This is a genomic window from Pseudomonas sp. LBUM1671 (assembly GCF_059695685.1).
The window spans coordinates 1,544,388-1,775,073 of sequence record NZ_CP166782.1; the positions used below are offsets into that span (position 1 = coordinate 1,544,388).

Genomic DNA, 230,686 nt, shown 5'->3' on the forward strand with positions numbered 1-230,686 from the left:
GCGGCAGTCTGACGCGCATGCCGTGGCGGTTGATTCCGATGGCGGCGGTGCAGGTCAGCATGCACCCGAAGGAAGGCATGCCGGCGACGATTGCTGATCCACGGCACCTGCTGGCGAAGGTGATTGAAGGCTTGCAGGCCGACGGCTTTTACCCGGTGATGGCGGCGGAGCTGGAGTTCTATTTGCTCGATCAGCAGCGCGACAGCAATGGCCGGCCGCAACCGGCGCGGGACGTCGATGGCGGGCGACCGCGCTCGACGCAAGTCTACGGCTTGCGTGAGCTTGAGCAGATCGAGCCGTTCCTGGCGGATCTCTACAGTGCCTGCAAGTTGCAAGGCATTCCGGCGCGCACGGCGATCTCCGAATACGCGCCGGGGCAAGTGGAAATCACCCTCGAACACCGCACCGACGCCCTGCAGGCGATGGACGAAGCGGTGCGCTACAAGCGGCTGGTCAAAGGCGTCGCACATAAACACGGCATGGCGGCCTGCTTCATGGCCAAGCCGTTCGATGACCTGGCGGGCACCGGCATGCACATGCACGTCAGCCTGGCGGACAAGGACGGCAATAACCTGTTCGCCAGCGAATCCCCGGACGGCACGCCGCTGCTCAAACATGCGGTCGGCGGCATGCTCAGCACCTTGCTCGATTCGTTGCTGCTGTTCTGTCCGAACGCCAACTCTTACCGTCGATTCCAGACCAACAGCTACGCGCCGCTGGCAGCGACCTGGGGCGTCGACAACCGTACCGTGAGCCTGCGCGTGCCCGGCGGGCCGGCCTTCTCTCGGCACATCGAGCACCGCATCTGCGGTGCCGACGCCAACCCGTATCTGGCGGCCGCGGCGATTCTGGCCGGCATCCATCGCGGCATTCGCGAACAGCTCGACCCGGGCGCGCCCGTGGAAGGCAATGGTTATGCCCAGGCTACGGAATTGTTGCCAACCGACTGGCTGACCACATTGCGCGCGCTGGAAGGTTCGACCTGGGCACGTGAAGCGTTCGGCGGTGAATTCCTCGGCGTGTACCTGGCGGTGAAACGCGCCGAGTATCGGCAGTTCATGGGCGAAGTCGGTGAGCAAGACTGGCGTTGGTATTTGCACCAGGCCTGAACAAAAGCTGAACCATTCTCAAATAAGTTGTAAGTGTCGACCTGATAACAGAGGCCAACTAATCGTTGGCTTCTTTTTCACAAAAAATTGATGGTTGGCTGCCTAAAGTTAGTGCTGTCGCGGTAAATGAAATTTTCACATTTACCGAAGGCACTTCTTTTAAGGAACAGCCAACCATCATGTTGAAGTTCAAACCCGTGCGCCCGGAATGGGTGACACTGATTGCCAGCGCCTTTCTGTTATCGGGCTTTAACTTAGTGCTCTGGCAGCACCTGTTTGATATCACCGCCACGGACGGTAAAGGCATCGTCATGCGCGTCGCGTTCGGCGTGATGATCCTGGCGGCCTTCAATATTGTCTTGACCCTCCTGGCGTTCCGGATAGTGATGAAACCGGTCTTGATACTGATTTTCATGATCAGTGCTGGAGTGGCGTATTTCATGAGTCAATACGGCGCTTTGATGGACACCGGCATGTTACGTAACTTGGCGCAAACCAACGCGACGGAAGTGCGTGACTTACTGTCGATCAAGTTGCTCGCCTATATTCTGTTGCTCGGTGTTTTACCTTCCTGGTTGTTGTGGAATATACCGGTTAGTTATCGCCGTTGGCACCGTGAGTTATTAAGTAAGGCGCTGGTGAGTGTTGCTTCGGTTGCGGTTATCGGAGGCGTCGCGCTGGTGAACTATCAGGGCCTGTCTTCGTTGTTTCGCAATCACCATGAACTGCGCCTGATGCTGGTGCCGAGTAACTACATCGGTGCAGGGTTCGGTTACTTGCGTGAGCAAGTTGTCTCCGCCCGGCAACCCTTCGTCAAAGTAGGCGAAGATGCCCAGCGAGATCCCGTCTGGCAAACCCACGGCCGTAAATCCCTGACGGTGTTGGTTGTGGGTGAAAGTGCCCGGGCCGAGAACTTCGGTATCCTCGGTTACAACCGCGACACCACACCCAAACTGGACAAGGAAACCGGCCTGATCGCTTTCACCGATGTGCATTCCTGCGGCACGGAAACCGCCGTCTCGGTGCCGTGCATGTTCTCAAACATGGGCCGCAAGAATTACAACGCCAGCACGGCGAAGAATGAAGAGGGCCTGCTGGACGTGCTCAAGCGCGCTGGTCTGGACGTGATCTGGCGGGACAATCAATCGGGCTGTAAAGGCACGTGCGACCGGGTCACTCTTGATGATGTCAGCAACTTGAAGGACCCGGTGTTGTGCGCCAACAGTGAATGCCGTGACGAAATTCTCCTGCAAGGTTTGCAGCACTTCATCGACACCCTGAATAAAGACACCGTGCTGGTCCTGCACCAGATGGGCAGCCATGGCCCCGAATACTTCAAGCGCTACCCGAAAGAGTACGAACACTTCACGCCCGTCTGTGAAAGCAACGCACTGAATAATTGCAGCCGCGAAAGTATCGTCAACGGCTACGACAACACGCTGGTGTACACCGACCATGTGCTATCGACCCTGATCGATCTGTTGCGCAGCAATCAGGACAAAGTCGATACCGCCATGTTGTATCTGTCGGATCACGGCGAATCCCTGGGCGAATACAACCTGTTCCTCCACGGCACGCCTTACATGCTCGCGCCGGATCAGCAGAAGCATGTGGCGATGCTGGCGTGGTTCTCCGACAGCTACCAAAAGTCGTTCTCGGTGGACACCCATTGCCTGCAACTGAGCCGCGACAAACCCCTGAGTCAGGACAACCTGTTCCATTCGATGCTTGGCCTGCTGGAGGTCAACAGCAAGGTCTACAACCAGGACCTGGACATGTTTGCCGGTTGTCGCGGTGCGGTCATCGACGGCGTCTTGGCCAAAGAGTGAGTGTTTCGACCTTTTTTTCACCTGCCGGTCGCTAACCTGCGTCCGGTACTTATTCCTACAAGAGTCATTGCACATGTCCGCGCAGCCCCCTTCCGCCATCGAGCTTGAGTTCGCCCGGCGCTACGATCAGGAACACGCCCGCGTCTGCCTTCAGCCGCGACCGCGTGGCCTGGCGGGGCGCTTGACCTTCTGGCGCGACGAGCAGCTGGTGCGCAACGCGCTCAAGGTCGCCGGCGAACCGGGTTTGATGCTTGATGTGGCGTGCGGCGCCGGGCGTTACTGGCCGGTGTTGGCCGAGCATGCGAACCGGGTGATCCTCGCGTCCGATCCTTCCCAGGACATGCTCAATCACGCCCAGACTCACCATGCGCAGGGCCTGCTCGCGCGGATCAAGACGTTTCAGAGTTCGGCCTTCTCCCTTGGTTTGTCGGCGAACGCGGTTGACAGCATTTTTTGCATGCAACTGTTTCAGCACATCGACTGCCCGGAACATCGGTTGGCCCTGCTGGCGGAGTTCCACCGCGTGAGTCGCGATACGGTGATTGTGGCGGTACGGATCGATGCGCATTTCAAGCTGCGTCGACCCGGCACAGCGGGCGCTCACCCGCGACAGCTGGCCGGCAAGGCCGAGGTCGAAGCCGAATTCAGGCAAGCGGGTTTCTGCTTGCTCAGTCACCAGGACTTCCTGCCCGGGTGTGCGCGGATGCGGGTCTACGTGCTGCGTAAGGCGAGTTAACTTCCGCTTGTCAGACATTTCTTGCCGTCTGGCAGGTCTTTTCGCTAAAGCTCTTGTTCAGTGGATGCGCGGAAATCGCCGGGGGCGATATATACTGCGCGCCATTCTTCAAGGGAGAGCCGTGTGGCCATCGATATTCACTGGATTCGCGACAACGATAGCCTCGGTCAGTTTTGCGCCGAGTGGCAGCAGCTGCCATTCGTTGCCCTCGACACCGAATTCATGCGGGTCGACACCTTTTATCCGATTGCAGGCCTGTTGCAGATCGGCGATGGCGTACGCGCTTACCTGATTGACCCCCTGACCATCGACAACTGGCAACCTCTGGCCGCGTTGCTGGAAAACCCGGCCGTCGTCAAAGTCGTCCATGCCTGCAGCGAAGACCTCGAAGTCTTGCTGCGCCTGACCGGCAGCCTGCCGGCGCCGTTGTTCGATACGCAACTGGCCGCCGCTTACCTGAACCTCGGTTTCTCGATGGGTTATTCGCGGTTGGTGCAGGAAGTGCTCAGCATCGACCTGCCCAAGGGCGAGACCCGTTCCGACTGGCTGCAACGTCCGCTGTCCGACACCCAGATCAGCTACGCTGCTGAAGATGCCTTGCACCTGGCGGAAGTTTTCGTACAGCTGCGTCCGAAGCTGTCTGACGACAAGTACGCCTGGGTCCTGGAAGACGGCGCCGAGTTGGTGGCCAACTTGCGCCGTGAGGTCGACCCGTACGAGGTCTATCGCGACGCCAAACTGGCCTGGAAACTCTCCCGCGCCCAACTCGCCGTGTTGCGTGAACTCTGCGCCTGGCGTGAGCGCGAAGCCCGCGCCCGTGATTTGCCGCGCAATCGCATCGTGCGTGAGCACTCGCTGTGGCCGCTGGCGCGCACGCAACCCGACAACCTCGGCGCGCTGGCGAAAATCGAAGACATGCACCCGCGTACCGTGCGTCAGGACGGTGAATTTCTGCTTGATCTGATCAAGCGCTCTGGCAGTGTGTCGCCAGACCAATGGCCGCCCGCCGTGCCGGAGCCATTGCCGGTGGACGCCGCCAACCTGGTCAAACAGCTGCGTGCGATCGGCCAGGCTGAAGCCGAGCGCCTGAACATCGCGCCGGAACTGATGCTGCGCAAGAAAACCCTGGAAGCGTTGCTTAAGAGCGGCTATCCCAACGGTCCTTACCAATTGCCTGATTCGCTGCGTGGCTGGCGCCGCGAGTTGATGGGCCAGGCGCTGCTCGACAGCCTGGCCACCGCCGGAGAACAGCCTTGAAACGTATTTGCTCCATCTACCGAAGCCTGAAGAAAAACGAGATGTACCTCTACGTGCTCAAAAGCGATGCACTGGAGCGTGTCCCGGAAAGTCTGATGGCCGCCTTCGGCAAACCTCATCACGCTTTCGACCTGGTGCTGACCCCCGAGCGCAAACTGTCGCGCGAGGACATCACCGTGGTCCTGGAAAACCTTGAGAAGCAGGGCTACCACCTGCAAATGCCGCCGGCCGAAGACGAATACATCGAACACTTGCCGGAAGAATTGCTGCGACGCAACGACCCGATGTGATCGGCAGACAGGCTCTGTTCAGAGTCTGTGTGAAACACTGGAATGATTTTGGCGATGGCCAGGGCGGCGGAGCGAAACTCCGTCGGCGGCCGTCTGCACTGTTTTTGAAAGGTTTGAACCATGCGCGTTCTGATTGCTGAACACGACCACCCTGTGTACGCCCAACTGTTGCGTCAGGCTGCGCCTGATCTGGAAGTGCTGACCAGCGGTGACTCCGCAGAACTGGCCCGCCAGGCGGCCGACTGTCCGATCTGGCTGGGCCAGCCGGATCTGTTGGCGAACCTGTTGCGCCAAGGCCACCAGCCACAATGGCTGCAATCGACCTGGGCCGGCATCACGCCGCTACTGGCCGACGGTTTGCGCCGCGATTATCGCCTGACCCGTGCGGTCGGGATTTTTGGTCAGGTCATGGCCGAATACGTTTTGACGTACATGCTCGGCCACGAGCGCGAAGTGCTGGCGCGGTTGGTCAGCCAGGTCGAGCGCAAGTGGGACAGTCGTCAGGGCCAAAGCCTGGCGGGGCGCAAGGTGTTGATCGTCGGCACCGGTGACATCGGTCAGACCGTGGCGAAGTTCCTCGTGCCGTTTGGCGTCGAGCTGTACGGCATCGCCAGCGAAGCCCGGGAGCAGGCGCCGTTTGTTGAAGTCGGCGCGCTGGCGGACTTGCCGCGTCTGGTCGGTGAAGTGGATTTCGTCATCAATCTGCTGCCCAACACACCCAACACCCACGACTTGTACGATGCGGCGCTGTTCAAGCAGTTCAAGCCGACCGGGTTGTTCATCAACGTCGGCCGTGGCGTGGCCGTGGTCGACGCGGACCTGGTGGAAGCCTTGAAAGAAGGGCATCTGGCGGGCGCCGTAATCGATGTTTGCCGCCAGGAGCCGCTGCCGCAGCGTCATCCGTTCTGGACCGCCTGGGGCTTGCTGCTGACCGGCCACAGCTCGGCACCGACCTCGCCATCGATGATGGTGAACCTGTTTGTCGAAAACCTGCGGGCGTATCAGGCGGGTGAGGCATTGCGCGGGGAAGTCGATTTCAGCCGCGGTTATTAAATTCGCCCCAATCAAAATGTGGGAGCGGGCTTGCTCGCGAAGGCGGTGTGTCAGTCAACCATTATGCTGACTGACACATCGCCTTCGCGAGCAAGCCCGCTCCCACATTGGTTTTGCGGTGTGGCTTAGAGGGTGAAGTCGCCTTCGGCGGCCAGTTCGCTCAGCGGGCGGCGCGGGCTTGGTTCTTCGCGGGCTTGCAGGTAATCGGCCAGCGTTGCCTTGTCGCCCAGTTTGCCCACGGCCACCGCTGCGTGCAGTGCATAACCTTCAGGAATGTTCAGCTCCTTGCGGGTCAGGTCCTGATCGAAACCGGCCATGCCGTGGGTGTGCCAGCCGCTGATGCTCGCTTGCAGCGCCAGGTGGCCCCAGGCCGAACCGGTGTCGAAGGTGTGCCACAGCGCCGGGGTTTCTTCGGTGGCGCCGGGGACGGCGAAGGTGGTTTTGGAAATCACGATCACCAGCGCCGAGGCGTGTTGTGCCCAGCCACGGTTGAATTCGTTCAGCAGGCCCAGAAATCGTTCCCAGTTCGGCGTGTCGCGACGCGCGTAGAGAAACCGCCAAGGCTGCGAGTTGTAGGCCGATGGCGCCCAGCGCGCGGCTTCGAAGAAGCTCAGCAAGGTTTCTTCGGGAATGGTTTCGCCGGTGAAGGCGCGGGGCGACCAGCGATCGGTGAACTGAGGGTGGATCGCATAATCGGCAACGCGTGGATTTGCACTCATCAAGAGTTTCCTTGCTTCGTCTGAAAGTGAGGGTCGTCTAAAGCCTGCGGGCGCAGTTGAGCTGAGCGCTAAGGCTTTCGAGAGCCTGGCAGTTCACCTGAATGCAACGCGGCTAAGCGTTAATGGCATTTGGGCATGGCTCCTTGCGACTGGCAAAGCTACGTGGCGGCGCAAAAACTGACAAGCCCCGTTATACCGGCAGTCGCCAATGCTTGGCCCGCAAGGGCCTTGGCACTAGACTGGCGGCCTTTTCACCACCTGATGTTGATGCTGAACCATGGCCGCCAAAGTCGAACCCTTCTGGATACGCAAAACCCTCGATCAACTCGATCCGCAGGAGTGGGAATCGCTGTGCGACGGCTGTGGCCTGTGCTGCCTGCAAAAGCTCGAAGATGAAGAGGACAACTCGGTCTATTACACGCGCATCGCCTGCAAGCTGCTGGACCTGAAAACCTGCCAGTGCACCGACTACCCGAACCGCCGCGACTTCGTCCCCGATTGCATCCAGCTCACGCCGGGCAAGGCTGACGAGTTCAAATGGCTGCCGCCGACTTGCGGCTATCGTCTGGTCAGCGAAGGCAAGGACTTGCCCCTGTGGCATCACCTGGTGTGCGGTGATCGCGATGCGGTGCACCACGAACGTATTTCCCAGTCCGGGCGCATGCTCGCCGAAGGCAGCGTGGCCGAAGACGACTGGGAAGATCATCTGATTTTCCGGGCAGGCTGAATGCCCACTGCATGTGTGGCAGCCAACAGGCAGTAACGACAAAAAAAGGGGCCGCCAAGCAGCCCGGCGCGAGCACGTTCGCTCGCCACAACAGGAGTGTGTATGGCTGTGGGATTGCGGCGGGCGTTGGCCATTGGGCTCTTGGCCCTGAATTCGTCCGCGTGGGCGGCGAAGAAGGTCGATCTGGATTACCACGTGCGCCTGTTGCCGCAAAGCGATCAGGCCGAAGTGCGGCTGACGCTGGCCCAAGGCTCGGCGGTGCGCAGTCTGGATTTCGATCTGGGCGACGGCAGCCACTACAGCGACTTCAAGGCCGACGGCCAATGGCAGCTCACACCGGGCAAAGAGGCGCGCGGTGTCTGGCGTCCGGCCACTGACAAGGCCAGCCTGACTTACCGCGTGCGCATCAGCCATGGGCGCAAGAGCGGCAGCTTCGATACGCGCATGACCCCAACCTGGGCGCTGATGCGCGGCGACGACCTGGTGCCGCCGGCCAAACTCGATCAGCAGGACGGCATCGAGCTGGTGTCACGCCTTGAATTCGAATTGCCCACAGGCTGGAAAAGCGTCGAAACCGCTTGGCCGCGCATCGGCAAGAACAAATTCCGCATCGACAACCTTTCCCGACTGTTCGACCGACCGACAGGCTGGATGCTCGCCGGCCACCTCGGCAGCCGTCGCACGCGGCTTGGGGAAACCGAAGTCACCGTCGCCTCACCCCAGGGCCAGGGCATGCGCCGCATGGACGTGCTGACGCTGCTGACCTTTGTCTGGCCGCAGGTCCAGGCGGTGTTCCCGCGTCATCCGACCAAACTGTTGATCGTCGGCGCCAACGACCCGATGTGGCGCGGCAGCCTGGCCGCGCGTGAATCGATCTATCTGAACACGCGTCTGCCGCTCGTCAGCGAAAACGGGACCAGCGCGGTGGTGCGTGAATTGGTGCAGGTGTCCGGGCGGATCAACGACAAACAGCGCAGCGACTGGATCAGCGAAGGGTTTGCCGAGTATTACGCGATCGAACTGATACGCCGAGCCGGTGGCATGAGTGATGAGCGCTATGAAAGCTTGCATGGCAGGTTGGTCAAGGACAGCCAGAAAGTCACCACGTTGCGTGGCGAACAGGTGAACCCGGCGCAGGTTTCAAAAGCGGTGTTGTTACTGCAGGAACTGGATCGCGAGATTCGCTTGAAGACGCGCAACAAGCGGTCGCTGGATGATGTGTTGCGTGGGGCGATGCATTTGGAAAGTGTGGATACCAAGGAGTTTGTTCAGCTCGCCGAAAGTGTGATTGGCGAGTCTTCCAAGGTGCTTGATACCGAGTTGCTTCAGTAACGCCGCCTTCGCGGGCAAGCCTCGCTCCTACAGGACACGTGTGATCACGCCAATTCTGTGGGAGCGGGCTTGCCCGCGAAGAGGCCGTCAGCCTCAGCGAAAATCCCGGATCAGACCCCGGTTTTAGGCGACTTCAACGAATCATTACCCGTCACCGTAGCGGTATTGGTCGCCGCCTCGGCATTCGCCTTCAACTTGCTCAATTCTTCCCCGGCCCGCTCGATCTTCGCCCGAACGGTGTTCATGTCCTGACGGCTTTTCTCCAGCAGGCTTTTGGCCGAGCTGTGCCCGGTAATCCCGCGAGCCAGTGCTACACCGCCGATCGCCACCTGGATCAACCCGAAAATACCGCCGCGGCGCAGGCCCTTGCCCACCATCAGCACGCCACCGGCAAGCGAGCCAACGCGCTCCCAGCCGTGAACGTTTTGCTCGGAATGGGTCTGGAACGGGGTGGATTCGATGCGTTCTACGCGTTTGAGTTCGCTCATGATCTGTCTCCAGGCAGGAAAGGCTGCTTCAACAATAGATAGTTAAGCTGACTGCCGTGGCGGTCCGCTTGTTCCATCGAATGTGCGGTGATTCAGCGGAATTTTGCCCCGGAACGGGTATTGAGCCCCTTGGACATGCGGTCGTAGAGCACGACGTTGACTGTGGCGGCCAGGTTCATGCAGCCAGTGGTCGGGATGTAGACCACGTCTTCGCACCAGTCGCGAATCTCTTTATCCAGCGAACCGTCTTCCGGGCCGAAGATGTACAGCGCGCGGTCCGGGTGGGTGTATTCCGGCAGCGAACGAGCGCCTTCGACCAGCTCCACCGCGACGGGCACGCAGCCTAATGGCAGGATTTTCTTCAAGTCGTCGATGCCAATCAGCGGGATGTCGTAGTGGACGCGCTTGGTGTCGGTGACGAAGTCGGCAGCGCGTTCATAACGCTTGCCGGTGTAGAACACGGACGCCACGCCATAGCAGCCGGCGGCGCGCATCACCGAGCCGACGTTTTCCGGTGATTTGGGGTTATACAAACCAATGCAGCTGTACCGTTTGTCTGCCACGAGCGGGGTGCCTTCGGGAAAAAACGGCGATTATACGGGGATTGGGGGAGGGGTGTCGGGTTTGGAGATTGGTGGTGTGTGAACAATTGCTATCGCTAGCAGGCTAGCTCCCACATTCGATCTTGGGCGTTCACACATACTCATGTGCACAGAAGATCCCCTGTGGGAGCTAGCCTGCTAGCGATGAGGAAAGTTGGGGCACAGAAGACTTTCAGTCGTCTTTTTTCATCAGGCCGGCCAACGCCGCAAACGGGTTATGCGTCGCCTTGGCGATTTTCGGCGTGCTCAGCGAACCTTCGTGAAAATACTGCTGGTCGGTATACCGCGAGTGTTCGTTGTCGTGGCAATACAGGCACAACAATTCCCAGTTCGAGCCGTCCTGCGGGTTGTTGTCGTGGTTGTGGTCGCGGTGGTGCACGGTCAGTTCGCTCAGGCGCTTGCCGGAGAACTCACGGGCGCAGCGGCCGCACACGTGCGGGTACATCTTCAGGGCCTTGTCGCGGTAACCCATTTCCTTGTCGCGCTGGTTGTCGGCGAGGATGCGATCCAGCTTCGAGGTATTGGTCGGCGTTGACGAACTCATGGGTTCACCTTTGTAAATGACTAATGACGGTTATGACGTGAGTTTAGCTCAGCCCTTGAGCTTCTCGGCAATCCAGATGGTGTGGCGCGTGCCTTTGTTGCCGTGGGCGAAGACCTGGACTTCCTCGGCCTTGAAACCGGCTTTCTTCAGTTTGTCGGAAAACAGCTTGTCGGCGCTGGCCGACCAGACCGCCAGTACGCCTTTGGGCCGCAGGGCCTTGGCGCAGGCGCTCAGGCCACCGGCGGAGTAAAGCCAGCTGTTGGCCCGTTGGGTCAGGCCTTCGGGGCCGTTGTCGACGTCGAGCATGATCGCGTCGAAACCTTGTGGTTCGGCTTGCAGGACTTTGGCCACGTCTTCCATGCGGATCACAGTGCGCGGGTCGAGCAGCGGATTTCCGGCTTTCTCTCCCAACGGCCCGCGATTCCACTCCACCACGCCAGGCACCAGCTCGGCGACCACCACTTCAGCGGTCTTGCCCAAATGCTTGAGGGCCGAGGCGAGGGTGAAACCCATGCCGAGACCGCCGATCAGCACCCGCGAGTTCGGCCTGCCCGCCACTTTGCGGCACGGAATCTCGGCGAGGGCATCTTCGGAACCGTGCATGCGCGTGTTCATCAACTGCCCGCCGTCGCCGCCCTGGATCTTGATGACGAAATCCTCGCCATACTCGAAGAGGCACAAGGCGCCGCCGTTTTCAGGGATAGGGGCGGTGTCGAGTAGAACGAAACGTTTCATGGAAATCTCAAATTGGGGGAAGGCAAACAGAGGCAGTTGGGAGTAGCCTGCCAATGACAACAAGGCCAACGGAGCCATTGATGAAGCGCACCATTCTAACGGTCATTGCCTTGGCCGCGCTCTCGATAACTGCAGTGCAGGCCCAGCAGTTGCAACCCGTACCGATCACCCCGGCGCCGATGCCCGGTTCGCCCGGCACCGCGACCCCGACGCCGTATCCGCAAATAACCCCCTCCACCGCACCCCGGACCGGGCCTGGCAGTGGCGGCCCGCCGTTGGTGCCGATCGAGATGCCCAGCCCTCCGACCAAGGATCAACCGGTACCGGGGATTGAACCGAACAACACGAAAACCAAATCACCCGGCGGTTAAACCTGTTGCGAGAGCAGTTGGCCGTCGGCCATGCGCAGGCGTTTGGAGAGTGCGACGGCGAGGGCGCGGATGATTTTGGCGGCGATTTTCGGCGCATCATTGATCATCTTTTCCAGGGAGTCCTTGCCCAGGTTCAGCAACTGACAGTTACTGGCGGCCACGCAACTGGCCGAGCGGCGTTCGCCATCGAGCACCGCCATTTCGCCGAACGAGCGACCGCTGCGCAAGGTGGCCATGTTCACCAATTGCCCGTCGCCGCTGGTCTTCTGCACCGACACCTGGCCTGTGTGGATGATGCACATGAAGCTGCCGGCATCCCCCTCATGGAAGATTTCTTCGCCTTCGGGGATGGTGCTGATGCTGAAGTAGCCGGAGGCGGCGGCGAAGTCTGCCGGCAGCAGTTGATCGAACAGGCCGCAGTCCATCAGCCAGTCGCGGATTTCGTTGTTCAGTAAGGTCGGTTCTGACATGTCGGCACGGTCTTTTTTTTGTGTCTGTTCTATTCCGGGATTTGGATTCACTGCATATCCCTGTGGGAGCGGGCTTGCCCGCGATGACGATGTAACAGCCAACATAAATGTTGAATGTAGGGGCCTCATCGCGGGCAAGCCCGCTCCCACAGGGGGAGGTGTGCAGCCTCGGGCTCCGGTGTCTGGTCTTAAGACCAGCGCACCGGGCCAAGTTCCTCAGGCAATCCCCAAAACCTTGAAAACAAATGCGTATTCGAGTGCTACGTCACGCAATCCCTGATAACGACCGCTCATCCCGCCGTGCCCGGCGCCCAGTTCGGTCTTGAGCAGCAGGGTATTAGTGTCGGTTTTGGTCGCGCGCAATTTGGCCACCCACTTCGCCGCTTCCCAGTACTGCACGCGGCTGTCGTTGTAGCCGGCAATCACCAGGGTCGCCGGATAGGCTTGCGCGGTGACGTTTTCGTACGGGGCGTAGGCCTTGATCCGATCATAAACGTCCGGCTCTTCAGGATTGCCCCACTCGTCGTATTCCGTGACGGTCAGCGGCAGGTCCGGGTCGAGCATGGTGTTAAGCACGTCGACGAACGGCACTTCAGCGATCGCCGCGCCAAACAGCTCCGGCCGCTGATTGAGCACCGCGCCGATCAGCAAACCACCGGCACTGCCGCCACTGATCGCCAATTGCGCTGACGTGGTGAAGCCGTTGTCGATCAAGTGCTCGGCACAGGCAATAAAGTCGCTGAAGGTGTTGTGCTTGTGTTCCTGCTTGCCGGCGCGATACCAGGCTTCGCCCAGTTCGCCGCCACCACGCACATGGGCGATGGCAAACGCCACGCCGCGATCCAGCAAACTCAGACGGGCGTGGGAGAACCATGGGTCGAGGCTTTCGCCATAGGCGCCGTAGCCGTATAGATACAGCGGCGTCGGCTGTCCAAGTGCTTCGCGTTTGACGACATAGCTGATCGGCACTTGTGTGCCATCGGGTGCCGTTGCCCACAGGCGCTGGCTGACGTAGGCATCGGCGTCGAACGGGCCGAGCACCGGGGTTTCTTTGAGGACTTTCTGCTCGCCACTGTCCAGTTCGAGCTGGCGGATCTGTGCTGGACGGTTCAAAGCCTCGTAACGCAGGCGGATCCTGTCGCTGACAAATTCCAGGCTGTTCTGCACATGCAGGCTGTACGCCGCATCCGGCAGTTGCACGCGGTAGCTCGGCAGGTCCTGCGGATGGACTTCAATCACCGGCAAGCCGCCGACCCGCAGGCTCAGGGTCATCGCGCCGACGTTCAGGCTCATGCCCTCGATCATCGTGCTATCGCTGTGGGGGATCAGGTTCTGCCAGTCGGCCTCGGTCGGCGCAACGCCTGTATCGACGGCGGTGTACAGGGCGAAGTTGATGCAGTCGCGGTTGGTGCGAATGAACCAGGCCCATTCACCGTTCAGCGTGCCGTGATCGACGTCGTATTCATGGTCTTCAACCCGTGGCGCCAGACAGGTAAAGGCCTGCTGCGGCTGCGAGGCGTCGAGGGCCCAGACTTCGCTGGTGGTCTTGCTGCCCAGCGACAGCAGCAATTGCTGCTCGGAACTGGAGCGGTAGCAATGCAGGAAGAAGCGACCGTCCGGCTCGTTGAACACTTCTTCGGCCGCCGTGCCGTCGAGTCGATAGCGCAACAGTTTGTGCGGACGGTGGGTGTCGTCCAGTTCGCCGAAAAACAGCGTCAGGCTGTCGTTGGCCCAGGTCATGCTGCCGTCGCAGTCCTGGAACTCCAGTTCGCTGACACGACCGTTGGACAATTCCTTCACGAACAGCGTGTAAATCTCATCGCCCGTGGAGTCGATGCTGTAGGCCAGGCGCTGGTGGTCCGGGCTGATGCTGAACGCGCCCAGGGAGAAGAAGCCGCCATTGGCCAGTTCGTTCGGGTCCAGCAGCAGTTGTTCCTTGCTTTCATCGAGCTGCAGGCTGTCATCGGCCGGACGCGGGCAGCGGTAGTGGCGGGCGTATTCGTCTCCGGCGGTGGTGCGCGTGTAATACAGGAACGGGCCCCAAGGGGAGGGCAGCGACAGGTCGGTTTCGAGAATCCGGCCCTTGATCTCCTCGAACAGGGTTTCGCGCAGCCCGGCCTGATCGGCGGTTTGTGCTTCTTGATAGCGATTTTCAGCCTTGAGGTAGTCGAGCACCGCGTCGGTGTCGCGCTCCTGCAGCCAGGCATACGGGTCAGGGCCGTCGGCCTTGTGGGCAATCGGGGCGCTGGTGACGTTGGCGGATAAGGGCATGAAGGACTCTCGGACGTTGTACGAAAAATAGGGTTTTGCAGGCGCAATGCAAATCTTGATGCCTGTGCAGTCCCTGTGGGAGCGAGCCTGTGTGGCGAGGGAGCTTGCTCCCGCTGGGTTGCGAAGCGACCCCAAAAGCTCTGCGACTGCTTCGCAGCCGAACGGGAGCAAGCTCCCTCGCCACAGTTCGCTCCCACATGGATTACGCCTGACGGGCGAAAAGTCGTTACTATAAGCGCCTCTTTGCCTGCCTTGCCATGGACACCATGACCGAGAACGACTATCTGATCGCTTGGGGCCTCTACGCCTTTGCCGCTTTAGGCTGCCTGTTGGTGTGGATGCGCATCACCCGCTGGATGTGGCGTTGGCTGCGTGAACCGCTGCGGCTGCTGGTTGCCGTGCTGCTGTTCAGCCCGACCATCATCGATCCGGTGAAGGAAAAAGTGGCCCCGGCCATCGCCATCACCGCGCTTGATCTGCTGTTCAAGGTGGGCAATAACGCCTGGCGAGCAGTTTCCGATCTGTTCATGTACGGCATGATCGCCTTCGGCATCTACCTGGTTTTCGTGCTGATCCGTTTCCCGCTCGAACGCGCCTCCAACGCTCGCAAGGAACAGGCAGCCGCCGCCAAGGCCGCGGCCCGGGCCGACGATCCTGACGACGATCATCCGTTCGGCGGTGCCGGCGATGATCGTTACGGTCGGCCGCCAGTGCCGAGCAACCCTCAGCGTTTGCGGGTCGAACCGCGTTTGTAACCCGGCCTTGAAGCGAGAATCCGAGCATGTGTGAGTTATTGGGCATGAGCGCCAATGTGCCGACCGATATCGTGTTCAGCTTCACCGGGCTGATGCAACGCGGTGGTCGCACCGGCCCGCACCGTGACGGTTGGGGCATCGCCTTCTACGAGGGGCGCGGCCTGCGGCTGTTTCAGGACCCGGCCGCGAGCTGCGAGTCCGAAGTGGCAAACCTGGTGCAACGCTATCCGATCAAAAGCGAAGTGGTGATCGGGCACATACGTCAGGCCAACGTCGGCAAGGTCTGCCTGTCCAACACGCACCCTTTTGTGCGTGAACTGTGGGGCCGCAACTGGTGTTTCGCCCACAATGGCCAGCTCGCGGACTTTCAACCGATCAAAAGCTTTTACCGCCCCGTTGGTGACACTGACAGCGAAGCGGCGTTTTGCGATCTGCTCAACCGGGTACGTGCAGCGTTTCCGGAACCGGTAGAAATCGAAGCGCTGCTGCCGGACCTGGTGGCTGCTTGCGCCGAATACCGCAGCAAAGGCGTGTTCAATTGCCTGCTGAGCGACGGCGACTGGCTGTTCTGCTATTGCTCGACCAAGTTGGCCCAGATCACCCGTCGTGCGCCATTCGGCCCGGCGCGGTTGAAGGATGTCGATGTGATCGTCGACTTCCAGGCCGAAACCACGCCCAACGATGTGGTCACGGTGATCGCCACCGAACCCCTGACCGAAAACGAAACCTGGACCCGCTACGAACCGGGCCAATGGAGCCTCTGGCGACGCGGCGAATGCGTCAGCCAGGGCAAGACCGAATAAGGACTCACCCCTCATGTTGCTCAGTTATTTACGGCTGGTGTTGTTTGCGGCGGGCTTGTTGATCGGTGTCCAGGTGCCGGGGTTCATCAGCGATTACGCGAAACGGGTCGAGGCGCATCTGATCGAGGCGCAGACCGGCTTGAGTGGTTTCCAGGGCACGGCCAATCAATTCTTCAAAGGCGATATGCAGGCGCTGGTCGCTCATTACCGTGCCAGCGAAGACCCGATTTTCCGCAGCGACGCAGAGAGCCTGAGCACCTTGCTCACCCGTCAGTTGGCGCTCGATAAACAGTTCCAGGCCATGCAGGGCCCGTGGTACATCCGCGTCCTGCAGGTGGCGCTGGCGGCTGATCCGGATATTCGCAAGGAAACCTGGAATGGCTACAGCTACCAGATCCTGCTGACACCGGAAGCGATGATCTGGGGCATGAGCGGCGCGTTGCTGCTGTCCTTCGGCATCGAATGCCTGTTCCGTCTGATTGACTGGGTGGTGCTGGGCGGCAAACGACTGCGCCAGAGCCGGCCGATTGAAGACCGGGATGTGCGCGGGTTGTAAGGGGTCCAATGCGCTCCCTGTGGCGAGGGAGCAAGTTCCCTCGCCACAGGGTTTGTGTATCAGGTTTAGACGGTTGGCTTGCTGAGGGAGATGTAGTCCTCGCCCACCTTGCGCGCATACCCCTCCAGCACCTGCTGACACAACGCGACAATCTCCTCGACCCACTCCACGCCCACTCGCCACGACACCACGACCTGCAAATTAGGCAGCTGTTGATCGATAGTCAGCAAGGTCAATTCCCCCCGCGCCAGCTCCTCGGCCACCAGGACCGGCGGCAACGCGCCAATCCCGAATCCGTCGCGCAGCAACCGGGTAATCGCCGACACCGAATTCACGCAGTTCAGCCGGGGTGTCATGACCCCGTTCGCCTGCATCAGACCCAGAATGTCCTGATGCGGATGGGAGTTTTTCGAGTAAGTAATGATTCGCTCCCGAGCCAGGTCGGCAATGTCTGAGTACTCGCGGTTGTAGATCGAGCTACTGGCCACGATCCACCCCATCGGATGGCTTGCCAGCTCCAGGCTGCGCACACTTTCCTGGCGCACCAGGTCGGTTTGCAGGATCAGATCGAGAAAGCCTTTTTGCAGCTGATCGCAGAGGTTGAGCGCCGTATCGGCCACCAGCTCGATCTCCACCAGCGGATAGTGATCCATCATCTGTGCCACCAACGGGCTCAGCCAGGTGTGAATCACCGTGTCCATCACACCGATCCGCACGCGTCCGACCTTGCTCGAGCGCGTCTCGATCGACTGCTTGAGGGCCTGCATGGTGTCCATCATCTGCTCGGCGTATTCGAGCACTTTCAAGCCTTCCGGCGTCAGGCTCACTCCGCGCGAGTCGCGCAAAAACAACTTCACCCCGAGCTCGCCTTCGAGCACCGCGATGCGGCTGGAAATCGACGCCTGGGTGGTGAAGAGCTTGTCTGCCGTCAGGCGAAAACTCTTGAGTCGGGCGACCCAGACAAAGGTCTCGAGAAACTTCAGGTTCATGGGATTTGCTCGGGGATAAAGAATTCTTATGTCTAGGGCGGGGTTTTATTAGTTGGACGCAACAGGGCCGGGCGCCCAAAAATCAGGCCATCCGGTTCCCACGATAGGCGTCGTCGGGGCTCAGAACAATACCAATAAAATTTGCACGGAGATTTGCCATGAGTGCGCCCGACACGCTCGACATCCCCAAAGCCACGCCTCGCCCGGGACCTTTCGACTGGTACCGCAACATCAATCAGCAGGAACGCCGCACCTTCTGGAGCTGCAAGATCGGCTATGGCCTGGACGGCATGGACACCCAAATGCTCAGCTTCGTGGTGCCGACCCTGATTGCCATGTGGGGCATCACCACCGGCGAGGCCGGGCTGATCCATACCAGCACGCTCATTGCCTCGGCCATCGGCGGTTGGGTGGCGGGAATTCTGTCGGACCGCATCGGCCGTGTGCGCACCCTGCAACTGACGGTGCTGTGGTTCGCTTTTTTCACCTTCCTCTGCGGCTTCGCGCAAAACTACGAGCAACTGCTGATCAGTCGCACTTTGATGGGCTTCGGTTTTGGCGGTGAGTGGACTGCCGGCGCGGTGCTGATGGGCGAGGTGATTCGCGCCAAGGACCGCGGTAAAGCGGTGGGCATGGTGCAATCGGGCTGGGCGCTGGGTTGGGGGCTGACGGCGATTCTCTATGCGCTGCTGTTCTCGGTATTGCCGCCGGAAGATGCCTGGCGCGCGCTGTTCATCCTCGGCATCGTGCCGGCCATCTTCGTGATTTTCGTCCGTCGACTGGTCAAGGACCCGGAAATCTACCGCGAAGCCAAGGCCAAGCAGGAACCGGGCAATGCCGCGAAGTTCTACGAGATTTTTGCCCCCGGCATCCTCTTCACCACGATCCGCGCTTCGGTGTTGACCACCGGCGCTCTGGGCGGCTACTACGCGATCACCTCCTGGCTGCCGACTTTTCTGAAGAACGAGCGCGGTTTGAGCGTACTCGGCACGGGCGGTTATCTGGCGATGGTGATCGTCGGTTCCTACGTCGGCTACGTGATCAGCGCGTATTTGACTGACATCCTCGGCCGCAAAAAGAACTTCATCCTGTTTGCCGTCGGCTCGTTCACCATCGTGCTGCTTTACACCCAATTGCCCGTCAGTAATGGCGTGATGCTGTGGCTGGGCTTCCCGCTGGGCTTCTTCGCCTCGGGGATTTTCAGTGGCATGGGCGCGTTTCTGACTGAACTGTTTCCGACGCGGATTCGCGGTTCAGGGCAGGGCTTTTGCTACAACATCGGTCGGGCCCTGGCGGCGTTGTTCCCGCTGCTGATCGGTTTGTTGAGTCAGACGGTGCCGTTGAGCGTAGGCATCGGGGCGTTTGCGGCGGTGTCCTACGGCGTGGTGATCCTTGCGGCGTTGAGCCTGCCGGAAACCCGTGGCAAACAACTCGAAGCTGAATAACAAAACGGCAGCAACTGATAATCTGCGGGCATCTGCCCCGCAGTAAAAAAGAATATGCCTACAGGAGTGTTCACCGTGAGCCGCCTGCTATTGAACTGCGACATCGGCGAGAGTTTCGGCAACTGGACCATGGGTCTGGACGCCGAGGTCATGCCCTTCATCGATTGCGCCAACATCGCCTGCGGCTTCCATGCCGGCGACCCGAGCATCATGCGCAAGACCGTCAGCCTGGCCCTGAGCAACGGCGTGCAGATCGGCGCGCACCCGGCCTATCAGGATCTGGTCGGTTTCGGCCGACGCTCCATGGCCTACGCCGCCCAGGAACTTCAGGACATCCTGCATTACCAGATCGGTGCCCTCGACGGCGTTTGCCGGGCCCAGGGCGGGCGCGTCAGTTACGTCAAACCTCATGGCGCGATGTACAACGACATGATGGCCAATCCGGCGCAATTGCGTGCCGTGCTTCAGGCCGTGGCGGCCTATGACCGGACCTTGCCGCTTATGTTGATGGCCACGCGCGACAACAGCGCCGCCCAGCGACTGGGCGATGAGTACGGCGTGACCCTGTGGTTCGAAGCCTTCGCCGATCGCGCCTACGACAGTGCCGGCATGCTGGTTTCGCGGCAGCTGCCGGGGGCGGTGCACCACGATCCCGAAAGAATTATCGAGCAGGCGCTGACCATCGCCCGTGGCGACACCCTCACCGCCAGCGACGGCAGCGCCTTGCACTTGCAGGCCAACACCCTTTGCGTTCATGGCGACAATGCCAGTTCGGTGGCGGCCGTGCGCCGGATTCGCGAAGCCCTTGATCAGCAGAGCGCACCATGAAACCGCGGGTTGAAGTGGTGGCGCTGGATTGCCTGATGGTGCGTCTCTTTGATGAAATCAGCGAAGCCAATATGCCGTGGATGCTCGCGGCCAGCGAAAACCTGCGCACTGCGTTCGCCGGGCATCTGATCGATCTGGTGCCGTCGTACACGACGTTGATGGTGCATTACGATCTGACGGCGTTGAGTCCGGCTCAGGCCCGGGAACTGATCGCCGAAGCGCTGATCGACCTGTCGCCCAACGCGAGCACCGGCGGTCAATGCCATGTGCTGCCGGTCTGGTATGACTTGAGCGTCGGACCGGAGTTGAGCCTGTTGTCGCAACGCAGCGGGTTGTCGGTGGAGGACGTGATCCGCCGTCACAGCGAGCGCGAGTATCAGGTATTCGCCTTGGGTTTCGCGCCGGGGTTTGCCTTCATGGGGCTGGTGGAGGAAGTGCTCGCCGCGCCGCGCCTGAATACGCCGCGCAAAAAAGTGGCTGCCGGCAGTGTCGGCATCGCCGAGCGGCAAACCGCCGCTTACCCGGTGGTTTCCCCCGGCGGCTGGAACCTGATCGGCCGCACGCCGGCCAAGCTGTTCGACCGCGAACGCGACGGCTACAGCCTGATGCAACCGGGCGATACCGTGCGCTTTGAAGCGGTCAGCCATGCCGAATTCATCAACCTGGGCGGCGACGACATGCCACTGGAGGCCCAGGCATGAGCCGTCTACTGATTGAAGCGAGTACGCCGTTGTGCCTGTTGCAGGACGCCGGCCGTTTCGGCGTGCGGCATCTGGGCGTGACCCAGGGTGGCGGGCTGGATTGGCGCTCGATGTCGTGGGCCAACTGGTTGCTGGGCAATCGGCTGGATGCGCCGGTGATTGAAATCACCCTCGGCGGCTTCAGCGTGGTGGCCGAGGAAGATTGCGTGTTGGCGCTGGCCGGGGCGGACCTGGGCGCGCAAGTGAATGGCGAGGCACTGGCGCCGTGGCGCAGTTTTCGGCTGAACAAAGGCCAGCGATTGCAGTTCACTCAGCCGCTGCTCGGGGCACGGGCTTATCTAGCGGCACCCGGCGGGTTCGACGCGCCGAAGGTGTTGGGCAGCAGCGCGACAGTGGTCCGTGAAGAACTCGGCGGTCTGGATGGTATGGGTCGGCCTTTGGCCAAAGACGCTTCGTTGAGCTATGGCGGGAGTGCGCTGATATTGCTGCGGGAGTTGCCGGCAGAACATCGGCCGGACTTCAACGTCGATTCGCCACTGGATGTGGTCCTCGGCGCGCAGATTGGTGAGTTCAGCGGACAAAGTCTGTTCGATGCGTTCAACAGCGTCTGGACCCTCGACAGCCGCGCCGATCGCATGGGCATTCGCTTGCTGGGAACGGCGTTGCAGTACCAGGGCAATCCGATGATTTCCGAAGGTATCCCGCTGGGGGCGATCCAGGTGCCGCCGGACGGACAGCCGATTGTGTTGCTCAATGACCGGCAGACCATTGGTGGTTATCCGCGACTGGGAGCGTTGACGCCGTTGGCGTTGGCGCGGCTGGCGCAATGTTTGCCGGGGGCGAAAGTGCGGTTGCGGCCGGTGGTGCAGGATGTCGCGCATCGGCAACAGGTCGAATATTTGCGGCGGTTTTCAGGTCGCTAAAAGCATCGCGGGCAAGCCCGCTCCCACAGGGGAAATGGTGTTCACAAAATGTGTGAACACCTCCAATCCTGTGGGAGCGGGCTTGCCCGCGATGGCGTCAGTACAGGCAACCGAGATTACTTGGACAGAAACCGCATCCCTTCCTCCAACCCCCGCAACGTCAGCGGATACATCTGGTCGTCAATCAAGTCCCGCACAATATTGGTCGACGACGTATAGCCCCACGTATCTTTCGGATACGGGTTGATCCAGATGACCTTCTTGTACTTCTCCATGAACCGCTGCATCCACACATAACCGGCTTCTTCGTTCCAGTGCTCGACGCTGCCGCCGGCCTGGGTGATTTCATAAGGCGCCATCGCAGCATCGCCAATGAAGATCACTTTGTAGTCGGCACCGTACTTGTGCAGCAGGTCCTGGGTCGAAGTTCGCTCGGAAGTGCGGCGCATGTTGTTCTTCCACACCGATTCATAAATGAAGTTGTGGAAGTAGAAGTACTCCAGGTGCTTGAACTCGGTCTTGCAGGCCGAGAACAACTCCTCGCAAATCTTCACGTGCGCGTCCATCGAGCCGCCGATGTCGAACAGCAGCAGCAACTTGACGGTGTTACGCCGCTCCGGCCGCATCTGGATATTCAGCAGGCCGGCATCGCGTGCGGTGTGGTCGATGGTGCCATCGATGTCGAGCTCTTCCGCTGCACCCTGACGGGCGAATTTGCGCAAGCGGCGCAGGGCGACCTTGATATTTCGAGTGCCCAGTTCCACCGAATCGTCGAGGTTCTTGTACTCGCGCTGATCCCACACCTTGACCGCTTTGCCCTGGCGCTTGCCGGCATCGCCGACCCGAATGCCTTCCGGGTTGAAACCACCCGAACCGAACGGGCTGGTGCCGCCGGTGCCGATCCATTTGTTGCCGCCGGCGTGACGTTCTTTCTGTTCTTCGAGGCGTTTCTTGAACTCTTCGATCAGCTTGTCCAGGCCACCAAGGGACTGGATCGCGGCCCGTTCTTCTTCGGTCAGGGAGCGCTCGAATTCCTTGCGCAGCCAGTCTTCGGGAATCAACGCCTGAAGGTGATCGTCGAGCTTTTCCAGGCCATTGAAGTAGGCCCCGAACGCGCGGTCGAACTTGTCGAAATGCCGTTCGTCCTTCACCAGAATCGCCCGGGACAAGTAATAGAACTCGTCCATGTCGGCGAAGGTCACGCGCTGTTTCAGCGCGTTGATCAGGTCCAGCAGCTCACGCACCGAGACCGGCACCTTGGCTGCGCGCATTTCATTGAACAGGTTGAGCAGCATGGCGATCAGCCTCTTAGCGGGTGCCGCGACGGCTCATGAACGCCAGGCGCTCAAGCAATTGAACGTCCTGTTCGTTCTTCACCAGGGCGCCTGCCAGCGGTGGAATCGCTTTGGTCGGATCGCGTTCGCGCAATACCGCTTCGCCGATGTTGTCGGCCATCAACAGCTTCAGCCAGTCCACCAGTTCCGAGGTCGATGGCTTTTTCTTCAGGCCCGGGACCTTGCGCACATCGAAGAACACGTCCAGCGCTTCGCTGACCAGGTCTTTCTTGATGTCCGGGTAGTGCACGTCGACGATCTTTTGCAGGGTCACGCGATCCGGGAAGGCGATGTAGTGGAAGAAGCAGCGGCGCAGGAACGCATCCGGCAGCTCTTTCTCGTTGTTGGAAGTAATGATGATGATCGGGCGTTTCTTGGCCTTGATGGTCTCGTCGATCTCGTAGACGTAGAACTCCATCTTGTCGAGTTCTTGCAGCAGGTCGTTCGGGAACTCGATGTCAGCCTTGTCGATTTCGTCGATCAGCAGGATCACCCGCTCTTCAGACTCGAACGCTTCCCAGAGCTTGCCCTTTTTCAGGTAGTTGCGAACGTCGTGGACCTTTTCCGTGCCCAGCTGCGAGTCACGCAGGCGGCTGACCGCGTCGTACTCGTACAGGCCCTGATGCGCCTTGGTCGTGGACTTGATGTGCCAGGTGATCAGCTTGGCGCCGAAGGACTCGGCCAGTTGCTCGGCGAGCATGGTTTTGCCGGTACCCGGTTCGCCCTTGACCAGCAGTGGACGCTCCAGGGTAATGGCGGCGTTGACCGCCAGCTTCAGGTCATCGGTGGCGACGTAGGCCTGGGTGCCTTCGAACTTCATCTGCTAATCCTCGAACGGTAACGCCGACCTGAACGAGGCAGGGCGGGGCGCAATAATTGTAGTACCCGACTATAACGCGCAGGCCGGTCGACTGTGAACGCAGACGACTTATTCAGTCTCTGAATGGAGCGTCACATCTTGACTCAGTCTCGGCCGCTGGCCAGTATTGAGCTATCGCCATTCTGGCGATAGCTTGCCCGGCATGTCTACTAAATACCGATTTCGCGATACGTACCGCATTCAGTTGCGCGAGAAGGATCATCCGCCGCCCCATGTTCACCTGACAGGAGGAGGGCTCGATGTGATGCTGAGCCTGGAAACCATCGAAGTGATGGTCGGTAAGGCGCCGCCACTGATTATCAAGGAAGCGCTGGAGTGGGTCAGGGCCCATCAGGCGCAATTGCTGGAGGACTGGAAACGATGTTACCCATGAAACGACCACGGCTGTCGGCTGTGCAGGCGTTGCCGGATTACCGCTTGGCGCTGACCTTTATCGACGGTCAGCAGCTGACCCTTGATTTGAGTCGCGACCTGCACGCCTATCCAGGGTTGCAGCCGTTGCTGGAGGCTGGGGCATTCGAACGTGCACTATCGGGTGATGATGGCTGGAGCGTCGAGTGGCCTGAGCAGGATATCCAGATCGGCGCCGATACTCTGTATCTGGATGCTCTGGCGCAAAACGCGTCGGACGAAAACACCCGGATCTTTATCGACTGGCGCGCTCGCACCGGGCTACCACTCAATCAGGCGGCCGAGGCGCTGGGCGTCAGCGCTCGAAGCATCACCCGCTACAGCAGCGGCCGCGAAGCAGTGCCTCGATCATTGGCGCTGGCTTGTCTGGGCTGGGACTTCCTGCAGCAGCAATCGAACCCGGCACGGGCAGCCGAAGAGACCGGTCGCTACACTGTTACGCGCAAACCTTAACCCGCTTCCGGCTTCGGTCGTTCATACCGGGCGTTAAACGCCTGGACAAAACCATTGCGCAAAATCTGCAAAAACGCCTGGAACGCGCTGATATCTTGTCGATGCACGTTGCCGCTCAATTCAACCCGAGTCGCGAACTGGTTCTTGCCCTGATTCTTGAGCACGGTTTCGGAGCCGCCGACAATGGCCTCCCAGATGGAGCGGAAAAGCCCTTTGTCCTTGTTTTCCACGTCTTGCTGCCAGTTGAAGACGTCGACGTCCTTCAGCAGCGGTTTGATGTAGCCGGTCAGTTTGGCCTTCTTGGCCTGCGCTTCGATCACTACATCGCCGTGACCGGCATTGAAGTCGAACTTGCCGTAGGCCGAGGCAAAGTCGTTCATGCGTTTGAGCTCAATGTCCCTGGCCCTCAGGCGGAATTCGAAGTCCTCAAAGTTGCTTAACGGATCGAAGGTTGCCGTTGTTTCCAGTGGTGCGTGTCCCAGCAACAGCGCCTTGCCTTCAAAACGGGCGTCGCGCTTGCCTTCGGTGTCGACCACGTTGGTCAGGTTGTAGAGGCTGGCGTTGACCTGGGTGGCGTTCATGTTGACGGGGGGCTTGGAATTGAAGTTTCGAAAGCTGATCTTGCCGTCGTAGATGCGTATTTCGTTAAAGGTGAACGGCGCCAGTTTGCTTAATTGTTCGCGCCAGTCGGTGCCTTGACCGGTCTGGGAGTTTTGTTTGTTGGCGCCGCCGTCGACGAAGTTCACCTCGGGGTTGAAGAACTGCACCTCGGCCACTACAGCGCGGTCGGACCAGAGTGAGTGCCAACTGACAGAAAGGTCGATCAGCGGCGCATTGACGAACGGCACCGGGACCTTGCCGTCGACCTTGACGATTTTCAGTCCGTTGATCTTGTAGGCACCGCGCCACAGGGCCAGGTCCACATCGGTCACCTGGCCCCGGTAATCGCCCATGTCGGCCAACTTGTCGTTCAGGTAGTCGCGCACCAGGTAGGGCAGGGCGATGTGCAGGGCAATCAACAGCACAACGAGGCCGGCGAGGGTCCACAGGGGCCAACTGTATCGACGTTTCATGACGGCAAATCTCTGGCGATGTAAAGCCATTGACTGCGGTGGTCAGCGGACGTTCGACCTGACTGGACGACCACCGGCAACAGGCATACCTTTGGGAGCTTATTCAACGCTGTACAAGGACCCAGCCATGAGCCGTATTTACGCTGACAACGCCCATTCCATCGGCAATACGCCGTTGGTGCAGATCAACCGCATTGCCCCGCGCGGTGTGACCATCCTGGCCAAGATCGAAGGGCGCAACCCGGGTTATTCGGTCAAGTGCCGGATCGGCGCGAGCATGATCTGGGACGCCGAAAGCTCCGGCAAACTCAAGCCTGGCATGACCATCATCGAACCGACGTCGGGCAATACCGGTATTGGCCTGGCGTTTGTTGCCGCGGCCCGTGGTTACAAATTGATGCTGACCATGCCGGCGTCGATGAGCATCGAACGACGCAAGGTCCTCAAGGCACTGGGCGCCGAACTGGTCCTGACTGAACCGGCCAAGGGCATGAAGGGCGCGATCGAGAAGGCGGCCGAAATCCTCGCCAGCGACCCGGCCAAATATTTCATGCCGGCGCAGTTCGACAACCCGGCCAACCCGGCCATTCACGAGAAAACCACCGGCCCGGAAATCTGGAACGATACCGACGGTGCGGTCGATGTGCTGGTGGCAGGCGTTGGAACAGGCGGAACCATTACCGGTGTTTCGCGGTATATCAAGAATACCCAGGGCAAACCGATTATCTCGGTGGCGGTGGAGCCGGTGGTGTCACCTGTGATTACCCAGGCGATTGCCGGTGAAGAGATCAAGCCGAGCCCGCACAAGATCCAGGGGATCGGTGCCGGTTTTGTTCCGAAGAATCTGGATTTGTCGATCGTCGATCGGGTTGAGTTGGTCAGTGACGAAGAATCCAAGGCCATGGCCCTGCGCCTGATGCAGGAAGAAGGGATCTTGTGCGGTATTTCCTGTGGCGCCGCGATGGCAGTGGCAGTGCGTCTGGCCGAAACACCGGAAATGCAGGGCAAGACCATCGTGGTGATTCTGCCGGATTCCGGCGAGCGCTACCTGTCGAGCATGCTGTTCAGCGATCTGTTCACCGAGCAGGAGAATCAGCAGTAAGCACTGAAAACGATTTTTCCTTTTGCTGAGAGGGCTGATTCAGGTCAGCCCCCGTTCAGGAACCTTATGCTAATAAGTGCTTTATTGCACAAACCTTAATACTGAATGTCGAGTTTTGCGGGTTTTTCCCGAGGCCGGTAATGTTTATCATGGCCGGCTGCCACGTCGGGTAAATGGCGTTGTGCAAAGAGCCTAATCTCAAGGAGCCGTAGATGACCTTTTCCTTTGCCGCGAAAGCGTCAGTGTTGCTGCTATTCCTGGGCAGCACCCTCTATGTGCATATGCGCGGCAAGGCGCGATTACCGGTTCTGCGCCAGTTCGTTAACCACTCGGCCCTGTTTGCGCCATACAACGCCTTGATGTACCTGTTCTCCAGCGTGCCATCCAAACCCTATCTGGACCGCAGCAAATTCCCGGAACTTGATGTGCTCAAGGACAACTGGGAAGTTATCCGCGACGAAGCCATGCACCTGTTCGACGAGGGTTACATCTGCGCCGCCGAAAAGAACAACGATGCCGGTTTCGGTTCGTTTTTCAAGAAAGGCTGGAAACGTTTCTACCTCAAGTGGTACGACAAACCCCTGCCATCGGCTGAAACCCTGTGCCCGAAAACCGTGGCGCTGGTCAGCAGTATTCCCAACGTAAAAGGTGCGATGTTTGCGTTGCTGCCGGGCGGCAGCCACCTCAACCCGCACCGCGACCCGTTTGCCGGTTCCCTGCGTTATCACCTGGGGCTGTCGACGCCGAACTCCGATGACTGCCGCATCTTCGTCGACGGTCAGGTATACGCCTGGCGTGATGGCGAGGACGTAATGTTCGATGAGACCTACGTGCATTGGGTCAAGAACGAAACCGAGAAAACCCGGGTCATTCTGTTCTGTGACATCGAACGACCGCTGAGCAACCGCATCATGACCCGTATCAACCGCGGGATCAGCGGCCTGCTCGGTCGCGCCACCGCGCCTCAGAATCTTGATGATGAGCGAGTCGGCGGGATCAACCAGGCGTATGCCTGGAGCAAGAACTCCAGCGACAAAGTCAGCGGCGTGGTCAAACGCTGGAAGCGTCGCAACCCCAAGGCATACCGCGTGCTGCGGCCGGTGCTGGCGGTGGTGGTGTTGACGTTGTTGGGGTATTGGTTGTTTGGGTGACTGGATGTAATAGAAAACCGCTCCTAATGAGCGGTTTTTTTATGAGGAAAATTAAACGATGCGCCGCGACGAGGTGTCTTTATTGGCCCTTTGTCCAAGTCATTGCAATCCATGTCCGACGCTGGTTATAGTCGGCGCTCGCCTGCTCTCCCGAGCACGGCCCCAAAAAAAGATCAGCCCATGCCAGCTTCCCTCATCAACGCGGTAGTCGATTCAGCGGTCAACGCTGGCGTCGTGCCGTGCGGGATTCAGCAGCCTGCGCAGATCAGTCATTACCCCCCACCTGTCAGTAGCACGCCGGTGTGCGCAGTCGTATCACCGCCGGGCGTTGGCTTTTCGGGCTGATCAGCTTCTTTTTGCTGTTCCCATGCCCGTCTAAAAAGTTTTCGCCTGAAAAACTACTGAATTTCAGCTTCGGCTGACTTGGCTTTTTTTGCCTGACTACAGGTGGTATTCATGTTTGTCCTTTCGAAAAAAACCGCGCTCGCGGCGGCGTCCACGAGCCTGTTCGTTCTGCTGTGGAGCAGCGGGGCGATCTTCTCCAAATGGGGCCTGGCCCACGCATCACCCTTCGCCTTTCTGCTGATTCGCTTTGTCATCGCCTTGTGCGGATTGATGCTGTTGGTGCCTTTGCTCAAGCTGAAAATGCCCAAGGGCGGCAAGCCGATGGTGTATGCGATGGCCACGGGCGTGGTGTTGCTGGGGGCGTATCAGATTTTTTATCTGCTGGCCCTGGACCTGAAAGTCACCCCGGGCGTGATGGCGACAATCATGGGGGTGCAGCCGATTCTCACGGTGGTGATCATGGAACGGCAGCGCTCAGCCAGCCGAATGTTCGGTCTGGCGCTGGGTCTGGCCGGGTTGATCATGGTGGTTTACCAGGGCATCGGTCTGGCCGGCATGTCACTGGCCGGCATGCTCTTCGGTTTGCTGGCCCTGGCGAGCATGACGTTCGGCTCGATCATGCAGAAACGCATCACCGACAATCCGCTCGGCACGCTGCCGGTGCAGTACCTGGCGGGGCTGTTGCTCTGCGGGATCTTTGTGCCGTTCCAGCCGTTTCATTTCGAACACAGCAGCGGGTTTTTCGTGCCGGTGGTGTGGATGGGGTTGGTGGTGTCGGTGCTGGCAACCTTGTTGCTGTACCGCTTGATCGCTCGCGGCAATCTGGTGAATGTCACCAGTCTGTTTTACTTGGTGCCAGCGGTGACGGCAGTGATGGACTACCTGATTTTTGGTAATCGTTTGGCGGCATTGAGCATGCTCGGCATGCTGCTGATCATCATCGGTCTGGTCTTCGTGTTCCGTAAAACAGCGTAGGAACGGGTCGGGGGCATATCCGTTTCTTTGGTTATGGCGGCTATTGGTTCCGGCCTTACGGCGGGTCACTTTGGAAAAGCCCCAAAGTAACCAAAGGGCTCTTGCCCCTGACGTTCGGTGCCGAGCCACAGCGAGGCACCGTACGTCAGGGGCGAAAGCGTTTGGTTACTTTGCGCTTTTCAAAGTCACCCGCCGTAAGGGCGGAACCAATAGCCGCCGTTACCCAAAAAACGGATATGTACCCCAACCAAAAAAACCTGTTATTTGCTCAGCGCATGCTCGGCCCGCACCGAATTCATGAACGCCTGCATCGCCGACGATTGAATCCGGTGACGCCGGGTGATCAGCCCATACGGCGGCAGTCGTGCCTCGAACTTGATCGGCAACACCGCCAGCAAATCACGCCCCGGATAATCCTCCACCACCGACACCGGCGTGACGCCGAGCATGTCGGTCTGCTGGATCAATGACAGCAAGGTCATGATCGAGGTGGTTTCGACGATGCTGCTCGGAATATCGACCCGCGCATTGTGGAATACCTGATTGATGATCGCGCGCATCGGGCTCGGTTGCTGTTGCAGCACCCAGGTCATGTTCTGCAACTCTGCCCAGCTCAGGTTTTTCTCCTTCGCCAACGGGTTCTGTGCGCCGGATATGACGCACAAGGCTTCTTCGCCGAGGCTGTCGAACAGCAACTCCTCGGCGCGCGCGCCCACCGGAATCCGGCCCAAAACGATGTCCAGTTGATCCTGCAACAGTGCTTGCACCAGCACGTCACTGGTGTCGACCTGAATGCTCATGGACAAGCGCGGATGGCTCTGTTTCAAGGTCGCGATGGTGCGGGTCAACAGCCCCGAGGCCAACGCCGGAATCGCACCGACCGCGACCCGGCCAAGGTTGCCGGATTCGAGCGCGACCAGTTCTTCCCGCATGCCGCTGAGTTCAGCAAACACCATGCGCGCGTAGTAGATGACGGTTTCCCCGAACGGGGTGGAGCGCATGCCTCGAGGCAGGCGTTCGAAAAGCTCGACGCCGAGCAAATCCTCGGCTTCGTGCAGCATCTTGGTGGCTGCCGGCTGGGTCATGCCGATGTGGTCGGCGGCGCGGCGCAACGAGCCGAATTCCTGTAATGCCAGCATCAGCCGCAGTTGGCGCAGACGCAGTCGGCTGTGGATCACATTGGCAGCAGGAATTCGGGTCATGTGGCCGTGCTCGCAATAAGGACTGCGGCAAGCCTGACAACAAATGTCAGGCGTTGCCAGTATTGCCGTGTCACAGCACCGATTTAGGCTTGGCGACCTGAGGTTTGCGCAGGCCCGTCAGGGTTCCCAGCGCCTTGGAAATCAACGGCCAGAACAGCATCAGCAGCGCCGCCGTAGTCAGGCTGCCCACCAACGGATTGGACCAGAAGATCCCCAAGTGCCCATCGGAGAACAGCATCGACTGACGGAACGCATCTTCCGCCTTGTCGCCCAGTACCGCCGCCAACACCAGCGGCGCGATCGGGTAACCGAGTTTCTTGAACAGGTAACCCAGCGCGCCGAAGCCGAGCATCAACACCACGTCGACGAACGAGTTGTGCACCGAGTAGGCACCGATAGCGCAGACCATGATGATGATCGGCGCAATGATCGAGAACGGAATGCGCAGGATCGAAGCGAACAGCGGCACGGTGGCCAGCACTACGATCAGGCTCACTACGTTGCCGAGGTACATGCTGGCGATCAGGCCCCAGACGAAATCGTGCTGCTCGACGAACAACGTCGGGCCAGGATGCAGGCCCCAGATCATCAAGCCGCCGAGCATTACCGCTGCCGTCGCCGAACCCGGAATGCCGAGGGTCAGCATCGGCAACAAGGCACTGGTGCCAGCGGCGTGGTCGGCGGTTTCCGGGGCGATCACGCCTTCGAGTTCACCCTTGCCGAAGTTCTCGCGGTTCTTCGAGAAGCGCCGCGCCAGGCTGTAGCTCATGAACGAGGCAGCGGTGGGGCCGCCAGGCGTAATGCCCATCCAGCAACCGACCAGCGTGCTGCGCACAATCGTCCACCAGTAGCGTGGCAATTTGGCCCAGGTGCGCAGGATGATCATCGGCGTAATGCGCGCATGCTCGCCGCGAAACACCAGGCCTTCCTCGACGGTGCAGAGGATTTCACCGATGCCGAACAGACCGATCACCGCCACTTCAAAACTGATGCCTGTCATCAAGGCGGGTTGGTCGAAGGTCAGGCGCAAGTTGCCAGACACGGTGTCCATGCCCACGGCAGCCATGGCGAAGCCGATCATCATCGCAACCACGGTTTTCAGCGGCGGGTTCTTGCTCATGCCAATGAAGGTGCAGAACGCCAACAGGTACACCGCGAAGAACTCCGGTGAACTGAACGACATGGCAAACGCGGCGATCTTGGTCGACAGGAACGTCAGCAACAACACCCCGGCCAGGGCGCCGATCAGTGCCGAGCTGAACGCTGCGGTCAGGGCTTCGGCGGCGCGACCTTCGCGGGCCATCGGGTAGCCGTCGAACGTGGTCGCCACCGATGAGGGCTCACCGGGGATGTTGAACAGAATCGAGGTGATCGAGCCGCCGAACAGGGCGCCCCAATACATGCACGACAGCAAAATGATTGCCGACACCGGCGACATGGTGAAGGTCAGTGGCAGCAGCAACGCCACGCCATTGGGAGCGCCGAGGCCGGGCAATACGCCGACCAGAATGCCCAGCAGCACGCCGATCACCATCAGGCCGATGTGGCCCGGGGTCAGGATCAGATTCATGCCTTGCAGCAGGGAATCGAATTCGCTCATTTGAAACTTCTCCCGGCCAGGCTAATCCAGTCGCCCATCGGGCCGGCATCCAGCGGGACCTTGAACCACAGCGCGAAAATCAGGTAGCTGGCGAGCACTGCGCCGAGGGACACGGTGCCGATCATCAACTTGCCATAGGGTTTGACGCGCACCTTGTCACGCCACATGAACCAGGCGATGAAACAGGCCGAGGCCACGTAAATGCCGGTGAACGGCATGGCGCCGACGAACAGCGCAATCGGGATGAACACCGACAGCACTTGCTTGAATGCACTGCGGCTCACGAATGCAATGCTCAGGGCCTGCCAGCGCACCACGGTCAACACGCCGTTGCCCACGCTCGCGGCGCTCAAAAGCAAGCCGATGTAGAAGGGGAAGTAACCCGGCTCGGGGCCGGAATCGCCCCAGCCGATACCTTGTTCGAGACTGCCGTACATCACCACCGCGCCGATCAGCGTAGTGAAGAATGTCAGGCCGAGCTCGACCCAGCGGGTACCGACCAGCGCCGATGAATCCGAAGAATGGGACATGAAAGCACCTCCAGAGGTGACGGCCGTGCGCTTGCGGACGGCCGCGAACAACTCAGTTTTTCAACCAGCCGGCTTCTTTGAACACCGGCGTGACGCGGGCGGTGTCTTTCTCAATGTAGGCGGTCAGCGGCTCGCCTTCGAGGAAGGTCGGCACCAGTGCATTCTGCTTGACGTACGCCTTGAACTCCGGGGTCTCGGTGACTTTGCGCATCAGCTCGACATAAAACGCGCGCTGTTCGGCGGTGACTTCGCCGGGCATGAACACGGTGCGCGGGAAGCGGTACTGATCGATGCCCAGGCCTTGTTCGTGGCAAGTCGGGACATCGGCCCAGGATTTATCGCCCGCGACCTTATCGGTGTAGCCCATGCGCTCTTTACTGAACACGCAGAGCGGCTCGACCTGGTCCCCGCGCCACTGGCTGATGCTTTCGCTGGGGTTGTTGACGTTGGCGGCGATGTGTTTGCCGGCCAGTTGGGTCGCGGCTTCGCTGCCGCTCTTGAACGGGATGTACACCAGTTTGCTGTTGTTGGTCTGGTTCAGCAGCAGCGTCAGGGTCTGGTCGACATCCTTGGACTGGCTGCCGCCCATGCGCAGTTTCGACGGATCAGCCTTGGCGGCTTCGTAGAAGCCTTTGGCGTCCTTCCAGGGCGCATCCTTGTAGCTCCAGAGAATGAAGTCGTCCTCGGCGACGGCGGCAACCGGGGTCAGTTCCTGCCATTGATAGCCGAGCTTGGAAACCAGCGGCAACAGGTAGATGTTGTTGGTGCCGATCACCAGTTTTTCCGGATCGCCCTTGTTCATCTTCAAGTCGAGAAAGGCTTCGGCGCCGTTGCCGCCGCCCTTGTTGAGGACGATGGTATTGACGTCGAGGAACTTGTGCGTGGTGATGATCGACTGGATCAGCCGACCGAGTTGGTCAGTGCCGCCACCGGGGCCGCCGGCGACGACGATTTCGACGTTCTTGTCCGGCTGCCAGGCGGCGTTGGCAAGCGCGGGGAGGGCGCCAGCAGCGATCAGCGTGCAGCCAAGAATCAGACGGGATGTGCGACGGACGAATGCATTTCGCATGGAAGGCCTCGTTTTTTGTAATTGTTATGAATGACTTGTCGGTGCTCAAAAGCTGCAAGCCTGGGCTGAGTGTGGGAAGGGTCCGCCCCGGCGTCTAGTCAAAACAAAACATACACCGATAGCCTGCGGTTATAGGTCGAGACGGACAAATCAGTGATTGTCGCTGAAGGCTTTGCGCCAGAGCCTTTTGAGAGGAAAGTCGGTACAGGCGGCCTACCGTGAAAGCCCCCTGAAAACAGGGTATGCCATAACCCGAGGCTATCGCCGTATCTCAATCATTGATTAGACGGTTATCACTGAGCCTTCGATAGTGCTCATCAGCGCGGCAAACAGGCAGCGCACGGCATTCACAAAAATAATAAATCGAGGTACGCACCATGGCTCGTCCCAGTGCTTCCCTGCATCTACCCGGCGCGAGTGTCCAGCCAGCGTCCACACCGTTGACCAGCGCCACCAAAGCCAGCGGCGTGCGCTGGCGAATCTTTGCCATCGTTTTCGCGCTGACCATGGTCAACCTGATCGACCGGGTGTCACTGTCGATCGCGATGCCGACCATCGCCCACGAGTTTTCCCTGTCGCCAAGCATGCAAGGGCTGATCCTCAGCAGTTTTTTCTGGGCCTATGCGTTGTTGCAGATTCCCGGCGGCTGGCTGATCGATCGCTTCGGCCCGCATCGGGTCATCAGTTGGTCCACCGGGTTGTGGGGCACCTTTCAGGTACTGGCGGCGTTTGCGACGGGCGGCTTGTCATTGCTGTTCGCCCGGGTTGCACTCGGTGCTGCCGAGGCGCCGTTGTTCCCCTCTGGCGGCAAGCTGATTTCCCTGTGGCTGGCGCCGAGCGAGCGCAGTCGCGGCGCGGTGCTGATGGACAGTGGCAGCCCGTTGGGCGTGGCGCTGGGCGGGTTGATCATTGCCTACCTGATTGCTTCCCTGGATTCGTGGCGCCTGGCGTTCGTGATTGCCGGTATCGCGACCCTGGTGCTGGCCTGGCTGGCGCGGCGTTATCTGCGCGATGACCCGGCCACTCACCCGCAAGTGAATGCCGAAGAATTGGAGAAGATCAACGCCGGGCGCGCGACACCGGCTGCCGAAGCGGCGCGGGTGCCGGTCAAAGGCCTGGGCATTGCGGCCCGCTCGCTGAGCGGTTTGCTGATCGGTCGCGCCAGTTGGGCGATGGTGTATTTCGGTTTGCTGACCTGGGGCCCGAGTTATCTGGCGCAGGCTCGCGGCTTTGATATCAAGGGCATCGGCGCGGCGACTTTCGTGATCTTCGTGTGCGGCGCGTTGGGTTCGCTGACCGGTGGTTTCCTCTGCGATGGGTTGATCCGCAAGGGCGTGAGCCGTGGTGTGGCAGTCAAGAGCCTGCTGGCGTTTTCCGGTCTGGTCGCCCTCGGCGCCTTCCTGTTGTTGCCGACCCTGAGCAATCCTTTTGCGGCCGTGGCGTTGTTGGCCATGACCGCGTTTTTCCTGATGTGGGGCAGCCTCTACTGGAGCTTCCCGGCGTTGCTGGCGGCACCGGCGCGGGTCGGGTTGATCGGCGGCGTGATGAACATGGCCGGCAGCACTGGCGGTATCGCGGTGCCGATCCTGGTGGGGATCATTCTGCAGATGACCGGTGGTTTTGCGCCGGTGCTGGGGTTCTTTGCGGTGTGCTCGGCAGTCTTTGTGCTGGCGACGTTGTTCATCAGTCTCGACGAGGTGCGTAATGGGTGAACACCTATCTAACCGAGCGTGGAACGGACCAATCATCGACGCCCATCATCACTTCTGGGACCCGACGATCAATGACCATCCGTGGCTGGCGCCCGAGGCCAACATTGCGTTTCGCTACGGTGATTACAGCGCGATCAAGCGGCGCTATTTCCCCGAGGATTATTTCGCAGACGCCGGCCCGCATCGCGTGGTGCAAACGGTTTACGTCGAGACCGAATGGGACCCGCAAGACCCGATTGGCGAAACCGTGTTCATCGAAAGTCTGACGGCCCGTTACGGCGTCCCCAACGCAATCGTGGCGCAGGCCTGGCTCGATCACCCGGACGCCGTCGCGGTACTGAGTGAACAAGCGAGCTTCAAGTGCGTGCGCAGCGTTCGCCACAAGCCGGGCGGACCGACTTCCCCCGCGCAGGTTGGCCATGTGCGCAGCCTCATGAGCGACGAGCATTGGCGGCGCAGTTTTGCTGCCCTGGAAGGCCTGGGGTTGCATTTCGACTTGCAGACGCCCTGGTGGAATCTGCACGAGGCGGAACGGCTGGCCCGGGACTTTCCCGGCACCACGCTGATCCTCAACCACGCCGGGTTGCCCAATGACCGCAGCGCCGAAGGCCTGGCCGGTTGGCGTCTGGCGATGGCGCGGCTGGCCCAATGGCCGAACGTGCAGGTGAAGATTTCCGGCCTTGGCCAGAAGGGCCAGGCATGGCGCGCCAAGGACAACGCCTGGATCGTGCGTGAAGTGATCGCCATGTTCGGCACCGACCGGGCGATGTTCGCCAGCAACTTTCCGGTGGACAGCCTGTGTGGCTCGTTCGACGACATCTACAGCGGTTTCAAATCCATCGTTGCTGATCTGCCAAGCGCCGATCAGGAGCGACTGTTCTACAGCAACGCGCAGCGGGTCTATCGCTGCGAGCCTTGCGCCATTGATCGCCAATGGCCTGAATTCTTGAGGAGTGAAGCATGAACAAGACAACCATCGCGATGGTGCTGGGTGACCCGGCGGGCATTGGCCCGGAACTGATCGCACGTCTGCTGGCGGAGCCTCAAGTGCGCAGCCAGGCCAATGTGATCCTGATTGCCGATGAAGCGGAGATGCGCCGTGGCATGCGCATCGCCGGGATGGAGTTTCCTTACCGTCGCGTCGAGTCGCTGGATCAGCTGTCGTTTGTCGACGACACGCCGCTGTTCTACGACTTTCGCGGCGACACCGTCGGTGAATTTCCACGCAGTGAAGCCAGTGTCATCGGCGGTCGCTACAGCCTCGACACCCTGGAACAAGCCCTGCGCCTGACCGAGGCCGGGACCACCGACGCGGTGCTGTTCGGGCCGTTGAACAAGACCTCGCTGCACATGGCCGGCATGGCCCACAGCGATGAACTGCACTGGTTCGCCGAGCTGCTGGATTTCCACGGGCCGTTCTGCGAATTCAACGTGCTTGATAACCTCTGGACCTCCCGCGTGACGTCTCATGTGGCATTGGCCGAAGTGCCGGGCATGCTGACCCAGACGCGGGTAGTGGAAGCGATCCAGCTGATCGACACCGCGCTCAAGCGCAATGGCCTGGAAAAACCGCGCATCGGTGTGTGCGGCTTGAACCCGCACAACGGCGACAACGGCTCGTTCGGGCGCGAAGAACTGGACATCATCGGCCCGGCCGTGCGCTCGGCCCAGGCGTTGGGGATTGCGGCCGAAGGACCGTATCCGGCCGACACGATTTTCCTCAAGGTTCAGGGCGATGCCAGTGCCTTTGACGCGGTGGTGACGATGTATCACGACCAGGGGCAGATCGCGATCAAGTTGATGGGCTTCTCCCGTGGCGTCACCGTACAGGGCGGCTTGCCGATCCCCATCACCACACCGGCCCACGGCACCGCCTTCGATATCGCAGGGCAGGGCAAGGCCAATGTCGGTGCGATCCGCCAAGCCTTCGAAATCGCCTGCCGAATGGGCGTCAACAGCTACTGATCCAATTCCTAAAACTGCATAAATCCCCTGTGGGAGCGAGCCTGCTCGCGATAGCGGTCTGACAGTCACTGTAGAAGTGCCTGGCCTGACGCCATCGCGAGCAGGCTCGCTCCCACATTTGTTTTGTGTGTGGCTGATAACCCTATCCACTCACTATTGCGTTTTTCCTATCACCCCAGGTTATCGCCGGATACGCATAAGTGATTATCCGCACCCCCCGGGCGCTGGCTAAAGTCGCTCCATCGAATGCCGGAACCCGCCACCCCGAGCGGCTCTGCGCAGCGACTCAACAACTACAAAAAGCCGGCAGCGCAAGGAATCCGTATCCATGAAAATCAAAGCCATCCGTACCCGCGTTTTCGAGTGGAAAGGCAAAGTCGTTCCCCCTCAGGCGCACTTCTGCACCAACGCCAGCGACATCCTGTTCGAGCGCGGCGACGCCATGGGCTCGTTCCGTTTCCACGGCTGGCTGGTGGTGGAAGTCGAGACCGACACCGGTCTCGTCGGCATCGGTAACTGCGCCCTGGCGCCACGTGTGGCCAAGGAAATCATCGACACCTACCTGGCGCCGATTGCGATTGGCGAAGACCCGTTCGACAACGAATACATCTGGCAGAAAATGTACCGCCAGAGCCACGCCTGGGGCCGTAAAGGCATCGGCATGGCGGCGATCTCGGCGATCGACATCGCCATCTGGGACATCATGGGCAAAGCCGTGAACAAGCCGGTGTTCAAACTGCTTGGCGGGCGCACCAAAGAGAAGATCTGGACCTACGCCTCCAAGCTCTACGCCAATGACAACCTCGACCTGTTCCTCGAAGAAGCCCAGGGCTATCTGAACCAGGGTTTCACCGCGCTGAAAATGCGCTTCGGCTATGGCCCGAAAGACGGCCCTGCCGGCATGCGCAAGAACATCGAGCAAGTGCGCGCCCTGCGTGAGCTGGCCGGCCCCGACATCGACATCATGCTCGAATGCTACATGGGCTGGACCCTGGAGTATGCCCGCCGCATGTTGCCCAAACTCGCCGAATTCGAACCGCGCTGGCTCGAAGAACCAGTGATTGCCGACGACATCGAGGGCTACATCGAGTTGAAAAAAATGGGGATCATGCCGATCTCCGGCGGCGAGCATGAGTTCACCTCCTATGGCTTCAAAGACCTGCTGGAACGCCGCGCCATCGACGTGATCCAGTACGACACCAACCGCGTCGGCGGCATCACCGCTGCGCGCAAGATCAACGCGATGGCCGAAGCCTGGTCGGTGCCGGTGATCCCGCACGCCGGGCAGATGCACAACTACCACCTGACCATGTCCACCACCGCCTCGCCGATGGCCGAGTTCTTCCCGGTGTTCGACGTCGAGGTCGGCAACGAACTCTTCTACTACGTGTTCAAGGGCGAGCCGCAACCGGTCAACGGTTACATCCAGCTCGATGACGACAAGCCGGGCCTGGGCCTGGAAATCTCCGATGAGTACTTGAGCGACTTCAACATCATCGAGTGACCCAAATCCCCGACTTTCTGGAGGCTGTCATGCGCCTGATTCAATTTGAAAACACTGCCGGTGAACGCCAGGTGGGCCTGGTCGAAGGCTCGCAGGTCCAGGTGCTCAAAGGCACCCGCAGCACCCGTGAACTGGCCCTCGCGGCGATCCGCGCCCAACGCAGCCTGCAAGAAGAAGTCGCTTTGCGCGGCACCGAACCGGGACCGGATTACGCGCAACTGTTGCAGCAGGGCCATGTACTGCCGCCACTGGACCACGAAGACCCGGCTCACTGCCTGATCAGCGGCACCGGCCTGACCCATTTGGGCAGCGCCTCGGCGCGGGACAAAATGCACCAGCAGGAAGGCGCGGTGGAAGCCGGCATGACCGACACCATGCGCATTTTCAAATGGGGCCTGGAGGGCGGCAAACCGGCGGCCGGGCAGGTCGGCGCGCAACCGGAATGGTTCTACAAAGGTGACGGCAGCATCGTCGTGCGCCCCGGCGCAGACTTCCCCGTGCCGCCGTTTGCCGAAGACGCTGGCGAAGAGCCGGAGCTGACTGGCCTCTACGTCATCGGCGACGACGGCCAGCCGTACCGCGTCGGTTACGCCTTGGGCAACGAGTTCTCCGACCATGTGATGGAGCGGCGCAACTACCTTTATCTCGCCCATTCGAAATTGCGTTTCTGCGCTTACGGTCCGGAACTGCGCGTTGGCGAATTACCCAGGCACCTGGCCGGCACCAGCCGCATCACGCGCAATGGCGAAACGCTCTGGGAAAAAGAGTTTCTCAGCGGCGAAGACAACATGTGCCACAGCCTCGCCAACCTCGAATTCCACCACTTCAAGTACGCGCAGTTTCTGCGTCCGGGTGATGTCCACGTGCATTACTTCGGCACCGCCACGCTGTCGTTTGCCGACGGGGTAAAAACCCAGCCGGGCGATCGCTTCCAGATCAGCCTCGATGAGTTCGGCGCGCCACTGGAAAACGGCATCGGCGAAAGCGCGCAGCCGTTGGCCATCGGCCAGGTACGTGCGCTTTAAGTCTGAGATTCTCATTCGAACTCATATTTGAACAGCACGAAGATCGGCTCCCTTTCCCCCTCTCCCCCATGGGGAGAGGGCTGGGGTGAGGGGTGGATCTTGAATGAGCATAAATCTTCAACCGTCGGCGTTGTTTGCCGGTCAAGGAATCACTCATGACCACGCTACTCGGACACAACTACATCGGCGGTCGCCGCACCGCCAACGGTACGCAGCAGCTGCAAAGCCTCGATGTCACGACAGGCGAAGCGCTGCCGGGCAGTTTTTTCCAGGCCACTGAAGCGGAAGTGGACGCGGCAGCCAATGCGGCGGCCGCTGCCTACCCGGTCTACCGCAACCTCAGCGCGGAGAAACGCGCGCAGTTCCTCGACGCCATTGCTGATGAAATCGATGCCCTGGGCGATGACTTCGTCGCCACCGTGTGCCGCGAAACCGCGCTGCCGGCCGGGCGTATCCAGGGTGAGCGCGGACGCACCAGCGGCCAGATGCGTTTGTTCGCCAAGGTCCTGCGGCGCGGCGATTTTTACGGTGCGCGCATTGATCGAGCGCTACCGGATCGGCAGCCGTTGCCGCGTCCGGACCTGCGTCAGTACCGCATCGCCTTGGGGCCTGTCGCCGTGTTCGGTGCCAGTAACTTTCCGCTCGCCTTTTCCACGGCCGGTGGCGACACCGCTTCGGCGCTGGCTGCCGGTTGCCCGGTGGTGTTCAAGGCCCACAGCGGGCACATGACGACGGCCGAGTGGGTCGCCGACGCGATCATTCGCGCCGCCGAGCGCACCGAAATGCCGCCCGGCGTGTTCAACATGATTTATGGCGGGGGTGTCGGCGAATGGCTGGTCAAGCACCCGGCGATTCAGGCGGTGGGCTTCACCGGTTCGCTCAAGGGCGGCAATGCCCTGAGCCACATGGCCGCGACCCGGCCGCAACCGATCCCGGTCTTTGCCGAGATGTCGAGCATCAACCCGGTGTTCCTGTTGCCCGAAGCGCTCAAGGTGCGCGGCGAGCAGATCGCTGGGCAACTGGCCGGGTCGGTGACGCTGGGTTGCGGGCAGTTCTGCACCAATCCGGGCCTTGTCATCGGTTTGCGCTCGCCGCAGTTCAGCCTGTTTCTGGAATCGTTCTGCGCGAGCATGAACCAGCAACCGGCGCAGACGATGCTCAATGCCGGCGCGCTGGTCAGTTACAACCTGGGCCTTGGGGCGTTGCACGAGCATCCGGGGCTGACGCACCTGGCGGGCAAGCCGCAACAAGGCAATCAGGCGCAACCGCAAGTGTTCAAGGCGCACGTCAGCCTGTTGCTCAAGGGCGATGAACTGCTTCAGGAAGAAGTGTTCGGTCCGACCACCATCGTCATCGAGGTTGAAGACCGGGCGCAGCTGGCGGCGGTGCTGCACGGCCTGCACGGGCAATTGACCGCGACGCTGATTGGCGAGGCGGACGAACTGCTCGAATACCGTTGGCTGGCGGAGTTGCTGCAGGAAAAGGTCGGGCGGATTCTGTTGAACGGCTATCCGACCGGAGTCGAGGTGTGTGAGGCGATGGTGCATGGCGGGCCGTATCCGGCGACGTCGGATTCGCGCGGGACGTCGGTGGGCACCTTGGCGATTGATCGTTTCCTGCGGCCGGTGTGCTTCCAGAATTATCCGGATGCGTTGCTGCCCGAGGCGCTGCAGAACGCCAATCCGCTGGGGATTCGGCGGTTGGTGGATGGCGAGGTGAGTCAGTCAGCTTTGTAGTGTTTGGGCTGCCGCCATCGCGGGCAAGCCCGCTCCCACAGTGATTGGTGTCGTATACAGATTCTGTGATCAATACCAAACCCTGTGGGAGCGGGCTTGCCCGCGATGACGGCATCAGCCACACCCAATTACTTGGCAGCCACCGCCGCAGCCTTCACCACCGAAGGCTTCAACACCAGCCACAACGCCGCCGCAATCAACACCCCGCCATAAATGTGCGCCATCGACAACGGCTCATCCAGCAACAGCGCCCCCCACAACACCCCGAACGGCGGGATCAGGAAGGTCGTGGTCATCGACCTCACCGGCCCGATCGAGCTGAGCAGGCGGAAGTAGATAATGTACGCCAGCGCGGTACACACCAGCCCCAACCCCAGCAACGACAACCAGACATTCCAGCCGCCCCAGCTTGCCGGTGGCTGGCTGATCACGCTGTAGCCGAACAACGGCAACAGGAACAGCGTCGCCCCGAGCATGCTGCCCAGCGCCGAAAGACGACTGTCGAGACCGCCCGCGTGATCGAGCCAGCGGCGGGCCAGGAACCCGGCAAAGCCATAACAGGTGGTGGCGAGCAGGCAGGCGACGGCGCCCATCAGCAATTCCATGTCGAACGCCACCGGACCGGCACGGGTCAGGACGCCCACGCCAAGCAGTCCGAGGAAGACCCCGCCAAGCTTGGCGGCGGTGAGTTTTTCATGGAAGAACAGGCCGCCGATCAACACGCCCATCAGCGGCGTGGTGGCATTGAAAATTGCCGAGTAACCGGCCGGCAGCACTTGGGCGGCCACCGAATAGAGGGTCGCCGGAATCCCGGAGTTGATCACCCCGAGCAGCATCACCGTCTTGAGTTTGCCTTTGAAGTCCCAACTGATGCGCATCAGCCCGAGGATCACCAGCAAGCCGGTGGCGGCAATCGACACGCGGAAAAAGGCAGTGGGAATTGTGCCAATCACTGGGGCGATGATGCGCATGAACAGAAAGCTCGCGCCCCAGATCGCTGCCAGCGACAGCAAACGGAAAATATCGACAGGGCTCACGGTGCACTCCTTCCTTGATGGGGACGAGAGTGTTGCCGAGCGCCTGATCCATGGCAACCGAAAAACGAGCATTTAACCCGAGCCGAAAATTACGCTTCTCTGCATCCGGTTCACTGGCTAAGCTCAGGGCTCACGAATTCCCGCAGAGGTCTCACCATGCCGCAGCAATGGCCAGCCGCCGACATCGCCCGAATGATCCTCGATGGCTTTGACGATTACCGCGAGCATTTCCGCCAGATCACTGACGGCGCCCGGGCCCGCTTCGAGCAGGCCCAGTGGCAGGAGGCGCAGGTCGCCTCGGCGGCGCGGATCAATCTGTACGAAGAGAAAGTCAGCGAAACGGTGGAACGGCTGCGCATTGCGTTTGATGCCGACACGCTGGACGTCAGTTGCTGGCCGCTGGTCAAAAGCGCTTACATCACGTTGATTGACCTGCGTTTCGACGATGAGCTGTCCGAAACCTGGTACAACTCGATTTTCTGCGGGCTGTTCAGCCATGACCTGATCAGCGACGGCTGCATGTTCATCCACACCACCCGGCCAAGCCTGCGCCGGGCCCGGGCCGCGCAAACCCGGACCTACAAGCCTCAGGGCCAGTTGTCCGGCATGCTCGCGAGTATTTTTGCCGATTACAGCTTCAGCGAGGATTACGCCGACCTGGCGGGCGACCTGTACCGCCTCGAAGCGCAACTGCGCGAGAACCTGCCGGACTGGGTGTGCAAGGACCCGGAATTGAGCGTCGAACTGTTTTCCTCGGTGCTCTACCGCAACAAGGGCGCGTACCTGGTGGGGCGCATCTACACCCGGGACGAACAATGGCCGCTGGTGATTCCGCTGTTGCACCGCGAAGGCCGCGGGATTCAGATCGATGCGCTGATCACCGATGAAGCCGATGTGTCGATCATCTTCTCGTTCACCCGCTCGTATTTCATGGTGGATGTGCCGGTGCCGGCCGAGTTCATAGGCTTTCTCAAGCGCATCCTGCCGGGCAAGCACATCGCCGAGCTGTACACCTCGATCGGTTTCTACAAGCACGGCAAGTCCGAGTTCTACCGGGCACTGATCAATCACCTGGCCAACACCGACGACCAATTCATCATGGCCCCCGGTGTGCGCGGCATGGTGATGAGCGTGTTCACGCTGCCGGGTTTCAATACCGTGTTCAAAATCATCAAGGACCGTTTCTCGCCGTCGAAAAACGTCGACCGCGCCACGGTGATCGAAAAATACCGTTTGGTAAAAAGCGTCGACCGGGTCGGGCGCATGGCCGATACCCAGGAATTCGCCGACTTTCGCTTCCCGTTGAGCAAGTTCGAGCCGGCGTGTCTGGAGGAACTGCTTGAGGTCGCCGCGTCCACGGTGTCGGTGGAAGGTGACACCGTGCTGATCCGCCACTGCTGGACCGAGCGGCGAATGACGCCGCTCAACCTGTACCTGGAAAACGCCAACGACGCGCAAGTCCGCGAGGCGCTGGAGGATTATGGGCTGGCGATCAAGCAACTGGCGGCGGCGAACATCTTTCCCGGCGACATGCTGTTGAAGAACTTCGGCGTCACTCGGCACGGTCGCGTGGTGTTTTATGACTATGACGAGATCTGCTTCCTGACCGAAGCCAACTTCCGCCACATCCCGCAACCGCGTACGCCCGAAGATGAAATGGCGTCCGAGCCGTGGTATTCGATCGGGCCGCTGGATGTGTTTCCCGAGGAGTTTCCGCCGTTTCTGTTTGCCGATTCCGGGCAAAGGAAGCTGTTTGATCAGTTACACGGCGAGTTGTACAACGCCGATTACTGGAAAAGCCTTCAGGAAGCCATCCGCGCCGGCAAGGTCATCGACGTGTTCCCGTATCGCCGCAAAGGCCTCGACAACGAATAGCCCGCTCTGAGATGACACCCTGTGGTGATGGGGCTTTTGTGGCGAGGGGATTTATCCCCGTTGGGTTGCGAAGCGACCCTAAAACCATCCACCGCGGTATTGCAGATAAACCGCGCGTACCGGTTTACGATTGCTTCGCAACCGAACGGGGATAAATCCCCTCACCACAAAAGCGGTTGCATTCGTCTCCATGCACGCAAATCTGCGACAATCGCCCCCTGCGCCACTAGACGACTTTTGCGTACCTGATGACTGACGAATCGCCTTCCATCGACAAACTGCTGAAAAACCTCGATCACGCCATGCTCGCCGACCGTCACCGGCTGCGGCGGCAGTTGCTTGAGCTGCGCAAGAAACCCGACGAGGCCAAGCTGGCCCTGTGGGTGACGCGCATGCAGGCGTCCTGTGACCAGGTGTTGGCGCGGCGCGCCAGCCTGCCGGTGATTCGTTACGACGACAGTTTGCCGATCGCCGCCAAGCGCGATGAAATCAAGGAAGCGCTGCTCAAGCATCAGGTGCTGATCATCGCCGGCGAAACCGGCTCGGGCAAAACCACCCAGTTGCCGAAGATCTGCCTGGAAATCGGCCGAGGCCAGCACGGCCTGATCGGCCACACCCAGCCGCGTCGAATCGCTGCACGCAGCGTGGCCAGCCGGGTTGCTGAAGAATTGGCGACGCCATTGGGCGCGCTGGTTGGCTATCAGGTGCGGTTCGAGGATCAGAGCGATTCCAACACCTTGATCAAGCTGATGACCGACGGCATCCTGTTGGCGGAAACCCAGAACGATCGCTACCTCGAACGCTACGACACGATCATCGTCGACGAAGCCCACGAACGCAGCCTCAACATCGACTTCCTGCTCGGTTACCTGAAAACCCTGCTGCCGCGCCGTCCGGACCTGAAAGTCATCATCACCTCGGCGACCATCGACCTGGAGCGCTTCTCCAAGCACTTCGATGACGCGCCGATTGTCGAAGTCTCCGGCCGCACCTTCCCGGTGGAAACCTGGTACCGCCCGCTGACCCTGGAGCAGGACGAAGAGGGCAACCGCGTCGAGGACGACCTGACTGTGGATCAGGCGATCCTCGCCACCCTCGACGAAATCGCCGCGTTCGAACGCAGCGAGCGCAAGAGCCCCGGCGATGTGCTGGTGTTCCTGCCCGGCGAACGCGAGATTCGCGATGCCGCCGACATGCTGCGCAAGGCCCAGCTCAAGCACACCGAGATTCTGCCGCTGTACGCGCGGTTGTCGCCGGCCGAACAGCAGCGGATTTTCCAGTCGCACCCGGGCCGTCGCGTGGTGCTGGCGACCAACGTCGCGGAAACCTCGCTGACCGTGCCGGGCATCCGTTACGTGATCGACAGCGGCACCGCGCGCATCAGCCGTTACAGCTACCGCGCCAAGGTCCAGCGCCTGCCCATCGAAGCCATTTCCCAGGCCAGCGCCAATCAGCGTAAAGGCCGTTGCGGACGGGTCGAGCCGGGGATCTGCATCCGTCTCTATGGCGAAGAAGACTTCATCGGTCGCCCGGAATTTACCGACCCGGAAATTCTGCGGACCAACCTCGCGGCGGTGATTTTGCAGATGCTGCATCTGCGCCTCGGCGAGATCACCGACTTCCCGTTTATCGAGCCGCCGGATGGCAAAGCCATCAGCGACGGTTTCAACCTGCTGCAAGAACTCTCGGCGGTCGACCGCAACAGCCAGCTGACGCCGCTTGGGCGTCAATTGGCGCGGCTACCGGTGGACCCGCGGATGGGCCGCATGCTGCTGGAAGCGGCAAAACTCGGCAGTTTGCAGGAAGTGTTGATCGTCGCCAGCGCCATGTCGATTCAAGACCCGCGCGAGCGTCCGCCGGAGCGTCAGCAAGCAGCGGATCAGGCGCACGCTCAATGGAAAGACGTGGATTCGGATTTCGCCGGGCTGGTCAATCTGTGGCGTGGTTTTGAAGAGCAGCGCCAGGCGCTGACAGCCAGTCCACTGCGCAACTGGTGCCGCAAGAACTTCCTCAATTACCTGCGCCTGCGCGAATGGCGCGACTCGCACCGGCAGTTGAGCCTGATCTGCCGCGACATGCAGCTGAGCCTCAACAAAGAGCCGGCGGATTACCCGAAACTGCACAAAGCCGTGCTCTCGGGCCTGCTCAGCCAGATCGGCCAGAAAACCGATGAAGGCGATTACCTCGGCGCCCGTCAGCGGCGTTTCTGGATTCACCCGTCATCCGGGCTGGGCAAGAAGCGTCCGCAATGGCTGATGACCGCCGAATTGGTGGAAACCACCAAGCTCTATGCGCGCATGGTCGCCAAGATCGATTCGGACTGGATCGAGCCGCTGGCCGGGCACCTGATCAAGAAAAATCACTTCGAACCGCACTGGGAGAAGAAGCGCGGTCAGGTCGTGGCGTTCGAGCAGATCACGCTGTTCGGGTTGATCGTGGTCGGTCGCCGGCCGGTGCATTACGGGCCGATTGACCCGGTGGTGTCCCGTGAGTTTTTCATTCGTGAAGGCCTGGTGCGGGGCGAGATTCAGTCCAAAGCCAAATGTTTGTCGGCCAATGCGCAATTGCTGGAACAGCTCGACGAACTGGAAGCCAAGGCCCGTCGTCGCGACATTCTGGCCGACGAAGAAACCCTGTTCGCTTTCTACGATGCGCGCCTGCCAGCAGAGATTCACCAGACCGCGACTTTCGACAGTTGGTACAAGGTCAACAGCCAGAAAGACCCGCAGCTGCTGATCATGCGCGAAGAAGACGTGCTGGCCCGCGAGGCCAGTGAAGTCACCGCCCTGCATTACCCGGACACCTTGCACATCGGCGATCTGGAACTGGCCCTCAGTTACCACTTCGAGCCGAATCACCCGCGCGACGGCGTGACCCTTCGCGTGCCGGCGCCGCTGTTACCGATGTTGCCGCCGGAACGCCTGGAATGGCTGGTGCCGGGCGTGATCGAGGCCAAGTGCATCGCGCTGGTGCGCAACCTGCCCAAGGCCCTGCGCAAGAATTTTGTGCCGGTGCCAGACTTCGTCAAAGCCGCGTTGCAACGCATGACCTTTGCCGAGGGCTCGTTGCCGCAGGCGTTGGGCCGCGAGCTGTTGCGCATGACGGGCGCGCGGGTCAGCGATGAAGCCTGGGCGGAAGCATCGCAACAGGTCGACAGTCATCTGCGGATGAACCTGGAAATCGTCGACGGCCAGGGCAAGTTCCTCGGCGAAGGGCGAGACCTGGCCGAATTGACCGCACGTTTTGCCGAAGCCAGCCAGGCCGCGTTGGCCGTGCCGCAAACCGCGAAAAGCCAGCAGCCGGTGGAGGCGAAGATCTTCGCAGCAGTGGCGGAAAAGACTCAACAGAAGATCGCCGGGCTGTCGATGACGGTGTATCCGGCGCTGGTGGAAGAGAGCGGCACGGTCAAGGAAGGGCGTTTCTCGACCCCGGCCGAAGCCGAGTTCCAGCATCGCCGCGCCTTGCAGCGGTTGCTGATGCAACAACTGGCTGACACGGCCAAGTTCTTGCGCGGAAAATTGCCGGGGCTGACCGAACTGGGCCTGATGTACCGCGACATGGGGCGCATCGACAGTCTGGTGGAAGACATTCTGCTGGCCAGTCTCGACAGCTGCATTCTCGACGGCGAAGACCCGTTGCCCCGCGATGGCGCCGGGTTGGCGGCACTGGCCGAACGCAAGCGCGGTGGTTGGACCGAGCACGCCGAGCGTCTGGCCAAGTTGACGCTGGAGATCCTCAAGCTCTGGCACGGTCTGCAAAAGCGCTTCAAGGGCAAGATCGATCTGGCCCAAGCCGTGGCCCTGAACGACATCAAGCAGCAGCTCAGCCAGCTGGTGTATCCAGGGTTTGTCCGGGAAACGCCGATGCAGTGGCTCAAGGAATTGCCGCGTTACCTGAAAGCCGTGGAGCAGCGCTTTGAGAAAATCGGTGCTCAGGTGCAACGGGATCGGGTCTGGAGTGGCGAATTGTCTGGCCTGTGGGCGCAATATCAGACTCGCGCCAGCAAGCACGCCCAGGAAGGCAAGCGCGATCCGCAACTGGAACTCTATCGCTGGTGGCTGGAGGAATACCGGGTTTCGCTGTTCGCCCAGCAACTGGGGACCAAGGTGCCGATCTCCGACAAGCGCTTGAACAAGCAATGGACCCAGGTCGAACCCTAGGGGCGGAGGCTTGCACAATACCTGTGGGAGCGGGCTTTTGTGGTGAGGGGATTTATCTGTGGCGAGGGGATTTATCCCCGTTGGGGTGGCGAAGCCGCCCCAAAACCTGCAGCCTTGGTCTATCAGGCACACCGAGTGCGCTGGTTTCACGACTGCTTCGCAGCCGAACGGGGATAAATCCCCTCGCCACATAGGTTTACACAGGTCCTCCGTTGCTTTCGCAAATGGCGCCAAAACCCAATGTTTATGGCAAACTTCGCGCCTATAAACGCCGGTCCCGCGGTTTTGAGCCTCTCAAGGTTCGGGCGGTACGGAATAAAGCGATGCCAGGTGTGCTTCCCGTGACGGGAACAGACCCTTTGTGTGTTGGTACGTCGGTGCCAATGCTTTCTGCCTGAACAGATTAGAGAAACGACCATGCATAACGTCGTCATCAGCGGCACCGGCCTGTACACCCCGGCCAACAGCATCTCCAATGAAGAGCTGGTGCAGTCTTTCAACGCTTACGTCGCGCTATTCAACGCCGACAACGCTGACGCCATTGCCCGTGGTGAAGTCGAAGCGTTGACCGAATCCAGCGCTGCGTTTATCGAAAAGGCGTCCGGCATCAAGAGCCGCTTTGTCATGGACAAGGACGGCATCCTCGACCCGCAACGCATGGCCCCGCGTCTGCCTGAGCGTTCCAACGACGAATGGTCGGTGCTTTGCCAGATGGCCATCGGCGCGGCCGAACAAGCCTTGCAGCGTGCCGGCAAGACCGCCGCGGACATCGACGGTGTGATCGTCGCCTGCTCCAACCTGCAACGCGCCTACCCGGCCATCGCCATCGAAGTCCAGGAAGCGTTGGGCATCCAGGGTTTCGGTTTCGACATGAACGTGGCCTGCTCCTCGGCGACCTTCGGCATCCAGGCCGCCGCCAACAGCGTGCAACTGGGCCAGGCCCGGGCAGTCCTGATGGTCAACCCGGAAGTCTGCACCGGTCACCTGAACTTCCGCGACCGTGACAGCCACTTCATCTTTGGCGACGCGGCGACGGCGGTGATCATCGAGCGTGCAGACCTGGCGACGTCCAAGTATCAGTTCGACGTGGTCAGTACCAAACTGCTGACCAAGTTCTCCAACAACATCCGCAACAACTTCGGCTTCCTCAACCGCGCAGCGGAAGAGGGCATCGGTGCCAAGGACAAACTGTTCGTGCAGGAAGGCCGCAAGGTGTTCCGCGACGTCTGCCCGATGGTCGCCGAGCTGATCGCCACGCACCTGGAAGAGAACAAGCTCAACGTCAGCGACGTGAAGCGCTTCTGGTTGCACCAGGCCAACCTCAGCATGAACCACCTTATCGTCAAGAAACTGCTGGGCCGCGAAGCCACCGAAGAAGAAGCACCAGTGATTCTCGACACCTACGCCAACACCAGCTCCGCCGGCTCGGTGATTTCGTTTCACAAACATCAGGACGATCTGCCTGCCGGTTCCTTGGCCGTGCTCAGTTCGTTCGGCGCCGGTTACTCGATTGGCAGCGTGCTGTTGCGCAAGCGTTGAGGGGGAAGGCTGTCGTTCTTTACTTGGATTCGTGATGGCTTTTCCTACAGCCGAAACAGTCGGGACGCTGTAACTTTCGGAAATGACAGTAGGATGTTGCCGACGGCGAAGTCCTGCTGACTCATTTTTCGAGGTCAGGACAAGGGGTTTGTGAATGGCGGCTGACGACGCGAAACTGCTGGAACGATTGCTGGCAGGTGAGCAACAGGCCTTCAAAGAGTTGGTCAGCACTTATCAGAGCCCGATGCGTGCGGTGGCTTATGCGATCGTCGGCAGCCGGCATGCCGACGAAGTGGTGCAGGACGCGTGGCTGTCAGCCGTGCGCCATCTGAGCAAGTTTGAGGCGCGTTCGAGCCTCAAGACGTGGTTGCTGACCATCACCGCAAACTCGGCAAAAGGTCGCTACAAACAAAACCGTCGTGAAGTGCTGCTCGATGACCTTCCATCGCCGCATGGCAGCGTTGATGACGATCGTTTTTCTGCCGCGGACGGCCACTGGCTGGTGGCGCCATTCGCCTGGCATCAAGACACGCCAGAGGCGCTGTTGACCGAAAACGAACTACGTGAATGCCTCGAACACACCTTGCTCAGCCTGTCGGAACTGCAAAGCAGCGTCTTGTTACTTCGTGAACGTCAGGGCCTGGAGCTGGAAGAGATCTGTAATCTTCTGGAAATCTCGCTCTCCAATGTTCGCGTGCTGCTGCATCGGGCACGGTTGAAGGTCTTTGCGACCGTAGAACATTTTGAGGAAACCGGTGAATGCTGACCTGTAAGGAGCAAGTGGCACGCTCCAGTGATTATCTCGATGGCCAGTTGAGCTTTCGGGAGAAGTTGCTGGTGCGGCATCATTTAATGTTCTGCCCCAATTGCCGGCGGTTCATTCGTCAGATGCGCTTGATGCAGGCGACGCTGCGCGTCTTGCCGGAGGAGGCTGTGCCGGAGGTCGATGCACTTGCCGAACGTCTCGCTGCGGAGCGTCGCAAGGACATTCCGTAAAGTCGTGGCGTTATCGCAGGGAAGAGAAGCAGGCCGGCGTGGATGCATCGAACGGATGATGGGGATCGATCCATCCACGCCAGACTGTAAAGCGCCTCAAGCGTCCATGACCTGAGGCGTGCAACGGTGCTGCTTAGAACTTGGCTTCGGCATCCAGTTGCAGGGTGTTGATGTCCGAATCCTTGAGGGTGGCGTTGGTGTAGTCAGAGTTAGCCATGAAGTACGTCGCGCCCAGGGCGAAGTTCTTGTCCAGCTCGTAACTCACTTTCAACTTGCTGCCACGCGAACCGGTGAAACCGTTGGCGAAGTCGGAGTCGGTGAAGGCACCGACCACCGCGTTACGCTGTACGTCGCGATAGTTGTAGTCCACGGCGAAGCCATAGAACTTGGTCTTTACACCCGCCAGCCAGGCAGAATCCTGATCGTTGCTGGCATCTTTGTTGTTGACGTACTGGCCGTACAGCGAGAGCGGCAGTGGCAGGCCGGTGATGTCGATCTGGCCAAAGCCTTCGTACAGTTTGAATTGCTCGTTCGGGGTGTTGCCGTTGGTGGCCAGCACGGATGGAATGCTGGTGCCGCCTGCGGTGATGTCGTCGTCGTTGTCGTAGCCGTAGACACTGCCGCCCAGGGTCAGTTTCAGGTTGTCGGTGAGGGCGAAACGCGCGCCCAACTGGCCGGCGTACAGACGCAAATCGTGCTTGAACTGCACGCCGTCGCCGTCGACGTTGTCTTTGAGGGTGTAGTGGCCGGCGCTACCGAACAGCTCGGTGCTGGCGCCCAGCGGGTATTTGTAAGTGAGTGCCAGGCCTTCGGGGCTGATGTCGCTATCCCAGATGATGTCGCCCATGCTCACCCATTGCTGTGGCATCTTGCCGCCCACGATGTGCAGGTTTTTGGCGAAGTCCGGGTGGTAGTCGACGTAACCCTGGTCCAGCCAGATCGACTTCTTGTCGAAGTAATTGTCCAGGCTCTGGTTGGTGGAACGGGCGTCGTCGTTGTTACCGGTGGCGATACGGATGCCGGTGTCGACTTGTGGGTTGATCTCGGTGTAGGCACCCAGGCGGGCACGAACGCGCTGACGATCCTGGTCGCGGTTGTTGGAAACGCCATCGTTCTTGACTGTCTCCTGGCGGAAACGCACGTCGCCCTTGAATTGGGTCTTGGCGGCCCAGGCCAGTTTCTGGTCGAAGGTGCTCAGTTCATTGGTTTTCTTCGCAGTGGCCGCGATCTGCTCGTTGGTTTCCTGCTGAGCCTGACGGGCGATTTGCTGGTCTTTCTGATCCCTGGCTAACTCGGCTTGCAGTTCGCTGTATTGCGCGTTAGTAATCGAGCCGTTTGCCTTGAGCATGTCGAGCAGTTTGGCGTCGACTGCGGCGCTGGCCGGAACGCTCATGGCCAGCAGCAGACCGCCACACAGGGCCGCCGCAGTTTTCGTGGAAGCAAGACGCATATCAATCTCCGAAGATGTAAGGGGATGACTGAGCCATCCGGGACACAACCGACCATTGACGGACGGAAACAGTGGCCGGGTAGAACCCGACGCTCTAAAAACTGGCGCCAGTATCGCGATGGTTTATTACAGAGCAGTGGCAAAGTGATGGCGTCTCGATGACGATACAAAGACTGTCTGAACTTTTGATCCAGAGCCCTGTCGGCGCTTTTTGACGGATGTGTAATGGCGGGCGATAGGCGATACTCGCCGGGCTGTTACGCGAAGAAGTCGAGAGGGTGTCAATGCCGCTGCAACGTCTGGAAAGCCTGTCCGATATTGGTCCGCGCACGTGGGATGCCCTGGTGCCGGATAATCAGCCGTTCCTGCGCCATGCCTTTCTCAGCGCGCTGGAAGACAGTGGCAGCGTCGCCGCCCATTCCGGCTGGCAGCCCGAGCATCTGTTGCATATCGAAGAGGGGCGGCTGATCGCCGCGCTACCCAGCTACCGCAAGTGGCATTCCTACGGCGAGTACGTGTTCGATCACGCCTGGGCCGATGCCTGTGAGCGTGCCGGCATCGACTATTACCCGAAGCTGTTGACCGCCGTGCCGTTCAGCCCGGTCAGCGGGCCACGGTTGCTGGCGCGCAGTGTCGAGGACGGTTTCGAGCTGCTCAAGAGCCTGCCGGGCTACCTGGAGATCGAAGAACTCTCCAGCGCTCACATCAATTTCACAGACCCTTTCACCGACGCGGCATTGGCCGAACAACCCGGCTGGTTGCAGCGGATCGGCTGTCAGTACCACTGGCAGAATCGCGGTTATCGGGACTTTCAGGATTTCCTCGACGTACTCAGTTCGCGCAAACGTAAGCAGATGCGCAAGGAGCGCGAGCAAGTGGCGGGGCAGGGGATTGATTTCGAATGGCTGGAAGGCAAGCAGCTGGATCAGGCGCAGTGGGATTTTGTCTATGCCTGCTACGCCAATACCTACGCGGTGCGTCGGCAAAGGCCCTATTTGACGCGGGAGTTTTTCAGTCTGCTGGCCGAGCGCATGCCCGAAGCCATTCGCGTGGTGCTGGCCAAACAAGGTTCACGACCCGTGGCCATGGCCTTCAGCCTGGTGGGCGGCGACAGTTTTTACGGGCGTTACTGGGGCTGCCTGGCGGAGTTCGACCGTTTGCATTTCGAGACCTGTTTCTACCAGGGCATGGACTACTCGATTGCCAATGGCTTCCAGCGTTTTGATGCCGGCGCCCAAGGCGAACACAAGTTGATTCGCGGCTTTGAACCGGTGATCACCCATTCCTGGCATTACCTGCGTCACCCCGGACTGAAAGCCGCGGTCAAAGACTTCCTGCACCAGGAACGTCTTGGGGTGTTGGCCTATGCCGAGGAAGCGAGGACCGCGTTGCCTTATCGGCAGGCATGACCCTCGCCCGTGGCATCAAGTGACTTCCTTGCCCAGCCAGCGATACGTCACGCCGCCAACCACCGCGCCCAGCAGCGGCGCCACCCAGAACATCCACAATTGCGCGATGGCCCAGCCACCGACCATCAACGCCGGACCGGTGCTGCGGGCCGGGTTGACCGACGTGTTGGTGACGGGAATCGAGATCAAGTGAATCAGTGTCAAGGCCAGGCCGATGGCAATCGGTGCAAGCCCGGCGGGCGCACGTTTGTCGGTGGCACCGAGGATGATCAGTACGAACATTGCGGTCATCACCAGTTCACAGACAAAGCCTGCGGCCATTGAGTACTTGCCCGGGGAGTGTTCGCCATAGCCGTTCGAGGCCAGGCCGGCGGAGAGGTCGAAACCTTCCTTGCCGCTGGCGATGTAGTAGATCAGCGCGGCGGCGATGATCGCGCCAATCACCTGGGCGATGATGTACGCAGGCAACTCCCGGGCCGGAAACCGGCCTCCGACACACAGGCCGACGGAGACGGCAGGGTTGAGGTGACAACCGGAAATATGGCCAATGGCGAAGGCCATGGTCAACACGGTGAGACCAAACGCGATGGCCACACCCAGCACCCCGATCCCGAGGGGCGAAGACGCGGCGAGCACCGCACTGCCGCAACCTCCCAATACGAGCCAGAACGTACCTAACAGCTCAGTGACTGAACGTTTGAACAGAGGCATGAGAGCGTCCTTGATAGGCGACCTATCGAGACTGTATCGCGTGATGCATCCTGCAGGCTTACGACAGGCTCATCTCCAGAACCTTGGCTGAGTACAGCAGGGATTTTGCGGATTTCCAGCGGCCACAAAAAACCGCCAGGGCCTGTGGGTAGCAGGCTGTGGCGGTTTTTCAGTCTGGCGGAGATCAATGTGGGAGCGAGCCTGCTCGCGATAGCGGTGTATCAAACGGCAAAAATGCTGACTGACACACCGCTATCGCGAGCAGGCTCGCTCCTACAGGTTCTGTGGTGATCTCGCGATATCAGTCGATCCCGACAAACCCACCCGTCTGGTGCTGCCACAGCCGCGCATACAACCCGCCATGCGCCAGCAGTTCGGCGTGGGTGCCGGTTTCGGCGATCTTGCCTTTTTCCAGCACCACCAGCCGATCCATCCGGGCGATGGTCGAGAGCCGGTGGGCGATGGCGATCACGGTTTTGCCCTGCATCAGGGTTTCCAGACTTTCCTGGATCGCCGCTTCGACTTCCGAATCCAGCGCCGAGGTCGCCTCGTCCATGATCAGGATCGGTGCGTCCTTGAGCAGCACGCGAGCAATCGCAATCCGCTGACGCTGGCCGCCGGAAAGTTTCACCCCGCGTTCACCCACATGCGCATCGAAACCGGTACGGCCTTCGGCGTCCGTCAACAACGGAATGAACTCATCGGCGCGGGCCTTGTGCACGGCTTCCCACAGCTCGGCGTCGGTGGCGTCGGGCCTGCCGTAAAGCAGGTTGTCGCGGATCGAACGGTGCAGCAACGAGGTGTCCTGGGTGATCATGCCGATGCGCTCGCGCAGGCTTTCCTGACCGACTTCGGCGATGTTCTGCCCATCGATGAGGATTCCCCCGCCCTGCACGTCATAGAGGCGCAGCAGCAGGTTGACCAGGGTCGATTTGCCGGCGCCGGACGGTCCGATCAAGCCGATTTTCTCACCGGGCTTGATCGTCAGGTTGAGATCGCCAATGATCCCGCTCTTCTTGCCGTAGTGAAAATCCACGTGCTCGAAGCGCACTTCGCCTCGGGGCACGGCCAGCGGTTTGGCTTGATCACGGTCGGTGATGCTGACCGGTTGGGCGATGGTCCGTAAACCGTCCTGGACCATGCCGATGTTTTCGAAGATGCCGGTGACCACCCACATGATCCAGCCGGACATGTTGACGATACGAATCACCAAGCCTGTCGCCAGGGCAATCGCGCCCACCGAGATCAGCGACTGCGTCCACAGCCACAGGGCCAGGCCGGTGGTGGTGACGATCAGCAGGCCGTTCATGCTGGTGATGGCCACGTCCATGCTGGTGACCACGCGCCCGGCCAGTTGGGCTTTTTCGGTCTGCTCCTTGATGGCTTCCTTGGCGTATTGCTGTTCATGGTTGGTATGGGCGAACAACTTCAAGGTGGTGATGTTGGTATAGCCGTCGACGATCCGTCCCATGAGTTTGGAACGCGCATCGGAGGATTGCACCGAGCGGTCCTTGACCCGAGGCACGAAGTAATAAAGCGCGCCGATGAATCCAGCGATCCAGGTCGTCAGCGGGATCATCAGGCGCCAGTCGGCTTCGGCAAACAGCACCAGCGCGCTGATGGCGTAGATCAGCACATGCCACAGGGCATCCACCGCTTGCACGGCGGAATCGCGCAGGGCGTTGCCGGTCTGCATGATGCGCTGGGCGATGCGCCCGGCGAAGTCGTTCTGAAAGAAATTCAGGCTCTGTTTGAGCACGTAGCGGTGGTTCTGCCAGAGAATCAGGCTGGTCATGCCGGGGTTCAGCGTCTGGTGTACCAGCAGGTCGTGCAGACCGAAGAAAATCGGTCGCAGAACCAGGGTCACCACCACCATCCAGGTCAGCTCAAGTGCGTGGTCCTGGAAGAAATCCGGGTTCGGGGTGCCTTGGGCCAGGTCGATGATGCGGCTCAGGTAGTTGAACAGCGCGACTTCGATCAAGGAGGCGAACAGGCCGACAATCAGCAGGGCGGCGAAACTCGGCCAGACCTGCTTCAAATAATAGGTATAGAAGGGGAGAACCCGATCTGGCGGAGCCGCCGTCGGAGCGTCGCGGAATATGTCGATCAGTTTCTCGAAACGGCGATAAAGCATCAGTTCTCCGCCCGCGCACGGGCTCTCCTTTAAACGATATGAGCGGCACCGGATACCGGCAGCCGCTCAAGCACTCCTGTGCAGATTAGTCGATGACTTTGGCTGACTTGATGAACACAGGGTCGGCCGGTACGTCTTTCATGCCGCTTTTGGTGGTGGTCTGGGAGTTGACGATGACATCGACCACATCCATGCCTTTGACGACTTTACCGAACACGGCATAGCCATCGCCCTGGTCCAGGAAGTCGTTGTCCTTGACGTTGATGAAGAATTGGCTGGTGGCCGAATCCGGGTTCGAGGTGCGGGCCATGGACAGCGTGCCACGCACGTTATGCAAGCCGTTCTTGGATTCGTTCTTGATCGGTGCCTTGGTTTCTTTTTGCTGCATCTGTTGCGTGAAACCACCGCCCTGGACCATGAAGCCAGGAATCACACGGTGGAAAATCGTGTTGTTGTAGAAGCCGCTGTTGACGTAATCAAGGAAGTTCTTGGTACTGATCGGTGCCTTGACCGAGTCCAGTTCGATTTCGATCTGGCCGTTGGTGGTTTCCAGCAACACGTGTGGCGCCTTGGCGGGCGTTGCGGCCATCAGGTTGGCGGCAAACAGAACGGAGCCGGCGACGAGGGCGATTTTTTTCAGCATGGGTCAGTGATCCTGAGTGAGGTGGTGTCGACTGCGGTGAGAAACTCGAGCAGGGTTTGGTTGAAGCGTTCGGGTTGATCCAGCGGGGTGGCGTGACGCGAATCGGCGATCACCACCAGCCGTGCATCGGGCAGCAGTTTTACGTAGGTTTCCTTCAGCGAGACCGGCGTGTAATCACGGTCGGCGGTGACGATGAGGGTTGGACAGGCGACCTTCGAAAGTCGTTCCTGAACACCCCAGCCAACGATGGCATCGAAGCTGGCGAGATAAGCATGTTTGTCGTTTTTTGCCCAGCGCTCGGCCATCTTTTGACGCAAATCAGCTTGTTCTGGTTTGGGAAATAGCTTGGCGCCCAGGGCCTTGCCGATGGTGCCCAGACTGAGGACACGCATCAGGCTCCAGCGCTTGAACCACTGCCAGTAATCGTCGCGGCTACGCAGTTTGACTTCGGGTGCGCTGTTGACGATGCACAGGCTTTTGAGCATGTGCGGCTGATCCACGGCCAGTTGAAAACCGATCATGCCGCCCATGGATAAGCCCACATAATGCGTGGGGCCGAGGTTCAGGTGCTCCATCAGGGCGACCAGGTCGGCGCTGAATCCGGCGATGCTGTAGCGTTCGCGGGGTTTATCGGATCGACCGTGACCGCGTACGTCCGGGACGATCACGCGGTAATGAGCTGACAGCGCCGGGATCTGCTTTTCCCAGTCCAGGGTGCTGGACCCCAGCCCGTGGACCAGCAGCAACGGCGTGCCGTGGCCGTATTCCTCATAGTGCAGGTTGCAACCTTCATGTTCGAAATAGGCCATGCAGATACTCCGTATCAGGCTTGTTCAGGGGCGGCGAACGGCGCATCCAGCGGCGCGGTGTCGAAGGTGCGCAGCAGTTCGATCAGGATTTGCGTCGCCGGGCCCAAGGGTTTGTCCTTGTTTGAATACAGATAGAAGCTCGGGTTGCGGCTGCCGCCCTGGTCCAACGGTAGCAGCTTGAGCGTGCCTTCCCTCAGTTCGCGTTCGATCATGTGCCGGGGCAGCCAGGCGAAACCCAGGCCGCTGCTGACAAATGTCGCCGCGGTGGCCAGGCTGCCGACGGTCCAGCGCTGTTCGGCGCCGAGCCAGCCGACGTCCCGTGGTTGCTGGCGGCCGGAGTCGCGGATGACCACTTGCATCTGGGTTTCCAGGTCCTGGAAGTTCAGTTCGCGGTTCAGACGATGCAGCGGGTGATCGGGATGGGCAACGGCGACGAATTCAACATCGCTCAATTCCGCGCCGAGATAGCCGGGAATGCTGAAGCCGGTGATCGCCAGGTCAGCTACGCCTTCGAGCAACACTTCTTCGACACCCGACAGCACTTCTTCGCGCAGACGCACCCGGCAGCCACGGCTTTGCGGCATGAACGCGGTCAACGCACGGACGAGGCGGGCGCTCGGGTAAGCGGCGTCGACCACCAGCCGCACTTCCGCTTCCCAGCCTTGCTCCATGTGGTGGGCCAGGTCTTCCAGCTGGCTGGCCTGTTTCACCAGTTGCCGCGAGCGACGCAGCAACACGCCGCCGGCTTCGGTCAGCACTGCTTTGCGGCCGTCGATGCGCAACAGCGGCACGCCGAGCTGGTCCTGCATACGCGCCACGGTGTAGCTCACCGAGGATTGCGAACGGTGCAGCGCTTCGGCGGCCTGGGCGAAACCGCCGTGGTCAACCACGGCTTGCAAGGTTCGCCATTGATCAAGGGTCACGCGGGGCGCTTTCATGAATAGCTCCTCTTGTCCTAAGCTGGCAGTCCTTATTGGAGACTGCTGAATGAAAAAGTTTTGTAGTGTGGTATCGGGTTGTGTGGTGCTGGCGCTGCTGCCGTTGACTGCGTTTGCGTATCCGATCGATGTGACAAAGCAGCTTAATGGCATGAAGATCGACTACAACGCGTTCGATACGGATAACGACATCGCCTCCATCCAGGTCAACAACTACGGCGACACCGATGCGATCTGTAAGGTGGTTTTCAACAATGGCCCGGAAGCGCCGCGCACCCGCTCTATCGAAGTGGCCGCCGGCAAACACAAAAATGCCACCGCCAAGTTCACCCGCACCATTATCAAGATGCGAATCAACCTGACCTGCAGCCCCAAATGACTTTCAACTCTGTGGGAGCAACAGGCTCGCTCCCACGGGGCATGCTCAGCTTATAAACGAATTTATTGATGGGTTGTAGCAGTTATTTGCGCTTTTTCATCGATATGACTCTGTTTAACCTTCACTCCATCGCCTTACAGCATTCTCAGATGGAGCCTACAACCCATGTCACGCGTTCTGATCATCGAAAGCAGCGCCCGTCAGCAAGACTCGGTTTCCCGTCAGTTGACCCAGACCTTCATCAGCCAGTGGAAAGCCGCGCACCCGAACGACCAGATCACCGTGCGTGACCTCGCCGTCAACCCGGTTCCGCATCTGGACATCAATCTGCTGGGCGGCTGGATGAAACCTGCCGAACAGCGCAGCGATATCGAACAGGTCTCCCTGGAACGCTCCAACCAGTTGACCGACGAACTGCTGGCCGCCGATGTGCTGGTCATGGCCGCGCCGATGTACAACTTTGCCATTCCCAGCACCCTCAAAGCCTGGCTCGACCATGTGCTGCGTGCGGGCGTGACGTTCAAGTACACCGAGACCGGCCCGCAAGGTTTGCTCAGCGGCAAGCGCGCCTACGTGCTGACTGCTCGCGGCGGGATCTACGCCGGCAGCACGGCCGATCACCAGGAACCGTACCTGCGTCAGGTCATGGGCTTCATCGGGATCCACGACGTGACGTTTATTCATGCCGAAGGCATGAACCTGGGCGGTGACTTCCAGGAGAAGGGCCTGAACCAGGCCAACGCCAAGCTTTCCCAAGTGGCTTGAGGCTTTAATCGCCAGATAATCCCTTGATGTTCAAGTGGCCTGGCGCAACCCCTTCAAGGCTTTACGCGCATCGAACCTCCCTTTGCACTTGTTGCTCCTGAGTGCTGTCGCCCGATTGAACGCTTTAGCGAGATCGGGCTTTTTTTTGCCTGGGATTTATTGGATCGGCACACAGTCCCTGCTGGAGCGAGCTTTTGTGGTGAGGGGATTTATCCCCGTAGGGCTGCGAAGCGGCCCCAAAATCGGAATACCCGGTGTGTCAGGTACACCGCAAACAATTGTTTACGACTGCTTCGCAGCCGGACGGGGATAAATCCCCTCGCCACAAAGGCTCGGTCCCACAGGGGATCTGTGTGTGGCCGGCTGTCGCGGTGAAGGGCAAAACCCGCTATCGTCGCCGCCATTCGAAACGAGGCGAGCATGGGCTATCTACTTTTTGTCACGCTGATCCAGGCGTTTTCCTTCAGTCTGATCGGCGAATACCTGGCCGGCCATGTCGACAGTTACTTCGCGGTGCTGGTGCGTGTGCTGCTGGCGGGTCTGGTGTTTATTCCGCTGACGCGCTGGCGTTCGGTCGAGCCGGCGTTCATGCGCGGCATGCTGCTGATCGGCGCGTTGCAGTTCGGCGTGACTTACGTCTGCCTGTACCTGAGCTTCCGGGTGCTGACGGTGCCGGAAGTGTTGCTGTTCACCATCCTCACGCCGCTGCACGTAACGCTGATCGAAGATGCCCTGAACCGACGCTTCAATCCGTGGGCGCTGGTGGCGGCACTGGTGGCGGTGCTCGGCGCGGCGGTGATCCGTTACGACCGGATCAATCCGGATTTCTTCATGGGCTTCCTGCTGCTGCAACTGGCCAACTTCACCTACGCCGCCGGGCAAGTGCTTTATAAGCATCTGGTGGCGCGTCATCCGAGCGATCTGCCGCACTACCGGCGCTTTGGCTACTTCTACCTGGGCGCGCTGGCGGTGGCATTGCCGGCGTTCCTGATGTTCGGGAAACAGAATTTCCTGCCCGAAGCACCGTTGCAGTGGGGCGTGCTGGTGTTCCTCGGCCTGGTCTCGACCGCGTTGGGATTGTACTGGTGGAACAAGGGCGCCTGCCTGGTGAATGGCGGGACGCTGGCGGTGATGAACAACCTGCATGTACCGGTGGGGTTGCTGATCAATCTGCTGATCTGGAATCAGCATGAAGAGCTGGGGCGGTTGTTGTTTGGTGGATCGGTGATTTTGATGGCGGTGTGGATCAGTCGGTTGGGCATCAGACCCACCGCAATCCGTACCTTGTAGGAGCGAGGCTTGCCCGCGAAGACGGTGTGTCAATCAACATTAATGTAGGCTGATACACCGCCTTCGCGGGCAAGCCTCGCTCCTACAGGGGGATGTGGTGCTACATGATGTGCTTTTCAGGCTCGGGAATGTGGCTTGCGCCGAGCACGGCAGGGAGCAGCCCCGAGCGCAAATCCCCGCCACTCGGCTGCTGATACAGACTCAACCCGAACTCCGGCAACACTGCCAGCAAGTAATCAAAAATATCCCCCTGAATCCGCTCGTAATCCGCCCACGCGGTGGTGCGGGTGAAGCAGTAGATCTCCAGCGGAATGCCCTGCGCGGTGGTTTGCATCTGGCGGACCATGCAGGTCATGTTCGGCTGGACCTCCGGGTGACTCTTCAGATACGCCAACGCATAGGCGCGGAACGTCCCGATGTTGGTCATCCGCCGCCGGTTGGCCGACATCGCCGCGACGTTGCCCTGAGCCTCGTTCCAGGCCTTGAGTTCGGCCTGTTTGCGGCTGATGTAATCGGTCAGCAAATGCACCTGCGACAATTTCAACTCTTCGTCATCGCGGATGAATCGCACGCCGCTGGCATCAATGAACAGGCTGCGCTTGATCCGCCGTCCGCCGGACTGCTGCATGCCTCGCCAGTTCTTGAACGATTCGGACATCAGGCGCCAGGTCGGTATCGAGACGATGGTCTTGTCGAAATTCTGCACCTTCACCGTGTGCAGCGTGATGTCGACAACGTCACCGTCGGCACCGACTTGCAGCATCTCGATCCAGTCACCGACCCGCAGCATGTCGTTGCTGGTCAGCTGCACGCTGGCGACGAACGACAGCAGCGTGTCCTTGTAGACCAACAGAATAACCGCCGACATGGCACCCAGACCCGACAGCAGCAACAGCGGCGAACGGTCGATCAGCGTGGCGACGATGATGATCGCGCCAAACACGTACAAGACCATTTTCGCCAGCTGCACGTAGCCTTTGATCGAGCGAGTGCGGGCGTGTTCGGTGCGCGCGTAGATGTCCAGCAGGGCACTGAGCAGGGCGCTGACCGACAGCACCAGGAACAGGATGGTGAACGCCAGTGCGACGTTGCCGAGGAATATCAGGCTGGTCTTGCTCAGCTCCGGCACCAGGTACAGCCCGAACTGGATCACCAGCGACGGCGTCATTTGCGCCAGGCGATGAAAGACCTTGTTGTGCCGAAAGTCGTTGATCCAGTGCAGGGCCGGTTGGCGACCGAGCATTTTGGTCGCGTGAATAATGAGGTAGCGCGCCACTCGTCCGAGGACCAGCGCCACTACCAGCAGCAGCATCAGCGCCAGGGTGGAATGCAGGAGCGGGTGCTGATCGAGGGCACCCCAGAGGTCTTGGATGTTGAGCCAGAGCTGTTTGATATCCATGGGCGAAAACGGTTCTTCTGTAGGACGCGACGGGGCGATTAGAGCATCTAAGACGCTTTGCATGACGTTTTGAGACAAATCAGGCAACAAAAAAGCCACTGTTTACCGCCGTTTGCATAAAGAAACTCGGCCTCGGCGCTCGAAACCGTTACCCTATGCAGCTGTTTTTTTGTATTTCTTCGAGGTAGCACCCGTGTTTTCCCAATTCGCCCTGCACGAACGCCTGCTCAAAGCCGTGGCCGAGCTGAAATTTGTCGAGCCAACGCCTGTGCAAGCAGCGGCTATTCCGCTGGCGCTCCAAGGGCGTGACCTGCGGGTGACAGCGCAAACCGGTAGCGGCAAAACCGCTGCATTCGTTTTGCCGATCCTCAACCGTCTGATCGGCCCGGCCAAAGTCCGCGTCAGCATCAAGACCCTGATCCTGCTGCCGACTCGCGAGCTGGCCCAGCAGACCATCAAGGAAGTCGAGCGTTTCGCTCAGTTCACCTTCATCAAGTCCGGTCTGATCACCGGCGGTGAAGACTTCAAGGTCCAGGCCGCCATGCTGCGCAAGGTGCCAGACATCCTGATCGGTACGCCGGGCCGGATGATCGAGCAACTGAACGCCGGCAACCTCGACTTGAAAGAAGTTGAAGTGCTTGTCCTCGACGAAGCCGACCGCATGCTCGACATGGGCTTTGCCGAAGACGTCCAGCGTCTGGTCGAAGAATGCACCAACCGTCAGCAGACCATGCTGTTCTCGGCCACCACCGGTGGGTCGGGCTTGCGCGAGATGGTCGCCAAGGTCCTGAACAATCCAGAACACTTGCAGCTGAACAACGTCAGCGATCTGAACGCGACCACCCGTCAGCAGATCATCACCGCTGACCATAACCAGCACAAAGAACAGATCGTGAACTGGCTGCTGGCCAACGAGACCTATCAGAAGGCCATCGTGTTCACCAATACCCGGGCCATGGCTGACCGCATCTACGGTCGTCTGGTGGCGCAGGAATACAAAGCGTTCGTGCTGCACGGTGACAAAGACCAGAAAGACCGCAAGCTGGCCATCGACCGCCTGAAGCAGGGCGGCGTGAAAATCCTCGTCGCCACCGACGTCGCAGCTCGCGGCCTCGACGTGGAAGGCCTGGACCTGGTGATCAACTTCGACATGCCGCGCAGCGGCGACGAATACGTTCACCGCATCGGTCGCACCGGCCGCGCCGGCAACGATGGCCTGGCCATCTCGCTGATCTGCCACGGCGACTGGAACCTGATGTCGAGCGTCGAGCGCTACCTCAAGCAAAGCTTCGAGCGCCGCACCATCAAGGAAGTCAAAGGCACCTACGGCGGACCGAAAAAGGTCAAGGCCTCGGGCAAAGCCGTTGGCGTGAAGAAGAAAAAGGTCGACGCCAAGGGCGACAAGAAGAAAACCGGCGCCAAGGCACCGACCAAGCGCAAGATCGCCAACCGCCCGAAGACCGACGCTTTGTCGCTGGTCAGCAAGGACGGCATGGCGCCGCTCAAGCGCCGCAAGCCGGAAGCGCCGGCTGCTGAATAAACCGCTGTCAGTCAGTTAAGGTACGGCGAGCACAAAACCTGTGGCTAGGGGCTTTTGTGGCGAGGGGGCTTGCCCCCGTTGGGTCGCGAAGCGGCCCCCATGCTCTCTGGAAAGAAGGGACTGCTGCGCAGTCCAACGGGGGCAAGCCCCCTCGCCACAGGGTTAGTGTCGTGCCTGACTGATCGCCAATAGCTGTAGCTTTTCAATAAAATGTATGGTCAGCCCATCTCCTGCAACCTCATGGGCTGTTTTCGGTAAAGCTGGCTTGCGCTAATGTATCCGGGCTCATTGTGAGCGTTGCTGCAACAACGCTCGGCCCTCGATGAGTAGCCGCTCCCGACTGTCCTGAAAAAACCCTCAGCCTCTAAAGCTGATTTTATTGCCAGGTTCTCAGTCGGGCCGTTTGCCGTTTACTGTCATCAGTCAGTGACGTCGCAAAAGCCGGTAGTAAAGCTGTACGTTCAAGCGTTCGGATGTGGGTCGTACTGGCCGCCTTTGGCCAGTACCGCCCACACGATTCGCGCCAGTTTGTTCGCCAGCGCGCACGCGACGACATTGGAGTGTCGACGCGTCAGAAGCTCCCGAACCCAAGGCCCAATGGCGTCTTCCCGCTTATCGATATGCTGCATGATGGATCGCGCGCCCTGCACCAGCAGTTGGCGGATGTGCTTGTCGCCTCGCTTGCTGATCCCCAGAAGCACTGTCTTTCCGCCCGTCGAATATTGCCTCGGCACCAGCCCTAGCGAAGCGGCAAAATCGCGTCCACTTCGATAGTTCGACGCATCGCCTACATCGGCCAATACCGCACTGGCGGTGATGGGACCGATGCCAGGAATACTCTGCAAACGACTCCCGGCATCGTCTTCTTTCAACTGTTGCTTCAGATCGGACTCGATGTCCTTGATTTCATCATTCAGCTGTTGAATTTGATGATGGAGACGCATCACTACGCCCTTTAGGCGCAACGGAACCGGGTGCTGCGGGTCGTCCAACAGCGCCGGCACGCGGTGCAACGCAGCGGCACCTATAGGCAGGCTGATCCCGAACTCCAGCAGAAAGCCATGAATCTGGTTGGTCGCGACGGTTCGCTGGCCAATCAAAGATTTACGGACACGATGCAGGGCTGAAAGCGTTTGTTGCTCTGCGGTTTTGATCGAGCAGAAGCGCATCGCGGGGCGGCTCGCCGCCTCGCAAATCGCTTCGGCATCAATGAAGTCGTTTTTGTTGCCTTTGACGAACGGTTTGACGTGCTGCGGGGCGATCAGCTTCACCTCGTGGCCCAATGCACCGATCTGTCGAGCCAGCCAGTGGGCGCCACCGCACGACTCCATCACCACCGTGCAGGCCGGTAACTGGGCCAATGTGCTGAGCAATTGGCCGCGGTTGGTTTTCTTGCGCAATACCTGATGACCTTTGGCGTCCTGGCCATGTAGGTGGAAACTGTGTTTGCCAATGTCGATACCGAGAAGCGTCATCGTGTTCATGAGAGATCCTCCGCCGAAAACGAGAAAAGCCCTGCAAGCGTAAACCTGCAGGGCTTCTCGGTCAGGCTGACCATCTCATTAAACCCGGACAGTGTCCGGGTTTTTTTACGTCCAGCGTTTGTCAGCTCCCTAACAGCCCACGGGTGTCCGCATCAAAGCGTTGCTTGGCTTGATCAGCCTTCGGTTTGAGTAAAGCGAGCAGCGCGGCCTCGCTGTACAGCTGAGTGAACGCCAGTTCCTTTGGCGTCGGCTCAATCGGGATCAGCACGTCGCTATCGCCTGCATGCAGCCAGATCGCCACAAGGTGCAGCGCCGAAACAAACAACACCCGCAGTTCCACTGTTTTACCCTGTAGTTGCGGCGACTGTTCCGCCAGTTTCAACGCCCCGACCGTCGCGGCCGCCATGGCCCCGTGGTTCAGCGAGGCGAACTCGACATGGCCGCGGACGTCGGCCAATTGCGCATCGGCAATCGTCACGCCATTGGAAAACACCAGGTAATGCCAATCGCCGACTTTGGCGTCTTTCAGGCCTTTGCCTTGGCTCACGTCCTCCAGGCTGATCGAGTAACCACGGTAGGCCTCGCTCAGGCTGATGTTGCCGGGCGTGGCGTTGGCAAACTGGCGATTGACGCCGAAGCCTTGGGTTTGCAGGGCGGCTTGCAGCGCCGGACGCAAGGTCTGCACGCCGTTGGAAGGCGCCTTTGGATAAGTCAGTTGCATGATGTCGCCCTCCTAGTTTTTAACGGTGAAGTAAGTGTTGGTCCAGTTGCCGCCGCCGTTGTAAGAACCGGGGAAGGAGTTCAACGCTCGGGTCGAGTAGCCGTAGATCGAGTCTGCGACCAGCACGTAGTTGCCGTTGGTGCCATAGATCGTCAGGAAGTGCGCACCGCCACCGTACCAGGCACAGCGCAAACCGATCGGTCGGCCCATGTTGATCTGATTCTGGATGGCCGACATCTGCAGCGAACCCTGGTTCATGCCGTTGAAACTGCGGGTGATCCTCAGGGCTGTATCCAGATAGCCATACACGTTGCACGGCCCCGGTTGATTGCAGCAGTTGCGGTCCAGCGCGGTGGTGGCCACGCCGCATTGGGTCCAGGACCCGGTGCCGTAATAGTTGCCGACCGAGGCGGAAACCGCCGCCCAGCACCAGTTGGTCTGGGTTTGTGGCTGCATGGTGAAGTTGAGGCTGGCAGCAGCCTGTGCATTGAGGGGGGCGGCCGATTCGACATCGGACAGTTGCGGGTTGAGCAGATGACCGGTCAGGCACCTTGGCAGAGTTTCGCCGGTGAATTGCGTTGCTTCAGTGGTTAACATTTTTTCAATCCTCCATGAGTGAAAACAAGCGTCCAGCTTGTGGGTCTGTAGCGGTGTGGCTGAGCGATCGGCGTGTGCGGTTTGCCATGGTTGATGGCTGGCTCCGATCCGGGCTCGAGGTAACCTTAGGTAGATTTATGCATTTGTGCAAATAAATAAATGCACTAGTGCAAATTCCAGCTCGAAAGGATGGTGCCTTTTGCAGCGCCGGAGGAACCGTCATTCTTGCGTAGCAATGACCGAAGGCTGCAATCCCGGTTTCAGCTCTCGGCCTTTTTATCTGCCGTCTTCAGCTCTTTCAGGCGCTGATCAATCAGCTGGCATTTATCGGGCAGATCCGCGCTGGCGGTGCCTAAATCCATCTTCTGTAACTCATCGTTGATCTCTTTGGCTTTCTTCGGATTCTGTTCCGTGAGCCTGGTCACTTCCTTGGCCAGTTGTTCACGCTTGGCTGTGGCTTCTTCAGGAGTGCAGGCCCAAGCGGGGAGGGCACAGGCGAGAGTGGTGACGAGGGTGAGTTTCAGCAGGGTTTTCATTGTGAGCCTCGGTTCCGTTTCGGGCGGTTAAACGGTTGAGGCTGTTGGGCTATGAAAGTTCACTCATCATCCTTTAGTCGGGTAGACATTACCGTTCGTCGACTTTTTATCTCCTCTGGATCTAAGAATTGACGTCAAAATGATGGCACTCTAGTATCGCGCCACTATTGTGCTATCAGTCTCCATTCGAGGGATCGAAATATGTACCCACCCGCCCTCGTGGCGAGGTTGTGCCTGGCTTTGCTGTGCCTTTCTCCGCTACATCTTGCTCATGCCGCCCCCACTCCAGGGGAAACCGACCTCATTCGTGAACGTCAGGACCGCTTGCTCGAAGAGCAACGTCGGCGTCTCGAAGAGCTCAAGGAATTACCCGGCAAAGAAGTCAAACCCGTCGCACCGACAGCGCCCGCCGACACCCGTTGCTTCCCCATCAAGGACATCGAACTCAACGGTGCCGACAGTCTTTCCGAGCGCGAGAAAAACCGTCTGCTCAAGCCTTACATCGGCCAATGCCTGGGCGTAACCCAGCTCAACGAAGTGCTGAAAGTCATCACCGATCACTACATCGAAGAAGGCCTGGTCACCAGCCGCGCCTACTTGCCGCAGCAGGATTTGTCTGGCGGGCATTTGAAGGTGTTGGTGGTCGAAGGCAGGCTCGAAGGGTTGAAAGGTGCCGACGGCAGTAAGCTGTCGGACCGTGAACTGGCCATGGCTTTTCCCGGCAAGACTGGCGAACTGGTCAACCTGCGGGAGATCGAGCAACTGGTCGATCAGCTCAACCGTTTGCCATCGAATCAGGCACAGATGGAATTGGCGCCGGGCAAGAACGTCGGCGGCAGCGAAGTGCTGGTTAAGAACACCCCGCAAAAGCCCTGGCGTGCCGGGTTGTCTCGCAGCAACGACGGCCAGCGCAGCACCGGTGAACAGCAGCGACTGCGCCGGGTGTCCGTTTCCATGTGTTTTATTTAATGGCTCTGATCTTCGAAAAGGGATTTATTTGTTTGGAACTGGTGCTAAGACTAGAAGAGTAAATCTTTCCCCTATCCAGTGCCTGCTCAGTGAACCTGCTCCTTTTTTTACCCCCTCTATACCCAAGGATCGGACATGTTTCCAAAATTAGCGTTAATACTGCTGGCCCTCTCGCTATCAGCCTGCGGACCCTCTCGTTCAGCATGGGTCGATAGCGCCAACCGCCTGGTAGGACAACCAATACCCGACCTCGAAAACACCCCTTGCGATGTTCGCTGTCGGGTCATGTTGTGGTCCCCGAACAATCACGAACACCGCTATCAGCGAGTGGTCGAGGGCGACGGAAATCGCTACTACTTCAACTGGCTATTCGACTGCAGTTACTCGGTGTACACCACGGCCGATGGTGTGATCCGGTCGTGGCGGTTCGAGACATCGCGGCCTGAAAGTTGTTATGTGTTCTAGCGCTCACTATCCCCCATGGCAGCAGCTGGATGACGTCTTGTCTTCGTATTTGTCGTGGTGCTGCACCCATTCCATGATTTCCTCTTCGTTACGGCCCTTGGGCGTCAGGTCGAGGTAGTTGTAGGCGCCGACCAGCAGGTCGAGACCACGGGCATAAGTGGAATAGGTGTGAAAGATTTCGCCGGCTTCATTGCGATAAAACACGCTGAGGCCGGGGAGTTCTTCTTCCGCTCCGTCGGATCTTTCGTAGTTGTAGGTGGCTTTGCCAGCGGCGACGTCTTCGGCTCGGGCGGAGACGCCGAAGTCGTAGTTGAAATCGCAGCCTTCTGATGACACCCAGTCAAATTTCCAGCCCATGCGCCGTTTAAAGGCCTGGAATTCGGCGAACGGTGCGTGGGAAACCGCGACCACGGCGACGTCATGGTGAGCCAGATGCTGGTTGGCGCCGTCGATGTGGTCGGACAGGAACGAGCAGCCGGGGCAGCCTTCGTCCCATCCCGCGGCGAACATGAAGTGGTAGATGACCAACTGGCTGCGGCCGCCGAACAGGTCGGCGAGTTTCAGTTCGCCTTGGGGGCCCTGGAAGTGGTAATCCTTATCGATTTTCACCCAGGGCAAGGCGCGGCGTTCGGCACTGAGCTTGTCCCGTTCTTTGGTGAAGGCTTTTTCGTGGGCCAGGTGTTGTTTGCGGGCGGCGAGCCATTCATCGCGGGACACGACGGGATGATTCTGAACGTTCATCAGGTTTTCTCCTTCGCAATGCTGGGAGGTGACTTACACAGCCTAGTCGTTTGGCCTGCGTCCAATTCGACATGCCGTCGGTCGGCAGCCGCAAAAAACTCGGCTGAACGGCTGCGCGCGGTGCCGGTCACAACTTAAGAAGGCCATCTCACTCACAGGCTTTGGAGGTTGAATCAGGATGACAACTTACAACTGGGATTTGATTGAACGCTTGCTGCACGAAGTGCAACACGGTGAGTCCAGTTTCACGCCGCGCCCGTATGCCGAGCAGTACGCTGCGGAGAAAGCGTCGGAAGGCGAAGCGACTGAAAACCTCGATCACCTCAAGGCTGTGGCCGGCGAGTACGAAAAATTACTGCTGGAGCGCGGTTATATCGAGCCTAGGCCTGAAGAGCAGGGCGGCACCGGCTCCAATTACATTTTGACGCCGCGGGGCTCGAGTTTGTTGAGCCTGATCGACAGCAGCATTCCGGGTAATGATCATCCGCGGCAGGTATTGGATGAGCAGGAAGATGCACTGGATGAGCTGACGTTTGATGAGGTGGCGTCGAAGGCGCAGATCGCCTGAAGACCACCCATAACCAATGTGGGAGCGAGCAAGCCCGCTCCCACATTGGATTTGTGTTGTGTTTTAGCCTTGTTGCGCTGCTTTCAGGCATTTCAGATCGTTGAAGTCCTTGCGAACCCCTTCAATTTTCTTCAATAAGCGCTGGCGCTGTACCGGCGTACTCTCAGCCATCAAATCCACAAACAAGCTTCGTGCCTGCGCTTCGGTATTGGCGTAGGCCTGACGGTAAGCCGGCGTCCACAAACTCTCGCGATTCACCAGAAGTGTCTCAATACGCTGTGGGAATTCCGGACTCTGGCGTTGCGCAACGGCCGCACTGAACTGCTTCTGCCAATGGACACGGTTGGCGATCCATTGCGTGTTCTGGTCACCCAAGGCGTTTGACCATGTCACCACCCGTTGTCGCTGGGTCGGGCTGAGCGGTCCAAGCCAGTCGTTCAGGCGCTTTTCCATGCGCGCGCCGCGCTGCTTGATCTGCTGATCGAGAGACGGTTTAACGTAATCCTCCTGGCGTTTGCGCTGATCCTTGTCGAAGGCGTCGTTCATTTCCGCGACTTGCTTGTCATCCAGCCCCTGCAACAGCTCGATGGCCGAGGGCGTGATTTCTCGGGCGGTCTGGGCGATGGCGGCTTTGGCTTCCTGAGTGCGGGTCTGCAGTGCGGCGTCGGAGACCTGATTGGTCTCGACCATGCTCTGCAAGCGGTCCAGCCAGTCGAGATAGCCCGGCAATTGCGTGGTGCAGTGCCAGCTCAAGTGTTCCCCGAGGCGCTCGTTGAACCAGCCTTTCTGTTCGCCATTCATGTCCAGGTAGTCGCTGAGCGTCCACGGAATGATCACGTCGAGGTTGCGGTAGGCCAGGCCCACGCGGCTACAGGCGCCAAGAGCGAGGCTGAGGGTGATGATGACGGCGAGATACTTCAACCAGCGCGACATGGGCGAATCCTTGCGAAAGCCTGGCTTCGTGAGGGGGATTCTTATGTGAACGCAGAATGTGCCCGGCAGTTCAGCCGATCAATAAAAGGCGCGCTCCGCCCTGATAGTGACCAGCCCGTCGCACTGGCTGTTGTGCCCGGAATAGGCGGAGCAGTCGCTGCCGCTGAGGCTTGAGTCGCTGTAGATCAGGTCCAGATCGACGCCCATGAAGGGGCGGGAGAGTTGCACGGACCAATCGGTGAAGCTGCCGATATACCCGCCGTCGACAGACGCCGGCGTGTTGAGCTGATGGGTGGTGTATTTCATGCTGATCCCGATGCCGAACGGCTGATTGCCACCCAGGTCCGCGAACACGGTGCTGTTCTGTTTGTCCGGGTCATTGCTGAAGGCTGCGCCGAAACGGCTGCCGAGAAAGGTCAGGCCACCGAACAGCTCCTGGCTGTCGAGAGTGTCCACTTTCGGATAGCTGTAGCGGATCAAGCCGACTTCGTACCCGAGGGTATTATCGAAAGGCTGTTTAAAGCCCAGGTAGGAATCGACTTCAAGGTTGGCCCCAGGGGATAAACCCATGCTCGGCGCCCATTGCCCCACATAAAAACCGCTGTCGTGGCTCAGGTCGAGGCCGCCGTGGAACGAGCCGGTGCTGGAAGGCTTGACCAGCCCCTGGGCCATGCTGCGGCTGGGGGTGGTGCCGAGTTTGAGGTCGAAGTCGCCCAATTCACGCTGGAAGATTTGCGCGTTGGCGACCGAACACGACAGCAGGGTGCCGAGCAATAAATGGGAGGGTTTGAGCATGCGTCACTCCATGACCGCGAGGAGCAGGAACAAAAACCTACTGAAACGCTTGATCTAGACGTGTGCAAGCATACCGGCGAATGCTCGGCATTGAAGGCCGTTCGTCGATTTTTGAAATATTGATGTGTTTGGCGGGGTGTGGCGAGGGGGTTCCAGCCCAAGCGCTTCGAAGCTCAAAGCGCTTACGGACCAGGTGACGCAGCGGATCTTTGGGGGAGTGTTACTTCTTGCCCAAAGTGATCTGCTTGGACGGGCCGAACGTCTGGCCGCTGACGCCTTTGGCAATTTGCTGGATCTCGCCGCCGGACTTGAGGAACGCAGCAATCTGGTTGTTGATCGATTCGCTGGTTTCAACGGCTGGAGCTGGCTTTGCTTTGCTGTTGGATGCTTTTACACGCATGGCGGCCATTAACCTGTAGAAAATTAACTTGGCCAGGCATCGTACAGGAAATACTTGACAATTGCTTGGCAAATATCCCCTCAAAATACACATCGTAGGGGAGTCATTAATCCAAAGTTATTATCCGAAATACGATCCTAAGCTGCTGTTTTAACTAAGAACGGCCATAGAAAAATACGGTTTTCCGAGGGGCTGGCAGGGGTGGCTGGCGCCCAATTGGCCTGACGAGCGGCCAAACGCCTTAGGCAAAACCCAGGAAAATTAAGGCCTTCAGAAGAAATTCTGGTGTCACTGGGCTGGCCACGGGAACGACGCCCGCAAAACCGGGTAGAATGCCGCCCACGCAATGAGGGTATTGGAAATGGCTTTAGTCGGGCGCTACAACAGTTTGCAAGTGGTTAAACACACTAACTTCGGTTTATATCTTGACGGTGGCGCGGACGGCGAAATCCTCCTGCCTAATCGTTATATTCCCAAAGATATTCCCAGCGAAGATGAAGACTGGCTCAACGTTTTTGTTTATCTGGACAGCGATGACAAACTCATCGCAACTACCGAAAAGCCGAAAGTTCAGGTCGGTGAATTCGCCAGTTTGAAAGTTGTTGAAGTCAACAGCATCGGTGTTTTCCTGGATTGGGGCCTGCCAAAGGACCTGCTGCTGCCGTACTCCGAAGAAAAGCGCCAGATGACCGCCGGCGAATATGTCGTGGTGCACGTCTACCTCGACAAGCACACCCGCCGCATCACCGCGACGGCGCGCCTGGATCGTTACCTCGACAAGACCCCGGCCAGTTACACCCCGGGCCAGGAAGTTGATTTGCTGGTGGCCGAAGCGACCGATATGGGTTTCAAGGCAATCATCAACAACAAGCACTGGGGCCTGATCCACAAGAACGAAATCTTCAAGTTCATGCGCGCCGGCAAGGAAGAGAAAGGCTTTATCAAAGAAGTCCGTACCGACGGCAAGATCAGCCTGAGCCTGCAACCAGTGGGCGAAGAGGCCGCCACCAGCCTCAACTCGAAGATCCTCGCCAAGTTGCGTGAAAACAACGGCACCCTGCCGGTCAGCGACAAGAGCGATCCGGCGGTGATTACCAGCCTGTTTGGTGTCAGCAAAGGCAACTTCAAGAAGGCCATCGGTGCGCTGTACAAGAACGGCCAGATCGTCATTCATGCGGATCGCATTGAACTAAGCTGACCGCGCGCCGGCCCCATGTAGGTCAATCACACGGGGTTGGACTGCGATGAAAAAAGCTCTCTTGGCTTACGTCAGCACCTTGTTGGCGTTTCTCGTGCTCGACGGCCTCTGGCTCGGCGTGCTCATGGCGCCGACCTATCGCGCGCTGCTCGGTCCGCTGATGCTCGACCAACCGCTGCTGGCCCCGGCAGCGGTGTTCTATCTCCTTTATGTATTCGGTTGTTTGGTGTTCGTAGTGTTGCCGGCAAAGACCTGGCGACGAGCCTCGGCGCTGGGCGCGTTGTTGGGGCTGGTGGCTTACGGCACCTATGACTTGAGTAATTGGGCGACATTGACCGGATGGTCGGCACAGCTGGCGTTGATGGACATGGCCTGGGGCACCTTGGCCACCTGCATTGCCTGCACCGTTGGGTATTGGGTTACGCGAAAGGTGCTGTGATTCCCGTTGCCTTCAATGACGCCTTCGCGGGCAAGCCCGCTCCCACAGTGGATTTGTGTTGAGCCGAAGATGTTCATGGCGACGAATATCCTTGTGGGAGCGGGCTTGCCCGCGATTGCCCGCACAGCAGCACTCATCCAAGTTGTATACAGATAAATTTGCACTGAATGCAGGCATTCATGCCCTGTTGATGGGCGTTATCTACGCCGAGATCTGTCTGAGACCTCGCTCTGCCTCGTGTGAAAGCCGCGACTTGTCACACATTCAATGCCTATGGCACGCATTCTGCGTAGCAACTCGTATACAAACCACGCCAGCTCCCGTGCGCAGTGTGGTCGCCGCATCAATTCCGGGGGCTGCTTCAAGGAGTCCCGCGATGACCGAGCAATTGCCCAACGGCTACAGCCCCCGCCTGTATAACCAGGACTTGGGGCCGGTGCCGCAGAAATGGAACTGGTACAACATCTTCGCTTTCTGGATGAGCGATGTGCACAGCGTCGGGGGTTATGTGTTCGCCGCCAGCCTGTTCGCCCTGGGCCTGGCCAGTTGGCAGGTGTTGATCGCGTTGCTTGGCGGAATCTGCATCGTGCAACTGATCGCCAATCTGGTGGCCAGGCCGAGCCAGCAAGCGGCGGTGCCGTACCCGGTAATCTGTCGCCTGGCCTTCGGCGTGTTCGGAGCGAATATTCCTGCGGTCATCCGCGGCCTGATCGCCGTGGCCTGGTACGGGATTCAGACGTACCTTGCGTCCAGCGCCTTGATCATCGTCGTGTTGCGATTCTTTCCTGCAATGGCGGCCTACGCCGAACCGCATTTTGCCGGTTTGTCCTACCTTGGCTGGTTCGGTTTCCTCAGCCTGTGGTGCTTACAGGCGATGGTGTTCTGGGCCGGCATGGAGTCGATCCGACGTTTCATCGATTGGGCAGGTCCGGTGGTTTACGGCGTGATGTTCATGCTCGCCGGTTGGATCGTCTGGCAGGCCGGCTGGAGCAACATCAGTTTCACCCTTGCGGAAAAATCCCTGTCCGGCTGGGAAGCGTTCGGACAAGTGATTGTCGCCACGGCGCTGGTGGTGTCGTACTTTTCCGGCCCTACCCTGAATTTCGGTGACTTCAGTCGCTATTGCCGCAGCATGAAGGACGTGCGGCGTGGAAACTTCTGGGGCTTGCCGGTCAATTTTCTCGCCTTTTCCCTGGTCACCGTGGTCATTGTTTCCGGCACCTTGCCGGTGTTCGGTGAAATGCTGCACGACCCGATCGCCACCGTGGCGCGCATCGACAACAGTGTTGCCGTGCTGCTCGGTGCCTTCGCCTTTGTCACCGCGACCATCGGCATCAACATCGTTGCCAACTTCGTGTCCCCGGCATTCGATTTCGCCAACGTAGCCCCGAGCAAAATCAGCTGGCGTGCGGGCGGGATGATTGCGGCGGTGGCCTCGATTTTCATCACCCCGTGGAACCTGTTCAACAACCCGGAAGTGATTCACTACACCCTCGACGTACTGGCGGCCTTCATCGGCCCGCTGTTCGGGATTCTGTTGGTGGATTACTACCTGATCAAAAAGCAGCAGATCAATGTCGATGCGCTGTTTGATGACGGCCCCAACGGTCAGTATTACTACAGCGGCGGGGTCAATTGGACCGCGGTGAAAGCGCTGATTCCTGCAACCCTCATGGGCGTGGCGATCACCTTCACCCCGGTGCTGCAACCGATGGCCAATTTTGCCTGGTTCACGGGTTGCTTCCTCGGTGGCGCGATTTACTTCGTTTTGGCTTGGCGCGAGCAAACCCATCAAACGGCAGCGGTTGCCACCGCGGGATAACGCAACCCCCTGGGGGAGCGGGCTTGCTCGCGAAGGGGTCGGGTCAGTCAGCATTGATGTTGTCTGGCACACCGGCTTCGCGAGCAAGCCCGCTCCCACAGGAATTGCCTTTAACCGGCCTATCTCTTACAGGCGGCATTTTCTGGCCATCTGGTTAATAATCGACAGCATAATTTTTCGCCCCAGCCTTGAGCTGGGGCTTTACTTTTTACTGTCGAGTCCCTGCCATGGATTGTGTTTTCGAGGGCTTCCGGTGAACGCCACCCGGCGTAGCGCCGATGGGTTTGCCCTGCAAGTGATGATCGGGTTGTGCCTGATCTGGGGCGTGCAGCAGGTGATGATCAAATGGGCGGCGCCCGACATCGCACCGGTCATGCAGGCGGCGGGGCGGTCGGGTATTTCCGCGCTGCTTGTAGGACTGTTGATCTGCTGGAAGGGTGGCTGGGACCAGGTCAGCAGCACCTGGCGCGGTGGCTTGTTGGCCGGTGCGTTGTTTGGTCTGGAGTTCTTTTTCATTTCCGAAGGTTTGCAACTGACCACGGCAGCGCATATGTCGGTGTTCCTTTACACCGCGCCGATTTTTACCGCGTTGGGCGTGCACTGGCTGCTGCCGAGCGAACGTCTGAGGCCGGTGCAATGGCTGGGGATTTTCCTTGCCTTCGTCGGGATCGCCATCGCGTTTGCCGGCGGCGTGTCCTGGGACAACCTCGATCACCGCATGCTGATGGGTGATGCGTTGGGCGTGCTGGCCGGCGCATCCTGGGGCGCGACCACGGTGGTGGTGCGCGCTTCGCGACTGTCAGAAGCCCCGGTCACGTTGACACTGTTCTATCAACTGATCGTCGGCTTCGTCGGTTTGCTGCTGATCGCGATCCTCAGCGGCCAAGTAACCCATGTCAGCCTGACCACCGTCGCGGTGGCCAGCGTGCTGTTCCAGGGATTGGTGGTGTCGTTCTTCAGCTACCTGACATGGTTCTGGTTGTTGCGCCGTTATCTGGCGGCGAACCTGGCGGTGTTTTCGTTCATGACGCCGCTGTTCGGCGTCACGTTCGGCGTGGTGTTGCTGGGTGAAGAGCTGAGCCTGAACTTCGTCATCGGCGCGGTGCTGGTGCTGCTGGGCATCACGTTTGTCAGCGCTGAGCAGTGGGTGCGCCGTCGTTTGCGCAAAGCCCTTGGGCAGCAGTGACGGGACGCAGTAACAACCCACCGGCGACAAGCAAGCCGCTGCCGGCAACCACCAGCGCTGGCTGCAAACCACCACTGAAATGGCTGCTCAGCGCTGCCAGCAACGGTCCGGCGAGCTGACCCACGGCAAAGCAGGCCGTTAGCATCCCGGCGTTGCGTTGAGTAGCGTGGGGCGCCAGTTCCCGGGAGCGTTGCATCACCAATTGCATGCAGGCCAGGAACGGCGTGCCGCAAAGAATCACCCCCAGCGCCAGGCCCGACCCGCTGCCCAACAAGCAGGCAAAGACGCCGGCGGCTTGCAGCCACAGCGTCACCATCAGCCAGTGACGAGTGCCATTCGGGGTTTGCCGACGCAGGCTGACCAGCACCACCCCGATAGCCGACGCCAGGCCGAAGCTCGGCCAGAACAGGTCGGCCTGCCATTGGCCATGGAACTGTGCGCTGGCCATTTGCGAAAGGAACGTGGCGGGGATGATGTAGCCCAAGCCGTACAACCCGTAGATCACACCTAGACGACCAATGCCTCGCTGGTTCGAAGTGGCTGTGCTCGGTGCGGCAACCGCAGTCGCGGTCGATTGCGGCAAAAACGGCAGAATCCCCAGCAGCATTGCCAATGCGACACCGGCATACACCAGCCACAGGGTTGCAGACGTCTGCCCCAGCAGGTGCGAGCCCAACGCCAACATTCCTGTGAGAAAAATCCCCAAGCCCGGTCCGGCAAATACCTGGGCGCCCAGTCGTGGGCGGCCGGCTGCCGCTGCCAGTGGCTGGCTCAACGCCGTGATCATCACCAGCACCCAGGCGCTGGCCACGCCGGTACCGAATCGCAGCACCAGGTGCGACCAGAACCCGTTGGCCCAGAACGACGCCAGCGTCAGCAGCACACACAGCCACAACCCACCGAGCAGTCGCCGACGAACTTGTTCGGGACGGCGAGAGAACATGGCGTCCACGGCGCCGACGAAGTAGCCGAGGTAGTTGGCGGCGGCAATCAGACCGGCGGCAGTCAGGTCGATCTGACCTTCGCTGAGCAAGTGCGGCATTTGCGGCGTGAGGGCGAAACGCCCGATGCCCATGGCCATCATCAGGGCAATAAAACTGGCGAGTAAGCGAATCAAGGGAGACATGGTCTGGATTCCGGCAAAGGATCAATGACCGTCAGGCTAGGACTGATTGACTTTCTTTAAAAATGAATAATAGTGAGTAACTTGTTCTGATTTGGAGAAGATCGTGGAGTTCAGCCAGTTACGAATCTTCCAGGCCGTGGCGCAAGAGGGCTCGATCACCCGTGCTGCCGAACGATTGCACCGGGTGCCATCGAACCTGTCGACGCGGCTCAAGCAACTTGAAGAGCAGCTTGGTGTAGAGCTTTTCGTCCGCGAGCGTCAGCGCCTGCAATTGTCGCCTGCGGGAAAAGTCCTGCTGGACTACACCGCCAAACTCTTCAGCTTGCGCGACGAAGCCCAGGCAGCAGTGCAGGGCGGGCAACCGGCCGGGGACTTTGTGCTGGGCACCATGTACAGCACGGCGGCGATTCATTTGCCGGGACTACTGGCGCGTTATCACCGCACGTATCCGGCGGTGAACCTGCAAGTGCAGTCCGGGCCCAGCGGCGAATTGCTTGAAGGTTTACTCACCGGTCGTCTCGACGCGGCGCTAGTGGACGGCCCGCTGGAGTTGGCCGGCCTGGACGGTGTGCCGTTGTGCGACGAGCGGCTGGTGCTTATCAGCGAGGCCGATCACCCGCCGGTGCGCAGCGCACTGGATGTCGAAGGGCGCTCGGTGTTTACCTTTCGTCAGGGCTGTTCCTACCGAATGCGCCTTGAAGCCTGGTTCGCCCATGACCACGCGGCCATGGGCCGGGCGATGGAGATTGAATCCTATCCGGGCATGCTGGCTTGTGTGATTGCCGGCTCGGGCGTGGCGCTGATGTCGGAGTCGATGCTTGCCAGCCTGCCGGGCCGCGAAAGCGTGGCGGTGCACCCCTTGGCGGAACCGTTTGCCCACGCGACGACCTGGCTGATGTGGCGCAAGGGCATGGTCGGGGCCAATCTGAACGCATGGATTGAGCAGCAACAGGCGATCTATCCATCGGCGCCGATGCAGGCTGCGGCGATTGCTTGAACTATCGGTCAGGTATTTTGATCCATTCAGTAACAGATCATTGCGGATTTGGCCGAGCATTGCGTAGGACTTCGGACTATTATCAGTGCGAAGGGGCTACAGAATTTCAGCCGCTCGGCACTACCCTGAAGGGGGCACCATGAAAGAGAAAATCCAAAACTGGCTGCACGATCTGGGTGTTGCACTCGGTTTGATCGAGCCGCCTCTGCAACCTGTGCCTATTCGCACTGATGACGAACAGCGCCGACGCCAGCAGCGCCGTCGGTGACTGCCAACACAGGGCCCGTGACGAGCGGGCTTGTTGTGGCGAGGGGATTTATCCCCGTTCGGCTGCGAAGCAGTCGTAAATAGCTTGACGCGGTCAGGCAGATACCACCCGGTTGAATGGTCTTGGGGCTGCTCCGCAGCCCAACGGGGATAAATCTCCTCGCCACAGGTCCACTGTTCACCACCAGAGCGTGTTGGACATTCGGATTCAATCCCGCCCAATCTCCACCAAAAACCGACTCAAATCATTCGCCGTCCTGGCGTCCTTGAGCATCCGGTCTTCTTGCGCCGTAAATGCCGTCAACCCCAGCTCATCTTCCAGATGGAAGATCAGCTCTTCAATATCCTGTTTATCCAATCCCAACTGCGCCAGGCTGGCGTTGTCGTCGAAGTCATCCTGACTCTCCAACAGGCGGCTGATGAAGCGATGCACGGCAGCACGAACGGCAGCTCTTTTCATGGTTGTCTTCGAGGGCGTTATTGTTGTTTTCCCTGTGCTTGAGTACAGCAGTCTTCAGGCGTGTGAGCGCTGCCACTCGTCAATCATCGTGCGCAAATGATCCCCGGAAAAACTGCCGAAATGCCCGCCGTGCACCGTGCGTATCGGCAACGCGCGCAGGCGTTGCAGGCTGCGAGCGTAGTCGTCGAGATTGGAATGGTAGGCGTCTTCGATCAGCGGCCCGTCGTAGATGATGTCCCCGCTGAACAAGGTCTCGGTCGCGGCTTCATACAGGCTGATGCCACCCGGTGAATGCCCCGGCGTGTGCAGCACTTGCAGCACCCGATTGCCCAGATCCAGCACGTCGCCTTCTTCAATCATCCCAGTGGCCGGCGCGGCTTTGACCCGGTATTCGGCGTAGCACAACGGGCAGTCCGGGTGCGCCTCGAACATCTCGTCGCCGACAAACGCCCGGCTCAAATCGTTTTCGCCGTCAGGTGCCGCCAGGATGTCGGCCTCGGCTGGATGCACCAGGCGTTCGGAAAATTCGTGATGCCCGGCAATGTGGTCGAAATGGCAATGACTGGCCACCGCCACCAAGGGCCGCTCGGTGATCCACGGCAGTTGCTCGCGCAGACTGACCAGCCCGGAACCGCTGTCCAGCAGCAAGTCCCTGTCGCGGCCCTGAATGTGCCAGAGGTTGCAGCGATAGAAGGGCCGGATGTAAGGCTCGTGAATCAGCCGAATGCCGTCACTGAGCTGTTTGACCTCGAACCACTGATCGCGGCTGACGATCTTCATAAGCAGTTTCCTTCAGACGAAAAAAACGGGTGTGGCAACCGACGCCACACCCGTCGAAGAAAGCATCAAGTCGTTATGTTCAGCTTAGATGGCGCTCGCCACCGCTGTCGGACGACGGGACAGCAAGCTGACCACGACGAAGCTCACCAGGCTAACGCCGAGGCTGTAGTAGATCGGGGTGTTGGCGTCCATACCGTCCTTGAACATGAACACCAGCGCGGTGACGAAGCCCAGAGCCATACTGGTGATCGCGCCGGCCGTAGTGGCGCGTTTCCAGTAGATAGCCCCCATCAACGGGATCAGCATGCCGCCCACCAAAAGGTTGTACGCCAGGGTCAATGCGCTGATTACGTCGTTCACCACCAAAGCGATGCCGAGTACCGCAATGCCGGTCAGCAGGGTAAACAGGCGGTTAACGTTCACGTTCGATTGCTTGCCGCCACGCAGCTTCGGTAGCAGGTCTTCACTGAGGGTGGTGGATGCGGCGAGCAGGCCGGCGCTGGCGGTGGACATCATGGCCGCCAGTGCTGCAGCGATTACCAGGCCGCGGATACCGTCCGGCAGGGACACTTTGACGATGGCGGCAAAGGCATTGTTGACGTTGTCCAGGTCCGGAATAAGCACATGAGCGGCCATGCCGATCAGCGCACACACCAGGCCGTAGACAATGCAGTAGATCCCGGCAGACGTACCCGCGTACTTGGCGACTTTCTCGCTTCGTGCGGTGAACACCCGTTGCCAGATGTCTTGACCGATCAGGATGCCAAAGAAGTAGATCATGAAGTAGGTGATGATGGTGTCCCAGCCGATGCTGGTGAAGCTGAAGCTGGCGGCTGGCAATTGGGCAACCAGTTGATCCCAGCCACCGACACGGTACAGGCAAATCGGCAGCAACAGGAACATCAGGCCCACGGTCTGGATACCGAACTGGACGATGTCGGTCAGGGTCAGGGACCACATGCCCCCGATGGTCGAGTAAATCACCACCACACCACCGCCGAGCAGTATCGAGACCCAGAATGGCAAGCCGAACAGCACTTCCAGAACGGTGCCGATCGCCAGGATCGACGTCACGCCGATCATTAGTGCATAGGCCAGCATGATGGTCGCGCTCGCCGTACGAGCCATTGGGTTATAGCGCTTTTCCAGCACCTGGGTAACGGTGAATACCTTCAGTTTCAGCAGCGGTTTGGCGAGGAACAGGTTCAGCGCCACGATCCCGCAACCCAGTGCGGCGCACAGCCAGAAACCGGAAATGCCATGAACATAACCCAGGCGCACGGTGCCCACAGTGGACGCGCCACCCAGAACGGTGGCGGCCATGGTGCCCATGTACAGGCCCGGACCGAGGTTTCGACCGGCGACCAAGTAGTCTTCGTTGGTTTTGGCCTTGCGCATGCCAAAGTAGCCGAGTATCAGCATCGCGGCGGCGTAGATGAGTACGACGAATAAATCCAAAGCCATGATGGCGTGTCTCCGATTGTCTTTTTTATGGTGAGGCGAAAATCAATCCCTGTGGGAACATCAATCCCTGTGGGAGCGTGGCTTGCCCGCGAAGGCGATGTGTCAGTCAACATCGATGTTGAATGTGCCGCCCCCTTCGCGGGCAAGCCACGCTCCCACAGGTATTGCGTTGATCACAGGTAATGTGTTGAATCAGGCGGCTTGTCGCAGCGCCGGTTTACCGAGCGAATCCTTGCCCTTGCTACGTGCATCATTCGGCCCGAACACCGCAGCCGGTTCCGGGAACAGGCTCAGCAGCGTCAGGTACACCAGCGACGCGAGGCCGAGGGTCACAGGCAGGCTGATGTCGATGCCGCCCGCCAGTTCGCCCGGTGGGCCAACGAATTGCCCCGGCAGGTTCACAAAGCACAAACCCACCAGTGCACTCGGGATCCAGGCACCCAGCCCACGCCAGTTCCAGCCGTGGGTGAACCAGTAGCGGCCACCTTTCTCGCCGCGGGTGAACACTTGCAGGTCATCCGGGCAGTAGAAGCCGCGGCGCACCAGCAGGCCGATGATCATGATCACCATCCATGGGGTGGTGCAGGTGATGATCAGCACGGCGAAGGTCGACACGCTCTGCACCAGGTTCGCCGCAAAGCGCCCGATGAAGATGAAGGCAATCGACATCACGCCGATCAGCAAGGTCGCCTTGACCCGCGACAGCACCCGAGGGAACACGCTGGACATGTCCAGCCCGGTGCCATAGAGCGAGGTGGTGCCGGTGGACATACCGCCGATCACCGCAATCAGGCACACCGGCAGGAAGAACCAGCTCGGCGAGACCGCCAGCAGACCACCGACGTAGTTGTTGGCCGCGATGTAGTCCGGTGCCTTGATCGCCACGATGGTGGCGGTGGCGAGGCCGAACAGGAACGGGATGAACGTGGCGATCTGCGAGATCACCACGGCGGCCATGATCCGGCGCTTGGAGGTGTCACGCGGGATGTAGCGCGACCAGTCACCGAGAAACGCGCCGAAGGAAATCGGGTTGCTCATCGCGACCAGTGCGGCGCCGATGAAGGCGGCCCAGAAACCCGGTTGGCCCAGGCTGACGGTGCCGGCGTAGTTCACATCGAAGGGCCCGACGAACGCGAAGATGCCCAGCAGGAACAGCAGACTGGCGCTCCACACCGCAATCTTGTTCACCCACAACAGGAAGCGGAAGCCATAGATGCAAACCGTCAGCACCAGAATCGCGAACAGACCGTAGGCCAGGCCCAGGGTCAGGTCGGTTTCCGGCAGGCCGATCAGGCGTTTCGCACCACCGATCAGCGCATCACCCGAACTCCACACCGAGAGCGAGAAGAAGGCGATGGCGGTCAGCAGCGACAGGAATGAACCGACGATCCGCCCGTGTACGCCGAAGTGCGCACCGGAAGACACGGCGTTGTTGGTGCCATTGAGCGGCCCGAACAGGCCCATTGGCGCGAGGATCAGCGAGCCCAGCAACACGCCCAGCACAATCGCCCAGACGCCGGCCTGAAAAGACAGGCCGAACAGTACCGGGAAACTGCCGAGCACGGCGGTGGCAAAGGTGTTGGAACCGCCGAAGATCATCCGGAACAAGTCCGTCGGGCCTGCGGTGCGTTCGTTGTCCGGGATCTGTTCGACCCCGTGGGTTTCAATCTGCGTAAGGCTTTGGTCTTTGTTGTTGTTATTCATGATCAGCTCCGATCATAAAGGCGCGCTCATCGTGTGTGAGCGTCACCTGTTTGGCTAAGGGGGTGGCAGCCCTTCCGGCATCGCGGACAAATGTTCGTGGCAGGCCAGCCATAGGCCTTGTTGTTGTCGGCGAAACACAATCGTCTCGCGCTCCTGGCTGAAGTGTTGCTCCCCTTGCATGCGCAGCTCGGTGGCCACGTCATGGATGAAAATCGCCACGTCACCTTGCAGGCTGACGAAAGCGTTGCTTGACGTGCACGCAAGCACCTCGAAGCCATCCTCGGCGCGCCAGGTGTCCCACAACGCCTGATAGGCATCGCGCGACAGCAGGGGCTGCTCGAGGGTGTAGAACACGAAGCTGGCATCGGCGCTGAACGCGCCGAAGTAGGCTTCGCGATCGTTACGGGCGAAGGCTGACACCAGATCGGCGGCGGCTTTCAAAACCTGATCACGTTCGGTCATGACCGATCCTCAGCGGTGGGCCACGCCAGGCAGTACGCAGAGCATTTCGTACAGCAGGTTGGCGGCCAGCAGCGAGGTGTTGCCGGTGGTGTCGTAAGCGGGCGAGACTTCTACCAGATCGCAGCCGATCAGGTCGAGGCCTTGGCAGCCGCGAATGATCTCAATCGCCTGAATGGTCGTCAGACCACCGATTTCCGGGGTGCCGGTGCCTGGTGCCCAGGCTGGGTCGATGCCGTCGATGTCAAATGTCAGGTACACCGGACCGCCACCGACTTTCTCGCGGACTTCAGCCATCAGCGGGGCCAGGGATTTGTGCCAGCACTCTTCAGCCTGAACGACACGGAAGCCTTGTTTACGGCTCCAGTTGAAGTCTTCGGAGGTGTAACCCTGAGCGCGCAGGCCGATTTGCACCACGCGGTCGCAGTCGATCAGGCCTTCTTCGGCCGCGCGACGGAACGTGGTGCCGTGGGCGACTTTCTCGCCAAACATGTGATCGTTCACATCGGCGTGAGCGTCGATGTGCACCAGACCGACCTTGCCGTGCTTTTTGTGAATCGCACGCAGGATCGGCAGGGTGATGGTGTGGTCGCCGCCCAGGGTCAGCGGGATCACGTTGTGTTCGAGGATGGCGTCGTAGGATTCTTCGATGATCCGTACGGCGTCCAACAGGTTGAACGTGTTGATCGCCACGTCGCCGATGTCGGCAACCGACAGCGAGTCAAACGGCGCAGCGCCGGTCGCCATGTTGTACGGGCGGATCATCACCGATTCAGCGCGGATTTCGCGAGGTCCGAAGCGAGTGCCGGGGCGCAGCGAGGTGCCGATGTCCAGCGGAACGCCAACAAAGGCAGCATCCAGGCCGGCAGCGGTAGGCAAATGGGGGAGTCGCATCATGGTGGCGATGCCGCCGAAGCGCGGCATTTCATTGCCGCCCAGTGGTTGGTGAAGAATCTTGTCCACGGGTAAGGCCTCATCGTCGTTGTTTTATTTATGTCGGTTGCGCCGCTCCGGGGAGGTTCGGGCACCGTTAGGGGCCGATTCTGCGAAATGTAGTGGCCGGGAAGAATCGCTACGGGCAAATACTTAGTTCAGATTTTTCTAAACTAATGCAGATGACGGCGATAGACTCGCAATGCTTATGTAGCAGCTGCCGAGCCTGCGAGGCTGCGTTCGGCTGCGCAGCAGTCGTAAACCTGAGCGCGAGGTTATCCTGAAACACCGCGTCGCCTGATTTCACGACTGCTGCGCAGCCGAACGCAGCCTCGCAGGCTCGGCAGCTGCTACAAGACCTCATCGTCTACATGTGCTTTTGCCGGAGCCCCCATGGCCAACGCTTTACCCGACCTGAAACTGTTACGCATCTTCGTCAGCGTGGTGCGTCATCAGGGGTTCGCCAACGCCCAGCAAGAGCTCAACCTCTCGACTTCGGCCATCAGCACCTACATGAGCCAGCTCGAAGCGGCCCTTGGCCTGGTGCTCTGCCATCGCGGTCGCGGCGGTTTCAGCCTGACCAGCAAAGGCGAGTTGTTCCATCAGGAAACCCTGCGTCTGCTCGGCGAACTCGAAGGCTTCGAGCAATACGCGGCGGCGTTGAAGGGCGAATTGCGCGGCACGCTGAACCTGGGTGTGATCGACTCCACCGTCAGCGACAAGGCCTTGCCGTTCGCCGAAGCCATCGGCGCCTACAGCCAGGAACACCCGGCCGTGCATTTACACCTGTCGGTCATGAGTCCCTACGAATTGCAGCTCGGCGTACAGGACAACCGTCTTGACCTCGCCATCGGTGCGTTTTCCACGCGCATGAGCGGTCTGGTCTACATGCCGCTCTACCGCGAACAACACTGGCTGTATTGCAGCAGCCGTCATCCGCTGTTCACCGAACGGCGCATCCCCGAGCAAGTCATTACCCAGCAGCGCATGGTGGGTCGCGGTTACTGGAGCCAGGCCGAACTGGCCCGTCACGGTTTCAAGCACAGCGCCGCCACCGTGGAAAGTATGGAGGCGCAGCTGATTTTGGTGCTGTCCGGCGCCTACATCGGTTACCTGCCGGAGCACTACGCCCAGGCCTGGGCGGACAAGGGCGATTTGCGCGTGTTGCTGCCCGCGACCTTCGGTTATCAGGCGCCGTTCTCGATGATCGTGCGCCGTGGCCGCAGCCGTGAGCCGCTGATCCAGACTTTCCGCGATCTGCTCAAAGCACAACTGAACCAGGCCTGAGAACATGTCCAGAATCCAGTGTCCACGCTGCCTGCGCCCACAAACCCACTGCCTGTGCCCGTTGATCCCGAGCCTCGACAGCCGCACCCGGGTGTTGCTGCTGCAGCACCCGAGCGAAGTGAACCATGCGCTGAACACGGCGCGACTCGCCGCGTTGGGCTTGAAGAATGCCGAGTTGATTGTCGGTGAGGTGTTCGAGGACTTGCCGGCGCTGTTGAATCCGCCGGGGTATCAGGCGCGATTGTTGTTTCCTGCCGACGATGCGCAGCCGTTGCAGGCGTACACCACGAATGACCAGCCGCTTTTGCTGGTAGTCCCGGACGGCACCTGGCGCAAGGCGCGCAAGATGTTGCACCTCAATCCGTTGCTGGCGGCGTTGCCGAGGGTGATGTTGGCGGAGGGTGGGGTGTCGAGATATCGACTGCGCAAGGCGCCGGGGCCGGGAGCGTTGTCGACGGTGGAGGCGATTGTCCAGGCGTTGCAGACGCTGGAAGCGCCGATCTCTTTTGAACCCTTGCTAAAACCGTTCGAGGCGCTGATCGAGGGGCAGATTGCGGCGATGGGGGAGGAGACCTTCCAGCGCAATCATGGCGACAGATAAGTATTGTCTGTACCGGCCCCATCGCTAGCAGGCTAGCTCCCACATTTGATCAGTTGTGAATACAAACATGTGTTCACTCCAAGTTCCCTGTGGGAGCTAGCCTGCTAGCGATAGCCATTGCACAGTCAATAAAGATTCCGGCCGAATCTACCGTTCCCGCATCGCCTCGGTCCGTGCTTTCAGCACCGGTTTCAACAAGTAATCCAGCACACTTTTCTCGCCCGTGATGATATCCACCGTCGCCACCATCCCCGGAATAATCAGCAACGGTTTCACATCCCCGCCCAGGTGATTCTTGTCGGTCCTTACCTGGATCAGATAAAAGCTGTTGCCCTTGTCATCAGTTATCGTGTCCGCACCAATCAACTCCAGCTTGGCCGTCAACCCGCCATAAATCGTGTAGTCGTACGCGCTGAATTTCACCATCGCTTTCTGCCCCGGATGCAGGAACGCCACGTCCTGCGGCCGCACCTTGGCTTCGATCAGCAAGTTGTCTTCAATGGGGACTATTTCCACCATGTCGCTGCCCGGTTGAACCACGCCGCCGATGGTATTGACCTTCAGCATCTTGATAATCCCGTGCACCGGCGACACCACGGTGGTGCGGGTCACGCGGTCATCGATGGCGATGCTCGACGCTGTGATTTTCGACAGGTCGGTGCGTTTTTCATTCAGCTCTTTCGCCGCGTCCGAGCGAAAGGATTGTTCCGATTCATCAATCTTGCTTTTGATCTCGTTGATCGCCGATTCCGCCCGGGGAATTGCCAGCGTCGTGGCGTTCAGCGAGCCGCGAATCTCCACCGCGCTGCGTTTGAGCCGCAGGATTTCCACCGGTGAAACTGCCCCGGTGCCCACCAGCGGCGCGGACATGTTCATCTCTTGTTGCAGCAACGCCAGGCTCGAACTGAACTGGCCCTGTTTGGAACGGAATTCCGCCAGTTCCTGAGTCTTTTGCCGCAGTTGTTCGGTCAGTGTCCGTTGCTCGCTGGCCAGCCGGCGCTGACGTTGTTCGTACAGCGAGCGCTCGTCTTCGGCCACCTGCGGGGCCTTGGCGATCACCTCAGGCGACAGCTTGAACGGCCGGCCTTCCGCTTCGGCCGACAGACGCTCGACCTGCGCGGTCAGCGCATAACGATCCGCTTCGCTTTCGCCCTTGTTCGACAGGAATCGCGTGTCATCGAGGCGCAGCAAGGTGTCGCCCTTGTTCACCATTTGCCCTTCGCGCACGAAGATCTCGGTGACGATGCCGCCCTCGAGGTTCTGGATCACCTGGATCTTGCTTGATGGGATCGCCTTGCCTTCGCCCATGGTGACTTCTTGCAGCACTGCAAACTTGGCCCAGACCAGCGCGGTAATCAGCAGCGCTGCGGCCAGCCACACGGTGATCCGCGACCAGCGCGGCGAATCCTGCAGCGAAGCGCCGGCGGTTTCCGGCATGAATTCGCTTTCTGCGGTTTTGCCGAAGCTGCCGAAGTAGCCCCGGTCTTGTGGCGTGTCGGACGATGAACGGGCCATGGGTAGCTCCTAGACAGCCGCAGAGCCGACACGGCCCTTGCGCAGTGCATCGATGACCGCTTCTTTCGGACCGTCGGCAACGATCCGCCCGTTGTCCAGCACCAACAGCCGATCCACCAGACTGAGCATCGAGGTGCGGTGGGTCACCAGCAGTAAGGTCTTGCCCTGTACCCAACCGTGGAGTTTTTGCCGCAAAACGTCTTCGCTGCTGTTGTCCATGGCGCTGGTGGGTTCGTCGAGCAGCATGATCGGTGGATCCAGCAACAAGGCCCGGGCCAGCAGCACGGCCTGGCGTTGACCGCCGGACAGCAACTGCCCGCGTTCGCCCACGGGCCGGTCAAACCCTTGCGGATGCTGACGCGCCAGCTCGGTGACGCCAGTCAGCTCGGCGACTTCGAGCATTCGTGAATCGCTGATGTAACGGGCGCCGAGGGTCAGGTTGTCGCGCAAGCTACCGGCCAACAGCGGCAGGTCATGGGCGACGTAACCGATTTGCTGGCGCAGGTCGGCGACATCGAGTTGCCGCAGGTCCAGTCCATCGAGCAAGAGTTGGCCTTCTTCTGGCGCATAGAACCCCATCACCAAGCGCGCCAAGGTGCTTTTGCCAGAACCGCTGCGGCCAATGATGCCGATCCGTTCGCCGGGTTTGACGCTGAAACTGACGTTGGCCAGGGCTGGGGCGTTCTGGCCGTTGTAGTGGAAGGTCACGCCGCTGACATCCATCGCGCCTTGCAGCTGCGTACGCTCCAGCGGCCGCTGGTTGGCGTCGCGCTCTTGCGGCAAGGACATCAGCGCATCGGTGCTTTTCATGGTCAGCTGCGCTTGCTGGTAGCGGGTGATCAACCCGGCGATTTGCCCCAAGGGCGCGAGTACGCGGCTGCCGAGCATGTAGGTCGCCACCAGCGCACCGACGCTGAGGTTGCCGGCGATGATGCTGTAGACCCCGGCGACGATGGTCGCCATGCCGGAGAACTGCTGGATGAACAGCGTGCCGTTGGTGGCCAGCGCCGAGAGGTTGCGCGCATGGCTGTCGAGGCGGGTGAGGGCGCCGTGGGTGCTTTCCCATTTGTGCTGGCGTTCGCTTTCGGCGCTGCACGCTTTCAGGGTTTCCAGGCCGCCGAGGGTTTCAATCAGCAGGGCCTGGCGCTCGGCGCCGAGGCTCAGGCTTTTCTGCACGGTGTCGCGCAGGCGCACCTGAATCACCATCGCAAAAATGATCGTAATCGGAAACGCTAACAATGGAATCACCACCAGCCAGCCGCCGAGCAAGCCGATCACCACCAGCATCAGCACGGCGAAGGGCAGGTCGATCAGGCTGGTCAGCGTGACGGCGGTGAGGAATTCGCGCAGGCCCTGGAAGTCATGGATGCTCTGGGCGAAACCGCCGATGGTCGCCGGCCGCGCCTTCATTGCCATGCCGGTGATGCGTTCGAACAAGGTCGCGGAAAGAATCACATCGGTTTTCTTCCCGGCGGTGTCCAGCAAGTGTGCGCGAACCACCCGCAACACCAGTTCGAAACCGGTGCCGATCAGCAAGCCGATCGACAGCACCCACAAGGTCGAGGTGGCCTGGTTAGGCACCACGCGGTCGTAGGTTTGCATCACGAACAGCGGCACCATCAACCCCAAGAGGTTGATCAGGAAACTCGCCAGAATCGCATCGCTGTACAGCCATTTCGACAGCTTCAAGGTGTCGCGAAACCACGCTTCCACGCGCGGCACCAGCGGCGAGCGCAGGTCTTCGAGTTCATGGCGTGGCCGGGCGAATAGCGCCTGGCCACTGTAGTTTTCGGCCAGCTCTTCGCGGCCGACCCATTGTTCACCGCCGTCCGCTTCGCTGGGTAGAATCAGCAACCGGCCGTCATCGCCGAAGCGTCGCAAGATGGCGGTGCGGCCGTTGTTGAGGATCAGCATCACAGGCAGGTTGAGCGCGGAAATGTCCGCCAGTTCGCGGCGCAGCACCCGCGCCTGCAAGCTGGCGCGGGCGGCTGCACGCGGCAACAGGTCCAGGCTCAAGCGCTGCTTGTTCAGGGGCAGCCCGGCACTCAGGCTGGCGCGACTGACCGTCGCGCCATGGAGTTTGCAGAGGATCAACAGACCGTCCAGAAGCGGGTCATCGAAGCTCAGGCGCGGATCGACACCGATGTTGCCGGGTTCCATGCTGGTCAAATTGATCTCTCCACAGGCCTACTTCAGTTCAGGCAAACGAGCTTCGTTTTTCACTTCGGTGGAGGCAATTGCATCGGCGGGCAATACCACTCGCTGTTTGCTCAGCAACTGGCCCATGTTCGCCAGCACGCGGTACATCGAGAACTCCTCGGTGTAGCGCACTTCGGTGTAGCGGCGGTTGGCGTTGTAGAGTTCGTTTTCACTGTCGAGCAAGTCGAGCAGGGTGCGTTGGCCGAGGCCGAACTGATCCTGATACGCCACGCGCACACGTCGGCTGGTATCCGCGTATTCGCGGGCAGTCGGGGTCTGCTTCTTGGCGTTGACCATGGCGTTCCAGGCCAGGTGGATGTTCTCGTTGAGTTGGCGCAGGGCGTTGTTGCGGATGTCCATCGCCTGGTTGATCTGATGCGCATTGGACTGCAGGCGCGCCTTGTCGCTGCCACCGCGGAACAGGTTGTAGTTCATCACCACGCCCACGCGCCATTCGTTGTCGTGGCCTTCATCGCCTTGCACGTTGTTGTTCGCGCCCACCGCCGCTTCGGCATCAAAACGTGGGTAGAACGGCGACTTGGAGACTTCGTACTGGCTCTCGGCCGATTGCACGTCAGCCTGGGCGGATTTCAAGTACGGGTTGTTTTCCACCATGCTCTGCTGGGCTTCCGGCAGGGTGGCGGGCAGTTCGCCGCGGATCGACGGCGGTGCTTCGAGTTCATCGGGCATGCGCCCGGTGACGGCGTAGAAATTCGACTCGGCATCCGCCAGATCGACCTCGGCGGTGTCGAGGTTGTTTTGCGCCAGTGCCCGGCGCGCGCCGGATTGGTCGGAGTCGGCGTTGCTGCCGACACCACGCTGGGTGCGCAGGCCGATCTGGTCGTTGACCCGCAAGTGAGCCTGCAGGTTGTTCGTGGCCAGGGTCACCAGTTCGCGGCGCTTGAGCACTTCGAGGTAGACCTCGGTGGTGCGCAATGCCAGGTCTTGGGCGGTGCCTTGCGCGTAATAGGCCCGGGAGTTGACCACGCCTTTGGTGCGTTCGACTTCGTTCGCGGTGTTGAAACCGTCGAACAGCATCTGCCGCAGGCGCAGCTCGGATTGGGTGTAGGTGAGGATTTCGGTGTTGTGATTGCCGAACGCCCGGGTGTTGGTGTTATCGCTGTACCCGCGCCCGTAGGCGGCGTTCAGGTCCACGGATGGATAAAAGCCCCCTTTGGCGACTTTCACTTGCTCATCGGCCGAGAGACGGCTGTCCACCCGCGACGCCAGTTCGGGGTGAGTTGCGATGGTGCTCTGGATCGCCTCGGTCAACGACATGGCCTGGGCCTGGGATGTGCAGGCCATGGCCAACAGAATTGCGCTGCAAAGGGGGGTTAAAACGCGCATGGGTACATCTCCCTGATTCCTGATGGTTCTTTATCAGTCGCCAAATATTTGACGACATTTATAGGCAAAACCGTTTCATGCTTGTAACAACGTAGCTAAGAACATTCTAGAGCGTAGCTAAGAAATTTTTTTCATAGGGTTTATTCCAAAAAAAACTTATGCGCTCTGCAAAATCCAGCACATTGTTCACTCTGAAAGCCCTTGATTCAGGAGCTCTAGAGAGTATTCGAGGGTTTGAGGAAAGTTCCATCCACTTATCGACATAGGGCGGAGAAGTGCTGGAGGGGAGGGACGCGAAACGGTTTTGAGGCGACATTTTTTTGTCACTCAATAGGTTCAAAATCGTTACGCATCGCTCGATGGGCAATGTGTCGGCGATTGGATCCCCAAGGTGGTTGATTGCATTGGGGTTTTGCCAAAAACGGACACATTGCCCGCGAGCGGCACGCTTGGTGAGACGATCGCCGGGGCAGCGGCTTACTCAGGTAAACGCACCTGCGGACGATCCGCCAGGCAACCTGCTTCAACCATGAGCACGTTCTTCGCACAAACAGGGTGCCGACAGCGGTTGGCAGCGGAGGAAATGCACATGGCAACGCTCATCGGTATCGTCAGTAAAGTTATTGGTCAGGTGTTCGCGGAAAGCGGTGGCACCCGACGTGCGCTGGTCGAGGGCGATCGATTGTTCGCCGGCGACCAATTGATCACCGGGGCCGAAGGCGCGGTGGCCGTGCGTCTGCAAAATGGCCAGGAGCTGACCCTCGGGCGCGGCAGCAGCCTGCAAATGACTTCCCAGTTACTGGCGCATCAGGCGCCCCATGTGGATACCGCTGAAGCGGTAACGCCGACTCAGGCGCAACTGACCGATGTCGAGCAACTGCAAAAAGCTATCGCTGCCGGCGATGACCCGACTCAAACGGCTGAAGCCACGGCGGCCGGACCTGCTCCGACCGGCGCACCCGGTGGGGCGGCGGGCGGCGGCCACAGTTTCGTCATGCTCGAAGAAGTGGGCGGGCGGGTCGATCCCGTCATTGGCTTCCCCACCGCAGGCTTCAACGGCATTCCCGAATTTCCGCTGGAACGTCTGGCCGGTGACCCGGACAACGGCGACAACGGCGACGGCGGTGCCGGTTCAGGGGGCACAGGCGTCTTGCCGAACAACCCGGTTACCCTCGCGGGCCTGTCGGTCGCGGGGGGCGAACTGACCCTCAACGAAGCCAACCTCGCCGACGGTTCTGCCAGCAATCCGGGCGCGCTGATCCAGAACGGCACCTTCACCGTGTCCGCGCCCGACGGGCTGACCAGCCTGAGCATCGGCGGGATCAACGTGATCACTGGCGGCGTGGCCGCAGGCTTCCCGCAGTCGATCACCACGCAACTGGGCAACACCCTGACAATCACCGGTTACAACCCGGCCACTGGCGTGGTGAGTTACAGCTACACCCTGGTCGGCAACGACACCCATTCGGCTGGCGAAGGGGCCAACACCCTCAGCGAACAGTTCACCGTGGTCGCTAATGATTCCAATGGCGACACCGCCACCGGCACGCTGGACGTGAACATCACCGACGACGTGCCCAAAGCGGTCGATGACACCAACGCCAGCACCGCTTCGGAAACCCTGCTGACCTTGACCGGCAGCGTGCTGCCCAACGACTCGCAAGGCGCTGACCGCATTCCCACCGGCCCCAACAGCGGGCCGATCATCGGCGGCACCTTCACCGGGACATACGGCACCCTGGTGCTCAATCCCAACGGCAGTTACACCTACACGCTGAACATCAGCGACGCCGATTTCAAGGCGCTGCACGGTGGTGGCAGCGGCACCGAAACCTTCACCTACACCCTGACTGATGCCGATGGCGACACCAGCACCGCCAACCTGGTGCTGGAGATCCACAACAACGATGACCCGGTCACGCTTGGCGGCCTCAACGTCGAAGGCGGCGAACTGGTCGTCTACGAGAAAAACCTCAGCGACGGCACTAGCCCCGATGCACCAGCGCTGACCCAGAACGGCACCTTCACCATCACCGCCCTCGACGGCGTACAAACCCTCAGCGTCGGCGGCATCAACGTGGTGGTCGGCGGCGTGTCCGCAGGGTTCCCGCAATCGATCGTCACGCCGCTCGGCAGCACGTTGACCATCACCGGGTTCGACAGCGCCACCGGCGTGGTCAGTTACAGCTACACCCTGGCCGATAACGAAGCGCATCCGACGGCGAATGGCGCCAACGGCATCTCCGAGCAATTCGCCGTGACCGTGGTCGACGACAACGGGACTACCGCCAACGGCAATCTCGACGTCAACATCGTCGACGACCTGCCCCAAGCGGTCGATGACAGCAACGCCGGCACCGCATCGGAAACCTTGCTGACCCTCAACGGCAACGTGCTGACCAATGATTCGCAAGGCGCCGACCGCGTGACCGTCGGCGAGAATGCCGGCCCGATCACCCCCGGCACGTTCGTCGGGACTTATGGCACCCTGGTGCTGAACGCCAACGGCACGTACACCTACACCCTCAACACCAGCGATGCGGATTTCAAAGCCCTGCACGGCGGTGGCACGGGCACCGAAACCTTCGCCTACACCATTACCGATGCCGACGGCGATACCAGCACCGCCAACCTGGTGCTGGAAATCCACAACAACGATGACCCGGTGACCATTGACGGCCTCAACGTCAATGGCGGCGAACTCACCATCTACGAGAAAAACCTCAGCGACGGCACCAGCCCGAACACGCCAGCCCTGACCCAGAGCGGCACCTTCACCGTGACGGCGCTCGATGGTCTGCAAACCCTGACCGTGGGCGGGATCAACGTGGTGACCGGTGGCGTGGCCGCAGGTTTCCCGCAATCGATTGTCACACCGCTCGGCAGCACGCTGACCATCACCGGCTACAACCCGGCGACCGGCGTGATCAGCTACAGCTACACCTTGGCCGATAACGAAGCGCATCCGACCGCCGACGGCGCCAACAGCCTCACCGAGAACTTCAACGTGGTGGCGACGGACACCGACGGCAGCACCGCGTCAGGCCAGATCAACGTCAACATCGTCGACGACCTGCCCACTGCGCACCCCGATTTCGCCTCGGTGGACGAGGGCGCGACGATCTCGGGCAACGTGCTGGATAACGACATCGGCGGTGCCGACGGCCCGGCGCTCAGCGGCGCCGTGGTTGGCGTGCGCGCAGGCAGCGACACCTCGACTTCGGCCATCGGTGGCCTGGGCACGAACATCAACGGCACCTACGGTTACCTGACGCTGGATGCCAACGGCAACGCGACCTACCACAGCAATCCCAACGCGGTGAACGGCCCGGGTGCGATCGACGTGTTCACCTACACCGTGCGTGATGCCGATGGTGACGAAAGCACCACCACCATCACCATCGACGTGTCCAACAGCAGCATCGTCGCCTCCACCGATACCGACGTGACCGTCTACGAAAAAGCCCTCGACCTGACCCAGGACGGGCAAGACCTGGCGGCCGGCACGGTCATCGGCAGCGATCCGACCAGCACCGGCGAAACCGCCAAGGGCACGCTGGTCGGCTCCGTCACCGGTGCGGTCGGCGCGATTACTTACACGCTGGTGGGCAGCGCCACGGGCAACTATGGCCAGCTCCAGCTCAACCCCAGCGGCACGTACACCTACACCCTGACGTCGCCTGCGACCACCACGCCGCATGTCAACGATGGCGCGAACACCCTGACCGAGAGCTTCACCTACCAGGCCACCGACTCGCTGGGCAACAGCACCACCAGCACCATCGTGGTGAAGATTGTCGATGACGTGCCAAAAGCCTTCGACGACAGTAACGCCGTCAAGGCGTCGGAAACCGCCCTGACACTCAACGGCAACGTCCTGACCAACGACGTCCAGGGCGCGGACCTCGTCGCCACCGGGCCAAATGCCGGGCCTGTGACTCCAGGCACCTTCACCGGGACTTACGGCACACTCGTCCTGAACGCCAACGGCACGTACACCTACACGCTGAACACCAACGATGCCGACTTCAAAAACCTGCACGGCGGCGGCACGGGCACCGAAACCTTCGCCTACACCATTACCGATGCCGACGGCGATACCAGCACCGCCAACCTGGTGCTGAACATCCAGAACAACAACGATCCGGTGACCCTCAACGGCCTCGATGTGTACGGCGGCGAACTGACCGTCTACGAAAAAAACCTCAGCGACGGGACCACCCCGAACGCGCCAGCCCTGACTCAGAGCGGCACCTTCACCGTGACCGCGCTGGACGGACTGCAAACCCTGACCGTCGGCGGCATCGCGCTGGTCACCGGCGGCGTGGCGGCAGGCTTCCCGCAATCGGTGGTCACACCGCTCGGCAGCACGCTGACCATCACCGGTTACAACCCGGCGACCGGCGTGGTCAGTTACAGCTACACCCTGGCGGACAACGAAACCCATCCGAATGCCAACGGCGCCAACGGCATCACCGAGAACTTCAATGTGGTGGCGACGGACACCGACGGCAGCACCGCTACAGGTCAGATCAACGTCAACATCGTCGATGATTTGCCGACCGCCAAAGCGGACACGGCGAGCGTGGTCGAAGGCGGCACGGTCAGCGGCAACGTGCTGGACAATGACATCAAGGGCGCCGACGGCGCGGCAGCCGGTGGGGCTGTGGTCGGCGTGCGCGCAGGCTCGGACACGTCGTCCTCGGCCATTGGCGGCCTGGGCACGAACATCAACGGCACTTACGGTTACCTGACGCTGGATGCCAACGGCAACGCGGTCTATCACAGCAATCCCAACGCCGTGAGCGGAGCGGGCGCCACGGACACGTTCACCTACACAGTGCGCGATGCCGACGGCGATGAAAGCACCACCACCATCACCATTGACGTGTCGAACAGCTGCATCAAAGCGGTCACCGACACCGATGTCACCGTCTACGAGAAAGCGCTGGACCTGACCAGGGACGGGCAGGACCTGACGGCCGGCACCGTTACCGGCAGCGAGCCCGGCAACACCGGCGAAACGGCCACCGGCACCCTGGTCGGCTCCGTCACCGGCGCGAGTGGCGCCATCACCTACACCCTGGTCGGCAGCGCCACCGGGACGTACGGGCAAATGCTGCTCAACCCCAACGGCACCTACACCTACACCCTGACCTCGGCGCCGAAAACCTCGCCGAACGCCAACGACGGCCCGAACACCCTGAGCGAAAGCTTCACCTACAAAGCTACGGATGCACTGGGCAACAGCACCACCAGTACCATCGTGGTGAGCATCGTCGATGACGTGCCCAAGGCGGTTGCCGCCGATCGTTCGGTGGCCGCGGTCGAGATCGATTCCAACCTGCTGTTGGTGATCGACGTCTCCGGCAGCATGGTCGACCCCTCCGGCGTACCCGGGCTGTCGCGGTTGGCGCTGGCCAAGCAGGCGATCAGTGCCTTGCTCGACAAGTACGACGACCTGGGCGATGTGAAAGTGCAGATCGTCACCTTCAGCAGCAACGCCACCGACAAGACATCGATCTGGGTTGATGTAGCGACCGCCAAGTCGATCATCTCCGGCCTGACTGCCGGCGGTGGCACCAACTACGACGCGGCAGTCGCGACGATGCAAACCGCGTTCAACACCTCGGGCAAACTGACCGGGGCGCAGAACGTCGGCTACTTCTTCTCCGACGGCAAACCCAATGAAGGCAACATCGGCAGCGCAGACGAAGCCGCGCTCAAAGCCTTCCTCGACGCCAACAGCATCAAGAACTACGCGATCGGCCTGGGCAGTGGCGTGAGCAACGCCTACCTCGATCCGCTGGCTTATGACGGCAGCACCCACACCAACACCAACGCTGTTGTGGTGACCGATCTCAACCAACTCAACTCGGTGCTCTCGGGCACGGTGATGGGGGCGCCAGTCACGGGCACCTTGCTGGAGGGCGGAACATTCGGCGCCGATGGCGGCTTCATCAAAACCCTCGTGGTCGACGGCACCACGTACACCTACGACCCGAAAGGCAACAGTAATCAGGGCGCGCTGAACTTCAGTGGCGGCGCCAACCACGGCACGTTCAACACGGTGAACAACAGCATCAGTATCGCCACCAACAATGGCGGCACCCTGGTGGTGAACCTCGACACCGGCGAGTTCACCTACACCTCACAAAAAACCACGTCGGTGGTGATCACTGAAAACATCGGTTTCACCGCCAGCGACAACGATGGCGACCTGGCCAGCTCGACGCTGACGGTCAAAGTCATTCCGAACGCGGCCCCGGTCGCGGTCGATGACCACATCATCACCAACGTGCTCTCGGGCAACATCGTGGTGCCGGGCGAGTTGCTGCTGGCCAACGACACCGATGCCAATGGCGATCCGCTGACGGCGTCTCCCACCAACTTCAACACCGGCTGGATTTCAAAAGGCGCCGACTTCACCGGCACCGGGGCGATCAGCTTTTCCTCGACCGGCAACAACACCTCTAATCAGGTCCTGGCGAACGTGCGCAGCGCCTTTACGGCGAACGCGGCGACCATGACGGCGGTGTTGGTGGTCAGTGGTTATCTGGGCGGGGTTACCACGGGCAACGCCAACGATGAGGACCGGATTACCGTCAACCTCAAACAGGGCGAAACCCTCAACCTGGACCACAACCTGGCGGGTGGACACATCGCCATGGAGTACTCGCTCAATGGCGGCGCGTGGATCGCTCTCGCGGACGGGCAAACCCTCACCGCGGCGGCGGACGGGACCTATCAGATCCACGTCACCAACATCACCAACACCAGCGGCAGCGGCGTGAACAACGCGGAATACTACCAGCTGACCATGACCCTCAATTACTCCGGCGGCCACGACATCGCTCCGGACGCCCACGGCACCTACACCGCCAACGACAACCATGGCGGCAGCGACGGCGCAGCGGTGACCATCAGCTACCAGGAAGGCCACACCCTCACCGGCACCGCAGGCGACGATGTGTTGGTGGCGGGCACTGGCAATAACGTCCTCAATGCCGGTGACGGCAACGATGTGCTCACCGCCGGCTCCGGCAACAACGAGCTACACGGCGGCGCCGGCAATGACTTGCTGTTCAGCGGCACCGGCAACGACCTGCTCGACGGTGGCACCGGCACCGACACCGTGAGTTACGCCCACGCCACCGCCGGGGTCACGGTCGACCTGAGCGTGGCCACCGCGCAAAACACCGGCGGCGCCGGCACCGATACCTTGACCGCTATCGAAAACCTCACCGGCTCCAACTTCAACGACTCGCTCACGGGCGACAACCTGAGCAACGTCATCACCGGCGGTTTGGGCGACGACATCCTCAAGGGTGGTGGCGGCGACGACTTCCTGATCGGCGGCCTGGGCAACAACACCCTCACCGGCGGGGCAGGGGCCGACACCTTCCAGTGGCTCAAAGGCAACAGCGGTCACGATGTCGTCACCGACTTCACCCCGGGCACCGACAAACTCGACCTGTCACAACTGCTGCAAGGCGAAAACGGCACGGCGGCGTCACTGGATGACTACCTGCACTTCAAAGTCGTCGGCAGCGGCGCCTCGGTCCTCACCAGCATCGACGTCAGCGCCATGGCCGGCGCGGCACCGAACCAGACCATCGACCTGGCCGGCGTCAACCTGGCCAGCCACTACGGCGTCACACCGGGAGCGGGCGGGGTGGTTGCGGGCGGGCATGACACGGCGACGATCATTAACGGCATGTTGAATGACCATTCGTTGAAGGTGGACACCGTGTGATCTGAAGGCTGACCTCTGAAACGACAAAACCCGCCATTTCCGATAAAGGAATGGCGGGTTTTTCGTTGCCTGTGAGATCGCCATCGCGAGCAAGCCCATTCCCACATTCAGTCTTCAGTGGACACAAAACCGGCGAACAACCCAGATCACTGTGGGAGCGGGCTTGCCCGCGAAGAGGCCCAAAAGACCACCACAGAACTCATAGCCTGAATGGCTTTTGTGGCGAAGGAGCTTGCTCCCGCTCGGTTGCGAAGCAGCCCCAAAACCATTCACCGCAGATTTTCAGGTAGACCGCCTATGCCGGGAGGGCGGCTGCTGCGCAGCCGAGCGGGAGCAAGCTCCCTCGCCACAGGTCAAGGTTCGTCGCAGGGTCTTCGCTAACCCTGTGGAACGAAATTATCCAGCATCCGGTTCACCGCCAATTCCCCCAGCATCACCACCTGCTGAATCCCCAACACCGTATTGCGATGCGACCCCTCCATCAATCCCGCAAAATTACTCAACATCACACTCGCCGACGCCAGGGTTTCACAGGCGTTGACCAATAGCGTTTCGTCATTGGTGTCGGGGGCAATGGAGTAGATGGTGCTGGGTTTACGCGGGGTGTCATTGGGAATGACCGGTTTGAGGTAGTAGTCGAGGGCGCGGTCGGCGGCTTCGTTGAGTTTTTTGGAGTCGGGGTTTCGTACGGGGAAACGTCGTCGGTTTCGGGTGGGTTGGGTGTGATCTTTGGCATTTGAAGCTCCTTGATGAGGGGAGCCGTCATCCATCGCTGCTAAACGAAGTGGGTGGCGGCTGTACGCGGGTTAGCAGACCAGGCATCAAGGAACCCGGCGCACCGAAGTGCCCCACGCAAGCCGCCATAATGCAGACCAGCTGACGAAAAACACTGTCGGCTGATCAGGGGCGACACTGACGTGCCTTGATATTCCGAGCTGCTAAACCCGATCGCTGAATTGTCAGCGACCCGGAAACAATAGAGACCCGGTCCAAGGCACACAAGCCGGCGGATTCTGGCGCAGTCGTAGGCAACGGCGCAAGGATGTGTAGCCTGAGTGAGTGTCTAGGGATGTCGATTAAACACCGCTGTTTAATCAGGCTTCGCCATCAGGATCGGACGGAAAATAGATACGCCCTTTTTCGTCCGCCAAACTGTTGGTTGGCGGTTGAGCGTTGCCCAAAAAACGGCTGGAAAGGCCGTTTTGTTGGAGTAATATTTCAGCCTGTAAATTATCTGTAAGTCATCCGGAAATAATCAATAGAAATTAAATCCATCTCCCAGGTTTGGACTTCTACACCCCAAATATCGATACTGGGATGCGAGTAACTAACAAGTTGTGCATCGAAATTAAGTGGGAGCGTGTATTGATGGATCGTATTGTTATTTATGTCTAAAAATCTTATCCATAGGTTATGGGTTTGTGCGAACCTGATAAAAAAACTAACGCCGGAATAGCCCCAATTGAATCGAATACGCATATGTTGTGACGTGCCAAGGCCTTTCCAATGCATCTCCAGAGTCTGCCCATAACTTTTACCCGGTATCTGAGGATAGGGACCAGTGAATAAGTCAGCCAGTGGAGATATCCCGATAAAGCCGGTGCCCCCTAAATAGTAAATAGTCATGCTGTTTAGTGGGATGTTGAGACCTGGCGATACGTGTCTCGTTGAGTATTGATCAAAATTTTCAGACGTGATTGGCACTACTCTGGTGAAACTCCGCGAGTTGGAATTCAACCCGGTCGCTACTGCTTTGGCGTATACCGTGTTTGGGCCAGCGACGGTGGACAGGGTGGTAGCCCAGAAGCCACTTGCGTTGCTCCGCACGATATTTTTGGCGCTGTTGTTATGATGGATCTGCACGCTATACAAAGGCGTCACCTGTCCTTCCAGTGTGACAGAGACACTGGCGGTACTGCCTCCCTCGCCCAGCTCTCCTCGCGAGTGCTTGACCGACGTCAGGGTCACTGCCAGGTGGGCTTTGCGTGTAAAGATGCGCACGGGGGATTCCAGCTGATTTCCATAAACGGCTCTGGCAGTGAGGGAAAAAACCTTCTGCTCCAGAGCCGATAACGTCGTAGTTCCACTCCCTTTGCTATCAAGTGGAATAGGCGCCCCAATGGCCTTGGCTCCATCGTAGAGTTGGATGCTCTGGTTCGGATCGGCAGTGACCGTCACCTTGACCTTGTCGTCGTAAGTCTTTCCGTTATGGGCGACCTGACCTATGGAGTCCGTTATTTCGGGGATGCTTGGTTTGGTGGCCACCACCGTCAGGTTGCGTACGTTGGAGTAAACAGAGGAGGGGTGATACAGCGACTTGGCATACAAGCGGCGGATGCCCACCAGCACGGTGATCGTGCGCTCCCAGTTTCCCGTGGTCTTGTTGGCGGTTGCTATGCCCTTGGACACCGCGCTCGAACCGCTGCCGTCGAAGATTTCGACCTGTTGGCCTTTGCTTGCCTCGCCCTTGAGTTTCAACATGGTACTGGTGGTTCTGGTGCCCTCCTGCACTTCGACGTTGTTGTCATCCAGCACATTGACCAGTGTCGGCACGATCACGGCCACCACCGTCAGGTTGCGTACGTTGGAGTAAACAGAGTAGGAGTGATACAGCGACTTGGCATACAAGCGGCGGATGCCCACCGGCACGGTGATCGTGTGGTCCCAGATTCCCGTGGTCAAGTGGGCGGTTGCTATGCCCTTGGACACCGCGCTCGAACCGCTGCCGTCGAAGATTTCGACCTGTTGACCTTTGCTTGCCTCGCCCTTGAGTTTCAACATGGTACTGGTGGTTCTGGTGCCCTCCTGCACTTCGACGTTGTTGGCATCCAGCACATTGACCAGTGTCGGCACCACCAGCGCCACCGCCTTGATGTTATAGGGCCGATCCGAAAACACCGTGGCCGTGGCCGGGTCGTTGCTCTTGTCCAGCGATACCTTGAACTTGATGGTCAGCGTGGTGCCGTGTCCGAGTTGCGTGAGGTAGCTGCTGACCAGCGCGACGGGCCAGAATCCCTGACTGATCCAAGTCTCATTGACCTGCTCCGGGAGGCCGTTCCACAGCGGCAGATTGTGCGCCGTGCCGTCCGCCTTCTTGCCTTCCAGACTCAGCCAGCACGGCTGGCCGGCTTCGATCAGCGTGTGGAGCAGAGCGTGAATGGTCGCGTTTTTGCTGCCCAGTGCCATTACGTCCAGAAAGTTGTTGGCGTCGGCCTCGACGATCTTCGGCGTAATCAGCGCCGACACCGGCAGCGTCAGGATGCTCAGCAGCAAAGGCAATGAAGTAGTGGTCTTGTCGTTGCGTTCGACGACGCAGATGACAGTCACCTGTTTGCCCAGGCTGTAGGCCAGCACCGAGCGCGGCACGGCAATCTCCAGACCGGCACTGACCAGCCGCTGCGGGCTGGTGTAGGAGCCCGCCGCCGGTGTGCCGGCCGCGCCTTGCCAGATCACGCTCAGCTTGTCGGTGGGCAGCAGCAAGCCCTGCGGCACCAGCACCCGGACTTCCGGCTGGGTCGGGCTGAAGTTGTTGCCGGTCATGCCCTTGACGGTAGGGGCTGGCAGGTCAAGTCGGTCGAGATGAATGTCCAGCCGCTTCTCCGGGGATTTGACCCGGTTGTTCAACTGGTCGATGAGAAAAAACTCAGCCACTGCACTCGGATTGTCGCCCGCTTTCTGGAATGTCTCGGTGAACAGTGTGAGGGTTATTGGCCCCGTGCCGTCGGGGACGTCGAACCTGACCTGGGTGTCGCCCAACCAAAATTCGATGCGATCGTAGGGGCGCCGGTTGGCATAGGTGAACCTGAACTCCACCCCTTGCGCCGCCCGTGCGGCGCTGACGCCGTCCTTGGACACGTCGGGTGGGATAACCAGATCCAGGGTGTCCGCGAGCCGCAGGTGGTAGAGCACCAGCAGATCCCGAGAGGGTTCGGAGTTACCCCCGACACGGGTAACCTCGTAATGCAGACGGTTGACGCCTTGCATCAAATTGCCGTGTGGCAAGTACAGGCGCTGGCGCAGCGTTTCCTCCCCCGGTTTGACGGTTTTTCCTGCTCCCGGGACGAGATTGCCGTTGCAATACAAATCCACGCGATCATCGACCGCCATGATCCAGGAGAGCAGCTGCAGCTCGGTCCAGGGATCGACCAGGCATTCAAGGCCTGAGGCCTGGCCGTCGTAAATGGCTTTGGGAATACCGCCGTGGGCGATGCCGTCCGGTTTTACCGGGGTGACCCAGCCCAGGATGCTCAAGGGGTAGAGCACAAACAGTTCAATCAACGCGGCGGACTGGATATCCATCATTTTCTCCTGGGAGGTGACAAGCCCTGAGTTCTCTCGGGACGAGGTTGATCACACACCAGGCTGGGAAGACTGGCTACTGTCAGATCTGACAGGTTGGCGTGTCTTCCAGACGAACGGTCATATCGATCACATCGGCATCGGCTGGCTGATCAACCGTTACGGGCGGGTGGTTGTGGGGGCCACGATACGGCGACCATGATCAACGGCATGCGTGAGCTGAAACGACAAAACCTGCCATCCCTGTTGAAGGAATGGCGGTTTTTTTTGTTGCCGGTGAGATCGTTTTCGCGAGCAGGCTCGCGAAGAGACCCTACAGAACACTTAGGCAGGGGCAGATAAACAAATTTCCCTTTTCCTCGTTTTTCTCTCAATAAGGTCTGGCGCACCACGGGTTCCATTGCACATGTGGGGCTGCATAGCCGCAAACTATGCCTGGGCCATTGCCATGGCCATGGTCATAGATTTTTGAGTAACCCGCAGGACACCCTCTGGAGTCGAGCATCCAGTTTATCGATCCGCCCAGCACCCAGGTGCGGTGTGATCCATAGACACGCTCCATACCCGCCCAGTGATCGGATAGAGGCATGGAGCCTGGAACGGAGGTCATCCAGGTCACCGCATTTGCCAAGGTCATATGCATTCCAGCTGATGCCGCAACAAAGACGTTCTTCACATCCACGTAATATGTAAGGGTGCTGAATCGATCCTGAACGTGGATGTACGCGCTGCCGTTACGAAGACCAGTAACCTTGCCATTCCCATCGACCGAAACCACGGCCGGATTGCTGGATGAGTAATGAATAGGGGCGACACCGTAAGAGGCGGGGCGATTTTGGGTATTGCCTACAAAATCAAGCCCCGTTCTCGGCCACCCTATTTCAATCCTGAGTCCGTGCAGATTCATAGTGTCTTGGCTGACTTGCAATGGCCGGCGCAGAGTGAAAGATCGTACGGGCGATGTCAGGTTATCGCCGTACTTCGCTCGTAACCGGATTGTGTTCAGCGCGTCATACTTGGCAACCTTCACGGGCTCCGAAAAATCGCCGTTAGCGTCTGTCGTTACCGTCACCTCCACCACGCCATTCACCAGAATCTCGACTTGCTCCTGGATGCTTGCATGCCCGTGTACGGTGATAGTGGTGGCAATCGTAGTGTCGCCTTGTGGAATATCACGACCCTGCGGGTCTTTCAGTGCATCGATATGCGGTTGTAGTTCAATCAGCGAATCGACGATATACGCTTGCCCGGGAAATGCTACGGCCGTTTCCTTGTCAGGCTCTCGGTTCACATTCACCCGGAAGAAGATGTGTAAGGTCGTTTCATCTTTCAGATTGCTGAGCCAGGCTAGCGGCAATGCCAGTCTCAGGCCCCTCTCGGTACCCGTCATTTCGCCTTTAAGGAGTTCATGACGAACCACTTCACCTTGGGTGTTGGTTCCTTCAAACATCAGGTATTGAGGTTGTCCTGAACGTTGCCCCAGCCACCCATCCACTACCAGTTCATTGGCAGCCGTCAGTTTTTTTACTTCCACAATCCCGGATACTCCGCTGATCCGGGGCGTCGGAAGCCGACTGTCTTCGGGGGCGATCGGGGCGATCACAATTTCCACAGCCGGGGATGAAGCAGCTTTTTTCCCATTGCGCCTCAAGTTCCAGCGCAGTCGAATTGTCGTTCCCTGGTTGGCGACAAGAAACGGAGAGTCGAGCACCCAGTTGGCGCGATTGTTTTGGTTCAAAGGAATAAGCGGGAACTGCGGCGAGTCCGTTGACGCCTTGTTGTGTATCAGTCTCGCCCGGTCTTCCTTGATCGCTGCGAGGAATTCGGCCCGTATCGTCCGCTCCCCGTCCAAGGGGTGAATCGGCTGGGGAGCTCCTACCAGAAACGCCGGCTCAAGGACGATGTCTTTCTCATCCCCAATCTTTAAACCCAGCAGATCGGAAGTCACCTCGACTTCACCCGGGTTGGTGATTGTGCATTGCAGTGTCAGTGGGGCGCCGGCGTAAGGGGCGATGTATTTGGCCGGCAGCTGGAAGATGAGCGGCAGCGTCGGGTCGGTGACGATCAGTCGGAAAATAAACAGGATCGCAATACCGTCCGAGTCAATGGTTTGCCAGCGTAATTCGGCCTTCGCGCCTGCTTTCATGGGCCAGTATTTGGCGAACTCCACCTTCGCCAAGGCCGTATCCCCTGGCACGGTATCGTTATTCTCCAGCGGTTCGACCATGGGCAAGCCCAATGGCGGGGACGTCCCGGTGATGGTGACACTGGCGTGTTTCGACAACTGAGTCTTTCCTGCTCTGACCACTTGATAGAACGCCTGCGCCGAGCCTCGGATCAGGTTGCGAACCCATTCGTTGGGAACCTTAAAGTCCACGGATCTGGTCGCGGCAGTCAGCGTCACACTGAAGGTGTGGGTGGCCAGGTCGCCCCCTTTAGTGATCCCTTCAAATGTCAGCTCAAGCAGATCATCTTTTGCAAAGACACCGGTGACCAGTATCTGCAAGGGACCGCCCACGAGCCAATCGTGATGCACCACATCGTCGAGATCGGCCTGTTCAAAAATCGGTGCGGTCAGCAGCACCATCCCTGGCTTGAATACGAGGATCAGCGAGTCCGACCAACCGCTCGAATTTTCCACAACATCGAATACTTCCCAGCGCACAATCACCGTGTTGCCAGGCGGCAAACTGGCGAGCATTTCAGGTGTCAGTTCAAAAACCACGTCACCTAACACAGTGACGGTGGACTCAAGAAGCAACGATCCAAAAGCAAGTACAACCACATCACTTATTTGTTGGTTGTTATACGCCAGCACGGTTACGAACATGCCTTCATCGATCACGGTCTTATCAATGACGGATTCCGAAGCGACGGGCAGCTTGAGGCCCTGGTTGAAGGGTTTTCCGCCGTCTGTGTCCAGCTCACCCGGCTCCGGGTACATGTAAAGCAGCTCAACGGGTGGCGATCCCTCGGTGCCGTTTCCGCTCACGCGCGTAACCTCGTGCCAGAGGGGCAGGTTGTTGGCCTGGAGAGGCGGAAACCTGGCTTCCATGTCTTTGGCGGAAATAAAGAAAGGAATGTTTTTCGCGTTGCCTTCGGTATCGAAGTGGGCATCGGTGACGGAAAATTCAGCGACGGAAGCGTTTTTTGTTTCGATGTACACCCTGATGTAATCGCCGACGGCCATGTTCAGGTAGGCCAGGATGTAGACCAGCAATCCGTCACGATCACCGTGCACCATGTTGATGTTGACCCCCAAAGCACCGTCGCTCTGTGGTTTGTAACCAGGCGGGTAGGGCGGTGCGACCGCCAGCACGCCGATGCCGGGTTCGGGCGGGAACACGAGCTGTCCGTTGGACGTGGAGTCAGCGTTTGTCATGGGGCTGTTCATGAATGCGTACCTTCCATAGAGGCGCCCGGCTTCCCGAATGGGCGGCACCGATACGGATGGATTAGATAATCGGCGTGAGTGTTTGCCTACTGTTAGATCTGACAGGTTAGCCCCGGTTTAAGACGAACGGTAGCCCCCTTTACATCGGCTCCGGCGGTCCAATCAGCCTTCCCATCACCCCAAACAACCCCAACTCCCGAATCACCTCCAATTCCCCTTTGGTCTCGACCATCTCCGCTATCAACGGCAAATCAATGCTGTTGGTCGCCCTGTAAATCGCATCAATAAACAGCCGCTTGTCACTCTGCTCATCAATGTGGCGGATGTACGCCCCATCGATTTTCAAGTACGCCAACCCCAACTGAGTCAAGTTGCCGATCTGACTGAAGCTGCCGCCAAAGTGCTGCAAGCCGATGCGGTAACCGGTGTCGAGCAGGCTGTGGCTCAGGTGTTGTAATTCGTCGGGGGGCGGTAGTTGGCGTTCGTCGATTTCCAGTATCAGCAGATGGGCCAGCTCGGGCAGTGATTCGAGCATGTCGATGATTTGCCGCAGTTGCGCCGGGTCGCGCAAGCTGCTGCCGGACAGGCTTAACGCCAGTGGCCAACGGTTGACGATGAGGTAGTCGAGGGTGGCTTCGAGCATCGCCAGATCGAACCGTGCCGACCAGCCTAGGCGTTCGATCCACGGCAGGAAGTGTCCAGCCGCTATTGCTTCGCCATGCGGATCGATCAGGCGCGCGAGGACTTTGTGGTGCAGCACCTGGCTGGTGTCGGCGCATTGCACCACGGGTTGAAAATAAAGCTGCATTTTGCCCTCGGTGAGGGCGTCGTCGATCCAGGTGCGCCAGTCGTGTTGGGTATGGTTCGTTGCGGTATCGGAACGTGCCAGATGCACCCACGGCCGTTCGGGATGTTGCTGCGCCTGGGCCAGCGCTTGATCGAGGCGCAGCAGCACGTCGCTGGCCGGTTCGCCGGGCTGATAGGCAACCACGCCCAAGTGCGCCACGGGCATGCAATCGCTGGCGCCCGTCAGGCGCAGGTTTTCCAGGGTGGCGCTGATTTCCGAGGCGAGGCGGGCGGCACCGGTGCTGTCCAGGCCTGGTGTCAGCAGGCTGAATTCGCCGCCACGGTTGCGCGCCGCCAGCCAGGTACGGCGCTCCGGCAGTTGAGTCAGGCGCTTGAGCAATTCGCCGACGGCGCTGATCAGCCCATCGGTGCGCAGTCCGCCCAGGCGTTGGTTGAGGCCGATCAGATCGTTGATCCGCAGCATCAGTAAATGGCCGTCGCTGCTTTGCTCGGACACCAACAAATGGTCGGCCAGTTGCTCATCCAGCAAGCGCCGATTGGCGAGGCCTGTGAGGCTGTCCTGATAAGATTCGGCGCGCAGGTTTTCGCTGCGCGTGGCCTCTTCGGAGAACAGCGCCTTGAGCTTTTCGACCATCTGATTCATGGCCAGCACCACGCGTTTCAACTCGGGTGTGCGTGGCAGTTTCGGCAGGCTTACGAACTCGCGCTTGCTGATGGCTTGCGCCTGTTTGACCATCTTGTCGAGCGGGCGCAATTGGCGGCGTAATAACCAGCCGCCGAACACGGCGCTGAGCAATCCGCAGATCAACAGCCAGATCAGGCTGCCGAGGGTGCTGTCCCAGAGTTTGGCCAGGGCGAACTGCGGATTGCTCAGCACTTCGACCCTCGCCACCTGTTCCCAGCCGCGCGTGATCAGCGCATCGCCGCCTTCCGGGCGCAGGTTGACCAGACCCACAAACCAGCCGGGCACGCCTTCGATCTTTGCCGGTGCGATACGCTCCACCAACACCTTTTCATCAACGATAGTGACGACACGGATGCTGCGGAAATAGCCGCTGTCGAAAATCGAGCTGACCAACAGTTCGGTCATTGCCGGGTCGTCAATCTGCGCGGTCAGCGACAGGCCCAGCGCGGTGGCGGCGTCCTGAGCGTGAGAGCGCAACTGGCCGAGCATCTGTTCGCGAGAGCTTTCCAGGCTGACAAAAAAACTGCCACCGAAGGCCACCAGCAAGAACAGGCAAATGGCGAGAAACAACTGTTTGCGCAGTGACATAAAACGCTCCTTGCGACGGCGACTAGCCTTCGCCCACGGCGAAACCTTCGGCTTGCATCTTTTTCAACACGTCCTGCCAACGCGACAATTTCTTCGAGTCGCTGCTGCGTTTGCCGCCATTGGCCCCCGGCAGGTACAGGCCTTCGGCGTTGAAGGCGTACACCGGCAGCAGGTCTTTGCGTTGGGAGGCGGGGCGGATCTCGCCGATCAGGTTGTCGAGCACCAGCGGCTCGGCCGTGGGGCTGCTGTAGAAGGTCAGCACCATGTGCGCCTGGTTCTGGCTCAGGGCCTTGACGTAGGTGATGCGCAGCTTCTCGCTGGGAATCCCGAGTTGGCGCAGGCTGAAATATTTCGCCAGGGCGTAGTCTTCGCAATCGGCGGCGCCCTTGATCAAGGATTCTTCCGGCGTGGCCCAGTAATCGGTCTGACGCCAGATGCGCGTGTCGTCCTGAAAATTCAGCTGTTGATTGAAGAAGCGATTGACTGCGTCCAGTTGCTCGCGCTCGGGTTGGTTGAGTTCGCTCTTGAGCATTTGACTCCAGGCCTCGATTCTTCCTTGGGCGGGGCCGAGCGGGCCGTAGCGCTTTTCGGCGATTTGCAGGATCTGCGTAAATTCCCAGTCGGCCCAGACACTGCTCAGTCCCGTCAGCAGAAAACTCGCCAGCAGCAGCCATCCGCCGAGCCGAAGTCGGAGCGTTTGCCATCCTGGACTACGCCGGCGACGGGACATGTCTGGCTGCTCGGGTGCAGATGACTGAAGTCTAGGCGGAGTTTTCAGCGAGGCAGGACAAATTGTCGGGTGGTGAGGGGGTGGCAGATTGCTTTTGTGGCGAGGGGACTTGTCCCCGTTCGGCTGCGCAGCAGTCGTCAAACCAGGCAATGCGGTGTGTCAGAAGGAAATGGGTTGCAGGGTTTGGGGTCGCTTCGCAACCCAACGGGGACAAGTCCCCTCGCCACAAGAGCCCTTACAGCTCAGGGCTTGAGTCAGGGCTTTTTCAGGGTTTTCTGTTTGAGGATGTAGATCGTCACCAGCACCGCGCTGGTCAGCATGAACCCGCGCGCCCACGGCAGGGGCACCAGGTAGCAGGAGAAGAGGATGCTCACCCACATCAGGCCGATGGCGTAGACCTTGCCCTTGAGCGGGATGCCGTTGCCGTCGAGGTAGTCGCGAATCCACGGGCCGAGCCGTGGATGCCCCACCAGCCACTGATAAAACCGTGGCGAACTGCGGGCGAAGCAGGCAGCCGCCAACAGCAGGAAAGGCGTGGTGGGCAATACCGGCAGGAAAATACCGATCACCCCCAGCGCTACGCTCAGCCAGCCGATGGCCAGCAGTACGTAACGCAACATCAGGGAGCGGTTGCCTATGGGGTTGTCCATAGGCAAAACCTTAGTGGTGACGTGGCTTGAGGATCGCCGGTTTTTCGTCTGGCGCCTGGCACAGCAGGTACAGCGCGGTCAGGGCTTCCGGGATCTGCACGATCATGTCGTCCATCAGGTTGGCGTCTTTGGCGATGTCTTCGAACTCAGGCTGTTCGTCGAACAGACCCGAACCGACCATGATCGGCAGCAGCATTTCGCTGACTTCGTCTTCGGCGGTTTCGAACCAGGCCGCTTCGCGCAGGAACACGCCTTCCATGAAACCGATGCACCAGCCGCGCAGGTCGGAATCGTCCGGCTCTTCGCCCAGGTCCAGGTCGCATGGCAGCTCGAACTCTTCATCGGAAGCCAGTTGGCGGGCGATGTGAGCCTTGAGGGCCAGCAGGGTGGATTCGATCGCTTCACGCTCGGTGTCGTCGGCGTAATGCGGCTCTTCGGCGAAGAGGGCGTCGATCCATTCACGATCCGGAACCTCTTCGGAACAGATCGAAAGCGCAGTGAGGTAGCCGTGGGCGGCCACGTAGTCCAGCGCCTCGTCATGCAGTTCGTCGGCGTCGAGGAAGACTTGCAAACGGGTTAGTTGCTCAGCGAAGGACATTAAAGGGCTACCTTGGGGAATTAACAGATGCGGGAATTCTAGGCCTTCTTGAGCGCTCAGGCCAGCCGCGCGGGATATTTGCACCCCGGAACACCACAATCGCTGTGGTAGCGGGCTTGCTCGCGAAGGCGTCGTGTCAGGCAGCATTAATGTCGACTGATACTCCGCCTTCGCGAGCAAGCCCGCTCCCACAGGTTGCGCGGTGTTTGTCCTTGCGTGTCTTCTCAGCGGCACCCTTTGCCGGGCAGGCGTCGGGTATACTCGCGCGTTTTGTGATGCCCTGCTGGCGTCGCGGCTGTGATGTGAAGCGTCATGCAATGCGTACTTACGATTTGTCAGTGCAGCCTGCGTGGTTCTGAACCAGCCTTGCAGGGATGTTTTTGTGATATTTGGAGTTTTTATGCTCGAACAGGCTCAACGCGTCCTCAAGGACATCTTCGGCTACGACAGTTTCCGTGGCCGCCAGGGTGCAATCATTGAGCGCGTGGCCAGTGGCGGCGACGCCCTGGTGCTGATGCCTACCGGTGGCGGCAAATCCCTCTGTTTCCAGGTGCCGGCGCTGCTGCGCGAAGGCCTGGCCGTGGTGGTGTCGCCGCTGATCGCACTGATGGACGATCAGGTCGCGACCCTCGAAGAGCTCGGCGTCGCTGCCGCCGCATTGAACTCCACGCTGAGCGCCGAACAGCAGCGTGATCTTGCTGCGCGAATCAAGCGCGGCGAAGTGAAGATGCTGTATCTGGCGCCCGAGCGTCTGGTCCAGCCCCGCATGCTGGCCTTCCTGCAAAGTCTTGAAATCGCCCTGTTCGCCATCGACGAAGCGCACTGCGTGTCCCAATGGGGCCATGACTTCCGTCGCGAATACCTGCAACTGGGCCAGTTGGCGGAACTGTTCCCCAACGTCCCGCGCATTGCCCTGACGGCCACGGCCGACAAGCGTACCCGCGAAGAAATCGTCGATCGTCTGCATCTGCAGGATGCCGAGCGCTTCCTGTCGAGCTTCGACCGTCCGAACATTTTTTACCGCATCGTGCCCAAGGAACAGCCGCGCAAGCAGTTGCTGGCGTTCCTCGCCGAGCGCCGCAGTGATGCCGGCATCGTCTATTGCCTGTCGCGCAAGAAAGTCGACGAAGTCGCGGTATTCCTCAGCGAACAAGGCTTCCCGGCGCTGCCGTACCACGCCGGTCTGCCCAATGAAACCCGGGCCCATCACCAGAAGCGCTTCCTCAACGAAGAAGGCCTGATCATGGTCGCCACCGTGGCGTTCGGCATGGGCATCGACAAGCCCAACGTGCGCTTTGTCGCTCACCTCGATTTGCCGAAATCCCTTGAGGCGTACTACCAGGAAACCGGTCGCGGCGGTCGTGATGGGCTGCCGGCGGATGCCTGGATGGCCTACGGCCTGCAAGACGTGGTGATGCTCAAGCAGATGCTGCAAAACTCCGAGGGTGATGAGCGCCACAAGCGTCTGGAGCAGCACAAGCTCGACGCCATGCTCTCGCTCTGCGAAGAAACCCGCTGCCGTCGGCAAACCCTGCTGGCGTACTTCGACGAAGACATGCCCGAGCCGTGCGGCCATTGCGATAACTGCGTCGATGGCGTACAGACCTGGGACGCCACCGAGCCGGCCCGTCAGGCGCTCTCGGCGATTTACCGCACTGGCCAGCGTTATGGCGTCGGGCATCTGGTGGATGTATTGCTGGGCAAGGACAACGAAAAGGTCCGCAGCTTCGGTCATCAACATCTGTCGGTGTACGGCGTGGGCAAGGCCATGGGGGAGAGTGAATGGCGCTCCCTGTTCCGCCAGCTGGTGGCCCGTGGTCTGGCCGACATTGACCTCGAAGGCTACGGCGGCTTGCGCCTGAGCGACACCTGCCGGCCGCTGCTCAAGGGCGAAGTAACCCTGGAACTGCGCCGCGACCTCAAGCCGCAAACCACCGCCAAAAGCAGCAAGAGCCAGGCGAGCCAATTGGTTCGCGGCGAAGAACGCGAACAGTGGGAAGCCTTGCGCGCCTTGCGTCGCAAACTCGCCGAGGAACACGGCGTGCCGCCGTACGTCATCTTCCCCGACTCCACACTGCTGGAAATGCTCCGCAGCCAGCCGACCTCGCTGGCGGAAATGGCCACGGTCAGCGGTGTCGGCGCACGCAAGCTCGAACGCTACGGCGAGGCCTTCCTCGAAGTGCTGGGCGGTCAGGTCGAGGCGCCGAAAGTCGTCGCCGACGTGCGCCACGAGCTGATCACCCTCGCTCGCGCCGGCATGACGCCGTTGCAGATCGCCAGCCAGCTGCAATGCTCGGAAAAGAACGTCTACACCATGCTCGCCGAAGCGATCGGCAAGCAGCAGTTGTCGTTGGAGCAAGCGCTGGACCTGCCCGAGGAATTGATGGGCGAGGTTCAGGATGCGTTCCTCGATGGCGAGGGCGAACTGCCACCGGTGTCGGAGATTGCCGCGCTGTTCGCCGGTCGAGTGCCGGAAGGTGTCTTGTACTGCGTTCGGGCGGCACTGCAGTCCGAATTTGAGGTTTAAATGACCTGTTACAGTGATGTAACGATTCACTACAGACCAGACCTTGCCTCAAGCCAACGGTCATGCTTAGCTGACTAATAATTAGTTTTTCTCTAATTCAGTCTAATCATGAGTGTTTTATGCCGTTAACCGATCAACACCGCTTTGGCATGCAACTGGCCCAGATGTCTCGCGGCTGGCGTGCCGAACTGGATCGCCGCCTGGCGGGTCTGGGTCTGTCTCAGGCGCGCTGGCTGGTGCTGCTGCACTTGGCGCGCTTCGAAGAAGCACCGACCCAGCGTGAACTGGCGCAAAGCGTCGGCGTCGAAGGCCCGACCCTGGCGCGCTTGCTCGACAGCCTGGAAACCCAGGGCCTGGTCCAGCGTCAATCGGTACTGGAAGACCGCCGGGCGAAAAAAATCGTCCTCTGTGCCCCGGCCCGTCCTCTGATCGAACAAATTGAAACCATTGCCACGCAACTGCGCCGTGAACTGTTCGACGGCGTCGACGAGGCGGACTTGAAGGTGTGCATGCGGGTCCACGGGCACATTCTGGCCAACCTGGAAAAATCTTGAGGCATAACCGCGCGTCAGCTTTTTGAGATACCCCGTTGGGCAGACTATAAAGAACTACTAGGCAATATCGTGTTCGTACCGGATGTGCGAACGCGTACAGGTTGGTTCTGGTTATCTAAGGGATGCTCATGCTCGAGAGTTGGCACGTTGTTTTGCGGTGTTGCGCCAGGCTGCTTCTGGTCGGTGGTGCTGTCACTTACTCGGCATTGGCCCCTGCGCTGGGATTGGGCGACATCACTCTTCATTCCGCGTTGAATCAGCCGTTGCGTGCTGACATCGCACTGGTGGATGTGGGTGGGCTGGAGGAGGGCGAGCTCTCGGTCAGCCTGGCGACAGCAGAGGAATTCACTCGTGCCGGCGTCGATCGGGTGTTCTTCCTCAACGACCTGAAGTTCACGCCGATCCTGCGGGGCAACCGCAGCCTGATTCGGGTGACCTCTAACAAACCGGTCAATGAGCCTTTCCTGAATTTCATGGTGCAGCTCAATCAGCCCAACGGCCGTTTGCTGCGCGAGTACACGGTGCTGATCGATCCGCCGGGCTCTCCGGGGATCGTGCCGTCCGACGACGAACCCGCCGCCAGCCCGCAAAACTCTCCATTCCCGAGCGTCAAACCGGCCACTGCGGCGGCACCCGCGGCGAAGAAGTCGGCGCCAGCACCTGCCGCCGTTCAACCTGCCGCACCTGTGCCCGATCCGGTTGCCGAACAACTGGCCGCCAGCGTGCTGCAAAACCAGCAGCTGCAAAAAACCATCGATGAGCTCAATGCAAAGCTTCAGGCTCAGGACGAGCAGATTGCGGGCCAGAAAAAACAGGTAACCGAACTGCAAACCCAATTGGCAGAGGTCAACCAGACGCCGCCGGTGACGCCGGCAGCGGTGGCGTCTGCCCCCGTCGTCGTTGAAGAACCCGAGGCTAGCCACTGGCCGCTGATCATCGGCTTGCTGGCGCTGATTGCGTTGGTGTTGTTTGGGCTGTTTGTTCGACGTCGGCGCCAGCAGCTTCAGGCGTTGCCCGATTCATCGCCCGTTTCACCAGCGCCACATGAGCCGGTACTAGAACGTCCGGCGCAACCGTCGGTGCAACAGCCCATAATCAAACCCGCTCCCGACCATCGTGAAGAAACGTCACCCGGCGATGTGCTGGAAGGTGTCGGTATTTACCTGGCCTATGGCCGTTTTTCCGAAGCGGTCGGTTTGTTGCGAGAAGCATTGGTCAAGGAACCACAGCGCGAAGAGCTGGGCGTGCAACTGCTGGAAGTCCTCGGCAAACAAGGCGACGTACCGGCTTACGACGCACAGGAAAAAAACCTGCGTGACGGCGGGTTCGACGAAGACAAGCTTCAGGCCATCCGCGCCCGCTCCCCGAAGCTCGGCAATGCGCCACCGGTGGCCAGCGCGGCAGTCATCGCTGCCGTACCAGCCGCAGCTGCCGACGAGTTCCAGTTGAACCTGGATGACCTGTCCATGGATTCCAGCTGGGATCTGATCAGCCCTTTCGACAACGCATCCACCGCCAAACCTTCGAATGAACCGTTATCCGCAACAGAACCTGCATTCGCTTCGAACCTGCACGTGTTGCCCGATGTGTTCGAGATGCCTGAAGAATCGACGCTGGATGAACCCGAGCTTGAGTGGGTCGCCGAACCGGACTCACAGGCGCTGGACGGCGACTTTCTCGACGAATTCAGCGATGCCGACCCGTCACTGGAACTTGAGCCGTTAAATCCGCAGCCAGCCGATCCGACCAGCGCCGACAAACTGGAACAAGCCCAGACCTGCATCGATGACGGGGATCTGGACAGCGCCATCGAACTGCTCAACGAGTTGCTCAAGGAAGGTGATGAGCCGCTCAAGCAGACCGCCCGGAGCCTGTTGGCCGGAATCCGCTGAGCCTCTACTATAGCGGCGCCCTCGGGCTCAGGAGTCTTGCCCATCATGACCACGCATAAACCGGAAATCACCATCACCTATTGCACGCAATGCCAATGGCTGTTGCGTGCGGCCTGGCTGGCTCAGGAACTGCTCAGCACCTTCGGCGACGACCTGGGCAAAGTGTCGCTGGTGCCCGGCACCGGTGGGGTGTTCCATATTTTCTGTGGCGATGTACAGATCTGGGAGCGCAAGGTCGACGGCGGATTCCCCGACGCCAAGGTACTCAAACAGCGGGTTCGCGATCAGATCGACCCTGACCGCGACCTCGGCCACAACGACCGCACTCAGTGAGATGCGGCCTCGGCGGCCACAGTCTTTTTGCTTGAACCGCCAGACAATCTGCTGGAGACGACTATCGCGACGATGATCAAGGCGCCGCCGATCAGCATGCGCAACGTCGGGTTTTCATCGAATAACAGCCAGGCCATGGTGATCCCGTAAACCGGCTCCAGGGCAAACACCACGGCGGCGGTGCGCGCCTTGATCACCGCCAGGCTGGCGACGAACAAGCTGTGAGCGACGCCGGTGCAGAACACTCCGAGCAAACCGATCCACAGCCAGTCGATGGCGCGGACTTCGCTCAACTGCGGCGCCGCCACCGGCAGCAGGCACAGCGCGACCACCACGTTCTGACACAGCGCCGCCTGCACCGGCGGGATTCTGCCGGAGCTGGCGCGGTTGGTCAGCGACAGCAGGGCGAACAGCAAGCCTGAACCGACCGCCCACAGAAGGCCCGTGGTGGCACCGCTCGCCAGATCGAAGTCAGGCGTGACCAGCACCAGACCAATGCTCACCAGCACCACCAACAGGATTTCATTGGCGCGGATCCGCTCCCGGAATATCAGCCCTTCGAGGATGACGGTAAACGCCGGGAAGCTGGCGAAACCCAGGGTCGCGATCGCCACGCCGGCGACTTTCACCGCAATGAAGAAACTCACCCAGTGCCCGGCCAGCAGCAAACCGCTGAGCAGCAGACGGCGCAAGTCCTGCGCCTCGAGTTTGTACCAGCGCGTGTTGCTGGCGAACCGCGCGAACACCGCCAGGGCGAGCACGGCAAATGCCGCCCGGCCAAACACGATGACGGCGGGGGAGGCGGCAGCGAGTTTGCCGAACACACCGGTCAGGCCGAACATCAGTGCGCCGATATGCAGGGCGCCAAGGGCGGTACGGGGAGTCATTGCGATCCTTAACAACAAGACAAACAGAGAGGAACATTGAACCGCGCCACACACGCTGTGTCTGTCGCCAGACTATCGTCCTTTGTCGCCAGCCTCGCGCCGCAGTTCGCCCGGGGTCTGGCCAAACTCGCGCAACACCGCCGCCGCAAATGCACTTTGAGAACTGTAACCGACCCGACTGGCGATCTCGCCGATGGGCAATGGTGAATCCCGCAGCAGTCCCACCGCAATATGCAGCCGCCGACTGCGGATGTAATCCATTGGCGTCTGCCCGCATTCAGCGACAAACCGCGCATGCAAGCGGGCGCTGGAGAGACCGGCGACGCGCGCCAGATCGGCGACTTGCAGCGGATACGCCGCGTACTGATCGATATGCGCATTCAACGCCGCATACGGCAGGCGCCGGCCGCCCACGACTTCAGGCTTGGCGTTATTGAGGCTGGCCAACAACAACACCGCGCCTTGCTGGGCAATCAGCGGGTCACTGACCTGGCTGCCCGCCAGCCAACTCACCAGTTGGCTTTGCCCGGCATCCAGCGGCAGCCGGCCAGCATTATCGAGCAAACGACGGCTGGCGTCGGCGTGATCGCCAAGGGACTGCGAAACCCATTGATCGCTCGGTATATCCAGCACCAGACAACGGCTGCCATTGCTGCTGCCGCAGGCATGATGGAAACCCGACGGCACCACCACGAAACTCTGCTGAACCACCTGGCTGCCATGCCCGTCGACCTCGAAGTCCAGCGCACCCGACAGCCCGAACACCAGTTGCGCGTGGTCGTGGCTGTGGACGATCAGGTCTTTGGTGTATTGGCGAAGCGTGAGGATCGGTCTCATCGCAGGTCTCCAGGTGAAGATGCGGCCAGTCTACACCGGCCGGGCGTTGTCACAGGATTGACTCGCGGTTGTCATGGGCAATTAACCGGACCGGCGCAAGCTTGCCAAAACTTGCCCAGAGTGTTGCCCATGACCAGCGCCGAGCTCGCCAAACCCAGCCGTAAGCAACGTGTGCGGACCTTGTGGATTTCCGATGTGCATCTGGGCACCCGGGACTGCCAGGCCGAACACCTGTCGCAGTTTCTCAAGGGCTACCACGCGGACAAGATCTACCTGGTCGGCGACATCATCGACGGCTGGAAACTGCGCGGCGGCATGTACTGGCCTCAAGCGCACACTAACGTGATCCGCCGCCTGCTGACCATGAGCAAACGCGGCACCGAGGTGATCTACGTCACCGGCAACCACGACGAATTCCTGCGCCGCTATTCGAAGCTGATCCTGGGCAACATCCACCTGGTGGACGAAGCGGTGCACGTGACCGCCGATGGTCGCCATCTGCTGGTGATTCATGGTGACCAGTTCGACGTGATCACCCGGTATCACCGCTGGCTGGCCTTTCTCGGCGACTCGGCCTACGAGTTCACCCTGACCCTCAACCGCTGGCTGAATCACTGGCGCGCCCGTTATGGCTACGGCTACTGGTCGTTGTCGGCCTACCTCAAGCACAAGGTCAAAACCGCGGTCAGTTTCATCAGCGACTTCGAAGAAGCCATCGCCCACGAGTGCGTGAAACGCGAGTTGCATGGGGTGGTGTGCGGGCACATTCACCATGCCGAGATTCGCAAGGTCGGCGGGGTGGACTACCTCAATTGCGGGGATTGGGTCGAGTCGTGCACGGCGTTGATCGAGCATTGGGACGGGTCGATCGAGTTATACCGGTTGGCGGATGCGCAGGCGCGGGAGGCCGAATTGAAAGCCATTAAAATTGCCGAGCCCGCCTAAAAGTCAGTGTGCGAGGTCTGGCCCCATCGCGAGCAGGCTCGCTCCCACAGTTTTGATCGTATTTTCCTGAAAAAACTCGGTCACCTGTGGGAGCGAGCCTGCTCGCGATGGACTGCGCAGCGGTCCCGCGGGATCTATCAGGCTGGCGAATGTAATTCCATCGCCGCCTTGTAGATCGAGTGCTTCGGATGCGCAAACAAGCGCTCCATCATCGGCTCAAAGAAGCTTAGCGGTAACGTCTCGTACGCCGGATCAAATGCCGCCGCATCGTATTGGGCGCAAAACTCGATGGTCGCCTGATACTGCGGATGCCCGCTGAATTGCTCGCGCAAATGCCGATCCATCCCCAGGTGATGAAAGAAGTAATACCCCTGGAATATCCCGTGCTTCTCAACCATCCACAGATTCTCGGCGCTGACGAACGGCTTGAGGATCGCCGCAGCAATGTCCGGATGATTGTAGGAACCCAGTGTGTCGCCGATGTCGTGAAGCAGCGCGCAGACCACATATTCTTCATCTCGGCCATCGCGCCAGGCACGGCTGGCGGTCTGCAAGGAATGGGTCAGACGATCCACCGGGAAGCCGCCAAAATCACCCTCCAGTAATTTCAGGTGCGCCACAATTCGTGACGGCAATTGCTTGGCATAGGCACTGAAGTCGGCGGCGATGATCGCCCAGTCTTCCTGCGTGCCATCCTTCATGTGGGTGAATCGTGCATTGGCGTTCATCAGCTATCCTCTTGTTCTATCGAAAGGGATGTCTTGAGTGTAGGACTTGGATCCAATGCTGCACTGGCTACGCAGGACGCTTTGGTGGCCAATGGAGCCTAGAACGGCACGCGACCCAGAAGCATGTCGCGGTACATGACAAAGTCGCCGAGCAGGCTATAAAGAGGATGCTGGAACGTGGCGGGGCGGTTTTTCTCGAAGAAGAAATGCCCGATCCAGGCGAAGCTGTAACCCGCCAGCGGCAAGGCCAGCAGCATCAACCAGGCGCCTTTGCCGATGGTCAGTGCCAGGATGAGGATGACCAGGCTGGTACCGACAAAATGCAGGCGTCGACAGGTGCTGTTGCTGTGTTCGCTGAGGTAATACGGGTAGAACTCAGCGAAGCTGTTGAAACGTCTGATGTTTTCCACGACTGCGATCTCTGTGGTTGTTGTTCTGATTGCAAGTTGTTCTGCGGGTAGCTTATTTGAGTCTAGAGTGATCATTGGCATCAGCCAGTGACAATGGGCGCCACTTTAGTATCCTTCGAAAACTTGCCGCGGTAGACGGCTCACAAAACAGTAAGTAAACGCCATGAGCGAACGAACGACTTCTGCAAGCTGGGCGATGGGGATTGTCAAAGCACTGGAGATGGACGGCCTGGATTGCCGGGTTCTGTTCAAGCAGCTGGGGCTCGATTACGCCTCTCTGGATGATCCGGATGCGCGCTTTCCGCAAGATTCCATGACACGCCTGTGGCAGCGCGCGGTCGAGCTGTCCGGCAACCCGGCGATTGGCCTGAACATGGGCAAAGTGGTGCGACCGGCTTCCTTTCATGTGGCCGGCTACGCGCTGATGTCGAGCCAGACCCTGGCCGAAGGCTTTCAGCGGCTGGTGCGTTATCAGCGGATCATTGCCGAAAGTGCCGACCTTAGTTTCCGTCTGCTGGATGAAGGTTATGCGCTGATTCTGACGGTGCATGGCGATCACTTGCCGCCAACCCGGCAGAGTGCCGAAGCGTCACTGGCCTGTGCGCTGGCGCTGTGCGGCTGGTTGACCGGGCGCACGTTGCAACCGCGCAAGGTGCTGATCCAGGGCGATCAGCCTGTCGATCTCGAACCCTATAAACAAGCGTTTCATGCGCCAATGGTGTTCAACGCGCCTTATGACGCCTTGATCTTCGAGCGTGCCGACATGGAGGCGCCGCTGCCGACGGCCAACGAGGCGATGGCGCTGTTGCATGACCGGTTTGCCGGCGAATACCTGGCGCGGTTTTCCGAGAGTCGCGTGACCCACAAGGCGCGCCAGGTACTGTGCCGGTTGCTGCCACAGGGCGAACCCAAGCGCGATACGGTTGCGCAGACGCTGCACTTGTCGCAACGCACCTTGCAGCGCCGCTTGCAGGAAGAAGGCACGAGTTTTCAGACGTTGCTGGATGACACGCGCCGTGAACTGGCCGAGCAATACCTGGCGCAGCCCACAATGACTTTGCTGGAAATTGCCTACCTGCTGGGGTTCGCCGATCCGAGCAACTTCTTCCGTGCCTTCAGGCGCTGGTTCGACGCGACGCCCGGCGAGTACCGGGCGCGGCTGTCAGAGACGCCCGCGGTGGTCAGTGCCGCCAGAACGCAGGAATACACAGAACAAACACCGTAATGATCTCCAGTCGGCCCAGCAGCATGCCGAACGAGAGAATCCACTTGGCGGCGTCCGGCAGGGTGGCGAAGTTACCCGCCGGGCCGATGGTCTCGCCCAAGCCCGGGCCGACGCCGGACACGGTGCTGGCGGCGCCGGTCAGGGCGGTCATCCAGTCGACACCAAGCAGCGATAGCAGCAACGCAATCACGCAGATGGTGATGGCGAAGAAGAACGAAAAGGTCAGGATCGACCGCACGATCTCTTCGTCGAGACGGTGGCCGTTGTACTTCTGCTTGATCACCGCGCGCGGGTGAATCAATTGGTTAAGGTTGGCCTTGAGCAGGATATAGGCGACCTGGAAGCGGAAAATCTTGATCCCGCCAGCCGTCGAGCCCGAGCAACCGCCGACAAAACCCAGATAGAAGAACAGCATCAGCGAGAAGTTGCCCCACAGGCTGTAATCCCCCAGTGCAAATCCTGTCGTCGTGACGACCGAGGTCACGTTCAGCGCCACATGCCGCAACGCTTCGAGCCAATGCAGTTGGGTGGTCCACCAGTACCAGGTGCCCAGCACCAGCCAGGTCACCAGCAACATACCGAGCAAGCCTTGAACCTGCTGATCCTTGATCAGTGCCCGACGGTTGCCGCGCAAGGTCGCCACGTACAGGGTGAACGGCAGGCTGCCGAGAATCATGATGACAATCGCCACCCAGTGCACCGCCGGTTGCGTCCACTTCGCCAGGGATTGGTCCGAGGTGGAGAACCCGCCCGTGGAGATCGCCGACATCGCATGGTTGATCGCATCGAACGGGCTCATCCCGGCCCACCAGAACGCCAGGCTGCCGAGGATGGTGATGCCCACGTAAGCGGCAACGATCAAGCGCGCCACCATGTGCGAACGGGGCATGACCTTTTCGGAGCGGTCAGACGACTCAGTCTGAAACAGCCGCATGCCACCGATTCGCAGCAACGGCAGAATCGCTACCGCCATGCCGATAAAGCCGATGCCGCCGATCCAGTGCAGCAACGAGCGCCACATCAGGATGCCGGGGGACATGTCGTCGAGGTGGTTCAGCACGGTTGCCCCGGTTGCCGTGATGCCGGACATGCTTTCGAAGAACGAGTCGGTGTAGCTGATGTGTTGGGTCAGCAGAAACGGCAACGCGGCGAAAATGCACACGACCAGCCAACTGCTGACGGTCAGCAGGTACATGTCGCGCGGACGCAGATGCACGTGCTCCGGGCGACCGGGGATCACCAGTGCGAGGCCGGCGACAAAGGTGATCATGCTCGCCCAGAGGAACGACGGCAGATCGCCCGTGCGTTCGAAAATCACCAGCGTGGCCATGGGCACGACCATGGCGATGGCCAGCGTGATCAGGAAGATGCCGATGATGAAACCAATAGTCCGTAAGGTCGGCAACGCCATGAAGTCCGCTCGGGCTGAAGAAGGGAAGGCCGCCATTCTACCTGCGGGGCAGGGCATGTAAACCGGCACCTCCACTGCAGTTGAAGCTAGAATAGCCGCACATATTTTTCAGGAGGTGGCCGATGCAGGCTCTCGACGCTTTGCTCAACCGTGTTTCCGTTCCACGACTGCTCGAACCGGCCCCCACCGCAGAACAGCGCGAAGTGCTGTTTTCTGCCGCGATGCGTGCGCCGGACCACGGCCATTTGCAGCCTTGGCGCTTCCTGACAGTCGAAGGTGCGGCGCGCGAGCAAATGGGCGAGTTGCTGGCCGAAGCGGCGAAGCTGCAGGACAGTGAAGTGTCCGAGGCGGCGCTGGACAAGGCGCGTAACGGTCCATTGCGCGCGCCGCTGGTGGTTGTTGTGATTGCGCGGATACAGGAACACGTCAAATACCCGAAATCCGAGCAACTGCTGGCGGCGGGGTGTGCGGCTCATGGGATTCTGCTGGCCGCTTACGCGCAAGGCATTGGCGCGGTGTGGCGCACTGGGGATCTGGCCTATTCGGCGCATGTGGCCAAGGGGTTGGGGTTGGCAGAGGGGGAAGAGGTGATTGCGTTTCTTTACCTGGGCACGCCGCAGAAAGAACCGCGTGTGGCAGAGAAAGTCGACCTCGCCGAATTCGTCAGCGCCTGGCCCGGAAAAGCCTGATACCACCGATCAAATGTGGGAGCGGGCTTGCTCGCGAATGCGGTGTGTCAGTTAACACCTACTTTGCCTGACACACCGCCTTCGCGAGCAAGCCCGCTCCCACAGGGGTTCAGGGTTGGACAACAGCACCCGGTACCAACGGTAATTCCAGGCTGGCGATGAACCCACCTTGCGGATGATTGGCCAGCACCAGGCTCCCGCCATGCCGCTCTGCCGCGCGTCGCGCAATGGCCAGTCCCAGGCCATGCCCGGCCGCCGTCTGCCCCGGCGCACGATAGAACGGTTCACCCAACTGAGTCAGATGCTCGGCATCGACACCGGGGCCATGGTCCCTGACGCTGACCACAATCCGCTCACCCTGGCGCACCGCCTGCATTTCAATCGACTGCCCCACGGGATTGAAGCGCTGTGCGTTGCGCAGCAGGTTGTCGACGGCACGCTCGATCATCGTCGGCCAGCCTTTGAGGTTCAGCTGCGGTTCGGCGTCGAGGCGAACGGTCTGCTCCGGCGAGCCCAGTTGCGCATCTTTTTGCAGCGTGTTGAGCAGCGCATTCAGGTCCACATCTTCAGCGCTGGCGTTGTCAGCATCGACCCGCGCCAATACCAGGATTTCGCTGATCAGCGCTTCGAGTCGATCGCACTCACGGGTCAAGCGTGGCGCGAGTTTTTCCCGTTCTTCGGGAGTGGCCCGTTCGGCCAGCGCCAAGGCAATGCGCAGTCGCGCCAGCGGTGAACGCAGTTCATGGGACACATCACGCAGCAATTGCCGTTGGCTGCCGATCAGGCTTTGCAGGCGCGCGCCCATGCGGTTGAAGTCGTTGGCCAATACACCAAACTCATCGCGACGGTTGGCCAGTTTCACCAGGCTGTTCTGCTGATAGGTGGTTTGCCCAAGGTCATGCACCGCGCCGCGCAAGCGGTTGAGCGGGCGGGTGATGGACAAGGTCACGAAGAGGCTGAAGAGGGTCAGCACCACCAGCGCAATACCCAGCGCACTCAACGGCCAGAGCAGGCTTTCGCGGTGCCATGAGTCCAGTTCCGGGTGTGGAATGCGATAGATCAGCAGGTAGGTGTCGCCGGTTTTTTTGCTGGTGTACTCATCGGTCAGGCGTCGCCACGGCAGGCGGCGATCATCGTTGTTCTGCCGTGCTTCGAAGGCGGCCGCACGCCGGGGGAAGGTGCCGCGCACCACCGGGTCGCCGCTCTCGTTGAGCACCTGAACGTCGATGTGATACTGGCGTTTGCGCTGTTCCAGAATGTCCTGGGCCGCTTCCTCGCCCTGGGCTTCGTAGGTTTGCGTCCACTGTTCGGCGAGGGTGTTGAGGCCCGGGTGGCGGCTGAGAATCCACGCGTCCTGATTGAGCATGTGCCCCAGCAGAATGGACAACCCTGCAACCAGAGCGATGGCCAGCCAGAAGCTGGCCAGGATACGCCAGAACAATGAGCGCACAGAAAATCCTCGAACAATCACAAATCCCATGTGGGAGCGAGCTTGTGTGGCGAGGGGATTTATCCCCGTTCGGCTGCGAAGCAGTCGTCAAACCATTGCTTGCGGTGTATCTGAAACACCGCAATGTTCGATTCGGGGCTGCTTTGCAGCCCAACGGGGATAAATCCCCTCGCCACACAGGCTCGTTCCCGTAATGATCTGAATGGCAAAAAACCCGACGGGGTAAGCCGTCGGGTCCGGGTTAACGCATTATTGCGCTTTTTGCGGTTGTTGCGCTTTCCACGCCTTGAACTCGGCCCATTCGGCGCGGCGCTCAGCCTTTTTCTTCTGGATCTCGTCGAATTTCTTCTGTTGATCCGGTTTCAGCAGGCCACGGACATCGGCTTCGGCTTTCTTGTGGTTGGCGGCCATTTCATCTTTCATGGCTTTCTGGTCGGCTGGGGAGAGTTTCTCCAGGTACTTCTCGACCACTTGCTTACGCTCGTGCATCTGCTCGCCCATGATTTTGCGGATCTGCTCGCGCTGTTCGCGGCTCAGGTCCAGCTGGCTGTACGGGCCTTTACCGTGCATGCCGTGCATCTGACCGCCGTGGCGCGGGCCGTCCATCGGGCCACCCATCGGACCGGCACCTTCAGGCATGGCCATGGCAACGGTCGGCAGGGCGGCAGCGAACATCAGAGCGATAAGAGTCTTGCGCATGGTGAATCTCCTTGTCTCGTTCCCGGTACGTTCCGGATGAGTTCAGATTACGGAGATCAAGGTCAGCGGCGGTCAGCGGAGCGTAAAGCTTGGGTAAAGACGATTTCTTGCCGACCTGACAAATCCACATCCCAGACAAAACAAGACCGGTGTAGCAGCTGTCGAGCCCCAGCGAGGCTGCGTTCGGCGGCGAAGCCGTCGTAAAACCTGAGAACGCGGTTTACCTGAACAAATGCATCGCCTGATTTCACGACGGCTTCGCCGCCGAACGCAGGCTCGCCGGGGCTCGACAGCTGCTACGACGGACCGTATTCAGGGTTAGAGGCTGTAGTAGTAACCGCGGCTACGCAGGGCAATGATGCGCGGGCGGCCGTCGGGGTGCGGGCCGATCTTTTTGCGCAGGTTGCTGACGTGCATGTCCAGGCTGCGGTCGTACAGGGTCAGCTTGCGGCCGAGGGCGATTTGCGCCAGTTCCTGTTTGTCCAGCGGCTCGCCGGGTTGTTTGAGCAGGGCTTCGAGCAGACGGCTTTCGGAGACGGTGAGGGTGAACTCCTGTTCGTCGATGCTGACCACGCCGCGCACCGGGCTGAAACACAGGTCGCCCAATTCGAGTTGGCTGGACACCGCCGTCGGATGACTGCGGCGCAACACGGCGCGCAGACGGGCAGTCAGCTCTCGTGGGTCGCACGGCTTGGCCAGGTAATCGTCGGCGCCGAGCTCCAGGCCGAGGATTCGATCCAATGGCTCGCCACGCGCAGACAGCATCAGCACCGGCAGGTCCGGATGGTCGCTGCGCAATTGCTTGAGCAGTTCCAGGCCGCTGCCGTCTGGCAGCATCACGTCCAGCACCACGGCGGCGGGGGAGGTTTCGGCCAGCGCACGGCGGGCACTCTGGCCGTCGTGACAGGCACGGACCTGAAAGCCTTCCTGGCTCAGCCAACTGCTCAGGAGCTCGCACAGCTCCTGGTCATCATCAATTAATAACAGCTCGCTCATCACTCACTCAATTTAGCCATTGCCGACGTTTTCTGGTGGCACCGCTGGCGAAGATACCGCAGAGCAGGGCCAATAGCGCAACCCCACCACCGATTACGAACCATTGCTGCTGATCAGTCAGCAGCCGTGGCAGCGGGTTGCTGGCCTGGGCTTCCTTGAGTTGCAGCTTGAGGCGCTGGTTCTCTTGGCGCAAACGGCTCAACTGAGCGCTTTCGCGTTCGCTGTCGGTATTTTGCAGTTGTTTGCTCAGTTCTTCCCGTTGCTGCTCACTTACCTTCAAGCGCTGCTGCAACTCACTGATCTGGCTGCCGGCACTCAGCGACAGTGGCGTCGAACTGCCACCCTCTGCGCTTTCTTCACCGTGGGCAGGGGCCACCATCGACAACGTCACCAACATCAGACACAACGGACCTTTGCGCATCGCGACTCCTGATTCCAATACGAGTATTGGGCAGGTTGTCGGCCGCGGAACGAGAATAATGAGCGTTGAGAGCACGATGAACCGGCAAGGTTCATCGCGCGGGCGCAATTTACGGCAGGACTTGCTTGAACGGCTTGACCGAAACGTTGGCGTAGACGCCGGCGGCGATGTACGGATCGGCGTCGGCCCAGGCCTGGGCGGCGCTCAGGGAATCGAACTCGGCGACGATCAGGCTGCCGGTGAAACCCGCTGCGCCCGGATCATTGCTGTCGACCGCCGGGTGCGGGCCGGCCAATACGATACGACCTTCGCCCTTGAGCACTTGCAGGCGCTCGAGGTGGGCAGGCCGTGCGGCCAGGCGGGCTTCCAGGGAGTTGGCGACGTCTGTGGCAATGATTGCGTAAAGCATGTCAGTCCTCGGTTTTTGGCGTTGTGGTATCGGCGTCGTGCAGGTGGCGGGACAGGTAAATGCCCTGGGCGACCAGGAACAGCAACGTCATGCCCAGGCTGCCGAAGACTTTGAAGTCGACCCAGTAGCTCTGGAACGTGAACGCGACGAACAGGTTGGCGGCACCGCAAAACAGGAAAAAGCCGATCCAGGCGATGTTCAGGCGCGTCCAGACCTGGTCCGGCAGGGTCAGTGCGTGGCCCATGATGCGCTTGATCAGCAATTGGTCGCCGATGAAGTGGCTGCCAATGAACGCGAGGGCGAACAGCCAGTTGACCACCGGCGCTTTCCACTTCAGGAAGGTCTCGCTGTGGAACGCCAGGGTCAGGCTGCCGAAGACCAGGCAGGCGATGAGGGTCAGCCACTGGCTCTTCTCCAGCTTGCGCTGCTTGATGAACAGCGCACCGTAAACCACCAGGGAGCTGATGATCAGCATCGCAGTGGCGCTGTAAATACCGCCTACAGTCAGTTGATGACCGCCGATGTCGACGACCCGTGGATCAATTTTGAAAACGATGAAAAACAGCAGGAGCGGGATGAAATCGATGAATTGTTTCACAGTGGCAGCCAGAAGCAGGATGTGGCGGCATAATAACAAACATATGGGCGCGCGATAGCGCCAGCTGATTTGAGGTAACACATCCCCGTGAATGTCGATTTGCACTGCCATAGCACCGCCTCCGATGGCGCTCTCGCACCTGCTGTCCTGGTGGCGCGTGCGTTCGAGAAAGGCGTGCGAGTGCTGGCCTTGACCGATCACGACACCCTCGAAGGCCTCGATGAGGCCCGCAGTACGGCCACGGCGCTGGGGATGCAACTGGTCAACGGCGTCGAATTGTCCTGCACCTGGGGTGGCGCGACCATTCATGTGCTCGGCTACGGATTTGATGTCAATGCCGTACCGTTGGTCGATGCCATCGCCAAATTGCACGATGGCCGCTGGCTGCGGTCCGAAGAAATAAGCCGCAAGCTGGCGTTGAAAGGCATGCCGGGCGCGCTGGAAGGTGCACGGGCCATCCAGCAGGAACTGGGTGATAGCGGCAATGCGCCGGCCCGTCCGCACTTCGCCGACTGGATGGTGCGTGAAGGTTTCGTCAAGGATCGCGCCGAAGCGTTCCGCAAATGGCTGGGCGCCGGCAAACTGGGCGACGTCAAGCAGCACTGGCCGACCCTGGAAGACACGGTCGAAACCCTTCGGGCCGCGAAAGCCTGGGTCAGCCTGGCGCATCCGTGGCACTACGATTTCACTCGCAGCAAGCGTCGCCGCCTGATTTCTGACTATATTCAAGCCGGGGGCCACGCAATTGAAGTGGTCAATGGCCATCAGCCCGCCGAACAAGTGGGCAGCCTGGCGATTCTAGCTCGTGAGTTCGGTCTGCTGGTCAGCGCCGGCAGTGATTTTCATGGCCCTGGAGGCTGGTCCGAGATCGGCGAATACCGTCCGCTCCCGGAGGATCTGCCACCACTGTGGTGTCGATTCAAACATGACCCAATTATTGCCGCCGTCTGAACAGGTAGAGAATGTGAGTCAATTTTTCCAGATTCATCCGGAAAACCCGCAAGCGCGCCTGATAAAACAGGCTGTCGAGATCATCCGCAGCGGCGGGGTGGTGATTTATCCCACAGACTCGTCCTACGCCATTGGTTGCCAGATCGGCGACAAGGTTGCCGTAGAGCGCGTACGCCGTTTACGCGGGCTGGATGACAAGCACAACTTCGCGCTGATTTGCAGCGACCTGTCGCAACTGGGGCTGTTCGCCAAGATCGACACTGGCACCTTCCGCCTGCTCAAAGCGCACCTGCCAGGGCCGTACACCTTCATTCTCAACGCCACCCGCGAAGTCCCGCGGCTGTTGTTGCACCCGAAAAAACGCACCATAGGCCTGCGGGTGCCGAGCCATCCGATTGCCCTGGCGCTGCTGGAAGAACTGGGCGAGCCGCTGATGAGCGTGACCCTGATCATGCCCGGCGACACCGACCCGATGAGCGATCCGTACGAAATGCGCCAGTTGCTTGAGCATCAGGTCGACCTGATCATCGATGGCGGTTTCGGCGGGATCAAGGCGTCCACCGTGATCAACCTCGCCGACGGCGAGCCGGAAGTGATCCGCGTTGGTTGCGGCGACCCGACGCCGTTCATGGCCGAGGCGTAGATGTCTGCAGTGGAACCTGTTGTCGACAGTCAGGCCGGCGCCCAGCAGGAGCTGCCCTTCGCCATGGTCTATGGCCAGGCGGTCCTGGAAATGCCGCTGGACCTGTACATCCCGCCGGATGCGCTCGAGGTGTTTCTCGAAGCTTTCGAAGGCCCGCTCGACCTGCTGCTGTACCTGATCCGCAAACAGAACATCAACATCCTCGACATCCCGGTGGCGGAAATCACTCGCCAGTACATGGGCTATGTCGAGTTGATGCAGTCGGTGCGCCTGGAGCTGGCCGCCGAGTACCTGGTGATGGCCGCGATGCTGGCCGAGATCAAGTCGCGGATGCTGCTACCGCGTGCCGAAACCATCGAAGACGAAGAAGACGACCCGCGCGCCGAGCTGATCCGTCGCTTGCAGGAGTACGAACGCTTCAAGGCGGCGGCGGAAGGCATCGATGGCCTGAGCCGTGTCGGACGTGACGTAGTAGTGCCCAAGCTCGACGCCCCGGAAGCCCGGGCGCGCAAGCTGTTGCCGGATGTGCGTTTGTCAGAGCTGCTGCTGTCCATGGCCGAGGTCCTGCGCCGTGGCGACATGTTCGAAAGCCACCAGGTCAGCCGCGAGGCACTGTCCACCCGCGAACGCATGAGCGATGTGCTGGACCGGCTCAAGGGCGGCGGTTTCGTGCCCTTTGTCGAATTGTTCACCGCTGAAGAGGGACGCCTGGGGGTGGTGGTGACCTTTATGGCGATCCTCGAACTGGTCAAGGAATCTTTGGTCGAGCTGGTGCAGAATGAGCCGTTCGCGGCGATCCACGTGCGAGCCCGAGCCGAGTAACGAGTTGAATCATGAACCTGACTGAACCCCGCGAGCTGGCGCCACTGCTTGAAGCCTTTCTGTTGGCCTCGGGAAAACCGCAATCGCTTGAACGCCTGTTCGAACTCTTCGAAGAAGGCGAGCGGCCGGAGCCGCCGGTCTTCAAGAAAGCCCTGACGCTTCTGGCCAAGTCCTGCGACGGCCGCGCCTTCGAGCTGAAGGAAGTGGCCTCCGGTTATCGCTTGCAGATCCGCGAAAAGTTCTCGCCGTGGGTAGGACGGTTGTGGGAAGAACGCCCGCAGCGATATTCGCGTGCCATGCTCGAAACCATTGCTCTGATTGCCTATCGCCAGCCGATCACCCGGGGCGAGATCGAAGACGTGCGGGGCGTGGCGGTCAACAGTCACATCGTCAAGACCCTGCTGGAACGCGAGTGGATCCGCATCGTCGGCTACCGCGACGTGCCCGGCAAACCGGCGATGTTTGCCACCACCAAGGCGTTTCTCGATCACTTCAACCTGAAGAACCTTGACGACTTGCCGCCGCTGGCTGAGTTGCGAGAACTGGAGCCTGATCCGGTACTGGACTTCGACGACGCGCCAGTCCCGGCAAGTTTGCAGGAGCTGGCGGATGCCAGCGCCGAGCCGGAGGAGCCCAAGGAGGAGACCAGTTTCCATACGCTGTTGCTGGAACTGGACACCATGGAGGAGGGGCTCAAGACCGACTTTGATGACATCCTGCGCGATAGCGCGGTGACGGAATCCGAAGAGGTGCTGGAGCTACCTGAGCCCGAGATCGAAGTTGAACTTCAGGTCGAGCCAGAAGCCACAGTCGAAGAAGAGCCGGAAGAAGCGCTTGAGGATGACGTGCTCGGCGTCGCCGAAGCGCGCGAAAAACTCCTGGCTGCCGTCGCCGCGCTCGAACAACCGAAACCCGAGCCCGAATTGAGCGACGAAGAAGCCGAAGCCCGCGCCTTGGCCGAAGCAATCGAAGCCGAACGCCGCGAATTCGACGACTGAGCCCATCCCTGTGGACAATGAAGGCCCTCTGTGGGAGCTAGCAGGCTAGCTCCCACAGTGGATTGGTGTTGGATGGAGTATTTGATGAGCTCAACCAAAGACCCGTGTATCAGCGTCTGCAAATTCACCGACGACATCTGCCTCGGCTGCGGTCGCAGCAAGCGTGAGATCAAGGCCTGGAAGAAACTCGACAAGGCCGACAAGCGCACGGTACTCGCGGAGTCGGCGCTCAGGTTGATCAAACTCGGCGGCGCCGTTCGGCGCAAAAGCAAATAAGCAGGCCATCATCAGCTAGTCTCTGATGCGCAAACGCTTCCATGAGCGTATGATTCGCGACCCTTCGGCGATCGCTTCGCCCAAGATCTTCAAAAAGTACCCAGATTTACATCGCTTCAGGACGCTCAATTCAGGGCCGCCTGAACAGACCACACCGGGAGGTGCCCAGATGAGTATCAACGACCAGAAAGACGACCAGGAAATCGGCCCAGCAGGCGAAAAACTGCAGAAAGTCCTCGCCCGTATCGGCGTCGGCTCGCGCCGTGACGTGGAAGCCTGGATCAGCCACGGCCGCATCAAGGTCAACGGCAAAGACGCCACCCTCGGGCAGCGCGTTGACATGCACGACGCCATCACCATTGATGGCAAGGTGATCAAGCGCGAAGAAGCCGCCGAGTCGGTACGCCGCGTGATCATGTACAACAAGCCCGACGGCGAAATCTGCACCCGCCTAGATCCGGAAGGCCGTCCGACCGTTTTCGACAAGATGCCGCGCCCGAAAGAAGGTCGCTGGATCAACATCGGTCGTCTGGACATCAACACCACTGGCCTGCTGATGTTCACCACCGACGGTGAGCTGGCCAACCGCCTGATGCACCCTTCCTACGAAATGGACCGTGAATACGCGGTACGTGTGCGTGGCGAAGTCGATGACGAGATGATCGAGCGTCTGAAAGCAGGCGTCGTCCTTGAAGACGGCCCGGCCAAGTTCACCGACATCAAGCAAGCACCGGGTGGCGAAGGTTTCAACCACTGGTACCACTGCGTGGTGATGGAAGGTCGCAACCGCGAAGTTCGTCGTCTGTGGGAGTCCCAGGGCCTGGTGGTCAGCCGTCTGAAGCGCGTGCGTTTCGGTCCGGTGTTCCTCAACTCCGACCTGCCGATGGGCCGCTGGCGCGAAATGAGCCAGTACGAAGTCGATATTCTCAGTGCTGAAGTTGGCCTGACGCCTGTGGCCATGCCGCAGATGAACGCCAAGAGCAAAGACAAACTTGACCGCATGCAGCGTAAATCGTCGCGTCCGATGGGCAAGACCGAGCGCGTGCGTTCGTTGCGTCCAGCCATCGGTAACCAGACCGCTGCTACGCCGCGTGACTCCCGTGAGCCGCAAATCGAAGGCGAGCGTCCAGCCCGCAAACCAGCAGCGCCACGCGCTGATGGCGAGCGCGGTCCACGCACGCCGCGTCCGGCCAACGGTCGCACCGAGCGTGGCGAAGGCCGCGGTGCGCCAAGCGGCGGTCGTAGCGATCGCGGTGCTCCAGCCGGTCGTGGCGAGTCTCGTGGTGAGTCGGGTCGCGGTACACCAGTGGCAGACCGTCCTTCCGACACCAAGCGCCCGGCCAAGGCACCGGCGAAGAAGCGTCCAGGCATCGTTCTGGTCGACAAGGATGCACCGTCGGGCAAACGCCGTGGTGCGCCAGCCGGTTCGGGCCAGCGTCCGGGCTTCGGTCGTCGCAAGCCTGAGTAATCGGTAAGCGCCGCATAAAAAACGCCAACCTTCGGGTTGGCGTTTTTTTTGCCTCGGCATTAGCTCTGTGGTGTTTGTGCGGTCCCCTTCGCGGGCAAGCCTCGCTCCTACAGGATCGGCGATGTCCTTGTAGGAGCGAGGCTTGCCCGCGAAAGCGTCGGCCGCTAAAACACAAACCGCCCATCAAACACCGGATCATCATCCAGCGCCAACACGCCGCTGGAGAAGATCAGGTCCAGATGATGGCTGCCCTTGGCCCCACCGCCCAACCCCAGATGCAACCCGCAATGGCGCTCTTCAAACCCGGCATTTCGGGCATACAGACTCTTCACGCCTTCATTGGTGCCAATCCCCAACTCCTCAATACGCCGGTTCGACGGATTGGCTTCCAGGTACTTGTTGAAGTCATGTTCCAGCCCCGGTACATCCGTGGCGATCTTGCGGATGGTCGAATTCTCGATCCACAACTCCAGCGGCGAATCCAGCACCCCATACTTGCGGGCAAACGGAATCGTACTGAGGAACGTCCCCATGAACTTCACCTGGCCGTTGATCGCTTCGCTGTGCGTCGCAATTTCACCGGGCGCCAAGTCAAAGTTGCCGACGCCGTTGATATCGGTCCACTTCTTGATGCTATGCATCGGGGTTTCGAACCACGAGCCGTGATCATCTTTGAAACTTAACGTTTTCGCGTGAGACATGCGCTGGATCAAATGGCTGTTGAGCCCTGCTATACGCTGCGGAGTGACACTGAAAGTGTCGTAGAAGTAATCGCCGTAATCCTTGAACAGCAGCGACTTCTTCCAGTTCTCGGCCATCACGCCCTGCAGCGCACGGACAAATTCCGGGCCGTCGGGGCGAGGGTTGGGCAGGGTGGAAGAGTCGTAGAAGAAAATGTACAGATCGCTGTCGGCAATCGCCTGGGCCAGCAGTTCCGTGGGTTCCAGATCCAGCCGCATCGCGCTGAAGCTGAACCGTGGGCTGTCATCGGCCTGTTCGGCGATGGCGCCGGTCAGTACCTCGTAATCAGCGGTGTGGCCGAGCAAGACCTTCGCCGGGTTGATGCCGGCAAGGGCAGGGTGGTGTTCGAGGTAGTAAAGGAAATGCGAAATGGCGCGTTGCTTATCCATGTAGTCCTCCCTGACAAACCGAAAAAAGTGGCAGGCACAACCGGCCGGATCGTGCCTGCCGAGGTGTCTTACAGCGGCCACATCGCCGTGCCGAACGGAACGACCGCATCGGCTTGCATCATTTCAACGGCGGCTTCATGGGTCGGTGCTTCAAACCAATCGTCCAGTTGCAGTTCAGTTTCCAAGTCTTTTTCAAGTGCTTGCATTGTGAATCTCCCAGATGACTTTTCGGTAAGTACAGCGGCGTGTTTTTCAGTCATTGATTAACCCGTCAACTTGCCGGTCGATGCGTCTCGGCAAGTCGCTGAAAACCTAGTTCAGAGGATTTTAAATTGCAAAAAAATAATCAAATTAGTTTTAATTGAACTTTTTATTCTGTTTTTTGGCGGGGCTTTTATCGATAAAAAACAAAAAACTAACTCGACCTTTTCGTTAGGAAGCTTCCTACCGTCAATTTGCAGTCGTCCTACGGATTGATCTGATTTGGAAAATATGCGTTACAGCTTGTAAAGAAAAGCTGACGGAATCGCGCCTCAAAGCCCTTGGATTGACGCATGCGGAAGGGGTGTAAGGAAAACCTTCCGTAAACCAATCGATCGCTGATCCTGCAAGGCTCTGGCCCGCTTGTTTCAGCGGCGCTGGAAGGGTGAGATGCGTCCCATGCCTGTCGTGCAGGTGCATAACAAGAAGGAGGCGCAATGTACGCCGTGACTCATTTCCACTTCTCCCCAAGGGGCGATTTTTCCGTCGCCCTTATCGAAGACCCGCAAAGGTCTGACCCTATTTTTGCAGCCGCCCGAGACCCTCGGGGCGGACACAGGCAATCCCGGCAAACGACGCGCTGATCCAGCGGTGTCTGGCAGCAGGGGGTTACAGGTGTACAATGCGCCGCGTTTTAACTGTGACCTCCTGCGCACCTGCGCAAACCTCAAGGCTATCCGCCTTGTTCACTCCGCCGCGCCACAAGCGTGTCGGGTTCGATTTCGTCACAGATAAAAACAAACAGGTGACGCATGACCGTTGTAAAAACGCTGAACTCCTTTTGCCTTCGCTGGGGTTTGATCGGCGCTGCTTGAAATCGCAACCGAGCAGCAACGTCTAACGAACATCATCAAACCTTGCGTGAGACCCTTTTCATGAGTGGACAAAACTCGCATTCAGGCGAGCTGAAACGCGGCCTGAAAAATCGCCATATTCAACTGATCGCCCTCGGTGGCGCGATTGGTACCGGGCTGTTCCTGGGCTCGGCCGGCGTCCTGAAATCCGCCGGCCCGTCGATGATCCTCGGCTACGCCATCTGCGGCTTCATTGCGTTCATGATCATGCGCCAGCTCGGCGAAATGATTGTCGAAGAGCCGGTGGCCGGTTCCTTCAGCCACTTCGCGCACAAATACTGGGGCGGTTTCGCCGGCTTCCTGTCGGGCTGGAACTGCTGGATCCTGTACATTCTGGTGGGCATGTCGGAGCTGACCGCGGTCGGCAAGTACATCCACTACTGGGCGCCGCACATCCCGACCTGGGTCTCGGCCGCCGGCTTCTTCGTGCTGATCAACCTGATCAACCTCGCCAACGTCAAAGTCTTTGGCGAGGCCGAATTCTGGTTTGCGATCATCAAGGTCGTGGCGATCGTCGGCATGATCGCGCTCGGCAGTTACCTGCTGGTCAGCGGCCATGGCGGCCCGCAAGCCTCGGTGACCAACCTGTGGGCCCACGGCGGCTTCTTCCCGAACGGCGTCAGCGGTCTGGTGATGGCCATGGCGATCATCATGTTCTCCTTCGGCGGCCTGGAAATGCTCGGTTTCACCGCAGCCGAAGCCGACAAGCCGAAAACCGTGATCCCCAAAGCCATCAACCAGGTGATCTACCGGATCCTGATTTTCTACATCGGTGCACTGGTCATCCTGCTGTCGCTGACGCCGTGGGACGCCCTGTTGGCGACCTTGAACGCGTCGGGTGATTCGTACAGCGGCAGCCCGTTCGTTCAAGTGTTCTCGATGCTTGGCAGCGACACCGCCGCGCACATCCTCAACTTCGTGGTCCTGACTGCGGCGCTGTCGGTGTACAACAGCGGCACCTACTGCAACAGCCGTATGCTGCTGGGCATGGCCGAGCAGGGCGATGCGCCGAAAGCCCTGGCGAAGATCGACAAGCGCGGCGTGCCGGTACGCTCGATTCTCGCTTCGGCGGCGGTGACGTTGATCGCGGTGTTGCTGAACTACCTGATCCCGCAAAACGCGCTGGAATTGTTGATGTCGCTGGTGGTTGCCACCCTCGTGATCAACTGGGCGATGATCAGCTTCTCGCACTTCAAGTTCCGCCAGCACATGGACAAGACCAAACAGACGCCATTGTTCAAGGCCCTGTGGTACCCGTATGGGAACTACGTCTGCCTGGCGTTCGTGGTGTTCATTCTCGGCGTGATGCTGTTGATCCCGGGCATCCAGATTTCGGTGTATGCGATTCCGGTGTGGGTTGCGTTCATGTGGGTGTGCTACGGCATCAAGAACAAGCGCAGCGCTCAGCATGCGTTGCAGGCGGCAAACGCGAAGTAAGTTCAGTTTGCAGAAGCAACAAACCCGGCCATGCGCCGGGTTTTTTGTGCGCGCCGCAAAACCCTGTGGGAGCGAGCCTGCTCGCGATGGCAATCTGTCAGCCAACATGGATGTTGAATGCAACGACGCCATCGCGAGCAGGCTCGCTCCCACAATGGTCCGCATTCCCCTACCGGCTATTCGGGTATCCTGATGAACCCCAAATGCGGACCCCTTTTCCATGCTGGTGATTTCCAACAATGTGCATCTGCCGGATGCCGAGATCGAGTTGACGGCCATTCGCGCGCAAGGCGCCGGTGGGCAGAACGTCAATAAGGTCTCCAGCGCCGTGCACCTGCGCTTCGACATTCCGGCCTCGTCCTTGCCTGAGTTCTACAAGGAGCGGCTGCTGGCGCTGCGTGACAGTCGCATCACCAGCGACGGGGTGTTGATCATCAAGGCCCAGCAATACCGCACGCAGGAGGCCAATCGTGCCGATGCGCTGGAGCGGCTGGTCGAGTTGATCCTCAGCGCCACCAAAGTCGAGAAGAAACGCCGCCCGACCAAGCCGACCCTCGGGTCGAAGAAGCGTCGACTGGAGTCCAAGACCAAGCGTGGCAGCATCAAGGCCGGACGCGGCAAGATCGATTTCTAGCGCGCATCTCTTTCTTCGCGATACTTTTCATTAAGGTGCTTGGGCGCCTGCCGGTACAGATAAACGCTAAGCGCCAAACCGCTCAACGCGGCGAGTGCGGCGAACAGGAAGATCGAGGCAAAGCCAAACCCGGCGGCAATCGCACCGGCCAGCGGCCCGGTAATCCCCAGCGACAAATCGATGAACAGCGAATAAGCCCCGACCGCCGCACCGCGACTGGAGGCCGGCACCAGGTTGACCGCTTCCACGCCCAGCGCCGGAAACACCAGCGAGAAACCGAAACCGCTCAGCGCCGCGCCGGCCAGTGCCCAGTGAGCATCTGGTGCCAGCCACAGCAGCAATAACCCCAGGGTTTCCACCGACAGGCAGGCAATCGCCACACGAAAGCCGCCGAGGCGGTTGATCAGGTTGCCGAACAACAGCCGCGCACCAATGAAACTGGCGCCGAACAGGCTCAGGCACAGCACCGCGTTGTCCCAGTGTTGCGTGGCGTAATACAGGGTGATGAAGGTGGCGATGGTGCCGAATCCGATCGAGCCCAGGGCCAGGCCGCAACCATGGGGCAGTACCCGTCCCAGCACATGCATGAACGGCAGCCGTTCACCGACCACAATCGGCGCGGCAGTTTTCGGCCAGGCCAACGCAAGGCCAAGGATGGCCAGCAGCACGATGCTCACGCCCATGCTCCACAAGCCCAATTGACTGACCAGCAACACGCCCAACGGCGCGCCGACCGCCAGTGCGCCGTAACTGGCGATGCCGTTCCAGGAGATGACTTTGGCGGTATTCGCCGCACCGACCCGGCCGATGCCCCAGCCAATCGAGCCCGAACCCACCAGACTTTCCGCGCTGCCAAGTACCAAGCGACCGATCAACAGACTGATCAGGCTCAGCATCGGCAAGCTCTGGGTCCAGGCCGAAATCAGCATGAACACGCCGCTCAAACCGCAGCCGGCTAGGCCGTAAATGACGGCGAGTTTGCTGCCCTTGTTGTCGATGATTTTCCCGGCGTACGGCCGGCTGAGCAGGGTGGCCAGGTATTGCACGCTGATCACCAGTCCGGCGATCACGGCGCCGAAGCCGAGGTCGCTGTGGACATAGCCGGGCAATACGGCGAGGGGAATGCCGATGTTCAGGTAGCCGATGAAGGTAAAGAGAACGATGGAAACGACTTGCAGCGTGACCGCCAGGGGGCGCTGGTTTTCAGACATGGGTAAAGGTCCACGGGAAAGCGGGATAGATAGGCTGCTTATGATAGCGGCGCGAACGGCCGAGGGTCGTGGAAAAAGTAAAACTATTTGCCGGGCGGGGGTTATTCAGGTTTTTGCGGGGCAACCAGTTGCGTCGTGACCAGGGCAGCCAGGGCGTTTTCTTCGGTGCCGAAACGGGCGAGCAACGCGGCTTGTTTCTCGGGAGAGAGACGATTCCAGATCTCGATCATCTTCTCGGCGGTGCCGATCAGAACGCTGGCCTGGGTTTCAGAGAAGTCATCAGTCATGGTGTGGAACTCGGGGTTCAGGCGGTGTGGAAAGCGCATGTTAGCGCTTTCCACACGGTCTGGCATTGCAGGTGTTTCAGTCTTCGCTGTCGGCCTGGCGGCGTTCAGAGGCTTCTTTCGGCTCGGGCTGTTGGGCACCGGCTTGTTGCGTGGTTGTCTGCTCAGTTTCGTGCAGGCTTGGGAAGGGGAGATTAGGGATCTCGTGCATGTTTCGCGCTCCTCGCAAAGTCTGTTGATAGATCTGGTAGATCCGCGCTTTTAAAAAGCTTGGGCAGGATACAGCAGGAGAAATGACAAATAGACTTTTATATCCATTTGTTTCGACGGATGGAGTTGTCTAGACAGGTCGGTGCGAGCGATACAAAACAATGTGGGAGCGAGCTTGCTCGCGATTGCAGGCTGTCAGTCAACATTGATGTCGACTGTCAGGCCCTCATCGCGAGCAAGCTCGCTCCCACAGGGATGGCGCAGGTACTTGAGGTTATTTGCAGGCTGCGGCGATGGCCTCGGCCAGCAGATCAAGGCGTGTCGCGTCGATACCAGCGACGTTCGCCCGGCCGGTGCCGACCATATAAACGCTGTGATGATCGCGCAGCTGTTTAACCTGCTCCGGCGACAAACCGGTGTAGGAAAACATACCGCGTTGCACACCGATGTGCGCAAAACGCTCACGCAAACCGTGGGGTTCAAGCGCTTCCACAAGACCGCTGCGCAATTGGGCGATGCGCAAGCGCATGGCTTCCACCTCGTCGGTCCACAGGCTTTTCAGCTCCGGATCGCCAAGGATCGTCGCCACCACGGCAGCGCCGTGATCCGGCGGTGTCGACCACAGGTTGCGGGCGATGTTGGCCAGTTGGCTGCGGATATCCACCAGCTTCTCAGCGGTTTTCGCGCAAACAATCAGCGCACCGATGCGATCGCGATACAGCCCGAAATTCTTCGAGCAGGAACTGGTGATCAGCACTTCCGGCAACTCCGCAGCGAACAGCCGCGTCGACCATGCGTCCTGTTCCAGTCCATCGCCGAAGCCTTGGTAAGCGAAGTCAATCAGCGGCACCAGATCGCGACTGCGCACCACGTCCAGCACTCGGCGCCAATCGTCATGGGACAGATCGAACCCGGTTGGGTTGTGGCAGCAGGCGTGCAGCAACACCACATCGCCCTTCGGCACGTCTTTGAGCACTGCCAGCATGGCTTCGACGTCGAGGCGGTTTTCGCTGCCGACGTACGGGTAATGACTGACCTTGACCCCGGCCGCCGCGAAAATGGTTTCGTGGATCGGCCAGGTCGGGTTGCTCAGCCATACGCCACGGCCCGGCAGGCACTGGGCGATGAAATCTGCGCTCAAGCGCAACGCGCCGGTGCCGCCCGGTGTCTGGGTAGCGCCGGCCCGTTGTTCGGCGATCAGCGGGGAATCGGCGCCGAGCACCAGCTCATTGATCGCCTTGCCGAACGCCGGTTCGCCGTGACCGCCGATGTAGGTCTTGGTGGTCTGGCGATCCACCAGGCGCTGCTCGGCTAGCTTCACGGACTGGGGAATCGGCGTCAGGCCCTGGGCATCTTTATAGACGCCCACGCCAAGGTCGAATTTGCGCGGGTTCGGGTCCTGCGCATAGGCCTCCATCAGGCCGAGTATCGGGTCGCCGGGCACTCGACCTATGGCGTCGAAATGCATTATTTGCGGCCCTCGGCATCCTTGGCCACTTCGTCAGTGCGGGCGGCCATGATGAAATCGTTGCGGTGCAGACCCTTGATGGAGTGGCTCCACCAGGTCACGGTGACTTTGCCCCACTCGGTCAGCAGGCCTGGGTGGTGACCTTCAGCCTCGGAGATTTCACCGACCGCGTTGGTGAAGGCCAGCGCGTGCTTGAAATTCTTGAACAGGAAAACTTTTTCCAGTTGCATCACGCTGTCGCGCACTTCGATGTTCCAGTCCGGGATCTGCTTGATCAGGACCGGCAGTTCTTCGTCGCTGACCTGAGGGGCATCGGCGCGGCAGGCTTCGCAATGGGCTTGGTTCAATGTGGACATGATGGGTTCCTGAAATCGAATTGTTGGAAATCGGCCGTCAGTTTCCCCACGCTAAACCAAAGCGTCGGTTCCTGACAGGCTCACTTGATTCTAAAAGCTGCGGATCACGCAGCTTTCGGCGGAAATTTCGGGGTGTGCAAGCCTAGCTGCATGCCTTGCTTGACCATGCTCATGATGTCTTCATGAGCCACATCAAACAGGCGCTTGAGGTTCGGCAGGACAAAGTACAGCGGTTGCAGGATGTCGATGCGATACGGCGTACGCATGCATTCCAGCGGATCGAAGGCCTGATGCTCAGGTTCGTCCGACAGGCAGTAAACGGTTTCTTTTGGCGAGGAGAGAATACCGCCGCCGTAGATACGCAGGCCTTCTGGCGTATCGACCAGGCCGAACTCGATGGTCATCCAGTACAGACGCGCCAGGTACACGCGTTCTTCCTTGGTGGCCTGTAGGCCGAGTTTGCCGTAGGTGTGGGTAAATTCCGCGAACCAGGGGTTGGTCAGCAGCGGACAGTGGCCAAAGATCTCGTGGAAAATGTCCGGCTCTTGCAGGTAATCCAGCTCTTCGCGGGTACGAATAAAGGTCGCGACCGGAAACTGCTTGTTGGCCAGCAATTCGAAAAAGGTCTGGAAGGGGATCAGCGCCGGGACGCGGGCGACTTGCCAGCCGGTGGTTTCACCGAGGACTTTATTGATCTCGCCGAGTTGCGGAATGCGGTCGTGGGGCAGACCGAGTTTTTCGATACCGTCCAGGTATTCCTGGCACGCACGCCCCTCGATCACTTTCAGTTGACGAGTAATCAGCGTGTTCCACACCGCGTGTTCTTCAGCGGGGTAGTCGATAAAACCTTGCGCATCGGGCTCGCGAGCCACGTATTGCGTCTGCTTCATGCTGCTCTCCTGCTAGGGGATTTCGTTCTTGTTATGTGCTGCTATGGACTTAGAAATACCCCAAGGCGTGCGGTGTTGCAGCAGGTGAGCGCTGGCGTGCGTAGGAAAAATCGTCGTTTTTCGTAAAGTATTCGTTACGGTTTGGCGCCTATGGCGCAGCTATTGAGATTTGCGGGTTTGAAACGGCGCACAGGTGTCACATAATCTTGACGACTATCTGAGTGCCCCATCAGAAAAATCGGGCGCTAACCCTGTGGGAGCCAGCCTGCTGGCGATAGCGGTGTGTCATTCGACATCAACATCGCCTGATGCGACGCCATCGCCAGCAGGCTGGCTCCCACAGGTCAATCATCGTTTATCAGGCCTTTTATATGCGTATCAAAGTCCACTGCCAGAACCGCATCGGCATCCTGCGCGACATTCTCAACTTGCTGGTCGAGTACGGGATCAACGTCGCTCGCGGCGAGGTCGGCGGAGAGCATGGCAACGCGATCTACCTGCATTGCCCGAACCTGATCAACATTCAGTTCCAGGCATTGCGTCCGAAATTCGAGTCGATTGCCGGGGTGTTTGGTGTCAAGCGTGTAGGGCTGATGCCCAGCGAGCGTCGGCACATGGAGCTCAATGCCTTACTCGGTGCGTTGGAGTTTCCGGTGTTGTCGATCGACATGGGCGGCTCCATCGTCGCGGCCAACCGTGCGGCGGCGCAGTTGCTGGGTGTGCGGGTCGATGAGGTGCCGGGCATTCCGCTGTCCCGATATGCCGAGGATTTCGACTTGCCGGAACTGGTGCGCGCCAACAAGTCGCGGATCAACGGGCTACGGGTCAAGGTCAAGGGCGACGTGTTTCTCGCCGACATCGCGCCGCTGCAATCGGAGCATGACGACAGCGAAGCCATGGCCGGGGCGGTGCTGACGCTGCACCGGGCTGATCGGGTCGGTGAGCGCATCTATAACGTGCGCAAACAGGAACTGCGTGGGTTCGACAGCATCTTCCAGAGCTCCAAAGTCATGGCCGCCGTGGTGCGCGAGGCTCGACGCATGGCGCCGCTGGATGCGCCGCTGTTGATAGAAGGCGAAACCGGCACCGGTAAAGAGTTGTTGGCGCGTGCCTGTCACCTGGCGAGCCCTCGCGGTCAATCACCCTTGATGGCACTCAACTGCGCCGGTCTGCCGGAATCGATGGCCGAGACCGAGCTGTTCGGTTACGGCCCCGGCGCTTTCGAAGGGGCGCGAGCCGAAGGCAAGCTTGGGCTGCTGGAGCTGACGGCGGGCGGTACGCTGTTTCTCGATGGCGTCGGGGAAATGAGCCCGCGCTTGCAGGTGAAATTGTTGCGTTTCCTGCAGGACGGATGCTTCCGTCGTGTGGGCAGTGATGAAGAGGTTTACCTGGATGTGCGGGTGATCTGCGCGACGCAGGTGGACTTGTCCGAGTTGTGCGCGCGGGGTGAGTTTCGCCAGGACCTGTATCACCGCTTGAACGTGTTGTCGCTGCATATCCCGCCGCTGCGTGAATGCCTCGACGGTTTGACGCCGCTGGTGGAGCACTTCCTCGACCAGGCCAGCCGGCAGATCGGCTGCCCGTTGCCGAAACTGGCGCCGGCGGCAATGGAGCGGCTGAGTCATTACCACTGGCCGGGCAATGTCCGGCAGTTGGAGAACGTGTTGTTCCAGGCGGTTTCCCTGTGCGAGGGCGGGACCGTGAAAGCCGAGCACATTCGCTTGCCGGATTACGGCGTGCGTCAGCCGCTTGGCGATTTCTCCCTCGAGGGCGGGCTGGATGCGATTGTCGGGCGCTTTGAGAAAGCGGTGCTGGAACGGCTGTATTCCGAGCATCCGAGCAGTCGGCAACTGGGCAAGCGCTTGGGGGTTTCCCATACGACCATTGCCAACAAGTTGCGTGAGTATGAAGTCGGAAAAGAACCCGGCAACACCTAGGTCCCTGTAGCAGCTGTCGAGCACCGCGAGGCAGCGTTCGGCTGCGCAGCAGTCGTGAAGCCAGACACCGCGGTGTGTCAGGAAAACCTTGCATGCCGGATTTGCGACGGCTTCGTCGCCGAACGCTGCCTCGCGGTGCTCGACAGCTGCTACAAGGGTTCGGTTGAGCCCGTGGAGTCGGCACTTGCCACCAAACGGCATAACTCCGCCGGTTTTTCGTCTCCGATACATTTCCCCAATTCCCGCAAAACCCCTCAAGTCCTTTGTTTGCCGGGCCTCGCGTCGTCAGAAAAAAGTTGGTCTGTAAATTGCTTGTCGCTCAGCAGTACAGCGGTGGACGGCAAACGTCCGGCATGCAGAGGAAAGAGCGTGGATAAGTACCTTTATGTGGCAATGACCGGCGCCAGCCAGAATGCACTGGCGCAGAAGGCTCATGCCAACAACCTGGCAAACATCTCCACCAACGGTTTTCAGAAGGACCTGGAACAGGCCCGCTCGATGCCGGTGTTTGGTGACAGCTTTCCGGCGCGTGCGTTTGCCATGACCGAGCGACCGGCCACCGACTTCTCTCCAGGTTCGCTGGTTCAAACCGGTCGTGACCTCGACGTCGCGGTGCAAGGCAATGGCTGGATCGCCGTGCAGACCCCCGATGGCGCAGAAAGCTACGTGCGCACCGGCAGCCTGAACGTGGACGCCCTGGGCGTGCTGCGGGCCGGCAACGGTATGCCGGTGATGGGCAATGGCGGACCGATCGCCGTGCCGCCCGAGCAGCAGATCGAAGTCGGCGAAGACGGCACCATCAGCATCCGTGCGATGGGCGAAGGCCCGCGTGTGATGGCTGAAGTCGACCGCATCAAACTGGTCAACCCGGACCTGAAGAACATGACCAAGGGCCTGGACGGTTCGATCCACACCAAAGACGGCAAGCCGGCGCAAGCCGATGCGGGCGTCAAACTGGTGTCCGGGTTCCTTGAGTCGAGCAACGTCAATGCCGTGGAAGAAATGACCTCGGTGCTGGCGCTGGCCAAGCAGTTCGAGCTGCACATCAAGATGATGAACACCGCCAAAGACGATGACCAGGCCATGGCTCGGGTCTTGCAGATCAGCTAATTATCAGAACGTCGCGCCGTAAAACAGGCGCACGAGGAGAATCGAATGCTTCCGGCTCTATGGGTTGCCAAAACAGGTCTGTCCGCCCAGGACACCAACCTGACGACCATTTCCAACAACCTGGCGAACGTGTCGACCACGGGTTTCAAACGTGACCGCGCCGAGTTCCAGGACTTGCTCTATCAGATCAAACGCCAGCCAGGCGCCCAGTCGACCCAGGACAGCGAACTGCCGTCGGGTCTGCAAGTGGGTACCGGTGTGCGCATCGTCGGCACCCAGAAAAACTTCACCGCCGGCAGCCTGCAAACCACCGAGCAGCCGCTGGACCTGGCCGTCGACGGTCGCGGTTTCTTCCAGATCCTGCAGCCGGACGGCACCACGTCCTACACCCGTGACGGTACGTTCCACCTCGACTCCAACGGTCAGATCGTCAACGCCAGCGGCTTCGCCCTAGAACCGGCCATCGTCATTCCGAACGACGCGCAGACCTTCACGGTCGGTCGCGACGGCACCGTGTCCATCACCGTTCCGGGTAACCCGGCCAACCAGGTGATCGGCAACCTGCAAACCGCCGACTTCATCAACCCGGCCGGCCTGCAAGCCGTGGGGAACAACCTGTTCCTGGAAACCGCTGCCAGCGGCGCGCCGCAAATCGGTACGCCGGGCCTGAACGGTTTCGGTACCACGCTGCAGAACACCCTGGAAACGTCCAACGTCAGCACCGTTGAAGAGATGGTCAACATGATCACCACTCAGCGCGCCTACGAGATGAACTCCAAGGTGATCTCCACCGCCGACCAGATGCTCTCGTTCGTAACGCAGAATCTGTAATCAGTCTATGAGGCGACCATGAGGTCGCCTGCAACACCGTGAGGTAGGGTCATGAATCGCTTTGTATCTGTTCTGGCACTGAGTGGGGTCGTCGTGCTCGCGGGCTGCGTCGCTCCGCCGCCCAAGCCCAATGACCCTTACTACGCCCCGGTGTTGCCGCGCACGCCGCTGCCGGCTGCCGCCAATAACGGCTCGATCTACCAGGCCGGTTTCGAACAGAACCTGTACAGCGACCGCAAGGCGTTCCGGGTCGGTGACATCATCACCATCACGCTGAATGAGCGGACTCAGGCCAGCAAGAATGCCAACTCGCAAATCGGCAAGAACAGCAAGACCGACATCGGTCTGAGCTCGTTTTTCGGCGGTGGCCTGAGCACCAGCGATCCAGTGGGCAGCGGTAGTCTGAGCCTGGACGTCGGCTACGAAGGCGACCGCGCAACCAAGGGCGACAGTAAATCCGGGCAGAGCAACAGCCTGACCGGCTCGATCACCGTGACCGTCGCTGACGTGCTGCCCAACGGCATCATCGCCGTGCGCGGCGAGAAGTGGCTGACGCTCAACACCGGCGATGAGCTGGTGCGGATTGCTGGCATGGTGCGCTCCGATGACATCGCCACTGACAACACCGTGTCGTCGACCCGTGTCGCCGATGCGCGCATCACCTACTCGGGCACCGGTGCGTTCGCCGATGCGAGTCAGCCAGGCTGGTTCGACCGTTTCTTCCTCAGCCCGCTGTTCCCTTTCTAGGTGGCTACGTTGAATCTTAAACACCTGATGGTGGCCGCCCTGATGCTCTCGGCTGCGTTCAACGCGCAAGCCGAGCGGCTGAAGGATATCGCTAGTATTTCCGGCGTGCGTTCCAACCAATTGATCGGCTACGGCCTGGTGGTCGGGCTTAACGGCACCGGCGACCAGACGACGCAAACCCCATTCACCCTGCAGACCTTCAACAACATGCTCTCGCAGTTCGGCATCAAGGTGCCGCCGGGTTCGGGCAACGTGCAGCTGAAGAACGTCGCCGCCGTGTCGATCAGTGCTGATCTGCCGGCGTTTGCCAAGCCGGGTCAGCAGGTCGACATCACCGTTGCATCGATCGGTAACTCCAAGAGCCTGCGCGGCGGCACCTTGCTGCTGACGCCGCTTAAAGGTATCGACGGCAACGTCTACGCGATCGCCCAGGGCAACCTGGTGGTCGGCGGTTTTGATGCCGAAGGTCGCGACGGTTCGAAGATTACCGTCAACGTTCCGTCGGCCGGTCGTATTCCGGGCGGTGCCTCGGTGGAACGTTCGGTACCGAGCGGTTTCAACCAGGGCAACAGCCTGACCCTGAACCTCAATCGTTCGGACTTCACCACGGCCAAGCGCATCGTCGACAAGATCAACGACATGCTCGGCCCCGGCGTGGCCCAAGCCATCGACGGCGGTTCGATCCGTGTCAGCGCGCCGCTCGATCCGAGTCAGCGCGTCGACTATCTGTCTATCCTCGAGAACCTTGAAGTCGACCCGGGTCAGGCGGTGGCGAAAGTCATCATCAACTCGCGCACCGGCACCATCGTGATTGGCCAGAACGTCAAGGTTTCGCCGGCCGCCGTGACTCACGGCAGCCTGACAGTGACCATCACCGAAGACCCGATCGTCAGCCAGCCCGGCCCTCTGTCCAATGGCCAGACCGCCGTCGTGCCGCGCTCGCGGGTCAACGCCCAGCAAGAAGCCAAGCCGATGTTCAAGTTCGGCCCGGGCACCACCCTCGACGAGATCGTGCGGGCGGTGAACCAGGTCGGCGCGGCGCCGGGTGACTTGATGGCGATCCTCGAGGCACTGAAGCAGGCCGGCGCGTTGCAAGCCGACTTGATCGTGATCTGAGGACAGCGACCATGGATATGCGCAAGGGCGGCCTGGGTGTCAGCAGCAACGATTCGGGCTCCTATTCGGACTTGAATCGTTTGAACCAGCTCAAGGTCGGCGACAAGGACAGTGACGCGAACATGCGCAAAGTGGCGCAGGAATTCGAGTCGCTGTTCCTCGGTGAAATGCTCAAGTCCATGCGCTCGGCCACCGATGCGCTGGGCAAGGACAATCCGCTCAACACGCCGGCGGCCAAGCAATACCAGGAAATGTACGACCAGCAGTTGGCCGTTTCCATGTCCCGCGAGGGCGGCGGTATTGGTCTGGCAGACGTGCTGATGCGGCAGATGTCGAAGAACAAACCGCTGGCGCCGGGCGAGGCTGCGGCCTTGTCCGCCGCCAAGCAGGAAGCGGCGAAAGCCGCGGTGCCAACGCCGATTGCCGCAGGCACCGTCGCCACCGACGGTCCGCTGTCGCGGCTCAATGGTCAGCGTCCGTTGTGGGCCTCGCGTTCGGTGAAAGCGCCGACAGGCGAGGGCACCCATCACAATGACATGGAGCTGATCAATCAGCGCCGTCTGGCCTTGCCGCCGAAACTGGCCGATCGCTTGCTCGCCGGCCTGGTGCCTTCGGCAACGACGACCGCCGCGACAACTCCGAACAAAACCTTGCTGCCTGAACGCGCCGCGACGCCGGTAGTGACCGGTGCCGGGCCACTGTTCAATGGTGACTGGCTGCCTTCGCCAACCGATAACAAATCGAGCGGACGCTTGCAGGTTTACGGTCGTGCGATGGCGCAGATTCCACTGGCGCCTCCGAAGAAAGCCTTCAGCTCCGCCGACGAATTCGTCAACACCATGCTGCCGATGGCCAAGGAAGCCGCCGACCGTATCGGCGTCGATCCGCGTTACCTGGTGGCCCAGGCGGCCCTGGAAACCGGTTGGGGCAAATCGGTCATGCGCGCCCAGGATGGCAGCAGCAGCCACAACCTGTTCGGCATCAAGGCCAGCAGCAGTTGGAAGGGTGAGTCGGCACGCGCAATCACCAGCGAATTCAGGAATGGCGAGATGGTCAAGGAGACGGCCGAGTTCCGTTCCTACGACTCGTATAAAGACAGCTTCCATGACCTGGTGACTTTGCTGCAAACCAATAATCGCTATCAAGATGTTCTGAAGTCTGCCGATAACCCAGAACAGTTTGTACGCGAGCTGCAGAAAGCCGGTTATGCAACCGACCCGGCCTACGCAAGCAAGATTTCGCAGATAGCCAAGCAGATGACGAGTTACCAAAACTACGCTGCGGCGGGCGCTTCCACTACGCCTCTATAGGCACAAGGCATAAGGTCTGAACCATGAGTTTGCTCAATATCGGGATGTCGGGTCTGGCCGCAGGCCAATCCTCGTTGATGACTACCGGCAATAACATTGCCAACGCCGACACCGCCGGTTACTCACGCCAGCAAACCGTGCAGGGCACCAAAGCCTCGAATCAGTTCGGCAATGTCTACATCGGCACCGGTACGACCCTGGCCGATGTGCGCCGCGTCTATAACAGCTACCTCGATGCGCAACTGCAGACCACCACCTCGCTCAACAGCGATGCGGCCGCGTACGCCGGGCAGATCAGCCCGCTCGACGCCTTGCTCTCGGACAGCGGCACCGGCCTCAATGGCGCCCTGACCAAGTTCTTCGCCTCGGTGCAGAACGTCAACGCCAAGCCGGGTGATGACGCGTCGCGTCAATTGCTGCTTAGCGATGCCCAGGCGTTGAGCAATCGTTTCAACTCAGTGTCCAGCCAGTTGACCCAGCAGAACGCGAGCGTCAACGGCAACCTGACGAACATGGCCGACCAGGTCAACAAACTCGCCGCCACCGTGGCGCAGTTGAACCAGAAGATTTCCGAGATTTCCAAGGCCGGCGGCATGCCGAACGAGCTGCTCGATGCGCGTAACGAAACCGTGCGTCAGCTCTCCACCTTCACCGGTGCGCAGGTCATCGAGCGCGAGGGTAACCTCGACGTTTACCTGGGCAGCGGCCAGCCGCTGGTCATGGGCGGCACCGCCAGCACCCTGTCCGTGGCACCCAGCCTGAACGATCCTTCGCGCATGGGCATTCAGCTCAATCGCAACGGCACCACCGTCGACATCACCTCGGTCATGACCGGTGGTGAAATGGGCGGTCTGCTGCGTTATCGCAGCACCGTGCTGGACCCGGCCATGAACGAACTGGGCCGCGTGGCCCTGGTGGTCGCCGATCAGATGAACAGCCTCCAGGCACAGGGCATCGACAAGAACGGTGCGTTCGGCTCGAACCTGTTCAACAGCATCAACAGTGCCGCGCAGATGGCCAGCCGCAGTGTCGCCACCGTCGGCAACAGCGCCGGTTCAGGCAACTTTGATGTGACCATCGCGGACAGCGGCAAGCTGACCATCAACGATTACAAGGTCACCTTCACCAGCGGCACCAACTACACCGTTTCGCGTCTGCCGGATGGCACGTCCATGGGCGCTTTCAGCACCCTGACCACGCCACCGCCGGTGATCGACGGTTTCTCGCTGAAGCTTTCCGGCGGCACCGCCGCGGCGGGCGACACGTTCAAGATCACCCCGACCCGCAACGCGGCGGAGAACATCAAGACCGAGATGACCGACTCCAAGCGTCTGGCCATCGCGGCACCGTTGAGCGCGGCCATCACGCCGGGCGGCAGCGGTACCCTGACGATCCCGGCCAGCGGTCAACCGACCCTGACCACGAAGCTCGATATTTACGATGCCGCCACCACCACGGCGATCCAGAACGGCATCAAGAACTCGACGCCAGTCAAAGTGGTATTCGGTGCGCCATCGGCCGACGGCACCAGCCAGACTTACCAGTTGCTGGACGCCAAAGGCGTGCAGATCAGCACCGGCACCATCAAGCCAAACCAGAACAATACCCTGAGCCTGAGCATCCCTCTCAAGGATTCCGCGGGTGTGCCGATCATGGACCCGGGTCCGCCGGCCGTGCAGCGTACCGCGACCTTCGACATGACCGTGGCCGGCTCGCCGGGCACCGGCAGCGCGATCGACATCAACGTCGCGCAGCCAGGCACGATGGACAACCGCAACGGCACCGCCCTGGCCGGTTTGCAAACCAAGCAGGTCGTGGACACCGGGAGCGCCAGCAAAGGCATTTCCCTGACCGACGCCTACGGCAAACTGGTTGAAGGCGTGGGTGCAAAAGCCGCTCAGGGCAAGCTCGACAGTGCCGCCACCGGCGCCATCCTGGCCAATGCCAAAGGCGCTCGCGACTCGTTGTCCGGTGTCGACCTCGATGAGGAAACCGGCAACCTGGTCAAATATCAGCAGTACTACACCGCCTCTTCGCAGATCATCAAGGCTGCGCAGGAAATCTTCAGCACACTGATCAACAGTCTTTAAGGAGTCGTAGCCCATGCGCATTTCTACCGCCCAGTTTTACGAGTCCTCTGCTGCGAACTACCAGAAGAACTTCGCCAACGTAGTCAAAAGCAGCGAAGAGGCCAGCAGCCTGGTTCGCGTCAACACCGCCGCCGATGATCCGGTCGGCGCTTCGCGCCTGCTGCAATTGGGCCAACAGGCGTCAATGCTCGATCAGTACAAGGCCAACACCAACACCCTCAAGGCGACCCTGGGTCAGACCGAAGCGGTGATGACCAGCATCAACAACGTGCTGCAGCGCGCCCAGGAACTGGCGGTCGGTGCCGGCAACGGTGGCTACACCGATGCCGACCGTCAGGCCAACGCCAAAGAGCTGGGTCAGATCGAAGAACAGTTGCTGGGCCTGATGAACAGCAAGGACGAGAACGGCAAATACATCTTCGCCGGTTCCAAGGGCGATACCGCGCCGTTCTCGCGCAACAGCGATGGCACCTACAGCTACAACGGTGACCAGGTGACCCTTGACCTGGCGATCGGCGACACCATGTCGATGGCGACCAACAGCACCGGTTGGGAAGTGTTCCAGCAGGCGATCAATACCAGCCGCAGCCAGGTCACCATGACCGCGCCGGCCGTGGATGACGGCCGCGTGGTCCTGTCCAATGGCCAGGTGTCGTCGAGCGTGACCTACAACAGCAAATTCCGTGCGGGCGAACCGTACACCGTCGACTTCGTCAGCGGTACCCAGTTGAAAATCACCGACTCGGGCGGTAACGACGTGACCGCCGAGGCCAGTCAGGGCGGTGCGTTCGACCCGGCTGCCAAAGCCGGCCAGGGCGTGTCTTTCCGCGGTGTCGAGTTGACCCTGAACATCAACCTGGCGGCCGGCGATAACGCGGCGACCGTATTGCCGGGCCACAGTTTCACTCTGGCGGCCAAGCCTGACACCTTCACGGCAACCCGCAGCCCGGGCAACCCGTCAGCGACTCAAGTGACCGGCAGCAGCATCACCAACCCGGCGGCTTACCACGCCAGTTTCCCGACCGGTTCGGCGGTGATGAAATTCACCAGTGCCACCGCATTCGATTTGTACGCGGCACCGCTGACAGCCGACAGCAAGCCAGTGTCTTCCGGCACTGTGGTGGCGGGCGTTGCCACCGCCTCGGGCGTGAGCTTCAACCTGGCCGGCACACCGGCGGCAGGCGATCAGTTCAGCGTGGCCGTCAATACACACGAAACCCAGAACATTCTGGACACCGTGAGCCAGTTGAAGTCTGCGCTGAACACGCCAACCAATGGCGACCCGATCCTGACCCAGAAGCTGCAAGCCTCCCTCGCTTCGGGCATCGGTAACCTGGCGAGCGGCAGCGATCAGTTGTCCAGTGCGCTGAGTTCGGTGGGCGGTCGCGGTTCGGCCCTGGATACCCAGAGCGACACCAACCAGAGCCTGGTACTGGCCAACGCCCAGACCCAGTCGTCGATCCGCGATTCCGATCCGGCCGCTGTGATGACTCGTCTGACCTTGCAGCAAACCATGTTGCAAGCGTCGCAACTGGCCTTCAGCAAGATTGCTCAGCTGGGCTTGTTCAACAAGATCTGAGTCTGTGCCTGTCGAGCTGCCAACCGTCTTTTCCTAAGCGGTTACGAAGCCTCTGCCTGAAAGGGCAGGGGCTCGCCGCTCGAGAGTTTCGTCGTGAATCAATACCCTTTAGTCAGTATCGTCATCCCCGCCTACAACCCGCGCTTCTTCAGCCAGGCGCTGGAAAGTTCGCTCGCTCAAACGTATGAGAACGTCGAAATCGTCATCTGTGACGATTCGTCTTCTGACGAGATTCGCGACATCGTCGAGTCGTTTGCCGACCCCGTGCACACCGTTCGTTACCTGCGTAACCCGAAGCGTCTTGGCCTGCAAAAGAACCTGCTGCGCTGCGTCAAGGAAGCTCGTGGGGAGTTCATCAAAGTGTTGTGCGACGACGACCGTCTGTTCACGCCCAGCATCGAGATGCAAGCCCGGGTACTGATCGACCATCCCGACGCCACCCTCGTTTGTGGCCTGCGGATGATGAGCGATGCCAACAATTTCATCTTGCCGCCACGCATCGATAACTGCCGGTTTTCGCCCCTCGATTCGCTGCTCAAAGGCGATGACATGTTGGCGATTTTCGAGAGCACACCGAAAAATTTCATCGGCAACTTCAGCTCGACTTTGATGCGTCGTGCCGATGTGCTGGAGCTGTTGCCTGCGTTGATTCAGGAAGGTTCCGGCTTTGTCGCGATGCTCGATTTTGCGTTGTTCGTGTGCCTGTTGCGTCGCGGTAACCTGGTGGCGATAAACACGGTGCTGAGTACCGAGCGTCTGTACCCGGAGCGCCTGAGCAAAACCCTGGAAATGACTCGGGCCGCCGTGCAGGAATGGGAATGGCTGGCGCAAATGCTGACAGCACGCGGCGGCGAGTCGGCACCGGCCTCGGGTTGGGTGCGCAGCGTTGAGTTGAGCAAGGCCTCTTATGAGCCGCGCCAGTGGGAAGAGTTGTGTGTGGTGCGCGTGTTGGGCAACCGCAACACCGTGGTCAATGGTCGAGTGGGTGGCAATAGCGAAAGCTATGCCGAGTTCTATCGCGAGTGGCTGTCGGTTCGCAAATTCAACCCGGCTGAAGCGCGGCACATGCCGGAACGTATCAGCCGCTGGGCCGTGCGTCCGAACCTGGTGCCGATCATCATCGACACTGAATCCGACAGCGTTGCGCTCAACGCCACGCTAGCCAGCATCGGCACTCAACTGTACGCACCGCAAGCAGTGATCGTGCTGTCCAACGCTGACTGCGATGCCAACGACAAGGTGCTGCAGCTACCGTTTGAGGACAACTGGTCGCAACAGCTCAATGGCGTGGTGCCGCAACTCGAAGGCGCGCACTGGTTTTATCTGCTGCGGGCGGGTGACACGCTACGTGAGTCGGCGTTGCTGGTGCTGGCCGAACGCATCGCCGGTACGCCAGGCATGCTTTGCGCCTACAGCGATGAAGGCGCGCTGGTCGAAGGTGAGTCCATCGAACCGGTGTTCAAGCCGGGTTTCAATCTCGACCTCATGCGTTCTTATCCTTACATCGGGCGGGCGCTGGCGTTCGAGCGTCAGCGCTTTCTGGCGGTGGGTGGCTTCGATTCGGCTCACGGCGAACTGGCGCCGCATGATCTGCTCTGGCGCCTGGTTGAAGAGGCCGGGTTGCACACCATCGAGCACATTGCCGAGATTCAGGTGGAGTCGACCCTGACCTTTGCCGATTGGCTGTCGTTGCCTGAAGTGATTGAGGGCAGTGAGGCGGTGGTCAGCGCGCACTTGACCCGCATCGGTCTCGAGCACCGGATTCGCAATGAAGAGTTGCCGCTGCTCAAACGCATCGATTACCTGCACGCTCACCGGCCTGTGGTCTCGATCATCATTGCCGCGGGCACCTCGCTGTCGGCCTTGCAGCGTTGCACCGAAAGCCTGATCGAAAAGACCACTTACACCGAATACGAGATCCTGATTGTCGATGAGGGGCGCGGTGATGCGGCGATGGCCGAATGGCTGGGCGCCATGGCTCAGTTGGGCGCGGCCATGCTGCGGGTGCTGCGTTATGACGGGCGCTCCGGTGAGGCCGCCATCGTCAACTTCGCTGCCTGCCAGGCACGTGGCGAGTACCTGCTGACGCTCAGCCCGCGCAGTGTGATTTGTGCGGACGACTGGCTCGCTGAACTGCTCAATCACGCGCAGCGTCCGGAAGTCGGCGTTGTGGGCGCGCGGTTGCTGGGTGCCAACGGTGCGATCGTCTCCGCCGGTCTGATTCTGGGGTTGGCCGGGCCTGCCAATTCGCCATTTTTCGGCGAGCATGCCAGTGCCCGAGGCTACATGCAGCGTCTGCAGGTGGCGCAGAACTGGAGCGCTGTCAGCAGTGATTGCCTGATGGTGCGCAAAGAGGTGTTCGACAGCCTGGGTCAGCTGGATGAGGCTAAATTCAACCTTGGGCTCGGCGGTGTTGATCTGTGCCTCCGGGCGGATAAAAACGGCTACCTGATCGTCTGGACACCTTTTGCGACCGTGATGATGGGTGAAGAAACCTCGCCCGCAACCTCGCCGGCCGATGTACAGGCGCAGGTGCTTGAGCACGAAACCTTCTACAAAAAGTGGCTGCCGAAAATCTCCCGTGATCCGGCCTACAACCCGGCGCTGACGCTCGGTGTGGCGAGCTTCAGTCTGGAGCCTTCGCTGCGCAACAACTGGAACCCGTTCTGCCATCGCGACCTGCCGCTGATTCTCGGCTTGCCGGTCAATGAATCAGCGATCGGGCATTACCGTGTGACCGCGCCTCTGGCCGAGCTTGAGGCCGCCGGGCGAGTCATTTCGCGAGTGGCCTACGAGTCGCCGTCGACCGTGGAAATCGAGCGGCTGTCGCCGGACACCATTATCTTGCAGGGGCGCTATAGCGACGGTTCGGCGGCAGACATTCTGCGCATGAAGAAATACTCCAGCGCCCTGCGGATTTTCGAGCTGGACGACTACATTATCAGCACGCCGAAAAAGAACACCCACGCCCGCAACAAGCCGATCAACACCGAGCAGATGTTGCGTGAGTGCGTTGCTCTGTGCGACCGCGTCGTGGTGACCACGCAGGCGCTGGCCGATTCGCTGTCGAGCATGCACAGCGAGATACGCGTGGTGCCCAACATGTTGCCGCCAGATCCGTGGGCGACGCTGACCAGTCAGCGTCGCACCTCGAAAAAACCACGGGTTGGCTGGGGCGGTGGCACCAGCCACACCGGCGACCTGGAAATCATTGCCGACGTGGTTCGCGAACTGGCCAATGAGGTGGAGTGGGTGTTCTTTGGCATGTGCCCGGACGCTTTGCGCCCGTACATCCATGAGTTCTATGGCACGATCGATTTGCAGAGTTACCCGTACAAGCTGGCGAGCTTGAACCTTGATCTCGCCTTGGCACCGTTGGAGTTTCATATCTTCAATGACTGCAAAAGCAATTTGCGGTTGCTGGAATATGGCGCGTGCGGTTATCCGGTGATTTGCACTGATACCCGGGCGTATGACGGGTTCCTGCCGTGTACCAAGGTGGTGAGTAACAGTACTGAGGAGTGGTTGCAGGCGATTCGTATGCACCTGGCTGATCCGGATGCCAGCTATCGCATGGGGGATCAATTGCGGGAGGCGGTGCATCGGGACTTTATGTTGCGGGGGGATAATCTGCAGCACTGGCTTTGGGGGTGGTTGCCGGATTGATTGATTGATTGTTTGGTGTACATATCCGTTTCTGCGGTAACGGCGGCTGGCGGTTTCGCCCTTACGGCGACTCACTTTTTTTTCAAACGCCAAAAAAAAGTAAGCAAAAAAAGGCTCGCCCCGAGCGTCCGGCCCCTCGCCTGGGCTCGGCGTTCCTTCGCTGCGGTATCCATCCGGGGACACTGCCCTCCGGTCTGCTTCGCGACGACCTACATGCAGCGTGTTCGACTGCGTCGAACGGCGCTGCGCGCCACTCCCCGGATGAACACCTCCACTCAGCCTCCCGAAGGGGCGGGCAGATCAAGATCAAAAGCTGAAGGCGAGCTAACGCTCGGCCTGATGAGTGGTGAGAAGCGGAAGGCGTACGCCGATCCATTGTGGGAGCTGGCCTGCCAGCGATGGCGGCCTGACAGCCGACCTATCTCTTGCAGGTGTACACCAAACCCCTGTGGGAGCTGGCCTGCCAGCGATGTCGGCCCGACAGCCGACCTGTTCTTTCGGATGTACGCAAGCTTCTCGACGGCTGCGATCCTTTTGGCTTTGGCTTTGGCTTTGGCTTTGGCTTTGGCTTTGGCTTTTGACGTTGATCTTGATCTCTCGCCCCTTCGGCAGGCCGAGCGTAGGTGTTCATCAGGGGGTTAGGCGCGTAGCGCCGTGCGGCGGAAACGCTCAGGGCGTGAAGCAGACCGTAGGCGATGCCCCCTGATGGACACCGTAGCGAGGGAACGCGGAGCCTCAGCGAGGCGCCGTACGCCGGGGCGAAGCCTTTTGCTTACTTTTCGGCGTCTGGAAAAGTGAGTCGCTGTAAGAGCGAAACCATAAGTAGCCGTTACCGCAGAAACGGATATGTACACAAATCCCAAATCCCAAATCCCTCCAACCCCCACCAGTCGCCGACCCCAAACAATTGGCTCACTTCCTGCAAGTCCCCCGCATATCGCCATAAAACCTTCACCTCAAAACACGTGAAGGCCCCAGTGGCTGCGGGTAAATGATGTGCATCTGACGGTTCGCCAACCCTCGCGGGGGTGGCAGGGCCGCGCGAAGAGCAAGAGGACAGCGATGAAGGCAGTAATTCTGGCAGGTGGTCTCGGTACGCGGATCAGCGAAGAGTCGCACCTCAAGCCCAAGCCGATGATCGAAATCGGCGGCAAGCCAATTCTTTGGCACATTATGAAACAGTACTCCGCCCACGGGATTCATGACTTCGTGATCTGCCTTGGCTATAAGGGCTACGCGATCAAGGATTTCTTCGCCAACTACTTCCTGCACACCTCCGACGTCACCTTCGACATGTGCAACAACCGCATGGACGTCCACCAGAACTACAGTGAACCGTGGCGCGTCACCCTGATCGACACCGGCGAAGACACCATGACCGGTGGCCGTCTGCGTCGCGCCGCCCGTTACCTGGAAGGCGAAGAAGCGTTCTGCTTCACCTACGGCGACGGCGTTTCGGACCTCAACATTGGCGCCTTGGTGGACTTCCACCTGACCCACGGCAAACTCGCGACCGTCACCGCCGTGCAGCCACCGGGTCGTTACGGCGCTCTGGAGCGCGACGGCGACAGCGTCAAAGGCTTCATCGAGAAACCACGCGGTGATGGCGGCTGGATCAATGGCGGGTTCTTCGTGCTGTCACCCAAAGTGCTGCCCTACATCGCCGACGATCAAACCTCCTGGGAAGCCGAGCCATTAGCCGCGCTGGCCAGCGAACAGCAACTGCAAGCCTTCCAGCACGACGGTTTCTGGCATCCGATGGACACCCTGCGCGACAAAAACCACCTTGAGCAGTTGTGGCTGAGCGGGGAGGCCCCATGGAAACAATGGGACTGAGCCCGGAGTTCTGGCGCGGCAAGCGGGTCCTGCTGACCGGCCATACCGGCTTCAAAGGCAGTTGGTTGACGTTGTGGCTGCAAAGCCTCGGCGCCGAGGTCAGCGGTTTTTCGCTGGACCCGTCGACCGAGCCGAGCTTGTTCGAGCTGGCGCGGGTGCACGAAGGCATCAACGATCAGCGCGGCGACTTGCGTGACCTCGGCGCGTTGCTGGAGCTGATCGCCGAGACCCAGCCGGAAATCGTCCTGCACCTGGCGGCCCAGCCGTTGGTGCGCGAAGCTTATCGCGACCCGCTGGGGACTTACTCCAGCAACGTCATGGGCACCCTCAACCTGCTCGAAGCGATCCGCCAAGTCGGCGGCGTGCGCGCCTGTGTGCTGGTGACCACCGACAAGGTCTATGCCAACCAGGAATGGCTGTGGCCGTACCGTGAAAACGAAGCCCTCGGCGGGCACGATCCCTACAGCAGCAGCAAAGCCTGTTGCGAGTTGTTGGCACAGTCTTACGCCGCTTCGTTCTTCCCGGCGGAAAAGCATGCCGAGCACGGTCTGGCCCTGGCCACCGCGCGTGCCGGCAACGTCTTGGGCGGCGGTGATTTTGCACCAGAGCGTTTGATCCCCGATGTGCTCAAAGCCTGGTCCGCCGACGAACCCGTGACCCTGCGCTACCCACAAGCCGTGCGCCCGTGGCAGCACGCGCTGGAGCCCCTGGCCGGTTACCTGCAACTAGCCGCCGGCCTCTATGAAAAAGGTCCGGCATTTGCCGGTGCGTGGAACTTCGGGCCGAGCGAAGCGGACATGTGCAGCGTCGGCGAAGTCGTCGAATTGCTTGCCAGCCGCTGGCCGCAAGCCCGTGGTTTGCGCATCGAGCCGAGTGATTTGCATGAGGCCGGTCTGTTGCGTCTGGACAGCAGCCGCGCCCGTCAACTGTTGGCCTGGCAACCGCGATGGTCGTTGCAGCAGTGCCTGACCCAGACCCTCGACTGGCACCTGGCGTGGCAAAACGGCGACGACATGCGCGCTATCACCCTGGGCCAGTTGAACCTGTACCGAGGCGCGCTGTGAGCGAGTTTCTGTTGAAACCATTGCCGCTCGCCGGGCTGTTCAGCGTGCAGCACAAACGCTTCGAAGATGAACGCGGACACTTTGCGCGGCTGTTCTGTGAAGGCAGCCTCAGCGCGTTCGGCGAGCCGTTTCATATTCGCCAGATCAACCATTCCTGCACCCGCGAACGCGGCAGTGTGCGCGGTCTGCATTACCAGAACGCGAGTGCGCCGGAAGCCAAGCTGATCACCTGCCTGCGCGGTGAAGTCTGGGACGTGGCGGTGGATTTGCGCCCCGACTCCGAGACCTTCCTGCATTGGCACGCCGAACACCTGCGCGCCGGCGACGGTCGCAGCCTGTTGATTCCGGCCGGGTTCGCCCACGGTTTCCAGTCCCTGACTGACGACGCCGAATTGCTCTACCTGCACAGCGCTGACTACACGCCTGTGCACGAGGGTGGTTTGAGCGTGAATGATCCACGGCTGGAGATTGCCTGGCCGTTGCCTGTCAATAATCTGTCGGCACGGGATTCCAGCCATCCCTTGCTCGATGAACACTTCGCTGGAGTGTGTGTATGAACTGCCGTGGTTGCGGGACTTCCCTGGCCTTGCCGCTGATCGATCTCGGCACCTCGCCGCCGTCCAACGCCTATGTGCGCGCCGATCAACTTGAGCAAGCCGAGCAATGGGTGCCGCTGAAAGTGGCGGTGTGTCAGCAGTGCTGGCTGGTGCAGACCGAGGATTACACCAGCGCCGATAGCCTGTTCGATGCCGAGTACGCGTATTTCAGTTCGTTTTCCAGCACCTGGCTGGCTCATGCCGATAAGTACGTGGCCGAGATGGTCGAACGCTTCGGCCTGAACGCCGACAGCCGCGTGGTGGAAATCGCCGCCAACGATGGCTACCTGCTGCAGTACGTGGCCGGGCGCGGCATTCCCTGCCTGGGCGTCGAGCCGACCCGCAGCACCGCGCAAGCGGCGCGAGAAAAAGGCCTGGAGATCCGCGAGCTGTTCTTCGGCCGCGACACGGCTGCGCAATTGATCGCCGACGGTTGGTCCGCCGACCTGATGGCGGCCAATAACGTGCTGGCCCATGTGCCGGACATCAATGATTTCCTCGGTGGTTTCGCGACATTGCTGAAACCGACCGGCGTGGCGACCTTCGAATTTCCGCAATTGCTGGCCCTGATGGCCGGGCAGCAGTTCGACACGCTGTATCACGAGCACTATTCCTACCTGTCGCTGACCGCGGTGCAGACCCTGTGCGAGCGCAACGGTCTGGAAGTGTTCGACGTCAGTCAGCTGTCGACCCATGGTGGATCGCTGCGCGTGTTCGTTCAGCGCTTTGATGGTCTGCGCCGGGAAGTCCAGCCAGCGGTTCAAGAGCAACTGCAAGCCGAACGCGACGCCGGGGTGAAAACCCCCGAGTACTACGCGACCCTCGCGCCCGCCGCCGAGCGCATCAAGCACGAACTGCTGTGTTTCCTGTTGCAGGCCAAAGCCGATGGCAAGCGCGTGGTCGGTTACGGCGCCGCGGCCAAGGGCAACACCTTGCTCAACTACGCCGGGGTCAAGCCGGACCTGCTGGCCTGGGTCGCCGACGCCAATCCGCACAAGCAGGGCAAATACCTGCCAGGCAGTCGCATCCCGATTGTGTCGCCGGCGCAGATCGATCTGGAAAAACCCGATTACGTCCTGGTGCTGCCGTGGAACCTGTTGCACGAAGTCAGTCAGCAACTGGCCCAGGTGCGCGAGTGGGGCGGCCGCTTTGTCATCGCCGTGCCTGAGTTGACCGTCCTGTGAAGGTCCTGGTCACCGGGGCGACCGGGTTCGTCGGTCGCCATCTGGTCGAGGCCTTGCTCGCCCGCGGCTGCGAAGTCCGCGCGGTGGCACGTAACGTCGAGACCGCTGCGAACATGCCGTGGATCAATGCCGTGGAATTCGTTGCGGCGGATATTCACGCCGCCGACCTCGACATCGCCGCGCTGACCGATGGCATCGACGCGTTGGCGCACCTGGCTTGGCCTGGGTTGCCGAACTATCAGGCGCTGTTTCACTTCGAGCACAACTTGATGGCCGACTATCGGTTCATCAAGGGCGCGGTCGAGGCGGGCGTTTCGCAAGTGCTGGTCACCGGCACCTGCTTTGAATACGGCTTGCAGAGCGGTCCGCTCGGCGAGCAAACCGCGCCACAGCCAAGTAATCCTTATGGCTTGGCAAAGAACACACTGCGCCTGTTCCTCGAAAATCTGCAGCGGGTTCAACCGTTCACCCTGCAATGGGCGCGGCTGTTTTACCTGCACGGCGAGGGGCAAAACCCGAACAGTTTGCTGGCGGCGCTGGACCGGGCCATCGATGCCGGTGACGCCAGTTTCAATATGTCGGCCGGCGAACAGTTGCGCGATTACCTGGCGATCGAGACGGCCGCCGGCTACCTCGCCGCCATCGTGCAACACCGTGAATTCGACGGCGTGATCAATTGTTCCAGCGGCCAGCCGATTTCGGTGCGGGCGCTGGTCGAGCAGCGACTGCAGGAACGTGGCGCGGCGATCCGTCTGAACCTCGGTCATTACCCATACCCGACCCACGAACCCATGGCGTTCTGGGGCGTGGCGGACCGTTTGCAACAGCTACTGGGAGCAGAGCATGAGGCATGAGTTGTATCGGGTCGCCGACCTGCCGGTGTTGCAGAACCGCACCTTTGCCGACCCTGCGTCGGCGAAAGCGTCAGCGTGCGCCGACATGGTCCTGGTGCAGGACGACAAGAGCGGGTTGATCTTCAACCAGGCCTTCGATGCCGACAAGCTCAGCTACGACGCTGACTACCAGAACGAGCAGGCGCACTCGGGCCAGTTCCAGAAGCACCTGAGCGATGTCGAAGGCATCATTGCCCGTCACTTCAAGGGTCAGGAACTGATCGAAGTCGGCTGCGGCAAAGGCTACTTCCTGGAGCTGCTGAAAAGCCTGGGCTACGCCATCACCGGCATCGACCCGGCCTACGAAGGCAGCAACGCCGATGTGATCAAGGCACCGTTCACTCGAGGCCTGGGCTTGGCGGCGGACGCGATCGTGCTGCGCCATGTGCTGGAGCACATTCAGGATCCAGTGAGTTTCCTCGCTGAAATAGCCGACGCCAATCAGGGCGGGCAAATCTACATCGAAGTGCCGTGCTTCGACTGGATCCTGGAGCACCGCGCCTGGTTCGACCTGTTCTACGAGCACGTCAATTACTTCCGCCTCGACGATCTGCGCCGGATGTTCGGCACGGTGCACGAGGCCGGTCACCTGTTCGGTGGCCAATACCTGTACATCGTGGCGGACCTGGCGACCTTGCGCCTGACCCCGGAACAACCGGTGCCGCGCCTTGAGTTGCCACAGGGTTTCACCAGCAGCCTCGAGCGCGCGGTGCAGATCATTCAAGCCGCCCCCGAGCAGGGTTCGGTGATCTGGGGCGCGTCGTCCAAAGGCGTGATCTATTCGCTGTTCCTGCAGCGGGCCGGTGTGGCGGTGGATCGCGTGGTGGATATCAACCCGGCCAAACAGGGCCGGTATCTGCCCCTGAGCGGCGTGCGGGTGTCCTCGCCGCAAGAGGCCATGGATGCGTTGCCCGAAGGCGCCAACCTGTTTGTGATGAACTCCAACTACCTCGAAGAAATCAAGCGGATGACCGATGGACGCTACGTCTATCACGCCGTCGACAGCGCTTCGTTCCAGTGACTATTGAGATTAGAAAAATGACTGACAACACCATCAATACAGCCTTCGAAGCCGAATGCCAGGCAGAAATCGCAGCCCAGGGCGACGACCAGAAACTCACCGGCCTGGCCCAGGATTTCTTCAACCAGTCGGCGAAGCACAAGTACAGCTACCACTTCTCGTGGATGGGCCGTCCGATCATTCAGTTGCCGCAAGACATGATGGCGATGCAGGAAATCATCTGGCAGGTCAAACCCGACCTTGTGATTGAATGCGGCATCGCCCACGGCGGTTCGATCATCTACTACGCCTCGTTGCTGGAACTGCAAGGCCACGGTGAAGTGCTGGGCATCGACCTCGACATTCGCCCGCACAACCGCGAAGCCATCGAATGCCACCCGATGAGCAAGCGCATCAAAATGATTGAAGGTTCGAGCATCGACGCGGCCATCGCCGAGCAAGTGCGCGCAGCGGCCGAAGGCAAAAAAGTCATTCTGGTCCTGGATTCCAACCACACCCACGACCACGTGCTGGAAGAGCTGCGCTTGTATGCGCCACTGGTCTCGGTCGACAGCTACTGCGTGGTGATGGACACCGTGGTTGAAGACATGCCGGCCGACTTCTTCCCGGATCGTCAATGGGGCCCGGGCGACAACCCGAAGACTGCCGTGTGGAAATACCTGGAAGAAAACGCTGACTTCGAGATCGACCGTCAGTTGCAGAACAAGCTGCTGATCACCGTGGCGCCGGACGGCTACCTGCGTCGCGTTCGTTAATCATTATTGAATCTGGGTTCTCGGCGCTTGGCCGGTTGTGGGGATAGAGATATGCGCGTTCAAAACACTGCTCGTAACGATGTGGCATCGCTGAAAGAACGGTTGACGGTGGTGGTGATTTCCCACAACCGCAACGCCTACCTGCGGCGCACCTTGCAGTACTACAGCAGCTATCCCTGCACGATCCTGGTCCTGGATTCTTCGCTGAAAAGCGATGAAAACATCACCCGCGATTACCCGATGGTCGATTACCGGCACCTGCCGCAGTTCACCTACACCGGGCTCCAGGAAAAACTCGCCTATGGCGTGAACCAGGTGACCACGCCGTACATGGTGCTGGCGGCTGATGACGATTTCCTGATCCACGATGCGGTCACCGAGTCGCTGGAGTTCCTCGAAGACAACGCCGATTACGGCATGGCCCACGGCTACGGGATCATGTACCTGGCCCGCGCCACGGAAGTGAATTACTTCCGCCGCGACCGCAAGGGGCCGGAAGATTACTGCTCCGATAAAGCCGAAGATCGCCTGATGCAATTCATGGGGCACTTCCTGCCGCCGTTCTACGCGGTCAGCCGCACCGAGCTGCTGCAAGACTGGCACAACGCTTTGCTGCCAGGCACCAGCTTCGAATGGCAGGAAATCGGCCATGCCTATTACATGCTCGCTCGGGCCAAGGCGCGGATTTTGCCGATCCCGTTCGCCGTGCGGGAAATCCCTTACGGGGCCTCGGAGCACAACACCAACGTGCTGACGGTGTTGACGCTCAAAGACGCAAAAACCGTGGCCGACCGCGAGCGCTTCGCCGAGTTTCTGGCCTCATTGCCGACCGGCATGAGCCACAAGACGCTGGCCGAGGGCAAGCAGGTGGCGCTGGACAGTTTCGCCACCATGGCCGACTGCCTGAACAACATGCGTTCGCTGAAAGGCACGCTGATTTTCACCTCGGCCTGGCTGGAGTCTGGCAAAGAGCCGGTGCGCACGTTCAACACCGAGCAGTTTGTCGAAATGCCGTTCTACAACCAGCCGGTGTTCGATCTGCTGACTGAATTCGAATTCCTCCTGCACACCATGCCGGCCGGCAAACTGCAGTTGCAGGAACTGGAAGGCATCTTGCTCAAGCAACATGAGCTGATGCGCGTTCATCCCAATGATAACGACCGCACTCTGCGTGCCCGTTTGTGGGAAGCACTGAGCCTCTATGCGTTCAACCGCACCGTGGTTGCGCGTCTGGCCGAGTCGTTGCAGGGCACCGAAGAAGAGGAGGAGGGCGTCAAGCTGCAAGCCTGGGCCAAGCGTCTCGTGTCGGTGCCGAAACAGGACGAACAGTCGTTGTTCGAGAACATGCCGTCCGGTCGCCTGCTGAACTGGATCGAAGCGCGCAATCCTGACGCAAAGCAACTCAAGTCGATCAGTGCGCACCTGGCCAAACACAACGGCGGTCCGCAATTCGGCATTCTCTTGCTGGACCTTGACGCTGACATGGTCAAGTTGCAGACCACCTTCGACAGCCTGGTCAGTGGTCACTGCAAAGCGTTCAAGGTGGTGGTGTTTACCACCGGCGATTTGCCAGCGACCACCACGGCGCGTGACACGGTGCACTTCGTCAAGGTCACCGCCACCAACTATGTCGAACGCATCAACCAGAGTGTGACCCAGTCCACCGCCGACTGGCTGGTGCTGGCCGAGGCCGGTGATCAGTTCACCGCCAGCGGCCTGCTGCGCGCGAGCCTCGAATTGTTGGGTGCCGAAGGCGTGCGCGCCGTGTCCATGGACGAAATCCAGCGTCAGGAAAACGGTTCCCTGAGCGATGTGTTCCGTCCAGGCGTCAACCTCGATCTGCTGCAAACCGTGCCGTCGATGATGGCCCGTCACTGGTTGATCCAGCGTGACGTCTTGGTCGAGGCGGGTGGTTACTCGACTGAATACGCGTCGGCACTGGAATTCGATCTGGTGTTGCGCCTGATCGAAGACGGCGGCTTGGGTGGCCTGGCACATCTGGCCGAGCCGCTGCTGATCTGCAACGCGCCGTCAACCGAGGAAAACGCCCACGAACGTCAGACCCTGACACGTTCCCTCAAGGAGCGCGGTTATCGCGCTCAGATCAGCTGCGAATTGCCGCAGACCTGGCAGATCAACTACCAGCACGCCGAACGGCCGAAGGTCTCGATCATCTTGCACAGCCAGGACAATTTCGAGTCGCTGCAACAAGCCGTGGTCAGCGTACTGCAACGCACCCGTTATCAGCAGCACGAAATTCTGATCGCCGATAACCACAGCCAGTCCGAAGAATTGCTGACCTGGCTGGCCAGCCTGGAAGGTAAGGACGATCGCCTGCGCGTCCTGCGTACCGGCGAGCGTCTGAGCGCCTCGGCGCTGCATAACTTTGCCGTGCGTGAGGCCAAGGGTGCCTACGTGGTGCTGATGTCTACTGACGCCGTAGTGGTCAACGCCAACTGGCTCGACAGCCTGTTGAACCAGGCCCAGCGTCCGGAAGTCGGGATTGTCGGCGCCAAGCTGATGGACATTCGTGGCGTCACCACGCAAGCCGGCCTGGTGCTGGGCCTCAATGGCGTGCTGGGCTCGGTGTTTATCGATGAGCGCAAAGATGCCAAAGGCTACATGAACGGCCATCAGGTGGAGCAGAACTACTCGGCGGTGTCCGGGGCCTGCATGATGGTTCGCAAAGACCTGTATGAAGCGGTCGGCGGTCTGGACGAAGAACATTTCGACGAAGCCTTCGCAGACATCGACCTGTGCCTGAAAGTCGCCGACGCCGGTTACCTGATCGTCTGGTGCCCTCAAGCGCAAATGCTGCACCCGGGCCTGTTGCCTGACGCACCGCAAACCGCCGCAGCCCTGCAAGACAAGTGGCAAGCGCGTTTTGCCCAAGATTCGGCTTACAACCAGAACCTGGCCTTGACCGGCAAGGGCTTTACCCTCGGCGACGCTTCCAGTGTGAACTGGGCGCAGTTGCTTGCTTAAGCCTGCTGACAGGTAGAAGGACTCAAGGCATGTTCAACGGTAAATCGATATTCATCTCCGGTGGCACCGGTTCATTCGGGCGCAATTTCATCCGCCGTCTGCTGGAGCAATACCAGCCTAAACGGGTGGTGGTGTTCTCTCGCGACGAGCTCAAGCAGTACGAGATGCAGCAGACGTTCAATGCGCCGTGCATGCGCTACTTCCTCGGCGATGTACGTGATGGCGAGCGCTTGCGTCAGGCCATGCGCGGTATCGATTACGTGGTGCATGCCGCCGCTCTGAAACAAGTCCCGGCGGCGGAGTACAACCCGACTGAATGCATCCGCACCAACGTCAACGGCGCGGAAAATATCATCGCTGCGGCGATCGATAACGGCGTGAAAAAAGTCGTCGCGCTGTCCACCGACAAGGCGGCCAGCCCGATCAATTTGTACGGCGCCACCAAGTTGCTGTCGGACAAACTGTTCGTGGCCGCCAACAACATTGCCGGCGAACAGCAGACGCGGTTTGCCGTGGTCCGCTACGGCAACGTGGCAGGTTCGCGCGGCTCTGTCGTGCCGTTTTTCAGCAAGCTGATCAACGAAGGCGCAACAGAGTTGCCGATTACCGATGAGCGCATGACGCGTTTCTGGATCACCCTCGATCACGGCGTGCAGTTCGTACTCGACAGCTTCGCTCGCATGCACGGCGGCGAAGTGTTTGTGCCGAAGATTCCATCGATCCGCATCGTCGATCTGGCGCTGGGCATGGCGGAACACTTGCCGCACAAGAACGTCGGTATTCGTCCTGGTGAAAAACTCCATGAATTGATGGTGCCGCTGGACGATGCGCGCATGACCCTGGAATTCGCCGATCACTACACGATTCAGCCGTCGATTCGTTTCACCAGCGTCGACGTGGATTTCGCCGTCGATAACACAGGCGAGCAGGGCCGACCTGTGAGTGAAGACTTCGAATACCGATCCGACACCAACCCGCACTTCCTGTCGGTGGGCCAGATCGCCGACCTGCACGCCGGGTTGCCGGCATGATTCCTTACGGTCGGCAAAGTCTCGATCAGGCAGACATCGACGCGGTGGTGGCGGTGTTGCAGTCTGACTGGCTGACCCAGGGGCCGACCATCGAGCGTTTTGAACAGGCCATGGCCGAGCGTTGCCAGGCCGATTTCGCGGTCGCGGTGTGCAACGCCACTGCCGCGCTGCACATTGCTTGCCTGGCGGCGGGACTCGGGCCGGGCGACCGCTTGTGGACCACGCCGAACACCTTTCTGGCCTCTGCCAATTGCGGTCGCTACTGCGGCGCCGAGGTGGATTTCGTCGACATCGATCCGCTGACCTGGAACCTCGACGCCTACGCGCTGGAATCGAAACTGGCAGACGCCGAACGTGACGGGACGCTGCCGAAGGTGTTGGTGGCCGTGGCGTTCTCAGGCCAAAGCTGCGACATGCGCAAGATCGCCGAACTGGCCGAGCGTTATGGTTTCACGGTCATCGAGGACGCCTCCCACGCGGTGGGTGCCTCCTATGCCGGGCGTCCGGTGGGGTGCGGCGATTTCGCAGCAATGACGGTGTTCAGTTTTCATCCGGTGAAGATCATCACCAGCGCCGAGGGCGGCATGGTCCTGACCAATCGTGCGGACCTGGCCGAGCGCTTGCAGCGCTTGCGCAGCCACGGTATGACCCGCGATCTGCAGCAGATGACCGAGCCCAGCCACGGTCCCTGGTACTACCAGCAAGTCGAGCTGGGTTTTAATTACCGGATCACCGACCTGCAGGCAGCCCTCGGGATTTCTCAACTGAACAAGCTCGACGACTTCATCGAACGCCGTCGTGAACTGGCGGCGCGTTACGACCGATTGTTGGCCTACTTGCCGCTGATGCTGCCCAGTGCGCAGCCCGAGGCCGAGTCGGCGTGGCACCTGTATGTGGTGCGGTTGCAGGTAGAGCGGATCAACCTCAGCCATCGACAAGTGTTCGAAGGCTTGCGAGCGGCGGGTGTCGGTGTGAACCTGCACTATATTCCGGTGCACCTGCAGCCGTACTATCGCGACCTGGGTTTTGCCGAAGGTGACTTCCCGCAAGCCGAACGTTATTACGCCGAGGCGATCAGCCTGCCGCTGTTTCCCTTGCTGACCGATGAACAGCAGGACTATGTGGTCGAGCAACTGCAGCGGCTGGTTCTAGAGGAGTAGTGACTGTTGAGTTGCATCGCCATCATTCCGGCCCGGGGCGGCAGCAAGCGCATACCGCGCAAGAACCTTAAGCCGTTCGACGGCGTGCCGATGATCGTTCGTTCGATCCGTACGGCACTGGATTCGCAGCTGTTCGACCAAGTGATCGTCAGCACCGACGATGATGAAATCGCCGGGGTCGCGCGCGCGCATGGCGCTCAGGTGCCGTTCATGCGTCCAGCAACATTGGCCGATGAATTCACGGGAACGGCGGCGGTGATGGTGCATGCCTTGAATGAGCTTCCGGCGTTCGACTATGCCTGTTGTATCTACGCGACCGCACCGCTTTTGCAGGCGCGGTATCTGCGTCAGGGATTTGAATTGCTGGAGCAGCATCCCGATAAATCCTTCGCATTTTCCGTGGCCGGTTTCGGCTTTCCCGTGCAGCGTGCCTTGACCCTCGACGAGCACGGTGCGCTGACGTCGCTGTACCCGGAATTTCGCAACACCCGCTCGCAGGACCTGGCCGAAGCCTTTCAAGATGCGGGGCAGTTCTACTGGGGGCGCCGCGAGGCCTGGTTGCGTGGCGATGTGTTGTTTTCCCCGGCGAGCTTGCCGGTGATTCTGCCGCGGCATCTGGTGCAAGACATCGACACCCCCGAAGACTGGAAACGCGCCGAATATCTTTACGCCGCGCTGAAGGCCGGCGGTGAACTGCAATGAGAGTGCTGATTCGTTCCGACGCGTCGCCGACCATTGGCAGCGGGCATATCGCTCGCTTGTTGCCTCTGGCCAGAACCTTGCGCAAGCAGGGCTCGCACGTGGCGTTCGCCTGTCGGCTGCTGCCGGGGCATCGTCTGGATGCGCTGGCGGCCGAAGGTTTTGAAACCTTCGCGTTGCCGCAGCGTTATCCCGATGAAGACCCGCAGCAAGCCATCGAATCCATGCTGCCGTGGCAGGCGGACATCGACGCGCTGGCGCAGGCGCTGGAAAACCATCCGGCGTTCGACTGGATCGTCGTCGACCACTATGGTCTCGACCATCACTGGCAGACGGCGGCCCGGCGCTGGGCGCCTCGGATTGCTGCGGTGGATGACCTTGCTACTCGCCAGTACGCCGTCGATCTGCTGCTCAACCAGAACCTGTCCGGCACGCCAGAGGCTTATGAATCGCTGCTCGCGCCAGGTTGCCAGACATTGTTCGGTCCACGTTTCGCGATGCTGCGCGATGAGTTCCGCTGTCCGGCGATTCTGATCAAGCCCCGGGCCAAACGGATCCTGGTGAATTTCGGCGGCTTCGATGCGGCGATGCAGACTCATCACGCGATGCTGGCGATGGCGGATTTCGACGCGCTGGAAGTCGATTTCGTGGCCGGTGCCGACAATCCGGCCTGGGACACGATGGCGGCCATGGCGGCGGATCGTCCGAACTGGCGGTTGCACAGTTTTGTCAGCGACTTCTACCGGCTGATGACCGAGGCCGACTTGTTTGTCGGTGCCGGTGGCGGCACCAGTTGGGAGCGGGCGGCCATGGGGCTGCCGACGATTTGCATTGCGGTTTCCAATAATCAGCAGGCTAACGGCGAGGTGATGGCCGCTTCGGGTGCCCATGTTTACCTAGGCGCTCGTGAGCAGGTCAGCGTCGAGCAGTTGCGTCAGGCGATCGGTTTTGTCGCGGACAATCAGGGAATGCGCCAGAGCCTGGCCGACCGTTCACGGCAATTGGTCGATGGCCGCGGTGCGCTGCGAGTGGCGGTCGCCTTGGCCGGTGCGGTGTTGCGGATCCGCCCCGCGACCGCAGCCGATGCGCAGCTTCTGTTCGACGGACGCAATGCCGAGGCGGTACGACGCTGGTCGCTGGAGACCGGTGCGATTGAATGGTCGTCGCATCAAAACTGGCTGACCGCCAGTTTGAACAATGCGCAGCGCTTGCTGTTGATCGCCGAAGCTGATGACGGTCCTGTGGGCGTGTTGCGTTATGACTTGCGTGGCTTTACAGCGGAAGTCTCGATTTATCTGTTCGAAGATCGCATGGGCCTGGGCTGGGGCAGGGCGTTGCTGGCCCGCGGCGAGGCGTTCGTCACGGCCCACTGGCCGCAATTGATCGCCATCACCGCCCAGGTTTTGCCAGCCAACCAGCCGTCGCTGAAGGTCTTTCGCGAAGCCGGTTTCACTCAGAGTGCTTGCGCGTTCACGCGCGTATTGAAGGATCACAGAAATGACTAGCTTCAAGATTGGCGACCGCTTGATCGGTACCGACGCGCCGCCATTCATCATCGCCGAGATGAGTGGCAACCATAACCAGTCGCTGGACATGGCTTTGCAAATCGTCGAAGCCGCAGCCAGGGCCGGCGCGCATGCCTTGAAGCTGCAAACCTACACCGCCGACACCATGACCCTGAACCTGTCCGAAGGCGAGTTCTTCATCAAGGACCCCAACAGTCTGTGGGCCGGGACCTCGTTGTTTGCGTTGTACGAGAAAGCGCATACACCGTGGGAGTGGCATGCGCCGATTTTCGCCCGAGCCAAAGAGCTGGGCATGCTGGCGTTCTCCACGCCCTTCGATGACAGTGCTGTCGACTTCCTCGAAAGCCTCGATGTGCCGGCCTACAAGATCGCCAGTTTCGAAAACACCGATCTGCCGCTGATTCGCCGGGTCGCAGCCACCGGCAAGCCCTTGATCATCTCCACCGGCATGGCCAGCATCGCCGAGCTCGACGAAACCGTACGCGCGGCCCGTGAGGCGGGGTGCAAGGATCTGGTGCTGCTCAAATGCACCAGCACTTATCCGGCGACACCGGCCAACAGCAACGTGCGGACCATTCCTCATTTGCGCGAATTGTTTGGCTGCCAGGTCGGCCTGTCCGATCACTCCATGGGTGTCGGCGTGTCCGTAGCGGCGGTGGCGCTGGGCGCGACGGTAGTGGAAAAACACTTCACCCTTGACCGTTCGGCCGGTGGCGTGGACGCCAGTTTCTCCCTGGAGCCGGCCGAACTCGAAAGCCTGGTGATCGAAACCGAGCGTGCCTGGCAGGCCATGGGTCAGGTGCATTACGGGGTGACCGAAGCCGAGCGCAAGTCCTTGGTGTACCGACGCTCGCTGTATGTCACGCAAGACATGGCGGCCGGCGAGCTGTTTACCGTCGCCAATCTGCGGGCCATCCGTCCTGGCCTGGGGCTGGCACCCAAACACGCTGAAACCCTTCTGGGCCGCCGCGCCCGCCACGCCATCAAGCGCGGAACCGCGCTGGACTGGTCGTTGGTCGAATAACGCCTTGCAGCTCTGTTTCGGCAAAATAGCGTGACCTGCGGGTCATAACGCGCATCTTCACTGTATTGTATTAATCGGGGAGGTGGCGCCTGGTCTGTTTTCAGCCCAGTGATGGCCTTTTATTTCTTCCCGCTGCCGCCTCGATGGGGCGACGTTTTTCACTGTTTGTCGGCGCCCCTCGAATCATTACGAGCGGTGGTATTGGGCTGTTTATTATTGGGAAGCCGTAATGATTGGCATAAAAAGCATTGCGAGCTACGTTCCTGTAGCCGGCGTGGACAATTACGCACAAGGTGCAAAATTCGAAAAGGATGAAGAGTTCATCCTGGGCAAAATCGGTTCGGCCTTCCTGCCGCGCAAAGACGCCGGGCAGGAAACTTCGGACCTGTGTGTCGAAGCAGCCAATGCGCTGTTCGCCAACAACCCCGATCTGAAACGTGAATCCATCGATGTGCTGATCGTCGTCACCCAGAACGGCGACGAAGAAGGCCTGCCCCACACCGCAGCCATCGTTCAGGACAAGCTTGGCCTGCCGACCACCGTGGCCGCGTTCGATATTTCCCTGGGCTGCTCCGGCTACGTCTATGGCATCTACGCGATCAAGGGCTTCATGGAAGCCGCCGGCCTGAAGAATGGCTTGCTGATCACCGCCGACCCGTATTCGAAGATCGTCGACCCGGAAGACCGCAACACCACCATGCTCTTCGGTGACGCCGCCACCGCGACCTGGATGGGTGAAAACGCGCCGTGGCAGCTGGGCAAAGCCAAATTCGGCACCGACGGTTCCGGTGCACCGCACCTGAAAGTCACCGACGGCGTGTTCTACATGAACGGTCGCCAGGTGTTCAACTTTGCCCTGCTCAAAGTCCCGGCGCATTTGCATGAGTTGCTGGCCGACTCGCAACTGACCGCTGATGACATCGACGCCTTCTGCATTCACCAGGGCAGCGCAGCGATTGTCGACGCCGTGGCGCGTCGCTTCGAAGGCGAGCCGGAGAAGTTCATCAAGGACATGGTCGAGACCGGTAACACCGTGTCTTCGAGCATTCCGCTGCTGTTGGAAAAACACGTGCTGGACTCCGACTGGAAGCGCGTCGCGTTGAGCGGTTTCGGTGTTGGCCTGTCCTGGGGCTCGGCGATCCTTTATCGCCCTTGAATCCGGTGTTTTAGTCAACGAAAGCCAGACACAAAAATAGCGCTCAAGGTGTAATCTTGAGCGCTATTTTTTTGCCCGAACCAAAAGCGAGGCGCCATGAGCGAGTTCTTTGAGCACAACGTCGACGTCATCCAGCAGCGCTGGCCGGCGTTGGCTGTGCGTTTGCTGGTCGAAGACACGAGCCTGTTGCAGGCTGATCTGGTGGAAGGCCTGGGTTCGACGTTGAGCATCAATGGCATTCAGCTGACCAGCCGCCATGATCGCAGTCGCGAGGCCATGCTTCAGGCCGACAGCCTGCCGGTCGACAGTCCGGTGGCGCATGTCTACGGCACCGGGCTCGGCGATCTGCAAATGGAGTTGTTGGCCCGTGACGGTCTCGAGCGGTTGTACGTGCACATCCTCAACGGCGCGGTGTTTGCCTTGGTGTTGCAACTGCTCGATCAACAGGCTTGGCTCAGCGATCCGCGGGTCGAGTTGTTGTATGCCGGTGACCTGAGGGAAATCCAGCTGCCGTTTTTTGCCTTGCCATCGGAGTTGGTGCTGGCCGACGATTTCAACGCGAAGATTCGTGATCGCCTGATCAGCGAAACCCACCTGACGTTCAATAATCGTGAGTTCGACCCGCAGGCGCCTGAGATTATCGAGCGCTTGGAGGTCAGTCTCGAATGGGTGCAGGGCGATCGCGACGTGGCCGAGTTGTTCGGTTCACAACCGGGGCGGGAGGTGTTTGTCATCGCCACCGGCCCGAGCCTGGAACAGCACTTTGCGACCTTGCGCGCGATTCGCAATGAAGCCGGGCGGCCGTTGTTCATCTGCGTCGATACGGCTTATCGCCCATTGCTCAAACACGGCATACGGCCCGACATCGTCGTCAGCATCGACCAACGTATTTCGGATCGACACCTGCCGTCTGAAGGCACGGCCGAGATCACGCTGGTGTACATGCCCATGCTTGATCCGGCGGTGATCGAGGCCTGGCAGGGGCCGCGTTATGCCGGTTACTCCGCGAGCCCGATCTACCAGCAGCTGCGTCGGCAATTGCCGAGGGGCGAGTTGTATGTCGGCGGCAGCGTGATTCATCCGGCGGCGGACCTGGCGGTGAAAATGGGCGCGGCGCAGATCACGTTGTTCGGCGCCGACTTCGCCTTCCCGGGCGACAAGACCCACGCCGGCTGGAACGACGGTGATCTGGGGCCGCAACTGGGCGCCGCCAAGCACTGGGTGCTGGACGGTCACGGCCAGCGCATCAAGACGCAGCTCAACTTCCGCAGCTATTTGTGTGAGCTGGAGCGTTTTATCGCGGGCCATCCGCAGGTGCGCTTCTTTAACAGCAGTCGGGCAGGGGCGATGATCGCCGGTACGGTTTTTCATCCGGAGTTTGCATCGTGAGCGCGCTTGAAACCTTCGTTGCCGATGCGCAGCACTGTGCAGCCTTGTTCCGTCTGGGGCGTGATGTCGAAGCCGGGCTGGCGATGATCGAGTTGGCCGGTGCGGTCCACCCGGTGTTCGATTCGAAGCCGCAGGAGGCTCAGCAGCAGTGGGCATTTGTGCTCGGCCAGATGTTCGCGTGTCAGGAAGCGCAGAACTGGCTCGCACTGGCCGATTACCTGGAATATGAACTGGTCCAGTTGCTGAATGACACGCTGTCCATATAAGCAATTTCCCCTCTGTCGGTGCCGGCGAGTCCTCGCCCACCTGTCGCCGACATTTCCCTGACGTCATTTTTTCGCTGTCGGATCGTCGCCAACCCCTTGATTTGCGGGGGGTGGCAACGTGATGGCAAATAATTTTGAAAATCCCCTAAAGCAAGTTGCATTGGCGACGATAACTATTACGAAGGTTCTCTAGGCCATACCCGGCGGTTGCCAGGGCCGGAAGCCGCAGTACCCAACCAACGAGGAATTCGTCATGGCTTTAACAGTAAACACCAACGTCACATCGTTGAGCGTTCAGAAGAACCTGAACCGCTCCTCCGACGCTCTGTCGACTTCGATGACTCGTCTGTCTTCCGGCCTGAAAATCAACAGCGCTAAAGACGACGCCGCCGGCCTGCAAATCACCACTCGTATGACCTCGCAAATCCGCGGTCAGACAATGGCGATCAAAAACGCCAACGACGGTATCTCGATCGCTCAGACCGCTGAAGGCGCGATGCAGGAAACCACCAACATTCTGCAGCGTATGCGTGAACTGGCCGTACAAGCTCGAAACGACTCGAACGGTACTCAAGACCGCGTTGCTCTGAACAAAGAATTCGCGGCAATGTCGGACGAGATCACTCGTATCGCCAACTCCACCAACCTGAACGGCAAGAACCTGCTGGACGGTACTGCTGGCACCATGACCTTCCAGGTTGGTTCCAACACTGGTTCGGCTAACCAGATCACTCTGACCCTGGCCTCCGGTTTCGGCGCTGCAACCCTGTCGGTTGACTCGGCTACCACTCAGATCACTGGTAACAACTCGGCTACCGCTCAGGCTTCGTTCTCCGCTGCCCTGACCCGTATCGACGCCGCTCTGCAGACCATCAACACCGCCCGTGCTGACCTCGGTGCTGCACAAAACCGTCTGACCAGCACCATCTCCAACCTGCAGAACATCAACGAAAACGCTGAAGCTGCTCGTGGTCGCGTACAAGACACCGACTTCGCTGCTGAAACTGCTCAGCTGACCAAGCAACAAACTCTGCAACAAGCTTCCACCGCAATTCTGGCCCAGGCCAACCAACTGCCATCCGCTGTACTGAAACTGCTTCAGTAATAGCTGATTGAGTTTTGGCGAGGGGTGTGCGCTGGTCGTGCCCTCTCGCTTTTTTACTTTTAGAGGTGATGGACATGGATATGAGCGTGAAGCTGAACTTGTCTTATCCGACGGCGAAGCACGCAACCACGGTGGCGGACAAGCCTGCGGAAAAGCCTCGAGCGGAGCCCGCGAAAGTGGTCGACGTCAAGGAGGTGCGCAAGAGCGCACAGACTGAGCAGGACAAGCTGAAAATGGCTGTTCAAGAAATTGAAAAGTTCGTTCAGTCGGTTAAACGTAATCTGGAGTTCTCGATTGATGAGCCTTCAGGTCAGGTTGTTGTGAAAGTCATTGCCAGTGAATCCGGTGAGGTGGTCCGTCAGATCCCCAACGAAGAAGTCCTGAAACTGGCCAATAGTTTGAATGATGCAAGCAGCCTGTTGTTCAGCGCTAAAGCCTGACAGTTGGCATGAATTTTGTTGCTATGTTCTTTTGGGCGTTGTAGTGGTCAAAAGGCCGGCGACACACTGAAGGGAGTTCCACATGGCAAGTCCAATTTTACCGGGCACGGGTTTAGGCTCTGGCCTTGATACCGGTGCTATCGTCAAAGCCTTGGTGAACGCTGACAAAGCGGCCAAGCAAGGTCAGATCGACCGTGGGACCACTACCAACACCGCGAGCATTTCCGGGATTGGTACACTGAAGTCGCTGCTGGCCACGTTCCAGAAAGCACTCACCGATCTGGGCAGCACGACGACCCCTCAGTTCACGGGTTATTCGGCAACGTCTTCCGACCCCAAAGTGCTGACTTCCACGTCCAGTAACACGGCTGTTGCCGGCAATTACGTGGTCAAAGTCACCAGCCTTGCCACCTCGTCGAAAGTCGCCTCGGCGGCCTTTGCCGGCGGCGCGACCAGTGCTATCCCGGCAGGCACGCTGACCATCACCCAGAACGGCACCAGCTACCCTGTCACCGTAGGTGCGGGCGCCACGCTGCAATCGGTGCGTGACTCGATCAATAGTCAGTACCAGGCCAGTGGCCTGAGCGCCAACATCGTGACCGACAGTTTCGGTTCGCGCCTGGTACTGGGTTCTACCGCGACCGGTGCAGGTTCCGATATCTCCGCCAGCGGTATCGCCGGCCTGACAATCGACGGGACGGCCCCAATGCCCGACGTACCGACCGCAACCTCTTCGGGTGCTATCGGTGGTCTGGCCGCGGATGCGGTGTTCTCGGTCGATGGTCTGGCGATGACCAGCAAGTCCAATACCATCGCCAACACGATCTCCGGTCTGAGTCTGACCCTGACCGGCGCAGGTACATCGACTGTTAACGTCGCTCCCAACAACGATGGTCTGAAGGCATCGATCCAGAAGTTCGTTGACGCCTATAACGCCATCGCTAATGCTGTGACGTCCTTGACCAAACCGTCCCTGGATGACGATGGCAAGCCGACTGTCGCTGCTGCGCTGACCGGTGACCCGTTACCACGGTCGCTGCTGGCCGCCATTCGTGGTCCGCTGTCCCAGACCGGTGCTGGCGACAAGCTGACCGTGCTCTCGCAGTTGGGGATCACCACTGACCAGAAAACCGGTGCACTGAACTTCGACTCCACCAAGTTCACCGCAGCGATGAATACCAAGAAGCTCGGTGGCGAAGTTCAAACCCTGTTTACCGGTACCAATGGTCTGCTTGAGCGCATGAACAATGTGATCAAGCCGTACACCGATACGGGCGGTATTCTTGATACTCGCACCACCAATCTGAATGTGACCAAAACCAGGCTGACCGCTGATCAGGCTAATTTGGATCGTCGGGTCGAAACACTGACCGCGGTATTGACCAAAAAGTACAACGATATGGATACGCTCGTTGGCAAGTTGAAGGCGACAGCCAGCAACATCACCTCGATGTTTGACGCGATGAACGCGCAGCAGAAGAACTCGTAACACGCACAACGCCAAAAGCCCGGCAGCGTTTTCAAGCGCTCCGGGCTTTTTGCATTTGAATCTAAAGTTTTTTGACGCGTCGTCGATACACTGGTTAGACGAACTACAGAATTTTGATGAGGTACAACATGAATCCAATGTTAGCCCTTCGCCAATACAAGAAGATTGGCGCTCAAGCGCAAACTTCCGAAGCCAGCCCGCATCGTCTGGTTCAGATGCTGATGGAAGGCGGGCTTGACCGTATCGCCCAGGCCAAGGGTGCGATGGAGCGCAAAGACATTCCGAACAAGGGTGTACTGATCGGCAAGGCCATCGGCATCATCGGTGGTTTGCGTGAAGGCCTGGACCTTGAGAACTCCGTCGAAACAGTGGGTGAACTGGACAACCTTTACACCTACATGATGAAGCGTCTGGCCGAGGCCAACATCAAGACTGATCCGGCGATTCTCGACGAAGTCGCTGATTTGCTTCGAACAGTCAAAGACGGTTGGGATGCGATTGCCGCACCGGGTCCGCAGTTTTAAGGAGATCACCATGAGTCTTGTATTGCAGCGTATCGAACACACCCGCGACGCCCTGGTCGGTGCATTGGCCGAGCGCAATTGGGAAGCCATTGGTGAGTTGGACCTGGCGTGTCGTTCCTGCATGGAAGACGTCTTGAGTGAGGCTTCGGTGGACGAAGCTGCTCTGCGCGATAATCTTGAGGAGTTGCTGGGGGTGTACAAGCAGCTTCTGGAGGCGGCGACGGGGGAGAGGCAGGCGATAGTCGACGAGATGTCGCAGATCCATCAAGCACAGAGCGCGGCAAAGGTTTACCATCTGTTTGGTTAATTAATCCTCAGTTAATCCGAACATAGTGCGCCATAAATTTGACTGTGCACGGTTTTTTGACTTAACTAGTGGCTGGTTCCAGATTTCAGGCGTCTACAGGCATAACGTGTCTGCAAGCGTCTAGCTTGCCCCATCATTTGGGCATTGAGTTGACTAGGGAAGTTGCTATTGCATGTGGCGTGAAACCAAAATTCTGCTGATTGATGACGATAGCGTCCGCCGCCGCGATTTGGCGGTGATTCTAAATTTTCTCGGCGAAGAAAATTTACCCTGCGGTAGCCATGACTGGCAGCAGGCGGTCGGCTCTTTGTCATCAAGTCGTGAAGTGATCTGTGTCCTCATCGGGACGGTCAATGCTCCTGGCGCACTTCCGGGCTTGTTAAAGACACTCGCAACCTGGGATGAGTTCCTTCCGGTTTTGTTAATGGGCGATAATTCTTCCGTTGACTTGCCTGAAGACCAGCGTCGCCGAGTGCTTTCGACACTCGAAATGCCGCCCAGCTACAGCAAATTGCTCGACTCGCTGCACCGTGCCCAGGTCTATCGCGAGATGTATGACCAGGCCCGCGAGCGCGGTCGTCATCGCGAACCCAATCTTTTCCGCAGCCTCGTCGGCACCAGTCGGGCGATCCAGCACGTCCGTCAGATGATGCAGCAAGTGGCCGACACTGACGCCAGTGTGCTGATCCTCGGCGAGTCCGGCACCGGCAAGGAAGTGGTCGCGCGCAACCTGCACTACCACTCCAAGCGTCGTGACGGGCCATTCGTACCGGTCAACTGCGGGGCGATCCCGGCCGAGTTACTGGAAAGCGAATTGTTCGGCCACGAAAAGGGCGCCTTCACCGGGGCGATCACCAGCCGCGCCGGGCGTTTTGAACTGGCCAACGGCGGCACCCTGTTCCTCGACGAAATCGGTGATATGCCGCTGCCGATGCAGGTCAAGTTGCTGCGCGTGTTGCAGGAGCGCACCTTCGAGCGCGTGGGCAGCAACAAGACTCAGAGCGTCGACGTGCGCATCATTGCAGCGACCCACAAGAATCTCGAAAGCATGATCGAGATCGGCACCTTCCGTGAAGACTTGTACTACCGCCTGAACGTGTTCCCGATCGAGATGGCGCCACTGCGTGAACGTGTCGAAGACATCCCGTTGCTGATGAACGAGTTGATCTCGCGCATGGAGCACGAGAAGCGCGGTTCGATCCGCTTCAACTCGGCGGCGATCATGTCGCTGTGCCGCCACGGCTGGCCGGGCAACGTCCGCGAACTCGCCAACCTAGTGGAGCGCATGGCGATCATGCACCCATACGGAGTGATCGGCGTGGTCGAACTGCCGAAAAAATTCCGCTACGTCGATGACGAAGACGAGCAACTGGTCGACAGCCTGCGCAGCGATCTTGAAGAGCGAGTGGCCATCAACGGTCATACCCCGGACTTCACCGCCAACGCCATGTTGCCGCCGGAAGGACTGGACCTCAAAGACTACCTCGGTGGTCTGGAGCAGGGCTTGATTCAGCAGGCGCTGGACGATGCCAATGGCATCGTGGCGCGTGCTGCAGAACGCCTGCGTATTCGTCGCACCACCCTGGTGGAGAAGATGCGCAAGTACGGCATGAGCCGTCGCGACGGTGATGAACAGGCGGATGATTGACGCCTGTTTTTCAAGTCGTTCATATATAGGCGATTTTTTTTAGGCACGGGTATTGCTACATCCCTCGCAACGTTCCGTTTAACTGACGGTCAGCCAAGCGAGAGAGCACGATGCCCCAAGCCGCCCAGATGTCTCCTGTCCCTGACACTTCGGGGCAACCGTCGTCCGTAGAGCAGGCAAGCCGGCTTGGCCTTGCGCAGGCGTTCTCGCTGTTCAATCAGATGTCGAGCCAGTTGACTGATTCCTACAGCATGCTTGAAGCCCGGGTCACCGAGCTCAAGGGCGAGCTGGCAGTGGTCAGCGCGCAGCGCATGCAAGAGCTGGCGGAGAAAGAACGTCTGGCCAACCGTCTGCAAAACCTCCTTGATTTGTTGCCCGGCGGCGTCATCGTCATCGACGCCCAAGGGATCGTGCGCGAAGCCAACCCGGCGGCCTGCGAACTGCTCGGACTGCCTCTCGAAGGCGAACTCTGGCGCCATGTCATTGCCCGCTGCTTTGCGCCCCGCGAAGACGACGGTCATGAAATCTCTCTCAAGGACGGTCGGCGTCTGTCGATCGCCACTCGCTCGCTGGATGCCGAGCCTGGGCAGTTGGTGTTGCTCAACGACCTGACTGAAACCCGTCATCTGCAAGATCAACTGGCCCGTCACGAACGCCTGTCGTCCCTTGGGCGAATGGTCGCTTCGCTGGCCCATCAAATTCGTACGCCGCTGTCCGCCGCCTTGCTCTATGCCAGTCATTTGACTGAGCAGGAGTTGCCTGTCGCCACCCAGCAGCGTTTCGCCGGGCGCCTTAAAGAGCGCCTGCATGAACTGGAGCATCAGGTTCGCGACATGCTGGTGTTTGCGCGCGGCGAGCTGCCGTTGACCGACCGCGTCACGCCCAAGCAGCTGATGCAGTCGCTGCAATCGGCAGCGCTGACCCATGTTCAAGACCTGCCGATTCGCTGGCAGTGCGACAGTCACGCCGGCGAGTTGCTGTGCAATCGCGACACCCTGGTCGGGGCGATTCTCAATCTGATCGAGAACGCCATTCAAGCCAGTGCCGGTGATGTCCGCTTGAAGGTGCATTTCTACGCCCGTGAAAACAACCTGCGCGTGTGCGTCAGTGACAGCGGCAGCGGTATCGACGGTAAAGTGCTGGCGCGTCTCGGCGAGCCGTTTTTCACCACTAAAACCACAGGGACTGGCCTGGGCCTGACCGTGGTCAAGGCAGTGGCCCGTGCTCATCAGGGAGAATTGCAGTTGCGCTCGCGGCCGGGTCGCGGCACCTGTGCGCAAGTGACCCTGCCGCTTTTTTCCGGTGAGCAGCCCAGCGCTCAGGGAGCGGAGTGAAGGAAATGGCAATCAAGGTTCTGCTGGTCGAGGACGACCGCGCGCTACGCGAAGCACTGGCCGATACGCTGTTGCTCGCGGGGCACGATTACACGGCGGTCGGTTCGGCGGAAGAGGCGCTCGCGACGGTCGGTAACGAGGCGTTCAGCCTGGTGATCAGCGACGTCAATATGCCGGGCATGGACGGCCATCAACTGCTCGGTTTGCTGCGAGCGCGTCAGCCGCAGCTACCGGTGTTGCTGATGACCGCTCACGGCGCTGTCGAACGGGCCGTCGATGCGATGCGCCAGGGCGCTGCGGATTATCTGGTCAAGCCGTTCGAACCCAAAGCCTTGCTCGATCTGGTGGCGCGGCACGCATTGGGCGCGCTCGGCGCGACCGAGAGCGAAGGGCCGATCGCCTTCGAACCGGCCAGCGTGCAATTGCTGGAACTGGCCGCGCGGGTCGCGCGCAGCGATTCGACGGTATTGATCTCCGGCGAGTCCGGGACCGGTAAAGAAGTGTTGGCTCGCTACATTCATCAGCACTCCCATCGCTCCAGTCAGCCATTCATTGCGATCAACTGCGCGGCGATCCCCGACAACATGCTCGAAGCCACCTTGTTCGGTCACGAAAAAGGTTCGTTCACCGGTGCCATCGCGGCGCAGGCTGGCAAGTTCGAGCAGGCCGATGGCGGCACCATTCTGCTCGACGAAATTTCTGAAATGCCCCTCGGGCTCCAGGCCAAATTGCTGCGTGTGTTGCAGGAGCGCGAAGTCGAGCGGGTCGGCGCGCGCAAGCCGATCACCCTGGATATCCGGGTCGTGGCGACCACCAACCGTGATCTGTCCGGTGAAGTGGCGGCGGGGCGCTTTCGTGAAGACCTCTTCTATCGCTTGTCGGTGTTTCCGCTGGCGTGGCGTCCGTTGCGTGAGCGCACCGCCGACATCCTGCCGCTGGCCGAGCGTCTGCTGGCCAAACACGTCAATAAAATGAAGCATGCTGCGGCGAAACTGTCACCCGAGGCGCAGGCGTGCCTGATCGGTTATCCGTGGCCGGGCAACGTGCGTGAACTGGACAACGCAATCCAGCGCGCCTTGATTCTGCAGCAGGGCGGTTTGATCCAGCCTCAGGATTTCTGCCTGGCCGGGCCGGTGGCCTGTGCGCCGTTGCCGGCCTTGGCGCCGGTGCGGGCGGTGGAGGTCGAGGCTGAATCGGCCGGGGCGTTGGGCGACGACCTGCGCCGCCGTGAGTTCCAGATGATCATCGACACCTTGCGCACCGAACGCGGCCGCCGCAAGGAAGCCGCCGAGCGACTGGGCATCAGCCCGCGCACCTTGCGCTACAAGCTGGCGCAGATGCGTGATGCCGGCATGGATGTGGAAGCGTATTTGTTTGCTACCTGAAAGTTGACGCTAGCAACACCGATCGACATGTGGGAGCGGGCTTGCTCGCGAAAGCTGTAGTCCAGCCAGCATCTCTGTTGAATGGAAAACCGTATTCGCGAGCAAGCCCGCTCCCACTTGGTTTTTGTGGTGATTCACAGTTGAGGAAGGCCCGGGAAGGGCTTTTGTTCAGAGCGGCCACGGAGCTGGCACCCTTGTTGCTAACACCTCACTACCCGCCGAGTGAGTGTCAAAAAATTGCGGGTCGCCAATGAGAGTAGATCATGAGCCAAGGTATTGAATTCAATCGGTTGATGCTGGACATGCGTTCCATGCAAATGGATGCCATGTCTGCGCCTAAATCGACTGCCGCAGTCCCTGAACTGGGTGGCAGCAGCTTTTCCGACATGCTCGGTCAGGCTGTCAATAAAGTGAACGACACCCAGCAGGCGTCCAGTCAGTTGGCCAGTGCCTTCGAGATCGGCAAAAGTGGCGTCGACCTGACGGACGTGATGATTTCCTCGCAGAAGGCCAGCGTGTCTTTTCAAGCGTTGACCCAAGTGCGCAACAAGCTGGTTCAGGCATACCAAGACATCATGCAGATGCCGGTTTAAGGACGAATTGAGTCATGGCAGAAGCAGTCGCCGATAACGTTCCGGCCAAGGCCACCCCAGTAGACGGCAAACCGCCGCTGTTCGGGTTGTCCTTCCTGGAAAACCTCTCCGAGATGACCATGTTGCGTCAGGTAGGCCTGTTGGTCGGCCTGGCTGCGAGCGTGGCGATTGGCTTTGCCGTGGTGCTGTGGTCTCAGCAGCCGGACTACCGGCCTCTGTACGGCAGCCTTGCCGGTATGGACGCCAAGCAGGTCATGGATACCCTGGCCGCCGCCGATATTCCCTACACCGTGGAACCCAACTCCGGCGCCTTGCTGGTCAAGGCCGAAGACCTGTCCCGTGCGCGGCTCAAGCTCGCGGGCGCTGGTGTCACTCCCAGCGATGGCAACATCGGTTTTGAAATCCTCGACAAGGACCAGGGCCTGGGGACCAGTCAGTTCATGGAAGCGACCCGTTATCGTCGCGGCCTCGAAGGCGAACTGGCTCGCACCATTTCCAGCCTGAACAACGTCAAGGGTGCCCGCGTCCACCTGGCGATTCCGAAAAGCTCGGTGTTCGTGCGTGACGAACGCAAGCCAAGTGCATCGGTGCTGGTTGAGCTGTATTCCGGTCGTTCGCTGGAGCCGGGTCAGGTGGTGGCGATCATCAACCTGGTCGCGACCAGTGTTCCCGAACTCAGCAAATCCCAGATCACTGTGGTCGACCAGAAGGGCAACCTGCTGTCGGATCAGGCGGAAAACTCCGAACTGACCATGGCCGGCAAGCAATTCGACTACAGCCGTCGCATGGAAAGCATGCTGACCCAGCGCGTGCACAACATCCTGCAACCGGTGTTGGGCAACGACCGCTATAAAGCCGAAGTATCGGCCGACGTGGACTTCAGCGCCGTCGAGTCGACTTCCGAGCAGTTCAATCCGGACCAACCGGCGTTGCGCAGCGAGCAGTCGGTCAACGAACAACGCACCGCCAGCAATGGCCCGCAAGGTGTGCCGGGTGCCCTGAGCAACCAGCCGCCATCGCCAGCCTCCGCGCCGCAAACCACCGGTGGCAGCACCGCAGCCGCCGGCATGGTGCAGCCAGGCCAGCCGTTGATCGATGCCAACGGTCAGCAAATCATGGACCCGGCCACCGGTCAGCCGATGCTGGCGCCGTACCCGGCGGACAAGCGTCAACAATCCACCAAGAACTTCGAACTCGACCGCTCGATCAGCCACACCAAGCAACAGCAGGGTCGTCTGAATCGCCTGTCGGTGTCGGTCGTCGTGGATGATCAGGTCAAGGTCAACGCCGCCAACGGCGAGACCACTCGTGCGCCGTGGAGCGCCGATGAGTTGGCGCGCTTCACGCGCCTGGTGCAGGACGCCGTCGGTTTCGACGCCAGCCGGGGTGACAGCGTCAGCGTGATCAACATGCCGTTCTCCGCCGAGCGCGGTGAAGTGATTGCCGATATTCCGTTCTACTCCCAGCCGTGGTTCTGGGACATCGTCAAGCAAGTGCTGGGTGTGTTGTTCATCCTGGTGCTGGTGTTCGGTGTGCTGCGTCCGGTGCTCAACAACATCACCGGTGGCGGCAAAGGCAAACAGCTTGCTGGCTTGGGAAGTGATGTGGAACTCGGTGGCATGGGCGGCCTGGACGGCGAACTGGCCAACGACCGCGTCAGCCTCGGCGGTCCGCAAAGCATCCTGCTGCCGAGCCCGAGCGAAGGCTATGACGCACAGTTGAATGCAATCAAGAGTCTGGTGGCAGAAGATCCGGGTCGCGTGGCCCAGGTCGTGAAAGAGTGGATTAACGCAGATGAGTGATAACCGAGCCGTTGCCGCCAAACTGACCAAGGTCGACAAAGCCGCGATTCTGCTGCTGTCCCTGGGTTCGACCGATGCTGCGCAAGTGTTGCGCCACATGGGGCCCAAAGAGGTCCAGCGTGTGGGTGTGGCCATGGCGCAGATGGGCAACGTCCATCGCGAGCAGGTCGAGCAGGTCATGAGTGAGTTCGTCGACATCGTCGGCGACCAGACCAGCCTGGGCGTCGGCTCCGACGACTACGTGCGCAAAATGCTCACCCAGGCACTGGGCGAAGACAAGGCCAACGGCCTGATCGACCGGATCCTGCTGGGCGGCAACACCAGCGGCCTCGACAGCCTGAAGTGGATGGAGCCGCGCGCCGTCGCCGACGTGATCCGATACGAGCACCCACAGATCCAGGCGATCGTCGTGGCGTACCTCGACCCGGATCAGGCCGGTGAAGTGCTTGGCAACTTCGATCACAAGGTGCGTCTGGACATCATTCTGCGGGTTTCCTCGCTGAACACCGTGCAGCCAGCGGCCCTGAAAGAGCTCAACCAGATTCTCGAGAAGCAGTTCTCCGGTAACTCGAATGCCTCGCGCACCACCCTGGGTGGCATCAAGCGTGCGGCTGACATCATGAACTTCCTCGACAGCTCGATCGAAGGCCAGTTGATGGACTCGATTCGCGAAGTCGACGAAGACCTGTCCGGTCAGATCGAAGACCTCATGTTCGTGTTCAACAACCTGTCCGATGTCGATGACCGCGGGATTCAGGCGTTGCTGCGTGAAGTGTCCTCCGACGTGCTGGTGCTGGCCCTCAAGGGCTCGGACGAAGGCGTCAAGGAGAAGATCTTCAAGAACATGTCCAAACGAGCGGCCGAACTGTTGCGCGACGACCTCGAGGCCAAAGGCCCGGTGCGCGTCAGCGACGTGGAAACCGCGCAGAAAGAAATCCTCACCATTGCCCGCCGTATGGCCGAAGCCGGAGAAATCGTTCTCGGCGGGAAGGGCGGCGAAGAGATGATCTAAGGTCACTATGTCGTCCAAACATGATGAGTCCCAGACCGACCTGATCCGAGGCAAGGACGTCGCCGGTTTCGACGTCTGGGCGCTGCCCAGTTTCGATCCTTTTGTGCCCGAACCCGAGCCGGAACCCGAGCCCGAACCGCCGGAAATGGAAGAAGTGCCGCTGGATGAAGTCCAGCCACTGACCCTCGAAGAACTCGAAAGCATCCGTCAGGAGGCTTACAACGAAGGCTTCGCCATCGGCGAGAAAGAAGGCTTCCACAGCACCACGCTCAAGGTCCGTCAGGAAGCCGAAGCCGTCTTGGCACCCAAGGTCGCGGGCCTGGAACAGCTGATGGCCAACCTGTTCGAGCCTATCGCCGAGCAGGACACCCAGATTGAAAAGTCTTTGGTTGATCTCGTGCAGCACATCACCAAACAGGTGATTCAGCGCGAACTGGCCATCGACTCGACGCAAATCGAACACGTCATGCGCGAAGCCCTCAAGCTTTTGCCGTTGGGCGTGGGCAATGTGCGGCTGTACATCAATCCGCAGGATTTCGAACAGGTCAAAGCCCTGCGCGAGCGCCATGAAGAAACCTGGCGCATCGTCGAGGACGAGTCTCTGTTGCCTGGCGGTTGCCGGGTCGAGACCGAGCACAGTCGCATCGACGCCACTGTTGAAACCCGTGTCGCCCAGGTCATGGCCAAGCTCTTCGATCAGTTGCACGACCAGGCCTTGCACCCGGCTGCGCCGGATCTGAGCCTGGAACTGCCGGTCGACGAGAAGCCTGCGGTCGCTCCGACACTGGACGACCCCGATGCGCCTTGATCGCACCAGCTTCGCCAAGCGCCTCGGCAGTTACGCCGAGGTCACTACGCTGGCGGGGGCGCCGATCCTCGAAGGCCGTCTGCTGCGCATGGTCGGCCTGACCCTCGAAGCCGAAGGTTTGCGCGCTGCCATGGGCAGCCGCTGCATGGTCATCAACGACGACAGTTATCAACCGGTGCAGGTCGAAGCCGAAGTCATGGGTTTCTCCGGCAGCAAGGTGTTCCTGATGCCGGTCGGAAGCGTCGCCGGCATTGCGCCCGGTGCCCGCGTGGTTCCTATGGCAGACACTGGCCGCTTGCCGATGGGCATGAGCATGCTCGGGCGGGTGCTGGACGGCGCCGGTCGTGCGCTGGACGGCAAGGGCGGCATGAAGGCCGAAGACTGGGTGCCGATGGACGGCCCGACCATCAACCCGCTCAAACGCGAACCCATCAGTGAGCCGCTGGACGTGGGCATCCGCACCATCAACGGTTTGTTGACGGTCGGTCGCGGTCAGCGTCTCGGTCTGTTCGCCGGTACCGGCGTCGGTAAATCCGTGCTGCTGGGCATGATGACCCGCTTTACCGAGGCCGACATCATCGTGGTCGGGCTGATCGGTGAGCGGGGTCGTGAGGTTAAAGAATTCATCGAGCACATCCTCGGTGAAGAGGGGCTCAAGCGTTCGGTGGTCGTCGCCTCGCCGGCGGACGATGCGCCGCTGATGCGTCTGCGCGCGGCCATGTACTGCACGCGCATCGCTGAATATTTCCGCGACAAGGGCAAGAATGTCCTGTTGCTGATGGATTCGCTGACCCGTTTCGCCCAGGCCCAGCGGGAAATCGCCCTGGCCATCGGCGAACCGCCCGCGACCAAAGGTTATCCGCCGTCGGTGTTCGCCAAGTTGCCGAAACTGGTGGAGCGGGCCGGTAACGCCGAGAAGGGCGGCGGTTCGATCACCGCGTTCTACACCGTATTGTCGGAAGGCGATGACCAGCAGGATCCGATTGCCGACTCGGCGCGAGGCGTGCTCGACGGGCACATCGTGCTGTCCCGGCGCCTGGCCGAAGAAGGCCATTACCCGGCTATCGACATCGAAGCGTCCATCAGCCGGGTCATGCCCTCGGTGGTCAGCCCCGAGCACATGGCGCGCGCGCAGATGTTCAAGCAGTATTGGTCGCGCTATCAGCAAAGCCGCGACTTGATCAGCGTCGGCGCCTACGTGCCGGGCGGTGATCGAGAAACCGACATCGCGATTTCCCTGCAACCGGCCATGACCACGTATCTGCGTCAGGGCTTGAACGACAACATCGGCATGGGCGCCAGCGAAAACCACCTCGCCACCATCTTCGCCCCGGCAGCGGGCGGCTAACCGGCCATGGCCCAGAGCCGCGCGGCACGCTTGGCACCGGTGGTGGAAATGGCCGAAAAGGCCGAGAAAACCGCGGTCATGCGCCTCGGGCACTTCCAGGGCCAGGTTCGTGTGGCGGAAAGCAAACTCGCCGACCTCGAAAACTTTCGCCTCGAATACCAGGAACAATGGATCGTGCGCGGCAGTTCGGGCGTTTCCGGTCAGTGGTTGCTCGGCTATCAGGGCTTTCTTGCGCAACTGGGCACCGCCATCGATCAGCAGCGCCAAAGCCTGAACTGGCACCAGAACAACCTGAACAAGGCGCGCGAGTCATGGCAGCAGGCGTTTGCCCGGGTCGAAGGCTTGCGAAAACTTGTACAACGCTACATGGACGAGGCGCGCAAGCTCGAAGACAAGCGCGAGCAGAAGCTGCTGGATGAGTTGTCCCAGCGGTTGCCGCGGCATGATCCGTATTGAGTCAGTCGGACCGCGTGATCGTTCTTCGCGGGCAAGCCTCGCTCCCACAGGATCCGTGTCGTTCGTAATTGCTGTGTACGACACAAAACCTGTAGGAGCGAGGCTTGCCCGCGAAGGCGGTCTGACAGACACCACAATTTCCCGCCTTGCTCCCATCTCCGCCAAGTGCTAAACCTTGTACACGTACGTTCCCCCATGACAAGGAAGCCGTTAAAAATGTCAGTCGTTACAGAAATCTCCCAGGATGGGCAAAAACTGACGATTTCGATCAAGGGACGATTCGATTTCGCCAAGCATCAGGAGTTTCGTGAATCCTACGAAAACCTGCAGCCAAAACCCGAGTCCTTCGAGGTGGATTTGAAGGATGCCACCTACCTCGACAGTTCCGCGCTCGGCATGCTCTTGCTGTTGCGTGATCACGCCGGCGGCGAGAATGCCGAAATCACATTGACCAACGCCAACGCCGATGTGCGCAAGATTCTCGCCATCTCCAACTTTGAACAAATCTTCGACGTTGCATGACCGCCATGCAGCCGTCGCTTGAACCGCTGACGATCCTCATCGCCGAAGACAGCGCGGCCGATCGCATGCTGCTGTCGAGCATCGTCCGCCGCCAGGGCCACCAGGTGCTCACGGCCGCCAACGGTGCCGAAGCGGTCGAAGCGTTTCGCGAGCAGCGGCCGCACCTGGTGCTGATGGACGCCATGATGCCGGTGATGGACGGGTTCGAGGCGGCACAGCAGATCAAGGCGCTGGCCGGGGAAACCTTGGTGCCGATCATCTTCCTGACCTCGCTGACCGAAAGCGAGGCCCTGGCCCGATGTCTGGAGGCCGGTGGCGATGACTTTCTGGCGAAGCCCTACAACCAGGTGATCCTCGCCGCCAAGATCAAGGCCATGGACCGCTTGCGCCGGTTACAGGCCACGGTGCTGCAGCAGCGTGACCTGATCGCCAAACATCACGACTACTTGCTCAACGAGCAGCGGGTGGCCAAGGCCGTGTTTGACAAGGTGGCGCATTCGGGCTGCCTGAGTGCGCCGAACATCCGCTACCTGCAATCGCCGTATGCGTTGTTCAACGGCGATCTGCTGCTCGCAGCGTTCACCCCGGCCGGCGACATGCACGTGCTGCTGGGGGATTTCACCGGTCACGGTTTGCCGGCCGCCGTGGGCGCCATGCCCCTGGCTGAAGTCTTTTACGGCATGACCGCCAAGGGCTACGGCCTGGCCGAAACCTTGCGCGAGATGAATGCCAAGCTCAAACGCATCCTGCCGGTGGACATGTTCTGCTGCGCCACCTTGCTGAGTCTGAGCTTTCAGCGGCGCTCGGTGGAAGTCTGGAACGGCGGGATGCCGGACGGTTACTTGCACAGTATCGCCACGGGGGAGCGCACGCCGCTGCCGGCGCGGCACTTGCCCCTGGGTGTGCTGAGCCCGCAAACCTTCAATGACCGCACCGAAGTGTATCCGATGGCCGTCGGCGATCGGGTGTTCCTGCTGTCCGACGGGGTCATCGATACCTGCGATGCCAACGAACAGTTGTTTGGTGTGGAGCGGCTGCAGCGGGTGTTTTCGGCCAATCGTCATCCAGACGCGCTGTTCGAGGAAATCGAGCAAGCGTTGCTGGACTTTCGTGGCGAGGCTCGCGATGACGTGAGCATGGTCGAGGTCAGTCTGCTGGAGGCTGCGCAACTGATTCCACCGGCGCCGGTGTATTCCGACAGTGGTCAGTCCTGTCCGCTGGACTGGTCGGTGAGTTTCGAATTTCGTGCCGCGACCCTCAAGCGTTTCAATCCGCTGCCGTACCTTTTGCAATTGTTGCTTGAGGTCCACGGTCTGCGAGCTCAGAGTGGCGCGCTCTACAGCGTGTTGGCAGAGCTTTATTCCAATGCCCTTGAGCACGGCGTGCTCGGGCTGGATTCAAGCCTCAAACGCGATGCCTCGGGGTTCGCGCGCTATTATCGAGCGCGCGGTGAGCGGCTGGAGGCGTTAAGCGACGGCTATGTGCGGGTGCATTTGCAGGTCGTGCCGACCGGCAAGGGCGGGAGCCTGATTGTGCGGGTCGAAGACAGCGGCAAAGGCTTTGATGTGGCGCGGGTGATGGAGCGTCCCGTTGACGGTGGCCGTCTGTCGGGACGCGGCGTCAGTCTGATCCGCCAATTGAGCCGTAGCGCGAGCTGGTCCGACGATGGTCGTAGTGCTCGCGTGGAGTTTTTCTGGGAGCCTCTGGCATAATTCACCCATTCTTGATCAAGGAGTGAGCAAGTGGCTGACACACATCTGGACCGCGACGTGCTGAGCGCGTTGCAGGAAGTCATGGAGGGTGAGTATCCGATGTTGCTGGATACCTTCATCTCCGACTCCGAAGAGCGTTTGCGCGTGTTGCGAAAGGCAGAAGATGCAGCGCAACTCATGAATGCCGCCCACAGTTTCAAGGGCAGCAGCAGCAACATGGGCGCCGTTCGCTTGGCAGAGTTGTGCAGTGAGCTGGAACGTCGCGCCAAGGAAAAGAGCCTCACGGGTATCGAAGCGCTTGTCGGTGAAATCGATGGTGAATTTGCCATTGTCCGCCCGCTGTATGAGGCTGAGAAACAGCGCTCTATCGCTGAGTAACGCGACCGTCCGGCGCTTTTGGCCGCTGTCGAACCAATCTGGCTCGACCTTTGCAGCTATCTCGCTCAACTGTACCTACGATCCCAGTGCAGCGGAGACCGTTTTATGCCCGTTACCCCCAATTCGCTTCTGCAGGCCGTCGCAACGGCCAAGACTCAAGTCGCCTCCGCCAATACCCCGGCGCCAGGCTCTGAGCCAGGGGGCAAGGCGTCCAGCTTCGCTGATGTTTACGCCAATCAAGCCCGGAACAAGCCTTCTGCGGTCGCTGATAAACCGACTAAATCTGCTGCCGATAATGCCCCGCAGGGCACCGGCAAACCGGATGTGAGCAGTGACAAGCCTGCCGCTCCGGAGCCGGTGGTTGCCGATAGCGGCAATTCCTTGCCCGCCGATAAACCGGCGCCGACCGATGACGTAACGGCCAGCGACGATCAGGCCGAGACCACTGAAACGCCGGTGGTTGATGCGACGCCTGTTGATCCGAGCCTCGATCCCGCCCTTGATACTGCGTTGATGCAGGCAGTGCAGCCGTTGGTGACCGTGCCGGTCGTACCAACCGCTGCGCCAGTCGTCACGCCCGCACCGCCACAGGCTGAAGCGCCAGTTGCCGCAGCCGTCGTTGCCGCGACCGTGCAAGCGGCGCCTGTCACCGATAGCGATTTCGATCCTGAGGCTGATCCGCTCGACGCGCTGCCGGCCGTGCGCATGGCCATGGAGCAGAGCGGTCATGTGTCCGCCAGCAGCCAGGCCCAGCCAAAAGCCACACCTGCCCAAACCCAGGCTGACGGTGAGCTGACGGCGGCGCAGAACTTTGCCGCCGGCATGGCCAGCATGCTCGACGTGCAAGCCGACAAGGACAGCACCAGCCAGGGCGGCGAGAAGGCTTTCAGCGGTCTGATCGATAGCGGCCTCAAGGATTTGACGTCTGCCAGCAGCGATACCCGAGTCGATGACTTCGCCAACCGTCTGGCGGCACTGACTCAGGCGGCCACTCCGAAAACCGCCAATGCCTTGCCGGTGAACCAGCCGATTGCCATGCATCAGAGCGGCTGGACCGAGGAAGTGGTCAACCGCGTCATGTACCTTTCCAGTGCCAACCTCAAGGCAGCCGACATTCAGTTGCAACCGGCGGAACTGGGGCGTCTCGATATCCGGGTCAACATGGTTCCGGACCAGCAAACCCAGGTCACCTTCATGAGCGCCCATCCAAGCGTACGCGAAGCGCTGGACAGCCAGATCCATCGCCTGCGTGACATGTTCACGCAACAGGGCATGGGCCAGGTGGACGTCAACGTGTCCGACCAGTCTCGTGGCTGGCAAGGGCAGGGCCAGGATCAGGCTCAACAGGGGCAGGGCGGTCGGACCAATGCCAGCGGCGGACGCCTCGATGGCATGGATGACGAGGTTGCACCGACCGTCACTGAAGTGGCGGCCACCGCGACCAGCGTGATCGGCTCCAGCGCCGTCGACTATTACGCCTGATCCAACGCAATACCCACTCTGGGAGCGAGCCTGCTCGCGATAGCGGTGTAACAGTCAATGCATATGTTGAATGTTATGGCCTCATCGCGAGCAGGCTCGCTCCCACAGGGGGTTGTGGTGTGCCGCAACTCCCCGCTCAACTCCCTCCCGACACTTCTGGCATAACACTTGCTCTTGCCTTGCCGTGCGACTGTGAAAACTAGAATAGTGACGGATTATTGGCATGGCGAAGAGCGACGCAGTAGTAAAAGACCCCGCAACCAAAGGCAAGATCAAGCTGATCATTGTGATCGTGGTGGCCCTGCTGCTGGCGATCGGCATGTCTGTGGGGGCGACCTGGTTCTTCATGCACAGCGCCCAGAGCAAACCTGCCGCCGCTGAAACTGCTGTCGTCGGCAAGCAGCCCGCGATTTTCGAGCCCATGGCCCCGGCTTTCGTGGCCAACTACAACGTGAGCGGTCGCCAGCGTTACATGCAGGTGAGCATCACCATGCTGGGGCGCAATCAGGCTGATCTGGAAGCGCTCAAAGTGCACATGCCGGTGATCCGCAATAACCTGGTCATGCTGTTCTCCGGCCAGGATTTCGCCACGCTGGCGACCCCGGTCGGCCAGGAGATGTTGCGTCAGAAGGCCACGGCCAGCGTCCAGGAAGTGGCGCAGAAAGAACTCGGCAAAGTGGTTATCGAACAGCTGCTTTTCACTAATTTCGTACTGCAGTAGGAACACGACATGGCCGTGCAGGACCTGCTGTCCCAGGATGAGATCGACGCGCTGTTGCATGGCGTCGACGATGGTCTGGTACAGACCGATACCGCCGCCGAACCCGGCAGCGTAAAAAGCTACGACCTGACCAGCCAGGATCGCATCGTCCGCGGACGCATGCCGACCCTGGAAATGATCAACGAGCGTTTCGCCCGCTACACCCGCATCAGCATGTTCAACATGCTGCGCCGCTCGGCGGACGTTGCCGTCGGTGGTGTGCAGGTGATGAAGTTCGGCGAATACGTGCACTCGCTGTACGTGCCGACCAGCCTCAACCTGGTCAAGATCAAGCCGTTGCGCGGCACCGCGTTGTTCATCCTCGACGCCAAACTGGTGTTCAAGCTGGTGGACAACTTCTTCGGCGGCGACGGCCGTCACGCCAAGATCGAGGGGCGTGAATTCACCCCCACCGAGTTGCGCGTGGTGCGCATGGTGCTGGAGCAGGCCTTCGTCGATTTGAAGGAAGCCTGGCAGGCGATCATGGAAGTGAACTTCGAGTACATCAACTCGGAAGTGAACCCGGCCATGGCCAACATCGTCGGCCCGAGCGAAGCGGTGGTGGTGTCGACGTTCCACATCGAACTCGATGGTGGTGGCGGCGACCTGCACGTGACCATGCCGTACTCGATGATCGAGCCGGTGCGCGAAATGCTCGACGCCGGCTTCCAGTCGGACCTGGACGACCAGGACGAGCGTTGGGTCAACGCCCTGCGCCAAGACGTGCTCGACGTCGACGTGCCGATCGGTGCCACGGTTGCCCGTCGCCAGTTGCGCTTGCGCGACATCCTGCACATGCAACCGGGGGACGTAATCCCGGTCGAGATGCCCGAAGAAATGATCATGCGCGCCAACGGCGTGCCGGCCTTCAAGGTCAAGATGGGCTCGCACAAAGGCAACCTCGCGTTGCAAGTGATCGAGCCGATCGAGCGCCGCTGACCGGCGCTCCAACCCCCTATTAATTGGCTGCTCTTGATTGAGCAGTTGCCCGCCGAGGACACATGATGAACGACGATATGAACGCCCAGGACGACCAGGCACTGGCTGACGAATGGGCTGCCGCCCTGGAAGAAACCGGTGATGCCGGCCAGGACGATATCGACGCCTTGCTGGCTGCCGACGCCGCCAGTTCTCCGTCCAACCGTCTGCCGATGGAAGAGTTCGGCAGCGTGCCGAAGAACCACGATCCGGTCACCCTCGACGGTCCGAACCTCGATGTGATTCTCGACATCCCGGTGTCGATTTCCATGGAAGTGGGTAGCACCGACATCAACATCCGCAACCTGCTGCAACTCAACCAGGGTTCGGTGATCGAGCTCGATCGCCTGGCCGGTGAGCCGCTGGACGTGCTGGTCAACGGCACCCTGATCGCCCACGGCGAAGTGGTCGTGGTCAACGAGAAGTTCGGCATCCGCCTGACCGACGTGATCAGCCCTAGCGAACGTATCAAGAAGCTGCGCTAAGTGAAAAAGGTTCTGGGGCTTCTGCTTGCGTTGCCGTTCAGTGTTCTGGCAGCCGAACCCGTGGCCACGGTTGCAACGGTCGCTGCTGCACCGGCGACCAGTAGCGGTGTGGCCGGGCAATTGACGCAGTTGGTGTTCGGCTTGCTGCTGGTGCTGGGGTTGATCTTCTTCCTCGCCTGGCTGCTGCGCCGGGTCCAGCAGGCCGGGCCGGCCGGTAAAGGGCAGGTGATCGAGATTGTCGGCTCCCGTGCCTTGGGGCCGCGCGATCGTTTGATGCTGGTGCAGGTCGGCAACGAGCAAATCCTGCTTGGCCTGAGCCCTGGCACGATCACTGCGCTGCATGTGCTTAAAGAGCCGATTGACGTGCCGACCACCACCAAGAGCGCGACTCCGGAGTTTGCCCAGCATCTGTTGAAGATGCTCGGCAAGGATCAGAAGGATAAGAAGTAATGGGTGCGTTACGCATCGTCTTGACGCTGGCCCTGATACTGGTCGCGCCGCTGGCGTTCGCCGCCGATCCGTTGTCGATCCCGGCGATCACGCTGGGCACCAACGCCAATGGCGCTCAGGAATATTCGGTCAGCCTGCAAATCCTGCTGATCATGACGGCGCTGAGTTTCATCCCGGCGTTTGTCATGTTGATGACCAGTTTCACCCGGATCATCATCGTCTTTTCGATCCTGCGCCAGGCCCTGGGCCTGCAGCAGACGCCGTCGAACCAGATCCTTACCGGCATGGCCCTGTTCCTGACTCTGTTCATCATGGCGCCGGTATTCGACCGCGTGAATCAGGACGCCTTGCAGCCATACCTGGCGGAAAAGCTCACCGCTCAGGATGCTGTGGCCAAGGCCCAGGTGCCGATCAAGGACTTCATGCTGGCGCAGACGCGCAGCAGCGATCTCGAGCTGTTCATGCGCCTGTCCAAGCGCACTGACATAGCCTCGCCGGATCAGGCGCCGTTGACCATTCTGGTGCCGGCCTTCGTGACGTCTGAGCTGAAAACCGCGTTCCAGATCGGCTTCATGATCTTCATTCCGTTCCTGATCATCGACCTGGTCGTGGCCAGCGTGCTGATGGCCATGGGTATGATGATGCTCTCGCCGCTGATCATTTCCCTGCCGTTCAAGATCATGTTGTTCGTGCTGGTGGATGGCTGGGCGTTGATTATCGGTACCCTGGCGAGCAGCTTCGGTGGTGTGTCGCCATGACGCCGGAAGTGGCGGTAGACATCTTCCGCGAAGCGCTGTGGCTGACCACGATGATGGTTGCGGTGCTGGTGATTCCGAGCCTGCTGGTGGGCCTGCTGGTGGCGATGTTCCAGGCCGCCACGCAAATCAACGAACAGACCCTGAGTTTCCTGCCGCGCTTGCTGGTGATGTTGGTGACGCTGATCGTCGCCGGCCCGTGGATGGTGCAGACGTTCATGGAATATATCCTGCAGCTTTACGGCAGCATTCCTCAGGTCATCGGCTAAACCATGCCGACGCTGCTGCAACTGACCGATACCCAGATCAGTACCTGGGTCGCGACGTTCATGTTGCCGCTGTTTCGCATTGGCGCGTTGCTGATGGTCATGCCGGTCTTTGGCACGTCCCTGGTGCCCACTCGCGTGCGCCTGTACTTCGCCCTGGCGTTCACAGTGGTGATTGCGCCGGGCCTGCCGCCGATGCCGCCGATCAATGCGCTGGATTTGAGTGCGCTGTTGCTGATCGCCGAGCAGATCCTCATCGGCGCGCTGCTGGGCTTTTCCTTGCAGTTGTTTTTTCAGGCGTTCGTGGTGGCGGGGCAGATCGTCTCCATTCAGATGGGGATGGGCTTCGCGTCGATGGTCGACCCCACCAACGGCGTCTCAGTGGCGGTGATCGGGCAGTTCTTCACCATGCTGGTGACGCTGTTGTTCCTGTCCATGAATGGCCACCTGGTGGTCTTCGAAGTCCTGACCGAAAGCTTCACCACGATGCCGGTAGGCAGTGGCTTGATGGTCAATCATTTCTGGGAACTGGCCGGCAAGCTGGGCTGGGTCCTCGGTGCTGCGTTATTGCTGGTGCTGCCGGCGATCACGGCGTTGCTGGTGGTCAACATTGCGTTTGGCGTGATGACCCGGGCCGCGCCGCAGCTGAACATCTTTTCCATCGGCTTCCCGCTGACCCTGGTGCTCGGGCTGTTCATCGTCTGGGTCGGTCTGGCGGACATCATCAATCAGTATCAACCGCTGGCCTCCGAGGCCTTGCAGTTGTTACGCGAACTGGCACGGGCGCGCTGAGTCATGGCTGAGAGCGAAAGCGGTCAGGACAAAACAGAAGACCCCACGGAGAAACGTAAAAAGGACTCCCGGGACAAGGGCGAGATTGCGCGCTCCAAGGAACTCAACACCCTGGCGGTCATGCTTGCCGGCGCCGGTGCGCTGCTGATTTTCGGCGGCGCGTTGGCCCAGGACCTGATGGAGTTGATGCGGATGAACTTCACGCTGTCGCGTGAAGTGATTCTGGATCAGCGCAACATGGGCACCTTCCTCTTGCACTCGGGGCAGATCGCCCTGCTGTCGATTCAACCGGTAATGATCACTTTGTTACTGGCTGCGCTGATCGGCCCAATTTCCCTCGGTGGCTGGCTGTTTGCAGCGGGCTCCATGGCGCCGAAATTCAGTCGCATGAACCCCGGCGCGGGGCTCAAGCGAATGTTCTCGGCCAAGGCGCTGGTCGAACTGCTCAAGGCGTTGGCGAAGTTTTTCATCGTGCTGTTCGTGGCGCTGGCGGTGTTGTCTTCCGACATCGACGATCTGATGCGCATTGCCCACGAACCGTTGGACATGGCGATCATTCACAGCCTGCAAGTGGTCGGCTGGAGCACCTTGTGGATGGCCTGCGGGCTGATCATCATCGCCGCCGTCGACGTGCCGGTGCAGCTGTGGGAAAGCCACAAGAAACTGCTGATGACCAAGCAGGAAGTGCGCGACGAACACAAGGATCAGGAAGGGCGTCCGGAGGTCAAACAGCGCATTCGCCAGTTGCAGCGCGAGATGTCCCAGCGGAGGATGATGGCGGCCATTCCCGAGGCCGACGTGGTCATCACCAACCCGACGCACTACGCTGTCGCCCTCAAGTACGACCCGGACAAGGGCAGTGCGCCGGTGCTGTTGGCCAAGGGTAATGACTTTCTCGCCTTGAAGATTCGTGAAATCGCCGTGGCCAACAATGTGCTGCTGCTCGAATCGCCGGCCCTGGCGCGTTCGATCTACTACTCCACGGAGCTGGAGCAGGAAATCCCTGGTGGGTTGTATCTGGCGGTTGCCCAGGTATTGGCCTACGTCTACCAGATCCGCCAGTACCGCGCGGGCAAGGGCAAGCGCCCGGATCCGCTCAAGGATAATCTGCCGATTCCACCGGATCTGCGCCGCGATTCCTGAGTTTTGCGCTGTCGCTGATGGCCTCTTCGCGAGCAAGCCCGCTCCCACATTCGACCGCATTTCTCTGAGCGCGCGCGGTTAAATGTGGGAGCGGGCTTGCTCGCGAAAGCGCTGGATCAGCCACTGCGATTTCCCTTAGACCCCCTCTATTTCAAGCGCCTGCAAAAGTTGGAAGGTTTCTTGCAATAGCCGCCTTGCGCCTGGTTTGGGCGTCAAAAGTTTGCTTTAAAGAAACGGGGAAAACCGGTGGATCGCTCTCAGTTATTCAACACTGCCCGCACAAACGTTGCCGACTTGAGTCGGGGCAACCTGGGTGTGCCGTTGTTGCTGCTGGTCATGCTGGCAATGATGATGTTGCCGATCCCGCCGTTCCTGCTGGACGTGTTTTTCACGTTCAACATCGCGTTGTCGATCGTCGTCCTGCTGGTTTGCGTCTACGCCTTGCGGCCGCTGGATTTCGCAGTGTTCCCGACCATTCTGCTGGTGGCGACGCTGTTGCGACTGGCGCTGAACGTGGCATCCACCCGGGTGGTGATGCTTCACGGACAGGACGGTCACGCTTCCGCCGGTAAGGTAATCCAGGCCTTCGGCGAGGTGGTGATCGGCGGTAACTACGTGGTTGGTATCGTGGTCTTCGCGATCTTGATGATCATCAACTTCGTCGTGGTGACCAAGGGTGCCGGGCGGATTTCCGAGGTGAGCGCGCGTTTCACCCTCGATGCGATGCCCGGTAAACAAATGGCGATCGACGCCGATTTGAACGCCGGCCTGATCGACCAGAACCAGGCCAAACTGCGCCGGGTGGAAGTGGCCCAGGAAGCCGAGTTCTACGGCTCAATGGACGGTGCCAGCAAATTCGTGCGCGGTGACGCCATCGCCGGTTTGCTGATTCTGTTCATCAACCTGATCGGCGGCATGGCGGTCGGTATCTTCCAGCACGGCATGACCTTTGGCGACGCCGGCCGGGTGTACGCCTTGCTGACCATCGGTGACGGTTTGGTGGCGCAATTGCCATCACTGCTGTTATCGACCGCTGCAGCGATCATGGTGACCCGTGCGTCCGGTTCGGAAGACATGGGCAAGCAAATCAATCGCCAGATGTTCGCCTCGCCCAAAGCGTTGGCCGTGGCGGCCGGTTTGATGGCGGTGATGGGCCTGGTGCCCGGCATGCCGCACTTCTCCTTTCTGTCCATGGCCGCGTTGGCGGCCGGTGGTGCGTACCTGTTCTGGAAGAAGCAGAACGTGGTCAAGGTTCAGGCCCTGCAAGAGGTCAAGCGTCAGCAAGAGCTGCTGCCATCGCCGGCCCGTGCCATGGAAACCAAGGAGCTGGGCTGGGACGATGTGACGCCGATCGACATGATCGGCCTGGAAGTCGGCTATCGCCTGATTCCGCTGGTGGATCGCAACCAGGGTGGTCAGTTGCTGGCGCGGATCAAGGGCGTGCGCAAGAAGCTGTCCCAGGACCTGGGCTTCCTGATGCCGACTGTGCATATTCGTGACAACCTCGACCTGGCGCCGAGTGCTTACCGCCTGACCCTGATGGGCGTGATCCTGGCCGAAGCCGAGATTTACCCGGATCGCGAACTGGCGATCAACCCGGGGCAAGTCTACGGCACGCTCAACGGCATAACCGCCAAAGATCCGGCTTTTGGCCTGGAAGCGGTGTGGATCGAAATCAGCCAGCGTGCCCAGGCACAATCGCTTGGTTACACCGTCGTGGATGCCAGCACGGTCGTGGCGACGCACTTGAACCAGATTCTGTACAAGCACTCCAGCGAGTTGATCGGTCACGAAGAAGTCCAACAACTCATGCAATTGCTGGCCAAAAGCTCACCGAAGCTGGCCGAAGAGCTGGTGCCGGGGGTGGTTTCGCTCTCGCAGCTGCTCAAAGTGCTTCAAGCGTTGTTGGCCGAACAGGTGCCCGTGCGGGATATTCGCAGCATCGCCGAGGCCATCGCCAACAATGCGGCCAAGAGTCAAGATACTGCCGCTTTGGTGGCTGCGGTGCGCGTCGGCGTTTCCCGCGCAATCGTCCAAAGCATTGTAGGCACTGACTCCGAGCTACCAGTTATCACGCTGGAGCCAAGGTTGGAACAAATATTGCTCAATAGTCTTCAGAAGGCAGGACAAGGCTCGGAAGAGGGCGTTCTGCTGGAGCCAAGCATGGCTGAAAAGCTGCAGCGTTCGTTGATCGATGCGGCGCAGCGTCAGGAAATGCAAGGTCAACCGGTGATTCTGCTGGTGGCCGGTCCGGTTCGCGCGATGCTTTCGCGATTCGGCCGACTGGCAGTCCCGGGTTTGCATGTGTTGGCTTATCAGGAAATACCTGACAACAAGCAAGTGACCATCGTTGCGACAGTAGGGCCCAACGGCTGAGGTAGTGGTTTATGCAAGTTAAGCGTTTTTTCGCCGCCGATATGCGTCAGGCCATGAAACTGGTTCGTGATGAGCTGGGCGCTGATGCCGCCATTATTGGCAATCGCCGGATCGCCGGTGGTGTCGAGCTGACGGCTGCCCTGGATTACAAATTGTCGGCGCTGGCCCCGCGTGTTCCGAACATGGAACTCGAGGATGAGCTGCGCAAGACCCAGTCGCGGATCGTCACCGCCCAGGCCGAATTGAGCCTGCGTGGCGAAGGCGAGACCGAAGGCGACAAGACCACCAATCGCCAGTTGTTCGCCGGCCTGCCATTGACCGCCGCCGAGCCGCTGATCGAACCGACCTACGCCGAACCTCGTCGTTCCGCTCCAGCCCCGGCACCCGCTGCTGGCGGCGTGGACCCACGGGCTTTCGATTCGATGCGTTTCGAGCTCAACAGCCTGCGCGAGCTGATGGAAGTGCAACTCGGCTCCCTGGCCTGGAATCAGCTGCAAGGCAGCCGTCCGGCCCAGGCCAATCTCTGGCGTCGCCTGCAACGCATCGGCCTGTCCGGCCCGTTGTCTCGCGACTTGCTGGCGATGATTGCCGACATTGACGAGCCCCGTCAGGCCTGGCGCATGTTGCTGGCGCACCTGGCGCGGATGATTGCCACGCCGGAAGTCGAGCCACTGGAAGAGGGCGGCGTGATTGCCATGGTCGGCCCGGCCGGCATGGGCAAGACCACCACCCTGGCCAAGCTCGCGGCCCGCTACGTGCTCAAATACGGCGCGCAAAACATCGCGCTGGTGAGCATGGACAGCTACCGTATCGGTGCTCAGGAACAATTGAAGACCCTGGGCCGGATTCTCAACGTGTCGGTCACTCACGTCGATCCGGGCCAATCGCTGGTGCAGGCGCTGGATCCCTTGTTGCGCAAACGCGTGGTGCTGATCGATACCGCGGGCCTTCAGGCCAGTGATCCGGCCCTGCGCATGCAGCTCGAAAGCCTGGCTGGACGTGGCATCAAGTCAAAAAATTATCTGGTTCTCGCAACCACCAGCCAGAAACAGGTTCTAACGGCCGCTTATCACAGTTACAAGCGCTGCGGGCTAGCTGGCTGCATCCTGACTAAACTGGATGAAACGGCAAGTCTGGGCGAGGTGTTGAGCCTGGCGATCAGTCATGAATTGCCGGTGGCTTACCTGACCGATGGCCCGCGTATTCCGGATGATTTGCATCTGCCGCGTCGTCATCAGTTGGTCAGTCGCGCCGTAAGCGTGCAAATGCAGGAAGAACCCAGCGAAGAAGCCATGGCTGACATGTTCGCTGATATTTACCACAGCCCGACCAAGCAGGTTGGCTGAGGTACTAATGAACAGTTTTTGTACCTACATCGATGGTCTGCCATGCATTGTTCAGTTGATGAACGCGCAGCCAGTAATGTGGCCTCCGTCTATGCAAGACAAGGTAAAGAAATAACATGGGCAGCATGCATCCCGTACAGGTGATCGCGGTGACCGGCGGCAAAGGTGGCGTCGGGAAGACTAACGTGTCAGTGAACTTGTCCCTGGCTCTAGCTGAGCTCGGCCGGCGCGTCATGCTGCTGGACGCCGATCTGGGGCTGGCGAACGTCGACGTCCTGCTGGGGCTGACACCCAAACGTACCCTGGCCGACGTGATCGAAGGCCGCTGTGAGCTGCGCGACGTGCTGTTGCAAGGCCCCGGCGGTATCCGCATCGTCCCGGCCGCGTCCGGCACGCAGAGCATGGTTCATTTGAGCCCGGCCCAACACGCCGGCCTGATCCAGGCCTTCAGCGATATCGGCGACAACCTCGACGTCTTGGTGATCGACACCGCTGCGGGCATTGGTGACTCGGTAGTCAGTTTCGTTCGCGCCGCGCAAGAAGTTTTGCTGGTGGTCTGCGACGAGCCGACTTCGATCACGGATGCCTACGCGTTGATCAAACTGCTGAACCGCGACTACGGCATGAACCGCTTCCGCGTCCTGGCCAACATGGCCCAGAGCCCGCAGGAAGGTCGCAACCTGTTCGCCAAGTTGACCAAGGTCACGGACCGCTTCCTCGACGTCGCCCTACAATACGTTGGCGCGGTGCCTTACGACGAAAGCGTGCGCAAGGCTGTGCAGAAGCAGCGCGCCGTCTACGAAGCCTTCCCGCGTTCCAAGTGCGCCCTGGCGTTCAAGGCAATCGCGCAGAAGGTCGACACCTGGCCGTTACCTGCCAACCCGCGTGGGCACCTGGAGTTTTTCGTCGAGCGCCTCGTGCAACAGACCGCAGGACCCGTCCTATGACAGCCAGTGGCTACAACCTCTACAAGAAGTCGGCACGTGATGCGCAGTACGAGCTGATCGAGCGTTACGCGCCACTGGTCAAACGCATTGCTTACCACTTGCTGGCCCGTCTGCCGGCCAGTGTTCAGGTTGAAGACCTGATCCAGGCCGGGATGATTGGCCTGCTTGAAGTATCGACCAAATATGACGCCAGCAAAGGCGCGAGTTTCGAGACGTACGCGGGCATTCGAATCCGTGGCGCGATGCTCGATGAAGTACGCAAGGGGGACTGGGCGCCACGTTCGGTCCACCGCAATACCCGGATGGTCAGCGACGCAATTCGCTCGATTGAAGCTAAAACCGGTCGTGACGCTAAAGATCATGAGGTTGCGGCCGAACTCCAATTGAGTCTCGATGATTATTACGGGATTTTGAACGACACCCTGGGCAGCCGGTTATTCAGTTTCGACGATCTGTTGCAGGACGGCGAACACGAAGGGCTGCACGAGGATGGCGCGAGTGCACATCTGGAGCCGTCACGCGATCTGGAAGATGAACGCTTCCAGGCAGCGCTGGCGGACGCGATTGCCAATTTGCCGGAGCGTGAGCGACTGGTGTTGGCGCTGTACTACGACGAAGAGCTGAACCTCAAGGAAATCGGTGAGGTCCTGGGGGTCAGCGAATCGCGGGTCAGCCAGTTACATAGCCAGTGCGCGGCCCGTTTGCGGGGGCGTTTGGGGGAGTGGCGAGCGCGCTGAAGGCAGTGTGGGGACACTGCGAACGAGGCCGGTGGGGTGTTGAACTGCACCGGTCGCGATCTGTTGTGCTCCAGACAGTCATCGAATGCATTGCCGGATTGATTGAAATGGCGCGTCCAGGTGCTGGGCGCGTTTAAGACTGCTTGGAGGTCGAATTGGACAAGAACATGAAAATCCTCATCGTTGATGACTTCTCAACGATGCGGCGGATCATAAAAAACCTGTTGCGTGACCTTGGGTTCACCAACACGGTCGAGGCTGACGATGGCACTACCGCCATTCCGGTTCTCAACAGCGGGAGCATCGACTTTCTGGTAACGGACTGGAACATGCCTGGCATGACCGGTATCGATCTGCTGCGTCACGTACGCGCCGATGAAAAGCTCAAGCACCTGCCAGTGCTGATGGTGACTGCAGAAGCCAAGCGCGAGCAGATCATCGAAGCGGCCCAGGCCGGTGTTAACGGCTATGTGGTCAAACCCTTCACGGCCCAGGCGTTGAAAGAAAAAATCGAGAAGATTTTCGAACGCATCGGTTGATCCACTGCGCCACGGGGGAGCTATGGAGCATAAAGAATCTTCATTGGGCGATTTTGAATCGACCCTGAAAAAACACGCGGTCGAACTGGTCGAAAGCCTTGAAAAAGGCAGGTTCGGCGACGCCGTGCAACTGATCCATGAGCTCAATCAGACCCGTGACCGCGGCCTGTATCAGGAAGTGGGCAAGCTCACTCGCGAGCTGCATAGCGCGATCGTCAATTTCCAGATTGACCCGAACATGCCGCAAGCCGAGGAAGTGTCGCAGATCACGGACGCCACCGAGCGCCTGGGGTATGTGGTCAAGCTGACCGAGGCTGCCGCCAACCGCACCATGGACCTGGTGGAGAACGCCACGCCGCTGGTCAACAGCCTGAGCGAAGAAGCCCAGGCGTTGAGCACGGATTGGGGTCGGTTCATGCGTCGCGAAGTCGGAGCCGAAGAGTTCCGCGAACTGGCTCGGCGGGTCGACGGTTTCCTGACACGCAGCAGCGAAGACAATCGCACGGTGTCGAGCAACCTCAATGACATTCTGCTGGCCCAGGATTACCAGGACCTCACCGGTCAAGTGATCAAACGCGTAACCCAATTGGTCACCGAAGTTGAAAGCAACTTGCTCAAGCTCGTGCTCATGGCCAGCCAGGTAGACCGCTTTGCGGGTATCGAACATGACCGTGATGCGATGCTCGCTGAAAAAGATCCGCAAAAACATCTCTCTCAGGGTGAAGGTCCGCAGATTCATGCCGATAAAAGAGAAGACGTTGTGTCCGGTCAGGACGATGTGGACGATTTGTTATCCAGCCTAGGATTTTAGAGTTTTAGCATTTTAGGTTTTTTAGGTTTTTAGACCTCAGGAGCACCCCCTTAATGAGCTTCGGCGCCGATGAAGAGATCCTTCAGGATTTCCTGGTTGAGGCCGGCGAGATTCTAGAGCAACTGTCCGAACAGCTGGTCGAGCTGGAAAGCCGACCGGATGATGCGGATTTGCTCAATGCAATTTTTCGCGGTTTTCACACTGTAAAAGGGGGCGCCGGCTTCCTCCAGCTCAACGAGCTGGTGGAGTGCTGTCACATCGCCGAGAACGTGTTCGACATCCTGCGCAAGGGTGAACGTCGCGTCGACTCGGAACTGATGGACGTGGTTCTCGAAGCGCTGGACGCGGTGAACAGCATGTTCACCGAAGTGCGCGAACGCAGCCCGATCACGGCTGCCACGCCTGAATTGCTCGCGGCACTGGCCCGTCTGGCCGAGCCGCAAACGGCTGATGAAGCTGCACCGGTGGCTGAAGTGGTCGAAGCACCGGCCGCTGAAGAGTCGGGCGACATCACCGATAACGAATTCGAACAACTGCTGGACTCGCTGAACGCCGTCAAGGCTCAAGCCGAAGCACCGGCAGCTGCTCCAGTGGCTGCTGCGGATTCTGCGGCCAGCGACGAAATCACCGATGCCGAGTTCGAGTCGTTGCTCGATCAACTGCACGGCAAAGGCCAGTTCGCTGTCGACGCAGTGGCAGCGCCCGCTGCACCGGCTGCCCCGAAAGCGGCAGGCGACAGCTCTGACATCACCGACGACGAATTCGAAGCATTGCTCGATCAACTGCACGGCAAGGGCAACTTTGCGGTGGATGCGCTGGAATCGGCCATTGCCGCCGTACCTGCGCCGGCTGCGCCAACCGCTAAAGCGGCTGGTGGCGATCTGATCTCCGATCACGAGTTCGAGTCGCTGCTCGACGAATTGCACGGCAAAGGCAAGTTCACCGAAGTCGGCACAGGTGCAGCAGTCGCTGCTCCAGCCGCCAAGGCTGCGGCGCCGAAACCGGTTGCCAAGGCGCCCGAGCCGAAAGCCGAAGCGCCGAAGCCAGCGGCTGCCGCTGCACCGGCTCCAGCCCGTGCACCGTCCGCGCCACCACCGGAAAAACCGGCCAGTGAAGCCGAGACCACCGTGCGGGTTGATACCGCGCGTCTCGACGAAATCATGAACATGGTCGGCGAACTGGTTCTGGTGCGTAACCGCCTGGTCCGTCTGGGCCTCAACAGCGGCGACGAAGCCATGTCCAAGGCCGTGTCGAACCTAGACGTGGTCACGGCCGACCTGCAGACCGCGGTCATGAAGACCCGGATGCAACCGATCAAGAAAGTCTTCGGGCGCTTCCCGCGTCTGGTTCGCGACCTGGCTCGCCAGCTCAAGAAAGAGATCAACCTGGAGCTGGTCGGCGAAGAAACCGACCTCGACAAGAACCTCGTCGAGGCCCTGGCCGACCCGCTGGTCCACTTGGTGCGCAACTCGGTCGACCACGGTATTGAAGAGCCGGCCGAACGCGAAGCGATGGGCAAGCCTCGCAGCGGCAAGGTGATCCTGTCCGCTGAGCAGGAAGGCGACCACATCCTGCTGTCCATCTCCGATGACGGCAAAGGCATGGACGCTGACGTTCTGCGCGGCATCGCCGTGAAGAAAGGCTTGATGGACAAGGATGCAGCCGATCGCCTCAGCGAGTCCGATTGCTTCAACCTGATCTTCGCGCCGGGTTTCTCGACCAAGACCGAAATTTCCGATGTCTCCGGACGCGGCGTGGGCATGGACGTGGTGAAAACCAAAATCGCCCAGCTCAACGGCACCATCAATATCTATTCGACCAAGGGCAAGGGCTCGAAGATCGTCATCAAGGTCCCGTTGACCCTGGCGATCATGCCGACGCTGATGGTCATGCTCGGCAACCAGGCGTTCGCGTTCCCGCTGGTGAACGTCAACGAGATCTTCCACCTCGACCTGTCGCGCACCAACGTGGTGGACGGCCAGGAAGTGGTGATCGTGCGGGACAAGGCACTGCCATTGTTCTACCTCAAGCGCTGGCTGGTCAGCTCCGCCGCTCACGAAGAGCAGCGCGAGGGCCACGTGGTGATCCTTTCGGTGGGCACTCAGCGGATCGGCTTCGTCGTCGACCAACTGGTGGGCCAGGAAGAAGTGGTCATCAAGCCATTGGGCAAAATGCTCCAGGGAACCCCGGGCATGTCGGGCGCCACCATCACCGGTGACGGTCGCATTGCGCTGATTCTCGATGTACCGAGCATGCTCAAGCGTTACGCCGCACGGCGTATTTGATTCTGGTGGAGCGGGGCGACTGAGCCTCGCTCCGTCCTAACGGAGTGTTTATGGTAGTCAAAGTCCTGGTGGTGGACGATTCGGGGTTTTTCCGCCGCCGCGTCTCGGAAATTCTTTCAGCGGATCCGAATATCCAGGTCGTCGGTACGGCGACCAACGGAAAAGAGGCGATCGATCAGGCGCTGGCCCTCAAGCCAGACGTGATCACCATGGACTACGAGATGCCGATGATGGATGGCATCACGGCGGTGCGGCACATCATGCAGCGCTGCCCGACCCCGGTATTGATGTTCTCCTCGCTGACGCACGAAGGCGCTCGGGTAACCCTCGACGCGCTGGACGCTGGCGCGGTGGATTTCCTGCCGAAGAATTTCGAAGACATCTCCCGTAACCCGGAGAAGGTCAAGCAACTGCTGTGCGAGAAGATTCTCAGCATCTCGCGCAGTAACCGTCGTGCCAACACCTACAGCGCACCGGCTCCTGTCGCCGCGCCAGCCCCGACGCCTGCGCCTTCGAGCGTCAGCAGTTACGGCAGCAGCACGCCTGCGCGTCCGGCAGCGGCACCGATTCCGGCGCGTAGCTACGCCCCGGCATCGTCGGGCCCGTCGTCGCCCGCGCCAAAACGCAAAGCCTACAAACTGGTGGCCATCGGCACGTCCACGGGCGGCCCGGTTGCCTTGCAGCGGGTGTTGACCCAGTTGCCGGCCAACTTCCCGGCCCCGATCGTGCTGATCCAGCACATGCCGGCCGCCTTCACCAAGGCTTTCGCCGAACGGCTGGACAAGCTTTGCCGCATCAGCGTCAAGGAAGCCGAGGATGGCGACATCCTGCGTCCGGGCCTGGCGCTGCTGGCGCCGGGTGGCAAGCAAATGATGATCGATGGCCGTGGCGCGGTGAAAATCCTGCCGGGCGACGAGCGTCTGAACTACAAACCGTGCGTGGACATTACCTTCGGTTCCGCCGCCAAGTCCTACGGCGACAAAGTTCTGGCGGTCGTACTGACCGGCATGGGCGCCGACGGTCGTGAAGGCGCGCGCCTGCTCAAGCAGGGCGGCAGTGCGATTTGGGCACAGGATGAAGCCAGCTGCGTGATCTACGGCATGCCGATGGCGATCGTCAAAGCAGACCTCGCCGACGCGATCTACGGCCTGGACGATATTGGCAGACACTTGGTCGAGGCCTGTATCTGATGGATGTTTTAAGCCTTATCGGGATCATCATGGCGTTTGTCGCCATCATTGGCGGCAATTACCTTGAAGGCGGTCACCTCGGCGCATTGGCCAACGGCCCGGCGGCACTGATCGTAATCGGTGGGACCGTCGGCGCGGCGTTGCTGCAATCGCCGATGAGCGCTTTCAAGCGTGCCATGCAAATCGTTGGCTGGATTCTGTTTCCGCCGCGCGTTGACCTGGCCGGCGGTATCGACCGCGTCGTCAACTGGAGCCTGACCGCGCGCAAGGAAGGGCTGCTCGGTCTGGAAGGGGTGGCCGATGCCGAACCTGACAGTTATTCGCGCAAAGGTCTGCAACTGCTGGTGGACGGCGCTGAGCCGGAAGCGATTCGCAGCATTCTGGAAGTGGATTTCTACACCCAGGAATCCCGCGACATCGAAGCGGCCAAAGTTTTTGAAAGCATGGGCGGTTACGCGCCGACCATCGGCATCATCGGTGCGGTAATGGGCCTGATCCATGTCATGGGCAACCTGGCCGATCCGTCGCAACTGGGCAGCGGCATCGCCGTCGCCTTCGTCGCCACCATCTACGGCGTGGCCAGTGCCAACCTGGTGTTGCTGCCGGTTGCCGCCAAGCTCAAGTCCGTTGCCTTGCGCCAGTCGCGTTATCGCGAAATGTTGCTGGAAGGGATCCTGTCGATCGCCGAAGGTGAAAACCCTCGCTCTATTGAGTTGAAGCTTCAGGGCTTCATGGATTGATGGGGGATATGGATCATGGCTCGTCGTCGGCAACCTGAAGAACATGTAAACCATGAACGCTGGCTCGTTTCCTATGCCGACTTCATCACGTTGCTGTTCGCATTCTTCGTGGTCATGTATTCGATTTCTTCGATCAACGAGGGCAAGTACAAGGTCATCTCGCAGGCGTTGATCGGGGTCTTTACGGATGCCGATCGCTCGCTCAAGCCGATTCCGATTGGTGAAGAACGGCCGCAGACCGTGACCCCGGCCAAGCCGCTGGTCAAGGACAGTGAGCAGGTCGATGCCGGTGTTTCCGGTGCCAGCGATCCGCTGAAAAGCATCGCCGATGACATCAGTGCGGCGTTTGGCGACTTGATCAAGTCCAACCAGATGACCGTGCGCGGCAACGAGTTGTGGGTCGAGATCGAACTCAACTCCAGCCTGTTGTTCGGCAGCGGCGACGCCATGCCCAGCGACATGGCGTTCAGCATCATCGACAAGGTTGCCGGCATTCTGAAACCGTTCGACAACCCGATTCACGTCGAAGGCTTTACCGACGATCAACCGATCCGCACCGCGCAATACCCGACCAACTGGGAACTGTCCTCGGCCAGGTCGGCGAGCATCGTGCGCATGCTGGCGATGCAGGGTGTGAACCCTGGCCGCCTGGCATCAGTGGGTTACGGCGAATTCCAGCCAGTAGCCAACAACGCCACTGCCGAGGGCCGGGCACGCAACCGTCGCGTCGTACTGGTCGTGTCTCGAAATCTCGATGTACGCCGCAGCCTCACCGGCACCGGGACCGCCCATGCGCAACCGGATGCGGCGTTGAAGCGTGCTGGCACACAAACTGCACCGACCCCGGTCAAGTCGCCGGTACGAGAGAGCGCCGTCAATTCTCCGTCACCTGCATCAACACGTTGAGCTATTTCTCGGTCCACCTTGTCGACCGAGTGGAACAATCCGAATGAGAGTCTGGGCCGTTGCCAATCAAAAGGGTGGTGTTGGTAAAACCACTTCCTCTATCGCTTTAGCCGGGTTACTGGCCGAGGCGGGCAAGCGCGTGGTCGTGGTCGATCTCGACCCGCACGGCTCGATGACCAGCTACTTCGGCTACGACCCCGACAGCCTGGAACACAGCAGCTACGACCTGTTCCTGCACAAGGGCAGCGTGCCGCAGGGCTTGCCTGGTCAATTGCTGTTGCCGACCAGTGACGAACGCATTTCGTTGTTGCCGTCGAGCACCGCTCTGGCAACGCTTGAACGTCAGTCGCCGGGCCAGAGTGGCCTGGGCCTGGTGATCGCCAAGAGCCTGGCGCAACTGTGGCAGGACTTCGATTACGCGGTCATCGACAGCCCACCGTTGCTCGGCGTGCTGATGGTCAATGCCTTGGCGGCAAGCCAGCAACTGGTGATCCCGGTGCAGACCGAGCACCTGGCCGTCAAAGGACTGGAGCGCATGGTCAACACCTTGGCGATGATCAACCGCTCACGCAAAGTGGCGTTGCCGTTCACCATCATTCCGACCCTGTTCGACCGCCGCACCCAGGCATCCCTCGGGACCCTTCGCGTGCTGCGCGACAAATACCCGGAAGAAATCTGGCAGGGCTACATCCCGATCGACACGCGTCTGCGGGATGCGAGCCGGGCCGGGCTGACGCCTTCGCAATTCGACGGCAAGAGCCGTGGGGTGCTCGCGTACCGCGCACTGCTCAAGCATTTGCTGGCGGCACAACTTGTCCCGCAGGTGGCCTGAGATGAATCGGCCGGTGAAAATCACCTCGCGTCCGCAACTGGCGCTCCAGTCTTATCTGGACAGCTTGCTGATGGAGGCAACTGAAGAGTTGCCGCTGGAAGTCGAAGCGGTGGCTGAAGTCATTGAGGTCGTTGAAACGGTCGAGGTTGAAGCGGCACTGGACGAGTTCCAGGCAGCAGTGCTTGAAGAGCAGGCGCGTGATGCGCAGAAGTCCGTTGTGGCTGCCGCGCCTGTCGAAGCGCCAGTGCTTGCGCCGGTCGCAAAAGCCCCGGTGGTGATCGAAGAAGCGCCGGCACCGATCCTGGCCCCGGTCTCGACCCTCGCACCGTTGCTGCAAACCCTCGTGCCGCCGTTGGTCGAAGTCCATCTGCCACCGAGCAACACGCCGCCACCGGTGGAAACCGACGGTCGTCCGGCGTGGGCCGCCGAGCCGTTCGAATGCCTGCTGTTCGATGTCGCCGGGTTGACCCTGGCGGTGCCGCTGGTGTGTCTGGGCTCGATTTACTCGCTGGCGGGGCACGAGCTGACGCCGCTGTTCGGTCAGCCGGAATGGTTCCTCGGGATCCTGCCGAGTCAGGCCGGCAACCTGAAAGTCCTGGATACCGCGCGCTGGGTCATGCCCGACCGCTACCGCGATGATTTCCGCCAGGGCCTGCAATACGTTATTTCGGTTCAGGGCTACGAGTGGGGGCTGGCGGTGCATCAGGTCAGCCGCTCGTTGCGCTTGGACCCGAATGAAATCAAATGGAGAAGTCACCGAGGTCAGCGGCCATGGCTCGCCGGCACGGTGATTGAGCACATGTGTGCATTGCTGGACGTCTCCGCATTGGCCGAGTTGATCGCCAGCGGCGGGGCAAAGCACATGGGCGGCAGCAAGCCGCTACACAAATCGACATAACAGCCGACATAACAATCATGCGACGGCATTGTTGAATGCCGCCACACAGAACACACGCCGCCAGAAGCGGTTTTTCGAGGGGTCAGGGTATGAGTAGTCAAGCGACGAATGCAAAAGGTTCCGAAGATCCGATCCTGCAATGGGTAACCTTCAAACTGGATAATGAAACCTACGGCATCAACGTGATGCGCGTTCAGGAAGTCCTGCGCTACACCGAAATCGCCCCGGTTCCGGGTGCTCCGAGCTACGTGCTGGGCATCATCAACCTGCGCGGTAACGTGGTCACCGTGATCGACACCCGTCAGCGCTTCGGCCTGATGAATGCCGAGATCAGCGACAACACCCGTATCGTCATCATCGAAGCCGACAAGCAAGTGGTCGGGATCATGGTCGACAGCGTGGCCGAAGTGGTTTACCTGCGTCAGTCAGAAATCGAAACCGCGCCAAACGTCGGTAACGAAGAGTCCGCCAAGTTCATTCAAGGCGTGTGCAACAAGAACAACGAACTGCTGATCCTGGTCGAACTGGACAAGATGATGAGCGAAGAAGAATGGTCGGACCTGGAGAACATCTGATTGATTCTTGAGGTAGCGGTCATTGTCCTGTTCCTTTTCTGGGCAGGTACGCTGGCAATGTTCCTGGCGTACATTCGCGCTCAACGGCAAATTGCCGCGCAACAGGCCCAGGGTGATGCGCTGCGCGATCAGCGCATCAAGGACCTGGCCAAGCGCGTTGATGACTATCAGAGCGGCAACGTGCGCATGGGTGAAGACCTGCACGAACTGCGCGCCGTCGTCGGTCCCCTGCCGGACAAACTGGCGCAGCTTGAACAGCGTGATCCGTCGAGCCTGTCGTTTGCACAGGCGGCACGCCTGGTCGGGATGGGAGCTACCGTTGATGAACTGACTCAGTCTTGCGGGTTGACCCAGGCTGAAGCGGAATTGATGCGCAAGCTGCATAAGAGCAACTAGAAGCCTCAAGCTGCAAGTGAAATCAAAAGATCGCAGCCTTCGGCAGTTCCTACGGGTGTACGCAAACCCATGTAGGAGTTGACGAAGGCAGCGATCTTTTTTGCATTTGGTGCTGATTAAAACTCCTTCCATCGCTTGAACAAAAATTATCGAGCAGCGCCAGATCATCCAGAGTACCGTTCGTCTGTACTGTTATTTCTGACAGTAGAATTGCATGCTCGGGGCAGTAGAGACTTGAAGTGAATTTCTATCTCAAGCGAAACTGTCCAAATGAGAACTTTGATTGTTTTAATGTTTTGTTGCGTTACACAAGTTCAAGCCATGTCCGGGCAGGCCTTGGTTACTGATTTGAACAACAAGTACACGAGTCACGTTGCACAGTGTTCGAATGGGACGCCGGCCCATTATTGTTCCGGTGTATTGCTTCGGGCCGTCGACTACAGCACCTTTTTCAAATTTTGGGATTACGGTTCGGCCGCTACGAAACTGGGATCGGTAGCGTTTACGTATATTCGCTCCGATGTTGGAAGTACGACGCTGAACGGTAATAGGAAAAGTGGCTTCATCTTAAAGGACCAGACATCAGCCTTGGCAGATGGTAAGGCGCTAAACCTGCGCTGCATCTTTCCTTTTCCGACTGAGTCACTGGATGTGCGCGCAGACCATGGATGCGGTTTTGCACCCAAGGTTGGGCAACTGAACGCGGACCTTGCCAACTGTGCGAAGTTGGCTGTTCCGGCCACGACTGCGACGACCTGGCTGAAAAACTTCACAGAACACAGTTCGTTGCCGAAGAACCAGTGTTCGCTGAGCACGGTTGTGGCGGCACAATTCAAAGCCAGTCTTGAGGCGCACGAACTCGTGGATGCTGCCTGGACAACCAAACCCACTGAAGTTCTGGTTCAGACGTGGGATGAGAGCAAGCCTGAAAAACTTCCAGTAGAGGCGGTGTTCTACGACGCGTCGACGCCAGCCAAATTGGCGGATGCGCAGAAGTTTCAGAGAGAATATTATCTCGAGACCTCTCAGTATGTTCCTGTTGTGAAAATTAATCTTTCTGCCGCCAACAAAGATATTTTCAGTTTTGATGCGAAAGATCAGCGATTTGGGCAGTTGGTCGCTGAGCGGCTGAATGGTAGATATAACAATGTTTCAAATAACTGTAATGGAAAGGCAGCTTATTATTGCAGTGGTGTGATTGTTCGTACCACTGGTGCGAAACCTTCGTATCACTCCTGGAATCCCAGCCCTACAGCGATCAACAAGGCAGGTGTTCCGTTTTCTTACCTGCGTAAGGATTTAGGAATAACGACCTTGGCCTGGGGTGATCTTCACGGATTTATTTTCAAGGATTTCGCTACAGCCGAGCGATTGGGGACTTACCCAGTAAGTCTGCTCTGTTCCTTTCCCACAGACGCTGCGAGCTGGTATCGAGCGAGTGTAGGTGGTTGTGGGGCTCATAGGTCTTATCCGACTAATAGTCGCTCTTGCCCGGACGAGGGAGTGACGACGCTTGAACAGTGGAAAGTACATTACAGGTCGGTTGCCGGGGGTGGATATTTTTCAAACAGAAATAAACACCAGTGTGGTTTTACTTCAAGTCTCGAGCAGTTTGCAATAAGTCTTCAGGCGCGCGACCAATTTGAGCCTCCAGCAGGAGAGCGCCCATATCATAATGAAATAATCCTTTCGCTATGGCCGCAAGACATTCCCACGCAACTGCCGCTATACGCATTTTTCTATCTGCAACATCAAGGTGGCGGTGCTGGAGTGGCGGGTGCGAAGTATATGCAGCAGGACTATTTAAACGTTACTGGGGATCTGTTGCCTGTTATTAGAGTTGATTTGTCTCCGGGAGCCATTTCAGTATTTAGCTTTCACGAAGGTGATCAGGTCGCAGGTTTTCTTGAGTATTGATTACTGCTTATTACAACGCTCAGAGGGTAAAGGCACAACATGCAGTGAATCTGTATCCTGTGCCTTTTGCTATTGCTCGGATTATTCAGAGTGTGACGCGCAGCAGGCGAGAAAACATCAGGTTGTCATTCGATCCTGACCGGTGGACGGCGTAGTTGATCGATACGGGTTTCCCCGCGTTCTCTGATTTCCAGCTTTCTGGAAAACTAAATTGCATTGATGAACTATTCAGAATCGACTGGCTTTCGGTGTCCCGCTGTACCACGCCGTAAATTCTGACTCTAACGGTGTAACCGGGTTTCATATTAAGAAATTTGACGGTCACTGTTTTCCTGTCGGCCGAAAGTCTGGGTTCACTGAGGTCAAACGGTTGCTCGTCAACATTTAACGTCAGCGATTTGGAAATGATCAGCGGCGTACCAGGAGCGAGGCGAACGCTGTAGTTTACCGTCACAAGGCTATCAATCGAATCAATGACTACAAGGCGGGGTACTTTGAAGTTCAGTGTTGTCGGAGTGCCGACAGTCAATGTCTCGGTGTCATATTTATAGCGACCATTTGTCCAGCGTACCCTCACTGCATGCCCATTGGGCATGCCGATGCAGGGTGGCACCTGCACATTGACGTGTGTGCTGTTGTAAACGTCGTTGAAGTTTAAGCACTTTCCGTCGGCGCCATAGGCCTCAAGTACCTTGGGGGCCACAAGATTAAATGTATTAAGTTCAGTGCTCATGTTTTTTACTCCATTTGAAAGAATGAATGCGTGAATAGCTGTCTGTGCTGGTTATAGTTCGACTCTTAATACCTGAGAGAACTGGCTCTGCTCATCTATGTTGGGTCGATTGACGCTGTAGTTGATCAACACCGTTTTTCCTTTGTTTTCTTTTATCCACGTTTCCGGGATCGAGAACTCTGCTGTGATGCCGGTTTTCATGTCTTGCCACGCCGTTCTGCGAGTCACGACTCCACTCAGGCGGACGCGCGCCTGGTATCCGTTGGCCATTGCGGAATAACGAACAGTGACCGTGGTTTGATCCGGGGTAAGTCTTGGAGGAGGCAGATCAAATGTTTGCGGGTCAACAGCCATTTGCAACGCATCAGATCGATGCAGGGGGCCGTCGGGGTAGGTACGTACAGTGAAGCTGACGGGGACGGTACTGTTGATAGAATCCACAACTTCCATACGTGGAACGAGAAAGGTCATTGCTCCGACGATCGTAACTGTCGTGATCGGGCTGTCATAAACATACCTTTCGGAGGCCCAGCGGACTCGTATGGTTTGCCCGATGGCCATTCCCACATAGGGTTGAATCTGAACCGTTATATGCCTCGCATAATAGATATCGGGCATTTTCAAGCGATCACCCTTCTCTCCGTAGGCTTCGAGAACCTTGGGTGGCTTGAGTATGATCGTGGTTTTGATATTTAAGGGTTTAGCCTCGGAAACAAGTTTTGCTCCTGCACGTTCCACGCGCAGGGTGATGCTGACAGAGTGTTGGTCGCTTTCGTTGGCCCAGGCAAGCTGTATCGGAAACTCCAATGTTCCGCTTCCAGGATATGTCTTGGCTGCCGTTTCGCGCTCAACCCGCCCTTGCCAGTGAACTCGGACACTGTCTCCGGCGAGCAGCCCGATACCGGAAGCGGCCACCTGGATATTCGTGACGTATGCAGGATCCAGCACTCCTCTTTGCTCATCTGTCACGGTCGGTGCCGGGATGCGGTTCACATTGACACTGACTTCAGTGGGAACTGCCCATGGTGCATAGACATGCGGACGGTTTCCACAGCGGTCGATTACCTGATAGGTGATCGAATGTTTGCCGTCACCCGCGCGCTTGATTAGTTGTTCATTGAACTTGATCAGAATGGGATGATTTTGCGGGTCGCTGATTTGCTCTGCAGTGACGGGATAGTGGATCACCTGCTCTTCATTACCCCATCGCGCGACGATACGGTCGAACGCGGTGATGTTCTGATAAGGCTCGATACGGATGGCAATACCCTGCTTTGCCATCTCACTGTCGACGCCATCCTTGATATCCGGAATAAAGGTATAACGCAGTCCGGGATGACCGAGTGGTTCGTTTTTGTCGAGTATGCCTCCCGGCAGTGTGCGTTTGACCAGAACGTTGAGCTTGAACGAGTCGCCTTCGTTTCCACTGGAGCGTAAGACTCGATAAAAAACCGGAAATGCACTCCCATCTTGTATCTGGCGTGCCGGTACACGGAAGAGCAGGGGGGCGGTGAGCTTTTCAGTCGTATCGATAGTTTCTGTGAGGACGGGGGTTACGTCGTCATCCCAGAAGAAATGGCAAGTCTGGCCTATTGCATTATCAAACCAGGGTTGAACGATAATGAGCACATAGTCGTCCGAGGCTTCAGCGCCGAGGCCGCCATGGTAGCCTTCGTTGCCATCAATGGGGCTGATCCATTTGGGAATGTGCGGCGCTCCCAAGGCCAGTACACTACCTTCTGTAACGCTATCATCTGGTTTAGAGGTCAAGGTCATCGGAGCGCTCCATATAAGAGCAGCGCCGGGACGGACGGGGTCGACGCTGTCGGCCTATCTGGCGACAACAACGAATGATCTCGCAACTGTCAAATCTGACAGTTGCGATGAACGGTTAACAGCATGAGACCCTGATCCAGACCCGCGTTGGGCTCAATGGAAGCAGCTGGAAGCTTTAAGCGGCAAGCTGCCGAAGGCTACGATCTTTTGCTTTCAGTAGTCGTCGCCGCGCTCGGTGATGTCCTTCTCGACCACCGGCGCATCCGGATCATGCCCCGCCGGAAACTTGCCCTTCAGGTTCCAGGCAAACGCAATAATCTCGGCAATCGTGCGGTACAACTCTTCCGGAATACTTTCCCCCAGTTCCATCCGCGCCAGCAGCTTCACCAGCTCGGCGTTTTCATAGATCGGCACTTCATAATCACGGGCAAGCTTCAGAATGGCTTCGGCCAGTGCTTCGTCGCCTTTGGCCGTGAGGGTAGGGGCGTGGGTGCCGTCGTATTTGAGGGCGATGGCCTGGCGTGGGGTGTTGGGGTTTCTCATGCGGTTTCGTCGACCCAGCGTTGTTCGAGGCGGGTTTGCGGGCCTTGCGGCGGGGTGCCGAGGTGGCAGTCGAGATCACCGACGTTCAGCCCGGAATCCAGCAAGCGCTGGCGCAGTGCGGCCAGATTGCTTTCGATCAGGCTGGCGGTGTACGGCCGTTCGGCCCACAGCTGGCTGGACAGGCTGCCCTTGATCAGCTGCGCCTGAATCTGCAACGGGCCCAGCGGTTCCATGTCGAACGCCAGGTCCACGCGCCACAGTTGTTGCTTCGGCTCTCGTTCGTCCCGACGTTCGTGCGGCTGTTCTTTCTCCGGCGCTTCTTCGCGCTGGAACTTGACTTGCAACGGCACGATGTCCTGCAAATTGCGCATGGGGATTTCCAGCTGCCACGTGCTGAGCAGTCGACCATCGTCAGTGACGCCGGTCTGCTCAAGACTCGACAATTGATGGCTTTGCAGGCGCGAAACCGCCGCCGCAGCCAGACGCAGCAAATGCTCCAGATCGTTTTCACCGTCCTGGCTTTGCAGCAGGCGTTCGGGCAGCGGGAAACTGGTCGGCAGCGGTTTGGCGCTGACCTGACCGAGCATGCCCAATGCGCTGCGCACGAAACTCGGCATGGACTGGACCAGCGTATTGGCCGCAATGATCGCGTTGAGATTGGTGTTGGCCGGCAATCCTGGCGTCAATTGCGCGATCAGCTTGAGCAGATCGCCTTTCATGTCCGGCGCCAGTGTCGGATTTTGCCCGGTCAGCAGTTTCGCTTCGAGGAACACACCGCTATTGGCCAGCGCCTGAGCCAAACCTTTCGGGGTAATCAGTTGCTGAACGTCCGGCAAACCGGCCAGCAGTTTTTCCACGGCAACCCGCAGGTCGCTGGACGTCTGATCTGACGGTGGCAGGTTTTGCAGGACTTTGATCAAGCCATCCAGCGAGCCTTGGCGGCTCTGCTGACTGACCAATTGCTGGGTGACCGCCAACTGCTCCTGACGATTGCTCAGCGGCACGAATTTCAGGGTTTGCGTGTCCTGCACCAGGGCGCTCAACAACGTGCCGATGCGCAGCGGCGTCGGACTCTCGATGCTCAGCGTGCTGCCGCTCAACGCGGTGTTGAGCAGGCTCACCATCGAACGAAACACCGTCGGTTGCCCCGGCACCTGCGGCAGCACCTGCGAGGTCAGCACTTTGCCTTGCAGCAAGGTGCCGACCGGCAGCTGCGCGGTGTCGATGCGGGTGAGGGTGGCGACGCTGGACGCGATGGCCTGTTGCACCGTGATCGCCAGATTGCTGGCTGACGGCTGGGTGATCGCCAGGCTCGTGCCTTGGGGCAGCGGCTGGGTGCTGGTGGCCTGGACCGTGGTCTGGCGGCCGCTCTCAAGGGTGACTTTGAGCAACAGTTGAAAGGTCTGATCCGCTTGCTTGAGCGACAGCACTTCGGCCTTGGCGGTTTGGCCGGGTGTGATCAGGCCCTCCATCGGCGTCAGCAGCTTGAGCAGATCGCCACTCACCACCAGCGGCCGCGAAGTCGCGGGGGTGGTCTGTGGGAGCGGGAGGATGTTCATTTCGCCTGTCATACGCGGTCACAACCTGAGGAAAATGCACTCTTTAGAGTAGGGCATGGCATGTATAATGCCGCCCGTCTTTCGGGGAGTGGCGAAAACATTGCATTTGTTTGACGCAGCTCTCTAGAACAAGCCGCCAATGCATCTATGCTGCATCTCTTTAGCGGCCGCTCCGCCGCCGACTTGAACCGCAAAAGGCCCGTGATCTCTTGACCAGTCCTGTCCTGCAAACCGTTGCCCTCGCTTGTGAGCGAGACCTTCGGCTGCTCTTCGAAAATCTCGAATTGAGACTGGCCAGTGGCGAAATGGTGCAAATCAGCGGCCCCAACGGCAGTGGCAAGACCAGCCTGCTGCGTCTGTTATCCGGCTTGATGCAACCGACCGCCGGTGAAGTGCTGCTCAATGGCCAGCCGCTGAACGATCAGCGCCTGGAACTGGCGCGTAACCTGTTGTGGATCGGCCATGCCGCCGGCATCAAGGATCTGCTGACGCCGGAGGAGAATCTGACCTGGCTCTGTGCGCTGCATCAACCGGCCTCCCACGAGGCGATCTGGCAAGCGCTGGCCGATGTCGGACTGCGTGGTTTCGAGGATGTTCCCTGTCACACGTTGTCTGCCGGGCAGAAGCGCCGCGTGGCGTTGGCACGGCTGTATCTGGACAGCCCGCCGCTGTGGATCCTCGACGAACCGTTCACCGCGCTCGACAAACAAGGCGTGGCGCAACTCGAAGAACACCTGGCCGCCCACTGCGAGCGCGGCGGCATGGTGGTGCTGACCACTCACCACACGCTGAGCCGCATGCCGGCCAGCTATCGCGATATCGATCTGGGGAAATGGGCCGTATGAGTGTTTTCGGTCTGTTGGTCGCCCGTGAGGCCCGTCTGTTGTTCCGCCGTCCTGCGGAATTGGCCAATCCGCTGGTATTTTTCGCGATCGTCGTTTCGCTGTTCCCTTTGGCGGTCGGCCCCGAGTCTCAATTGTTGCAAACCTTGTCTCCGGGACTGGTCTGGGTGGCGGCCCTTTTATCGGTCCTGCTCTCGCTGGACGGGCTCTTTCGCAGTGATTTCGAAGACGGATCGCTTGAACAGTGGGTCCTTTCGTCGCACCCCCTGCCTCTTCTGGTTTTGGCCAAGGTACTGGCACACTGGGCCTTCTCTGGCCTGGCACTGGTTTTGCTCGCTCCACTGCTGGCGTTGATGCTCGGTTTGCCAACCGCCTGTCTGCCGGTGTTGCTGCTTTCTTTATTGCTGGGTACACCGGTGCTGAGCCTGCTCGGTGCGGTGGGCGCAGCCCTGACGGTGGGATTGAAGCGTGGCGGCCTGTTGCTGGCGCTACTGATTCTGCCGCTGTACATCCCGGTGTTGATTCTCGGCAGTGGCGCCTTGCAGGCAGCCTTGCAGGGCATGCCGGCGACCGGTTATCTCTTGTGGCTTGGTAGCCTGACCGCCCTGGCGATAACACTGACACCGTTTGCAATAGCTGCTGGCCTGAAGATCAGCGTCGGCGAATAATGAGGTCTGGTTAAATTTTGACCAGTAAAGACCCTTGGCTCTTCATAGCGAAGAGCAACCGTGATGGAAACAGTAATGAACTGGACCTGGTTTCATAAGCTCGGCTCGCCCAAATGGTTTTACGGCATCAGTGGCAAACTGCTGCCGTGGCTGAGCATCGCCGCGTTATTGCTGATCGGCATCGGTGTCGTTTGGGGCCTGGCTTTCGCGCCGCCTGACTACCAGCAAGGCAACAGCTTCCGCATCATCTATATCCACGTTCCCGCGGCCATGCTGGCGCAGTCCGTCTACGTGATGCTGGCGGTGTGCGGCATCGTCGGGCTGGTCTGGAAAATGAAACTGGCCGACGTCGCCCTACAATGCGCGGCGCCCATCGGTGCGTGGATGACCGCCGTGGCGCTGGTCACCGGCGCGATCTGGGGCAAGCCGACCTGGGGCTCGTGGTGGGTCTGGGATGCGCGACTTACGTCCATGCTTATTCTGCTGTTCCTGTACTTCGGTCTCATTGCGCTGGGCAACGCGATCAGCAATCGTGACAGCGCGGCCAAGGCCTGCGCGGTCCTGGCGATTGTCGGCGTGATCAACATCCCGATCATCAAATACTCGGTGGAGTGGTGGAACACCCTGCACCAGGGCGCGACCTTCACCCTCACCGAAAAACCGGCGATGCCTGCCGAGATGTGGCTGCCACTGCTGCTGACGGTGCTGGGCTTCTACTGTTTCTTCGGCGCGGTGCTGTTGCTGCGCATGCGCCTTGAAGTGCTCAAGCGCGAAGCCCGGGCGAGCTGGGTGAAAGCGGAAGTGCAGAACAGTCTGGAGGCCGTTCGATGAGTTTTGCTTCATTCGGCGACTTCCTCGCCATGGGCCATCACGCCCTGTATGTCTGGTCGGCCTATGGCATCTGCCTGGCGGTGCTGGTCCTCAACGTGGCGGCGCCGATCCTGGCCCGCAAGCGGTATCTGCAACAAGAGGCGCGTCGTCTGCGCCGGGAGAACGGCAAGTGAATCCGCTGCGCAAAAAGCGTCTTATCATCATTCTCGCGATCCTGGTGGGTGTCGGCGCAGCCGTCGGCCTGGCCCTGAGCGCCCTGCAGCAGAACATCAATCTGTTTTACACCCCGACCCAGATCGCCAACGGCGAAGCCCCGCAAGACACGCGCATTCGCGCCGGCGGCATGGTCGAGAAAGGTTCGCTGCAACGTTCCGGCGATTCGCTGGACGTGAAATTCATCGTCACCGACTTCAACAAGTCCGTGACCATCAGCTATCGCGGCATCCTCCCGGACCTGTTCCGCGAAGGGCAGGGCATCGTGGCGCTGGGCAAACTGAACGCCGAAGGCGTGGTGGTGGCCGACGAAGTGCTGGCCAAGCACGATGAAAAGTACATGCCGCCGGAAGTGACCAAGGCTTTGAAAGACAGCGGTCAATCTGCTCCAACGCCCGCGAAGGAGGGTTGATCGATGACATCCGGACTGTTTATTCCTGAACTCGGCCACCTGGCCATGATCCTGGCGCTGTGTTTCGCGCTGGTCCAGGCCATCGTGCCGTTGCTCGGCGCCTGGCGCGGTGACCGCTTGTGGATGAGTCTCGCGCAGCCGGCCGCCTGGGGTCAGTTCACTTTCCTGGTGTTCGCCTTCGGTTGCCTGACCTACGCGTTCATGGCCGACGACTTCTCCGTCGCCTATGTGGCCAGCAACTCCAACAGCGCCTTGCCGTGGTACTACAAGTTCAGCGCGGTGTGGGGCGCTCACGAAGGTTCGCTGCTGCTGTGGGCCTTGATCCTCGGCGGCTGGACCTTTGCAGTGTCGGTGTTCTCCCGGCAGTTGCCGCAAGTGATGCTGGCCCGCGTGCTGGCCGTGATGGGAATGATCAGTACCGGTTTCCTGCTGTTCCTGATTCTTACTTCGAACCCGTTCAAGCGCATCCTGCCGCAAGTGCCCAGCGATGGCGCGGACCTCAATCCGCTCCTGCAAGACATTGGTCTGATCGTTCACCCGCCGATGCTGTACATGGGTTACGTCGGTTTCTCGGTGGCCTTCGCCTTCGCCATTGCGGCGCTGATGGGCGGTCGTCTTGATGCGGCGTGGGCGCGCTGGTCGCGTCCATGGACCATCGTTGCCTGGGCCTTCCTCGGTATCGGCATCACCCTCGGTTCGTGGTGGGCCTACTACGAACTCGGCTGGGGCGGCTGGTGGTTCTGGGACCCGGTGGAAAACGCCTCGTTCATGCCTTGGCTGGTCGGTACGGCGCTCATTCACTCGTTGGCGGTCACGGAAAAACGTGGCGTGTTCAAGAGCTGGACCGTGTTGCTGGCCATCGCCGCGTTCTCGTTGAGCTTGCTCGGCACGTTCCTCGTGCGTTCCGGTGTACTGACTTCGGTTCACGCGTTTGCGTCCGATCCTGAGCGAGGCGTGTTCATTCTGATTTTCCTGCTGTTCGTGGTCGGCGGTTCGCTGACGCTGTTCGCCCTGCGCGCGCCGGTGGTGAAGAGCCACGTCGGCTTCAACCTCTGGTCCCGGGAAACCCTGCTGCTGGGCAACAACCTGGTGCTGGTGGTGGCGGCGTCGATGATTCTGCTGGGCACGTTGTACCCGCTGATTCTTGATGCGATGACTGGTGCCAAGCTGTCGGTCGGCCCGCCGTACTTCAATGCGCTGTTTATTCCGTTGATGGCGTTGCTGATGATGGTGATGGCGGTCGGCATGCTGGTGCGCTGGAAAGACACCCCGGTCAAATGGCTGATGAGCATGCTCACGCCGGTGTTGCTTGGCAGTGCTGCGTTGGCCGTGGTGGCCGGTGTCGCTTACGGCGATTTCAACTGGGCGGTGATCGCCACGTTCATGCTCGCCGCGTGGGTGTTGCTGGCCGGTGTGCGCGACATCCTCGACAAGACCCGCCACAAAGGCCTGATCAAAGGCCTGCCGACCTTGACCCGCAGCTACTGGGGCATGCAGATCGCGCACTTGGGCATCGCCGTGTGTGCCCTCGGTGTGGTGCTGTCGAGCCAGAACAGCGCCGAGCGCGATTTGCGCCTGGCGCCGGGCGAGTCCATGGACCTGGCCGGTTATCACTTCGTGTTCGAAGGCGCCAAGCACTACGAAGGCCCGAACTTCACCTCCGACAAGGGCACCGTGCGAGTGATCCGCGATGGCAAGGAAGTCAGCGTATTGCACCCGGAAAAACGCCTGTACACCGTGCAGAACTCGGTGATGACCGAAGCCGGGATCGACGCCGGTTTCACCCGTGACATTTACGTCGCACTCGGCGAACCGCTGGGCGATGGCGCCTGGGCTGTGCGCGTGCACGTCAAACCGTTCGTGCGTTGGATCTGGTTCGGCGGGCTGCTCACAGGTTTCGGCGGGTTGCTGGCGGCGCTGGATCGCCGTTATCGGGTCAAGGTGAAAAGCCGTGTGCGTGAAGCACTGGGCATGACAGGAGCCACTGCATGAGACGTTGGTTAATGCTGTTGCCACTGGCGATTTTTCTGGTGGTGGCTGTTTTCCTGTATCGCGGGTTGTACCTGGACCCGGCCGAGTTGCCTTCGGCGATGATCGGCAAGCCGTTCCCGGCGTTTTCCCTGCCGACCGTGGAAGGCGACAAGACCCTGACCAAGGCCGACATTCTCGGTAAACCGGCGCTGGTCAACGTCTGGGCCACTTGGTGCATCGCCTGCAAGGTCGAGCACCCGGTACTGAACAAACTGGCCCAGCAGGGCGTGACGATTTATGGCATCAACTACAAGGACGTCAACGCCGACGCGAAGAAGTGGCTGGTGGAATTCCACAACCCTTACCAGTTGGGCATCAGTGATGCGGACGGTTCGCTGGGCCTGAACCTCGGCGTATACGGCGCCCCGGAAACCTTCTTCATCGACGCCAAGGGCATCATCCGCGACAAGTTCGTCGGGGTGATCGACGAGCAGGTCTGGCGCGAAAAACTGGCGGCCCGGTATCAGGCGCTAGTCGACGAGGCCAAGCCATGAAACGCTGGATAGCCGCTGTTGTACTGGGTTTGAGCATGGCCGGCGTCGCGCACGCGGCCATCGACACCTATGAGTTCGCCAAAGAAGGTGATCGCGAGCGTTTTCGCGAGCTGACCAAAGAGCTGCGTTGCCCCAAGTGCCAGAATCAGGACATCGCCGATTCCAATGCACCCATCGCCGCCGACCTGCGCAAAGAGATTTTCCGCATGTTGGGCGAAGGCAAGGACAACCAGCAGATCATCGACTTCATGGTTGATCGCTACGGTGATTTCGTCCGCTACAAACCCGCTCTGAACGCCAAGACCGCCTTGCTCTGGTTCGGCCCTGCCGGCCTGTTGCTGGGCGGTTTTGTGATCATCGCCGTGATCGTCCGCCGTCGTCGCGTGCAACGCACGGACACCAAGGACGAGCTTTCTGCCGAGGAGCGTGAGCGCCTCGACCACCTGTTGGATAAAACCAAGAATGATTGATTTCTGGCTCGCTGCAGGTCTGCTACTTCTGGTTGCCCTGAGTTTTCTGCTGATCCCCGTTTTGCGTGGCCGTCGTGCGCAGCTTGAAGAGGATCGTACTGCCCTGAACGTCGCGCTGTATCAGGAGCGCGTGGCTGAGTTGCAAACCGAACAGGAAGAGGGCTTGCTCAACGCTGCGCAACTGGAAACCGGTCGCGCCGAAGCGGCCCGTGAGTTGCTCGCCGACACCGAAGGCGTCGAGGCACCGCGCGTGGCGCGCCTGGGCAAACCGTTGCCCTTGCTGGCGGCGATTCTGGTGCCGGTCCTGGGGTTGGGCTTGTACCTGCATTACGGTGCCAGCGACAAGGTCGAACTGACTCGCGAATTCGCCCAGGCGCCGCAGTCGATGGAGGAGATGACCCAGCGTCTGGAGCGCGCGGTCGCGGCGCAGCCGGATTCGGCTGAAGGCTTGTACTTCCTCGGTCGCACGTACATGGCTCAGGACCGTCCTGGCGATGCGGCGAAGATCTTCGAGCGCACGGTGAACCTGGCCGGTCGTCAGCCGGAGCTGCTCGGTCAATGGGCCCAGGCCCAGTACTTCGCCGATGGCAAAAAGTGGTCGGACAAGATTCAGGCACTGACTGACGAAGCGCTGAAAGCCGATCCGAAAGAAGTCACCAGCCTTGGCTTGCTGGGTATCGCGGCGTTTGAAAGCCAGCGTTATCAGGACGCGATCGACTATTGGAATCGCCTGCTGGCGCAACTGCCGCCGGAGGACAGTTCCCGTGCCGCGCTGCAAGGCGGGATCACCCGGGCCACCGAGAAGCTCGAAGCCAGCGGCGGCAAAGTCGCCCAGGCCCCTGTGGCCAAAGCGGCAGCGAAACTTAAAGTCACTGTCGATCTGGCGCCTGAGCTCAAAGCCAAGGTCCAGCCTGGCGACAGCGTGTTCATTTTTGCCCGCGCCACCTCGGGTCCACCGGCCCCGCTGGCCGCCAAGCGTCTGACCGTGGCCGACTTGCCGGCCACCGTCGAACTGGGCGATGCCGACGCAATGATGCCGCAGTTGAAACTGTCTAACTTCCCTGAAGTCCAACTGGTTGCGCGCATCTCACGCGCCGGCCAACCGACTGCCGGCGAATGGATCGGTCGCAGCCAGCCCCTGGCCAGCAGCACCACTGCGGCGCAAAAACTGACTATCGACAGCCCGGACAAATAACAGCCCGGGATAATTAACAGGAAGCACCGCCATGACCGCCATCGCTCGTATCACCCTGCTCAGTCTGGTCCTGGGGTTGAGCGCCTGTGCGGTCCAACGGCCCGAGCCGACACGACTGCCGCCGATCCCTCCGTCACAGCCCAGCACCAAACCGGCGCCCTCGACGGTGCCAAGCAAACCGACCACCCCGGCCAAACCTGCCAAGCCGCTGCCACGCACTTCCGCGAGCTTTGCGCCACCACCGGGCGGCAACAGCCATTGGGATGCCAAGCTTGGCGTTTACGTGCTGGATGATCAGCCCAATACCTTCTACCGCCAGCGCACCTACTACCGCTGGAACAACGGCTGGAGCCGGTCGATCAGCCCGAACGGGCCATGGGAAGAGACCAATATCCATGGCGTGCCGGGTGGGTTGGGGCGGCAGTTCGGGGAGTAACTATCTGCACAGAACAAGGCGACCTTCGGGGTCGCCTTTTTTGTGCGCGCAGGAAATCGATTCTGGTTTCAACCCAACTCCCTGTGGGAGCGAGCCTGCTCGCGATGATGGCGGCACATCCAACATTAATGTGACTGACAGTCCGCCATCGCTAGCAGGCTAGCTCCCACAGGGGATTTGTGTTGTTGGTCAGAACGCGGCTTTGCCGATAGAAGAACCGCCGTCGACAAACAACGTTTGCCCGGTGATAAACCCGCTCTGCTCGGACAGCAAAAATGCAATCGCCGCCGCGATCTCGTGCGGCTGCCCCAGACGACCCATCGGCACACCCGCCAGATACCGCGCCTCGCCTTCGCTACCCGGCGGGTTGTTGGCGCGAAACAGCTCCGTTTCCGTCGGCCCCGGCGCCACGGCATTCACGGTCACGCCGGTTTGCGCCAGTTCCAGCGCCCAGGAGCGCGTGAAGCTGATCAGCGCTGCTTTGGCCGCCGCATACGCCGTGCGCTGGGTGATCCCGAGTACGGTCAGGCTGGAAATATTCACCACACGGCCCCAGCCCTTGGCGCGCATGTTCGGCAGCAGCGCCTGAGTGGCCTGCAACGCCGAATGCAGGTTGACACGCATTACGTCGTCGAAGGTATCGAGGTCGATTTCGCCCAGCACTTGCGGGCGAACCAGGCCGACGTTATTCACTAGCCCATCGAATTCATACGTTCTGGACAAATCCGCCAGCACTTCCTGGGTCAGCGTCCTGTCGCTCAAATCCAGCGGAAACAGAATGCCGGGGAACGACAGGTCCGGGGTTCGGGCAATCCCGACTACCCGATGCCCCGCGCGGTCCAGATGCTCGGCCACTGCCCGGCCAATGCCTTTGCTGGCGCCAGTGATGAGAAAAGTACGTCGGGTCATTGCGAACTCCTTGAAAGGACATGCCGCCGGGGCAGGCAGCCGTTGAACGGGTCAGCCGCGAATCGCATCCGGCATCGCTTCAGGCGCTGGACGCTGAGTGTAATCCGGGTTGGCCCTGGCGGTAACGAATCAGGAGATCCATCCTGACCGCAGGGGCGAAATGCGCTCAGGTGAAGCTATAGGATTCATGCTTGGGGCATGAGGAATTCACATCCTGAAAAACAACGTGAACAGATCCTGCCTGGCTTCTATGGTGCAGTGGCGTTCCATTAAGGTGAATTTTGCTGAAGGAACCGCTGTGCACTATCCAATCATTATTGAGTGGGGAGATGAACGGACTGCGACAGGTATTCAAATACCGGATATCCCGGGTGCTGTGGCTGCCGGGGATACGTTCGAGGAGGCATACGACGCAGATACTTCTGCAACAAATGGAAGAACTGGGGATGTTCCGGCGCCCACATCGGTGAGCGAGCATCGAGGCAATCCGGAGTTCTCAGGCAGAGGCTGGGGAGTGTTGAAGATTTGATGTGCGGAACATCAGTCGCACATCAATCACGAGCAAACCAGATTCCTGTGGGCGCGTGGCTTGCCCGCGAAGCTTTTGACGCCTTAAGCCGTCGCCAACGAAGCCTTCGGCGAAACGCTCAAAAACCGCAACAACGCCAACAGCGGAAACGCGCTGCCCACGATCACGATCCACAGCCAGCCGCCATGCTCATACACCGCGCTGGCCACCGACGAACCGAACGCGCCGCCGATGAAGATGCTGGTCATGTACAACGCGTTCAAGCGGCTGCGGCTTTTGGCGTCGAGGGCGTAGACCGCGCGTTGGCCGAGGACCATGTTCATCTGCACGCAGAAGTCGAGCACCACACCGGTGACCGCGAGGCCGATGACGCTGTAGACCGGGTGGATGAACGCTGGCAGGAAGCTGAGGCTGGCGAACAGCAGGGCCAGCAATGAGGCGATGCGGGTGTGGCCGGCGTCGGCCAGGCGACCGGCGATAGGCGCGGCAATCGCACCGATGGCACCGACCAGGGCGAAGATCGCGAT

General features: G+C 59.9%; 209 protein-coding genes and 5 pseudogenes (2 of these 214 only partly in view). 141 read left to right on the forward strand and 73 right to left on the reverse strand.

Translation table 11 applies throughout. From position 1 onward, the window contains the following. The 6 genes from ACA060_RS06960 to ACA060_RS06985 form a co-directional block, all read left to right on the forward strand. Positions 1-1,109, forward strand: partial view of a glutamine synthetase family protein gene (locus tag ACA060_RS06960; protein ID WP_497316268.1) — the 3' portion only. Its footprint begins 274 nt before the window's first position; only the last 1,109 of its 1,383 coding nucleotides appear in the window; its start codon lies beyond the left edge, outside the window; its stop codon occupies positions 1,107-1,109. 179 nt (positions 1,110-1,288) lie between these two features. Beyond that, on the forward strand, positions 1,289-2,938 hold the full coding sequence (locus ACA060_RS06965; protein WP_497316270.1) for a phosphoethanolamine transferase: 1,650 nt from the start codon (positions 1,289-1,291) through the stop codon (positions 2,936-2,938). Positions 2,939-3,011: 73 nt separating this feature from the next. Then, a complete protein-coding gene (locus ACA060_RS06970; protein ID WP_109628444.1) occupies positions 3,012-3,674 on the forward strand; it encodes a class I SAM-dependent methyltransferase in 663 nt (220 codons plus the stop codon). A 123-nt stretch (positions 3,675-3,797) separates the two neighbouring features. After that, entirely contained in the window at positions 3,798-4,931 is a 1,134-nt protein-coding gene (gene rnd / locus ACA060_RS06975; RefSeq protein ID WP_109628445.1) for a ribonuclease D, read from the forward strand. Continuing rightward, positions 4,928-5,221, forward strand: a complete 294-nt coding sequence (locus tag ACA060_RS06980; protein WP_007898694.1) for a YcgL domain-containing protein — start codon at positions 4,928-4,930, stop codon at positions 5,219-5,221. Before rnd ends, ACA060_RS06980 begins: the two co-directional genes overlap by 4 nt. A 120-nt stretch (positions 5,222-5,341) precedes the next feature. Further along, positions 5,342-6,274 carry a D-2-hydroxyacid dehydrogenase gene (locus ACA060_RS06985; protein WP_109628446.1) on the forward strand — a complete coding sequence of 311 codons (933 nt, stop codon included), beginning with the start codon at positions 5,342-5,344 and terminating at the stop codon, positions 6,272-6,274. A 125-nt stretch (positions 6,275-6,399) separates the two neighbouring features. Here ACA060_RS06985 and ACA060_RS06990 read toward each other — a convergent pair whose 3' ends face one another. Further along, positions 6,400-6,993, reverse strand: coding sequence for a nitroreductase family protein (locus tag ACA060_RS06990; protein ID WP_438658831.1), 594 nt, complete (start codon positions 6,991-6,993; stop codon positions 6,400-6,402). Positions 6,994-7,270: 277 nt separating this feature from the next. Here ACA060_RS06990 and ACA060_RS06995 point away from each other — a divergent pair, with 277 nt between their 5' ends. Together ACA060_RS06995 and ACA060_RS07000 are read left to right on the forward strand one after the other, a co-directional pair. After that, positions 7,271-7,720, forward strand: coding sequence for a YcgN family cysteine cluster protein (locus ACA060_RS06995; protein ID WP_109628447.1), 450 nt, complete (start codon positions 7,271-7,273; stop codon positions 7,718-7,720). Between the two features lie 102 nt (positions 7,721-7,822). Beyond that, a complete protein-coding gene (locus tag ACA060_RS07000) occupies positions 7,823-9,052 on the forward strand; it encodes a hypothetical protein (RefSeq protein WP_497316271.1) in 1,230 nt (409 codons plus the stop codon). A 110-nt stretch (positions 9,053-9,162) separates the two neighbouring features. Here ACA060_RS07000 and ACA060_RS07005 read toward each other — a convergent pair whose 3' ends face one another. From ACA060_RS07005 to ACA060_RS07020, 4 genes are all read right to left on the reverse strand, one after another. Further along, positions 9,163-9,540: a YgaP family membrane protein gene (locus tag ACA060_RS07005; RefSeq protein ID WP_109628449.1), complete on the reverse strand. Its 378-nt coding sequence runs from the start codon at positions 9,538-9,540 to the stop codon at positions 9,163-9,165. 92 nt (positions 9,541-9,632) lie between these two features. After that, complete coding sequence (locus tag ACA060_RS07010; RefSeq protein WP_008153126.1) at positions 9,633-10,103, reverse strand: RNA methyltransferase; 471 nt, start codon at positions 10,101-10,103, stop codon at positions 9,633-9,635. A 211-nt stretch (positions 10,104-10,314) separates the two neighbouring features. Continuing rightward, positions 10,315-10,686: a YajD family HNH nuclease gene (locus ACA060_RS07015; protein ID WP_010462132.1), complete on the reverse strand. Its 372-nt coding sequence runs from the start codon at positions 10,684-10,686 to the stop codon at positions 10,315-10,317. 48 nt (positions 10,687-10,734) lie between these two features. After that, positions 10,735-11,421, reverse strand: a complete 687-nt coding sequence (locus ACA060_RS07020; protein WP_497316273.1) for a spermidine synthase — start codon at positions 11,419-11,421, stop codon at positions 10,735-10,737. Positions 11,422-11,501: 80 nt separating this feature from the next. Between ACA060_RS07020 and ACA060_RS07025 the strand changes: the two genes are divergently transcribed. Further along, positions 11,502-11,792: a hypothetical protein gene (locus ACA060_RS07025; RefSeq protein ID WP_497316274.1), complete on the forward strand. Its 291-nt coding sequence runs from the start codon at positions 11,502-11,504 to the stop codon at positions 11,790-11,792. On the opposite strand, the gene ACA060_RS07030 is transcribed toward ACA060_RS07025, so the two are convergent. Then, positions 11,789-12,262 (reverse strand): cyclic nucleotide-binding domain-containing protein, encoded by a 474-nt coding sequence (locus ACA060_RS07030; protein WP_109628451.1) that lies wholly within the window; start codon positions 12,260-12,262, stop codon positions 11,789-11,791. The genes ACA060_RS07025 and ACA060_RS07030 overlap by 4 nt on opposite strands. Before the next feature lie 216 nt (positions 12,263-12,478). Next, positions 12,479-14,533 carry a S9 family peptidase gene (locus tag ACA060_RS07035; RefSeq protein WP_497316276.1) on the reverse strand — a complete coding sequence of 685 codons (2,055 nt, stop codon included), beginning with the start codon at positions 14,531-14,533 and terminating at the stop codon, positions 12,479-12,481. Positions 14,534-14,790: 257 nt separating this feature from the next. Between ACA060_RS07035 and ACA060_RS07040 the strand changes: the two genes are divergently transcribed. Genes ACA060_RS07040 through ACA060_RS07050 form a run of 3 tightly spaced genes read left to right on the forward strand, consistent with a single transcriptional unit; the run spans position 14,791 to position 16,647 of the window. Beyond that, positions 14,791-15,288 (forward strand): MFS transporter, encoded by a 498-nt coding sequence (locus ACA060_RS07040; protein ID WP_109628453.1) that lies wholly within the window; start codon positions 14,791-14,793, stop codon positions 15,286-15,288. A 26-nt stretch (positions 15,289-15,314) separates the two neighbouring features. Continuing rightward, entirely contained in the window at positions 15,315-16,091 is a 777-nt protein-coding gene (locus ACA060_RS07045) for a class II glutamine amidotransferase (RefSeq protein WP_109628454.1), read from the forward strand. Between the two features lie 13 nt (positions 16,092-16,104). After that, positions 16,105-16,647, forward strand: coding sequence for a DUF2937 family protein (locus ACA060_RS07050; protein WP_109628455.1), 543 nt, complete (start codon positions 16,105-16,107; stop codon positions 16,645-16,647). A gap of 65 nt (positions 16,648-16,712) precedes the next feature. Here the strand turns inward: ACA060_RS07050 and ACA060_RS07055 are convergent, their stop codons facing one another. Further along, entirely contained in the window at positions 16,713-17,636 is a 924-nt protein-coding gene (locus tag ACA060_RS07055) for a LysR family transcriptional regulator (RefSeq protein WP_497316279.1), read from the reverse strand. A gap of 158 nt (positions 17,637-17,794) precedes the next feature. On the opposite strand from ACA060_RS07055, the gene ACA060_RS07060 reads away from it, so the two are divergent. The 4 genes from ACA060_RS07060 to ACA060_RS07075 all read left to right on the forward strand — a co-directional run bounded on the left by ACA060_RS07060 (position 17,795) and on the right by ACA060_RS07075 (position 21,533). Continuing rightward, positions 17,795-19,081, forward strand: coding sequence for an MFS transporter (locus tag ACA060_RS07060; RefSeq protein WP_497316281.1), 1,287 nt, complete (start codon positions 17,795-17,797; stop codon positions 19,079-19,081). 75 nt (positions 19,082-19,156) lie between these two features. Then, the gene (locus ACA060_RS07065; RefSeq protein WP_109628458.1) at positions 19,157-19,909 is read left to right on the forward strand and encodes a 5-oxoprolinase subunit PxpA; all 753 of its coding nucleotides are present in this window, start codon (positions 19,157-19,159) and stop codon (positions 19,907-19,909) included. Beyond that, positions 19,906-20,610: a 5-oxoprolinase subunit PxpB gene (pxpB, locus tag ACA060_RS07070; RefSeq protein WP_497316283.1), complete on the forward strand. Its 705-nt coding sequence runs from the start codon at positions 19,906-19,908 to the stop codon at positions 20,608-20,610. Before ACA060_RS07065 ends, pxpB begins: the two co-directional genes overlap by 4 nt. Then, positions 20,607-21,533 (forward strand): 5-oxoprolinase subunit C family protein, encoded by a 927-nt coding sequence (locus tag ACA060_RS07075; RefSeq protein WP_497316285.1) that lies wholly within the window; start codon positions 20,607-20,609, stop codon positions 21,531-21,533. Before pxpB ends, ACA060_RS07075 begins: the two co-directional genes overlap by 4 nt. Before the next feature lie 116 nt (positions 21,534-21,649). On the opposite strand, the gene ACA060_RS07080 is transcribed toward ACA060_RS07075, so the two are convergent. Further along, on the reverse strand, positions 21,650-22,828 hold the full coding sequence (locus tag ACA060_RS07080; protein WP_077749161.1) for a vWA domain-containing protein: 1,179 nt from the start codon (positions 22,826-22,828) through the stop codon (positions 21,650-21,652). Between the two features lie 13 nt (positions 22,829-22,841). After that, positions 22,842-23,687 carry an AAA family ATPase gene (locus ACA060_RS07085; RefSeq protein WP_008035065.1) on the reverse strand — a complete coding sequence of 282 codons (846 nt, stop codon included), beginning with the start codon at positions 23,685-23,687 and terminating at the stop codon, positions 22,842-22,844. Between the two features lie 202 nt (positions 23,688-23,889). On the opposite strand from ACA060_RS07085, the gene ACA060_RS07090 reads away from it, so the two are divergent. Then, positions 23,890-24,120 carry a DUF4160 domain-containing protein gene (locus tag ACA060_RS07090; protein WP_178082287.1) on the forward strand — a complete coding sequence of 77 codons (231 nt, stop codon included), beginning with the start codon at positions 23,890-23,892 and terminating at the stop codon, positions 24,118-24,120. Further along, entirely contained in the window at positions 24,108-24,611 is a 504-nt protein-coding gene (locus tag ACA060_RS07095) for a DUF2442 domain-containing protein (RefSeq protein ID WP_497316287.1), read from the forward strand. The genes ACA060_RS07090 and ACA060_RS07095 overlap by 13 nt, the downstream gene beginning before the upstream one ends. On the opposite strand, the gene ACA060_RS07100 is transcribed toward ACA060_RS07095, so the two are convergent. Continuing rightward, entirely contained in the window at positions 24,608-25,714 is a 1,107-nt protein-coding gene (locus ACA060_RS07100) for a DUF748 domain-containing protein (protein ID WP_497316289.1), read from the reverse strand. The two genes, ACA060_RS07095 and ACA060_RS07100, sit on opposite strands and share 4 nt — an antisense overlap. A 97-nt stretch (positions 25,715-25,811) precedes the next feature. Here ACA060_RS07100 and cysK point away from each other — a divergent pair, with 97 nt between their 5' ends. From cysK to ACA060_RS07120, 4 genes are all read left to right on the forward strand, one after another. Beyond that, the gene (gene cysK, locus ACA060_RS07105) at positions 25,812-26,786 is read left to right on the forward strand and encodes a cysteine synthase A (RefSeq protein ID WP_109628464.1); all 975 of its coding nucleotides are present in this window, start codon (positions 25,812-25,814) and stop codon (positions 26,784-26,786) included. Positions 26,787-26,998: 212 nt separating this feature from the next. After that, on the forward strand, positions 26,999-27,937 hold the full coding sequence (locus ACA060_RS07110; protein ID WP_109628465.1) for an aspartyl/asparaginyl beta-hydroxylase domain-containing protein: 939 nt from the start codon (positions 26,999-27,001) through the stop codon (positions 27,935-27,937). Positions 27,938-28,117: 180 nt separating this feature from the next. Further along, on the forward strand, positions 28,118-28,282 hold the full coding sequence (locus ACA060_RS07115) for a hypothetical protein (protein ID WP_178082288.1): 165 nt from the start codon (positions 28,118-28,120) through the stop codon (positions 28,280-28,282). Between the two features lie 111 nt (positions 28,283-28,393). Continuing rightward, on the forward strand, positions 28,394-29,257 hold the full coding sequence (locus ACA060_RS07120; protein ID WP_109628466.1) for a DMT family transporter: 864 nt from the start codon (positions 28,394-28,396) through the stop codon (positions 29,255-29,257). 260 nt (positions 29,258-29,517) lie between these two features. Here the strand turns inward: ACA060_RS07120 and ACA060_RS07125 are convergent, their stop codons facing one another. The 4 genes from ACA060_RS07125 to ACA060_RS07140 all read right to left on the reverse strand — a co-directional run bounded on the left by ACA060_RS07125 (position 29,518) and on the right by ACA060_RS07140 (position 33,658). After that, positions 29,518-30,459: a LysR family transcriptional regulator gene (locus ACA060_RS07125; RefSeq protein WP_109628467.1), complete on the reverse strand. Its 942-nt coding sequence runs from the start codon at positions 30,457-30,459 to the stop codon at positions 29,518-29,520. 70 nt (positions 30,460-30,529) lie between these two features. Continuing rightward, positions 30,530-32,059 carry a tripartite tricarboxylate transporter permease gene (locus ACA060_RS07130; RefSeq protein ID WP_109628468.1) on the reverse strand — a complete coding sequence of 510 codons (1,530 nt, stop codon included), beginning with the start codon at positions 32,057-32,059 and terminating at the stop codon, positions 30,530-30,532. Next, the gene (locus ACA060_RS07135; protein ID WP_109628469.1) at positions 32,056-32,589 is read right to left on the reverse strand and encodes a tripartite tricarboxylate transporter TctB family protein; all 534 of its coding nucleotides are present in this window, start codon (positions 32,587-32,589) and stop codon (positions 32,056-32,058) included. The genes ACA060_RS07130 and ACA060_RS07135 overlap by 4 nt, the downstream gene beginning before the upstream one ends. 52 nt (positions 32,590-32,641) lie before the next feature. Next, complete coding sequence (locus ACA060_RS07140) at positions 32,642-33,658, reverse strand: Bug family tripartite tricarboxylate transporter substrate binding protein (protein ID WP_497316293.1); 1,017 nt, start codon at positions 33,656-33,658, stop codon at positions 32,642-32,644. A 377-nt stretch (positions 33,659-34,035) separates the two neighbouring features. Between ACA060_RS07140 and ACA060_RS07145 the strand changes: the two genes are divergently transcribed. The 6 genes from ACA060_RS07145 (at position 34,036) to ACA060_RS07170 (ending at position 41,600) form a co-directional block, all read left to right on the forward strand. Then, positions 34,036-35,370 (forward strand): MFS transporter, encoded by a 1,335-nt coding sequence (locus ACA060_RS07145; protein ID WP_497316295.1) that lies wholly within the window; start codon positions 34,036-34,038, stop codon positions 35,368-35,370. Continuing rightward, entirely contained in the window at positions 35,363-36,334 is a 972-nt protein-coding gene (locus ACA060_RS07150; protein ID WP_497316297.1) for an amidohydrolase family protein, read from the forward strand. The genes ACA060_RS07145 and ACA060_RS07150 overlap by 8 nt, the downstream gene beginning before the upstream one ends. After that, the gene (locus tag ACA060_RS07155) at positions 36,331-37,335 is read left to right on the forward strand and encodes a 4-hydroxythreonine-4-phosphate dehydrogenase PdxA (protein WP_497316299.1); all 1,005 of its coding nucleotides are present in this window, start codon (positions 36,331-36,333) and stop codon (positions 37,333-37,335) included. Before ACA060_RS07150 ends, ACA060_RS07155 begins: the two co-directional genes overlap by 4 nt. 328 nt (positions 37,336-37,663) lie before the next feature. Next, positions 37,664-38,839: an L-rhamnonate dehydratase gene (locus ACA060_RS07160; protein ID WP_064679200.1), complete on the forward strand. Its 1,176-nt coding sequence runs from the start codon at positions 37,664-37,666 to the stop codon at positions 38,837-38,839. Between the two features lie 29 nt (positions 38,840-38,868). Then, positions 38,869-39,864, forward strand: a complete 996-nt coding sequence (gene araD1 / locus ACA060_RS07165) for an AraD1 family protein (RefSeq protein ID WP_109628475.1) — start codon at positions 38,869-38,871, stop codon at positions 39,862-39,864. Positions 39,865-40,019: 155 nt separating this feature from the next. Further along, a complete protein-coding gene (locus ACA060_RS07170; RefSeq protein ID WP_497316301.1) occupies positions 40,020-41,600 on the forward strand; it encodes an aldehyde dehydrogenase (NADP(+)) in 1,581 nt (526 codons plus the stop codon). 128 nt (positions 41,601-41,728) lie between these two features. On the opposite strand, the gene ACA060_RS07175 is transcribed toward ACA060_RS07170, so the two are convergent. Further along, positions 41,729-42,637, reverse strand: a complete 909-nt coding sequence (locus ACA060_RS07175) for a DMT family transporter (RefSeq protein ID WP_109628477.1) — start codon at positions 42,635-42,637, stop codon at positions 41,729-41,731. 156 nt (positions 42,638-42,793) lie between these two features. On the opposite strand from ACA060_RS07175, the gene aceK reads away from it, so the two are divergent. The 5 genes from aceK to ACA060_RS07200 all read left to right on the forward strand — a co-directional run bounded on the left by aceK (position 42,794) and on the right by ACA060_RS07200 (position 51,207). After that, positions 42,794-44,512 (forward strand): bifunctional isocitrate dehydrogenase kinase/phosphatase, encoded by a 1,719-nt coding sequence (gene aceK / locus ACA060_RS07180; protein ID WP_497316303.1) that lies wholly within the window; start codon positions 42,794-42,796, stop codon positions 44,510-44,512. A 248-nt stretch (positions 44,513-44,760) separates the two neighbouring features. After that, positions 44,761-48,672, forward strand: a complete 3,912-nt coding sequence (gene hrpA / locus ACA060_RS07185; RefSeq protein ID WP_497316305.1) for an ATP-dependent RNA helicase HrpA — start codon at positions 44,761-44,763, stop codon at positions 48,670-48,672. 417 nt (positions 48,673-49,089) lie between these two features. Further along, positions 49,090-50,211, forward strand: a complete 1,122-nt coding sequence (locus ACA060_RS07190; RefSeq protein ID WP_109628480.1) for a beta-ketoacyl-ACP synthase III — start codon at positions 49,090-49,092, stop codon at positions 50,209-50,211. 154 nt (positions 50,212-50,365) lie between these two features. Continuing rightward, on the forward strand, positions 50,366-50,977 hold the full coding sequence (locus ACA060_RS07195; protein ID WP_497316307.1) for an RNA polymerase sigma factor: 612 nt from the start codon (positions 50,366-50,368) through the stop codon (positions 50,975-50,977). Beyond that, positions 50,971-51,207, forward strand: a complete 237-nt coding sequence (locus ACA060_RS07200) for an anti-sigma factor family protein (protein ID WP_109628482.1) — start codon at positions 50,971-50,973, stop codon at positions 51,205-51,207. The genes ACA060_RS07195 and ACA060_RS07200 overlap by 7 nt, the downstream gene beginning before the upstream one ends. Positions 51,208-51,340: 133 nt before the next feature. Here the strand turns inward: ACA060_RS07200 and ACA060_RS07205 are convergent, their stop codons facing one another. Continuing rightward, positions 51,341-52,657, reverse strand: coding sequence for a putative porin (locus tag ACA060_RS07205; RefSeq protein WP_497316309.1), 1,317 nt, complete (start codon positions 52,655-52,657; stop codon positions 51,341-51,343). Between the two features lie 284 nt (positions 52,658-52,941). Here ACA060_RS07205 and ACA060_RS07210 point away from each other — a divergent pair, with 284 nt between their 5' ends. Next, positions 52,942-54,066 carry a GNAT family N-acetyltransferase gene (locus ACA060_RS07210; RefSeq protein ID WP_497316311.1) on the forward strand — a complete coding sequence of 375 codons (1,125 nt, stop codon included), beginning with the start codon at positions 52,942-52,944 and terminating at the stop codon, positions 54,064-54,066. Between the two features lie 15 nt (positions 54,067-54,081). On the opposite strand, the gene aqpZ is transcribed toward ACA060_RS07210, so the two are convergent. The 5 genes and pseudogenes from aqpZ to ACA060_RS07235 form a co-directional block, all read right to left on the reverse strand. Next, complete coding sequence (aqpZ, locus tag ACA060_RS07215; RefSeq protein ID WP_497316313.1) at positions 54,082-54,777, reverse strand: aquaporin Z; 696 nt, start codon at positions 54,775-54,777, stop codon at positions 54,082-54,084. Positions 54,778-55,078: 301 nt separating this feature from the next. Then, the gene (locus ACA060_RS07220; RefSeq protein WP_497316315.1) at positions 55,079-56,911 is read right to left on the reverse strand and encodes an ABC transporter ATP-binding protein; all 1,833 of its coding nucleotides are present in this window, start codon (positions 56,909-56,911) and stop codon (positions 55,079-55,081) included. Positions 56,912-56,996: 85 nt separating this feature from the next. Further along, the gene (locus tag ACA060_RS07225; RefSeq protein ID WP_497316317.1) at positions 56,997-57,554 is read right to left on the reverse strand and encodes a peptidylprolyl isomerase; all 558 of its coding nucleotides are present in this window, start codon (positions 57,552-57,554) and stop codon (positions 56,997-56,999) included. 3 nt (positions 57,555-57,557) lie between these two features. Further along, a pseudogene (locus tag ACA060_RS07230) lies at positions 57,558-58,363 on the reverse strand (alpha/beta fold hydrolase). Between the two features lie 14 nt (positions 58,364-58,377). Then, a complete protein-coding gene (locus ACA060_RS07235; protein WP_109628489.1) occupies positions 58,378-59,301 on the reverse strand; it encodes a PA3225 family LysR-type transcriptional regulator in 924 nt (307 codons plus the stop codon). A 49-nt stretch (positions 59,302-59,350) separates the two neighbouring features. Here ACA060_RS07235 and ACA060_RS07240 point away from each other — a divergent pair, with 49 nt between their 5' ends. The 3 genes from ACA060_RS07240 to ACA060_RS07250 all read left to right on the forward strand — a co-directional run bounded on the left by ACA060_RS07240 (position 59,351) and on the right by ACA060_RS07250 (position 61,735). Further along, on the forward strand, positions 59,351-59,680 hold the full coding sequence (locus ACA060_RS07240; protein WP_497316319.1) for a 3-phosphoglycerate kinase: 330 nt from the start codon (positions 59,351-59,353) through the stop codon (positions 59,678-59,680). Positions 59,681-59,845: 165 nt separating this feature from the next. After that, positions 59,846-60,445 carry an FMN-dependent NADH-azoreductase gene (locus ACA060_RS07245; RefSeq protein ID WP_102594234.1) on the forward strand — a complete coding sequence of 200 codons (600 nt, stop codon included), beginning with the start codon at positions 59,846-59,848 and terminating at the stop codon, positions 60,443-60,445. Positions 60,446-60,865: 420 nt separating this feature from the next. Further along, on the forward strand, positions 60,866-61,735 hold the full coding sequence (locus ACA060_RS07250; protein ID WP_497316321.1) for a carboxylate/amino acid/amine transporter: 870 nt from the start codon (positions 60,866-60,868) through the stop codon (positions 61,733-61,735). 100 nt (positions 61,736-61,835) lie between these two features. Here the strand turns inward: ACA060_RS07250 and ACA060_RS07255 are convergent, their stop codons facing one another. Then, positions 61,836-63,134 (reverse strand): mechanosensitive ion channel family protein, encoded by a 1,299-nt coding sequence (locus ACA060_RS07255; protein WP_497316323.1) that lies wholly within the window; start codon positions 63,132-63,134, stop codon positions 61,836-61,838. A gap of 193 nt (positions 63,135-63,327) precedes the next feature. On the opposite strand from ACA060_RS07255, the gene ACA060_RS07260 reads away from it, so the two are divergent. Then, positions 63,328-64,674 (forward strand): DEAD/DEAH box helicase, encoded by a 1,347-nt coding sequence (locus tag ACA060_RS07260; RefSeq protein WP_008153197.1) that lies wholly within the window; start codon positions 63,328-63,330, stop codon positions 64,672-64,674. Between the two features lie 461 nt (positions 64,675-65,135). Here ACA060_RS07260 and ACA060_RS07265 read toward each other — a convergent pair whose 3' ends face one another. The 4 genes from ACA060_RS07265 to ACA060_RS07280 form a co-directional block, all read right to left on the reverse strand. Next, a complete protein-coding gene (locus ACA060_RS07265) occupies positions 65,136-66,158 on the reverse strand; it encodes an IS110 family RNA-guided transposase (protein ID WP_497312317.1) in 1,023 nt (340 codons plus the stop codon). A gap of 121 nt (positions 66,159-66,279) precedes the next feature. Further along, entirely contained in the window at positions 66,280-66,879 is a 600-nt protein-coding gene (locus ACA060_RS07270; protein ID WP_497316325.1) for a hypothetical protein, read from the reverse strand. Positions 66,880-66,891: 12 nt separating this feature from the next. After that, positions 66,892-67,476: a papain-like cysteine protease family protein gene (locus ACA060_RS07275; RefSeq protein ID WP_497316327.1), complete on the reverse strand. Its 585-nt coding sequence runs from the start codon at positions 67,474-67,476 to the stop codon at positions 66,892-66,894. Positions 67,477-67,736: 260 nt separating this feature from the next. After that, positions 67,737-68,012 (reverse strand): hypothetical protein, encoded by a 276-nt coding sequence (locus tag ACA060_RS07280; RefSeq protein WP_497316329.1) that lies wholly within the window; start codon positions 68,010-68,012, stop codon positions 67,737-67,739. Positions 68,013-68,213: 201 nt separating this feature from the next. Between ACA060_RS07280 and ACA060_RS07285 the strand changes: the two are divergent. Further along, positions 68,214-68,942 (forward strand): annotated as a pseudogene (locus ACA060_RS07285) (ShlB/FhaC/HecB family hemolysin secretion/activation protein); the annotation flags it as partial. Between the two features lie 510 nt (positions 68,943-69,452). Here ACA060_RS07285 and ACA060_RS07290 read toward each other — a convergent pair. After that, the gene (locus ACA060_RS07290) at positions 69,453-70,187 is read right to left on the reverse strand and encodes a DUF899 domain-containing protein (RefSeq protein WP_497316331.1); all 735 of its coding nucleotides are present in this window, start codon (positions 70,185-70,187) and stop codon (positions 69,453-69,455) included. A gap of 178 nt (positions 70,188-70,365) precedes the next feature. On the opposite strand from ACA060_RS07290, the gene ACA060_RS07295 reads away from it, so the two are divergent. Further along, entirely contained in the window at positions 70,366-70,755 is a 390-nt protein-coding gene (locus ACA060_RS07295) for a transcriptional regulator (protein ID WP_109628499.1), read from the forward strand. Positions 70,756-70,818: 63 nt separating this feature from the next. On the opposite strand, the gene ACA060_RS07300 is transcribed toward ACA060_RS07295, so the two are convergent. From ACA060_RS07300 to ACA060_RS07310, 3 genes are all read right to left on the reverse strand, one after another. Beyond that, the gene (locus ACA060_RS07300) at positions 70,819-71,688 is read right to left on the reverse strand and encodes a DUF6279 family lipoprotein (RefSeq protein ID WP_109628500.1); all 870 of its coding nucleotides are present in this window, start codon (positions 71,686-71,688) and stop codon (positions 70,819-70,821) included. A 78-nt stretch (positions 71,689-71,766) separates the two neighbouring features. Further along, positions 71,767-72,483, reverse strand: coding sequence for a TorF family putative porin (locus ACA060_RS07305; RefSeq protein ID WP_109628501.1), 717 nt, complete (start codon positions 72,481-72,483; stop codon positions 71,767-71,769). 220 nt (positions 72,484-72,703) lie between these two features. Then, complete coding sequence (locus ACA060_RS07310) at positions 72,704-72,892, reverse strand: PFL_1563 family small protein (protein WP_017337097.1); 189 nt, start codon at positions 72,890-72,892, stop codon at positions 72,704-72,706. Positions 72,893-73,244: 352 nt separating this feature from the next. On the opposite strand from ACA060_RS07310, the gene ACA060_RS07315 reads away from it, so the two are divergent. From ACA060_RS07315 to ACA060_RS07330, 4 genes are all read left to right on the forward strand, one after another. After that, positions 73,245-74,081 (forward strand): CvfB family protein, encoded by an 837-nt coding sequence (locus ACA060_RS07315; RefSeq protein ID WP_109628502.1) that lies wholly within the window; start codon positions 73,245-73,247, stop codon positions 74,079-74,081. Between the two features lie 46 nt (positions 74,082-74,127). Beyond that, a complete protein-coding gene (locus ACA060_RS07320; protein WP_497316334.1) occupies positions 74,128-74,520 on the forward strand; it encodes a DUF2177 family protein in 393 nt (130 codons plus the stop codon). 376 nt (positions 74,521-74,896) lie between these two features. Beyond that, positions 74,897-76,342 carry an NCS1 family nucleobase:cation symporter-1 gene (locus ACA060_RS07325; RefSeq protein ID WP_497316336.1) on the forward strand — a complete coding sequence of 482 codons (1,446 nt, stop codon included), beginning with the start codon at positions 74,897-74,899 and terminating at the stop codon, positions 76,340-76,342. Between the two features lie 253 nt (positions 76,343-76,595). Continuing rightward, positions 76,596-77,528 (forward strand): DMT family transporter, encoded by a 933-nt coding sequence (locus ACA060_RS07330; protein WP_109628505.1) that lies wholly within the window; start codon positions 76,596-76,598, stop codon positions 77,526-77,528. Here the strand turns inward: ACA060_RS07330 and ACA060_RS07335 are convergent. After that, positions 77,473-78,654 (reverse strand): MFS transporter, encoded by a 1,182-nt coding sequence (locus ACA060_RS07335; protein WP_497316338.1) that lies wholly within the window; start codon positions 78,652-78,654, stop codon positions 77,473-77,475. The genes ACA060_RS07330 and ACA060_RS07335 overlap by 56 nt on opposite strands. 103 nt (positions 78,655-78,757) lie before the next feature. Here ACA060_RS07335 and ptrR point away from each other — a divergent pair, with 103 nt between their 5' ends. Together ptrR and ACA060_RS07345 are read left to right on the forward strand one after the other, a co-directional pair. Further along, positions 78,758-79,651 carry a putrescine utilization regulator PtrR gene (ptrR, locus tag ACA060_RS07340; RefSeq protein ID WP_109635971.1) on the forward strand — a complete coding sequence of 298 codons (894 nt, stop codon included), beginning with the start codon at positions 78,758-78,760 and terminating at the stop codon, positions 79,649-79,651. 139 nt (positions 79,652-79,790) lie between these two features. Beyond that, complete coding sequence (locus ACA060_RS07345; RefSeq protein WP_007914492.1) at positions 79,791-79,919, forward strand: PA1414 family protein; 129 nt, start codon at positions 79,791-79,793, stop codon at positions 79,917-79,919. Positions 79,920-80,126: 207 nt separating this feature from the next. Here the strand turns inward: ACA060_RS07345 and ACA060_RS07350 are convergent, their stop codons facing one another. From ACA060_RS07350 to speB, 6 genes are all read right to left on the reverse strand, one after another. Beyond that, positions 80,127-80,378, reverse strand: a complete 252-nt coding sequence (locus ACA060_RS07350) for an HAD family hydrolase (RefSeq protein WP_109628507.1) — start codon at positions 80,376-80,378, stop codon at positions 80,127-80,129. A 54-nt stretch (positions 80,379-80,432) separates the two neighbouring features. Beyond that, entirely contained in the window at positions 80,433-81,158 is a 726-nt protein-coding gene (locus ACA060_RS07355) for an MBL fold metallo-hydrolase (protein ID WP_497316341.1), read from the reverse strand. A gap of 84 nt (positions 81,159-81,242) precedes the next feature. Continuing rightward, positions 81,243-82,622: a sodium:solute symporter family protein gene (locus ACA060_RS07360; RefSeq protein WP_497316343.1), complete on the reverse strand. Its 1,380-nt coding sequence runs from the start codon at positions 82,620-82,622 to the stop codon at positions 81,243-81,245. Positions 82,623-82,814: 192 nt separating this feature from the next. Further along, entirely contained in the window at positions 82,815-84,326 is a 1,512-nt protein-coding gene (locus tag ACA060_RS07365; protein ID WP_497316345.1) for a purine-cytosine permease family protein, read from the reverse strand. Between the two features lie 54 nt (positions 84,327-84,380). After that, positions 84,381-84,788, reverse strand: coding sequence for a YybH family protein (locus ACA060_RS07370; protein WP_010462006.1), 408 nt, complete (start codon positions 84,786-84,788; stop codon positions 84,381-84,383). Between the two features lie 9 nt (positions 84,789-84,797). Then, positions 84,798-85,748: an agmatinase gene (speB, locus tag ACA060_RS07375; protein ID WP_010462004.1), complete on the reverse strand. Its 951-nt coding sequence runs from the start codon at positions 85,746-85,748 to the stop codon at positions 84,798-84,800. Positions 85,749-86,111: 363 nt separating this feature from the next. Between speB and ACA060_RS07380 the strand changes: the two genes are divergently transcribed. Together ACA060_RS07380 and ACA060_RS07385 are read left to right on the forward strand one after the other, a co-directional pair. Next, entirely contained in the window at positions 86,112-87,005 is an 894-nt protein-coding gene (locus tag ACA060_RS07380; protein WP_007945995.1) for a LysR family transcriptional regulator, read from the forward strand. Between the two features lie 4 nt (positions 87,006-87,009). After that, positions 87,010-87,606: a tRNA-uridine aminocarboxypropyltransferase gene (locus ACA060_RS07385; protein ID WP_497316347.1), complete on the forward strand. Its 597-nt coding sequence runs from the start codon at positions 87,010-87,012 to the stop codon at positions 87,604-87,606. A 147-nt stretch (positions 87,607-87,753) separates the two neighbouring features. Here the strand turns inward: ACA060_RS07385 and ACA060_RS07390 are convergent, their stop codons facing one another. Genes ACA060_RS07390 through ACA060_RS07400 form a run of 3 tightly spaced genes read right to left on the reverse strand, consistent with a single transcriptional unit; the run spans position 87,754 to position 92,667 of the window. Next, a complete protein-coding gene (locus tag ACA060_RS07390) occupies positions 87,754-89,121 on the reverse strand; it encodes an HlyD family type I secretion periplasmic adaptor subunit (RefSeq protein ID WP_109628512.1) in 1,368 nt (455 codons plus the stop codon). A 9-nt stretch (positions 89,122-89,130) separates the two neighbouring features. Then, positions 89,131-91,290 (reverse strand): type I secretion system permease/ATPase, encoded by a 2,160-nt coding sequence (locus ACA060_RS07395; RefSeq protein WP_109628513.1) that lies wholly within the window; start codon positions 91,288-91,290, stop codon positions 89,131-89,133. An 18-nt stretch (positions 91,291-91,308) separates the two neighbouring features. Next, complete coding sequence (locus ACA060_RS07400) at positions 91,309-92,667, reverse strand: TolC family outer membrane protein (RefSeq protein WP_497316350.1); 1,359 nt, start codon at positions 92,665-92,667, stop codon at positions 91,309-91,311. 589 nt (positions 92,668-93,256) lie between these two features. Between ACA060_RS07400 and ACA060_RS07405 the strand changes: the two genes are divergently transcribed. Next, positions 93,257-100,423, forward strand: a complete 7,167-nt coding sequence (locus ACA060_RS07405; protein ID WP_497316352.1) for a retention module-containing protein — start codon at positions 93,257-93,259, stop codon at positions 100,421-100,423. A 377-nt stretch (positions 100,424-100,800) separates the two neighbouring features. On the opposite strand, the pseudogene ACA060_RS07410 reads toward ACA060_RS07405, so the two are convergent. The 7 genes and pseudogenes from ACA060_RS07410 to ACA060_RS07440 form a co-directional block, all read right to left on the reverse strand. Then, positions 100,801-101,159 (reverse strand): annotated as a pseudogene (locus ACA060_RS07410) (DUF6124 family protein). Between the two features lie 494 nt (positions 101,160-101,653). Beyond that, positions 101,654-104,722, reverse strand: coding sequence for a hypothetical protein (locus ACA060_RS07415; protein ID WP_497316354.1), 3,069 nt, complete (start codon positions 104,720-104,722; stop codon positions 101,654-101,656). 370 nt (positions 104,723-105,092) lie between these two features. Continuing rightward, entirely contained in the window at positions 105,093-108,116 is a 3,024-nt protein-coding gene (locus ACA060_RS07420) for an Ig-like domain-containing protein (protein WP_497316356.1), read from the reverse strand. A gap of 139 nt (positions 108,117-108,255) precedes the next feature. Next, the gene (lapD, locus tag ACA060_RS07425; RefSeq protein WP_497316358.1) at positions 108,256-110,196 is read right to left on the reverse strand and encodes a cyclic di-GMP receptor LapD; all 1,941 of its coding nucleotides are present in this window, start codon (positions 110,194-110,196) and stop codon (positions 108,256-108,258) included. A gap of 22 nt (positions 110,197-110,218) precedes the next feature. Beyond that, complete coding sequence (gene lapG / locus ACA060_RS07430) at positions 110,219-110,926, reverse strand: cysteine protease LapG (protein ID WP_497316360.1); 708 nt, start codon at positions 110,924-110,926, stop codon at positions 110,219-110,221. A 254-nt stretch (positions 110,927-111,180) separates the two neighbouring features. Then, the gene (locus ACA060_RS07435; RefSeq protein ID WP_109628523.1) at positions 111,181-111,576 is read right to left on the reverse strand and encodes a YbaN family protein; all 396 of its coding nucleotides are present in this window, start codon (positions 111,574-111,576) and stop codon (positions 111,181-111,183) included. Between the two features lie 10 nt (positions 111,577-111,586). Beyond that, positions 111,587-112,174: a UPF0149 family protein gene (locus ACA060_RS07440; protein ID WP_010461974.1), complete on the reverse strand. Its 588-nt coding sequence runs from the start codon at positions 112,172-112,174 to the stop codon at positions 111,587-111,589. Positions 112,175-112,574: 400 nt separating this feature from the next. Between ACA060_RS07440 and recQ the strand changes: the two genes are divergently transcribed. The 4 genes from recQ (at position 112,575) to ACA060_RS07460 (ending at position 117,480) form a co-directional block, all read left to right on the forward strand. Continuing rightward, on the forward strand, positions 112,575-114,701 hold the full coding sequence (gene recQ, locus ACA060_RS07445) for a DNA helicase RecQ (protein ID WP_497316362.1): 2,127 nt from the start codon (positions 112,575-112,577) through the stop codon (positions 114,699-114,701). A gap of 119 nt (positions 114,702-114,820) precedes the next feature. Then, a complete protein-coding gene (locus tag ACA060_RS07450; protein ID WP_010461972.1) occupies positions 114,821-115,255 on the forward strand; it encodes a MarR family transcriptional regulator in 435 nt (144 codons plus the stop codon). 128 nt (positions 115,256-115,383) lie between these two features. Then, positions 115,384-117,147, forward strand: a complete 1,764-nt coding sequence (locus ACA060_RS07455) for a motility hub landmark protein FimV (protein WP_497316365.1) — start codon at positions 115,384-115,386, stop codon at positions 117,145-117,147. A gap of 45 nt (positions 117,148-117,192) precedes the next feature. After that, the gene (locus ACA060_RS07460) at positions 117,193-117,480 is read left to right on the forward strand and encodes an Rdx family protein (protein ID WP_497316367.1); all 288 of its coding nucleotides are present in this window, start codon (positions 117,193-117,195) and stop codon (positions 117,478-117,480) included. Here the strand turns inward: ACA060_RS07460 and ACA060_RS07465 are convergent. Then, entirely contained in the window at positions 117,474-118,367 is an 894-nt protein-coding gene (locus ACA060_RS07465; protein ID WP_109628525.1) for a DMT family transporter, read from the reverse strand. The two genes, ACA060_RS07460 and ACA060_RS07465, sit on opposite strands and share 7 nt — an antisense overlap. 72 nt (positions 118,368-118,439) lie before the next feature. Continuing rightward, the gene (locus tag ACA060_RS07470; protein WP_109628526.1) at positions 118,440-119,204 is read right to left on the reverse strand and encodes a helix-turn-helix transcriptional regulator; all 765 of its coding nucleotides are present in this window, start codon (positions 119,202-119,204) and stop codon (positions 118,440-118,442) included. A 129-nt stretch (positions 119,205-119,333) separates the two neighbouring features. Between ACA060_RS07470 and ACA060_RS07475 the strand changes: the two genes are divergently transcribed. Then, complete coding sequence (locus ACA060_RS07475) at positions 119,334-120,149, forward strand: UDP-2,3-diacylglucosamine diphosphatase (RefSeq protein WP_497316369.1); 816 nt, start codon at positions 119,334-119,336, stop codon at positions 120,147-120,149. A 137-nt stretch (positions 120,150-120,286) separates the two neighbouring features. Here ACA060_RS07475 and ACA060_RS07480 read toward each other — a convergent pair whose 3' ends face one another. Continuing rightward, entirely contained in the window at positions 120,287-120,877 is a 591-nt protein-coding gene (locus tag ACA060_RS07480; protein WP_497316371.1) for an HD domain-containing protein, read from the reverse strand. Between the two features lie 98 nt (positions 120,878-120,975). Next, positions 120,976-121,287: an Mpo1-like protein gene (locus ACA060_RS07485; protein ID WP_109628529.1), complete on the reverse strand. Its 312-nt coding sequence runs from the start codon at positions 121,285-121,287 to the stop codon at positions 120,976-120,978. 163 nt (positions 121,288-121,450) lie between these two features. Here ACA060_RS07485 and ACA060_RS07490 point away from each other — a divergent pair, with 163 nt between their 5' ends. Beyond that, positions 121,451-122,512 carry an AraC family transcriptional regulator gene (locus ACA060_RS07490; RefSeq protein ID WP_218277777.1) on the forward strand — a complete coding sequence of 354 codons (1,062 nt, stop codon included), beginning with the start codon at positions 121,451-121,453 and terminating at the stop codon, positions 122,510-122,512. Here ACA060_RS07490 and ACA060_RS07495 read toward each other — a convergent pair. Next, positions 122,469-123,923, reverse strand: coding sequence for a TrkH family potassium uptake protein (locus ACA060_RS07495; RefSeq protein ID WP_109628531.1), 1,455 nt, complete (start codon positions 123,921-123,923; stop codon positions 122,469-122,471). The genes ACA060_RS07490 and ACA060_RS07495 overlap by 44 nt on opposite strands. A 122-nt stretch (positions 123,924-124,045) precedes the next feature. Between ACA060_RS07495 and ACA060_RS07500 the strand changes: the two genes are divergently transcribed. Then, positions 124,046-124,612 carry an NAD(P)H nitroreductase gene (locus ACA060_RS07500; RefSeq protein WP_497316374.1) on the forward strand — a complete coding sequence of 189 codons (567 nt, stop codon included), beginning with the start codon at positions 124,046-124,048 and terminating at the stop codon, positions 124,610-124,612. A 109-nt stretch (positions 124,613-124,721) separates the two neighbouring features. Here ACA060_RS07500 and ACA060_RS07505 read toward each other — a convergent pair whose 3' ends face one another. The 6 genes from ACA060_RS07505 to ACA060_RS07530 form a co-directional block, all read right to left on the reverse strand. Then, positions 124,722-126,062: a sensor histidine kinase gene (locus ACA060_RS07505; RefSeq protein ID WP_497316376.1), complete on the reverse strand. Its 1,341-nt coding sequence runs from the start codon at positions 126,060-126,062 to the stop codon at positions 124,722-124,724. 249 nt (positions 126,063-126,311) lie between these two features. After that, a complete protein-coding gene (locus tag ACA060_RS07510) occupies positions 126,312-126,761 on the reverse strand; it encodes a Spy/CpxP family protein refolding chaperone (RefSeq protein WP_109628534.1) in 450 nt (149 codons plus the stop codon). A 318-nt stretch (positions 126,762-127,079) separates the two neighbouring features. Beyond that, entirely contained in the window at positions 127,080-127,757 is a 678-nt protein-coding gene (locus ACA060_RS07515; RefSeq protein ID WP_109628535.1) for a response regulator transcription factor, read from the reverse strand. 7 nt (positions 127,758-127,764) lie between these two features. After that, on the reverse strand, positions 127,765-128,178 hold the full coding sequence (locus ACA060_RS07520) for an SH3 domain-containing protein (RefSeq protein WP_497316379.1): 414 nt from the start codon (positions 128,176-128,178) through the stop codon (positions 127,765-127,767). A gap of 109 nt (positions 128,179-128,287) precedes the next feature. Beyond that, a complete protein-coding gene (locus ACA060_RS07525; protein ID WP_008156126.1) occupies positions 128,288-128,587 on the reverse strand; it encodes a YciI family protein in 300 nt (99 codons plus the stop codon). Position 128,588: 1 nt separating this feature from the next. Beyond that, positions 128,589-129,185 (reverse strand): septation protein A, encoded by a 597-nt coding sequence (locus tag ACA060_RS07530; RefSeq protein ID WP_462026127.1) that lies wholly within the window; start codon positions 129,183-129,185, stop codon positions 128,589-128,591. 87 nt (positions 129,186-129,272) lie between these two features. Between ACA060_RS07530 and ACA060_RS07535 the strand changes: the two genes are divergently transcribed. From ACA060_RS07535 to rluB, 6 genes are all read left to right on the forward strand, one after another. Beyond that, positions 129,273-130,136 carry a PHP domain-containing protein gene (locus tag ACA060_RS07535; protein WP_497316381.1) on the forward strand — a complete coding sequence of 288 codons (864 nt, stop codon included), beginning with the start codon at positions 129,273-129,275 and terminating at the stop codon, positions 130,134-130,136. 13 nt (positions 130,137-130,149) lie between these two features. Next, positions 130,150-130,779, forward strand: coding sequence for an L-threonylcarbamoyladenylate synthase (locus ACA060_RS07540; protein ID WP_438657550.1), 630 nt, complete (start codon positions 130,150-130,152; stop codon positions 130,777-130,779). After that, on the forward strand, positions 130,780-131,601 hold the full coding sequence (locus tag ACA060_RS07545; protein WP_046032782.1) for a segregation and condensation protein A: 822 nt from the start codon (positions 130,780-130,782) through the stop codon (positions 131,599-131,601). A gap of 11 nt (positions 131,602-131,612) precedes the next feature. Next, entirely contained in the window at positions 131,613-132,599 is a 987-nt protein-coding gene (gene scpB / locus ACA060_RS07550) for an SMC-Scp complex subunit ScpB (RefSeq protein ID WP_497316384.1), read from the forward strand. A gap of 84 nt (positions 132,600-132,683) precedes the next feature. Continuing rightward, positions 132,684-132,875 carry a DUF1289 domain-containing protein gene (locus tag ACA060_RS07555; RefSeq protein WP_109628541.1) on the forward strand — a complete coding sequence of 64 codons (192 nt, stop codon included), beginning with the start codon at positions 132,684-132,686 and terminating at the stop codon, positions 132,873-132,875. Between the two features lie 169 nt (positions 132,876-133,044). Further along, positions 133,045-134,343, forward strand: coding sequence for a 23S rRNA pseudouridine(2605) synthase RluB (rluB, locus tag ACA060_RS07560; protein WP_010461925.1), 1,299 nt, complete (start codon positions 133,045-133,047; stop codon positions 134,341-134,343). 164 nt (positions 134,344-134,507) lie between these two features. Here the strand turns inward: rluB and ACA060_RS07565 are convergent, their stop codons facing one another. After that, complete coding sequence (locus tag ACA060_RS07565) at positions 134,508-135,473, reverse strand: M29 family metallopeptidase (protein ID WP_497316387.1); 966 nt, start codon at positions 135,471-135,473, stop codon at positions 134,508-134,510. Positions 135,474-135,541: 68 nt separating this feature from the next. Then, positions 135,542-135,679 (reverse strand): hypothetical protein, encoded by a 138-nt coding sequence (locus tag ACA060_RS07570; RefSeq protein ID WP_010461921.1) that lies wholly within the window; start codon positions 135,677-135,679, stop codon positions 135,542-135,544. Positions 135,680-136,609: 930 nt separating this feature from the next. Here ACA060_RS07570 and ACA060_RS07575 point away from each other — a divergent pair. Beyond that, positions 136,610-138,025 carry an amino acid permease gene (locus ACA060_RS07575; RefSeq protein ID WP_109628543.1) on the forward strand — a complete coding sequence of 472 codons (1,416 nt, stop codon included), beginning with the start codon at positions 136,610-136,612 and terminating at the stop codon, positions 138,023-138,025. 220 nt (positions 138,026-138,245) lie between these two features. Next, positions 138,246-138,659 (forward strand): alternative ribosome rescue aminoacyl-tRNA hydrolase ArfB, encoded by a 414-nt coding sequence (gene arfB / locus ACA060_RS07580; RefSeq protein ID WP_497316389.1) that lies wholly within the window; start codon positions 138,246-138,248, stop codon positions 138,657-138,659. Here arfB and ACA060_RS07585 read toward each other — a convergent pair. The 6 genes from ACA060_RS07585 to phhA all read right to left on the reverse strand — a co-directional run bounded on the left by ACA060_RS07585 (position 138,656) and on the right by phhA (position 143,078). Beyond that, complete coding sequence (locus ACA060_RS07585) at positions 138,656-139,870, reverse strand: MFS transporter (protein WP_109628545.1); 1,215 nt, start codon at positions 139,868-139,870, stop codon at positions 138,656-138,658. The two genes, arfB and ACA060_RS07585, sit on opposite strands and share 4 nt — an antisense overlap. Before the next feature lie 101 nt (positions 139,871-139,971). Next, positions 139,972-140,157 (reverse strand): hypothetical protein, encoded by a 186-nt coding sequence (locus tag ACA060_RS07590; protein ID WP_497318195.1) that lies wholly within the window; start codon positions 140,155-140,157, stop codon positions 139,972-139,974. A gap of 76 nt (positions 140,158-140,233) precedes the next feature. Continuing rightward, positions 140,234-140,365, reverse strand: a complete 132-nt coding sequence (locus ACA060_RS07595; protein ID WP_307328006.1) for a hypothetical protein — start codon at positions 140,363-140,365, stop codon at positions 140,234-140,236. Between the two features lie 273 nt (positions 140,366-140,638). Then, the gene (locus tag ACA060_RS07600) at positions 140,639-141,832 is read right to left on the reverse strand and encodes an amino acid aminotransferase (protein WP_497316392.1); all 1,194 of its coding nucleotides are present in this window, start codon (positions 141,830-141,832) and stop codon (positions 140,639-140,641) included. Further along, positions 141,832-142,188 carry a 4a-hydroxytetrahydrobiopterin dehydratase gene (locus tag ACA060_RS07605; RefSeq protein WP_008030478.1) on the reverse strand — a complete coding sequence of 119 codons (357 nt, stop codon included), beginning with the start codon at positions 142,186-142,188 and terminating at the stop codon, positions 141,832-141,834. Before ACA060_RS07605 ends, ACA060_RS07600 begins: the two co-directional genes overlap by 1 nt. Positions 142,189-142,292: 104 nt before the next feature. After that, positions 142,293-143,078 (reverse strand): phenylalanine 4-monooxygenase, encoded by a 786-nt coding sequence (gene phhA / locus ACA060_RS07610; RefSeq protein WP_109628547.1) that lies wholly within the window; start codon positions 143,076-143,078, stop codon positions 142,293-142,295. 371 nt (positions 143,079-143,449) lie between these two features. On the opposite strand from phhA, the gene ACA060_RS07615 reads away from it, so the two are divergent. The 66 genes from ACA060_RS07615 to ACA060_RS07940 all read left to right on the forward strand — a co-directional run bounded on the left by ACA060_RS07615 (position 143,450) and on the right by ACA060_RS07940 (position 216,518). Beyond that, on the forward strand, positions 143,450-145,015 hold the full coding sequence (locus ACA060_RS07615; protein ID WP_497297999.1) for a sigma-54-dependent transcriptional regulator: 1,566 nt from the start codon (positions 143,450-143,452) through the stop codon (positions 145,013-145,015). Between the two features lie 369 nt (positions 145,016-145,384). Continuing rightward, on the forward strand, positions 145,385-146,125 hold the full coding sequence (locus ACA060_RS07620; protein ID WP_109628549.1) for a flagellar basal body rod protein FlgF: 741 nt from the start codon (positions 145,385-145,387) through the stop codon (positions 146,123-146,125). A 45-nt stretch (positions 146,126-146,170) separates the two neighbouring features. Continuing rightward, positions 146,171-146,956: a flagellar basal-body rod protein FlgG gene (gene flgG, locus ACA060_RS07625; protein ID WP_219097700.1), complete on the forward strand. Its 786-nt coding sequence runs from the start codon at positions 146,171-146,173 to the stop codon at positions 146,954-146,956. Positions 146,957-147,007: 51 nt separating this feature from the next. Beyond that, positions 147,008-147,703: a flagellar basal body L-ring protein FlgH gene (gene flgH / locus ACA060_RS07630; protein ID WP_219097699.1), complete on the forward strand. Its 696-nt coding sequence runs from the start codon at positions 147,008-147,010 to the stop codon at positions 147,701-147,703. Between the two features lie 27 nt (positions 147,704-147,730). After that, positions 147,731-148,819 (forward strand): flagellar basal body P-ring protein FlgI, encoded by a 1,089-nt coding sequence (locus ACA060_RS07635; RefSeq protein ID WP_219097715.1) that lies wholly within the window; start codon positions 147,731-147,733, stop codon positions 148,817-148,819. Between the two features lie 11 nt (positions 148,820-148,830). Then, positions 148,831-150,129 carry a flagellar assembly peptidoglycan hydrolase FlgJ gene (gene flgJ, locus ACA060_RS07640; protein WP_497316394.1) on the forward strand — a complete coding sequence of 433 codons (1,299 nt, stop codon included), beginning with the start codon at positions 148,831-148,833 and terminating at the stop codon, positions 150,127-150,129. Positions 150,130-150,152: 23 nt separating this feature from the next. Further along, on the forward strand, positions 150,153-152,219 hold the full coding sequence (flgK, locus tag ACA060_RS07645) for a flagellar hook-associated protein FlgK (RefSeq protein WP_497316396.1): 2,067 nt from the start codon (positions 150,153-150,155) through the stop codon (positions 152,217-152,219). Positions 152,220-152,232: 13 nt separating this feature from the next. After that, positions 152,233-153,798, forward strand: coding sequence for a flagellar hook-associated protein 3 (locus ACA060_RS07650; RefSeq protein ID WP_497316398.1), 1,566 nt, complete (start codon positions 152,233-152,235; stop codon positions 153,796-153,798). A 93-nt stretch (positions 153,799-153,891) separates the two neighbouring features. Beyond that, positions 153,892-157,464 carry a glycosyltransferase gene (locus ACA060_RS07655; RefSeq protein ID WP_497316400.1) on the forward strand — a complete coding sequence of 1,191 codons (3,573 nt, stop codon included), beginning with the start codon at positions 153,892-153,894 and terminating at the stop codon, positions 157,462-157,464. Between the two features lie 1,062 nt (positions 157,465-158,526). Next, the gene (gene rfbF / locus ACA060_RS07660) at positions 158,527-159,300 is read left to right on the forward strand and encodes a glucose-1-phosphate cytidylyltransferase (RefSeq protein WP_461957774.1); all 774 of its coding nucleotides are present in this window, start codon (positions 158,527-158,529) and stop codon (positions 159,298-159,300) included. Next, positions 159,282-160,364, forward strand: coding sequence for a CDP-glucose 4,6-dehydratase (gene rfbG / locus ACA060_RS07665; protein WP_497316402.1), 1,083 nt, complete (start codon positions 159,282-159,284; stop codon positions 160,362-160,364). Before rfbF ends, rfbG begins: the two co-directional genes overlap by 19 nt. Beyond that, positions 160,361-160,921, forward strand: a complete 561-nt coding sequence (locus ACA060_RS07670; protein WP_497316404.1) for a dTDP-4-dehydrorhamnose 3,5-epimerase family protein — start codon at positions 160,361-160,363, stop codon at positions 160,919-160,921. The genes rfbG and ACA060_RS07670 overlap by 4 nt, the downstream gene beginning before the upstream one ends. After that, complete coding sequence (locus ACA060_RS07675; RefSeq protein WP_497316406.1) at positions 160,918-162,144, forward strand: methyltransferase domain-containing protein; 1,227 nt, start codon at positions 160,918-160,920, stop codon at positions 162,142-162,144. The genes ACA060_RS07670 and ACA060_RS07675 overlap by 4 nt, the downstream gene beginning before the upstream one ends. Next, a complete protein-coding gene (locus ACA060_RS07680) occupies positions 162,141-162,998 on the forward strand; it encodes an NAD-dependent epimerase/dehydratase family protein (protein WP_497316408.1) in 858 nt (285 codons plus the stop codon). The genes ACA060_RS07675 and ACA060_RS07680 overlap by 4 nt, the downstream gene beginning before the upstream one ends. Further along, positions 162,988-164,058, forward strand: a complete 1,071-nt coding sequence (locus tag ACA060_RS07685; RefSeq protein ID WP_497316410.1) for a class I SAM-dependent methyltransferase — start codon at positions 162,988-162,990, stop codon at positions 164,056-164,058. The genes ACA060_RS07680 and ACA060_RS07685 overlap by 11 nt, the downstream gene beginning before the upstream one ends. Positions 164,059-164,075: 17 nt before the next feature. Beyond that, positions 164,076-164,813, forward strand: coding sequence for a cephalosporin hydroxylase family protein (locus tag ACA060_RS07690; protein ID WP_497316412.1), 738 nt, complete (start codon positions 164,076-164,078; stop codon positions 164,811-164,813). A 51-nt stretch (positions 164,814-164,864) separates the two neighbouring features. Continuing rightward, the gene (locus ACA060_RS07695) at positions 164,865-167,798 is read left to right on the forward strand and encodes a TIGR00180 family glycosyltransferase (RefSeq protein WP_497316414.1); all 2,934 of its coding nucleotides are present in this window, start codon (positions 164,865-164,867) and stop codon (positions 167,796-167,798) included. Positions 167,799-167,827: 29 nt separating this feature from the next. Further along, positions 167,828-168,829 carry a UDP-N-acetylglucosamine 4,6-dehydratase (inverting) gene (pseB, locus tag ACA060_RS07700; RefSeq protein WP_403099396.1) on the forward strand — a complete coding sequence of 334 codons (1,002 nt, stop codon included), beginning with the start codon at positions 167,828-167,830 and terminating at the stop codon, positions 168,827-168,829. Then, on the forward strand, positions 168,826-169,989 hold the full coding sequence (gene pseC, locus ACA060_RS07705; protein ID WP_497316416.1) for a UDP-4-amino-4,6-dideoxy-N-acetyl-beta-L-altrosamine transaminase: 1,164 nt from the start codon (positions 168,826-168,828) through the stop codon (positions 169,987-169,989). The genes pseB and pseC overlap by 4 nt, the downstream gene beginning before the upstream one ends. A gap of 6 nt (positions 169,990-169,995) precedes the next feature. After that, the gene (gene pseF / locus ACA060_RS07710) at positions 169,996-170,691 is read left to right on the forward strand and encodes a pseudaminic acid cytidylyltransferase (protein ID WP_497316418.1); all 696 of its coding nucleotides are present in this window, start codon (positions 169,996-169,998) and stop codon (positions 170,689-170,691) included. Then, complete coding sequence (pseG, locus tag ACA060_RS07715) at positions 170,688-172,193, forward strand: UDP-2,4-diacetamido-2,4,6-trideoxy-beta-L-altropyranose hydrolase (RefSeq protein ID WP_497316420.1); 1,506 nt, start codon at positions 170,688-170,690, stop codon at positions 172,191-172,193. Before pseF ends, pseG begins: the two co-directional genes overlap by 4 nt. Next, positions 172,186-173,238: a pseudaminic acid synthase gene (gene pseI, locus ACA060_RS07720; RefSeq protein ID WP_497316422.1), complete on the forward strand. Its 1,053-nt coding sequence runs from the start codon at positions 172,186-172,188 to the stop codon at positions 173,236-173,238. Before pseG ends, pseI begins: the two co-directional genes overlap by 8 nt. 229 nt (positions 173,239-173,467) lie before the next feature. Beyond that, a complete protein-coding gene (locus ACA060_RS07725; protein ID WP_497316424.1) occupies positions 173,468-174,394 on the forward strand; it encodes a ketoacyl-ACP synthase III in 927 nt (308 codons plus the stop codon). 96 nt (positions 174,395-174,490) lie between these two features. Then, positions 174,491-175,783, forward strand: coding sequence for a motility associated factor glycosyltransferase family protein (locus ACA060_RS07730; RefSeq protein ID WP_497316426.1), 1,293 nt, complete (start codon positions 174,491-174,493; stop codon positions 175,781-175,783). Then, positions 175,780-176,049, forward strand: a complete 270-nt coding sequence (locus ACA060_RS07735; protein WP_497316428.1) for a hypothetical protein — start codon at positions 175,780-175,782, stop codon at positions 176,047-176,049. Before ACA060_RS07730 ends, ACA060_RS07735 begins: the two co-directional genes overlap by 4 nt. Before the next feature lie 253 nt (positions 176,050-176,302). Further along, positions 176,303-177,154 carry a flagellin domain-containing protein gene (locus ACA060_RS07740; protein WP_497316430.1) on the forward strand — a complete coding sequence of 284 codons (852 nt, stop codon included), beginning with the start codon at positions 176,303-176,305 and terminating at the stop codon, positions 177,152-177,154. Between the two features lie 74 nt (positions 177,155-177,228). Then, entirely contained in the window at positions 177,229-177,594 is a 366-nt protein-coding gene (locus ACA060_RS07745; RefSeq protein ID WP_497309185.1) for a flagellar protein FlaG, read from the forward strand. 82 nt (positions 177,595-177,676) lie between these two features. Next, positions 177,677-179,083, forward strand: coding sequence for a flagellar filament capping protein FliD (gene fliD / locus ACA060_RS07750; RefSeq protein ID WP_497316432.1), 1,407 nt, complete (start codon positions 177,677-177,679; stop codon positions 179,081-179,083). Positions 179,084-179,211: 128 nt separating this feature from the next. Then, entirely contained in the window at positions 179,212-179,607 is a 396-nt protein-coding gene (gene fliS / locus ACA060_RS07755; RefSeq protein WP_094471224.1) for a flagellar export chaperone FliS, read from the forward strand. A gap of 10 nt (positions 179,608-179,617) precedes the next feature. Then, entirely contained in the window at positions 179,618-179,914 is a 297-nt protein-coding gene (gene fliT, locus ACA060_RS07760) for a flagellar protein FliT (protein WP_109628577.1), read from the forward strand. Positions 179,915-180,086: 172 nt separating this feature from the next. After that, the gene (locus tag ACA060_RS07765) at positions 180,087-181,562 is read left to right on the forward strand and encodes a sigma-54 dependent transcriptional regulator (protein ID WP_109628578.1); all 1,476 of its coding nucleotides are present in this window, start codon (positions 180,087-180,089) and stop codon (positions 181,560-181,562) included. 128 nt (positions 181,563-181,690) lie between these two features. Continuing rightward, the gene (locus tag ACA060_RS07770; protein ID WP_497316435.1) at positions 181,691-182,896 is read left to right on the forward strand and encodes a sensor histidine kinase; all 1,206 of its coding nucleotides are present in this window, start codon (positions 181,691-181,693) and stop codon (positions 182,894-182,896) included. 5 nt (positions 182,897-182,901) lie between these two features. Further along, on the forward strand, positions 182,902-184,281 hold the full coding sequence (locus tag ACA060_RS07775; RefSeq protein WP_497316437.1) for a sigma-54-dependent transcriptional regulator: 1,380 nt from the start codon (positions 182,902-182,904) through the stop codon (positions 184,279-184,281). Positions 184,282-184,544: 263 nt separating this feature from the next. Further along, complete coding sequence (fliE, locus tag ACA060_RS07780) at positions 184,545-184,874, forward strand: flagellar hook-basal body complex protein FliE (protein WP_010456962.1); 330 nt, start codon at positions 184,545-184,547, stop codon at positions 184,872-184,874. A 14-nt stretch (positions 184,875-184,888) separates the two neighbouring features. Continuing rightward, on the forward strand, positions 184,889-186,676 hold the full coding sequence (gene fliF, locus ACA060_RS07785) for a flagellar basal-body MS-ring/collar protein FliF (RefSeq protein WP_497316439.1): 1,788 nt from the start codon (positions 184,889-184,891) through the stop codon (positions 186,674-186,676). Next, positions 186,669-187,688 (forward strand): flagellar motor switch protein FliG, encoded by a 1,020-nt coding sequence (gene fliG, locus ACA060_RS07790; protein WP_007894195.1) that lies wholly within the window; start codon positions 186,669-186,671, stop codon positions 187,686-187,688. Before fliF ends, fliG begins: the two co-directional genes overlap by 8 nt. Positions 187,689-187,695: 7 nt before the next feature. Then, entirely contained in the window at positions 187,696-188,496 is an 801-nt protein-coding gene (gene fliH / locus ACA060_RS07795; protein WP_109628583.1) for a flagellar assembly protein FliH, read from the forward strand. Further along, entirely contained in the window at positions 188,486-189,844 is a 1,359-nt protein-coding gene (gene fliI / locus ACA060_RS07800; RefSeq protein ID WP_109628584.1) for a flagellar protein export ATPase FliI, read from the forward strand. The genes fliH and fliI overlap by 11 nt, the downstream gene beginning before the upstream one ends. Positions 189,845-189,850: 6 nt before the next feature. Next, the gene (fliJ, locus tag ACA060_RS07805; RefSeq protein ID WP_109628585.1) at positions 189,851-190,300 is read left to right on the forward strand and encodes a flagellar export protein FliJ; all 450 of its coding nucleotides are present in this window, start codon (positions 189,851-189,853) and stop codon (positions 190,298-190,300) included. Between the two features lie 216 nt (positions 190,301-190,516). Next, entirely contained in the window at positions 190,517-190,822 is a 306-nt protein-coding gene (locus ACA060_RS07810) for an STAS domain-containing protein (protein WP_497316442.1), read from the forward strand. A 5-nt stretch (positions 190,823-190,827) separates the two neighbouring features. After that, positions 190,828-192,534, forward strand: coding sequence for an ATP-binding SpoIIE family protein phosphatase (locus tag ACA060_RS07815; RefSeq protein WP_497318197.1), 1,707 nt, complete (start codon positions 190,828-190,830; stop codon positions 192,532-192,534). A 30-nt stretch (positions 192,535-192,564) separates the two neighbouring features. After that, positions 192,565-192,912, forward strand: coding sequence for an Hpt domain-containing protein (locus ACA060_RS07820; RefSeq protein WP_497316444.1), 348 nt, complete (start codon positions 192,565-192,567; stop codon positions 192,910-192,912). Positions 192,913-193,017: 105 nt separating this feature from the next. Continuing rightward, positions 193,018-194,394, forward strand: a complete 1,377-nt coding sequence (locus ACA060_RS07825) for a flagellar hook-length control protein FliK (protein ID WP_497316446.1) — start codon at positions 193,018-193,020, stop codon at positions 194,392-194,394. A gap of 223 nt (positions 194,395-194,617) precedes the next feature. Beyond that, complete coding sequence (gene fliL, locus ACA060_RS07830; RefSeq protein ID WP_109628589.1) at positions 194,618-195,115, forward strand: flagellar basal body-associated protein FliL; 498 nt, start codon at positions 194,618-194,620, stop codon at positions 195,113-195,115. A 9-nt stretch (positions 195,116-195,124) separates the two neighbouring features. After that, on the forward strand, positions 195,125-196,093 hold the full coding sequence (gene fliM / locus ACA060_RS07835) for a flagellar motor switch protein FliM (protein WP_109628590.1): 969 nt from the start codon (positions 195,125-195,127) through the stop codon (positions 196,091-196,093). 65 nt (positions 196,094-196,158) lie between these two features. Continuing rightward, positions 196,159-196,617, forward strand: coding sequence for a flagellar motor switch protein FliN (fliN, locus tag ACA060_RS07840; protein ID WP_109628591.1), 459 nt, complete (start codon positions 196,159-196,161; stop codon positions 196,615-196,617). Then, entirely contained in the window at positions 196,618-197,067 is a 450-nt protein-coding gene (gene fliO, locus ACA060_RS07845) for a flagellar biosynthetic protein FliO (RefSeq protein ID WP_497316449.1), read from the forward strand. After that, entirely contained in the window at positions 197,067-197,825 is a 759-nt protein-coding gene (fliP, locus tag ACA060_RS07850) for a flagellar type III secretion system pore protein FliP (protein WP_497316451.1), read from the forward strand. Before fliO ends, fliP begins: the two co-directional genes overlap by 1 nt. Further along, complete coding sequence (gene fliQ / locus ACA060_RS07855; RefSeq protein WP_219095676.1) at positions 197,822-198,091, forward strand: flagellar biosynthesis protein FliQ; 270 nt, start codon at positions 197,822-197,824, stop codon at positions 198,089-198,091. The genes fliP and fliQ overlap by 4 nt, the downstream gene beginning before the upstream one ends. Before the next feature lie 3 nt (positions 198,092-198,094). Beyond that, positions 198,095-198,880 (forward strand): flagellar biosynthetic protein FliR, encoded by a 786-nt coding sequence (gene fliR, locus ACA060_RS07860; RefSeq protein ID WP_497316453.1) that lies wholly within the window; start codon positions 198,095-198,097, stop codon positions 198,878-198,880. Positions 198,881-198,883: 3 nt separating this feature from the next. Continuing rightward, a complete protein-coding gene (gene flhB / locus ACA060_RS07865) occupies positions 198,884-200,023 on the forward strand; it encodes a flagellar biosynthesis protein FlhB (RefSeq protein ID WP_497316455.1) in 1,140 nt (379 codons plus the stop codon). Positions 200,024-200,269: 246 nt separating this feature from the next. Beyond that, positions 200,270-202,399, forward strand: a complete 2,130-nt coding sequence (gene flhA / locus ACA060_RS07870) for a flagellar biosynthesis protein FlhA (protein WP_109628595.1) — start codon at positions 200,270-200,272, stop codon at positions 202,397-202,399. Between the two features lie 11 nt (positions 202,400-202,410). Further along, the gene (gene flhF, locus ACA060_RS07875; protein ID WP_497309217.1) at positions 202,411-203,745 is read left to right on the forward strand and encodes a flagellar biosynthesis GTPase FlhF; all 1,335 of its coding nucleotides are present in this window, start codon (positions 202,411-202,413) and stop codon (positions 203,743-203,745) included. A 116-nt stretch (positions 203,746-203,861) separates the two neighbouring features. Further along, positions 203,862-204,692, forward strand: a complete 831-nt coding sequence (gene fleN / locus ACA060_RS07880) for a flagellar synthesis regulator FleN (RefSeq protein WP_003222917.1) — start codon at positions 203,862-203,864, stop codon at positions 204,690-204,692. Continuing rightward, positions 204,689-205,429: an RNA polymerase sigma factor FliA gene (fliA, locus tag ACA060_RS07885; RefSeq protein ID WP_007894214.1), complete on the forward strand. Its 741-nt coding sequence runs from the start codon at positions 204,689-204,691 to the stop codon at positions 205,427-205,429. The genes fleN and fliA overlap by 4 nt, the downstream gene beginning before the upstream one ends. Positions 205,430-205,596: 167 nt before the next feature. Continuing rightward, positions 205,597-205,968: a chemotaxis response regulator CheY gene (locus ACA060_RS07890; protein WP_003183998.1), complete on the forward strand. Its 372-nt coding sequence runs from the start codon at positions 205,597-205,599 to the stop codon at positions 205,966-205,968. A gap of 22 nt (positions 205,969-205,990) precedes the next feature. Then, positions 205,991-206,779 (forward strand): protein phosphatase CheZ, encoded by a 789-nt coding sequence (locus ACA060_RS07895; protein WP_403099478.1) that lies wholly within the window; start codon positions 205,991-205,993, stop codon positions 206,777-206,779. Positions 206,780-206,832: 53 nt separating this feature from the next. Beyond that, complete coding sequence (locus tag ACA060_RS07900; RefSeq protein WP_497316457.1) at positions 206,833-209,064, forward strand: chemotaxis protein CheA; 2,232 nt, start codon at positions 206,833-206,835, stop codon at positions 209,062-209,064. A gap of 50 nt (positions 209,065-209,114) precedes the next feature. After that, the gene (locus ACA060_RS07905) at positions 209,115-210,254 is read left to right on the forward strand and encodes a protein-glutamate methylesterase/protein-glutamine glutaminase (RefSeq protein ID WP_497316459.1); all 1,140 of its coding nucleotides are present in this window, start codon (positions 209,115-209,117) and stop codon (positions 210,252-210,254) included. Next, positions 210,254-210,994, forward strand: coding sequence for a flagellar motor protein (locus ACA060_RS07910; protein ID WP_109628600.1), 741 nt, complete (start codon positions 210,254-210,256; stop codon positions 210,992-210,994). Before ACA060_RS07905 ends, ACA060_RS07910 begins: the two co-directional genes overlap by 1 nt. Positions 210,995-211,006: 12 nt before the next feature. Further along, positions 211,007-211,900: a flagellar motor protein MotD gene (gene motD, locus ACA060_RS07915; protein ID WP_497318199.1), complete on the forward strand. Its 894-nt coding sequence runs from the start codon at positions 211,007-211,009 to the stop codon at positions 211,898-211,900. Between the two features lie 43 nt (positions 211,901-211,943). Beyond that, on the forward strand, positions 211,944-212,732 hold the full coding sequence (locus ACA060_RS07920) for a ParA family protein (RefSeq protein WP_109628602.1): 789 nt from the start codon (positions 211,944-211,946) through the stop codon (positions 212,730-212,732). Position 212,733: 1 nt separating this feature from the next. Beyond that, positions 212,734-213,630 carry a CheW domain-containing protein gene (locus ACA060_RS07925; RefSeq protein ID WP_497316462.1) on the forward strand — a complete coding sequence of 299 codons (897 nt, stop codon included), beginning with the start codon at positions 212,734-212,736 and terminating at the stop codon, positions 213,628-213,630. Between the two features lie 89 nt (positions 213,631-213,719). Beyond that, on the forward strand, positions 213,720-214,205 hold the full coding sequence (locus tag ACA060_RS07930; RefSeq protein ID WP_010456928.1) for a chemotaxis protein CheW: 486 nt from the start codon (positions 213,720-213,722) through the stop codon (positions 214,203-214,205). Beyond that, complete coding sequence (locus ACA060_RS07935; RefSeq protein ID WP_497316464.1) at positions 214,206-214,601, forward strand: DUF2802 domain-containing protein; 396 nt, start codon at positions 214,206-214,208, stop codon at positions 214,599-214,601. A 270-nt stretch (positions 214,602-214,871) separates the two neighbouring features. Then, entirely contained in the window at positions 214,872-216,518 is a 1,647-nt protein-coding gene (locus ACA060_RS07940) for a hypothetical protein (RefSeq protein WP_497316466.1), read from the forward strand. A gap of 85 nt (positions 216,519-216,603) precedes the next feature. Here ACA060_RS07940 and ACA060_RS07945 read toward each other — a convergent pair whose 3' ends face one another. From ACA060_RS07945 to fliK, 4 genes are all read right to left on the reverse strand, one after another. Next, positions 216,604-217,251: a hypothetical protein gene (locus ACA060_RS07945; protein ID WP_497316467.1), complete on the reverse strand. Its 648-nt coding sequence runs from the start codon at positions 217,249-217,251 to the stop codon at positions 216,604-216,606. A gap of 51 nt (positions 217,252-217,302) precedes the next feature. Then, on the reverse strand, positions 217,303-219,027 hold the full coding sequence (locus tag ACA060_RS07950; protein ID WP_497316469.1) for a hypothetical protein: 1,725 nt from the start codon (positions 219,025-219,027) through the stop codon (positions 217,303-217,305). A 213-nt stretch (positions 219,028-219,240) separates the two neighbouring features. Next, a complete protein-coding gene (locus ACA060_RS07955) occupies positions 219,241-219,570 on the reverse strand; it encodes an EscU/YscU/HrcU family type III secretion system export apparatus switch protein (protein ID WP_497316471.1) in 330 nt (109 codons plus the stop codon). After that, the gene (gene fliK / locus ACA060_RS07960; protein ID WP_497316473.1) at positions 219,567-221,141 is read right to left on the reverse strand and encodes a flagellar hook-length control protein FliK; all 1,575 of its coding nucleotides are present in this window, start codon (positions 221,139-221,141) and stop codon (positions 219,567-219,569) included. The genes ACA060_RS07955 and fliK overlap by 4 nt, the downstream gene beginning before the upstream one ends. Before the next feature lie 197 nt (positions 221,142-221,338). Here fliK and ccmA point away from each other — a divergent pair, with 197 nt between their 5' ends. The 10 genes from ccmA (at position 221,339) to ACA060_RS08010 (ending at position 228,721) form a co-directional block, all read left to right on the forward strand. Continuing rightward, positions 221,339-221,974, forward strand: a complete 636-nt coding sequence (ccmA, locus tag ACA060_RS07965; protein ID WP_497316475.1) for a cytochrome c biogenesis heme-transporting ATPase CcmA — start codon at positions 221,339-221,341, stop codon at positions 221,972-221,974. Further along, positions 221,971-222,639: a heme exporter protein CcmB gene (gene ccmB / locus ACA060_RS07970; protein WP_090188533.1), complete on the forward strand. Its 669-nt coding sequence runs from the start codon at positions 221,971-221,973 to the stop codon at positions 222,637-222,639. Before ccmA ends, ccmB begins: the two co-directional genes overlap by 4 nt. Before the next feature lie 75 nt (positions 222,640-222,714). Continuing rightward, entirely contained in the window at positions 222,715-223,470 is a 756-nt protein-coding gene (locus ACA060_RS07975) for a heme ABC transporter permease (protein ID WP_109628608.1), read from the forward strand. Then, positions 223,467-223,643, forward strand: a complete 177-nt coding sequence (ccmD, locus tag ACA060_RS07980; RefSeq protein WP_027922383.1) for a heme exporter protein CcmD — start codon at positions 223,467-223,469, stop codon at positions 223,641-223,643. The genes ACA060_RS07975 and ccmD overlap by 4 nt, the downstream gene beginning before the upstream one ends. After that, positions 223,640-224,095: a cytochrome c maturation protein CcmE gene (gene ccmE / locus ACA060_RS07985; protein ID WP_497316477.1), complete on the forward strand. Its 456-nt coding sequence runs from the start codon at positions 223,640-223,642 to the stop codon at positions 224,093-224,095. The genes ccmD and ccmE overlap by 4 nt, the downstream gene beginning before the upstream one ends. Before the next feature lie 3 nt (positions 224,096-224,098). Then, a complete protein-coding gene (locus ACA060_RS07990; RefSeq protein WP_497316479.1) occupies positions 224,099-226,087 on the forward strand; it encodes a heme lyase CcmF/NrfE family subunit in 1,989 nt (662 codons plus the stop codon). Further along, on the forward strand, positions 226,084-226,620 hold the full coding sequence (locus ACA060_RS07995) for a DsbE family thiol:disulfide interchange protein (protein ID WP_083375996.1): 537 nt from the start codon (positions 226,084-226,086) through the stop codon (positions 226,618-226,620). Before ACA060_RS07990 ends, ACA060_RS07995 begins: the two co-directional genes overlap by 4 nt. After that, the gene (locus ACA060_RS08000; RefSeq protein WP_109628611.1) at positions 226,617-227,090 is read left to right on the forward strand and encodes a cytochrome c-type biogenesis protein; all 474 of its coding nucleotides are present in this window, start codon (positions 226,617-226,619) and stop codon (positions 227,088-227,090) included. The genes ACA060_RS07995 and ACA060_RS08000 overlap by 4 nt, the downstream gene beginning before the upstream one ends. After that, positions 227,083-228,285 carry a c-type cytochrome biogenesis protein CcmI gene (gene ccmI / locus ACA060_RS08005; RefSeq protein WP_497316481.1) on the forward strand — a complete coding sequence of 401 codons (1,203 nt, stop codon included), beginning with the start codon at positions 227,083-227,085 and terminating at the stop codon, positions 228,283-228,285. The genes ACA060_RS08000 and ccmI overlap by 8 nt, the downstream gene beginning before the upstream one ends. A gap of 31 nt (positions 228,286-228,316) precedes the next feature. Continuing rightward, complete coding sequence (locus ACA060_RS08010) at positions 228,317-228,721, forward strand: hypothetical protein (protein ID WP_497316483.1); 405 nt, start codon at positions 228,317-228,319, stop codon at positions 228,719-228,721. A gap of 189 nt (positions 228,722-228,910) precedes the next feature. Here ACA060_RS08010 and ACA060_RS08015 read toward each other — a convergent pair whose 3' ends face one another. Beyond that, positions 228,911-229,630 carry an SDR family oxidoreductase gene (locus ACA060_RS08015; RefSeq protein WP_497316485.1) on the reverse strand — a complete coding sequence of 240 codons (720 nt, stop codon included), beginning with the start codon at positions 229,628-229,630 and terminating at the stop codon, positions 228,911-228,913. 298 nt (positions 229,631-229,928) lie between these two features. Here ACA060_RS08015 and ACA060_RS08020 point away from each other — a divergent pair. Continuing rightward, a pseudogene (locus tag ACA060_RS08020) lies at positions 229,929-230,156 on the forward strand (type II toxin-antitoxin system HicB family antitoxin); the annotation flags it as partial. 86 nt (positions 230,157-230,242) lie between these two features. On the opposite strand, the pseudogene ACA060_RS08025 reads toward ACA060_RS08020, so the two are convergent. Then, positions 230,243-230,686: pseudogene (locus ACA060_RS08025) on the reverse strand (MFS transporter); it runs 761 nt beyond the window's last position.

Coding starts and splice junctions, on each gene's coding strand:
- ACA060_RS07910 (WP_109628600.1), top strand. CDS start 210,254: ATGGATGTTTTAAGCCTTATCGGGATCATCATGGCGTTTGTCGCCATC.
- ACA060_RS07420 (WP_497316356.1), bottom strand. CDS start 108,116: ATGAACAGCCCCATGACAAACGCTGACTCCACGTCCAACGGACAGCTC.
- cysK (WP_109628464.1), top strand. CDS start 25,812: ATGAGCCGTATTTACGCTGACAACGCCCATTCCATCGGCAATACGCCG.
- ACA060_RS07770 (WP_497316435.1), top strand. CDS start 181,691: ATGTCTCCTGTCCCTGACACTTCGGGGCAACCGTCGTCCGTAGAGCAG.
- ACA060_RS07235 (WP_109628489.1), bottom strand. CDS start 59,301: ATGAAAGCGCCCCGCGTGACCCTTGATCAATGGCGAACCTTGCAAGCC.
- ACA060_RS07005 (WP_109628449.1), bottom strand. CDS start 9,540: ATGAGCGAACTCAAACGCGTAGAACGCATCGAATCCACCCCGTTCCAG.
- ACA060_RS07090 (WP_178082287.1), top strand. CDS start 23,890: ATGTCTACTAAATACCGATTTCGCGATACGTACCGCATTCAGTTGCGC.
- aceK (WP_497316303.1), top strand. CDS start 42,794: ATGCCGCAGCAATGGCCAGCCGCCGACATCGCCCGAATGATCCTCGAT.
- pseG (WP_497316420.1), top strand. CDS start 170,688: ATGAGAGTGCTGATTCGTTCCGACGCGTCGCCGACCATTGGCAGCGGG.
- fliQ (WP_219095676.1), top strand. CDS start 197,822: ATGACGCCGGAAGTGGCGGTAGACATCTTCCGCGAAGCGCTGTGGCTG.
- ACA060_RS07675 (WP_497316406.1), top strand. CDS start 160,918: ATGAACTGCCGTGGTTGCGGGACTTCCCTGGCCTTGCCGCTGATCGAT.
- flhB (WP_497316455.1), top strand. CDS start 198,884: ATGGCTGAGAGCGAAAGCGGTCAGGACAAAACAGAAGACCCCACGGAG.
- ACA060_RS07025 (WP_497316274.1), top strand. CDS start 11,502: ATGAAGCGCACCATTCTAACGGTCATTGCCTTGGCCGCGCTCTCGATA.
- ACA060_RS07310 (WP_017337097.1), bottom strand. CDS start 72,892: ATGGCCGCCATGCGTGTAAAAGCATCCAACAGCAAAGCAAAGCCAGCT.
- ACA060_RS07925 (WP_497316462.1), top strand. CDS start 212,734: ATGAATCGGCCGGTGAAAATCACCTCGCGTCCGCAACTGGCGCTCCAG.
- ACA060_RS07195 (WP_497316307.1), top strand. CDS start 50,366: ATGGCGGCTGACGACGCGAAACTGCTGGAACGATTGCTGGCAGGTGAG.
- ACA060_RS07270 (WP_497316325.1), bottom strand. CDS start 66,879: ATGCAACTGACTTATCCAAAGGCGCCTTCCAACGGCGTGCAGACCTTG.
- pseI (WP_497316422.1), top strand. CDS start 172,186: ATGACTAGCTTCAAGATTGGCGACCGCTTGATCGGTACCGACGCGCCG.
- rfbF (WP_461957774.1), top strand. CDS start 158,527: ATGAAGGCAGTAATTCTGGCAGGTGGTCTCGGTACGCGGATCAGCGAA.
- ACA060_RS07990 (WP_497316479.1), top strand. CDS start 224,099: ATGACATCCGGACTGTTTATTCCTGAACTCGGCCACCTGGCCATGATC.
- ACA060_RS07190 (WP_109628480.1), top strand. CDS start 49,090: ATGCATAACGTCGTCATCAGCGGCACCGGCCTGTACACCCCGGCCAAC.
- fliA (WP_007894214.1), top strand. CDS start 204,689: ATGACAGCCAGTGGCTACAACCTCTACAAGAAGTCGGCACGTGATGCG.
- ACA060_RS06970 (WP_109628444.1), top strand. CDS start 3,012: ATGTCCGCGCAGCCCCCTTCCGCCATCGAGCTTGAGTTCGCCCGGCGC.
- ACA060_RS07370 (WP_010462006.1), bottom strand. CDS start 84,788: ATGACCGAACGTGATCAGGTTTTGAAAGCCGCCGCCGATCTGGTGTCA.
- ACA060_RS07525 (WP_008156126.1), bottom strand. CDS start 128,587: ATGCTTTACGCAATCATTGCCACAGACGTCGCCAACTCCCTGGAAGCC.
- ACA060_RS07520 (WP_497316379.1), bottom strand. CDS start 128,178: ATGCGCAAAGGTCCGTTGTGTCTGATGTTGGTGACGTTGTCGATGGTG.
- ACA060_RS07995 (WP_083375996.1), top strand. CDS start 226,084: ATGAGACGTTGGTTAATGCTGTTGCCACTGGCGATTTTTCTGGTGGTG.
- ACA060_RS07450 (WP_010461972.1), top strand. CDS start 114,821: ATGCCGTTAACCGATCAACACCGCTTTGGCATGCAACTGGCCCAGATG.
- pseC (WP_497316416.1), top strand. CDS start 168,826: ATGATTCCTTACGGTCGGCAAAGTCTCGATCAGGCAGACATCGACGCG.
- ACA060_RS07905 (WP_497316459.1), top strand. CDS start 209,115: ATGGTAGTCAAAGTCCTGGTGGTGGACGATTCGGGGTTTTTCCGCCGC.
- ACA060_RS07500 (WP_497316374.1), top strand. CDS start 124,046: ATGCAGGCTCTCGACGCTTTGCTCAACCGTGTTTCCGTTCCACGACTG.
- ACA060_RS07325 (WP_497316336.1), top strand. CDS start 74,897: ATGACCGAGCAATTGCCCAACGGCTACAGCCCCCGCCTGTATAACCAG.
- ACA060_RS07100 (WP_497316289.1), bottom strand. CDS start 25,714: ATGGCTTTACATCGCCAGAGATTTGCCGTCATGAAACGTCGATACAGT.
- ACA060_RS07545 (WP_046032782.1), top strand. CDS start 130,780: ATGTCTGCAGTGGAACCTGTTGTCGACAGTCAGGCCGGCGCCCAGCAG.
- scpB (WP_497316384.1), top strand. CDS start 131,613: ATGAACCTGACTGAACCCCGCGAGCTGGCGCCACTGCTTGAAGCCTTT.
- ccmB (WP_090188533.1), top strand. CDS start 221,971: ATGAGTGTTTTCGGTCTGTTGGTCGCCCGTGAGGCCCGTCTGTTGTTC.
- ACA060_RS07920 (WP_109628602.1), top strand. CDS start 211,944: ATGAGAGTCTGGGCCGTTGCCAATCAAAAGGGTGGTGTTGGTAAAACC.
- fliL (WP_109628589.1), top strand. CDS start 194,618: ATGGCGAAGAGCGACGCAGTAGTAAAAGACCCCGCAACCAAAGGCAAG.
- ACA060_RS07555 (WP_109628541.1), top strand. CDS start 132,684: ATGAGCTCAACCAAAGACCCGTGTATCAGCGTCTGCAAATTCACCGAC.
- aqpZ (WP_497316313.1), bottom strand. CDS start 54,777: ATGCCTCTGTTCAAACGTTCAGTCACTGAGCTGTTAGGTACGTTCTGG.
- ACA060_RS07060 (WP_497316281.1), top strand. CDS start 17,795: ATGAGTGCGCCCGACACGCTCGACATCCCCAAAGCCACGCCTCGCCCG.
- fliJ (WP_109628585.1), top strand. CDS start 189,851: ATGGCCCAGAGCCGCGCGGCACGCTTGGCACCGGTGGTGGAAATGGCC.
- ACA060_RS07685 (WP_497316410.1), top strand. CDS start 162,988: ATGAGGCATGAGTTGTATCGGGTCGCCGACCTGCCGGTGTTGCAGAAC.
- ACA060_RS07085 (WP_008035065.1), bottom strand. CDS start 23,687: ATGAAGTTCGAAGGCACCCAGGCCTACGTCGCCACCGATGACCTGAAG.
- ACA060_RS07740 (WP_497316430.1), top strand. CDS start 176,303: ATGGCTTTAACAGTAAACACCAACGTCACATCGTTGAGCGTTCAGAAG.
- ACA060_RS07320 (WP_497316334.1), top strand. CDS start 74,128: ATGAAAAAAGCTCTCTTGGCTTACGTCAGCACCTTGTTGGCGTTTCTC.
- ACA060_RS07940 (WP_497316466.1), top strand. CDS start 214,872: ATGAGAACTTTGATTGTTTTAATGTTTTGTTGCGTTACACAAGTTCAA.
- ACA060_RS07255 (WP_497316323.1), bottom strand. CDS start 63,134: ATGGATATCAAACAGCTCTGGCTCAACATCCAAGACCTCTGGGGTGCC.
- flgJ (WP_497316394.1), top strand. CDS start 148,831: ATGGATATGCGCAAGGGCGGCCTGGGTGTCAGCAGCAACGATTCGGGC.
- ACA060_RS07295 (WP_109628499.1), top strand. CDS start 70,366: ATGACAACTTACAACTGGGATTTGATTGAACGCTTGCTGCACGAAGTG.
- ACA060_RS07225 (WP_497316317.1), bottom strand. CDS start 57,554: ATGCTGAAAAAAATCGCCCTCGTCGCCGGCTCCGTTCTGTTTGCCGCC.
- ACA060_RS07095 (WP_497316287.1), top strand. CDS start 24,108: ATGTTACCCATGAAACGACCACGGCTGTCGGCTGTGCAGGCGTTGCCG.
- ACA060_RS07170 (WP_497316301.1), top strand. CDS start 40,020: ATGACCACGCTACTCGGACACAACTACATCGGCGGTCGCCGCACCGCC.
- ACA060_RS07305 (WP_109628501.1), bottom strand. CDS start 72,483: ATGCTCAAACCCTCCCATTTATTGCTCGGCACCCTGCTGTCGTGTTCG.
- ACA060_RS07050 (WP_109628455.1), top strand. CDS start 16,105: ATGTTGCTCAGTTATTTACGGCTGGTGTTGTTTGCGGCGGGCTTGTTG.
- ACA060_RS07200 (WP_109628482.1), top strand. CDS start 50,971: ATGCTGACCTGTAAGGAGCAAGTGGCACGCTCCAGTGATTATCTCGAT.
- ACA060_RS07380 (WP_007945995.1), top strand. CDS start 86,112: ATGGCCAACGCTTTACCCGACCTGAAACTGTTACGCATCTTCGTCAGC.
- ACA060_RS07135 (WP_109628469.1), bottom strand. CDS start 32,589: ATGTCCCATTCTTCGGATTCATCGGCGCTGGTCGGTACCCGCTGGGTC.
- ACA060_RS07595 (WP_307328006.1), bottom strand. CDS start 140,365: ATGCACGAGATCCCTAATCTCCCCTTCCCAAGCCTGCACGAAACTGAG.
- ccmI (WP_497316481.1), top strand. CDS start 227,083: ATGATTGATTTCTGGCTCGCTGCAGGTCTGCTACTTCTGGTTGCCCTG.
- ACA060_RS07695 (WP_497316414.1), top strand. CDS start 164,865: ATGCGCGTTCAAAACACTGCTCGTAACGATGTGGCATCGCTGAAAGAA.
- ACA060_RS07490 (WP_218277777.1), top strand. CDS start 121,451: ATGAGCGAACGAACGACTTCTGCAAGCTGGGCGATGGGGATTGTCAAA.
- fliP (WP_497316451.1), top strand. CDS start 197,067: ATGGGTGCGTTACGCATCGTCTTGACGCTGGCCCTGATACTGGTCGCG.
- ACA060_RS07575 (WP_109628543.1), top strand. CDS start 136,610: ATGAGTGGACAAAACTCGCATTCAGGCGAGCTGAAACGCGGCCTGAAA.
- ACA060_RS07725 (WP_497316424.1), top strand. CDS start 173,468: ATGATTGGCATAAAAAGCATTGCGAGCTACGTTCCTGTAGCCGGCGTG.
- ACA060_RS07015 (WP_010462132.1), bottom strand. CDS start 10,686: ATGAGTTCGTCAACGCCGACCAATACCTCGAAGCTGGATCGCATCCTC.
- ACA060_RS07900 (WP_497316457.1), top strand. CDS start 206,833: ATGAGCTTCGGCGCCGATGAAGAGATCCTTCAGGATTTCCTGGTTGAG.
- arfB (WP_497316389.1), top strand. CDS start 138,246: ATGCTGGTGATTTCCAACAATGTGCATCTGCCGGATGCCGAGATCGAG.
- hrpA (WP_497316305.1), top strand. CDS start 44,761: ATGACTGACGAATCGCCTTCCATCGACAAACTGCTGAAAAACCTCGAT.
- ACA060_RS08010 (WP_497316483.1), top strand. CDS start 228,317: ATGACCGCCATCGCTCGTATCACCCTGCTCAGTCTGGTCCTGGGGTTG.
- ACA060_RS07950 (WP_497316469.1), bottom strand. CDS start 219,027: ATGACCTTGACCTCTAAACCAGATGATAGCGTTACAGAAGGTAGTGTA.
- ACA060_RS07975 (WP_109628608.1), top strand. CDS start 222,715: ATGAACTGGACCTGGTTTCATAAGCTCGGCTCGCCCAAATGGTTTTAC.
- ACA060_RS07585 (WP_109628545.1), bottom strand. CDS start 139,870: ATGTCTGAAAACCAGCGCCCCCTGGCGGTCACGCTGCAAGTCGTTTCC.
- ACA060_RS07515 (WP_109628535.1), bottom strand. CDS start 127,757: ATGAGCGAGCTGTTATTAATTGATGATGACCAGGAGCTGTGCGAGCTC.
- ACA060_RS07810 (WP_497316442.1), top strand. CDS start 190,517: ATGTCAGTCGTTACAGAAATCTCCCAGGATGGGCAAAAACTGACGATT.
- ACA060_RS07405 (WP_497316352.1), top strand. CDS start 93,257: ATGGCAACGCTCATCGGTATCGTCAGTAAAGTTATTGGTCAGGTGTTC.
- recQ (WP_497316362.1), top strand. CDS start 112,575: ATGCTCGAACAGGCTCAACGCGTCCTCAAGGACATCTTCGGCTACGAC.
- ACA060_RS07130 (WP_109628468.1), bottom strand. CDS start 32,059: ATGAGCGAATTCGATTCCCTGCTGCAAGGCATGAATCTGATCCTGACC.
- rfbG (WP_497316402.1), top strand. CDS start 159,282: ATGGAAACAATGGGACTGAGCCCGGAGTTCTGGCGCGGCAAGCGGGTC.
- fliM (WP_109628590.1), top strand. CDS start 195,125: ATGGCCGTGCAGGACCTGCTGTCCCAGGATGAGATCGACGCGCTGTTG.
- ACA060_RS07210 (WP_497316311.1), top strand. CDS start 52,942: ATGCCGCTGCAACGTCTGGAAAGCCTGTCCGATATTGGTCCGCGCACG.
- ACA060_RS07035 (WP_497316276.1), bottom strand. CDS start 14,533: ATGCCCTTATCCGCCAACGTCACCAGCGCCCCGATTGCCCACAAGGCC.
- ACA060_RS07055 (WP_497316279.1), bottom strand. CDS start 17,636: ATGAACCTGAAGTTTCTCGAGACCTTTGTCTGGGTCGCCCGACTCAAG.
- fliR (WP_497316453.1), top strand. CDS start 198,095: ATGCCGACGCTGCTGCAACTGACCGATACCCAGATCAGTACCTGGGTC.
- ACA060_RS07930 (WP_010456928.1), top strand. CDS start 213,720: ATGAGTAGTCAAGCGACGAATGCAAAAGGTTCCGAAGATCCGATCCTG.
- ACA060_RS07315 (WP_109628502.1), top strand. CDS start 73,245: ATGGCTTTAGTCGGGCGCTACAACAGTTTGCAAGTGGTTAAACACACT.
- ACA060_RS07300 (WP_109628500.1), bottom strand. CDS start 71,688: ATGTCGCGCTGGTTGAAGTATCTCGCCGTCATCATCACCCTCAGCCTC.
- ACA060_RS07125 (WP_109628467.1), bottom strand. CDS start 30,459: ATGACCCGAATTCCTGCTGCCAATGTGATCCACAGCCGACTGCGTCTG.
- ACA060_RS07155 (WP_497316299.1), top strand. CDS start 36,331: ATGAACAAGACAACCATCGCGATGGTGCTGGGTGACCCGGCGGGCATT.
- ACA060_RS07205 (WP_497316309.1), bottom strand. CDS start 52,657: ATGCGTCTTGCTTCCACGAAAACTGCGGCGGCCCTGTGTGGCGGTCTG.
- ACA060_RS07000 (WP_497316271.1), top strand. CDS start 7,823: ATGGCTGTGGGATTGCGGCGGGCGTTGGCCATTGGGCTCTTGGCCCTG.
- ACA060_RS07280 (WP_497316329.1), bottom strand. CDS start 68,012: ATGAAAACCCTGCTGAAACTCACCCTCGTCACCACTCTCGCCTGTGCC.
- flgK (WP_497316396.1), top strand. CDS start 150,153: ATGAGTTTGCTCAATATCGGGATGTCGGGTCTGGCCGCAGGCCAATCC.
- ACA060_RS07245 (WP_102594234.1), top strand. CDS start 59,846: ATGTCACGCGTTCTGATCATCGAAAGCAGCGCCCGTCAGCAAGACTCG.
- ACA060_RS07775 (WP_497316437.1), top strand. CDS start 182,902: ATGGCAATCAAGGTTCTGCTGGTCGAGGACGACCGCGCGCTACGCGAA.
- ACA060_RS07160 (WP_064679200.1), top strand. CDS start 37,664: ATGAAAATCAAAGCCATCCGTACCCGCGTTTTCGAGTGGAAAGGCAAA.
- ACA060_RS07080 (WP_077749161.1), bottom strand. CDS start 22,828: ATGCTGCTCAACCTGTTCAATGAAATGCGCGCAGCCAAGGTGCCGGTC.
- flgH (WP_219097699.1), top strand. CDS start 147,008: ATGAATCGCTTTGTATCTGTTCTGGCACTGAGTGGGGTCGTCGTGCTC.
- ACA060_RS07600 (WP_497316392.1), bottom strand. CDS start 141,832: ATGCATTTCGACGCCATAGGTCGAGTGCCCGGCGACCCGATACTCGGC.
- phhA (WP_109628547.1), bottom strand. CDS start 143,078: ATGAAGCAGACGCAATACGTGGCTCGCGAGCCCGATGCGCAAGGTTTT.
- ACA060_RS07650 (WP_497316398.1), top strand. CDS start 152,233: ATGCGCATTTCTACCGCCCAGTTTTACGAGTCCTCTGCTGCGAACTAC.
- ACA060_RS08015 (WP_497316485.1), bottom strand. CDS start 229,630: ATGACCCGACGTACTTTTCTCATCACTGGCGCCAGCAAAGGCATTGGC.
- ACA060_RS07345 (WP_007914492.1), top strand. CDS start 79,791: ATGAAAGAGAAAATCCAAAACTGGCTGCACGATCTGGGTGTTGCACTC.
- ACA060_RS07250 (WP_497316321.1), top strand. CDS start 60,866: ATGGGCTATCTACTTTTTGTCACGCTGATCCAGGCGTTTTCCTTCAGT.
- ACA060_RS07265 (WP_497312317.1), bottom strand. CDS start 66,158: ATGAACACGATGACGCTTCTCGGTATCGACATTGGCAAACACAGTTTC.
- ACA060_RS07275 (WP_497316327.1), bottom strand. CDS start 67,476: ATGTTAACCACTGAAGCAACGCAATTCACCGGCGAAACTCTGCCAAGG.
- ACA060_RS07115 (WP_178082288.1), top strand. CDS start 28,118: ATGCCAGCTTCCCTCATCAACGCGGTAGTCGATTCAGCGGTCAACGCT.
- ACA060_RS07565 (WP_497316387.1), bottom strand. CDS start 135,473: ATGGATAAGCAACGCGCCATTTCGCATTTCCTTTACTACCTCGAACAC.
- ACA060_RS07955 (WP_497316471.1), bottom strand. CDS start 219,570: ATGAGAAACCCCAACACCCCACGCCAGGCCATCGCCCTCAAATACGAC.
- ACA060_RS07020 (WP_497316273.1), bottom strand. CDS start 11,421: ATGAAACGTTTCGTTCTACTCGACACCGCCCCTATCCCTGAAAACGGC.
- fliF (WP_497316439.1), top strand. CDS start 184,889: ATGGCAGAAGCAGTCGCCGATAACGTTCCGGCCAAGGCCACCCCAGTA.
- flgG (WP_219097700.1), top strand. CDS start 146,171: ATGCTTCCGGCTCTATGGGTTGCCAAAACAGGTCTGTCCGCCCAGGAC.
- fliT (WP_109628577.1), top strand. CDS start 179,618: ATGAGTCTTGTATTGCAGCGTATCGAACACACCCGCGACGCCCTGGTC.
- ACA060_RS07825 (WP_497316446.1), top strand. CDS start 193,018: ATGCCCGTTACCCCCAATTCGCTTCTGCAGGCCGTCGCAACGGCCAAG.
- ACA060_RS07355 (WP_497316341.1), bottom strand. CDS start 81,158: ATGAAGATCGTCAGCCGCGATCAGTGGTTCGAGGTCAAACAGCTCAGT.
- ACA060_RS06985 (WP_109628446.1), top strand. CDS start 5,342: ATGCGCGTTCTGATTGCTGAACACGACCACCCTGTGTACGCCCAACTG.
- ACA060_RS07145 (WP_497316295.1), top strand. CDS start 34,036: ATGGCTCGTCCCAGTGCTTCCCTGCATCTACCCGGCGCGAGTGTCCAG.
- ACA060_RS07730 (WP_497316426.1), top strand. CDS start 174,491: ATGAGCGAGTTCTTTGAGCACAACGTCGACGTCATCCAGCAGCGCTGG.
- ACA060_RS07350 (WP_109628507.1), bottom strand. CDS start 80,378: ATGAAAAGAGCTGCCGTTCGTGCTGCCGTGCATCGCTTCATCAGCCGC.
- fliD (WP_497316432.1), top strand. CDS start 177,677: ATGGCAAGTCCAATTTTACCGGGCACGGGTTTAGGCTCTGGCCTTGAT.
- ACA060_RS06995 (WP_109628447.1), top strand. CDS start 7,271: ATGGCCGCCAAAGTCGAACCCTTCTGGATACGCAAAACCCTCGATCAA.
- fliE (WP_010456962.1), top strand. CDS start 184,545: ATGAGCCAAGGTATTGAATTCAATCGGTTGATGCTGGACATGCGTTCC.
- ccmD (WP_027922383.1), top strand. CDS start 223,467: ATGAGTTTTGCTTCATTCGGCGACTTCCTCGCCATGGGCCATCACGCC.
- ACA060_RS07460 (WP_497316367.1), top strand. CDS start 117,193: ATGACCACGCATAAACCGGAAATCACCATCACCTATTGCACGCAATGC.
- ACA060_RS07240 (WP_497316319.1), top strand. CDS start 59,351: ATGAAAAAGTTTTGTAGTGTGGTATCGGGTTGTGTGGTGCTGGCGCTG.
- ACA060_RS06990 (WP_438658831.1), bottom strand. CDS start 6,993: ATGAGTGCAAATCCACGCGTTGCCGATTATGCGATCCACCCTCAGTTC.
- ACA060_RS07390 (WP_109628512.1), bottom strand. CDS start 89,121: ATGGCCCGTTCATCGTCCGACACGCCACAAGACCGGGGCTACTTCGGC.
- ACA060_RS07045 (WP_109628454.1), top strand. CDS start 15,315: ATGTGTGAGTTATTGGGCATGAGCGCCAATGTGCCGACCGATATCGTG.
- pseB (WP_403099396.1), top strand. CDS start 167,828: ATGTTCAACGGTAAATCGATATTCATCTCCGGTGGCACCGGTTCATTC.
- fliG (WP_007894195.1), top strand. CDS start 186,669: ATGAGTGATAACCGAGCCGTTGCCGCCAAACTGACCAAGGTCGACAAA.
- ACA060_RS07895 (WP_403099478.1), top strand. CDS start 205,991: ATGGAGCATAAAGAATCTTCATTGGGCGATTTTGAATCGACCCTGAAA.
- ACA060_RS07040 (WP_109628453.1), top strand. CDS start 14,791: ATGGACACCATGACCGAGAACGACTATCTGATCGCTTGGGGCCTCTAC.
- ACA060_RS07745 (WP_497309185.1), top strand. CDS start 177,229: ATGGATATGAGCGTGAAGCTGAACTTGTCTTATCCGACGGCGAAGCAC.
- ACA060_RS07945 (WP_497316467.1), bottom strand. CDS start 217,251: ATGAGCACTGAACTTAATACATTTAATCTTGTGGCCCCCAAGGTACTT.
- ACA060_RS07400 (WP_497316350.1), bottom strand. CDS start 92,667: ATGCGCGTTTTAACCCCCCTTTGCAGCGCAATTCTGTTGGCCATGGCC.
- ACA060_RS07570 (WP_010461921.1), bottom strand. CDS start 135,679: ATGCAAGCACTTGAAAAAGACTTGGAAACTGAACTGCAACTGGACGAT.
- ACA060_RS08000 (WP_109628611.1), top strand. CDS start 226,617: ATGAAACGCTGGATAGCCGCTGTTGTACTGGGTTTGAGCATGGCCGGC.
- lapG (WP_497316360.1), bottom strand. CDS start 110,926: ATGTCCCGTCGCCGGCGTAGTCCAGGATGGCAAACGCTCCGACTTCGG.
- ACA060_RS07455 (WP_497316365.1), top strand. CDS start 115,384: ATGCTCGAGAGTTGGCACGTTGTTTTGCGGTGTTGCGCCAGGCTGCTT.
- ACA060_RS07480 (WP_497316371.1), bottom strand. CDS start 120,877: ATGAACGCCAATGCACGATTCACCCACATGAAGGATGGCACGCAGGAA.
- fliH (WP_109628583.1), top strand. CDS start 187,696: ATGTCGTCCAAACATGATGAGTCCCAGACCGACCTGATCCGAGGCAAG.
- ACA060_RS07415 (WP_497316354.1), bottom strand. CDS start 104,722: ATGGATATCCAGTCCGCCGCGTTGATTGAACTGTTTGTGCTCTACCCC.
- ACA060_RS07140 (WP_497316293.1), bottom strand. CDS start 33,658: ATGCGAAATGCATTCGTCCGTCGCACATCCCGTCTGATTCTTGGCTGC.
- ACA060_RS07290 (WP_497316331.1), bottom strand. CDS start 70,187: ATGAACGTTCAGAATCATCCCGTCGTGTCCCGCGATGAATGGCTCGCC.
- ACA060_RS07385 (WP_497316347.1), top strand. CDS start 87,010: ATGTCCAGAATCCAGTGTCCACGCTGCCTGCGCCCACAAACCCACTGC.
- fliK (WP_497316473.1), bottom strand. CDS start 221,141: ATGACAGGCGAAATGAACATCCTCCCGCTCCCACAGACCACCCCCGCG.
- ACA060_RS07495 (WP_109628531.1), bottom strand. CDS start 123,923: ATGGCGTTGCCGACCTTACGGACTATTGGTTTCATCATCGGCATCTTC.
- ACA060_RS07365 (WP_497316345.1), bottom strand. CDS start 84,326: ATGAATAACAACAACAAAGACCAAAGCCTTACGCAGATTGAAACCCAC.
- ACA060_RS07465 (WP_109628525.1), bottom strand. CDS start 118,367: ATGACTCCCCGTACCGCCCTTGGCGCCCTGCATATCGGCGCACTGATG.
- fliN (WP_109628591.1), top strand. CDS start 196,159: ATGAACGACGATATGAACGCCCAGGACGACCAGGCACTGGCTGACGAA.
- ACA060_RS07765 (WP_109628578.1), top strand. CDS start 180,087: ATGTGGCGTGAAACCAAAATTCTGCTGATTGATGACGATAGCGTCCGC.
- ACA060_RS07110 (WP_109628465.1), top strand. CDS start 26,999: ATGACCTTTTCCTTTGCCGCGAAAGCGTCAGTGTTGCTGCTATTCCTG.
- ACA060_RS07890 (WP_003183998.1), top strand. CDS start 205,597: ATGAAAATCCTCATCGTTGATGACTTCTCAACGATGCGGCGGATCATA.
- ACA060_RS07635 (WP_219097715.1), top strand. CDS start 147,731: ATGGTGGCCGCCCTGATGCTCTCGGCTGCGTTCAACGCGCAAGCCGAG.
- lapD (WP_497316358.1), bottom strand. CDS start 110,196: ATGTCACTGCGCAAACAGTTGTTTCTCGCCATTTGCCTGTTCTTGCTG.
- ACA060_RS07815 (WP_497318197.1), top strand. CDS start 190,828: ATGCAGCCGTCGCTTGAACCGCTGACGATCCTCATCGCCGAAGACAGC.
- araD1 (WP_109628475.1), top strand. CDS start 38,869: ATGCGCCTGATTCAATTTGAAAACACTGCCGGTGAACGCCAGGTGGGC.
- ACA060_RS06965 (WP_497316270.1), top strand. CDS start 1,289: ATGTTGAAGTTCAAACCCGTGCGCCCGGAATGGGTGACACTGATTGCC.
- fliS (WP_094471224.1), top strand. CDS start 179,212: ATGAATCCAATGTTAGCCCTTCGCCAATACAAGAAGATTGGCGCTCAA.
- ACA060_RS07435 (WP_109628523.1), bottom strand. CDS start 111,576: ATGGACAACCCCATAGGCAACCGCTCCCTGATGTTGCGTTACGTACTG.
- ACA060_RS07440 (WP_010461974.1), bottom strand. CDS start 112,174: ATGTCCTTCGCTGAGCAACTAACCCGTTTGCAAGTCTTCCTCGACGCC.
- flhF (WP_497309217.1), top strand. CDS start 202,411: ATGCAAGTTAAGCGTTTTTTCGCCGCCGATATGCGTCAGGCCATGAAA.
- ACA060_RS07605 (WP_008030478.1), bottom strand. CDS start 142,188: ATGTCCACATTGAACCAAGCCCATTGCGAAGCCTGCCGCGCCGATGCC.
- ACA060_RS07335 (WP_497316338.1), bottom strand. CDS start 78,654: ATGTCTCCCTTGATTCGCTTACTCGCCAGTTTTATTGCCCTGATGATG.
- ACA060_RS07360 (WP_497316343.1), bottom strand. CDS start 82,622: ATGGCTTTGGATTTATTCGTCGTACTCATCTACGCCGCCGCGATGCTG.
- ACA060_RS07590 (WP_497318195.1), bottom strand. CDS start 140,157: ATGACTGATGACTTCTCTGAAACCCAGGCCAGCGTTCTGATCGGCACC.
- fliI (WP_109628584.1), top strand. CDS start 188,486: ATGCGCCTTGATCGCACCAGCTTCGCCAAGCGCCTCGGCAGTTACGCC.
- ACA060_RS07220 (WP_497316315.1), bottom strand. CDS start 56,911: ATGCTTTATCGCCGTTTCGAGAAACTGATCGACATATTCCGCGACGCT.
- ACA060_RS07475 (WP_497316369.1), top strand. CDS start 119,334: ATGACCAGCGCCGAGCTCGCCAAACCCAGCCGTAAGCAACGTGTGCGG.
- ACA060_RS07470 (WP_109628526.1), bottom strand. CDS start 119,204: ATGAGACCGATCCTCACGCTTCGCCAATACACCAAAGACCTGATCGTC.
- pxpB (WP_497316283.1), top strand. CDS start 19,906: ATGAAACCGCGGGTTGAAGTGGTGGCGCTGGATTGCCTGATGGTGCGT.
- ACA060_RS07120 (WP_109628466.1), top strand. CDS start 28,394: ATGTTTGTCCTTTCGAAAAAAACCGCGCTCGCGGCGGCGTCCACGAGC.
- fleN (WP_003222917.1), top strand. CDS start 203,862: ATGGGCAGCATGCATCCCGTACAGGTGATCGCGGTGACCGGCGGCAAA.
- ACA060_RS07615 (WP_497297999.1), top strand. CDS start 143,450: ATGCGTATCAAAGTCCACTGCCAGAACCGCATCGGCATCCTGCGCGAC.
- ACA060_RS07150 (WP_497316297.1), top strand. CDS start 35,363: ATGGGTGAACACCTATCTAACCGAGCGTGGAACGGACCAATCATCGAC.
- ACA060_RS07510 (WP_109628534.1), bottom strand. CDS start 126,761: ATGCGCAAGACTCTTATCGCTCTGATGTTCGCTGCCGCCCTGCCGACC.
- rluB (WP_010461925.1), top strand. CDS start 133,045: ATGAGTATCAACGACCAGAAAGACGACCAGGAAATCGGCCCAGCAGGC.
- ACA060_RS07075 (WP_497316285.1), top strand. CDS start 20,607: ATGAGCCGTCTACTGATTGAAGCGAGTACGCCGTTGTGCCTGTTGCAG.
- ACA060_RS07030 (WP_109628451.1), bottom strand. CDS start 12,262: ATGTCAGAACCGACCTTACTGAACAACGAAATCCGCGACTGGCTGATG.
- ACA060_RS07690 (WP_497316412.1), top strand. CDS start 164,076: ATGACTGACAACACCATCAATACAGCCTTCGAAGCCGAATGCCAGGCA.